This window comes from Methylobacillus draconifructus, from assembly GCF_045984355.1.
GTDB lineage: Bacteria > Pseudomonadota > Gammaproteobacteria > Burkholderiales > Methylophilaceae > Methylobacillus > Methylobacillus flagellatus_A.
On the sequence record NZ_JBJQII010000005.1, the window covers coordinates 1 to 230,686 of the forward strand.

Sequence of the window (230,686 nt, forward strand, 5' to 3'; positions counted from 1 at the left end):
CAACAGGTACAACAGGTACAACAGGTACAACAGGTACAACAGGTACAACAGGTACAACAGGTACAACAGGTACAACAGGTACAACAGGTACAACAGGTACAACAGGTACAACAGGTACAACAGGTACAACAGGTACGGGCGTTCAAGGGTCGCCAGGGGATCCGACCAATACAGGGTCGCCAAACAGGCCGGGAACGCCGCCGGGCACTCCTCCCGGCGCGCCTATAGGCGCCCCCTCCAGTCCTGGCTCCACTTTCGATAACGGGGCAGACCCTTACGGGCAAGGTAACGGAGGAAGGGTTGGGCCTTGATGAAAATTGAATAGTGTTTGTTGGGACCAATAACCCGCCTTGATACGGATCGAGGCGGGTTATTTCATTTAAGCAGCTTTGTTCGCTCTTATCGTGTTATTCGAGTCCCATGGCTGTGCTGTTGTCTGTCTCAGGCATGTAGGCAAATATCCAGTCTATATAGGCTTTTTTCTTTTCAAATTCCTGATAGGGCGGCGGGAAGTTCCGGGTTTTGAAAGGGCGTTCGCCCGAGAGGCTATATATTCCCATGATGCCGCCGCTGGGCGCATAAAGCAGGCCCCAGCCTTCCCTTTGCGTGACGGGGTCGATATAGAGTTTGCGCAAATGGCGTTGCGGAGTGGGGAAGCGGTTGTCCTTCAATAACGAGTCCAGTGTAGGCGGAAACTGTTTCACCATGCCGGGAGACTGGTTGTAATAGGACCCGATGGCTTTGCGTATGGTGTCGCCCACCTTCATCAGCTCCTGCTCGCGCTCGCGCCGCTGCATGTCGCTCCAGCGGTTTCCCGCTTCAGCCAGGGCTAAACCCATGAGGATGATCACAAGCAGCGCGCCCATCAGCGCCATGCCTTGCTGTCGCCTACCATTCGGCATAGTAGCTCCCGTCCGCGGCCATGGCCTCCGAGCCGCTGCGGATGTCGTAGATTTCGCCTGGGATATTGGCATCCTCAGGCGGTACCAGCATCCAGGTCTCGGTGCTTTCGGTGATGGGGTCTTCCGGGATCGCGCGCAGGTACTTGCGTTCCACCAGGTCATACAAGGTGTCGGGATAACGCCCGGTATCGCTGTAGAATTTGTCGATGGCATCGCGCATGACGATGAGGTCATGCTTGAGAGAGTTCTCGCGGGCGCGGTCTATGCTGGAGAAGTAGCGCGGCGTGACCAGGCTCAGCAGCGTGGCGATGATGGCAAGCACCACCAGCACTTCGATCAGGGTGAATCCCAGTATCCTTGCTGGTTTTTGTCCTGGACTTGGCCGCATGCTCACCATTCCCGGTACGGCTGCTGGTTGAGCCCGGTATCGCCCGAGAGGGAGTAGACGTCGTAGACATCCTCGCCCTCGGCAGGCTCCTCGAACGAGCTGGCATAGCTGCGCTTGCCCCAGGTGGCTTCATTCGGCAGCTCGGGGTCGGAGGCGAACGGGTCGCGCGGAATGCTGCGCAGGAAATGGATTTTCCGTTTCTTGGGATCGCGCGGGTTTTCCACGCCCTGCACCAGGATTTGCAGGCTGGGAGGGTAGCCGGATTGGCCGGGAGTTTTCTTGATCAGGCCGTCATCCACGGCTTTCTTGTAGGCGTCGATCGCGTCGCGCAATTGCCAGAGGTGGCGCTTGAGTTCCTGTTCCTTGGCGCGCTTGGCCGTCACCTGCATCACGGGCGCGGCCGAGCTGAGGATCAGCGCCAGCAGCACCAGCGCCACCATGAGCTCGATCAATGTAAAGCCGTAAGATGGTTTCGAGCACTGCTTCATTGTCGCTCGTCCGGGCTCGCAATGTCTTCCACCGGACGCATGACCGATTCGGCAAAGGAGCGGTCCGACTCGGCGCGTTCGGCCTGGATTTCCTGCGGCGTCTTGACCGGCGCAGCAGGTGCGGCTTGCGCGGTGACGGCGCCTGGTTCCGCGGCCCGGCCCGGCCTAGATGCGCTGCGGTCTATCCCGGCCGGGAAGGTCGTGTAGATGGCATTTTCGGGGGTGAGGTTGCTGATGATGCGAGGCGTTATAAACAGGGCGATCTCTTTCTTGCTCAGGTCGTTGTTATTGTTGTTGAACAGTTTGCCGACCAGCGGCAGCTTGGAAAGTCCCGGCACGCCGTTTGTGATCTTCTGTTCGTCGTTGCGCATCAGGCCGGCAAGAATTTGTGTTTCTCCATCTTTCAATCGCAGAATGGTGCTGGCGTTGCGGGTGCCTATGGTATAGGTGACGGTGCCTGAGCTCGTTTCCATGCGGTCGGTCTGGTTGCTGACTTCCAGTCCGATCTTGATCGATACTTCATCGCGCAGCAGGATGGTGGGCTCGACGTCGAGTTTGACCCCTACCTCGATGTAGTTCACCGTCTGCGATACGAAGCCGGTGGAATTGGCGACGCTGGTGAGCACCGGGATGCGGTCGCCGACGTGGATCTTGGCTTTTTCGCGGTTCTTGACGCGGATATGCGGATTGGCGAGCAGGTTGGTGTCGGTGTCCTGCTGCAGCAGGTTCAGTGCCAGCACCGGGTCGCTGATGCTGAAGACGCCGAGGTTGGAATTGAAGTTCTTGAGCTCGTTGATGGTGAGCTTGCCTGGCGTGAGCGTGGCGGTGCCGTTGACGGTATCGCGACCCTGCACGCCGAGGCTGACATTGGTGGGATAGCGGATGCCGATGTTTTCCAGGCTGCGGCGGTTGATTTCCAGCACTTCGACCTCGAGCATGACTTCCGGCTCGGCCATGTCTTGCGACATGATGAGTTTTTCCGCGGTGCGGATCGCTTCCGGCGTATCCCGCATCACCAGGGTGTTGAGCTTCTCGTCGATATAGATGTCCTTGGTCTTCACCACGGTCTTGATCATGGCCATGAGCTTCTTGGCATCGGTGTTGCTCAGGTAAAAGCTGCGCACGAAGGTTTCCTGGTATTCCTGGCTGCGGCTCAAGGGGTAGATCAGCAGGGTGTTGTCATTGAGCACTTTCTTGCCGAGCTGGTTGCTCGCGAGGATGACGTCGATGGCTTCCTCGATCGGCGTGTTGCGCAGGAATACGCTGGTGCGCTGGTCGCTGCGCAGTTCCTGGTCGTAGGTGAAATTGATCGCGGCGGCCTGGGAGATGAACTCGAACACCGACTTGATGGCGACGTCCTTGAACTCCAAGGAAATGGGGCGCTTGAAGGATGAGCGGATGTGCGGCGGGTTCACCGCCTTGTCCATGCGTTGTTGCTCGATCTGCTCGAACAGGGCGCGCGCGCTGCGGTTGCTGGAGTCTTCCGCTAGCACGGTGCGGGCCAGGTTCTGCGCGCCTTCCCAGTCCTGCTTGGCAAGGAGTTCGTCGGCGCGCTGCATCATGGCGTCGTGCGTGGTGGCGATGCGCATCTGCTGGATGCCGTTCTGCGCACGCTGGTTCTGGCTGTCGAGTTCGAGCACGCGCCGGTAGGCGATGTCGGCCTCGCCCCAGCGCTTTTGCTGCTTGAGCTGGTCTGCCTCTTTTAACAAGATAGCAAGCTGGATGTCTTGCTGCTGCTTGAGGTAGTTGCGGTATTCCGGATTGTCGGGGAAGGTGCGCACCAGGCTCTTGAGCCGCTCTATCCCGGCTTCGACCTGTCCGGCGTTGATCATGTCCCTGGCTTGCTGGAACTCCAGGTTGGTCTGGTTCTGCCGCATTTCCGTGCCGGAGCAGGCGGCGAGCATGATCGCGATAAATACCGCGCTGAATTTCAGGCTTGCGTGCGATGTGGTGTTCAATTGCTTTCTCCAATCATCAATGGCACATCAGCACGCAATGGCTGATAGCTCAGGATCATGCGGGAAGGGGTGATTTCCTTGATCTTCCAGTCGCCGACGATATCGCCGATCTTGACGCTGACATTTTTTTCTCCGAGGGAGAGAAAGACGGTGAATTGGCCGTGGTCCTCCAGCTTGCCCGCATACGTAAAGGGGACTGGTGGAATTTCCATGGCCTGCTGCACGATGGGTTGTTGTGCGGTTTCGGCCTGGGCGACGAGTTGCCCGCCGCCGAATAAATTGTGCTCGCTGTCCTGCCAGGGCGCGCGTTGCAGCTGGGCCACGTCCAGGGAATTCGCACCTGCTGGCCGGGATTCTCCAGACGTCCTGGATTTCGGCAGGCCCTTCACGTCGGTACGCGAGCCCTGCGGGCGCGATGCCGCGACTTGCACCTCGTCGGCCTGCTCGTCGTTCAAGGCGGTCCATACCGTGGCAGCTACCGTCATGGTCAATGCTGCCCACACCAACCACTGTCTCGGCGTCTGCTTCATCGCCCGTCCTTGCGCAGGTAGAGCGTGAGCTTGAGCCTGGCTTCGACATGGTCGCTCAGCATGTCTTCGCGCTTGAGCGAAATATCGTTCAGCGCGGCCGATGGCAGGGTGTTCATGACATCGGCAATGAAGCGGCGGATGTCGAGGTATTGTCCCTGCAGCGGCAGGCTGAGCTGGTACTTGGAGAACGCTGCCGATGATTGCCGGCTCAGAGTGTAGTCGACCTTTTCCGGTACCAGGCCGTGCTGCTCTGCAATATCCAGCACCTGGTTCAGCAGGGTGGTGGCTTCGCTCTCGCGCGGCAGGAACTGGTAGAAGGCATTGAGCGAGGCCTGCGGCGAACGGTCTATCCACTGGCCCTGGTGCTGTGGCATGGCGCGGTGCATGGCGGCGACATCGAGCTTGAGCTGCTGCAACGCCCTGGCCTGCGGCCAGGCATAGGCGAGGGCAACGAGCAGGCAGGCTGCCAGCAAGCCTAGCCCCAGCTTGCTGAGCCCGTCGAGCTGGCCGAGGCGGTAGCGCAGTTTATGCAGCTTGCCGACACTCATGGCTGCTGTATCCATACGGCCTCCACGACGAAGCGCACCGGCATGGGTTGGTCGTGATGAAACTCATGCGACATCAGCAGCACGTCGTTGAACACGGGCTGTTCGGAGAGGCCGCGCACGTATTTGAACATATTGACCACTTCATTGGTATTGGCCGTAATCCTCAGTTTGTGCAGCCTGGCGTTGGGCTCGATGCTGGCGAGCTTGATATCCGCGACCTTGATGCTTTCCAGCGCCAGGAACAGTTTCTGCCACGGCAGGGCGAGTTCGTGCATGGCGGCTTGCACTGCCGCGATTTCCTGCTGCTTGGCTTGGTCTTCCTTGGGGTTGAGCCTGGGAGCGCTGACCGGGGCCTGCATCTGCTGCAGGTCTGCGTTCAGCCGTTGGCGCTCCGAATTCAATTGCTGCATCCAGCCCAACAGCGCGATGCCGCAGGCCGCTGCCAGCAGGAGCGTCACGATTCCCTTGACTGGCCGGTCTTGCAGCGGAGGGGCGTGGTTGATGGAGATAACGGGTAGCATTACTGCCATGCCTCCATGCCGTGTTGGTCTTGCGAGGAGGGCAGGATGTTGTGCACCTTGCGCCCGGGAAGCTGGAGCGCTGGCCGGCCGTCCGCGGCGTAGAACACGACAGGCCACTCGCTGTTGTCCACGCCTGCGATGATGGATTCGCGGTCCAGCAATGCCTGCAACTGGTTTTCGATGTCGCTTTCCGCGGCATAGCTTTGCAGGCTCAGCCACTGCCCGTGTTGCACCAGGGCGATGGTGATGCGGTCGTTTTCCAACATAACCAGGTTCAAGGCGTCGGGTAAAGGCGTGCGCGCCAGCTTGCGCCGGATGACGTCGGTGGCGATCATCAGGTGGGGATGGATGTGCTGCACCGGCATTCGCGCTTGATTGAACTCCTCGCGCAGGGCTTGCAGCAGCTTCTCGTCAATGGCGCTGGCAAAAGTCGGGTGACCGTAGGCCACCGGCGTGGTGCGGATGTCCCATGCACGTGAAAACTCGCCGTAGACCTGCGTGAAGTAATGCCTGACGAACGCGCTTTGCTCCTTGCGGGTATGCAGGCTGGCATTCCACGGCACGATGGCATAGTGCGCGAAATAGTTGGAGACCACTACCCTGGGCTGGCAGCCTCGCCATTGGCGGTTTTGCAACTGCTGGTGCAGGCTGGAAACCGCCGGCTGCCAGAATTCCCGGTTCTGGAACGACTCGCTGGTTGAGCGCAATGCAATATCTTCCTTTGCCACGACCCTGGCCTTCATGCCGCGCTTGATCCTGAGCATGGTGAGCGTGCGCGGCTGGATCAGGACGCGCAGTTCGTCCCGCCATGGAAAGGCCCACGAGGCGGAAGGCCAGCTAAACGAGCGAGGTAACACGGTTGATCTCCTGTAGGGTGGTTTCGCCGCGCTTGACCATGTCGAGCGCGGCTTCTCGCATGGTGCGGGTACCGTTTGCGCGCGCGGCTTCCTTGACCTTGCGCACCGGCTCCCGCGTGATGATGAGCTCGCGGATGGCGTCGTTGAACACCAGCAGTTCCGCCACGGCCTTGCGCCCCTTGTAGCCGGTGCCATGGCATTGCCCGCAGCCCTGGCCGGCGCGGAAGCGGTATTCGTCGATCGACTCCGGCGCAATGCCGGACTTGGCGATCAAGGCGGGGTCGGGCGTGTCGTCGATGGCGCAATGTGGGCATATCGTGCGCACCAGCCGTTGCGCCATGATGCCGTTGATCGCAGAGACGAAGCTGTACGGATCCACGTTCATGTTGGTGAAGCGGCCGATGACGTCGAATACGTTGTTGGCGTGCACCGTGGTCAAGACCAGGTGGCCTGTCAGCGCGGATTGCACCGCGATCTGCGCGGTTTCCGCATCGCGGATTTCGCCCACCATGATCTTGTCCGGGTCGTGGCGCAGGATGGAGCGCAGGCCGCGCGCAAAGGTCAGGCCCTTCTTCTCGTTCACCGGGATCTGCAGCACGCCGGGCAACTGGTATTCCACCGGGTCCTCGATGGTGATGATCTTGTCCTGGCCGTGGTTGATCTCGGAGATCGCGCCATACAGCGTGGTGGTCTTGCCACTACCAGTTGGCCCGGTGACCAGCAGCATGCCGTAGGGCTCTTCGGCCAGCAGGCGGAAGCGCGCCATGATGTCCGGTTCGAAGCCCAACACGTCGAGGCTCAATCCCTGCGCCTGATCTGAAAGCGCCTTGCGGTCGAGGATGCGCAGCACCGCGTCCTCACCGAACACGCTGGGCATGATGGAAACGCGCAGGTCGACTTCGCGCCCGAGCGCCATGACCTTGAAGCGGCCATCCTGCGGAATGCGCCGCTCGGCGATGTCGAGCTCGGACATCACCTTGATGCGCGAAATGGCTTGTTCCGCCTGCATCACGCCGTGGATGCTGCCCACGCTGCTCAGCACGCCGTCGATGCGGTACTTTATGGTCAGGCCGTGCGCGTCGGTCTCCATATGGATGTCGCTGGCGCCTGCCTTGAGCGCGTCATACAGGGTGGAGCGCACCAGCTTCACCACCGGCGAGGTGTCTTCCGCGATCGAGCGCAAGGAAATGTCCTCGATGGCGCTGTTGCCGCTCTCGCTCTCGACCTGTTCCGGCAGCAGGCCATCCATGGCGCGCATGCTTTCCTCGAAACGGGAAAGAAAGGCGGCAATATCCTTGCGGTGGGCGATGCTCCATTGCGCAGGCTCGGGCAGCAGTTGATTCATGCGGCTGTATAGTTGCGCATCGAAAGGGTTGGCATGCACCATGTGCAGCTTGCCGGCCTTGTCGCGCAAGGCGAGGCATTCCTGCCTGCCGGCCTCGGCAAAAGGCAGCAGCTGGAAATCCGGCTGCCACTCGTACATTTGCAGGATGCCGAGCACGGGGTAGCGCATGAGCCTGCCAAGCGCATGCATAAAGGTATCGGCATCGAGGCCGGAAACTTCTTCCAGCACGTCCAGCAGCGGCTGTTTGCCTTGCTGCGCCAACGCGCGCGCCTGCTGCACTTTCTCCAGGTCAATCCGGGCGAGGCCGGAACCGGCCTGGAGCAGGGAAGGGTGATCCAGCGGCTGGTTCATTGTATGCTCCCGGCCAGGTCGAAAATCGGCATGTACATGAGCACCACCACGACACCGATGATCAGCCCGATCACCACCATCAGCAGCGGCTCCAGCAAGCGCGTGAACCAGTCCACGGCACGGGCGATTTCCTCGTCGTAGAAGCTGCCGATGCGCTCCATCATCTCGCCCATCCGCCCCGTGCGCTCGCCCACGCGCAGCATGCGCAGCGCGATCGAGGTGGTCATGCCGTGCTCTTCCATCGCGCTCGACAACGGCTTGCCTTCGCGGATGTCATGCTCTGCCAGTTGCAGCTGGTGTTTCAGGCTGGGCTGCAGCAGGGAAGCGACCATCTGCATGCCGGTCACGAGCGGGATGCCGCCTTGCAACAGCATGCCCAGCGTGCGGTAGAAACGCGCCAGCTGGTAGATGCGCATGGTTTCGCCCAGCGCGGGGATTTTCCATAGTTGCTGCAGCAAGGTGTTGCGCACCACAGGGCGGCTCAAGGCCACGCCCAGCAGACTAAAGACAATGACGGAGGCCAGCAGGGCGACCTTTCCGTGCTCGTGCAGCATACGGCCCCAGGAGAGCAATAATTGCGACATCCAGGGCAGGTTGTCCCCGGCGCTTTCATAAATGGCGCTGAAGCGCGGCACGACGTAGCCGAGCAGGAACAGCATGACCAAGCCGCCGACGACGATCAGCAATACCGGGTAGATGGAGGCCGTGGTGATCTTCTTCTTGACCGCATCCAGCTGGCCCTGGTAGGTCACATGGCGGTTCAGCGCCTGTACCATGTCGCCGGTGCGTTCGCTGCTGCGGATCAGCGCCACATAGAGCGGGGGGAATGTATTGGGGAACTTCTCCAACGCGCCCGACAGCGGCAAGCCTTCATAGAGCAAAGCCAGCAATTGCTTGAGCAATGTGCGCGACTCGGCATGGCCTTCCTTCTCCGCCAGGGCCTCGATGGCCTCGACCAGGCTCAGGCCGGAGTCCAGCAGGGACAGCAGCTCCTGGCTGAACAGCATGAGGTTGAACCTGGGCTTGCGCAACCGGGCGCCTATGCCTGCGCTTTCAAGATGCTTCAAGCCCAATACGCTGTAGCCCTGCGCTTCCGCCTGCAGCTGCGCCTGCAAACCATCGCTGGCCTCCAGGGTCAGCGATTGCACTTCTGCGCCGAGTGCGACTTTAAGCTCGAATTTCATGCGCGAGGGTATCCATTAGGCACTACTGCCAGCTCACGATGTCGGCAGATTCCTCGCTGCCGCCCAGTTGGCCATCCTTGCCGAACGACCATAAATCGTAATCCCCATGCTCGCCGGGAGAGCGGTATTGGTAAGGTTTGCCCCATGGGTCCTGCGGCAGGGCTTTTTGCAGGTAAGGGCCATGCCAGCGGGACTCGTCCGAAGGCTGCGCGTTGAGCGCCGCCAGGCCTTGTTCCGTGCTGGGATAGCGGCCGGTGTCGAGCCGGTATTGGTCCAGCGCCTTGCCCAGCGCCTCGATTTGCGCCTTGGCGGTCTTGGCTTCCGATTTGCCGATCTGGGCAAAATACTTGGGGCCGACGTAACCTGCCAGCAGGCCGATGATCACCATCACGACCAGCAGCTCCAGCAACGTGAAGCCGAGGTTTTTCCGCTTGGCAGGCAAGGGCTGCACGCAAGGATTGCCGGTCATGTCAGTGTTTCCGGTCATATCAGTATTCAATGGGCGAGTGTGGGAAAACGGCATGGCGGTGTCCTCAAGGTTGCGGTGTGGTGCTGTTGGTTGCGGGCTTGGATAACAAGCCACTGGGTGCAAATTGACTCGGTACGAAGCCAGGCACGCTGAGTTCGACGAAGGGGGCGATGGCCTGGCGCAGGCGGATCGCCTGCGGCTGTTCGGCTGGCGTTTCGTTGTTGCAGGGCGCTTTCACGTACAGCATGGGGGAGGCCGGGCGCTTGGGCAGGCCGACCAATGTCGTGAAATTGACCCAGTCGTCGTTCAGGGAAGCGGTTTGCTGGCTGAAGGAAGGAACGGCGCGCTCGGTCGTTTCCACGCCGTTGATGGCTTCGCGGAAGGCAGGCTCGGTCAGCGGCTGGCGCTCGTAGCCGGGACGCTTGTAGTACTGCACGGCGGTAAAGCTGCGGCCGATGCGATAGACAGGCTCCGCCCCCGTGGCATACATCGCATAGGCGACCTCAATGTCCTGGCCCGCAAAGCCGCCTCTCGCGATATCCGTGATGCGGAAAAACTGCTTGCCGGGCAATTGCGCGTTGTAGTCGGCATCCGCGCTGGACAATGCCAAAACCCTGGTGCCGTAGATGCATTCTCCAGCGGCCGGGTTGCGCCAGACCACATCCATCACGCTGGCGATTTTCTTGTCCGTTTGCCCCGTCAGCGAGTTGTTCATCATCACCTGGCGGTTGGCGTGCTTGAACAGCTTGAAGCCGGGCAGGGGGGCGGCGATTTCGTTTTCGGGAAATATAGCGCAGGCATTGCTATGCTCGGCCGTGGGTTTGCGCGGGGCCATATGGCGGCCTTCGGGGTCGAACTTGCCGGTTGCATTGCAGAGAGTATAGGCGCTGCTGCCGTGCTCCAGCAGCACGCCGCTGATCGGCAGCGGCTCGAAGCCCGTGGCATGCGCAGTGGACAAGAACATGAGCAGGCCGGTTGCCAAGCAGCACGTAAAGCATGTGCCGGGCTTGCGGGAGACGGGAGGCGTGGGCATGGCGGGCATCATGGTCAATTCGCCGCAAAATACTGGTTCAATGCATGCAGCTGGGCCTCGTTGAGCATCCCGGCGGCTTGCTTGAGATTGATGATGTCGTTGACCAGCACGTACTGCACGCGGCTGAGTTCCAGCCGGCTGCGGAACAGCTTTTGCTGCGCGTTCAGCACCTCGATGTTGGTGCGTGTGCCCGCGGCAAAGCCTTTCTGCGTGCCTTCGAGGGCGATCTCGCTCGATTTCACCGCCTGGCGGTAGGCGGAGAGCGCCAGCAGCCCGCTGCGTATGCTGTTGAGGTATTTTTTCGTATTGGCCTCGATGTCGCGGGTGCGCAGGTTGAGCAGCTCTTCGGCTGCATCCACCCTGTTGAAAGCCTGGCGCACGCTGGCGCTGGTGAAGCCGCCTGCGAACAGCGGCATGTTGAGCTGCAACGCAATGGTGGTGGTGTCGAAGCGCGAGCCCAGGGTATTGTTGCTGTCGTTCTCGCTAAAGGAACGGACGCCGACCAGGTCCAGGGTGGGGAAGTGCCCCGCGCGCTTTTTCTCTACATCCTGCCTTGCGACTTCCACCGAGAGTCGGGCGGCGGTGATTTCGGGGTTGTTGCCCAGCGCCTGCTGCATCCAGAATTCGAGATCGTCGGAATCCGGCACCCCGGCCGGCAGCTGGGCAATGTCGAGCGGGGCGATGTCGGTGACGGCGACGCCGCTCATATTGCTCAATGTCTGCTTGAACACCGCCAGCGAATTCTCGGTGGTGATGAGCTCGGCCTGGGCCAGCTCCAGGTTGGCTTGCGCCTCGTTGATCTCGGTCACGGTGCCTTCGCCGTTGTCGTAACGCCGCTGGGCCTGGTCAAGCTGCTGGCTGGTGGCGGCGATATTGCTGCGCAATACCTCCACTTTTTCCTGCGCATAAAGCGTTTCGAAATAGGTGGCGGCAAGGCGGCTGATCAGCGTGGCGTTTTCCTTGAGCAGCAAGGCTTCCTTGCTTTGCACGTTCGCCTCCGCGCCGCGGTAGGTGGCGATGTTTTCCTTATTGAACAAGGGCTGCCTCAGGCTCAGCGCATAGTTCTGGATATCATAGTTGAGCCGAGTGTCGATGGCACCCAAGGTGGTTTGCGTGGTGCGGTCCGTAGCGCCGCGGCCGACGCTGGCGCCGAATTGCACCCTGGGCATGAACAAGGCGCGGCTCTTGTTGATCTCCTCGCGTTCCGCCGCCATGTTGGCCTCGGCCGCCTTGTATTGCGCATCGTACTGCAAGGCTTTTTCATAGAGGCTGAGCAGGTTTTCCGCGGCATGCAGCGGGGCGCTGGCGCAGATTGCCAGTGCGCAGAGCGCGCGCGACAGCGCCAATCGGTTCAATTTCATGCGGTAACGGCGGGTCATCATCCTGCGGGCTCCTCACTCTTCCTTCATCGAGGCCGCAATCCGCTTCACCAGCGGGTGCATCAGGTAGGTAAGCAGGGTGCGCTCGCCGGTGCGGATCACCACCTGTACCGGCATGCCGGGTTGCAGGCGGCGGTTGCCGAGGGTTTTCATGCCGTCCTCAGTGATGTTGATGCGCGCGAGGTAATAACTGGAAGGCGCCTGGCCGCCCGTGCCGGGGTCTACCAGCAAATCGCTGGAAACGGTCTTGACCTGGCCTTCCAGCAGCAATTGCGGCGTATTGGAAAAGCTGGAGAAGCGCACGTCCGCATCCTGCCCGGTATGGATCTTGTCGATGAGGTGGGGGGGGATTCGAGCATCGAGGATCAGGGGCTCGTCGAACGGCACGATATCCATGATTTTCTGCCCGGGCTGGATGACTGCGCCGACGGTATGCACCTGCAAGCCGACGACCTGGCCGCTGACCGGCGCAGTGACGGTGATGCGCTGCAACTCATCCCAGAGCGGCTTGTACTTCTCGGCATCGGCCTGCACCGCGAGCTTCACCTGCGCCATCTCGGTGTCGATTTCCTTCTTCTCGGTTTGCTCGCGTGCGGTGATGCGCTGCTGCAGTTCGAGGATGGCCTTGCGGCTGCGCAGGATGTTCGAATCATTTGTCGCGATCATGCCGTAAGTCTGGGCCAGCTTTTGCTCAAGCTCGTTCTGCTGGTTGCGCGGCGCGAAGCCCTCGCTCACCAGTTGCCTGATGCCGGCCAATTGCTGGGTCAGCAGTTCCAATTGCGATTGATAGCTGCCGGCCACCCCCTGGTAGCCTTCGATCAAGGCCTGCTGGCCCTGGATGGATTCGCGCATCGCCTCGACATCGGCGCGCAAGGCCTCTTGGCGCGCGCGCAGCAGTTGGGACTGGTTCAGCATGAGCTGCTGTACATAAGGGTCGCCTTGCTGCTTGATCAGCTCTTCATGGAACACAATGCTGCCCGCGCCCAGCTTTTCCGCGAGCAGGCGGCTTTCCTGCGCCAGCAGCCCAAGGTAGCGCTGGCGCACCTCGTCGAAGCGCGCCTTGCTGGCGGTGGCATCCAGGGTGAACAGCACGTCGCCGGCCTGCACCGCCTGGCCTTCGTGCACCATCAACTGGCTGATGATGCCGCCGTTCAGGTGCTGTACGGTTTTATGCCGTCCTTCCACCGTCACCACGCCTTCGGTCGGCACGCCTTCGTCCAGCGGCGCCAAGGCGGCCCAGGCGAGAAAACCGCCAAAACCAAGCAGCAGGATGATAAAGCCCAGCCGTGTTGTGCGCTGTTCATGGACATGTCCGACTGTCTGCTCATGCAAGGGGATTACCTTGGATTCGTGCGCAGGCGCATCGGACGCCGTGTGTTGTAAAGGCAGGTTCATGTTGTTCATCCTTATGCCACCTTGCTTGCCGGGGTTTGCCTTGCCCGATTGAGTTCTGCGATCACCTGGTCGCGCGGGCCATGGCAGACCATGCCGCCCTGGTCGAGCACCAGTAGCTTGTCCGTAATGTTCAGGATGTGCGTACGGTGCGAGACGATGACGATGGCCTTGCCCTGGTTTTTCAGGAGCAGCAGCGCGGTGATCAGGCTGGCTTCGCCCTGGTCGTCGAGGTGCGAGTTCGGTTCGTCCAGGATGATGAAGGCAGGCTGCTGGTAGATGGCCCTCGCCAGGCCAAGCAATTGGCGTTGGCCGCCGGAGAGCACGGGCGCCTCGGCGTCGATGCGGGTGTCGTAGCCTCGCGGCAGCCGCAGGATGGCGTCATGAATGCCCGCGGTTTGCGCAGCCTGGATCACTTTCTCCGGGTCCGGCTGCGTGAAGCGGGCAATATTCTCGGCAATGCTGCCCTCCAGCAAGGCGACCTCCTGCGGCAGGTAGCCGATAGCTGCGGCATATACATTGGCAGGCAGACGCGATAGCGCAATGCCGTCGACGAGAATTTCGCCTTCGCGGTGATCGCAGATGCCCGCGATGCAGCGCACCAGCGTGGTCTTACCCGAGCCCGAGGGGCCAAGGATGCCAAGAATCTCGCCCGGCTCGATGTCCAGGTTCAAGGGGCGGAGCAGGGGCTTGCCGCCGGAGGCTTTCACCGCGACCTGCACCAGCGCCAGTCTGCCCTTGATCGGTTCGTCCGGTGTCGTCAGGTACGCAGGGTTTTCATCCCCATGGGTGCTGGCTAGCAATTGGTCGATGTTGGCGGCAGACGCCTTGGCCTGGATGAACTGCTTCCAGGTGTTCACGATGACGTCGAAAGGCTGCAATGCGCGTGCGATCAGCACATTGGAGGCGATCATCGCGCCGATCGAAATATCGCCTTTCACCGCCAGCAGGGCGGCTACGCCCAGCATGCCGGATTGCATGGTGTAGCGCGCAAACTTATTGACCTGCTGGTTGCGGCTCTGCACCTGGTTTGCCTGGGCGTCCAGCGCATGCCAGCGTGACTGGATGCTGATCCAGCGCTGCCACAGGGAAGGCAGCATGCCGAGAACGTGCAGCGTCTCAATATTGCGCAGCTTGCTGTCGAGGAATTGCAGCCCTTGCTGGCGGGCCTCGGCAGTTTTTTCCAAAGGTAGCGACGTACTGCGCTGGTTCCAGAGCGCGAGTCCGAACTGGACCAGGCACAAGGCAATTGCCAATGTCCCCAATATCGGACTGAGGACGAACAATACCGCCACATACAGCAATGTCCAGGGCAGGTCGAAGAAGGCGAACAAGCCGTTGCTGGTGACGAAGTGGCGGATGAAGGTCAGCTCCTGCATGGCCTGGTGCGTACCGTTCGATGCAGGTGCCTGCGTTGCCAGGCCGAGAGAGAACAGCCTGGAAGTCAGCAACTGGTCGAAGCGCACGCCGGCCTTGATCGCGACCATGGAGCGCACCCAGTCTGAAAACGCCATCACCATGAACAGGAACACGGTGATGAGGGTGACGGCGAGCAGCGTCATCTCGCTGCGGCTCAGCAATACCCGGTCATAGAGTTGCAGCAGGTAGAGCGTGGGCGCGAGCATTAATATATTGGTCACCATGCTGAAGGCGGCAATGGCCCAGGCTTCACGCCTGAACAACGCCAAGTAGTCGCGCAGGGAGGCGGGCGGCCTGTTCATGCCTGCATCCTCGGCGTGTTGCCGGCTTGCTGCAACGAGGCCAGCACTTCATCCGGCTTGCCGTAGCGCAGCATCTGGCCCTTCATCATCACCATCATGGTGTCGGCAACGTGCCGTATGCCTTGCAAGTGGCTGATGATGACGAAGGTCGTTCCCTGCGCCTTGAGCGTGCGCACCGCGTGCTGTAGGCATTGTTCGCTGGCTTCGTCCAGGTTGGCATTCGGCTCATCCAGGACCACGACCGCAGGCTTGCCATAAAGGGCGCGCGCCAGGCCGACTAGCTGCCTGCGGCCGCCGGAGAGCAGGTGGCCCTCATGGCCGATGCGTGTATCGAGGCCGTCGGGCAAAGAGTCTATCCAGGCTTGCAATTGCAGCAGTTCGACCACGCTTGCCAGCTTCTCCTGGTCTGGCGTGCCGAACCGGGCGATATTTTCCGCGACCGAGCCGTCTAGCAGGGCGATTTCTTGCGGCAGGTAGCCCAGGTGCTGCCCGAGCTCCGCCTTGTCCCACTGGAAGGCATCCACGCCATCCAGCCTTACCTTGCCGGTGCTGGGTTGCAGCAGGCCGACCAGCAACTTCGAGAGGGTCGTCTTGCCGGAGGCGGAAGGGCCGCTAATGAGCAGCACCTCGCCCGGATGCATGCGGAACTGGATATTGCGCAGCAAGGGTTCGCGCGCGTTGTCCTGCAGGGCGTAGCTGAGGTTTTCCACCGAGATCTGCCCGGTCGGCGCAGGCAGCGCCATGCCGGGCCGCTTGGTCGGGTGTTGTTCCAGCAATTCGTCTAGCCTGACGTATGCCTGCCATGCATTGGCAAGGCTGCGCCATTGGGCGATGAGCTGGCTGAACGGCGCCAGCACCCGTGCAGCCAGGATGGAAGCGACGATCATCATCGCGGCCCCGTTGACCAGTGCCTGGCTGACGACCAGGTAGCAGCCCAATCCCAGCACCAGCGACGTTAGGGTGATTTGCAGGAATTTCGAATATGCCGCGTGCCTGCCTGCAATTTCGGAGGCCATGGCCTGCTTGCTGAGAAAGGCTTGCTGCTTGTCCTGCCAACGCGCCTCGAGCGGCGCTTGCATGCCCATGGCCCTTACCACGTCTGCATGCTGTTGGATATTGCTGAAATAACTCTGTGCCGCCAGGGCATATTGATTGGCTTCCTGCAGCACCGGCTGCACGCGCACCTGGTTGAGCAGTGCGACCACGGTCTGGATTGCCAGGCCGAGCAGGGTCAGGTATCCCAGGCTGCTATGGATGAAGAAAATCGCGACAACGAAGATCACGATGAAAGGAATATCGATCAGGCCGAGTAGGGCGGGGGAGTAGAGTATTTCCCGCAGGCTGCGATAGTCGGCAAACACGCGCTGTGCGGGGAAGCCGGCATTGGCAAGCTTGGCGGCGAATGCGGCATTGAAAATATGGTGGTTCAATGATTGGTCAAGCTGGCCGGCCGCTTGCAGCATCATGCCGCGGCGCACCCATTCCAAGCTTTCCATGATCAGGTAAATAAAGACCACCATCATGGTGAGCATGAGCAAAGTGCCAAGATTGCGACTGAAAATCACGCGATCATAGACTTCGAGCATGTACCACGATGGCGCCAACACAAGAAGGTTGGTAAAAAAACCGAAGAAAATCACTCGACGGAAGAGAGAGATGAGATCCATCAAGGATTTCTTCAGTTGAGCGGAGTTGCTGCTTTTAGTCACGTAAACAGTATTCCTGGAAGTAAAAACGTAGAAAGCCGATTGGGCCGGTACGGGACCGGCCCTGTTGCCAGGGTCTGTTGATGCTTTGTTCGCGAGCCGCGTTGCTGCGACAAATGGTGATAGGCAAGGCGCGGGACGCAGGCAATGGTCATTCCCTTGTCAAGTCTCGCAACGCAGCATGGCATCATTTGTCACAGCAACCCGAAGGGCCGGGCCGGTTTTTTGCACGGTGCTGCGTTATTCGTCGTTTATTTGGAATAACCAAACTTCACTCCTCATGCCTTGCTCCGTACAAAAACTGGCTCCGGCGCGGTCGTGAACAAAACTTCAATAGACCCTTTTAAACAACCACGATATCTGCCGCAGTGATCGAGGTAACGCCTGTCAGAATCGCGATATCCACCGCTGTGCTTCCGCCATTGCCGTCTGCGTAATACTGCAGGGTATTGGTGGAAGTGTTGAACACTAGGTAGTCATCTGCATCTAGCGGGCCCGAACCGACCACCAGGTTGCCGGCATTGAAGCCGATCAACGAAGCGAACTGGTCCGTATTGAGCTCGATCTTGTCGACGCCGCTGCCGAAGTCGGTGATGGTATCGGTGTCAGCGTTAGTGAGATCAACCCCGACGTTTTCATACCATTGCTCTTCGTCGTCATCGCCGGTCACGGTTTGCGTCCAAATCTTGCCAAAGGCAAAGGTATCGGAACCAGAGCCACCGGTCAGGGTATCGTGCCCGCCGTTGCTGATGAAGCGGTCATCCTTAGTCGTGCCGATGAAGGTCTGGGTGTTGCCGTTGCCTTCAAAGGTCAGGCCGTTGGCTGTCACGCCGGAAGCATCCACTACGACATTGTTGATGGTGCCGCCATTGTTGCCCTTGGAATTGGAGAGGTCGGCGACAGTACCGCCGGCATTGAAGAAGTAGTGGTCATTCAGCAATTGCAGGGCTGTGTTTTCCACGTTCAAGCGACCCACTGTGCCGCCTACCTGCACCACTTCCATTTCCTGGAAGTTAGCATCGTTGAGCACTATAGTGCCTGCAGCCTGGGTGTTAGCGCCGATGCCAGTGGTGATGCGCAGGGTATCGGTACCTTCACCGCCGACGATCACGTCATGCTTCGCGCCAGTGGCGATCCACTCGGGGTTGCCATCGTCAGCCTTGGAGGTAGTGCCTTGCACGCCGCTACCGAAGCCGCCGATCAGGAAGATGTCGTCGCCTTCACCGCCGTCGAGGTAATCCGCACCGCCGTGACCAACCAGCAAGTCGTTACCGCCATTGCCGTAGACCACATCATCGCCCAGGCGCGCAGTGACGTAATCCACGCCATCGCTACCCAGCACGATCTCGCGGGCACCATCGGTTTCATTGGCACCGTCGATACGGACATAGCTGCCTGCCTCGCCTTCGGTGGCGTCGTAGATGATGTCCACGTTATGGAAGAGTTCGGCAACGGAGTAGTCGTCTACTTCAAACTCGGCAGCTTCGTATTCGACCTCGTCAGCTCCTTCAACATCAGGCTCGAATTCTTCTTCCTCGAATTCCAGCTTGATGGTAACGGATTCGGTAGGGCCGCCAGCGACGCCGTAGATATGAGTGCCAGGATTGAGTTCACCTAGGCTTAGAGACTCACCATTTTCCTCTAATTGTTCAGCGGAAAGAACGATATTAACGCCACTGGCTAATTCAATACGTTCAATACCGGAAAAAATTAATGATTCAGAGAAATCACCGGATTGAGTAAAGTAAATAGTATCAACAGCGTTATAACCAGCAATGCTGCTAGCATAAGTACTGATTGCACTTGATCCAGGACGAGTCACAAGATTAAGACGAACATCAGTTTGTGTTTGCTCAGCAATATCTATGTCATCAAGTGGTACAAATTGACCTGTAACGTTGTCATACGCAACAAAACCAGCATCTTCATTGCCCTCTTCAGCTTCTTGGATATCGGTATAGCGGGCTTGATTGCCAGAATTATCCAAACGAGAAGTTCCTCCCTGAATAATGACACCTCCAGCATCCTCTTCGCTGCCAATGACAAAACTATCATTACCGTCAGCACCCAATAATATGTCATTTGAAGTAACTAAGAAGATATCTCCATCAACTGTTTCGTCTCCTGCGGAACTTCCTCCACCAGAGATATAGTCATTTCCTTCGCCACCTGTGAGGATGTCATCTCCACTACCAGAGAAAATGGCATCATCACCATCTCCTCCGTGAATAATATTGTTACCGTTGCCAGCATAAATATTATCGTTACCATTGCCTCCAAAAATTATATTATTGCCGTTGCCGCCATCAATAATATCATCACCATCACCTCCAAAAATTATATCATTTCCTTCTCCCCCAAGTAGTACGTCATTTCCTCCTTTTCCGATGATGATATCATTTCCATCACCACCATCAATAAAGTTATCAAGATCGTTGCCAATAATTAAATCGCTATTTGATGTACCTATATAGGTAGTTTCTGTACTATTAAATATTTTGATAGCCATGATATTTCCTTTATTTAATTTTTGGAGCAAGAGCGAATCTTGCTCCAATATTTGAGAAATAAAACTACAAATTAATTAATAAATCTAATTAAGGTGTACTGCCAATTGCATAACCATCTATAGCTATTTCTTTGAATGTTGTATTCTCTTGTGCCGTTTGTCTCAAACGGATTGCCTGATTTCCATTAGTCACTGTCGGAGCAGCATTGCAAGAAGCTTCAATGTAAGTAAATGCTGAGGCAGCATTAGTCGAGCCATCATCATCTACATAAACAGTGTCCAAAGTAAAATCAACCCAGTTTGAATTTACAACAGCATCTTGAGTGGCTAATGTTGTACTAGCTGGGGTGCTTGGGCCAATGGGAGTATTTTCCCCTGTAATGGCAGTATTTACACTATTCTTTGTCGGAAGGTCCAAATAATTAGTCCCATTCTGCTCCTTATTAGCTAATGTATCGTATGCTAAAGCGCGGTGTTGTACAGATGTAAAGGTTCTTCCGGCTCTATATACAGGGGATGCTGTAGTTACAGGAGTTGTAAAAATAGTATATGCAATATCAACGTTAGTTGATCCACTAAAACCACCACGAGCAACGTCATTAACTTCAAAATATTGTGTGCCTGGAGTGCCGCTATCATGATCCGCATTGGTCATAATTACTTGAGTGGAAATAATGCACATATTTGTAGTGGAGTTACGCCATGCAATATCGGTCACAGTTCCAATGGAAGTAAACCCAGATGGTGCTCCAGTTACTGGAGGAATTGGAACTGAGCGGCTTCCCACTAATGTGTATCCGGTTTTTCCAGCAGGAAGAACAACGGTACTTGCTGGCTTAGCAACCCAGCAAGTATCGTTAGAACCAGTTGCTGGATAATTTGCAGCAGCAATAGGGTAGGAGCCAAAATTGCCTTTGACATTATTAGCGATACCGCCAGAAGGAATTACACGGCCATTGTTATAGCAATTGGTATAGGCTGAGGTTGAAAATCCTGTGCTGGGTAAAGTGACAAATCCTGCATGTGATTGAAAAGAAAAAGAAAATGCAGAAATTACTGCTAAGTTAATCAACGAGCTTTTCATCATCATCTCCTTGAGATTACAATTAGCAGGCATTTGTGGCTGCCTGCGGGGTGCCAATCCACCACAATCCAATTAGTCCCGTTCAAGTTCTAAGCTGGTTGTAGTTGAATCTGGGTTTCAAAGGCAGTTACAAATGCCCTTGCTTTTTATCCTTTTATTTTCTTGAGTCAAATTCATATCGCAAACTAAACCAAATACCTCGAGGTGCACCCGGGGCAACAAAGTTTGTACTTAGCCAATCTCCTGAATTGTGGTTATAACCATCTGGGCCGATTGCACCATAAATCGAAGGCGAAAATGGGTTATGTCCTAAGCGACCTGCGCTGAAGTACTCTTTATCTAAAAGGTTGTTGATTAATAAAGAGGCAGTCCATTCTGTATTGATTTTGTAGCTGGTCTGAAAGTTGAAAACAAAATATCCATCTACTGTGCCTGGATTGCTCGTAGGTTGCCTGGCAACTGTTGTAGCTCCAATACCAGGAATGGTCAGTTGGCGATATCTTGTAACACCTTGGCGGTGTTCATTGTTTTCATTTCCCCGAACAAAACTTTCAGAATGTGCAACCGCACTTAAACCTACAGTCCATTTATCAGTAACTGCATAATTAATACTTGCATTTAAGTTATGGAGTGCTACTCCGGGCATGCGACTACCCGGTTTTACGCGAATAACCTCACCGTATTGGCCAAGTGAAAACGAACTACTGTTGTCACGACTAATCATCAAGAAGTCGTCTTCAAACGTAGCATCAGTCAATGCATAGTTTAGAGAAAAGCTAAATTTACTATAGATGCCTGAAATTCCAGTCTCTATTCCACGGCGCCTGGTTTTTCCTACTGTGTCAAAAAATCCTTGATTGTTTCCCACATTTACATAATAAATATCATCTTTAAGATCAGTTTGGTAAAGACCAAAATTCCATTTGATATTTTCATTGATTGTTCCACGTACCCCTATGTCATAGCTTGTAGATTTAATTTGTGGGAGATAAGGGTCTCCAGACATTGTAGTTGGCAAAGTACATTGTCTATTTTCTAATAAGCTCTTGGGAATTTCATATGAGCCACCTTGTCCATCAGAATAAAAAATTCCTGTAGGGCTATGATCTAATGCACAACCAAGCTCAACAACACTAGGAGTTCGTGTGCCTTTTGCTAAATTAACATATAAATTTAAATTTTCTTTTGCTTGCCAAGTTGCACCTAAGGATGGATTAAAAGAGTAGTAACTAAATTTTTCAGTTTCTGCAGAATTTAATTCATTGTATATTTGTGGAATTCGATATCCTGTTTCAATACCATCACAATTACCATTAGGGCATATATCGAATATCCATGGTAGTGATCCAACATCTCCAATACCGTAATTAGCTAATCCACGTCTTGCAGCAATTTTATTTTTTACTTGAGTTTCATTATAACGACCAGAGAAACTCAAATGTAATGATTCAATTGGTGTCCAGTTTTCACTGAAGTAAATACTTTTTGTGGTATTTGTTCCATCAAAATCATTATTGGCTAATGTAATATCAGCACCTGCAAACTGAGGGTTAGCTAAGTTTGGATCTAAAAATGCTTTGCGCTTAGCTGTAAGGAAACCTAATTGTTGAGTATTGGAATAGGAGGCATGAGCATCATCAATAGATGCTCCTATCATTAATTTATGCTTTTCAAAATTCCAGTTAAATTGAATAGATGCTCCATCGGTGATTTGATTAACTTGATTATCAGTAAACACTGCTGTAGGAGTGCCATCTACAACTCCAGGTTGTCCAAGACCAATACCATCCACTAGAATGGGATTTCCATTGGAATCAGTTTGTTCTAAACCAGAAGCTTGAGTTGTTAGACAACTTGATTCATTTGTGGCAGGTAAAACAAAATAATAATTTTTTGTAATATTACCGTTGGTATCTGTTGTGAAAAAGTAATTTTCAAATGTGGTTGATGCAACGCCTAATCCTCCGCTATCAATTGATGCATATGGGAAATTAAGATTTGCATTATAGATAGGTTCGTCAAAATAATTAGTTGATGTTGAACCTATTTCAGCAACATTAGGGATATCCCTGTTATATATAACATTTTCAGTAAAGTTTCTGAAAATTCTCGTTTGATCTCTCACTGCCGCTAGAAAATCTCCAGATAGTTCCGTGTTTATAAATGCTGAGTAATCATTAGGGTTAATGCCGTCACCATCTAGTAGGTCAGCAAAGAAGCTACTTGTAAATATATTATTAGTATTAGGATCATAGTTTTCTACTGGAATAACTATGTAGTCTGGCAATCCATAAGAATTATTACTATTGAATAAACATGTATAGTCAGACACTGATTTTTTATAGGATTTAAGCTCTTGGTCATAATCTGTAAATACATCAGCTCCTTTTTGACGTCTTTTGCTGTTTCTTCTGTATATCTGCCCGGTAATCGTGAAGTTATCATTGACGAAATAGCTACCTGAAAGCTGACCTTGCCAGAGGCGATTGTCGGTAGTGTCGGGAGATGTAAATACGCTATTGCGATCTTGCTTATACATTTCACTTGGCAATACACCATTGCCAACCAAATCATTCCAAATGACCAAGGTACTGAGGTTAAGGTCGAGTTTGTCTCCCCGATAGCTACCTTTTCCAAATACTTGATTCACTTTGCTAGGAGAGTTCTCGCGCCAGCCATCCTCCATAAATATATTGGCAGCAGCAAAACCAGCTATCGTCCCGTTATTCCAACCGCCTTCGGCCTGAAGTTGTTTTCTGCCATAGGAGCCGGTGAGAATTTCTGCATCAAAGCCGGTATTATTGAAGCCATCCTTGGTCTTAACGGTGAAAGCCCCTCCTAATGTATTCAAGCCAAAGATCGGGTTGGAGCCAGGAAATACATCAACAGTAGCAATTGCATTCATGGGAATCATGTCCCAGTTCACTACATCGCCAAAAGGTTCGTTGACGCGAATACCATCGAAAAATACTGATAAACCTTGCGGAGAACCAATCTGCGGCCCTGCCGTAAAGCCACGATACTGCACGTCCATCTGAAAGGGGTTGCCCTGATAGTCATTTACCGTGACGGATTGGAGCTTGCGGTTGAAGAGGTCTGCCATACTCAGAGAGTGGGCCTCCTTGATTTCTTTTGCTGTAATGCTCTGTACGTTGCCCGGGATTTCTTCTTTTGTGAGTCCTAATCCTGGCAAGGGACCAATTTCATAAAAACGCTTGGCACGTACTTCTACGGCATCTACTTGCTGAAAGTCGATCGCGGACTTTTCTGCTGCAGGCTTGATGACGGCATTGTCTTTGTCAATCGTGGATTCCAACCCGCTGCCTGCAAGCAGTAATCTAAGAGCTTCATCCGCTTTCATGCGGCCCTTAACGGCGGGAGCAGTCTTGCCTGTGGCAAGATTGCTGTCGAAGGCGACGCTGATGCCTGTGGTGCGGGCGAGTTGCTTGAGTGCGGCATCCAGCGGCTGGCTGGGGATGTCGATGTTGCTGGGCGCGAACGAGCCGGTGCTTGCATTGCTTTTTGGCAATGTGGTGTCGAGCTCGGCTGCATATGGCTGAAACGGCATGATTCCGACCATTGCCGTCAGCAGTACAGCGCTTTTATGGCTATAAACGCGGTGCAATGCATGTGATAGCTTCTTGAATTGTGGTTGTTCATGAAAAGTTCTCCCTCTCTTACTCATCCCTTACTCCATATGTGTATGTCTAATAATTTTTTATTCTTGTTTTTGTGATCGAATTTCTCGGCATTGAAGGCACGGCCTGACGCCAGGCGGATTTCTTCAAGTCGGATGAAGAGTGCAAGATTCGCCCTTCATGTTTGTTTAACCGTTGAGTTCGAGAAACCCTGACGGCATTTTTTTGAGAAAAACTGAAAATTGATTGCGGCGATTAATTATCTATTTAAAACAATAAGTTAATCGTAAGGGAGATTTTCCTGACTTTTTTGGGATTTTTGGAAGGGGGATTGGGAGTGTAAAAAACTGGTTTTATTTAGCAGCCGGCAGTGCGGCAAGAGGGATGTCGATTGAGGCGGCAGAGTTAGTATGAAAACCTTGCTATGTCGGGTTATAACTAGACATGAATAGGAATTCGCTTGGTTTTTTTAGCTTTCCAGCTAAACCTTGGTTGGAATATTGCCGTTTGCCTATAAGGAAAACGAGAGGGTGCCGAGCAATATGATGAAGAGCAGTGCGGTCAATGCGATCACCATACGGTACATGAGCTTGAAGATATCCAATTTAATTCTCCTGAAAAATCGGTCTTACTACCGATATAACCGTCAGGGAAACAAAACCCTGATGTCTGTGATGAAAATTCGGAAATATTTTTATGGCGACTTGAAAGTAGAGAGGGGCAGGTACCAATACATTCTCCGCTCATGCGTGATGATTTGTTCCGACCTATATCTTGCAAACGAGCGATGCCTGTATGAAACAGTGTCGCAAGATGCTATTGCTTACGGGAGGCTTGGGTTTTCTTTGGTGTCAGGAGGGTCATGTCGCCCTCCGTGGTGACCTTGACCGGAGCGATGACAGGCAACTCCTTGATGAAACGCTCTACATATTTAGACTGGATGACGGCAGTGATGCTGACGTCCTGTTGGGCGGCGAACTCGGCGCTGACCGGCAAAGTACGGTAGCGGGAAAGGGTTTCCGCGATTTCCTCCAGGCCGGCCTGGTCGAAGGTGATGGTGCCGTACTCAAAGCTGAAGGCATCCTCCGCTGAGCGTTGCAGGCGCTTGGCCTCGCCGTTGAGGTTGATTTCCGCCACTTCGTTGTCTCGCAGCGTCAAGACGTGCTCGGCATAGCGGTTGGGGGCGGTTTTTTCCGTGGTCAGATATTGCTGAGGCTCGATCCGCACCACGCCATGGTCGACGCTGATCCGCACTTTGCTGCTGAATCTGTTGACGGCAAACCGGGTGCCCAGCACGGTGATCCGTGCAAGGCCGCTGTCCACGACGAAGGGACGGTCCGGGTGCTTTGCGACATCGAAACTGGCTTCGCCGCGTTTCAGGATGACGCGGCGTTCTTTGCGGGTGTAGGTGACTTCAATATCGCTATTGGCATTGACCATGAGCTTGGTGCCGTCTTCCAGTACCTGGGAGCGGATCTGGCCGATTGCGGTGCTGGCTGCCATGTGCATGGTGGGCTGGTTCTGCCATGACTCGTAGCCGTAATAGCCGCTGATGCCGATGGCAGCAAAAAATATTACGCTCAGGGTCTGGGTGATGGCGGTGCGTATTTTTTTGCTGCGATCGGTCTTCTCGATGAAGATTTTCTGCTGCATGGCGCTTTCAAGATGCAGCAAACGGTCGGAGGAATCCAGGTCCTCCCATAAGGCGCATACTTCCTGATAGGCACGTTGGTGCGCAGGGTGGGAAAGCAGCCATTCCTCAAAACGGCTGCGCTCGGGATGTTCGGTGTCGGCATCCTGCATGATGACAAACCACTTGATGGCGGCTTGGCGTGCGTTCCGTTGTGCAGGGCTATGGCTCATTTTCTTGGTTGGCGGCGGCGCCTGCAAAGGCGCTACCTGGATATGGCTAATTGATCAGGTCTTTTGCTTCGAGCAAGTCTAGCATGGCGCGCATGATATGTTTCTGCACCATGTTGACGGAGATACCCAGTTTCTCGGCAATTTCCTGTTGGGCCAGGCCCTCGATACGGAACAGCACGAACACTTCCTTGCAGCGTGCGGGCATGTGGTCGATGATGTTGAGCAGGATGGAGAGCCTCTGCTGCATATCGAGCAGGTGTTCGGTGGAGGGCGCCACCGGCTGCTCCAGCTCATGGCTTGCGCCGATCTCTTCGTCCACCAAGGGCAGGAAGCGGGATTGGTCCTTGTAGCCATCGACCAGCAGGTTACGAACGATGGTGCGCAGGTAGGCATGAGGTTGTTCCATGCGCCCGGCATTGCTAGAGATGGCAAACCGGATCAGCGCATCATGCAGCACGTCGCAGGCGGTGCGACGGTAGCCGGTGTGACGGTAGATAGTAGGCAGCAAATCTGAGTAAGCCCAGTGTAAGTCGATACCATGCCATGTTGGAGTGAGTCTCATGCTGATCTACCCTACAAAAGATGACCTTGCGAGAATAGGTAGCAATAAACAGGCCTAGCGCGTCAGTTATTTGTAAGGATGTGATTTGTATAGCATTGCAGCAATATCTTGTTTTGTTTAAAGCGGATTTTGGTTGCAAATGTGGTGGCTGTTTGCAGCCAATTGGTTGTAAACAGCCAACTGGCTTTATCCGGGGGATGGCTTTTATCAACGGCGGCAACATTGCGCAAACAGGGCGTAAGCGGTGATAATCAGGCATGAGCCATCACTTTGAGTCCATTTCTTTCTGCGGGATGCAGCCAGGAAAGCGCCTGATCGTGCTGGGCGGCGTGCATGGCAACGAGCCATGCGGCACGCTGGCAATCCGCCGGGTGGTCGACCAATTGGAGAGCGGCACGCTCGGCATCGTCGAGGGTAGCGTGACATTCGTGCCGGTCTGCAACCCGCTGGCGCGTACGCAATACACCCGGGCAGGCGAGCGCAACCTCAATCGCAAGTTATTCCCAACAGACGATCCGCAGCAGTTTGAGGACCACGTGGCCAATTGGCTCTGCCCGTTGCTGGCGAGCCATGACGTATTGCTGGACCTGCATTCCTTCCATACTCCCGGTGAACCGTTTGCCATGCTGGGGCCCAAGAATAACCAGGGAAGCTTGGAGCCTTTCGAGCATGATGCCGAGGAAGAGTCGCTGGCCCGGCGGCTGGGCGTCAAGCTGTTCGTGGACGGCTGGCTGGATACTTATGCAAACGGCGTTGCCCACCGGCAAGCCCAGGCTGGGCAAGAAGACGCCGATGTGCGCTACGGCGTGGGCACCACGGAATATATGCGCTCGCAGGGCGGCTATGGTTTGACCCTGGAGTGCGGGCAGCATGAGGATGCTGCAGCGCCCGAAGTCGCGTACCGGGCGATCCTGAATACGTTGGCGTGGCTGGGATTGAGCGGCCAGCACAAGCCGCAGGAAACCCCGGACAGGAAAACCCTGCGCTTGTTCGAGGTCGTGGACAAGCATCATCCCGAAGACCGCTTGGCGAAGGAATGGCGCAGCTTCGAGCGCCTCGATGCGGGGACGTTGATCGGGACCCGCCATGACGGGGAGGAAATCCGGGCGGCAGAAACGGTGCACATCGTGTTTCCCAATCCCGGGGCCGAGCCGGGAAGCGAATGGTTCTACCTCGCCAAGGCGATCGACCGGGTTTGATATTGAACAACAATAGTATATGGATGGAGGTTAGGATGAATAAGTTTTCTATACTCGCTGCGAGCCTGCTGGGCATGGGCTTGCTGTTTTCCCAGGGCGCCGTGGCGGACTGGGCGTTGAACAACGAGGCGTCTGTCCTCAATTTTGTATCAGTCAAGAAAAACACCATTGGCGAGACGCACCGCTTCAACCAGCTGGCAGGCACGATCAGCCAGGACGGCGCCTTCAAGGCGACAATCAAGCTTGCCAGCGTGAACACCAATATCCCGATCCGGGATGAGCGCATGAAGACCATGCTGTTCGACCTCGCCAACTTCCCCCAGGCCGATATCACGGGGAATACCGTCAATGCATTCAAGGCGCCCGCTGCGGGCGAGGCCAAAATCGAGGCCGTGAAGCTGCAGCTTGCCATCAACGGCAAGAACATTCCACTGGAAGCCCGCTTGCGCGTGGTCGGCCTTGGCAAGCAGGGCTTGCTGGTCAGCACCATAGAGCCGCTATTGCTTGATGCCGCAGCGCTGGGGTATACCGAAGGAGTGGATAAGCTGCGCGAAGTGGCGCAGCTGCCTTCGATCAGCACGGTGGTGCCGGTGACGTTCAGCCTGGTGTTCGATCATAAGCACTAGCGCGGGTAATCAATTCTCCTGGCGTTGCGGCTCTGTCTTGTTATACCTTTATATTGCCTTTGACACAGCGCCTAGCCAGGATATTTTCATTGGGGTTCGTCAGTCTTTTCAATTCGGCATGACGGCCTGACATTAATCAAAGAGTGCGCTAACAGCAATAAGCCAGCAGACTGGCGAGGAGGTTTCCGATGGCAGATAGAAACATACTGGTGCAGAAAACCTGGCGGGCGTTGACCAGCCTGCCTTTTCTCATGGTGCTCGGGTTCTGGATATCCTATCTGCTGTTCGGCTACTTCGCCGTCAACCCGATTGCCCAGCGCTTGTTGCCGTGGATTGCCGAAAACAAGCTGGCGAGCCACTTAAAAGTAGAGCGGGTCGATTACGACCCCCTGCGGATTGCATTGACGGTAGATCAATTGCAATTGACGACGAAGGAAGGCGCTTCGCTGGCAGGGTTCGAGCGCCTGCATGCCGACCTCGAACTGAGCGGGCTGTTCCGTTTCGCATGGCGGCTCAAGGATATCCAGCTGAGCGCGCCGCATGTGAGCTTCGAGGTATTGCCCGGCGGCGAAAGCAACTGGGCGGCATTGATCGCCAAGCTCAATGAAAACCCGGAGGAAGAGAAGAGCGAAGGTATGGCGCGCTTGCTCGTGGATCATATCCTGATCGAGCGCGGGGATATCGAATACGTGGACCGCAACCGTCCCGAGGCCTTCCGGGCGGTGCTCGAGCCGTTGGGGCTGGAGCTGGATGGGTTTTCCACCTTGCCGGAAGACCTTGGCGATTACGCCATCCTGGCGAAATTGCCCGAACAGGGCGGCACGCTCAAATGGAAAGGCGAGCTCGGCCTCAACCCGGTCGTTTCCAGCGGCAAGGTCGAGCTGGAGGGACTGAAGCTGGCGAAGCTGCTCGAGGTATTGCCGCCCGATGCGTTGCCGGTCAAGCTGGAGGCAGGCCAGCTAAAGACGCGGCTGGATTACCAGTTCGCGCTGGTGCAGGACAAGCCTGAAGCCACCATCAATAATTTTAGCCTGGCGCTGGAGGATGCGGCCGCCGTCTTGCTGCAATCGCAAGCGCAGCAAGGTCGGCTTGAGCTGAAACAACTGTCGATCGAATTGCCGATCCTGCAGTTCAAGATGCAAGACCAGGCGCAGGTGCAGTTCGATGCGCTCAAGCTCGTGCTCGAAGGCATCCAGCTGGCTCAGCAGGGCAAGCCGTTGCTGGAGTTGCCTTCCGTGACCGTTACAGATGTCGCCCTTGACCTGCAGGCGCATAAACTGGATATCGGCAGTTTCAATATTGCGCAGGGCGAAGTGAACGCGGTGCGGCAACGGGATGGCAGTGTGAATTGGCAGCAATTGCATACAGCTTCGGAGCAATCCGAGGAGCCGCCTGCCGAAGTCGAGGCTGATGTTGGTACTGCAGACAATCCGTGGAATATCCACTTGAACCAGGCCAGCATCGACGGCCTCAAGCTGGACTACCTGGACGAAACCTTCAAGCAGCCCCTGCAAGTCGCCGTTGACAGCCTGTCGCTCAACCTCAAGTTCGCCAGCGAGCAAGGGCAAAGCAGAGTGGACGAATTGCAAAGTAATATCGGGCCGTTTTCCGTGCGCTCGGGCGCCAACGGCAAACCCGTTGCACGCCTGGAAAGCCTTTCCGTACAGGGTGGGCAGGTCGATCTCGGAGCGCGCAAGGCCGGCCTGGAGGCAGTGGTGTTGAAGGGGCTGGGCGCGGACGTACTGCGCGATGCCAAGCAGGTCAATTGGCAAGCGATCCTGGAGCCTGCCCAGCCATCCACGCCGCAGAAAAGCCAGCCCAAAGCGGCACAGGCCAAGCCTGTCACGGACGATGCTCCCTGGGCGTTCGACCTCAAGCGTTTTGCCGTCGAGGGCGCCGGCCTGCACTTCACCGACAAAAGCACGAAGAGCCCTGTGGCGCTGGATATTGAAAACGCCAGCCTGGAGGTCAAGGATGTGAGCCTCGACACCAAGCGGGCAGTGCCTGTAAGTCTCGCATTCAAGGTGAAGCAGGGCGGTAGCTTCAACGCCAGCGGCAAGCTGGCGCCGGAACCCATGCAGGGTGACATCAAGCTTAAGCTCGCGGATTTCTCGCTCAAGCCTTTTGCGCCATACGTCAACCAATTCGCCATGCTCAAGCTGAATAGCGGGGCGCTGAGCACGCAAGGGAACCTGAGCCTCAAGCAGGGCCAGAAGCTCGCGGTGCAGTACAAGGGAGGCTTCAGCGCCGACAAGCTGGACATTGTGGAAGAGGATACCGGGCAGGCGTTCCTGGGATGGCGCAGCCTATCCACAAATAATCTTAGGCTGGCATTGGCGCCCGATAGCCTGCGTATCGGCGAATTGAAGATAACCGAGCCGCGCGGCAAGTTCATCATTTACGAAGACCGTACGCTTAACGTCCAGCGTATCCTGCGCGAGCAGCCGGCAGATGCTTCAGCCCAGGCTGCGCCGCCGTCCAGTCAATCTACAAGCCAGCCCGCAGAACAGGGCGCAGACCCGCTCCCGGTCGCGGTTGAGCGTATCCGCATCGACAATGCCAACCTCGAATTCGCCGATCTCTCGCTCACGCCGCAATTCGGCACCCATATCAACACCTTGTCCGGCGTGATCAACGGCATGTCAACCAATCCAAGCACGACGGCCCAGGTGGAGTTGGACGGCAAGGTCGACGATTACGGCTCGGCGCGGATTCGCGGTTCCGTGCAGCCGTTCCAGGCAACGGAATTCACCGACCTCAAGCTGATATTCCGCAACCTGGAGATGAACCGCCTGACGCCGTATTCCGGCAAGTTCGCCGGGCGGCGGATAGACTCCGGCAAGCTGTCGGTCGATCTCGAATACAAGATCAAGAACCGCCAGCTCGCGGGAGAAAACAAGTTCGTCGTCAACAAGCTCAAGCTGGGAGAGAAGGTGGATAGCGAGGACGCGGTGAACCTGCCGCTGGACCTGGCGATCGCATTGCTGGAAGACAGCAGCGGCATTATCGACCTGGACTTGCCGGTGTCAGGCAGCCTGGACGACCCCGAATTCAGCTACGGCAAGGTGGTGTGGAAGGCGATCGTGAACGTGCTCGGCAAGCTGGTGACTTCGCCGTTCCGGGCGTTGGGCAACCTGCTCGGCATCAGTTCCGACAAGCTGGAGGCATTGGCGTTCGACCCCGGCAGCGCCGAGCTTGCGCCGCCGGAGCAGGAAAAACTCAAGGTGATCAGCGAGGCGTTGGCAAAGCGGCCAGCCCTGGTATTGCAGGTGGCTCCCGTGGTTGACGAAAAGGCGGACGGGCGTGCCTTGCAGGAGCAGTTCGTGCGCAACCAGGTCGCCGCCAAGATGGGCATCAAGTTGCAGCCTGGCGAAAAGCCGGGCCCGGTGGATACTTCAAACAGGAAGGCAAGGTCCGCGCTCGACAAGCTCGCCAAGGAGCAGCTCTCGCCGGAGGCATTGGATGCCGTCAAGGCGGAAAAGGATGAAGCGGTTTACTACGGCAAATTGCTGGATGCGTTGAACAAGCAGGCCAAGCTCGAGCCTTCATGGCTCGAAGCCTTGGGCAACGCGCGCCAGGAAGTGGTCCAGCGATACCTGCTCGAGACAGTGGCGCTCGATGCCGGCAAATTGCAGGTGAAGCCCTTGAACAAGCAGTCCAGCGATGACGGCGAGGTGAAGATGCCGCTGGAGTTGGGCGCGGCGCGGAGGGATTAGGCGGATCGCACTTCTGCGGCATATTGCGGTCATAAGGAGATACGGACTGTTGTACCTTTGAATACTTTGTAATATCAACCAGATGGAGATCATCATGAAAGTGGATATCTATAAAAGTGCGACCAGTAACAACAAGTACATCTCGGTCAGGGCAGGGGCCGATATTTCCAAGGTGGACGTGCCCGATCCGGATTATGCCAAGCTGATCCACCAGACCGCGGATGTGGAAGTGGACAAGGAACAGCGCCACTTGCACTATGATGCCGGCCTGATCATCAAGGATATCGAGCAACACGGCTATCACCTGCATCACGTGAAGCGGAATTTCAACTGATCAAACAAAAAGAGCGGTTAACCCGCTCTTTTTTTTATATTTTTCTGGCCTAAGGCCTACAAGCTCAAAGTTCGCCGAAGTCGGGACTTTGCATTTCCGTCTGCGCGAAGAAATGGCCTAGCTTGTCGCGCTTGGTCAGCAGGTATTGCAGGTTGTCCTGGTTGGGCTGGATCACCAGCGGAATACGCTCATTGATGGCCAGGCCGGCCTGTTGCAAACTGGAGACTTTCTCCGGGTTGTTGGTCATCAGGCGCAGGGAGTGCACGCCCAGGTCCTTGAGTATATCCACTGCGGCGGTATAGCTGCGCTGGTCGATCGGCAGGCCGAGGTGCAGGTTGGCGTCGACGGTATCCAGCCCCTGGTCCTGCAACGCATAGGCATGGATCTTGTTGGCAAGGCCGATGCCGCGCCCCTCGTGCCCCTTGAGGTAAAGCAGCACGCCCTGGCCGGCTTCCGCGATCATGCTCTGCGCCAATACCAGCTGTTCGCCGCAATCGCAACGGTTGGAGGAGAAGATGTCGCCCGTCAGGCATTCGGAATGCACGCGTACCAGCACGTTCTCATTGTTGAGCACATGGCCTGCCACCAGGGCGACATGCTCCTGGCCGGTTTGCACGTCGTGATAGACATGGATGATGAATTGACCGTACTTGGTGGGCAGGGTGGATGAAGAAATTTTACTGATCGTGCTCATATGGGTAATGCAATGGTTGAATGCTGCTGCGAAACGCAGACAGGCAGATTAAAGTAAATCTGCCCATGACGCCAGGGTTTGTTGCCGTTTTGTTGGGCGGTCTAGTATTGCGCCGGCTGGTTCCGGCATGTGGCGAATATCCTTGGACCTCCGTCATTTCAATGCGGAAATCGCGCCCATCTTGATCAGCCTCGCCCGCACGATATTGCGGCTTACGCTCAGGAGGCGCGCCGTCTGCACCTGGTTGTTGTGGCAATAATTCATGCATCATCTAAATATTATTTTTCAATAAGTTATATTTTAAAATTAAAGTAATAGCTTGCTGATGAAAAAGCAAGATGAGGAATGCCTGCTGGCCTGCCAGCAGGCGTCTATCGCAGAAATGCCAGCCATGTTTTGTTGGCAGGGGCGGTTTCTCAGGAAGGCTGCCATTCGCCGCCCAGCACCTTGAACAGGTTGATGCTGTTCGTCAGGGCCAATTGCTTGAGCTGGACTAGCTGTTGCTCCGAGTCGAACAGGCTGCGTTGCGCATCGAGCAATTCCAGGTAATTGGCAACGCCCTTGTCGTAACGGCGTATCGCCAGGCGCAAGCGTTCGCGGTCTGCATTGGCCACCCGCGTTTGCGAGGCGATCTGCGCCTCGATCTGCTCACGGCTTAGCAGCACATCCGAGACTTCGCTGAATGCGGTCTGGATCGCTTTTTCGTATTCCACGATGGTGATTTCCTTGCGCACGCGGGCAAGGTCAAGGTTGGATTGGTTGCGGCCATAGTTAAATATGGGCAGGGTCAGTTGCGGAGTGAAGGCCCAGGCCTTGTCGCTGCTGCCGGAGAATAGGTTGGTCAGGTGTTCATTGACCAGGCCGATATTGGTGGTGAGCTGGATGCGCGGGAAGAAAGCCGCCCTGGCCGCGCCGATGTTGGCATTGGCCGCCTTGAGCTTGTGTTCCGCCGCGCGGATGTCGGGACGCCTTTCCAACAGGCTGGAAGGCAGGCCTGCCGGCAAGGGGCTGAACTCCTGCTGGTCCAGCGACCCGTGCGCCGCCGCAAGGGCGAGTCCCGGCTGTCCGGCCAACAATTGCAGCGAGTTCACTGCCTGGGCATATTCGCGCTGCAAGGCGGCAATGCTGGCCTGGGCGGTTTCCAGCTGCATTTCCGCGGTCTTGAGGTCCAGAGCGTTGTCCAGGCCTGCCTGCTGGCGGCGCAGGATGCGCGAGTACGCCAGGTTGCGCGCGTTCTCGGTCTCCTTCGCCAGGGCCAGGCGCTCGGCCAGGGCGCGGACATTGATATAGGACGCGGCAACCTCGGCGATCAGGCTGGTGCGCGCGGTCTGCTGGGCTTCCTGCGTGGCGAAGTAGTCTTCCAGCGCGGCGGCGGCCAGGCTCTTGACCCTGCCGAAAAAGTCCAGCTCGAAGCCGCTGATGCCGACTCCCACGCGATACATATCGACATCGAAAGACTGGCCGCGGGCAAAGATCATCTTGCTGCGCTCGTAGCTCGCGGTGGCGTCGATGGAGGGCAGGCGGTCTGCGCGCTGGATGCCGTACTGGGACCGGGCTTCCTCGATGCGCAGTGCGGTGATGCGCAAGTCGCGGTTGTTGGCCAGCGCAATATTGATCAAGCGCTGCAGCTCGGGGTCGGTGAAATATTCCTGCCAGCTTGCGGGCTGTGATGCGGCCTCGCTCCCGGCTGCGGGATATTGCGCCGGGATCGGGGCTTCCGGCCTGCTGTATGGCGGATTGAGCGAGCAGGCGCCCAATAGCAGGCTGATGGCGACGGTGGCGGGTTTCAACGGAGTGTTCATGCAGGCTCCTGCACATGATGCTGCGAGCGCTTGATGTAGCGGCCGATCACGGCAAAAAACAAGGGGACGAGGAATATGGCGAGCAGGGTGGCGGTGATGATGCCGCCCAGCACGCTGGTGCCGATCGCAGACTGCGCGCCTGAGGCGGCGCCCGTTGCAATCGCCAGCGGCAACACCCCTACGCCGAAGGCCAGCGACGTCATCACGATAGGGCGCAAACGCAGGCGGGCAGCCTCCAGTGTCGCCTCGAGCAGGCCCATGCCGTCGGCATAGAGGTCCTTGGCGACTTCCACGATCAGGATCGCATTCTTGGCGGAAAGGCCGATGGTCGCGATCAGCCCGACCTTGAAGTAGATATCGTTGGGCATTTCGCGCAAGGTTACGCCCAGCAGCGCGCCGAGTACGCCCAATGGCACCACCAGGATTACGGCCAATGGGATCAGCCAGCTTTCATACAATGCCGCCAATGCAAGGAAGACGATCAGCACCGACAGGCCGAACAGCAAGGGCGCCTGTGCTCCCGAGCTTCGTTCCTCCAGCGATTGGCCGGACCAGTCGTAGCCGATGGTGCGGGGCAGGCTGCGCGCGATGTTTTCAATCGCCTGCATGGCGTCGCCGCTGCTGTAGCCGGGGGCGGCGCTGCCGTTGATGGTGAAGGATGGGTAGCCGTTGTAGCGCGTGAGCTGCGGCGGGCCGGATATCCATTCCAGATTCACGAGCGAGGACAAGGGCACCAGGTTGCCGTTGCTGCTGCGCACCCTGAGCTTGCGGATGTCCTCGAGCTCCAGCCTGTCCTTGCCGTCGGCCTGCATGACGACACGGCGCACCTGGTTGCCGTGCATGAAGTCGCCGATATAGTCGGAGCCGAACATGGAGGCGAGCGTGACGTTGATTTCATCCATGCTCACGCCCAGCGTCTCGGCCTTGCGCCGGTCTATATCCAGGCTCACCAGGGCTGCCTCGGGCAGGCCGGCGAACATGAGGTTGGTCAGCACCGGGCTCTGCATGCCTTGGGCCATCAGCTGGTCCTTGGCCGCCAGGAATGCCTGGTAGCCTGCCGAACCGCGGTCTTGCAGCCGCAGGTCAAAGCCATTGGAGGAGCCCAGCTCGGGCAGGGGCGGAGTGTTGATCGCGAAGACCATGGTGTTCTTCATGCCCATGAACTGCATGTTGACGCGGTCTACGATCGCCTTGACGTGATGCTCGGCATACTTGCGCTCTTTCCAGTCCTTGAGGGTGGCGAAGATCATGCCGCTGTTGGAGCCGGTGCCGTAGAAGCTGAAGCCGCCGACTTCGTAGACGTATTTCACCGGCTCGTTCTCGTTCAGGTAATGTGCGATTTGCGCCAATGTGCCCATGGTTTCATGCATGGTGGCGCCTGCAGGCAGCAATACCGTGATCATGAAATCGCCCTGGTCCTCGTCGGGCAGGAACGCCGTCGGCAGGCGCACGAACATGAAGGCCACGACCGCGATGATGGTTCCGTACACGAGCAACCAGCGCAGCGGGCGCTTGATGATGCCGGCGACGCGTTTCTGGTAACGGCCGGTGAGGGCGGCGAAGGCCCGGTTGAACCAGCCGAAGAAGCCGCGTTTTTCATGGTGATTCTGCGCAATCGGTTTCAGCAACGTAGCGCACAGGGCCGGGGTCAGCGAGAGCGCCAAAAATGCCGAGAATGCGATGGATACCGCCAGCGACATCGAGAACTGGCGGTAGATGTTGCCTACCGCGCCGCTGAAGAACGCCATAGGAACGAATACGGAAACCAGTACTACCGTAATGCCGATAATCGCGCCGCTGATCTGGCGCATGGCCTTGATCGTGGCATGGAAAGGGGAAAGGCCTTCCTCCGCCATGATGCGCTCGACGTTTTCCACCACCACAATGGCGTCGTCCACCACGATGCCGATCGCCAGCACCATGCCGAACATGGTCAGTACGTTGATGGAAAAGCCCGCCGCATACATCACGGCAAAGGTGCCCAGCAGCGCGATCGGCACCACGATGGTGGGGATCAAGGTGGCGCGCAGGTTCTGCATGAACAGGAACATGACCAGGAACACCAGCACGATGGCCTCGAACAAGGTGCTGACCACTTTCTCGATCGAGATTTCGACGAAGGCCGAGGTGTCGTAGGGAATCTGGTATTCCACGCCTGCCGGCAGGTAGCGCACCAGTTCGTCCATGGTGGCGCGGATGCGTTTGACCGTGGCGACGGCATTGGAGCCGGGCGCCATCTTGACGGCCATGCCGGCTGCATTGTTGCCATTGACCCGGGAGACGAAGGAGTAGTCGCTGCCGCCATATTCGACCCGCGCGACATCCTTGAGCAGGATGGCCGAGCCGTCGGCCTTGGTGCGCAGCGGGATGCGCTCGAAGTCTTCCGGCGTCGTTAGGGCGCTGTCGGAAATGACATTAGCGCTGATGGGCGCATGGTCGGGTACCGCCCGGTTCCCCAGGTCGCCCACCGTGACGCGGGCATTGTGGCTACGGATCGCGGAAGAGACATCGGAAGCCGTGAGGTTCATCGCCGTCAATTTGGCAGGGTCGGGCCAGATGCGCATCGCATATTCCGGGCTCCACAACTGCACCTTGCCGACGCCTTCCACCCGGCGCAGGGCCTGCAGCACATTGGCCGAGGCAAGCTCGCCCAGCTCGATCTCGGTCAGGCGGTTGCCTTCGGAAGTGAGGGAAACGATCAGTTGGATGCTGTCGGCGGATTTCTCGATGAAAATGCCGTTGCGGCGCACCACTTCCGGCAGGCGTGCCTCCACCGTCTTCAGGCGGTTCTGCACTTCCACCGCCGCCAGGTCCGCGTTGGTGCCCTGGCGGAAAGTCAGGCTGAGGGAGGCGGTGCCCGGGCTGCTGGTTGCTGAAATGTACATCAGGCCGGGGGCGCCATTCATCTCGCGTTCGATGATGGCGGTGACCGATTCCTCGATGACTTTTGCCGAAGCGCCGGGATAGCTGGCGGCAATATTCACCACGGGCGGTGCAATGTCGGGGTATTGCGCGATAGGCAATCCGCGGATGGCCAGCAGGCCAGCCAGGATGATCAGCAGGGAAATCACCCAGGCGAAGACCGGGCGTTCAATAAAAAATCGAGCCATGAACTCTCAATCCATCAGTAATTAAGGCCGGTCGGCGGTTTTTTCGCCGTCACGCACCTTGACCTTGGTGCCGGGCGCCATCATGGCCGGGTTGGTGACGATCACGCGCTCGCCGCCCTTGAGGCCGCTGGTGATGACCCAAAGTCCGTCCAGCATCGCAGGCGCTTGGACGGGGATGGCTTGCACTTGCTCCTGCTCGTCCACGACCATGACGGTGCTCGACTCCGCCGTGCGGATCAGGGCGTCGCGCGGCACGAGGACGGATGAAGGGTTTTCTGCCTGTTTCAGTTTGACCTGCACATAGGCGCCCGGCAGCAATTCGCGCTCCGGGTTGATGAACAAGGCGCGCATGGCCACGGTATCGGTATTGCTGTCCACAGCCAGGTCGGAGAAGAACAGCTTGCCGGGGTGCGCATATTCAGACCCGTCCGGGAATACCAGTTTCACCTCGATGCTGTTTTGCGCCATGCCTTTCATCTTGCCGCTCTTGATGGCGCGCTGCAGCGCCATGACTTCTGTCGCCGGCTGTGAGAAATTGACGTAGATCGGGTCGATCTGCTCAACCGTGGTGAGGGGAGTGGGGGAGTCAAGCCCCACTAGGGCTCCTTCGGTGACCATGGCCCGGCGCGCGCGCCCGTCGATCGGGGAGGCGACCCTGGCGTACCCAAGATCCAACTTGGCCTTGTCCAGTTGCGCCTTGGCTGTCAGCACTTGCGCCTTGGCCTGCAATTCCTCTGCCGCTGCCGCCTGGTAGTCGCGCTCGCTCACGGAGTGGTCGCTGGCAAGGTCGCGGTAGCGTTCGAGTTTGTCCAGCGCATTGCGGTGGTTGGCTTCCGCGCTTGCCAGAGTGCCGGCCGCCTGGTCGCGTGCGGCAGTCAATAGCTCGGGGTTGATCAGGAACAAGGGCGTGCCTTTCTTCACCTCCTGGCCTTCCTGGTATAAGCGCTCGGTGACGATGCCCGCAACGCGCGCGCGTACTTCCGCCTGGCGATAGGCCTCCAAACGGCCGGGTACGGAGGCTTCGATAGGTGTCGCAGCGACGCGGGTGACGTACACTTCGACTTCCGGAATATCAGCATTTTCTGCTTGTTGTTCCTGGCTGCATGCGGTGAGGCCAAGCATGAATGACGCGAGCAGCCATGGCGTGCTGCGTCCAAATAATCCTGATGACATAGGCGTGCTCAATGAAGAGTAAGATGGAATGGTAGCTGGAATTGATTCAGCGTTTAAATTTTCATGCACTATATCATAATCAATCATGACTGATTAATTAAATTTTGGTTATAATGCCGGAATGCATAGCTAGTGTTAAATGGAGTGCCTGTGGCTAGAAAAACGAAAGAAGACTCCCTGCGGACGCGCTCCAGCATTCTGGATGCCGCCGAGCGCGTCATTCTCGAGCGCGGCATCAGTTACGCCACCATGTCCGATATCGCCGATGCGGCGGGTGTATCGCGCGGAGCGGTCTATGGGCATTTCGAAAACAAGATCGAACTGGCGATCGCCATGTGCGAGCGCGCATTCGCCTTGGCTGCGACGCCGGAGCGCAAGCCTGCGCTCTCCGCACTGGAAACGCTTTACCAGGAGGGCATGTATTTCCTCAAGCTCTGCGGCGAACCAGGCTCGGTGCAGCGCGTATTGCAGATTCTCTACGTGCAGTGCGATACCAACGAGGACAACCTGCCTCTGCTGGAAATCCGCGACCGGTGGGAGATACAGTGCCGTGCGGATACGGAGAAACTGATCCGCGAAGCGGTTGCCAGCGGCGAGTTGCCCGAGGACATCGACGTCAATCTTGCCAATCTCTACCTGTTCTCTCTGTTCGACGGCATCTACAGCACCTTGTTCTGGGCCAACCGCGTCAAGCAGGATCGCTGGCAAGTGGCCGAGGCGCTTTACCGCGCCGGTTTTGTCGCCTTCAAGACGGCGCAGGAGCTGCGCAAGAAGGCTACGGGCTAACCTGCGCCGTAGAGATGCTTGTAAAGAATCAGGCTGCCGATCCCGATCAGGATCAGCCCGCCGAGGATCTCCACCGTGTGCTTTGAGGCCGAGCCGAGCACACGGCCCAGCATGACGCCCGCGCTTACCATGATGCAGGTCACGATGCCGATGGCAAACGCCACCGGCACGATGTCGACATCCAGGAAGGCCAGGCTGACGCCTACGCTCATCGCATCGATGCTGGTGCCCAATGCCGTCATCGCGAGCAGTATGAAGGAATGGCTGCGGGGCTTCTCGATCACTTCGCCCTCGGGCTTCAGGCCCGACCAGATCATGCGTATACCCAGGATGGAAAGGATGCTGAAGGCGATCCAGTGATCCCAGGCCGTGACGTAGTCCGCGGCCACGCGTCCCAGGCTCCAGCCGACCAACGGAGTAATCGCCTCGATGACGCCAAAAATCAGGCCTGTGCGCAAAGCCTCCAGCAGGCGCGGCCGATGCAGCATCGCACCCTTGCCGATTGCAGCGGCAAACGCATCGGCCGACATGGCCAATGCCAGAAAAAGGATAGAAACGATATTCATGGATTCATTGCGTGGGGTTGGGCGCGATCAAATGGCCGCCAGACCGCCCAACCGGAACGTACTGGCATCCATTAGTCTCGCCAACCAGAATGGCTACCCGCACCACGACAGAAGCCGATTATGTTGATGCGGGCGCTTCGGAAAGAAGCAGGCTACTCCCTAAAGATAAGCGCATTTTACTATAAATCATCCAGGCTGACGAAGCTTTGCAGGCTTTTGTCCCGGGCTTCAGATGCCGCGCATGAGTCTGCCCGCGCGATTCCGGCCTGGATTGCATATGTGGCCGAAACCGTTCCGAGGCTGATGTGGATTGCGCTCTGAAACGCCAAATAGCTTAGCTTTTCTTTTTGCGCTCGGAACGCGCCTGTATCTGCCTGGCGATCCATTTCATCGGCGTATTGAGCTTATCGACGCCATAGTATTGCTTGAGAAAATACAAGCGGGTCGTGCGGCTAAGGTGCATGAGGTCGCGATTGAGCGTGGCGAGGTCCTGCAAGGTGCGTAGCACCGGTAGCAGCTTGATTCGCGCCTTCTCCAAATCGATCAGCATGCTCTCGAAATTGCCGCCGGATGTTTCCTTGACGAAAATATGCTTGGGGTAGAGGGCGCGGTGCTGGAAGCGCGCCGAATGCAGCTTTGCCACCGTATGCGCGACCGATGCAACGAGTTTGCGCTGCCTGGCGACGCTGACGTTTGCATTGAAAATCTCGGCAGCGAACCGGTCCAGCGGGGAAAAGCCGACCAGTTCGGCGGTGAGCAGCACGGCATCGACGTCGTTTCCCTCCTTTTTCTCGGAGAAGAACAGCGGTGCCGGCACCGGAACGCCTCGCCGGGAAAGCTGGAGCAGGTTCTGGTATTCGCAGTAAAAGGTAGATACGCCATGCCACGGGTGGCGCCATGTCCTGCGCATGAAGTTATGCTGACGCTTGAGGAAGGCGTAAAACGGCGCGTTTCCACCCGCATTGCTGAATGGGATGCGGCTGACGCCGCTCCATCCCTGGCGGTGTTGGTTGGGCGCCTCGAACCATTCTCCAGCATAGTTCCAGAGGGATTCGAAATCCAGTTCGGGAGTAGCGGCACGCTTGCGGTATGGCATAAGTGGCTAATTGGTGTTGTCATCAATATTTCATCAATGATACTTATAAATGTAGTAAATCAGTGCTAGGAAGGGGAGCGGGAAGTGAAGTTTTTTGTGAAAAATGCAACTATGCTGACATAAATACAACAGTTATAGACGGCGCGTATTGAACATGTTTCATTTTTCGTTGGAATTGATGCTGAGCTTGATTGTGTTTGCGACGGTGTCCTCGATTACGCCAGGCCCGAATAACCTGATGATCATGTCATCGGGCTTGAACTACGGCTTCAGGCGGTCGTTACCGCATCTGCTGGGCATCAGCATCGGGTTCGGCCTGATGGTCTTGCTCATCGGTTTGGGCGCGCAAAGCCTGTTCGAGCGTTATCCTTTCCTGCATGCATTGATGAAGTATGTGGGCGCTACTTACCTCTGCTGGCTTGCGCTCAAGATTGCGACGGCTCCAACGGCTGAGGTGAACGGCACGACAAAAACACTGGGAAAACCATTCAGTTTTCTGCAGGCCGCTGCGTTTCAGTGGGTCAATCCTAAAGCATGGGTCATGGCCGTCGCTGCATTGACTGCGTATTTGCCGCATCCATCGAGCATGGCTGATGTCGCGGCCTTGAGCGTGGTGTTCATGCTAGTGAACTTCCCTTGCGTTGGCGCATGGGCTGGATTCGGCGTGGGGCTGCGCCGCATCCTTTCCCAGCCAGGCAGGATGCGGACGTTCAACTGGGCCACTGCGCTGCTCTTACTTGCGTCGATTTATCCTATCCTGGCCAGCTAAAGGCCATGGAGATGCGATACGTAGTAGAAGAGGACGGGGCTGAGCAAAAGGTTCATGATGCTCAGGAAGTCCGTCGCCTGGTGCAAGCGCAACAGGTGATGGTGGCGTTTGAGGAAACGTAGCCGGAAATGGCTTTTGTCTTCCTTTTTTAACGATTTGATATCAAAGATGTAGCGGTCGGTGATGAAATTCATGCCCATGGAAACCGCCGTGCACAAGATCATGAAACCTAAACCCGTGAAAAACACATACGGATCGGCGGCGATATCCGTCATGAATAAAGCGAGCATCGGAAAAACATAGCCAACAAGCAACACGAAGAAGCTTGAATAAACATATCGCCTGGCCAGGGCACTGTATTCACTCATCTGGGGGGGGGGAGGTCAATGGCAATGCGTGAATATATCATTTCAAGCACGTTCACGGACGTGCTCGAGAGAGATATTTAAGCTCGGCATTAAGAGCGCGGTTGACAAAACTGTTGCTCTACCTTGCCGTGCCATTTGCGCCGCCTGCGGCAGACCGCCTAGCCAGCATCGCTTCACAGCGTTTTGTCAGTTGCTCTACGCAGGTTAGCCTGGCTGAATAATGACGCCCCCCAAGGGCGGAATGGTGACCACGAGGGATTGCGGGTGACCCATCCATGGCTGTGCTTCGGTCTGCAGGCCGTTGCCGTTGCCCTGGTTGCTTCCACCGTAATATTCGGCATCGCTATTGAAGATTTCCCGGTAATGCCTGGCCTGGGGTACGCCGACACGGTAGCCGCTGCGCAGAACAGGAGTGAAGTTGAGCAGCACCAGCACAAAACTGCCGTCCCGCGCCCGGCGCAAGTAGTTGATGATGGATTGGTCGCTATCGCTGCAGTCCACCCATTCGAACCCGTGGGAATCGAAATCGAGGTCATGCAGGGCAGGCAGTTGGCGGTACAGGTTGGATAAGTCCCGGTTCAGGCGCTGCACGCCCTGGTGCCAGTGCGAATCAAGCAGTTGCCAATCCAGGCTGCTGTTGACGTTCCATTCGCGTCCCTGGGCCAGTTCGTTGCCCATGAAGTTGAGCTTCTTGCCGGAAAGCGTCATTTGGTAAGTGACGAGCAGGCGCAGATTGGCGAACTTCTGCCAGGTATCCCCTGGCATCTTGTCCAGCAGGGACCGCTTGCCATGAACGACCTCATCGTGCGAGAAGGGCAGGACGAAGTTCTCACTATAGGCATAGAGCTGGCCGAACGTCAGTTTGTCGTGGTGGAAGCGCCGGTGGATGGGATCGTGCTCCATATAGGAGAGCGTGTCATTCATCCATCCCATGTTCCATTTCATGGAAAAGCCCAGCCCGCCAAGGTAAACAGGGCGTGAAATCATGGGCCAGGAAGTCGACTCTTCCGCCACCGTCAATGCGCCCGGGAAATCCTCATGCACCATGATGTTGAGCTGTTTGAGGAAATCGATGGCTTCCAGGTTCTCACGCCCGCCATGCCGGTTCGGCAGCCATTCGCCTGCCTTGCGGGAGTAGTCGAGGTAGAGCATGGACGCCACGGCGTCCACCCGCAGCCCGTCAATATGGAACTCCGCCAGCCAGTAATGCGCGCTGGCCAGCAGGAAGTTGCGCACCTCGTTGCGGCCATAGTTGAAGATGTATGTGCCCCAGTCCTGGTGTTCGCCCAGCCGCGGATCCTCGTGCTCGAACAGTGCCGAGCCGTCGAAACGCGCCAATGCCCAATCGTCCTTGGGGAAGTGGCCCGGAACCCAATCCAGGAGGACGCCGATGCCGGACTGGTGGCAATGGTCGATGAGGTAGCGCAGGTCATCCGGGCTGCCGAACCGGTTGGTGACGGCGAAATATCCCGTTGTCTGGTAGCCCCATGATTCATTGAGCGGGTGCTCGGAAATGGGCAGCAACTCGATATGGGTGTAGCCCATTTCCTGCACGTAGGGCACGAGTTGGTGTGCGAGCTCGCGATAGGTCAGGAATTCGCCATCAGCATTGCGGCGCCATGAGCCAAGGTGGACCTCGTAGCAATTGAAGGGCGCATGCAGCCAGTCGGCCTGGGCGCGTTTCTCCAGCCATTGCGCATCCTGCCAGGCGTAATGGCCGTTTGCCGTGACTTTGGCTGCCGTGCCGGGCCGTTGTTCAAAGCTGAAGCCATAGGGGTCGGTCTTGGTCAGGATCTGGCCGCTGTGGCGGTTGCGGATCTCGAACTTGTAAAGGTCGCTGCTGGTCAGCCCGGGGATGAAGATTTCCCATACGCCGCTGCTGCCGTGCACGCGCATCTGGTGTATGCGGCCATCCCAGTGGTTGAAGCTGCCGACAACGCTGACGCGTTCCGCGTTGGGCGCCCATACCACGAAGCGCACCCCGTGCACGCCTTGTTGTTCGCAAAGATGGGCCCCGAAAGTGCGATAAGCCTGTTTCAGCCTGCCTTCGCCGAACAGGTACAGCTCATCCGGCGACAGGGCGGTCCAGAATGAGTAGGCGTCATAGGTTTCCCGGCTGCGTCCTTCTTCCTCCAGCCTGATGCGGCATGGCACAGGAGGCGGCGTGCCGCCTTGCCATTCGAACAGGCCGGCCTCGTGGCTGCGCTGCAGCGGTTCCCAGCCGGTTGCGGTCTGCAGCCAGGCTTTTTCTGCGAACGGCTGGAATATGCGCTGGACGTACTGCTTGCCGTCCTGGTGCAGGCCAAGATACGCGAAAGGATCATGATGGCGGGCATTGAGGATGTGAGTGAATTGAGGGTCTTGCTTTGGTTTCGTCAAAATAAGTTCCCAGTGTTCTGTAGATGGTAAGTTCCCGAACAACTAGGCGGGAAGCGCTTTTCCAGTCAATTGCCTATAGCTTAGTAGGAAACTTCGTGCCTATAATGGTTCTACAGAGTAAGACTATTGCGAATAGGCCCGGTTCGCACTCTGTTGTTACAAGATATATGACCAAACTATAAATCAGGAGGGGCAAAAATGCAGCAGCATGAATTGAGTTCTTCTCGTTTTGTCAGCACCTTGACCAAGAATACGGTAGCCCTCATCCTCGCCGGAGGCAAAGGCAGCCGCCTCAGGGACTTGACCAACTGGACGGCCAAGCCGGCAGTGCCGTTCGGCGGCAAATTCCGCATCATTGATTTCCCGTTATCCAACTGCATCAATTCCGGCGTACGCCGCATCGGGGTGGTCACCCAGTACAAGGCGCACACGCTGATCCAACATATCCAACGCGGCTGGGGCTTCCTGCGCGGCGAGTTCAACGAGTTCGTCGAGCTGCTGCCGGCGCAGCAGCGCATACAGGAGGAATGGTACAAGGGAACCGCCGACGCCGTGTTCCAGAACCTGGATATTCTGCGCCAGACCAGCGCCGAATTTGTCCTGATCCTTGCCGGCGACCATGTCTACAAGATGGATTACGGCCAGATGTTGGCCGCCCATGTGCGCAACAAGGCGGACATGACCGTTGCCTGCATCAACGTCCCGCTCAAGGAGGCCAGCGCCTTCGGCGTCATGGGCGTGGACGAGAACGACAGGGTGGTGGACTTCGAGGAAAAGCCCGCCAACCCGACCAGCCTGCCGGAAGATCCCGACCATGCGCTGGCGAGTATGGGGATCTATGTATTCAACGCGGCTTTTCTTTACGAGCAGTTGATCCGCGACGCGGATGATCCAAAGTCCGCGCACGATTTCGGGCATGACATCATTCCCTACCTGATCAAGAAGTACCGCGTGTACGCCCATCGCTTCACCGACAGCTGCGTAGGCGCGGCCGACGGCAACTATTACTGGCGGGACGTTGGTACGGTAGATGCTTATTGGGAAGCGAACATGGAGTTGACCAAGGTCGTCCCCGAGCTGAACCTCTATGACAGGCAATGGCCGATCTGGACTTACCAGGAGCAACTGCCGCCCGCCAAGTTCGTATTCGACAATGAGGAGCGCCGCGGGCAGGCGACAGATTCGCTGATTTCGGGCGGTTGCATCGTCAGCGGGGCCAGCGTCAGAAACTCCGTGCTGTTTTCAGATGTCAGGGTGAATAGCTACAGCAGCATCGAGCAGTCCGTGATCCTGCCCAAGGTCGATATCGGACGGCATGTGACATTGCGGCGCGTCGTGGTGGATAACGGTGCACGCATACCGGACGGCATGGAGATAGGCGTCAACCTGGAGCTGGACCGCAAGCGCTTTCATGTCTCGGAGCAAGGCGTGGTGCTAGTGACGCCCGACATGCTGGGGCAGAACCTGCACTATATACGCTGACTTTCAACCCGGCGCAGATCGGGCAGCATGATCAACGCTTTATTCAGGTAAAGGTAGATATGACTGCATCGCTTCCAAAACTGTATCTCAATTTGTATTGGCACATGCACCAGCCGGATTACCGCGACATCCTCAGCGGCGAATACGTGTTGCCATGGACTTACCTGCACGCCGTCAAGGATTACACCGACATGGCTTACCACCTGGAAAACAATCCGGATGCGCGGGTGAGCTTCAATTTCGTGCCGGTGCTGCTGGATCAGTTGGAGGATTATGTCGAACAGTTCGACAGCGGCGACATCCGTGACCCGTTGCTGGCGCTGCTCGCCAAGCGGGACATGAAGGCACTGACGCAGGATGAGCGCTGCCTGATCCTGCACAGCTGCTTCAAGGGCCACCATGAAAAAATGCTCGCGCCATTCCAGCATTACCAGTGTCTTTACAACATGTACGTCAAGCTCGAGCCGTACGGCAAGAGCATGTTCAATTACCTGTCGGGCCAATACATGGCCGACCTGATCGTGTGGTATCACCTGGCCTGGACCGGGGAGAGCGTGAGGCGCAGCCACCCGGAAGTGCAGGCGCTCATGAGCAAGGGCAGCCAGTTCACCCTGGAGGACAGGCAAACCCTGTTCAATGTGATTGCCGACCTGATCCGCAACCTGATCCCGCGTTATCGCGCGCTTGAGTCGGCAGGGCAGATCGAGATTTCCACCACGCCGCATTACCATCCCATCCTACCGTTGCTGCTGGACTTCCGTTCCACGCGCGACGCCATGCCATACGCGCCATTGCCGCATAGTCAGCACTATCCGAACGGCAAGCAGCGTGCCAAGGTTCATATCGAGGAGGCGCAGGCTTCGCACCGGCGCCGGTTCGGCAAACCGCCCATCGGCATGTGGCCTGCGGAAGGCGCAGTGTCGCACGAGGCGCTGACCTTGCTGGCCGAGCATGGCGTGCAGTGGGCCGCGACAGGCGAAGGGGTGCTGGCCAACAGCTTGTACAAGTCATTCGACGCCAGCGAACTGCCGCCGCGCCATGAATACCTGTACAAGCCTTACCGCGTCAGCAATGGCAAGGACCACATCATCTGCTTTTTCCGCGACGACCACCTGTCGGACAAGATCGGCTTCGAATATGCCAACCAGCATGCGGATAACGCCGTGGCGGATTTTATCGGCAGCCTTGAACATATCCATGCCCAGAACACTAGCGATCAGTCGCCCGTGGTCAGCATCATTCTCGACGGCGAAAATGCCTGGGAATACTATCCCTACAATGGCTACTACTTCCTGAGCCAGCTCTATGCGGCGTTAAGCCGGCACGAAAACATCATCATGGTCACGCCGAGCGAGCTGGCTGCCCAATCTCTCAAACCCGGTTCCCGCCTGCCGATGGGCGAATTGCCGGCAATAGCGGCGGGCAGCTGGGTCTACGGCAGCTTCAGCACCTGGATAGGCAGCACCGACAAGAACCGGGGCTGGGACCTGCTGTGCGAAGCCAAGGAGGCATTCGACGCCGTGATGCAGGAAGGGAAGCTGAGCGATGCCGAGGTCGAGGCCGCAAGCAGGCAATTGGCGATCTGCGAGGGATCGGACTGGTTCTGGTGGTTCGGCGACTACAACTCGGCATTGAGCGTGAGCAGCTTCGACCAATTATTCCGCCGCAACCTAGCCAACCTCTACAGCCTGCTCAAGCTGGAGGCGCCGGGAAGCGTGGGACAGGCCATCAGCAGCGGCTCGGAAGACGCCACTGCAGCCAATGCCGGCACCATGCGTCGCGGCCAGGCCGTGGAATCGTCGATTTAACACTCAATTTAACCCATAGAACGGGAGCAGGAATTGGCTAGAACTGTTGCGTTGTTGCTTGGCGTGCATGCCCACCAGCCGGTAGGCAATTTCGAGAGCGTGCTCGACGACGCCCATGCGAGGTGCTATGGGCCGTTCCTAAGGGTGATGCACGAATATCCAGCGTTCCATTTCGCCATCCATCTCAGCGGGTGGCTACTGGAATACATGCTCAAGCATTTTCCCGAAGACATGGCGTTGTTGCGGAAGATGGTGGAGCGCGGGCAGGCGGAGTTGTTCGGCGCCGGCTTTACGGAGCCTGTGCTGGCTTCCATCCCGGTGCAGGACCGGATCGGCCAGATCAACACCTTGTCGCATTTTCTCCGGCGCGAGCTGGGCGAGGCGCCGCAGGGCGCATGGCTGACGGAGCGGGTCTGGGAATCGGGCGTCGTGCCGGCGCTGGCGGATGCCGGCATCAGGTATGTTACCGTGGATGACTACCATTTCATGTGCGCGGGCAAGGATGCCGGCGCATTGAACGGGTTTTACACGACGGAGGAGGATAATCGCCATGTCGACCTGTTCCCCATTTCGGAAGCATTGCGCTACCGCGTGCCGTTCTCGCCTGCCGACGAGGTGGTGCGCTACCTTGAAAGCCTGGCAGGCCAAGAGGAAGACGGGCAGCCTGCCGCGGTGTATTTCGATGACATCGAGAAATTCGGTATCTGGCCTGAAACCTATCAATGGGTATACGAACGCGGATGGCTGCGCCAATTTGTCGAAGGCGTGCTCAATTCCGAAGTGATCAAGCCCATGCGCTATAACGACTATCATCAGCAGGCGCGGACGAAGGGCGTGATCTACCTGCCCACCACTTCCTACATCGAGATGAACGAATGGTCCTTGCCCGTGCCTGCGGCGCACCATTACGCCGACCTGGTGGCGCAGGAGCGGCAGCACCAGCGCTACGACATCACCAAGCCGTTCGTCCGGGGCGGCATCTGGCGCAACTTCCTTATGCGCTATCCCGAGTCCAATTGGATGCACAAGCGCATGCTGGGCCTTTCCCGGCGCTACCACAGCCTGGAACCGGCCTTGCAGACGGCCGAGATACTGAAGGTCCTGTATGAGGCGCAGGCGAACGATGCCTATTGGCATGGCCTGTTCGGCGGCTTGTATCTGCCGCACTTGCGGCGCGCGGTCTACCATGCGCTGATCAGGCTGGAAGCGTTGCTGGACCAGGTCGATAAACGCCAGGCTGAGCAGGTGCTGGACATCGACCTCGACGGCCATGACGAGCTTTTCGTCCAGAATGGCTTGCTGCAGGCGGTGGTCAAGCTGGATGAAACAGCGGCGATTGTCGAGCTTGACAGCTATGCGCTTAACCATAACTTTGGCGATACGCTGACCCGGCAGGCCGAACACTACCATCGCAAGATCCATGCCGCGCCGGAACATCACCATCAGGGCGGCGGGATTGCCAACCCGCACGAGCAAATGGGCGCCAAGCATGAAATCCTGCCCGGCGACCTGGAGACCGACGCCTATCGCAAGGCCTTGTTCCACGACAGCTGGCTGGACAGCGGCGCCAACATCCCGATTCGATACCGTCAGGACAGCGCTGCCAAGGCCGGGTTTTCCGGGTGGTTGCCAGGCGGTAATGCGGCTTTTCTGCGCAAACAGTATAAGCTCGAGCGCAATGCGTTGCGGGTAGCGTACCAGGCCCTGGATGTGGCCGGGGCGTCGGGCAGGCTGCGGGTCGAGATCAACCTGGCCATGCCGAGCTGCGATGGGCCAGCCGGGCGTTTCCGCCAAGGACATATCCTGGGCGGCTTCGGGCAGCCCCTCAGCCTGGACGACTGGCAGGAACTGTTCCTGGATGACGACGTGCTGGGCGGCGCCGTACACCTGCACAGCAGCGCTCCGGCCAGCTATTTCAGCTATCCGCATTTTTCCGTATCCCAGTCGGAAGCCGGGTTTGAAAAAATCATGCAGGCGGTGACGATCATGCTGGAGTGGCAGCTGGACCAGCTTGCTTCAGGAATCGAATTGAGTGTTGAAGTAATTAAAAACAAATAGTTATTGAATTTTATTAATCTTAATTATCGGAATGAGTTCAGGCGGCCATGGCTAAATTGAGCTTGGGTGTGGATATTGGCGGCACCAATCTCAGGGTGGGGGTGGTGCAAGACAGGAAAGTCATTCACGAACAAAGGTTTCCTGCGGACTTCTCATCCATCTGCAAACAGCATGCGCCTGCCATTGCCTTGCAGGAAATCCTCCGGATCAGCCTTTCCGCATTGCAGCAGGCGATCAAACTGTACCCCGGTGTTGGCGCTATCGGTATGGGTTTTCCCGGTTTCATCGATCCGCAGTCGGGCTACGTCATGCAGTCGCCCAACCTGCCAGGCTTGCGCAACGTGGATATCGCCGGCGAGCTGTCCCGTCTGGTCGGCCTGCCGGTCAAGATGGAAAACGATGCGCTGGTGGCAGCATTGGGCGAGTTCATGTTGCTCGAAGCCGCACCCCGCAGCATGGTCTATATCGGCCTCGGCACAGGGGTGGGGGGCGGGTTGATCCATGCCGCCAGGCCTTATCCAGGCGACCATGGCATCGCCATGGAGGTCGGGCACATCATCACGGAACCTGGCGGGCGCAAATGCGGCTGCGGCAACCATGGCTGCCTGGAGCAATACGCCGCCGCGCCAGGGGTCATTACGAGTTATGCGCTTGAGACGGGAGAGACACTCTCCGCCCGCGACATTGCGGACAGGGCGGCCCAGGGCGATGCCGCTGCCCTGGAGGCTTACGTCCTGGCCGGACAGCACCTGGGACGGGCCATCGCCCATATAGCCAAGATCCTGGACCCGCAACTGGTATTGATCGGAGGCGGCATGAGCCAGGCTTGGCCGTATTTTGCTCCTGCGATGCATGCCCAGCTCGACCAAGATTCGATTCCCGTGCTCAAGGGCAAGATCGACATCAAGGCATCCGGCAGCAGCGACCAGGCAGGGATTATCGGTGCAGCCCATCTCGTGCACGGCTGATATTGCATTGCCTGATTTTGCGGGCACTCCGATGTTCGTGCAGATGAAGCCGTCCAAATAAAAAAACGGCTATGGATTCCATAGCCGTTTTTGTTTGCCGAGATTTTGCTTTCCGGAAATTACGCTTTAGGTTTGCTGTCAGGCAGTTGCGCAATGATCTGGCAGGCCAGCGTGCTCCAGTAGGGCAGGGATTGCAAGGTCAGCATGGTGACCCACAGCTGCGCATCGAGGTTGCTGAAGCCGCGGGCGTAGAGCATCGCACCGGCGGAAACGATCAATGCCAGCAATAGCAGGACTTCCTCGCGGATAGGCGTGAGCAGCCCGAAGATGCTGCCCTTGACGGCCTTACCCTTGTTGGTGGTCTTGAATACGCCGCGTTTCTGGATCAGGCCCATCATGATGCCGCGCGCGATCGTATGGGAAAGGCCGAGGCCGGCCAGCGACGCGCCGAAGATGTCGGACCATTTGCAGTCCATGGTCTTGCGGTAGAGGATGGGGCCCAACGCGCCCTTGACCACCAGGAAGCACAGCACCGGCGTCAGCATGATGGAGACCGGCAGGCTGAACGACTTGGGGAAGGCCAGCATGGCCAGGGTCCAGCCGATCGAGCTCATGGTGAAGATCAGTTGCAGGCCGTCGCCGAGCCAGCCCAGCCAGCCGGTCAGGAAGTGGTAGCGCTGGCCGAAGCTGAGCGTGGACCTGCCCAGCAGCTTGGGCAGGTGGTGCTTGAGGATCTGCATGGCGCCGAAGGCCCAGCGGAAACGCTGCGACTTCAAGGCCTCGAAGTTGGCAGGCGTGAGGCCGCGGCCGAACACGCGGTCGATATAGCGCAGCTCGTAGCCGCCTTCCAGCAGGCGCAGGCCAAGTTCCGTATCCTCGCAGATGCACCACTCGGACCAGCCGCCGAGATCAACCAGTGCCTTGCGGCGCACCAGGGTCATGGTGCCGTGCTGGATGAGGGCGTTGCGTTCATGGCGATGGTGCATGCCGATACGGAAGAAACCCTCGAACTCCCAGTTGCTCATGCGGCGGAAGAAGTTGTTCTCGAATTCGCGGTGCGCCTGAGGCGCCTGCACCACGGCCACGCCTTGATCAGAGAAGTGCGGGATGAGCACTGCCAGCCAGTCGCGGGTGACGACGTAATCGGCATCCACCACGCCCACCACCTCAGCACGCGGGTCGGTCTCCTGCAGCGCGAAGTTGAGCGCGCCGGCCTTGAAGCCGGGCCATTGCGGCAAGTGGTAGAACTTGAAGTTGTCCGGTAGCCTGGACATGTACTCCTCGACCGGCTTCCACTTGCTCTCGTCCTTGGTGTTGTTGTCGATCACGAGGACTTCGTAATTGGTGTAATCGAGCTGCGCCAGGCTTTCAATGGTGGCGATTACCATCTCGGGCGGTTCGTTGTAGCAGGCGAGGTGGATGGAAACAAAAGCTTCCTGCTCCGCAGGCACCGGAACGGCGGGCTTGTAGCCCCTGATCCAGTAGCCCTTGAACATGACTTCGCTGAACTCCACGGCATAGGTCATCAGCACCGCTGTGGTCATGAGCAGTGCAAGAATCAAGGCGACCAGGATGATCATGTCGCGCAGCGAATAGTAATAATCTCCCGGCAGGTTCCAGGTGACTACGAGCACGGTGATGCAAGCCTGAAGCAGGATTGCCAGGGAAATCTGCGCCCCTGTGCCCCAAGTACGGAACCGCACTGCAATGATGAGGATGGGAATGAAGGCAAGCAGCGAGCCCCATAATGCCTTGGAGACCCAGCGCAAGTCCTTGGGCACGGCGCCGTGCAGGGAGTATTTCTCCTGGCGCTCCGCATCGAACATGCCCCAGTAAGCCCCGGCCCAGCCCTCGATCTTCACCTTCCAGGGCTGGTCTATGGCCTCCATGAGGTAGTAGTCGTAAGGTTCGAAAGCGGTCTTGGCGAGGAACTCGCGCACGAAACGGGCCTGGTTGACGTTGGAGGCGACGGAGGCATCGATGGTGGGGCCTTTGCTCGGCCAGCCGATTTCACCGATGACGATCTTCTTGCGCGGATATTTGTCGATCAGCTCCTGATACCGTTCCAGCGCGTAATCCACGGCTTTCTCGGCAGGCAGGCCCTCATGGTAGGGCAGCAGGTGCACCGTGATGAAGTCTACGTGCTTGACCAGCTGGGGGTAGCGTAGCCAGACGTGCCACGGCTCCGCTGTAGAGACCGGCACGCGCGAGGTGCGGCGCGCTTCTTCCAGGTAGGCGATCATTTCGTCCACCGTGAGGTCGGCGCGCAGGATGGCCTCGTTGCCGACGATGATGCGTTCGATATTGGGATATACCGCCGTCCTTGCCAGCAAGGCTTCCAGTTCGCGCTGATTGTCCTCATGCTCGGGGCCCAGCCACGCTCCCGCTGTCACCTTGAGTCCCAGTCTGGCGGCAAGGGCGGTGGTTTCGGGGTTTTCCAGCGCGCCGTAGATACGGATGCGGTTGGTGTACTTCTTCATGAGCTCCAGGTCTTTCAATATCTCCGTGGTGCTGGGATATTTACGTTCCTGGGGGCTTTGCCCGATTTGGTAGCCGCTGTAGGCGAAGCCGTTGACGATGGGCGGCGCGTCGATCAGCGGCAACGCCCGGTTGATGATCTCCCAAATGCCGAAATGCAGCAGGGTGACTGCCAATGCAATGATCAGGGCTTTGCTGTATTTATTGATGAATTTCATATCGTTGTCTTTGGTTTTTTACTATTGACGCCAGACGCCCCCTCAAACCCTGGCTCCCTTGCGCGGCCAGCTCGCATATGCGAGCAAGGCGACTACGCCTAGCCATAAGAGTGCGTGCGTGTTCAGCGGTTCCAAGATCAGGCAAATCAATGCTGTCGCCAGCGCGATGATGTTGAGCTTGCGATACCGGCCGAACGTGGTGCGATGCAGCAATCCCAGCAAGGCCAGGCCGATGGCGTATTGCAGCGCCGGCAGGGCGTAAAGCGCCAGCGGGAAATTGCGGTAGCGGCCGTCTATCGTATAGATGACGTAGCCGATCATGGGGTGCAGTTCGACATCGCGCGGGATGAAGCTCATTTTCGGGATCAGCAGGAAGCTGGTGACCATGCCGGCGAGCACGAGCACGAACAACAGGCTATGCGCCAGCTTGTTTTGCCCGCGCGCGATCAAGGCGGGTAAGTTGAGCAGGGCAACGATGCCGGCCAAGCTGATGCCGGCCAGCACGATCCACTCCATCGTGTCCCGGCTGGCGGCAAGCAGGTAGCCCCACTGTACGTACGCGGTGGCCCCGGTCAGGATGCCAAGCGAGCCCATCGCCAGCAGGGCGGGCAGCCTGCGCTCCTTGCGCGCCAGGGTGAGGATGACGAATACCGCCAAGCCGGTCAGGGCCCAGATCAATGGCTGGAGGCCGTCGCGGCGCTCCGCTACCGGCCCCTTGAATTCGAACTTGCTCTCCAGGTCGGTATCGTAAAGGCCCCAGTAACCGCCGACCGTGCCTTCAAGGTCGCGTTTCCATGGCTGGTCGATGGCCTCGATCAGGTTGTAGTTCCAGTTCTTGTCGTGCGCAGTCTGCACGAATTGGCGCAGGTAGGATGCCTGGTTGACCAGGCTGGGCACCGAGGCGTTGCGGTGCTTGCCGACCGACGGCCAGCCGGTCTCGCCGATGAACAAAGGCTTGGAGAAGGTCTTGCCCATGGTCTCCATGACGAACTCTGCATGAGGGATCGCATTGTCTATGCTCTGCGGGTCGTCCTCCCAGTAGGGCAGGACGTGCACGGTGATATAGTCCACGGCCTGCTCCAGGCGGGGATGCTTGAGCCAGAATTCCCAGACGTCGGCATAGGTGACAGGGACCTCGGTGCTTGCCTGGGCCTGCTGCAGGTAGGCGATCATCACATCCTCGGTCTGCTCCTTGCGCAGCAGCACCTCGTTGCCGATGATCAGGCCCTTGACCGTGTCGGGATAACGGTTCGCCAGCTCGATCGCCAGCTCGACCTCCTTGTCGTTCTCGAGCTTGACGTAACCTATCCATGCGCCCAGCAATACCTTCATGCCGAGCTTGGACGCGGCTTCGGGAACATAGTCCAGGCCCTGCTTGACGGAATAGGTGCGTACGCAGTCGAAACGTTCCGAGAGCAGGCGCAGATCGCGCTCTATCCTGGACTTGTCAGCCACCGTGGTGGCGATGAAAGGGGTTTCTCCCTTGCCGTAATAAGGCGCGTAGGAAACGCAGTTGAGCTTGCCGTTGGCCGGCAGTTCAGGGTCAGGCAATGCAACCGGCTGGTTTTGCTGCCAGAACCAGTGCGCCAACAATGCAATTAACAGAAGGTTGAAGATACTGTATCGCCACAAGGCAGCAGTTTTTAGCATGTTTTGGTATGAATTTATGTTGGTATTGTTGGAGAGTCGCGAAAGCCGCGTTCGGTCAGCGATTTTGCGACGGACTATATTAAAGCACCTCGCCAGCAAATACAAAAAGGCAGCCTGTTTGAGACCTGTCCAGCATGGGATTGGTTGCACCGGCCTGGCAGGAAATATTTGCCCGGGCTTGCAGAGATGACATATATACGCGTTACAATAGCCTGCTATTGCCACAAGAATCAGAGTCCTTCGGATGAAAAAAGTAATAATCGTTTCGGCCATGCTGGCTTTTTCCGGCCTGGCTCAAGCAAAACCAGCGTTTACCGGCGTCAACTACACCGGCCTTTACGAATGCAAGGGGGAAAACTCCTCCATTGGCGCTTACGACCTCGTTGTTGCATTGCGCCTCAACCGCGTGAGCAGCCATGGCAAGTTCGGCGCCTATTACTATGAAACCGAAACCGTGAACTCCACGGTCTACCATGGCCAGGCGGTGGTCATCGGCAACCGCATGGCAATCAGTTTCAATATCCGCGACAAGAAGAACAACGTGGATCACAGCACCGGCCTCGCCACGATCAAGAAGGTAGGCAAGGACAGGTGGAGCTTCCGCAAGGAATATTTCGAGCCCGACGACAGCGGCGGCAGCTACGGTACCGAAGAGTGCGTCATGAAGGTGCTGACCCCCGAGGAAAAGGAAGCCCTGGAGAAGAAGAGCCAGGAAAAAACGCCTCCCAAACCCGCAGCGACAGCGCCGCGCAGCAGCAAGCCACAATAATGAAACAGGCCCGAAAGGGCCTGTTTCATTATCAGCATGCGGTATCAGCGAGCGAACAATTGGCTGGCTTTTGCCGGCCGGACGTCCAACTCCTGCAGCATTCCGGCAAAGCCGGGGCCGGAAAACACTTCATATTCAATTGGGCGGGCCTGCCGGATCGGGTCCGTGCCGTCGGTGCCAGCCAGTCCGGGATGGCACATCAGGGCGCACAGGCGTCCCGCTCCGATTTCCTTGCCTGCCATGGCAAGCCATCTCCTCAGCTGCTTTTGGTAGGTGGCCGCGCTGCTATCAAACGCATAGACGCCCAACAAGGTGTCGGTAACGGCAAATCCGCGGCTTAATGCCTGCTTGCGCATCGCCCAGCTTCCTAAAGCCGAGATTACCCAGCCTTTCACGCCGTCATGCGCGGGATGCGAAATCCTAATCCACGGCAGTTTCCCGGCATAGCGAGATTGCAGCTCGTCCAGTAATGCGTCGCGCACCTGCGGTAGCTGGTGCACATGTTGGTGGCCATCGACATAATCCGGGGCGCTGTTCATTTCACGCTCGAAAGCGTCCAGTTGCTGCGCGATCGTGGCCTTTAGCTGCTGAGGGTCCAGACTTTTCAGCAAGCTGCGCATGACCAATTGCGGATGCGGGTGCCGCACGGGCAGGGAATAGGTAGTGAAATCCAGGTGCAGGCCGATGTCGGCCTGTTGCCTGACCTCAGGGGTGATGGCTGCGGCTGCTTCACGCCAGCGCGGGCTGAGGCTCAGGCATGAGGTGGCGGTCAGGCGCCCCATGCGGATAAGGTCTAGGATGCCGTGGTCGATAGCCGGCCCCTGGGCATAATCGTCCGCACTGATGATCAACGGGATGGCCATTTCAAGCTCCTTTCTTGAACGCCCAGAAACGGCTCAGCAGGTACGTCGATGCGGCCACGACCACCATCACGGCCGCCAAGGCCAGCCAGAAGGGAAGCTGGCTGAAGCGCAGCAGGCTCAGCAGCAGGAGCTGGTTGCCGGCAAACCCGGCGCAGGCCACCAGCAGGAAGCGGGGCAGGGCGTATCCGTGCGTATTGCCGCTGCCTGCAAACGACAAGGCATGATGACCGATATAACTCACCGGGAAAGCCAGTAGGAAGGCGAGGAAGTTTGCCAGGCCGGGACTGAACTCAAGCCAGCCTTCGAGAACAATGGCGCTGAGGTAGTGCACCAGCGCGGCGACGGCGCCGACAATGGTGAACCACGAGACCGAGCGGGCATCCGTGCGAGCGCTCATGACTGCGGCGGCTCGTTCTGGTAAGCGGCGGAGACTTCGGCGACGATATAAGGAGGGCGCCCCTTCACTTCGTCGTAAATGCGCGCGATGTATTCGCCGAGGATGCCGATGAACAGCAATTGCACTCCGGAAAAGAACATCAGGCTGGCCACTACGGTGGGCCAGCCCGGGATGGATTCATGGAAGAACATTTTTTCCAGGATCACCCAGATGCCGTAAATAAAGGCCAGCAAGGCCAGCAATCCGCCGACCGCGCTCGCCAGGCGCAACGGGATGACCGAGAAGCTGGTGATGCCAGTCCAGGCCAGCTGCATGAGCTTGAGGCGGGAAAAGGTGCTGACGCCGTGGCTGCGCGGGAGCGGGGTGTAGGGAATGCCGATGGATTTGTAGCCAACCCAGGCGTACATCCCCTTCATGAAGCGGTTGCGCTCGGGCAGGTTGCGCAGCGCGTCCACCACATTGCGGTTCATGAGGCGGAAATCCCCGGCATCGCGCGGGATGGTGATGCGCTCGCCCAGGGTCATGATTTCATAGAACACCTTGGAACCCCACCGCTTGAAGCCTGATTCGACATGCCGATCCTGGCGTACAGCATAGACCATATCATAGCCTTCGCGCCATTTTTCCAGCATCTCGCCGATCAGGGAGGAGGAATGCTGGCCGTCGGCATCCATGCAGATCACGATATCGCCGCCGGCATATTCCAGCCCGGCGGTAATCGCGTATTCCTTGCCGAAATTGCGTGAGAAGCGTACCAGCGTGGCGCGCAAATACGCAGGCAGGCCGCGCACGATATCGGCGGTCTTGTCGCGGCTGCCGTCGTCGATGACGACGATGTCCCAATGCGGGCTCAGGGTGGCGAGCTGGTTGGCAATGTTTTCGACAGTCGAGGTGATCGCCGCGGCCTCATTGAAGGCGGGCACGATCACGCTGATGTGGGGATTGGATTGGCTACGGTCTGTTGTCATCAATACGCCCTCGCGTTTCAACGGCAGTTGGGTTCAATGTGCGCTGCCCGGGATGCGGGGCTTGCGCTGGTGTGCCAGGAGCTGGCGCCGGTCCTTCACCACGGCGAGGATTACGCCCATGCGCTCCACCTCGCCGATGATGCTGCCTTTCATGACATCGTCGCATCCCATGTTGGTTGTGGAAAGATAAAAGTCCGCCGCTTCCCAGTTCTTGGTGACGCTGAAGCGTTGGTCAAGGTATGCGGTTCCCTGGATATTCTCGGCGCAGACTGCGACCAGGTAGGGCACGATATTGCCGTCGGCGTCGCGCTTGGGCTTGGACGATATTTCCTCTTCCAATATGTCGGCCGCCTCGCGCAGGCTGCTGGACCAGTAATCGCCTTCCCATTCCTCTTCCGCCTCGGCCATGGTGCCGGCCAGGTTGTTGTAGTAGATATATTCATAGGGGTGCAAGCGCCACAGCGTAGTCACCGTCAACAGGCATAGCGCGGCGCAGGCAATGCCCAGCCCCCAGCGTACGCGCGGCCATCTGTGCAGTGCATCCCAGCTCAAGGAGAGCCCCAAACCTGCCAATACCGCGATCGGCGGCACGACGAAGGTGAAGTGCCGGATGCCGTTGTAGAGCGCAGGCTTGTCGATGACATTGAACGCGATCGGAAACAACGCGGCGATGAGCACCGCCAGCCAAGGGAGGAGCTTGCCACGATGGGCGGACAGCTTGTTCAGGTGCAGTGCCGCGACCGCCGCCAGGCCAACCAGCCCGAGCAGGAAGACTTCAGGCAGGCGCACCAGCAGGTAGGCGGGCAGGTAATAGCGCGGCACGTCGCCTATCGGCATCACCCTGCCGTCCATGATGGTGAGCATATTGAATGCGAAATGCGAGAACGACTTGGCCGCCAGCAGGGGGTGGTCTGGCGACATCACGCCCCAAGGCCAGAAAACCGCCATGAGGATAAAGGCGGTGATTCCCGCGGGCACCAGGCGGATCACGCTATCCAGCCAGTAACTTAAGCGGGCTTTCCAGCCCGTCGCATTGACCAACCCGGCCAGGCCCAGCAGCAAAAGCAGGTAGATCACGGCAAATGCGCCGCCGATACGTAGCCCCAGCGCGCAACCGACCGCGATGCCGAGCTTGACCGATAGCTTGAGCGGCGGGCGCGGCAGCTTTTCCATGACCAGCATGGTGTAATACAGGGCCCAGGCCATGCAGGTGGCAAAAGGCACGTCCTTGGTATGGGTGAACATCGCGCCGGACCAGGCGCCCGTGATGGCAAGCAGCAATACCGTGAAAAAGCCCGCACGCTCGCCGCCCAGCCGCCGCGCGATCTTATAGGCTGCGACAATCCCGGCGAGGCCGAACAGGGCGGACAGCAGGTGCCGCATGTCCCATACCCAGATCGGCAGGATACGCTCGAGCAAGGCTGCGATCAGGTCGAACAGGCCGCCGTAGAGAAAGAGGTTGCGGTATTCGAATGCGGACCTGTCGGTGAAGCCGGAGCTATAGAAGTTGAGCAGCAGGCGGCCATAGATATGCTGGACCTCTTCGTCGTTGCTGATGCCGTATTGGAAGAAAGTGAAGGCAATAAAAAGGCCCAGGGCTGCAAACAGCGCTAGGCTCAAGCGGCGAAACACGAGAGGCGTGAACATGTGCCGGTCTTTATCGGATTTTGGAGCGGCGATTATACAATCGGGCCGGATTTTTTTATTACGGTCGGATAAATAAATTTCAGTCGTGGTTTTATCGCTGGTTTCCATGCCGGTTCAACGCCCAGGCCACGTGCTCACGGACCAGTTCAGAGGGGTCGTTGCGCCTTTGTTCCAGCGCCTCGACCACCTCGGGCGTCGTGGCGGCATTGCCCAATCCCACCGCGATATTGCGCAGCCATTGGACATGGCCGATGCGGTAGATGGCGCTGCCGGCCATCTTCTCCTTGAAAGTGGCTTCGTCCCATTTAAACAGCTCCACCAGGCTGATGTTGTCCAGGCCGTGGCGAACCTGGAAATCAGCTTGCTGCGTCACCTGGGCAAAACGATTCCAGGGACAAGTCAGTTGACAATCGTCGCAGCCGTAGACGCGGTTGCCGATCAGCGGCCGCAAATTTTCGGGAATGCTCTCCTTGAGCTCGATGGTGAGGTAGGAGATGCAGCGCCTCGCGTCCACCTGGTAAGGCGCGACGATCGCCTGCGTCGGGCAGACGTCGATGCAGGCGGTGCACTTGCCGCAATGGCCGGATATGGGCTCGTCTACGGGCAAAGGCAGGTCGGTGTAGATTTCGCCGAGAAAGAACCACGAGCCGGCAGTCCTCGACAGCAACAGGGTATGCTTGCCGCGCCAGCCCAGGCCGGCCTTCTGCGCCAGCTCGACCTCGAGCACAGGCGCGCTGTCGGTGAATACGCGGTAGCCGAACTCGCCCACCTGTTGGGCGATCATCTCGCTGAGCTTCTGCAAGCGGTTGCGCAACACTTTATGATAGTCGCGCCCCAGCGTGTAGCGTGAAATGAAAGCCATTCTGGAGTCCTGCATCACCTCTTCGCTGTCGCGCGCTCTTGGCGGCATGTAATCCATACGTGCGGAAATGATGCGGATGGTGCCCGGCACCAATTCCGCGGGCCGGGTGCGTTTCTCTCCATGTTTTGCCATATAATCCATGGCACCATGGAAACCTTGGGCGATCCATTCCCTGTGGCGCGGCTCGGCGGCCGACAGATCGGTATCGGTAATGCCGACCTGTCCGAACCCCAGCTCCAGCCCCCAGCGCTTGATATCCGCAGCGAGGGATTCCCAGTTGTTTAAAGTTTGAGACATATGAGTGAGAATTTTACACTGGCCTTGGCCGATGAGGCAGCGACGTTGGCATTGGGCGCCAAGCTCGCCCAGGTGCTGACGCCCGGGATCAATATCTACCTGCATGGAGACCTGGGCGCAGGGAAGACCACGCTGGTGCGCGGCATATTGCGCGCGCTGGGCCACGAAGGCAAGGTCAAGAGCCCGACTTATACATTGGTTGAACCTTACACGGTTTCTAGATTAAACTTATATCACTTTGATTTGTACAGGTTTGTTGATCCGGAAGAGTGGGACGCTGCCGGATTCAGAGATTATTTCAACCCGGAGTCCCTATGCCTGGTCGAATGGCCGGAGAAGGCCCAGGAGCTGTTGCCTGCGCCTGACATCGATATCCGCCTCCAGCCCGAAGGGCAGGGCCGGCGGGTAATAGCAAGCGCCAATACTGATTCAGGAAAGCAATGCCTCACAAAACTCGACCTTATTTCCTAGCTTGCCTGCTGGGGTGGATGTTCGCCCTGGGCCTATTATCTGCCTATGCTGCCGACATCATCCAAGTTTCTGCGGCACGGGTCTGGCCTGCCGAGGACTACACGCGTATCACGCTGGAAACCAGCAAACCGGTCAGCCACAGCATGGTCATGCTGAAAGACCCCGAACGCCTGGTGCTGGACCTGGACAATGTCGAGCTTGGCGCCGTGCTCAAGGGTCTAGGCGAGAAAATCAACCCGAACGATCCCTATATCCGCCAGGTGCGCGTGGGCAACTTCAAGCCCGGCACCGTCCGCATCGTGGTCGACCTCAAGGCGGAAATCAAGCCGCAGGTCTTCACCTTGCCTCCCGCCGGCGAATACAAGGACAGGCTGGTGCTGGACATTTACCCGGCCCAGGACCCCTTGATGGCCATGCTGGAGCAGCGCGGCAAGCCGGAGAATGCGCAGGCTCCTTTACCCGAACTGCAGGTGGCCCCGGAATCCCCGGCTATCGCCGATGTTACTCCCGACGTCGCGCCCGGCTCGCCTTCCGCCGACAAGCCAGCCGCAGTGGTCGCGCCTCCGAGCAATAAAAAGCCCGATGCGCGCATACTCACCATTGCCATCGATGCCGGTCATGGCGGCGAAGACCCGGGCGCCAAGGGCGCCAAAGGCTCTTACGAGAAAAACGTGACGCTGGCGATTGCGAAGAAGCTGAAAACCGCGATCGATGCCGAGCCCAATATGCGCGGTGTGCTGACGCGCGACGGCGATTACTTTATTCCCTTGCACGGCCGCGTCGTCAAGGCGAGGAAGATGCAGGCGGACTTGTTCGTCTCCATCCACGCCGATGCGGCATTGAGCGCGCAGGCACGCGGTTCATCGGTGTTCGCATTGTCGGAGACAGGCGCCACTAGTGCCATGGCGCGGCTGCTGGCGCAGCGCGAGAACGAATCCGACCTGATCGGCGGGGTGAGCCTGGGCGTCAAGGACCCCAACCTGGCCCGCACCTTGCTCGACCTCTCTCAGACCGCCACCATCAACGACAGCCTCAAGCTCGGCAAGCTGGTGCTGGACCATATGGGTACCATCAATACCCTGCACAAGCGCCATGTCGAGCAGGCCGGGTTCGCGGTGCTGAAGTCCCCGGATATTCCCTCCATCTTGGTCGAAACTGCCTTCATCACCAACCCCGAGGAGGAGCGCAAGCTCAACGACAGCGCGCACCAGGACAAGCTGGTGAGCTCCATCCTCTCGGGAATCAAGAAATATTTCGCGGCGAATCCGCCCTTGGCCAAAACCAGAATGGTAGAAAAATAAACATGCAAATCAGTTTTCTTGGCGCCGCCGGGACAGTGACAGGCTCCAAGCACCTCGTGACCAGCGGCAACCGCCGCATTCTGGTCGATTGCGGATTGTTCCAGGGATTGAAGGTGCTGCGCCTGAAGAACTGGGCCAGGCTGCCGGTCGACCCGGCGACGATAGACGCCGTGATGCTGACCCATGCGCACATCGACCATACGGGATACCTGCCGTTGCTGGTCAAGCAAGGCTTCCGCGGCAAGGTCTATTGCAGCGAAGTCACCTTGTCGCTGTGCCAGCTGTTGCTGCGCGACTCGGCCCACCTGCAGGAGGAAGAGGCGCGCTACGCCAACAAGCGCGGCTATTCCAAGCACAAGCCGGCCTTGCCGCTCTACACCAAGGAAGATGCCGAGGCGGCATTGGAGCACCTGGTTGCCATACCCCTGGGACAAGATACCGAAATCCTGGACGGCATCACCGTCAAACTACAGCTTGCGGGGCATATCCTCGGCGCATGCACGGTGCTGCTGAAGGACGAGCAGACCTCCGTCCTGTTCTCAGGCGACCTCGGGCGCATGGAGGACCCGTTGCTTTATGCGCCCACGCCGCCCGAGGCGGCAGACTACCTCGTGGTGGAATCGACCTACGGCAACCGGCTGCACGAGAAAGCCGCGCCCGAAACCCAGTTGGCAGAGGTCATCAACCGTACCGCCAAGCGCGGCGGCATTGTGCTGGTGCCCGTGTTTGCCGTCGGGCGGGCGCAGGAAGTGCTGTACTACATACACAAGATCAAGCAGGAGGGGCTGATCCCCGACCTCCCGGTTTACTTGAACAGCCCGATGGCGGTGGATGCGACGCTGATTTTCCTTACCCACCATGCCCAGCACAAGCTCAATGCGGCGCAGTGCCGGGAGCTGGCGAAGGTCGCCAAGGTGGTGAGCACCATCGAGGAGTCGATGTCATTGAACGAATTGCGCGAGCCTGCCATCATTCTGGCCGCGAGCGGCATGGCGTCCGGCGGGCGCGTGGTGCACCACCTCAAGGCGCTCGGTCCCGACCCGCGCAATACCGTGCTGTTCGCCGGTTTCCAGGCGGCCGGGACCAGGGGTGCGGCGCTGCTTGACGGAGCGGAAAGCGTCAAGATCCATGGCGAGTACGTGCCGATGCGCGCAGAGGTAGCCTCGATAGACAACTTGTCCGCGCATGCCGACTATCAGGAGATCATGCAATGGCTGTCGCAATGCCCGCACCCGCCGAAGCAGACCTTTATCGTGCATGGTGAACCTGTCGCCGCGGATGCACTCAGACACAGGATAGAAGAGGAAAAGCAATGGAATGTCATGGTTCCCGAGTATTTGCAAACCGTGGAACTCAATGGCAAATAGGGGCTTTGCTGCCGGGTCCACCGACCAGCGGCACGACAGGCCCTAGCCGGCAAACCCAGGCTGGCACAAAAGGTGCGTACCAAAAGTACGTGAATGCGGTAACCGAGGAACAATGCAATGAGTAAATATGCGCTGTACATCAAGTTGGAAGCACGCCCGGAAAAGCGGCAAGAGCTTGAAATTTTTCTGAAAAAAACCCTGCCCGTGGTCAAGGAAGAGGATGAAACCAAGACCTGGTACGCCTTCAAGGCGGCAGAAAACATTTATGTGATTTTCGACACCTTCAGCAGCCAGTACGGCCGCGATGCCCATTTGCAGGGCAAGGCGGTGGAGGCGCTGCGTCAGGTGTCGGACGACCTGCTGGTGCGTCCTCCCGAGTTCGTGCCGGTCGATCTGCTGGCGCAGAAGGTCGGCCTGGAGACGGAAGTGGTGGGCGATACCGACGTCAAGAAATACGGCCTGCGCTTCATCGACGGCCTATAAACAGCCGGGACATTAGCCTGGCATGGCGTGCCGGGGTAGAATAGGTAGCTTGATTGTCCTTGAAGCCTGCCGCGCCCCAGTATGCCATCCATCAAGCTATTACCAGACCAGTTAATCAGCCAGATCGCCGCGGGCGAAGTGGTCGAGCGGCCAGCGTCCGCGCTCAAGGAAATTCTGGAAAACAGCCTGGATGCAGGCAGCAGCGATATTGCCGTGGCATTGCAGTCGGGCGGCATCAAGCAGATCAAGGTCACGGACAATGGCGGGGGCATCGCGCACGACGAGCTGCGCCTGGCATTGACCCGCCACGCCACTAGCAAGATTGCCAGCCTGGAAGACCTTGAATGCGTCGCCAGCCTGGGCTTCCGCGGCGAGGCCCTGGCGAGCATCGCCGCGATTTCCCGTACCCAGATCACCAGTTGCCACCCAGATGAAAAGCATGCCTGGCGCATTGCTTCCGAAGGCTCTTTCCTGACCGATATCGAGCCTGCGGCACTGGACGCCGGCACTATAGTCGATATCCAGGACCTGTATTTCAATACGCCCGCGCGGCGCAAATTCCTCAAGACTGAAAACACCGAGTTCGGACATTGCGAGGAGGCGTTCCGCCGCGTGGCGCTGTCGCGTCCGGATGTGAATATGCTCCTGCAGCATAACGGCCGCGCCGTCGCCCGGCTTGCCGCAGGCAGCGCGGAAAAGCGGTTCGAGGACATCCTGGGCCGGGATTTTGCCTCCGAGGCGTTTTACCTCGACGAGTCGGCCGCTGGGCTCAGGCTTTGGGGCATGGCCGCCAAGCCGACTTTCTCGCGCCATGCGCGTGATACGCAGTATGTCTATGTCAACGGGCGTTTCGTGCGCGACAAACTGATCAGCCATGCTATACGACAGGCTTACCAGGATGTATTGCATCACGACCGCCATCCGGCATTCGTCCTGTTCCTGGAGCTTGACCCGGCCCTGGTGGACGTCAACGTCCACCCGAGCAAGACCGAGGTGCGCTTCCGCGACGGACAGTCGGTGCACCGTTTCATTTTCCACGCGCTCAATAAGTCACTGGCAGCGCCGGTGGGGCTTCCCGGCTCCCTGGTCCCTGGCATTGCCCCTCCCACAGCCGGCGGGCAAACGGCGGAGTCGACGCCTGTGGCCAGCTATCCGCGCTTCCAGAGCAATATCAACCTTCGTGCCAACGAGGCTTCCAGCCATTTTTACCAAACCCTGTTCGGCAATTTGCAGCAGCAGGCAACGCCCGTTGCAGAGCTGGCCGTTGATGGCGACGGCGCGTCGCAGCCGTCTCCTTTGGCCGCTACGGTCCAAGCCAGGGCTGAAGCGGAAGATTTCCCGCTGGGATTCGCCGTGGCGCAGATCCATGGCGTTTATATCCTCGCCCAGAACAAGCTGGGGCTGATCGTCGTAGACATGCATGCCGCGCACGAGCGCATCATGTACGAAAAACTCAAGAATGCGCTGGATGCCAGCCGTGTCGCCATGCAGCCCTTGTTGCTGCCAGTGAGTTTCCATGCCGACCGGCTGGAGGTTGCGACCGTACAGGAGCAGCAGTCGCTTGCTGAAAACGGCCTGGCCCAGCTTGGATTCGACATTGCCGTGCTGTCGCCGGCGACGCTGGCAGTGCGCGCCATCCCGGTCATGCTCAAGGATGCCGACGCGGTCGCCCTCGCGCGGGACGTGCTGGCCGACTTGCGGCAATACGGCGCCAGCCGCGCGTTCACCGAGCGCCGCAATGAACTGCTCGGCACCATGGCCTGCCATGCCGCGGTAAGGGCCAACCGCATACTCACCGTTCCCGAAATGAACGCGCTGTTGCGCGACATGGAGGCCACCGAACGTTCCGGGCAGTGCAACCATGGCCGGCCGACCTGGTTCCAGATGACCATGGGCGAGCTGGACAAGATGTTCATGCGCGGAAAATAGCTTGCTGCGTATTAAGTTCATAAGTACCGCATTGAGCATGCCCGTTTCCCATCCTCCCGCCATCTTCCTCATGGGGCCGACTGCCAGCGGCAAAACCGGCCTCGCGGTGGAGCTGGTGCAATCCATGCCGCTGGAAATCATCAGCGTCGATTCGGCCCTGGTTTACCAGGATATGGACATAGGTACGGCTAAGCCGGAGGCGGACATACTGCAGCAGGCGCCTCATCACTTGATCGATGTGATCGATCCCATGCAAGCGTATTCTGCCGCGCAGTTCCGCGCTGATGCCTTGCGCCTGATGGCGGAGATCGCAGACAGGGGCAGGGTGCCGTTACTGGTCGGCGGCACCATGCTGTACTTCCGCGCATTGGAGCAAGGCTTGAGCGGTTTGCCGGAAGCCGATGCCGGGGTCCGTGCAGAACTGGATCGGGAGGCGGCCGGGATAGGCTGGCCGGGCATGCATGCCGCACTTGCCGCGATAGACCCGGAAACCGCTGCGCGATTGCAGCCGACGGATTCGCAACGCATACAGCGTGCGCTGGAAGTGTACCGGTTGACGGGGCAGACCATGACGGCCCTGCACCGGCAGCAGGCTGCCGAAACCCTGCCTTACCGCCTGCTCAAGATCGCCCTGCAGCCCTCGGACCGCTCCGTGCTGCATGCGCGGATTGCCGAGCGCTTCACTGCCATGATGCAGGGCGGCTTGCTGGAGGAAGTGCAGGGGCTGTTGAAAAAATACCCGGGCCTGCGCCCGGACATGACCTCCATGCGCTGCGTGGGCTACCGGCAGACGCTGGAATATATCGCGGGCAATATTGGCTACGAGGAATGGAAAGCGCAGGGCATTGCCGCCACGCGTCAGCTTGCCAAGCGCCAGCTCACCTGGCTGCGCGGCATGGACGACACCCTGATTCTGGACTGCCTGGCGCCGGACTTGTACGGCCAGGCGCAGCGCGCGATCAGCGAGTTCCTGTCGGCAGTCTAGGAGGACTTCGCCAGCTGGCGGATGCGCTCGGCGGCTTCCATGCATTCAGCCAGTGACGCGACCAGCGCAATGCGGATGAAGCCATGCCCGGGGTTGACGCCGTGCGCCTCGCGCGCGAGGAAACTGCCCGGCAGAACCGTGACGTTGTAGTCGCGGTATAGCCGCAACGCGAAGTCCGTATCCGGTTGGCCGGTATAGGCCCAGAGGTAGAAGGCGGCGTCCGGCAGTTCCACATCCAATACCTCCTGCAATACCGGCGTGACGGCGGCGAATTTCTCCGCATACAGGCGGCGGTTTTCCACCACGTGCACTTCGTCCTGCCAGGCTGCGACGCTGGCGGCCTGCACGGCAGGGTTCATGGCGCAGCCGTGGTAGGTGCGGTAGAGCAGGAATTTCTCGAGGATTTTCGCATCGCCCGCGACGAAGCCCGAGCGCATGCCCGGCACGTTGGAGCGCTTGGACAGCGAGCTGAACACCACCAGGCGGCTGTAGTCGCGTCCGAGCAGGCGCGCGGCCTGCAATGCGCCCAACGGCGGCTCGGTTTCGTCGAAATAGATTTCCGAATAGCATTCGTCAGCGGCGATCACGAAGCCGTAGCGGTCGGAGAGGGCGAATATCTCTTTCCATTGCTCCAGGCTCAATACCTTGCCGGATGGGTTGCCGGGCGAGCAGACGTACACGAGCTGCGTGCGTTGCAGGACGCTTTCCGGCACGGTTTCGAACGCCATGCCGAAATCATTGCCGGGCAGGGTGTTGAGGAAATAGGGCTCCGCTCCCGCCAGCAATGCCGCGCCTTCGTATATCTGGTAGAAGGGATTGGGGCTGATCACTACGGGCTGCGGCAGGCTGCTGTCGATCACGGTTTGCGCGAATGCGAACAGGGCTTCGCGGCTGCCGTTGACCGGGATGATCTCGGTATCCGGGTTCAGTGCAGGGATCTGGTAGCGTTTCGCGATCCAGCTGGAAATCGCCTCGCGCAGCTTGGCAATGCCGAGCGTGGTGGGGTAGGTGGCAAGGCCGGCCAGGTTGTCGGCCAGCGCCGAGGAAACCAAGGCCGGCGTGGCATGCTTGGGTTCGCCAATGGATAAATTGATCGGCTGGTATTCCGGGTTGGGAGCAGTGCCTGCAAACAGGTCGCGCAGGCGCTGGAAAGGATAGGGCTGCAGTTTGTAGAGGTCAGGATTCATGGGGAGCATTATAAACCCTGATGCTCTTTGGCAATAGTTGTGCGCGGGCAATAGCCGTACGCACCGGCGCTAGGCGCCGAATTCCCCCTTCGCGCTTTCGTTCGTGAACCTGATCTTGAGCGACAAGTCGTTGCGCGAATCGGCGCTTGCCAGCGCATTGCCTTCCGAGATGTCGCCTTGGCTGAAGAGCTCGAACAGGGACTGGTCGAAGGTGCGCATGCCGATGTCCTGGTTGTTGGCCATGACTTCCTTCACCTCTTCCAGCTTGGACTTGAGGATAAGCTCGGCAATGTAGGGCGTATTGATGAGCACTTCCGTGGCGACGACGCGCTTGGCTTTGATCCCGGGAACCAGGCGCTGGGAAATGATCGCCGCCAGGTTGAGCGAGAGGCTGAGCTGTATGCCTTGCTTGCCGTCCGGCGGGAAGAACGACAGGATGCGCTCGAGCGCTTGGTTGGCGTTGTTGGCATGCAATGTAGCCAGGCAGAGGTGGCCGGTCTCGGAATACGAAATCGCGTGCTTCATGGTTTCCATGTCGCGGATCTCGCCAATGAGGATGACGTCAGGCGCTTGCCGCATGGCGTTCTTCAGGCCATTCTCGAAGCTCAGGGTATCGATGCCGATTTCGCGTTGGTCCACGACGGATTTCTTATGGTCGTGGATAAACTCGATCGGGTCTTCCAGTGTCAGGATGTGGCCATCGCGGCTGGCGTTGCGATGGTCGATCATGGAGGCAAGCGTCGTGGATTTTCCCGAGCCGGTCGCACCCACCACCAGGATCAGTCCGCGCTGGCGCATGATGAGCTCGTTCAATACGGGAGGCAGCCCCAGGCTTTGCAGGCTGGGGATGATGTGCTTGATATAGCGGACCACCATCGCCACCTCGCCGCGCTGGCGGAAGACATTGATGCGGAAGCGCCCAAGGCCATGCAGGCTGAGGGCAAAATTCATCTCCAGCGTCTGTTCGAATTCCTTTTGCTGGGCTGGCGACATCAGGGCATAGGCAATTTCCTTCACCATGCCCGGGGCCATGACCTGGGCATTGATCGGGATGGTCTGACCTTCGATGTCGATATGGATGGCGGTGCCGGTACTGAAGAATAGGTCGGAGCCGTTTTTATCGACCATGAACTTGAGTATGGGGGTGATGTCGATTGCCGCCATGTTGCCTTCCTGATTTTTGTTTGTGCCTACTGTATCACAAGGCGCAGGCTCCATGCTGGTGCGCGCATTGCATCGCAGGCCGGCGTCCGCACCAATTCCAGGCGCAGCTCCTGGCATGCGTGGGAGATTGAACTGGAAGCCGGCATGGAAAAACCAGATTGCAGCCTGCTTTGCCATGAGTGGCAGGGCGGTTCTGCACAAAATAGGCAAAAGCATCGTCACGTCATGTCGTTGGCATAAGGATTGCATTGCCTCATGCAGAATTTCCCCACTTTTGCGTATGAACAGGCCATGCAGCTCTATATAAAACTCCTGAACAGCTCCCTGCAATCAGCCTCCGAAGCACATGCCGCCCAAGGGGCCTCGCCTGTTGTGCTGGCGTTCCCGTGCGAACACGACCAGGAGCTCTTGAATATCCTCGACAAGGTTTCGCTCGAATATACGGAGCAAGTGCTCGAAGAGGCCTACGTCTGGTACGGGCCGGACGGCAGCCAGGATATCGAGGAGTTGATGACCGGCGTCATGCCGTTCAATACCTTTTATGCCCGCATGCGGCACCCGTGGCTGCTGGAAGACTTGAGCCGGCACGTGGAAATGCACTTTCAGCCCATCGTGGACTTCACCCAGAACGGCAAGATTTTCGGTTACGAGGCCTTGTGCCGCTTGCGTGACCCCGATGGCAGGATGTTGAGCGGCGAGGATGCGTTCCGCCTGGCCAGGCAGGTGAACCGCGCCGTCGAGCTCGACATGGTGTGTCAGGACTTAGCCCTGGCGGGCAAGGCCAAGGCTATTCCCCACGGCACTCCCTTGTTCATCAACGTCTTGCCGCAAACCATCATGCGCGGGGACTGGCTGTCGGTGATGCTGGATGCGCTTGACCGCCACGGCATGGAGCACCGCGACGTGGTGATCGAAATTGTGGAAAGCGAGGAAGTGTCGCCCGAGGTGCTAGCCAAGCACTGCGACGTGATCCGCACCCAGGGGTTGCGCATCGCGCTTGACGATATGGGCTCGGGTTTCAACGGCCTGAGTACCCTGGCGGTCGTCAAGGCGGATTTCATCAAGATCGACAGGGCCATCGTGCACGAGGCGCAAGGCAGCCGCGTGCGCACCGTGCTGCTGGAGGCGATCATCTCCATGGCGCAGCGCCTGGGATGCACGATAGTGGCCGAGGGGCTGGAGCGCGTGGAGGATATTACCTATTGCCAGGATCTCGGCCTGGTGTATGCGCAAGGATTCTATTTTGCCAAGCCCGAAGCAGTGCCGGCCCAAATGGTGACGGCGCTGCCGGCGCGGGATGAGTCTCATCGCTCCTCGATCCCGGATGAATTCCGCATCAACGAATTCGTCAGCCGCGGTATCACCATCGAGGTCAACACTCCCATAGACCAAGCCCGGAAGGTGTTCATTGAAAACCCGGACGTGGCCTGCGCCGTGGTGCTGGACAATTTGCGGCCTATCGGCTTGCTGAAGCGCGGCAAGGTGTTCACCTACCGCAACGATGCCTTGGGCAATTACTGCGACCCATTGCCGCGCATGATTACCTCGCGCATGCCTTCGGCCACGCTGGCGCGCGGCCTGTACCTGGAACGCGGCGAGATCGAGCCCTGGATCATGGTCAGCGACGATGGCGTCTATATCGGCATTGTGCATCCGCTGGAAATCATGTCGCAGATCATCAGCCGCAAGACCAGCTCGGGCAACCTGCATCCCTTGAGCCACCTCACCACAGGGCCGACGCTGCGCCAGTCCCTGGATGTGAGCTTGCGCAACAACCCCACTACGCAGCTGGTCTATATCGATCTCGACCACTTCAAGGCCTACAACGACCGTTACGGCTTCATCCGCGGCGATGCCATGATCCGCCTGTTGTCCGAGATCGTGCGCCAGGAGTTCAACAACCGTGCGGGCGTGCTGGTCGGCCATATCGGCGGCGACGATTTCGTCCTGATCCTGGATCATGAGGACCCGGGGCTGGTCAACTTGCTATTGAAGGTGGTGAGCCACTTCCAGGCACTGGCGGTGCACCTGTACGACAGCAGCGACCTGGAGCGCGGCTTCTTTACTACCGAGGACGGCAAGGACCACCCGGTCGCGAGCGTCTCCATCGCGGTGGTCAACGGCAATCAGGGGCGCATTTCCAATAGCGTGGCAGCAGCCGAGCGCGCCGCCTCGCTCAAGAAAATCGGCAAATCCAATATCGGCAGTATCATTGTCGTGGAGTCGGACCCGCCACGCCTGGTCATTCCCCGCAGCGATGAATACATTAACTGGCAATCGCGCGCGCTCAATGCGCTCAAGCTGCTGCAGACCGTGCCGCGCAATGCGGATGCGCATTGCCTGGATAGCTGCTTCTCCGACTATCCGTTCTTCGAAGTGGTGTTCGAGCTCAACCCGGACGGCAGCCAGCGTTTCGCGAACTGGATCAATCCCAATATGTACGGCAAGATCAAGGCGGGCGGGGCAGGGGCTGACCGCAGCCTGCAGGCTTATTACACCGCGGTGCGCGACTCGCTCAACCCCTATATCTCGAGCATCTACCTATCCACCGCGACCGAGGATTTCTGCCTCACGGTATCCTTGCCCTTATTCGATGCGGATGGCGGCTTGAGCAGCATCCTGGTGGCCGACATCAATATCGCCGCCATGGCAATGCTGAGCAGCCTGCCTGCCGAGCCTGAGGGAACTAGCCTTGCTTCAACTGCGATAGCCTGAGGTAAAGCGCTTCAATGTCGCGGGTAAAGCGCCCGGTATCGAAAAGCGCCGAATGCTCGCGCGTGCTCAGCAACTGGTCCCGGTACTGCTTTAACAGCGCCGGCTCATGGGCAAGTTTCAGCGCCAGCGCTTCATAGGCTGCCAGGTCCGTTGTCACGAGCTCGCCCAGGCCAACAGCCTGCAGCAGGCTGGCAGCCACGCGGCTGGCGAAGGTGCCGCCGCGGCATGTGATCAGCGGGACGCCCATCCACAAGGCGTCGCTTGCCGTGGTATGGGCATTGTAGGGGATAGTATCGAGGAACAGGTCTGCATGGGCATGCCGGGCAAGATGCTGGTCCATCGGCACCCGCGGGGCGAAGACCAGGCGCGAAGCCGCAATGCCATGGCTTTCCGCCGCCTGCTGCAAGTTCCGGCCGGCCTCGGGGTGGCCTTGCAATAGCCAGAGCACGCTGCCGGGAGTCGCTTGCAGCAGCCGCATCCAGCAGGAAAACACCCCGGGCGTGATCTTGAAGCCCTGGTTGAAGCAGCAATACACAAACGCATTTTCAGGAAGGGCGCAGGACTCCCGGCTGGGCGCCGGGGCCACCGGGCGTTTGCGGTCGTTGGGCTGGTAAGCGTGTGGTAGCAATGCCAGCCGCTCCGAATAATGATCTTGCTCGGTTTCAGGCGTAATGACCGCATCGCTGATCAGGTAGTCGACGAACGGCGCGCCCATAGTGCCGGGGAAGCCCAGCCAGGATGCCTGTACCGGCGCAGGGCGGAGCGCCAGTATGCCGCTGCGGCTGGACTGGGTATAGCCGGTGAGGTCGACCAGGATGTCCACCTCGTCGGCATGTATCCTCTCTGCGGCGGCTTGCAACGACAGCGGGCGGATATCGACGAAGTGGTCCACGGCTTGTTGCAGGCGCAATCTTGCAGGGGTGCGGTCATCCACGCCATAGGAATAAGCGCTGACCTTGAAATGTTCCCTGTCGTGCAGTTCCAGCATCTCGGTGACGAGCGAGGCGAGCGGATGCAGCCGGAAATCGCAGGACAGGTAGCCGATATGCAGCTTTCCGCCGGTCCGGGACTTTGCTTGCAGGAAACTTGCTTGTGTTAATGGCGTTGCAGATAACAGCTGTCCGTGCCGGTTGTTCGTCCAGTTCTGCGCGCATTTGAGCTGCTCCGCAGGCGTGGTGCCAGGCATGGAGAGAAAGGCGAACGGCGACACCTGGGCCTCGGGAGTGTCGTTGACCCAGCGCCTGATCTCGGCAATATCGGCATCGAGGTGTTGCCAATCGCAGAGGTGCTGCCGCTGGTGCACCAAATGCACGCGGGCATGGTAGAGCCTGGGATTGATCGCCAGCGCACGCTCGTAGCAGGCGACGGCTTCAGGCAGTTGCTGCAGCTCGCGCAATACGTTGCCCAGGTTGTTGTGCGCATCCGCATCCTCCGGGGAGATTGCCAGCGCGCTGCGGTAGCTTTCCGCTGCCACGGCTGCCTGTCCCTGCTCGCGCAAGGCGTTGCCGAGGTTGTAGTGCCACGCGGCGTTACCCGGCTGCAACGCAACGAGGTCGCGGAAATGCCGTTCGGCCTCGGCGAAATCGCCCGCCTGCTGCGCCTGGTTGCCCAGGGCCTGCAACACATTGCCCAGCCCGGCATGGATGTCTGCATCCTGCGGCGAGCGCTGCCTTGCTTCAATGTACGCAGCCCTTGCAGCGGCAAGGTCGCCTGCCGCATATTGCGCCGCTCCGAGGTTCTGCCAGAGGTCGCCGTCGCCAGGCGCCAATGCCAGGCCCTGGCGGAATTGCTGGATGGCGGCATCAAGCTGGCCGTCGGCGCGCAATGCCAGCCCGAGGTTGTTGTGCTGGTCGGCATTGCCTGGGTTGATGCGGATGGCGTTAGCTATCAATTCGATAGCCTGCTGGTGCCTGCCGGACTGGTGGCAGAGCACGCCGTAATAATGCAAACCGTGGGTATGCCGGGGAGCGGCGGCCAGCAACTGCCGGTAGAATTGTTCCGCCTGTTTCAGTTGCCCCTGGCGGTGCGCATCAAGGGCCGCATGGAATAGCTGGTCTGGATTCATGCCCTGCATTAAACCATATTAAAGACAATCAACGCAGCGGGTGGCATGCCAGGCCGCTCACCAGGCGCTTCAATCCCAGTTTGCGCAACGCGAAGCGATTGGGGTCCAGGGCGGCAAGCAGCTCGCTATCGACCGGGGCGGGTTCGTGATGGATGGCGCAGGCCAGCATTTCCGCCGCGATCGGGGCGGTGGTGAGCCCCCTGGAGCCATGGCCGGTATTGACGTACAGCCCTGGCAGCCAAGGCAGGCTGGAGGCCGGATCGGCAGTGTAACGCGGCGGCTTGGCCTCCAGCAGGGCGGCATCCAGTACCGGACCCACTAGCGGCAGGTAGTCCGGGCTGGTGCAGCGGACGGCGGCACGTCCTGTCGGCGATTGCGGCGTCAGGGCGGCGTATAGCGACGGCGCCATGCGCTTGAGCATGTCCAGGTTCTGCTCGTGCTCTTCATCGCGCACCGAGGTCGCGGTGTCTCCCGGGACAAAAGTCGCTCCCAGGCAATAGCCGTCATCGATCAACGGGCTGATGTAGCCGTCCGTGCACAGCAGGGTATGCAGCACCGGTGCACCAGCGACATGTTTGAGCTGACTGATCTGCCCGCGTACCTGCTCCAGCGGCAAATGGCGGGTCTGGGCAAAGCCGGCAGCTTGCGCGGCATTGCCGACGACGACGATGTCTGCCTCGTCCAATAGCTGTTCACCCGTCCATACCTGCCAGCCGTTGCCGTGCTGCCTTAACTCGGTGGCGCGCGCGGCAAATGTCCGCGTGATGTTGGCGTGCGCGGCCAGCGCTTTGCAATAAGCCCGCGGCCTGACCCAGCCGGCCTCGGGGAAATGCAGGGCGCCATATTGCAAGGCAATGCCCGCAATCCTGCCGGCCTGTTCCCGGTCGACCCAGTGCAGCAGTTCGGGTGAAAGCCCCTGCTCGGCGATGGTCCGGCAGCGCTCCAGCTCGCGTTGGTCAAAGGCCAGTTGCAGCATGCCGCAGCGCGCATGGAAGGCTGCATCCAGCCCAAGCTGCCGGAGCAGGCGCAGGCTATGCAGATAACCTGCAAGCGAAAGGCGGCCCAGCGGCACGTCCTTGCGCGCGAGCTTGGGATAGAGCACGCCCACCGGGTTTCCTGAGGCATGTTGCGCCAGCGCCGGTTCCTGCTCGACCAGGTTGACCTGCCAGCCCCGCGTGGCGAGCGCGTGGCTGCTGGCTGTGCCGGCAATGCCGCCGCCGATGACGACGGCGCGTCCGGCTTGCCTGGCGGGACGTTCGCCCCGCGTGAAGCGGCCGCACAGCATTTCGCGCTTGCGCCCGTGCCCGGCGACCTTGCGCACCTCGAACCCGGCGGCCTGCAGTCCGCGCTTGACGATGCCTGCGCTGGTGAACGTGGCAAAGGTGGTCTGCTTGTGCGAGAAAGCAGCCATGGTGGCGAACAGCTCCTCCTGCCACATTTCCGGATTGCGCGAGGGCGCGAAGCCGTCCAGGAACCAGGCGTCGGCGCGGCTGTTCAATTGCGGCAGCAATGCGAGCACATCGCCAATCAATAGTGTCAGCTGCACCCGTCCCTGGCAAAACACCAGCCTTTGCCAGCCGGGAACGATCTGATGGTATTCGGAGAGGAGGGCCGCGCTGTAATGCCTTAACTCAGGCCATAAGTCCAATGCGCGGGCGAGGTCGGCGTGGCCGAGCGGGAATTTCTCGATGCTGACGAAATGCAGCCTTGCATGGGAAGGGGCTATCCGCTCCCACAATTCCCAGGCGCAGAGGAAATTGAGCCCGGTACCAAAACCGGTCTCGACGATGGTGAATGTGTCCTGCTGCATGGCCTGCCAGCGTTCGGCAAGCTGGTTGTGGCGGAGGAACACATGGCGCGTCTCTTCCAGTCCGCTTTCGCGCGAGAAATACACATCGCCGAAATGCGCAGAATAGGGCTGGCCTTCGTGCCATTCCAGCAATGCCTGATGGGGAGGTTGTGTAGACATGTTCTTTTTTGACCGGCTTGATTATAATATTTCGTTATATTTTAAAGAAAATAATGCAGTCACTCGTCAACCCGCCATTTTCCAAAGAAAGCATATCATCATGAAATCAACCGCCTTGCGCCTGGCTTTATCCCTGGGCCTGCTATTCAGCTTGGCCGCACATGCGGAACCTGCGCGGGTCGCGGCGGCAGCCGACCTCAAGTTCGTCCTCGAGGAACTCACTCAGGCATTCGAGAAACAAGGCGGGGAAAAGCCCGCCGTCACCTACGGCTCCTCTGGCGCCATCACGACGCAAATCAGCAATGGCGCGCCCTTCGAGCTTTTCCTTTCCGCGGATGAGGAATATGTGGCCAAGCTCAATAGCGGCGGCTTCACCCGGGACGAAGGCGTATTGTACGCTACCGGCCACCTGGTCATCGTGACTCTCAAGCAGGCCGCATTGGAAGTCGACCCCGAACTCAAGGGTTTACAGGCGGCCTTGAAGGCTGGCAAACTGCAACGCTTTGCCATTGCCAACCCCGAGCATGCGCCTTACGGCCGCCGTGCGGTCGAGGTGCTGAAGCATGCGGGCATCTGGGAGCAGATCCAGCCCAAGCTGGTGCTGGGGGAGAACGTCGCCCAGGCAGCCCAGTTTGCCACCAGCGGCTCTACGGACGGCGGCATTGTGGCGCTATCGCTCGTGAAATCACCCCAATTGGTCAATACCGTGAAATATGCAGAAATCCCTGAAAGCTGGCACAGCCCGCAACGCCAGCGCATGGTATTGCTCAAGAACTCCGGCAGCAATGCCAAGGCATTCTACGACTTCCTGCAGCAACCTGCGGCACGGCAAGTGTTCGGCCGCTACGGCTTCGTCCTGCCCGGCGAGTAGACGCTGATGGATTGGATCGCCCTCGGGCTGTCGCTCAAGCTGGGCGTCATGACCATTATCGTGCTGGTGCCGCTGGCGTTGCTGGCCGCGCGCTGGCTGGCCTACCGCCAGTTTACGGGAAAGCCGGTGATAGAGGCCTTGCTGGCCGTGCCCTTGGTTCTGCCGCCCACCGTGGTGGGCTATTACCTGCTGGTCGGCCTGGGCAGCCAGTCATGGCTCGGGCAATGGCTGATGCAATGGACCGGCCACCTGCTGGTGTTCCATTTTTCCGGCTTGTTGATTGCCTCCATCATCGTCAATATCCCGTTTGCCGTGCAGCCGATCCAGCGCGGGTTTGAATCCATTCCGCAGGAGGTGCGCGATGCCGCGGCGTGTTGCGGCATGTCCCCGTTGCGTACCTTGCTGACCGTGGAGCTGCCCTTGGCCTGGCCCGGCATCGTCACTGCCATGGTGCTGACGTTTGCGCACACGCTGGGCGAATTCGGCGTCGTCCTCATGGTGGGCGGCAGCTTGCCGGGCGAAACCAAGACCATCGCGATCAGCATCTATGACCGGGTGCAGGCGCTGGATTTCGAAGCGGCGGGCAGCATGTCCTTGATGCTGCTGCTGTTCTCCATCATCGTACTCGCGCTTGCCAACAGCCTTTCCAAGCGCTTTGGCCGTCGCGGAAACTACCATGAAATCTGAACTGCGGCTGGACATCCGGCAACAAAGGCCATTTGCCCTCAATGCGGCACTGCATTGCCAGGCCGGCGAGCTGCTGGCCTTGCTAGGGCCGTCAGGCTGCGGCAAATCGACCTTGTTGCGCATGATCGCAGGCTTGCAGCATGCCGAATCCGGCACCATCAGCCTCAACGGCGACACCTGGTTCAGCGATAGCGTCAAGCTGAAACCCCAGCAACGCCGCATCGGGTATGTCCCGCAGCACTATGGCCTGTTCCCCCACATGACGGCGCTGCAGAATGTCGCGGCAGCCTTGCATGGCTTGCCCAAGCAGGAGCAGTCGGCACGCGCCAGGGAATGGCTGGAGAAAGTGCAGCTGGGCGCATTCGCACAGCGTAAGCCAGCCGAGCTTTCCGGCGGCCAGCAGCAGCGCGTTGCGCTGGCGCGCGCCTTGACAGCCCAGCCCAGCATCCTGTTGCTGGACGAGCCTTTCTCGGCTCTGGACAGCATCACCCGGGATGGCCTGTACCGCGTCCTGGCGATGCTCAAGCCGCAACTCAACATTCCCATGATTCTGGTCACGCACAACCTCAACGAGGCCCAGCTGCTCGCGGACAAGATTGCCGTGATGGGGCAGGGCTGCATCCTGCAAGAGGGAACTCCAGGCGATGTAGTGAGGCAGCCCTTGAACCGTGCTGTGGCCGGATTGATCGGGGTGCGCAACATCTTCTCCGGCACGATAGTACGCACTTCCGGGGCGCGCAGCGTGCTGGCGGTGGGCGACCAGGAGCTGGAGTTGCAACGCATTCTTCCAGCTGGTACAACCCTGCATTGGTGCCTGCCGCAAGAGGCAATACGCCTGGCGGCATCTACAGGCGTGCCAGGCAGCCTTGCCGGCAATATCAGCCACCTGGTCCGCCTGGGCGAGCATTGGCTGGTCAGCGTCAGTTTGCCCGGGACAAGCGATATACTGGAGTTGCAATGTCCGGCCACCATTCCGCTGGCTATCCAGCAACCGGTCCGGCTGGCAGTGCGCACTGAGCAAATCCACATTCTCGAGGCCTAGCTGCGTGAACTCCTTAACAATGCAAGCGTCATGTCCTTCGGCATGGCTGGTAGAACACAGCCATTACATCAAGCCCGGAGGGCGGGTGTTGGACGTGGCCTCCGGCGCCGGACGCAACGCCGTCTGGCTTGCACGGCAGGGCTTCAGGGTAACCGCAGTGGATCGTGATGCGGCGGCTTTGGCTACATTGAAAAGCCAGGCTCCCGACATTGAGGTGCAGGCACGCGACCTCGAGCAAGGCGCTTGGCCTTATGTTGGCGAATACTTCGATGCCATCGTGGTATGCCGCTACCTGCACCGGCCGTTGCTGCCTGTATTGGCGGGCAGCCTGGCGCCTCAAGGGGTGTTGGTCTACGAAACCTTCATGCAGGGACATGAGCAATACGGCCGGCCGAGCAATCCCGATTTTCTTTTGAAAAGCAACGAGCTGGCCGATACATTCAAGCCGCTGCTGAGGATAGCGGCTTACGAGGAAGGGTTATTGCAACCGCTGCCCAACCCTGCGGTATTACAGCGCCTGGTGGCACTCGCACTATAGTTTGCGGCGCTACAGCTTGAAGCGGCCGAACTTGAACGGGATCACCTTGCCGATGACCTTGAAGCGCTTGGCTTCTTCCGCGGTATAGACCTCTGGCGGCAGGTCGCCGTCGTTATCGTTCCTGACCACCACCGTGCCATCCAGGCGCAGCTGTACCCGCTTGATGCGGATGAAATCGTTCTGGCCGATCACGAACACGGCATTGTCGTCGAAAGAGCGGCAGCGTATATCCACCAGCACCTCGTCCCCGTCATGCATGGAAGGCTCGAGGCTGGTGCCCCTGACCGTGAATATCTTCAGGTGCTGGTAGGGCGTATCCAGCTGGCTGCTGGCCGGATTGAAATCGATGCTTTCCACCAAGTACTCTTCAAGCGATTCGTAACGGTAGTTGGGTTTGTCATATCTCGCCACCCTGCTGGAGGAGACGACGTAATCATTCGCCACATGCGCCTTGGCGCCGGAGCCGGTACTGTAGCGGTGGGGTGCCGGGCGGCCATTGGGATATTGCTTATTGATTAATTGCAGCAGTTCCGCCGGAGGATGGTATTTCTTCGTGCGGCCTTTCCTGCCTCTGCTCGCCACTTCGATATAGGGCCATTTTTCCGCATTGACGATGACATCCCAACCTTGGCGGGTTCCTGGCTTGCCGGGCAAGCGCAGCTCAGCCAGCTCTTTACATGAAAAATACAGTGATTCGTTCTCGACTTCAGGGGGAGTAGGGGTTTTCATAAATAAATATTGATTTAATTGTTGACAATTTATAATTTCTTTTTTACTATAAAATCGTTGTCAAAATTGAATTGAAAGCATCTTCATTTTCGTGATAGCCCAAGCAACTGCGCTGTCGTGCCGAGCCAGCAGCAAGGCGGACAGTGTCAATTGATTATCATACTCTTGATGAACCTATATGTAACCCATATATAGGGGCGCATGGATTTGTTTTATTAATTGAGCGATTGCAATTAATCAATACGCCGCCCGCATTTAAAAGCTACCGGCTTCTTCACAGCATCCAGCATATCTTCTCGGCTTCGGCTATTTTTACGCACGTCATCGATAAGGGCTATGTATTCCTCCGCGCGCGCTTGGGCATATCGCTGGAAGAGTCCTTGCAATATGCGGCGCTTTCCTATTCCGTTTCCGTGCATGAAGCATTGAAGCAAGGATGCGATATCCATGGACGCAATTACCTCGCTGCACCTGTCAGGAACGCTGACGGTCATATCGTCGCCGTCACTACCATGCTGCGGGAAGGGGGGTGCAACTGGCGCCCTGAGGAAATTGCCTTCTTCCAGCCTGCATTGGGCTATATCGAGCACCATGTAGCCGAGCATGACGCGGCACCAATTCACGCCTGAACTGTCCAACTTGAGCCATCCATGTTTAATATATGGCTATCTGTATTAATCCACGGTCAGGACGAACATGCCTTTTTTTCAATATCATCGCGCCATCATCATGGCGCCCGTCATGTTGTTGCTATCATCCCAGGCATGGGCTGAAGAGCAATGGCTGGTTGTCGCACAGGGCGAAACAATCAGCATTGGCCAACCTGTGTCATTCCAGGTGGTCAAGCCGCAGAACATCCCTGCATGGCCTGCCAGTATGCGCTTGAAGCTTTCAGGCGCCGGCGTCAGCGATGAAATCGAGCTGACGGCGCAGGACGGCAATAGCAACCAAGTCAGCAAGGTGTATAGCGGCACTCCGCGGCAGGATTTCGTCGGCGTGGTGCGCGCGGCCTTGATCGAGCAATCCTCCAATACCGTGCTGCTGGTCGCCAGCAATGAAAATGTGGCGGCAGCGGTTGAGCCGCAGGTGGCGGCGGAGCCCGTGGCAAGCAGCAATGCGGCGCCGCAGGTCGTCATCGCCGCGCCTGACGACGAACCGGCATTGAGCCCCGAGGAGCCCATCTACTTCTTGTTCGGCAACGGCGATGATCATGGCGCAGATGCGCGCTTCCAGATCAGCTTCAAATACCGGCCGTTCGAGCCCAAGGGCTCCGTGGCGCAATATGCGCCGTTCCTGAGCAACCTCTACTTCAGCTACACGCAGACCACCTTGTGGGACATCGGCGGCGATTCCAGCCCGTTTCGCGATACCAGCTACCGCCCCGGGTTGTTCTACCGCTGGGCGGGCAGCTCTAAAGGATTGTTCCCCGACAGCTGGCGTATCGGCATAGAGCATGAGTCAAACGGGCAGGGCGGGGTGGATTCGCGCTCGCTCAATACCGCCTATGTGCGCCCGAGCTGGCACCTCGATTTTGCCAACGGCCGCCGGTTGACGTTCTCCCCCAAAATCTACGCCTATATCGACAAGGATGAGAATTCCGATATCCAGCATTACCGCGGCTATGCGGACTGGCAATTGCGCTACGGCCGCGAAGACGGCCTGATGGTCACCGGGCTTTACCGGCAGGGCACGAAAGGCTATGCGACGGGCCAGCTGGATATTTCCTATCCCTTGAGCGACCGCATCCTGTCGCGCACCGGTACCTTCGCCCATCTGCAGATTTTCTCCGGGTACGGCGAGACCCTGCTTGATTACGACAAGGACAGGGAAACCCAGATCAGGTTGGGGATTTCCGTGACGCGGTAGGGTGTAAGGCAATAAAAAACCCAGCGGATGCTGGGTTTTTTATGCTGGCGTCCCCACGGGGATTCGAACCCCGGTTACCGCCGTGAAAGGGCGATGTCCTAGGCCTCTAGACGATGGGGACTTCATCGTCAGATGCCCGGATGGTTCCGGGCATCTATTTTTGGTGGAGATAAGCGGGATCGAACCGCTGACCTCTTGCATGCCATGCAAGCGCTCTCCCAGCTGAGCTATACCCCCGAAAAAGAGCCGCTATATTAATGATCCAGGCCATGCCTGTCAACGCTTCTAGCCCAATTAATTCAAATAAAGCGCTATTTATTCTTGAACAGGCGCTTGATGGCTTTGCGGCCCACGCGTTTTTTCATGCCCACCTTGAAATCGTACAGGTGAAAGGGCAGGCGCTGGCGCCAGCCGAACTCCTGCTTCATGGCTTTGAGGTACATGCCGACCAGTTGCTCGCGGCTATGCCAGGGCAGCTTGACGCATACGCGCGTGAGGTCTGAAAGCCGCTTGGATAAAGGGATGCCATGATTGAAGAAATGGGCGCGGTTGGTATCGATGAGCGAGAATGCAAGCTGGCCATCTTCAAGCTTGGTGACCAGGATGTTGCCGCCGGAAAGGTCGCGGAAAAATACGCCCCTATCGTGCATGTTGAGCAGATAGCGTGTCAGTTGCGGATAGATTTGCTCGGCAGTGATGCCGTCGTATGAGGTTTCGCCATTGTGGAAGGCAATAAAGATGTCGCGGATGGAAAAGTCGGTGCGGACGAATTCGCAAATATAGTAATTCTGCAGCAGGGAGCGGTCGCCGTGCTTCTCGAAATAGGCAATCGGCGCTGCCGCCTCAACGCCGCGGCGCAGCAGTTCGTTGGTGCCGTTCCAGCTGCGCTTGGCTTTCGAGAGCTTGAACTGGTCGAGTACTTTCTTATGCACATGCATCTTGACCGGTTGCTTTACCACGAGCTTGCGGCTAGGGTCGCGCGGGTCCGCTATGGTCCAGATCGCGTTGCGTGCCTTGCGCAGGATGGCGTCCTTGGGCGGCTTGCCCAGCCGGGATGGGTGGAGCGCCTGGCTTAGCAGGGCAGCCTCCTCGTCGCTGCCGGCGACCAGGATGCCGCGCCATTCATCATCCTGGTAGGCGTGGTGGTGTTTGTCTTCGCCCTGTTCCCCGTGCCGTTGGATCGACAGGTTCGCAAACAGGCCTTTTTCCGTTTTCAAGATGATGTTCCTTCCTGCTGGCCATGTGATATAGATCGGCGACTCGCTGGCGAGGCCGGGGCTTGTCGCCAGCTGCGCTCCCTCGCGGCTGATGTAGCTGGCATGCTGCAAGTCATCCAGCTGGTAATGGTCGGCCAGCACGGCGCCCTTGCCATTGGTGGTCCAGACCGCATGCACCAGGGTCTGGCTGTCCTTGAAGGCATGAATTTCCACGCCGTGGCTGCTGCGCAGCGCTCCCAGGTAATGCCGCCCGGGTATCAATCGCACGAAGGCCTGCATGGTGTAGAAGCTCGGGCGAGGCCGGAACTGCTGGATGTCGCCCGTGACGCTGGCATAGTGGGTTATGCGCTCCAGTGCCGGGTAGCTGTCGCTGCCGTCGTCGATCAAACCTTCGCGGTGGCAGATCAACGGCCCCCAAAACGCCTGGCGCAATGCCCCGGATGCCGCGCACAAAATCATGTAGCGGGCAAGATAGTCCGCCTGTTTCTGCTCGCCATCCGGCAACAGACGCAGGATGCGTGGCAAGGTCCAGAAAGCGGAGGGCGACATGACTTCGCGCACGCCGTAATCGGCCGTGATCTTGTGCAGCAGGCGCGCCTTTTTCACCAGGTTGAACTTGAGCGCGGTGGCTTGCCGGTATTTCAGAATGCGGTGGTCGAAGCGCTCCGGCTCGGTCGAGCGTTCGCTGAACAGGTTGTTCGTATGGACATCTGGCAATTGGCCGCGCTGCTGAAAGATTTCCAGCAGGCCGATATTGTACAGCGGTTCAAAATCGCTGATATTCGGCCCGGCAAGCGTGATGTTGCGTTGCTTGACTTCGCGGTAGGCAATTTCCCAGGCTTTGAGAAACCCTTGCGGCGTATAGCCGGCCCAGCGCTTGCGGTTGACTGTCGAGCCGATCTCGACCATGGATACGCGGCTGCCGTAGCGATTCAGCACTTGTTGCAGGAATGCCTGCCAGGCCTGCTGGGCTGTCGCTTGCTCCATGGCGATGGCGGCCTCGAATGGCTGCACCAGGTGCAGCATGACGCTGAACCCCTTGTCGAGCAATGTCTCAAGCAAGCGTGCTGCATCATGCTCAAGGTCACCATAGCCGAAGTCCAGCCTGACCTGGCGCAGGCCTAATTCCTCAAGGCGGGCAATCACGTAATCATCCACCTCGGGATTGCCCGAGGTGGCGACCCCGACCCCGGCGAAATCTACTGGCACGTCATGGGCGGCAGGGGGGAGGTGGCTGTCCGGCACCATCATCTTGCCCTTGAGGATATACGCGAGCCCTTTGCGTATGATTTCCCAGGTCAGCATGGATGGCTGGGGCAATTGCGTCTTGGGCCCGGCGGGCTGGATGTATCCCTGGATGGGCGTTTTCTCTATCGTGTCCATACGCTTTATTGGGGCTTACTTTCTTGAGGCAGCATGTGATAAAGGCGTTCGCGGTACAGCAGCGACGGCAGCAGGGAGTTCGCCAACGCCCGCGCCTCGAACTCCGTCCGGTCCGCGGCCGGCTGCGCCTGGTTGAACTTCTTTGTCTTGACGTCCCAGGTGCCGTGCGCAGGCTCCTTGCCGGGGCGCAGCACCACAACCTGGTTTCCTTCCATCCAGGCGAAGTTGTTCTCGAACTGCATCATGGCGCGGCCGGGCTGGTCGCCGTCGCCATGACTCAAGTCCCGTCCCGTCATCGGGTGTTGCGCCTTGATGCCCATGAGGGAAAGCGCGGTCACCGGCAGGTCGATCTGGCTTGCCACGGTCTGTATGCGGCGCGGTTCGATATCCGCGCCCAGGATCAGCGCCGGGATATGAAAGTGGTTGATGGGCACCATGTCATGCCCATGGACGCGGATGTCGTGGTCGGCGACCACGATGAACAAGGTGTCTTTCCAGTAATCGCTCTTCTGCGCCTTGGCAAAAAATTGGCCGAGCGCGTAGTCGGCATATTTCACCGCGTTGTTGTCGGTCGCCTTGACCGGGTCGTAAAGTTCTATGCGGCCGTCGGGAAACTCGAACGGCGCATGGTTGGACGAGGTGAAGACCAAGGTGAAAAAGGGCTTACCGCTCGCGTGGCTGGCCATGATCTCGTCATGCGCCTTGTTGAACAGGTCTTCGTCCGAAACGCCCCAGCTGCCGACGAACACGGGCTTTTCATAGCTATCGAAATCCTGCTCGCGCTGGAAGCCGTTGCCCATGAAGAATCCCACCATGTTGTCGAAGTGTGAGTCGCCGCCGTAGATGAACTCGGTGCTGTAGCCTTGCTGTTCCAGCAGGGAAGCCAGGGTGAAAAAATTGCGCTGCGACAAGGATAACTTGACGACGCTTTGCGCCGGCGTCGGCTGGAAACCCGTGACGACCGCCTCGATGCCGCGTACGGAACGCGTGCCCGTCGCATACATCTGTTCGAACCACCAGCCTTGCTCCTTGAGCTTTTCGAGGTTGGGGGTCACGGGCGTCCCGCCCAGCGATTCGACGAAGGTCGCACCCAGGCTTTCCTCAAGGATGATGACCAGATTGAGCGGACGCTCACGCGTGCGTGACGGCGTCAGCTGCGACAGGGTGGGCAAGCCAGGATGCTCCACGGGGGAAAAGCTCTCATCGAACCTCGCGCGGGTTTCCCTCACGATACGGTAGATTTCCTCATCGGGAAGAACGCCATATATCTCACTCGACTTGTTTTCATGCTTGAGGCTGTATACGGCGTGGATCAGTGACCAGGAGGAGTTCAGGATCACGCTGTTGACCATGGAGTCCGTCGTGCGCGAAAACATGGCCGGATTGGCCGGGCGGTGGCTGACCGTGCCGCGTACTACCAGGGCTGCAACGATAAAAATGAGGGGCCAGCTCAGCCATACGGCCCAGTCCCTCCAACGCGGTTGCTGCTTAAGCCAGGGATGCATCAGCCAGTCCATGGCCAAGGCTGCGAGGAACGTGCCGATGACGCCGGCGAACAGGTGTATCCTGAAGCCGTTCCACAGCATGGACCATACTTCATTGGGATATTTGAGGTATTCCACGAACAGCCGGTTGGGACGCGCATCGTATTCGCCGATGAAGCCAGGAGCGGCAAGTTCCAACAGTATCGCCAGGCTGACGCAGAGCACTACCCAGAAGTAGCTGAAGCTGCGCCACACGCGCCAGAACCTGCCGATGGCGAGCAAAGGCGCCAGCAACAGCGCAGGCAGCCACATCAAGCCGATCTGGATGCTGTCCACGCGCAAACCATTCAGCATGACTTCCTGCCAGCTGGAGACGGCCGTTACCCGGTCATACTGCCAAGCCACCAGGCCAGCCCGGGACAGGCTGAAGATGAAAAAGCTGACCAATGTCATGACCAGCAGGGGCGCGTAGGGGCCGAACCTGCCTGCCAGTGTCCAGAGTGAGCTGCGGCTACGTTCCAACAAACCGACCATGTGATGACGACTTTCGTTAATTGATGGAATGTTTAACCGCGGATATTGGATTGTGGCGCGAATTCGGCCAATTCGACGCGAGGCTGAGGCTGCCAGCCTGGCTTGCGGTGTTCGGCAACCACGTTGGTGAAAATGCCGCCGCGCACGTAGAACTTGGCGGTAAGGCGCATAAACTTGGGATCGGTCGCCGCCACCAGGTCATCGAGAATTTGGTTGGTCACGGCTTCATGGAAACAGCCTTCGTCGCGGAAAGACCAGATATAAAGCTTGAGGCTCTTCAACTCGACGCATTTCTGGTGGGGAATGTAATCCAGGTAAAGCACGGCGAAATCCGGCTGGCCGGTTTTCGGGCAGAGGCAGGTGAATTCGGGGATCTCCATATGGATGTGGAAATCGCGGCCGGGATTGGGGTTGTCGAAGGTTTCCAAAGCTTTGCTGGGTTGACTAGACATAAGGGCTACCGTATAAATCGGATTATCAAAAAAGTGTCATTATAGCCAAGACCTTCATCAATTGCGCCTGACTCATCTAAAGCTCGCTGGTTTTAAATCCTTCGTCGACCCCACTACCTTGCATATCCATGGCCAGCGCGTAGGCGTGGTAGGCCCCAACGGCTGCGGCAAATCCAACGTCATGGAATCGATACGCTGGGTGCTGGGCGAGTCCAGCGCGAAGGAAATGCGCAGCGAATCCATGGCGGATGTCATCTTCAACGGCTCCGGCAACCGCAAATTGGCTTCCCGTGCCAGCGTCGAGCTCATTTTCGACAACAGCCTGGGCGGCGCGGCAGGGGAATGGTCGCAGTACGCCGAAATCTCCGTCAAGCGCGTGATCGAGCGCGAAAAAGGCTCCAGCTACTTCATCAACAATGCGGCCGTGCGCCGCCGCGACGTGGCCGACTTGTTCCTGGGCACAGGATTGGGCGGTCGCGCCTACGCCATCATCGGCCAGAACACGATCTCCAGGATTGTCGAGGCCAGGCCCGAGGAAATGCGCGTATTCCTCGAAGAGGCCGCCGGCATTTCCAAGTACAAGGAGCGCCGCCGCGAGACCGAGAACCGCCTGCGGGACACGCGCGACAACCTGGTGAGGGTGGAGGATATCCGCCAGGAAATGGACAAGCAGATCATGCGCTTGGAAGCGCAGGCTGCGGTTACCTTGCAATACCAGGGCCTGCAAAACAGCCTGCAACTGGCGCAAGGACAGCTCTGGCTGTTGAAGAAGCGTGATGCCGGCAACCAGTGGGAGAAGTCGAAGGCCGCCATGAACCGGCTCGGCATCGAGCTCGAGGCGCAAATGGCCGCGCTGCGGCAGGCGGAGAGCGGCCTAGAGGCCTTGCGCCAGCAACATCAGGCGGCTTCGGCGCAACTGCAGGCAGCGCAGGCGGCTTATTACGAAGCCAACGCAGAAGTCTCCAACCAGGAGCAGCAGTTGCGCCACACGCAGGAGGCGCGCTCGCGCCTGCAGGCGCAACTGCAACAGATAGAGTCGCAATCGCACAAGCTCGACCAGCAGCATCAGGAGTTCAGTGAAAAACTGCAAACCCTGCAAGGACAGCAACGGGTAGCCAGCGCTGAGGAGGTCGAGGCTGGCGAACAACTGCAGGCATTGAAGCAGAAACTGCCGGAAATGGAGCGCGCCTTCCAATCCGCGCTGCATATCCACTCCGCCGCGCAACGGGCATTGCATGAGGCGGAGCAGGCCATACGCCTGGAGGATGCCAGCCTCAAGCATGCCGAGCGCAACCTGGAGGATGCCAAGTTGCGCCTGCAGCGCATGCAGCAGGAGGCGGGCAATCTGAATATGCCGGATGAGGCTAAGTTGCATGAACTGGAAGCCGAGTTCAAGGAAGCGGCCGACCAGCAAGCCGGGCTTGAACAAGACTTGCAGCAACTGCGGGAGCATGAGCAGCAACAGGCCGAGCAGGTCCGCGCCTTGCGCGAACAACTGCTGCAACATGAACGCCGGCTGGCACAGGCAGAAGCCGAGGCTGCCTCCCTGCGCAAGATACAGGCCGGCCTGGGCAAACAGGGACAATTGGAAGGGTGGCTGCGCGCGCGCGGCTTGCATGACGGCGAGCGGCTCTGGCAAAAGATCAGGATTACCCCGGGGTGGGAAACCGCGGTCGAGGCGGTGCTTGGCGCCCGCCTCAATGCGATTGTCGGCCTGCAGGAGCAGGACATGGCACGCGTCGTGGCGGAGCGTCCTCCCGCAGCGGTGGTGCTTGCCCTTCCTGGCGATCAAGCCTCGGCCGCTGCCGATGCACAGCAGTTGAGCGCCATGGTCGAGGTACATGAGCCGGGGCTGCAGGGCCTGCTGGCAAACTGGCTGGGCAATGTCTTGGTTGCGCAAACGGCGGACGAAGCCGGGAAGCTGCGCCTGTCGCTGGCAAATGGGCAGAGCGTGGTCACTGCCGCAGGCGATATCTACGACCGCCATAGCATCAGCCTGCATGCACAAAACTCGGAATTACACGGCGTGCTGGAACGCCAGCGCGAACTGGACATGCTGGAGGTGGGCCTGCCGCAAATGCAGCAAGTGCTCCATGAGGCCAAGCATGCTTTGCAGCAGGCAGAACTCAAGCAGCAGGAGTTGCGCCAGCAGCAACAGCAATTGCAGCAGCAGTTACGCGGCACGACACAGGCGCAACACCAGCGTAGCTTGCAGATCCAGCAGCTCACACAGGAAAGGCAGCATATCGCCCAGCGCCGCCAAGGCCTGGAGAAAGACATTGCCGTTCTTGGCAAGCAACACGAAGAATTACAGCTTGGTCGTCAACAGCAGCAGCAAAAGCTCGGCCAGTTACAGGCATCCCTTGGCCAACTGCAATCCGAACGCCAGGAAACCCAGGCCAGGCGCCATGCCGCTGAAAACGAGCTGAATGCGGTGCGGGTTTCCTGGCAAAAAGCCGAGCGGGCCGCACAGGAAAAAACCTTCAATCACAAGCTGCTGGCGACCAGCATCGCGGATAGCCAGAGCAGGTTGAACGCCATCCAGGAAGAACGGCAGAGCCTCGTCATCCGCCGCCAGGAGGCACAGGCGTTGCTCGAGGCTGCGGCAATGGAAAACCTCAAGGCCAACCTGGAAGCCGCGATCGTTCGCAAGCAGCAGCAGGAGGCTGCATTGGCCGCCGCACGCGACGCGTTGGCGGAGGCCGACAATGCATTACAGCAGCAGGAGCGCAGCCGCATGCAATACGAGCAGGCCTTGCACCCTTTGCGCGACAAGCTGGAGCAGTCGCGCCTCAATGAGCAGCAGGCGCGCCTCCACTTTGAGCAATGCCAACAGAACCTGCAGGAATGCGGGCTGGAGGAAGGGGCGCTGGTGCAAGGGCTGACAGTCAACACGAAAACCAGCGATCTGGAACGCCGGATCGCGGCATTGGGCGGGGAAATCGAGGGGCTTGGGCCGGTGAACCTCGCCGCGCTGCAGGAATTGGAAAGCGAGCGCGAGCGCAAGCAATACCTGGACAGCCAGTCGGCAGACCTGGAGCAGGCCGTCGCCACGCTCGAAGATGCGATACGGCGCATAGACCGCGAGACGCGCAGCCGCCTGCAGCACACCTATGACGAGGCCAACCGCAACTTTGCCGAATTGTTCGCGGAATTGTTTGGGGGCGGGCAGGCCAAGCTGGAAATGCTGGGCGATGAAATCCTCGATACCGGCATGCAAGTATTCGCCCAGCCGCCGGGCAAGAAGAACAGCACCATCCACCTGCTATCCGGCGGCGAGAAGGCGCTGACGGCGTTGGCCCTGGTGTTCGCCTTGTTCCGCCTCAATCCAGCCCCGTTCTGTCTCATGGACGAAGTGGATGCGCCATTGGACGACAGCAATACCGAGCGTTTCTGCGCCCTGGTGAAAAAAATGTCGGAGCGCACACAATTTTTATTTGTCAGCCATAATAAAATAACCATGGAAATGGCTCAGCAGCTCATCGGAGTCACCATGCAGGAATCCGGCGTCTCCCGTATTGTGGAGGTGGATATCGCGGCAGCATTTCAGATGCACGAGGCAGCATGAACAGGATTCCGCTCTTGGCGCTTGTCAGCACTCATGGCGCATCGGCAACACCCTTGAATAAACCAGGATCATTTATCAGATCAAGAAGCGTGGAGTATTAAAATAATGACTGATCTACATTGGGCCTTACTGGGACTGGGCGCCCTTATCATCGGCGCTGTGCTGGCCTTCAACTGGTGGCAGGAACGCAAGTTCAAGCAGGAGGCCTTCAAGCGTTTCGACGAGCCCAAGTACGATGCATTGATGGAAGAGGCGCGCGCCATCCGCAATGAAGAGTTTCATATCGACCCCCATGCCGTACAGGATGACGAGGATGCTTCTGACGCTGAATACGTTAAGCGCGCTGATGCATCCGTTCAACAGGCGAATAGCCTGGATGATGAACCCCAGTACGAGCCAGAACACGAGCCTGCTGGGGAGCGCGCGTCCTTCGCGGAAACGTATGAAGCCAAGGAAGATACTATAAAGCAAGATGCTCTAGAGGAAACGATAGTTGCCAATATCCCGGAAGAGGCAGAGGTGCCGCCATGGGAAGATGCCATCGAAGAGGAAAGCGTAAAGAAAGTCGAGGCGCTGCAAGCGGCTGTTCCCGAGCAGCCGCCAGAGCCGGAATATGCCCCGGAGCCGGCTACCCGTCCCGTCCTGACGATTCCTCCTGAAGTGAATCCCGAGATCGATTTTGTCGGCGTGCTTTCGCTGGCAGCGCCAGCCAGCGGCCAGGTGCTGCGTGAGTTCCTGCTTTCGATCACGGATATCGACAAGCCGGTGTATGCCTACGGGCTGGGCGGCGACCAGCGCTGGCATCTGCTGACGCGGGAGCAGGAGTCGGCCCATTTCAGCGCCGCCATCTGTACCTTGCAGCTAGCCGACCGCGCAGGCGCGGTCTCGACCGGCACCTTGTCGCGCTTTCACCTGGCAGTCGAGGAGCTGGCCGGCTCCCTGGGTGCGTCGATTGAGTGGCTGAACACGGAAAACCCGTTGCAGCAGGCTACAGAGCTTGACCAATTCTGCATCGAAGTGGACCAGATGGTCGGTTTCCACCTTACGCAGGGGGCAAGCGGCCCATTCACCGGCACCAAGTTCCGCGGGCTCGCGGAAGCGGGCGGCCTGACGCTGGGCGAGGACGGCGCTTATCACTATATTGTCGAGGACGGCAGCGGCAGCCAACAGGTGTTGTTCTCCGTGGTCAACCATGACAAATTGCCATTTACCGTCGAGATGCTGCGCACCTCGGTGATCCGTGGGCTTACCTTCCAGCTGGATATCCCGAGGGTGCAGAACTACACCGAAGCGTACAACCATATGGTGCTGCTGGCCAGGCAGATGGAGCACGGCCTGGGCGCCCGCCTGGTGGATGACAAGCAGCGCGAGTTGGGGGATGCGCAGATCGACAAGATTCGTCAGCAGATCAAGCTGATCCACGACAAGATGATCGCGCACGGCATTGTGCCTGGCCAGGCTTACGCCTTGCGCTTGTTCTCCTGATATGGCGGACATGCAAGCAGGCCTGTTTTCGGCACATCCTCCAGCAACGCCGTCCGGCTTGGCTGGAAAGGCAGAAGCCTTGCGCGCCACGATACGGCGCTACGATCACGAATATTACGTGCTGGATGCGCCCAGCGTGCCGGATAGCGAATACGACCGCGTGTTCCGCGAGCTCAAGGCATTGGAAGAGGCACACCCTGAGCTGGTCACGCCAGACTCGCCTACGCAGCGGGTCGGCGGGGCAGCCATGACGGAACTCGTGCCGGTGCGGCATCGCATCCCCATGCTGTCGATCGAGACGGAAACCGACATCACGCCCCAGGGCGCCTGCAATTTCGACGCGCGCGTGCGCAAGAAGCTGGGGCTATTGCCCGACGATGCGCCGATTGAATATGCAGCGGAACTGAAGTTCGACGGCCTGGCCTTGAGCTTGCGCTACGAGCATGGCTTGCTGGTGCAGGCCGCTACGCGCGGCGACGGCGAGGTCGGCGAAGATGTGACGCACAACATCCGCACCATACGCCAGATCCCGCTGCAATTGCACGGTGAAGCGCCTGAAGTGCTTGAGGTCCGGGGCGAGGTGTACATGAGCCGCCCGGATTTCGAACGCTACAATGCCCGCCAGCGCGAGCACGGCAAGCCCAGCCTGGTGAACCCGCGCAACGGCGCTGCAGGCAGCATCCGCCAGCTCGATCCGCGCCTTGCCGCACAGCGGCCGTTGTCGTTCTTCGCCTATGGCCTCGGCGAGACCAAGGGCTGGAAGGTGCCGTCCACCCATGCCCAGGTGCTGGATGCGCTCAAGGCGCTCGGCTTCCCTGTATGCAGCGAGCGCGCCGTAGGCATGGGCGCGGAGGTATTGGCGGCTTTTCACCAGTCCATCGCCGCCAGGCGCGACCAATTGTCATACGACATCGACGGCGTGGTCTACAAGGTCAATCGGCTGGACCTGCAGCGCGAGCTGGGTTTCCGCTCCCGCGAGCCGAACTGGGCGGTGGCCCACAAATTCCCGGCGCAGGAAGAAATGACCGTGCTCGAGCATATCGACGTGCAGGTAGGGCGCACCGGCGCCATCACTCCCGTGGCGCGCCTGAAGCCGGTATTCGTTGGCGGGGTGACCGTCACCAATGCCACATTGCACAACCAGGATGAAATCGACCGCAAGGACGTGCGCATTGGAGATACCGTGGTGGTGCGCCGCGCCGGCGATGTCATCCCGGAAGTGGTCTCCGTCATCAAGGAGAGGCGCCCAGCAGGCTCTCAGCCCTATGTTTTGCTCGAGGCGATAGGCCACTTGTGCCCGATATGCGGCTCCCATGCCGCGAGGTTGCCGGACGAGGCTGCCGTGCGCTGTACGGGCGGCCTGTTCTGCCCGGCGCAACGCAAGCAGGCCATCCTGCATTTCGCTTCCCGCCGCGCCATGGATATCGAAGGCCTGGGCGAAAAGCTGGTCGACCAGCTGATCGACCAGAACAAGGTCGAAACCCTGGCCGACCTGTATGACCCGGAGAAAATCAATCTGGACATACTTTCCAGCCTGGACCGCATGGCTGAGAAATCTGCCCGCAACCTGCTGGACGCCTTGCAGAAAAGCAAGCATGCGACGTTGAACAGGTTTATCTACGCGTTGGGCATCCGCAATGTGGGAGAAGCCACGGCCAAGGACCTGGCGCGCTATTTCGGCAAGCTGGACGCATTGCAGGCGGCGGATGCCGAAGCCTTGCAGCAAGTGCCGGACGTCGGGCCGGTGGTGGCGCGCTCGATCGCCGAATTCTTTGCCGAGGAACATAACCGTGAAGTGATCAGGAAACTGACGGACGCCGGCATCCATTGGGAGGAGAGCGAAGGGCAGCCGGCCAGCTCCGGCGCGCTGGAAGGCAAGACCTTCGTATTGACCGGCACGCTGCCCACGATGTCGCGGGAGGAGGCCAAGGAGCGCATAGAGGCAGCCGGCGGCAAGGTCAGCGGCAGTGTTTCCAAGAAGACCAGCTATGTGGTCGCAGGCAGCGAGGCCGGCAGCAAGCTAGCCAAGGCGCAGGAGCTGGGGCTGGCGATACTGGACGAGGCCGGGTTGCTGGATCTGCTCGCGGAATGAAGGATAGCCTCCTCCCTGCATTGATGAAGCTGGCGCATGAGGCCGGGGAGGCCATCATGCAGGTGTACCGTGGGGATTTTGCAGTACATCACAAGGAGGATCATTCTCCCTTGACGGAAGCAGACCTGGCCGCCCATCGCGTCATCAAGGACGGCCTGCAATGGTTGACCCCAGGGCTGCCGCTGATCTCCGAGGAGTATGAGCTTGCCCCATTCGCAGAGCGCCAGCAATGGCAGCAGTACTGGCTGGTCGACCCCCTGGACGGCACCCGGGAATTCGTCAAGCGCAATGACGAATTCAGCGTGAATATCGCCCTGATCGATTGCGGCCGGCCCGTGCTCGGCGTCGTCCACGCACCGGCCCTTGGACTCAGCTATTATGCCGACGGCCAGGCTGCCTACAAGCAGCTGGACGGCCAGGCAGCTGAGCGCATCCGTGCCCGCCCACTGGACCTTGGCCATATTACCGTCGCTGCCAGCCGCTCCCATCCCGGCAAAAAAATACAGGCCATGTTGCGGAATATCACTATCCAACATAGCGAGCCGCATATTGTCCATATGGGCAGCTCGCTCAAGATATGCCTGGTGGCAGAGGGAAAGGCCGATGTCTACCCGCGCCTGGGCCTGACGTCGGAATGGGACACTGCGGCCGCGCAGTGCGTGCTCGAATGCGCGGGCGGCCAATTGGTCGACCGCCATGGCCTTGCCCTGCAATACAACCGCAAGGACACTATCCTCAACCCGGAATTTTTTGCCCGTGGCGCGACAGCGCACGATTGGAACCAATACCTGGAGTAATGATGCCGTTTTTTAGAATCCTGATGATATGTATGCTCGCAAGCAGTCTTGCGCATGCCGGCACGAACCCGGCCGAGGGTTGCCTCCGTGCATTGGATGAAGACGATGCCGATGCAGCCTTGGCTCAGGCAGGGCAGGGCCTGGCAAAACAACAGGGGCAGCGCGACCTCTTGCTGTGCAAAGGCAGGGCGGAATTGGCCCTGGGGCGCGGCGAAGATGCCGTCAAGAGCTTCACTGCCGCCGAGGCGCAGGCAACCACGGCGCATGAGCGCTTGGTGACCTATTTACTCAAGGGCAACGCCTACAATGCATTGGAGCAGTACGCACAAGCGCAATCCAGTTATGAAGCGGCGCTGGCGCTCGCCACACAGGAAAAAAACCAGAAGTTCCAGGCCATCTCACACTTGCTGGCAGGCGAGGCCCTGGTGCAGCAGGCATCGTTGCCGCAAGCGCAACAACATTATGAAGCAGCCCTCCAGCTTGCTGCCAATAACAACGAGCGTGCCGATGCCAACGAGCATCTTGCCCAGCTCAAAGCCAAGCAGGGGCTTTATGACGATGCCATCGCATACCAGGTCAAGGCCCTGGTCATGCAGGCGAGCGACGGTAGTTTCGATGCCTATGCGAATGCCGGGCTGGAGCTCGGCTCGCTTTACATCAATGCCAAGGATTTCAACAATGCCGAGAAAAACCTCAACAGGATCATAGGCAAGGCAAAAGAAGCCGGCGACGGCTACTGGGCAGCCAAGGGCTATTATTACCTGGGACTGAATTTCATCGCTGCCGGGCAGGCCGGCAAGGCGAAGGAGGCGTTGGAGCAGGCGCTGGAAATCGGCGAGGCCATAGGCGCAGAAAAGTTGACGGCGGAAGTGAACTTGCAATTGCAAAACTTATCACAGCGTTAATGCCAGCTCCGCCTGTCCCAGGCCCATGCAATGGCGCATCTGCTTGAAAGGTCGCCCATGTTGATAGGCAAGCCATCCGATATCGTAGCTTCCGAGATTACCCCCGCCCGCCTGTTCAGACAGAGGCGCGAACTCATCAAGGCCGCGGGCCTGGGCACCATGATGGCGTTGGGCGGCTGGAGCAGTCTCGGTTTTGCAGCACAGGAAAAGGGTCAAGGACGCCGACCTGCCATCAAGAGCTACAAGAAAACCGCCTACGGACAGGAAGAAAAGCTGACTTCCTACCGGGACATCACCACATACAATAATTTTTACGAATTCGGCACCAGCAAGGAGCAGCCGGCAGAAAACGCCGGCCAGCTCAAGACTTCGCCCTGGACTATTTCAATCGAGGGGGAAATCCTCAAGCCGCGCAAATTGGGAATAGAGGAACTCATGAAGCTTGCTCCCCTGGAAGAGCGTATCTACCGCATGCGTTGCGTGGAGGGCTGGTCGATGGTAATCCCTTGGGTGGGCATACCGCTTGCGCGCTTGGTCAGCCTGGTTCAGCCTACCGCTAATGCGAAATTCATCGAATTCATTTCTCTGGCCGATGAGGCCGTCATGCCCGGCGTACGCGCCCCGATCCTTGATTGGCCTTACCTTGAAGCCCTGCGCCTGGACGAGGCCATGCATGAGCTTGCCATTCTCGCCGTCGGGTTGTACGGAGAAGTGCTTCCCGCTCAAAACGGGGCCCCAGTCCGCCTGGTTGTCCCGTGGAAATACGGCTTCAAGGGAGGCAAGTCTATCGTGCGTATCAGGTTCGTGGAAAAGATGCCGCAAACCACCTGGATGCGCGCAGCGCCAAGGGAATACGGCTTCTATGCCAACGTGAATCCCAGTGTCGACCATCCGCGTTGGTCGCAGGCCAATGAGCGCCGTATCGGCAGCAGCCTGTTCACGAAACGGATACCGACGCTGATGTTCAACGGCTATGCCGAACAGGTTGCCCATCTGTACAGCGGTATGGATCTGCGCAAGCATTTCTAGGCATGGTTCCTGTTTAAGCATGGCTTCTGGCAAAACCGCCGTCGCTTGGATCAAGCGCAGCATATTCATCTTGGCATTGCTGCCTCTGGCGAGGTTGTTATGGCTGGGATTCACGGACCGGCTGGGCGCAAACCCGGTTGAGTTCATCGAACGCTCCACGGGAACATGGGCCTTGGTCGGCCTATTGCTCAGCCTTGCGGTCACTCCGTTGCGCCTGTTGTCGGGCTGGGGATGGCTGCTCTCCTTGCGCCGCATGCTCGGGTTGTTCATGTTCTTCTACGCCTGCCTGCATTTCATGGCTTATCTGTGGCTGGACCATTGGTTCGACTGGCCAGAGATAGCCAAGGACATTCTCAAGCATCCCTATGTGCTGGTTGGTTTCCTTGCCTTGATATTGAGTGTTCCGCTTGCCGCGACATCCAACGACGCCATGATGCGCAAGCTGGGAAAACGCTGGAAAACATTGCATGCCCTCAGTTACCCGGTTGCCGTCCTGGCGGTATTGCATTACCTCTGGCTGGTCAAGCAGGATATTTCCCAACCCGTGACGTATGCGTTGATTTTGCTGGGCTTGTTATCAATTCGGATAGCTTATAGGGTGAGGAATAAATTTAAATTAATTAATAATCAATCAACTAGATAATTATCCTATCGTTCAATGTTAAGTGAAAAGGGTTATTTGTTTGCGGCCAATCCGCATTTACGAGAAAATACCCGACCTATCCTGGACGGCCGGGCATTACCGCTCTGGTTCAAAAGGCCTTGCTCATAGAAAACCTGTTCAAGGCCTTTTTATAAGTACGCATGGCTCTAGGACGCGTCCGGTCAAGGCGTAGTCCGCAGGTATGCTCATTGCCTTGCCAAGGACTGCAACACAGAGCGGACGCGTGTTGGAGCCATGCCCTTCGGGTTGTCTCGGTAGCGCAGCCGCTGTGGCGTTGCAAATCCTCGCCGTGCAATGAGCACGTTGACAATCCGCATACGCGTGGTTTGCGCCTTGCTTGGCTGCCTTGACAGGTCAACGTATCTCAAAAAAGGCCTTGAACAGGTTCTAGGGTCATCAATAAATAAACAAGGAGTGTGCTTATGCAACAGCAGATTGATATTTTTCTCACATCACTCAATGAATTCTGGAGTCAGGTAGCCTATTTCTTTCCCAAGCTGCTGGCGGTGATCGTCATCCTGGCCTTCGGCTGGGTTTGTGCCAAGGTGGCATGCCTGGGCGTCAAGCGCATCCTCGAGCTGGCCCAATTCGACAAGTTTGCCGATCGCTCCGGCCTGGAAGCGTTTCTCAAGCATGGCGATTTCGACCTGACCCTGAGCGGCGTCATCAGCCAAGTGATCTATTGGCTTGTGATCCTGTTGTTCGTCATCACTGGAGCCAATACGCTCGGACTCACCGAAGTCGCCCACATGCTGAACAACTTGGCAAACTACCTGCCCAAGATCATTGTCGCCATCCTGGTATTGATTTTCGGTACCTTGCTGGCACGGTTCGTCAACCGCCTGGTATTCGCATGGTTGCATGGCATGAAATATGACGGCGCGCTCAAGATCAGCACCACCGTCGAGTATGGCATCCAGATATTCGCCTTGTTCGTTGCCCTGGAACAACTTGATATCGGTACACAGTTATTGACTGCATTGTTTGTGATCGTGTTCGGCGCTATCTTCCTTGCGCTTGCCATCGCGTTCGGCCTGGGAGGGAAGGACAGGGCCGCGCGCCTGATCGAGGAAATGCAATCCAAGCGTAAATAACGCACGCTTGCTTGTTGCAGCTTCTCAGGGCCGCTTTTGCGGCCCTGGGCGTTTCCAGCTGTAGGAAACTGCCTACATCATAATCAGCCATTACTTATCCGCTGGGCTGCATTGTTGTTTTAGCATGCAATGGCAGTCAGTTAGTTATTTTTGGGAGAATGATATGGCACTTGGTACGGTTAAGTGGTTTAACGATGCAAAAGGTTTCGGGTTTATTTCCCCGGACGAAGGCGGCGACGATTTGTTCGCGCATTTTTCCGAAATTCAGGCGAACGGATATAAGAGCCTGAAGGAAAATGACAGGGTGCAATTCGAAGTGACTCAGACAGCGAAAGGTAAGCAGGCTTCCAATATCCAAAAGGCCTGATATCCAGACATCTAAATAAGGGCCGGTCCAGATCGGCCCTTTGTTTTAATCGCTATATTCTCAAGCTCCATCCCATCCCGTGACATGCCTAAGCAGTCTTGCCACGCCCGATTGTCCCGCTTTTTTCCTGACATTATGTTTTATAGTCACCTATGCTAGAATCTCTAGCTAATATTCATGTCCAATTCTTACCCAGCAATGGGTAAGATTGCAGCGAATGCTGGCGTAAAACTGGAGTTATGGTTTTGCAATTTTTTAATTTTCAATAAGTTGGCTCGCGCGACCGGTGTATTGTCGGCATGGTGCGCCAGGCCAAATAACTCGATTTAAGGAACACAGCAATGCAAGCAACCGTTGAGACCATCAGCAATCTTGAGCGCAGGATGACGGTTTCCGTACCAGTACAGCCGCTGGAATCAGAAGTAAATGAGCGTATCAACCGCTTGGCTCGTACTGCCAAGCTGCCGGGTTTCCGCCCGGGCAAGGTGCCATTGAATATTGTGCGTCAACAATACGGTGCGCAAGTGCGCAACGAAGTGCTTTCCGATGCGGTAGAGCGCAGCTTCAACGATGCTGTCGAGCAAAACAAGCTACGGGTGGCCGGATACCCCAACATCGAGCACAAGCCTTATGCCGAGGCAGATCAACAGATCGAGTACATCGCGACTTTTGAAGTTTTCCCCGAAGTAAAGATAGGCGACCTCTCCAAGGTGAAGATCGAGCGTCCTGCGCTCGAAGTGGGCGAAGCCGAAGTCAAGAAAACCATAGACGTATTGCTGCGCCAGCGCGCCACATTCGAGCCAGTCAAGCGCGCCTCCAAAAAAGGCGACAAGATCAACATCAGCCTGATCGCCTCTATTGACGGCCAGGAAGTAGAGCGTACCGATGAGAACGGCCTCGACCTGGTCATCGGCGAGGGCGGACGATTCCCTGCATTCGAGAGCGAACTGTCCGGCAACAAGGCAGGCAGCAACAAGGTGTTCGAGATTGCCTATCCGGAAGACCATAGGCCCGAGCAACTCGCAGGCAAAACCGTCAGTTACGATGTCACCTTCAATTCGGTCGAGCAGGCGAAATTGCCTGAATTTGATGCCGACTTCGCCCGCAGCCTGGGTGTGGAAGATGGCGACGTGGAAAAGATGCGCGAGGAAATCACCGCCAGCCTGAAGCAGGAAGTGGAAAAGCGCGTGCGCGCCAAGCTCAAGGAACAAGCATTTCAGGCCCTGCTGGAGAGCACTGCGCTGGAAGTACCCAAGGCATTCGTCAATGCGGAAATCGGCCGCTTGATCCAGAGCACGCAAAACAACCTCAAGCAGCGCGGCGTCGACCTGGCCAACGTCAACCTCGAGCCTGCATTGTTTGAAGAGCAAGCCAAGCGCAATGCAAGCCTGCGCCTCATCCTTTCCGAGCTGGTCAACAGAGAGAACCTGCAGGCGAATGCCGACCAGGTCCGCAACATGGTCAATGTCTTCGCGCAAAGCTTCGAGCGTCCTGACGACGTAGTGACCTGGTACTACGCCGATACCAAGCGCCTGGACGAACCCGCAGCGCTGGCCACTGAAGACAATGTGGTGGAATGGGTGTTGAAGTCCGCCAAAGTCACAGACAAGAAAGTCAAGTTCGACGACCTGATGGGAAATAGCTAATGATTCATTATCCTGCAACTGCGCAGAGCCAGTTTGAGGCACAAGGCCTGGGGTATATCCCCATGGTCATCGAGCAGAGCGGCCGCGGCGAGCGCTCCTATGACATTTATTCCCGCCTGCTCAAGGAGCGCATCATTTTCCTGGTTGGCCCGGTCAATGATGCCACCGCCAATCTGGTGGTCGCCCAGCTTTTGTTCCTGGAAGCGGAAAACCCGGACAAGGATATCTACTTCTATATCAATTCCCCAGGCGGCTCGGTAACGGCAGGCATGGGAATTTATGACACCATGCAGTTCATCAAGCCGGATGTCAGCACCTTGTGCGTAGGCCAGGCGGCCAGCATGGGCGCCTTGTTGTTGGCGGCAGGTGCGCAGGGCAAGCGCTTTTGCCTGCCCAATTCGCGCGTCATGATTCACCAGCCGCTGGGCGGCTTCCAGGGCCAGGCGTCCGATATCGAGATCCATGCCAAGGAAATCCTGTTCCTGCGCGAGAAGCTCAACTATATCCTGGCCAGCCACACGGGCCAGCCTGTCGAGAAAATCGCCCAGGATACCGACCGCGACAATTTCATGAGCGCCGAGCAATCGGTGGCGTACGGCTTGGTGGATAAGTTGATTGCCAGCCGGGCAGATGCTGCATAACATAGTAGGCAAACTTTAGTTTATTTTTAGGATAGTTTGATGACGACAAAAGCCGAGGGCGAAAAGTTACTTTATTGCTCGTTTTGCGGCAAAAGCCAGCACGAAGTGCGCAAGCTGATCGCCGGCCCGTCCGTTTTTATCTGCGATGAGTGCGTTGACTTGTGCAACGATATCATTCGTGAAGAAATTCAGGATGAAGACGGCCTCAAGCCGAAGAGCGGCAAATTGCCTACCCCCAAGGAAATTTGCGCCATTCTCGACCAGTACGTGATTGGGCAGACGCAGGCCAAGAAAAACCTGTCGGTGGCAGTCTACAATCACTACAAGCGCCTGGAGCAGGGCGGCCAGAAGGATGACGTCGAGATCGCCAAGAGCAATATCCTGGTGATCGGGCCCACGGGTTCGGGCAAGACCTTGCTGGCGCAAACCCTGGCGCGTTTGCTGGATGTGCCTTTCGTCATGGCCGATGCCACTACGCTGACTGAGGCCGGCTATGTCGGCGAAGATGTCGAGAACATCATGCAGAAGCTGCTGCAGAAGTGCGATTACGACGTAGAGAAAGCACAGCGCGGCATCGTATACATTGATGAAATCGACAAAATCTCGCGCAAGTCCGACAATCCGTCCATTACCCGCGACGTATCGGGCGAGGGCGTGCAGCAGGCCTTGCTCAAGCTGATCGAGGGCACGGTGGCCTCGGTGCCGCCGCAGGGTGGCCGCAAGCATCCAAACCAGGAGTTCGTCCAGCTCGACACCACCAACATCCTGTTTATCTGCGGCGGGGCATTCGACGGCCTGGACAAGGTCATCCGCCGCCGTTCCGAGAAGGGCGGCATCGGCTTCGGTGCGGAAGTGAAGAGCAAGGAAGATGCGCGCGCGATCGGCGAGGTATTGAGGGATGTCGAGCCCGAGGACCTGATCAAGTTTGGCCTGATTCCGGAATTCGTGGGCCGTCTGCCTGCCGTCGCCACGCTGGAGTCCCTGGACGAGGCCGCCTTGGTCACGATCCTGGTCGAACCCAAGAATGCATTGACCAAGCAATACACCAAGCTCTTCAAGATGGAAGGCGTCGATCTCGAGTTCCGGGAAGCAGCGCTCCACCTGATCGCGAAGAAAGCGCTGGAACGCAAGACGGGTGCTCGTGGTCTACGTTCTATCATGGAGCATGCCTTGCTGGAAATCATGTACGATCTGCCCTCCATTCCCAACCTGCGCAAGGTAGTCGTGGACGAAGGCGTGATCAAGGGTGATTCCCCGCCTATCCTGATTTATGCAGACGAGCCCAGGCTCGAGACTGCAAGTTAAACTCGGATCAAAAGGCTGCTCTGCAGCCTTTTTTATGTGAAAATCCAAGCACGGGCACTTGAAGTGACGGTGCTTGTCCCCATTGATGTATAAAGCGGTCGGCATGTTGCCTTGCTGCTGACAACATTGAAAGTTTCCTCATGACAGAACAAACATTACCGGTTTTCTCCCCAGAATCTGGCTTGCTACCATTGTTGCCGCTGCGCGATGTGGTGGTATACCCGCATCTTGTCATCCCATTGTTTGTTGGCCGCGAAAAATCGGTAAAGGCATTGGAGCTTGCCTCGGAGCAAGACAAGCAAATTCTGTTGGTGGCACAGAAGTCCCCTAACAAGGACGAGCCTGATGCCGAGGATCTTTACGAGGTCGGCACGGTAGCGACAGTGTTGCAGATGCTCAAGTTGCCTGATGGCACAGTGAAAGTGCTGGTCGAGGGCCTGCACAGGGTAAAGGTGCTGGAATTCGTCGAAACCCAGGAATGCTTTGCCGCCCGCACGGAGAAAATCGAAAGCCCGGCAGGCGACGACAGCCAGACGCAGGCCTTGATGCGCACCGTATTCACGCAGTTTGACCAATACGTCAAGCTGAACAAGAAAATCCCGCCTGAAATCCTGACTTCGCTTGCCACCATCGACGATGCGGGCCGTCTTGCCGACACCATTACCGCCCACCTGACATTGAAGCTCGAGGAAAAGCAGAAGATACTGGAGATGTTCAGCGTGTCCGAGCGCCTCGAGCATTTGCTGAGCCTGCTTGAATCCGAAATCGACATCCTGCAGGTGGAAAAGCGCATCCGCGGCCGCGTGAAGCGCCAGATGGAGAAAAGCCAGCGCGAGTACTACCTGAATGAGCAGGTGAAGGCCATCCAGAAGGAGCTGGGCGAGCAGGACGAAAATGCCGACATCGAAGAGCTGGAAAAGCGCATCGCCGATGCGCGCATGCCCAAAGACGCGCTGACCAAGGCCAATTCCGAGCTCAAGAAGCTCAAGATGATGTCGCCGATGTCGGCTGAAGCTACCGTGGTGCGCAACTACATTGAAACTCTGGTCGGCCTGCCGTGGAAGAAGAAGACCAAGATCAGCCGCGACCTCGGCATTGCCGAGGATATCCTGGACGCCGACCATTACGGCCTGGAAAAGGTCAAGGAGCGCATTGTGGAGTATCTCGCCGTGCAACAGCGCGTAGACAAGCTGAAGGCGCCCATCTTGTGCCTGGTCGGACCTCCCGGCGTGGGCAAGACCTCTTTGGGGCAAAGCATCGCCAAGGCCGTGAACCGCAAGTTCGTGCGGGTTGCGTTGGGCGGCGTGCGCGATGAATCCGAGATCCGCGGCCATCGCCGTACTTATATCGGCTCCATGCCCGGCAAGATTTTGCAAAGCATGACCAAGGTAGGGGTCAAGAATCCGTTGTTCCTGCTCGATGAAGTCGACAAGATGGGCCAGGATTTCCGCGGCGACCCATCCTCTGCGCTGCTGGAGGTACTGGACCCTGAGCAAAACCATACTTTCGTCGACCATTATGTCGAGGTGGAATACGACCTGTCGGACGTCATGTTCGTCGCGACGGCGAATTCCCTGAACATCCCTGGTCCGTTGCTTGATCGTATGGAAGTCATCCGCGTGGCCGGTTATACCGAGGATGAGAAGGTCAATATTGCGATGCGCTATCTATTGCCCAAGCAATTGCAGACCCATGGCCTGAAGGAAAGCGAGATCAGCATTTCCGAAGCGACGATCCGCGATGTTGTCAGGTTCTACACCCGCGAGGCCGGAGTGCGTAGCCTCGACCGAGAAATCTCCAAGATCTGCCGTAAGGTGGTCAAGGAAATCCTGACTTCCAAGCCCAAGACTGGCACAGCCGCCCGCAAGGTAACCGTCACCCCGAAGAACCTGGAAAAATACCTGGGCGTGCAACGATTCGACTATGGCGTGGCTGCGAAGGAAAACCAGGTCGGCCAGGTGACAGGCCTGGCGTGGACCGAGGTAGGAGGGGAGCTGTTGACGATCGAGTCCGTCCTGCTTCCAGGCAAGGGCAAGGTCATTACTACCGGCAAACTGGGCGAAGTGATGCAAGAGTCCATCCAGGCCGCGATGAGTGTCGTGCGTAGCCGGGCCAAGCGTTTGGGCTTCTCCGAAGACTTCTACGAAAAGAATGACATTCACATCCACTTGCCTGAGGGCGCCACGCCCAAAGATGGCCCGAGTGCCGGTATTGCCATCTCGACAGCGCTGGTATCGGTATTGAGCAATATACCGGTGCGCTCAGACGTAGCGATGACCGGGGAAATCACATTGCGCGGCGAGGTGCTGCCGATTGGCGGCTTGAAGGAGAAGCTTCTGGCCGCGCACCGTGGCGGAATCAAGACCGTGCTGATCCCGGAGCAGAACGTCAAGGATCTGGGCGATATTCCTGCCAACATCAAGAACCACCTTGATATTCACCCGGTGAAGTGGATTGACGAGGTGTTGCAGCTGGCGCTTGAGCACATGCCGGAATCAGCCGATGCCGAGGTGCCTGTGGCAGAAGTCAAACCCAAAGGCAAAACCAGCAAGCCGTCCCCTGTGACGAAACATTGAGGCTGGGTATTTTTAGAGTCTGTTTGCAATCTCTATGATAGGGTACGCATAGCTCCAGCACGCGGCCGAAAGGCGCAGTCCACAGGTATGCTCATTGCCTGCCAAGGGCTGCAACGCCGAACGGGTGCTGTTGGAGCTATGTTTTTAGTTGCCCCGGCAGTGCGGCAACTGCTGCGTTGTAATCCTCGCCGGACGAACCCGGTGACAATCCGCATGCGTGCGGTTTGCGTCTTGCTTCTACTACTCTGCCGCGACAACGTACCTCATAAAAATATTATAAACAGGCTCTTAGCGCGGGAAAGGCTTGACATAGCCTTTTTCCGCTTGATATAAAGCAGGGCACAGGGTCTTTTCGCACCTGTTCTTAAACAATGTCGAAAGGGGATTTACATGGCAAACAAGTCTGAACTGATTGAGCAAATTGCTAAATCTGCTGGTCTATCCAAAGCTGCTGCTGGTCGTGCTTTAGATGCTACAACTGCTGCAATTACCAAGTCTTTGAAAAAGGGTGAGCTTGTTACCCTGATCGGCTTCGGTACCTTTTATGTTGGTAAACGTGCCGCACGCAACGGCCGCAATCCCCGCACTGGCGCCACAATTAAGATCAAGGCTGCCAATTCTCCCAAATTTAGGGCTGGCAAAGCGCTCAAAGATGCTGTAAACTAGCGGTCTTCGTTGGTTGAGACGGGTGCTTAGCTCAGTTGGTAGAGCGTCGCCCTTACAAGGCGAATGTCGGCGGTTCGACCCCGTCAGCACCCACCATCAATCATCGTAAAAGTCGTTGGTTTTGGAGAAAGCAACGCGAAGTCAAGGAGCGGTAGTTCAGTTGGTTAGAATACCGGCCTGTCACGCCGGGGGTCGCGGGTTCGAGCCCCGTCCGCTCCGCCAAGAAAAAGCGAACCGTCCGGTTCGCTTTTTTGTTTTTAGCATGCCGTTTCCTCGATAGTCAAATTTTCCTCCCGCTTCCTCATTACCTGGACTAGGCATGTCTTGCGTTCAGCATGTGTGGTATATTCAAGAGTTAGGTTTACAAGTCGGTCTTGGTTCGGGCTGATTATTTCAAAGATTGAAAATAAAGAAGGCATATTGTTATGTTGGAAGCAATTCGTGATCGTTCCAAAGGATGGCTGGCCAAAGTCATCCTAGCTGCCATTACCATCCCGTTTGCATTGGTCGGCGTTGATAGTTATCTGCGCGATGCAGGCTCAGGTGTCGCTGTTGCCAAGGTCGGGGGGGAATCCATTACCGCGCAAGAATACAGCAACGCCTTGCAAAACCTGCGTAACCGCCTGCAAAGCGAGGGCAAGGTCGACCAAGCCGTGATCGACGGCCCTGAACTGAAGCAAGCCGTGATCGACCATCTTGTCGAAGGCAAATTGCTGGGCAATGAGATCAAGCGGGCAAAGTTCGTCGTCAGCGACGAGCAGCTTTCCAACTACATTACGCAGGAAGAATCATTCCACCAGGATGGCAAATTCTCGCAAGAGCTATACGACCAGTTCCTGGCGGAACGCCGCCGTACGCCTTCGCAGTTTGAAAACGAGGTCCGCGGCGACCTGCTGACGATGCAGGCGCGCGAAGGCCTGTCCGCCTTGGCCTTCGTGCCCAACGGCGTTGCCAACAATGCGATCAAGATCGAGCACCAGTCGCGGGAAGTCAGCATCGCCGAATTCAAGACTGCGGACTACATTCCCCAGGTCAAGGTCACTGAGGAAGAAATCAATGCCTATTACAAGGAGCACCAGGACAAGTTCAAGGTACCCGAGCAGGTCAAGCTTGAGTTCGTTCTGTTGTCCGCGAATGCATTGATTCCTAGCCAACAGGTGACAGAAGAGGAAGCGCGTGAATATTACGCTCAGAATGCGGCACAGTTCCAGGGCGATGAACAGCGTCGCGCCAGCCACATCCTCATCGGTTTTGGCGTTAGCCCCACTCCGGAGGCAAAGCAGAAGGCCAAAGAAAAAGCACAGGAAGTGCTGGCCCTAGTGAAAAAAGACCCCGAACAGTTCGAGCAGCTGGCCCACCAATATTCGCAAGACCCGGGCTCCAAGGACAAGGGCGGCGACCTCGGCCTGTTCGGCCCTGGCGCCATGGTCAAGCCTTTCGAGGATGCGGTGTTCTCGATGAAGCCGGGCACCATCAGCGAGCTGGTCGAAACCGATTTTGGCTACCATATCATCAAGCTGACCGAAATCCACGGCAGCGGCCAGTCGTTTGAGAACGCGCAAGGCCAGATCCGCGCCGAGCTGATGTACCAAAAAGCCCTGGCTAAGTTCTCCGAACAAGCCGAGAACTTCAGCAATATGGTATACGAGCAGGCGGACAGCCTGGAACCTGTTGCCAAGGAGTTCGGCTTGCAGGTCCAGACCAGCGGCTGGCTGAGCCGCGATGACGGCGCAAAATTCTTCAAGAACGACAAGTTGATGAACTTCGTGTTCAGTGACGAAGTATTGAAGGACAAGCGCAATACCGAAGCGGTCGAGATTTCGCCCAACAACCTGATTTCAGCCAGGGTCGCAGAGCATAAGCCTGCTGCTGCCCGTTCTTTTGAGGAAGTGAAGGATGGTATCGAAGACTTCCTGAAGCAAGAGAAAGCGGCCAAGCTGGCTCGTGAAAAAGGTGAAGCTGCGCTTGCCGATTTGCGTGCAGGCCAGGCCGCTGCCCTCAACTGGACAGAGCCGGTGACCGTGGATCGCCGCAATCCGCAAAGCCTGACCGATTTATCGGTATCCACCGCGTTCAAGGCGGATACTGCCAAGCTGCCAGCCTATAACGGCGTGGCAGACCGCAACGGCTACCTCCTAACCAAGGTTACCTCTGTCAAGTTTGCAGTGGATAGCGATGAAGAGCAGCGTGCTGCGAAGGCGCAGTTGCAGGCGGCACTAGCTGCAGAGTATAGGCATGCCTATATCAGCTCCTTGAAACAAAAGAGCAAGGTCACGGTGAACAGCCAGTTGCTTAATTCCGATCAAGTCAACCCTTGATCCGGACTGGAAATGAAAAAAGCCCCGTTAGGGGCTTTTTTCATGATATCAAACGAACCGTCAGATACGGCCTGTCAGCAGCAAGATAATCAAGATCAGGACAATCAGCCCCAAACCGCCGCTAGGGCCATAGCCCCATCCCTTGCTGTAACCCCAACTGGGCAGTGCCCCGATAAGCAGAAGAACCAAAATAACCAACAAAATGGTAGAAACAGGCATATATTCTCCTCCGGTTGATTTAATACATTATTGAGGACGGTCTGCGACCGCGTTCTGCCGGGCTGGATGCCAGCAGAGTGTCATGAATGTAACAGCGGTACGGTTGAGGGCATTATCCGGCTGCCGCCTAAACCGCTGTCGGCGGTATCTGACACTATTCGCGCGAAAATAAGCGGCCACTGTTGGCACGGGGCGGCCGCTTGTCAGTTTAGTTGTTTTCTTTCAGGAAGAACCCCTCGGGGGGCGGCGCGATCTTCTCGCCCTGTCCATCTTCATCTTCGTCGATGATTTCAGGCTGGACATCAGGTTCGTCAGGCTCCACCGGAGTATAAGGCTTCTCAGGGTCGGGCTTGATGGGCTTGCCGTTGTCATGCGGGTTGGAAGCCTCTTTCAACGACTTGATCGCTTCTTCCTCATTGCCTTTGTCCTCGGAGTTTTGCAGCTTGTTACCGGCATGATGGTGCGCATCCTCTACGGCATTCATCAGAGTTTGGTGATGGAAACGGCTTTTCATCAGATCGCCCCTATTTCATGATTGTGATGGATTCACTATAGGCCAGGCGGCGTCCTGCGCAACATCAGCCAAGCACGCATACTGTTGTAAGAAACTGATACAACTGGATTATTCAGGCATCAGGTCGACAGCGAGCGCCGCCCAGGACAGCCTGAAAAACAAGTCACGGACGACAATTTGCCCGGCATAGATGTGGTACGAAAGCCCGGAAACGATGTTGTAGGCTTCTGTGTTGAGTTTTGCAGGAAGATGGACAATGGTGTCTTGCCAAACTTCTGCGGGAATGGCCAATTGTTGCCGCTCTTTCATGAGGGGGGCCGTCAGCCTCGGTACCACCACGGTCAGCGACTTGTGGCCATCAGTCCGCATGAAGGCCAGGATATGGGCGGCACGCGAGCCGCTCACCTCCAATGGCCGGTAATCGCTGCAGTTGAACAGCGCGGCATGCTGCTTGCGGAATTGCAACAACTGTTGAATGATGTGCTGTTTGATGCTGCCATTCCGCCAATTGGCGATTTTCTCGTCCAAATCCGTTTGTGCCAAGAGCTGTTCCCTGGGCTCATATTCCACCGCAGAACGGTTGTCCGGATCCAGTAAGCTGAAGTCCCAGAGGTCCGTCCCCTGGTAAAGGTCTGGGATGCCTGGTGTGGTCAGGCGCAATACTGTTTGGGACAAGCTGTTGGCGGCGCCAGCCGCGGAGATTTCCTGTACGAAAGAATACACGGACTGGAGGAAGGGCAGGCTTTGTTCAGGGTCGAGAATATTGAACAGCAAGTTGCTGCATGCATTCTCATATTCCTCGTTCGCCTGCATCCAGCCCGAAAGGCGTTTGGCTTCGCGTATGCTCTTGATCAGCCATTGGTTGAGGCGCTCGGCATATGCTTTCAGCCCTTCGCGGTCATCGATCTGCAGATAGTATGGCCAGGCCCCGGCGAGAATCTGGTACAGCATGATTTCATGCTGGGGACGAGGCGCACTGTAACTGACAGCAAGGTTTTCCTCAGGAAAGATATTCTGGTGGAAGCGCGCGTTCAGGACGAGCCATTCCTGTAGCAGCGATTCCCACCGCTGCGGCACCTGGCTCACGGCGGCAATGCGCATGCGCGTATCCTCGCCACGTTTGTGGTCATGCGTGGCCGTAGCCAGCATGGTGACCGGGAAGCGCTTGTGGCGCTGGATGCAGGCTTGGTGGAAATCTTCGGTGGAAAGCGAGAACATGTCCGGATTGCTGCCGACCTCATTACGGGACAATAAGCGCCCGAATCGGTAGAACGCGGTATCCTCCATGGATTTCGCACATAACGCAGGCATGAGCTGCTGAAAACGGGTAATGGCGCGTTGCGAGAGGCCTGAAAGCGGACTGCCAGGATCGGCAATGACCAGTTCCGCGTTTAGCCAGCCCAGCACGATGTCCACCAAGGCCTTATCCACCTGGCCAAGAGTGCGGCGCGCCTGTTGGGCCGTTTGCTCGAACAGCTCTCGGTCTATCTGGTCCGGGCCGTTGTTGCCCACGTAGCTGCGGTAGACGGGGAAGTGCGCCAGGATTTCCGTGAGCACCCGCTTGATGGCTGCGAGGGAGTAATCCCTCGTGCGGATCTCGGCACGCGCAATACGGTGTATGGCAGCGGCTGTGCCATTGAATTCACCGACCAGGTTTTCCGATAACAGTTGATAGCGGGCGCTGCGCACATGGCGGGCAAAGTCGTATTGGTCGCCGGTATATTTCTGCCAGCAGTCAGTCAGCGGCCTCGCTCCGCGCGGATCATGCAGGACGGCGCTGACCTGATCCATGAATTCGTAGCCGGTCGTGCCGTCAAGGCGCCAGTCGCTGCGCAGCCACTCCCCTGGCGCGAGGATTTTTTCGGCGATGATGTAGGGCGGTTGCTGCAAGTGCTTAGGCCTATGCTTGGACAAGCGCTGCAGGCGCTGTCGTAACTTGTTGCAATACTCCTGGGGGTGGGCCAGGCCGTCTATGTGGTCAAGCCGCACGCCATCCACCAGCCCTTCGCGATACAGGCTGAACAGGAGCGAGTGCGTGGCCTCGAACACCTCGTCCAGCTCGACCCGGATGCCGGCCAGCTCGCTGATTTCAAAGAACCTGCGCCAATTGATCTCGTCCGCTGCATTGACCCACCACGTGAGGCGGTAGTGCTGCCGCTCCAGCAATGCATGGAGCTGCAGGCGGTGCTCGCTGTCGGCTTGGTTATAATAGGCCAAGGCCGAATCGAGCGCGGCGTTGCCCGGCGGCGTGGCGGCCAACGCCTGCAGCATTTGCCTGGCTTGTGCCACCTTTTTCTCCAGCGCATGGTAAGGCTGCTGCCGGTCTAGCGCCTCCAGGTGGCTTATCAATGGCCGCAACAGTTTACTGTCGGCCTGGCGCAGGATGGCCGTATAGTCGAACAGAGAAACCGGAAACTGGTTGTCGAAATAGGCCACCACGATTTGTCCTGTGTCCGGAACATAGGCCAGCCGCAGCTCACCCTTATTGAGCACATCGCCATAAGGGTCTCCAAGAAAGGGGGCCAGCACCTTGTTATGCAGCGCCGGGTCGTTGGAATGCCAGTCGATGTCGAACCACGAAGCGTAAGGGCTGGCTTGTCCCCATTCGAACACATGCTGCCACCATGGGTTTTCCGCTCCGCCCACCCCCATGTGGTTGGGCACGATATCCATGATCAGGCCCATGCCAGCACTGCGCAAACCCTCGACCAAGCGCCTGAATCCTGGTTCGCCTCCCAGCTTGGCATCGATCTGGGTCGGGTCGACAATATCGTAACCATGGGTGGAGCTGCTGCGGGCCGTCAAGAGAGGGGACGCGTAAATATGGCTGACGCCCAGCTTGGTGAAGTAGGGGATTCGTTCCAACGCGTCCTCGAAGGTGAAACCCTGGTGGAACTGCAGTCGGATAGTGGCTGTGATGTCGGTTCTGGGCATGATGCGCCTATCCTTGCGGATGCTCCAGGCAGGCGAAAATGCTGAAGGCAGGCATTTCCCCCGCTTTCAGCGCGGCATGCGCATTGCCGTGGTCCAGCAATATCTGCGCTGGTCCGGATACCAGCTGGTCGAGGTGCTGGGCGGCAGGCTCCGCGCCTAGGTTGGCGGCGACGGTCAGCATGTCGCCATTTTCCAGCTGCCATTGGGCATGGACGGCATAAGGCCCGAAAGCGGCATATCGCAGCGCGCGACACAAGCGCAAGTGCGGCAACAGGTACTGGTGGCGTAGTTGCAACAAATGAGTCACCCATTCGCGCCATGCGGTTTGCGCCTTGGTCTGGCCGTCACGGGGAATCGATTGCTCGAAGCTGGATTCCGCATTGGGGTCGGGAATGCGGTCGGCAAGCGAAGTGTCCTGGAACTGGCGGAAGCTGGCAAATTCGGCCCTGCGTCCTTCCCGGACGGCAGTGGCCAGGCCAGGGTCGCCATGGCTGGTAAAGTAGAGGAAGGGTTCCGTCGCGCCGAATTCCTCCCCCATGAACAGCAGCGGCACCTGTGGGCTCAGCAGCAACAGGGCGGTGGCCACCTTGAGCGCGGGTTCGGGGGCCAGCGTGACCAGCCGCTCGCCGAAGGCACGGTTGCCGATCTGGTCGTGGTTCTGCAGGAACATGACGAAACTGGATGGCAACATCCCGCTGCTGGGCTCGCCGCGCGGCGTGTTGTGGCGATGCGCCGAGATTTCTCCCTGGTAGATGAAGCCTTCCCCCAGGCAGCGCGCCAGTTGCTCGATGGTGTTGTCCGCGTAGTCGGAGTAATAGCCGCCGGTTTCGCCGGTCAGCAATACATGCAAGGCATGGTGGCCGTCGTCGTTCCACTGGGCGTCATAGCCGTTCTGAAGCAGTGTGACCGAATTGTGGTCGTTTTCCGCGATCAGGTGGATATGGCGCTTGCCGTGGAACTCGGTGCGTATGCGTCCGGCAATACTCACCAGGAACGCCGGGTCCCAGATGGCATGGCAGGCATCGAAGCGCAGCCCGTCGAACTGGAACTCCTCCAGCCAATAGAGCGCGTTCTCGCCATAGAACTCGATGACCTCCTGTTGGGCGAAATCGATAGCATCCCCCCATGGCGTCTGGTGCTCGTGGCAAAAGAACTGGGGCGCGTAATGGGCAAGGTAGTTTCCCTCCGGGCCGAAATGGTTGTACACCACGTCGAGGTAGACGCTGAGACCCAGGCCGTGCGCCTCATCCACCAGTGCCTTGAGCTGGTCGGGCGAGCCATAGCTGAACTGCGGGGCGAACTGCAGCACCCCGTCGTATCCCCAATTGCGCTCGCCGGGGAAGCTGGCAATCGGCATCAGCTCGATGGCGGTGAACCCCATGGCGGCCAACTGCGGCAATTGTGCGCGCAAGCCCTCGAATCCTCCCAGGCAGCCGACGTGGGCCTCATACACGATAGTCTCGTGCCATGGCCTGCCTGCCCATCCGGGATGACGCCAGGTGTAGGATTGCGAATCCACCACGATGCTGTCGCCGTGCACGCTCTCGGCCTGGGCGCGCGACCAGGGGTCGGGCACGGTGAGCTCGTGGCCTTGCTTGTTGAGGATACGGTAGCGGTAGCGGCTGCCCGCATCCGCGGCAATTTCCCGGCTGAACCAGCCTGCCTTTGCGTCGGCCGCCATTTCATGCTCTTGCTGCGCGCGCGGCTCGTCGTCCGCCTGCGGCCCAGATAGAACGACCCAAACTTTTTCCGCATTCGGCGCCCATATCCTGAACATGACCTTTCCAGGCTGCACGATATGCGCACCGGCAGGCAGCGAGCGGCAATGCGTGTTTCCTCCCTGAGGGGCATGCGGCTTGGCGTCCTGCTTGTCATCAATGTGCAGTTGTAAGGTCATTGTCTCGTATCCTAAGGGTGAGGGGAGGGTTGTGGCTCAAGGTCGTTCCGGATTGCCGTCGGCCTGCATGTCATCCAGGAGGCCGAGCAGGCCGCGCATGGGAATGCCGATCCAGGCAGGCCGGTTTGCAGCCTCGTATGCGATTTCATAGATCACTTTTTCCAGCAGGCACAGGTTCAGCATGGCCTGATCCCCGGCAGGCAATTCTTCAGCCAAGCCTAGAGCGGAATCAGGCGCTTGAGATGGCGTGGGCAGATGGGAATGTGCAAAGTAAGCCTGCATGAAGGCGCGTTTCGAGCATTCCTCATAATCGCGCAACAGCCCCTGGCGCCGCTCCGCATCCTCGCTGGCAGGCTTGTCCATGTCGCTCTTCTCCACATGGGCGGCCGCATAGGAGAAAGAGCGCAACAGGCCTGCCACGTCGCGGAACGGATGGTCTTTCTGACGCCGCTGCTCCAGGCTGCGGGCCGGCTCGCCCTCGAAGTCGATGATCATCACGTCGCCGGAAATCATCAGCACCTGGCCCAGATGGAAATCACTGTGGATGCGGATGCGGGGTTGACCAACCACGTGCTGCACCAACTCATCGATTGTCTGGAGCAACTGCTCGCGGCGCGAACATATCGCCGATGCATGCTGGGCATCCGTATCGCTGGACCATGGTCCGCGGTCAAGCAATGCCAGCACATCCTCCGCCTGCTCATGCAGCTTATCGCGCCAAGCCCCGACCTGCGGCGTGGAAAATACGCCGGGGCTGAAACTAGGGTTTTCAGTATCCTTGGCCAGCGCAATGTGCAGCTCAGCCAGGCGCTGCCCCAGCATGGCGGCGAAATTGGTCAGCTCCTTAAGCGGGCTGGCGTCGTCCACAGCCAGGGCCTGTTTCATGAGGTCGGCGGAGCGGTTGTCGTGCAACACGCGGTTCAGCCTGTCCAGCGTCCACTGCCATGCATTGCCCTGGTTATGCACGAACGCCTGCATGATCACCTGGGTATGCGGCATGCCATCGGCATCGGTGAAAGTGACATCGCCCAGCAGCGGCGGCGTATTGGCATAGCCGACCTTAGCCAAGTGGTGGGCCACTTCAAGCTCGGGGTTGATGCCGGGCTGCACGCGCCGCAGCAGCTTCATCACTGCCAGGTCGTTGATAATCAGCGAGCTGTTGGATTGTTCCTGGTCCGTACGCCTGATTTCAAGCTCGGTTTTGAAGTCGACCTGATGCAGCGATGCCGTGCTGTTGAAATGGATGCTGCCCTGCTCGCTGTCCAGCGTGCTGTCGTTTTTCAGGTGGTGAAGCACGGCCCTCACGAAGGCATCGAGCGCGAAAGCGTCGGTGAGGGTGCCCACACGCGGCCCTCGGCGCACATGGGCCAATGCCATCTTGCGCACCAGCGCAGGTGTTTCCTGTTCGTCGGACACTACGCCCATGGGAAGGAAGTAGCGCTCACTCCCTGTGGCGGTGGAAGCCTCGACCTGTCCCAGCAGGAAAGGAGGCTCCCCGGGGTCGAGCGCATCCAGCACACCCAGCAGCATAAGCTTGATCGCGGAAAGGGTATCCTTCTGCTTGCCTGCGTACCAGCGCTGGTAAGAGAGATAAGCCGGAAGAATGTCTTGTTCCATCGTCCTGCGCAATTGCGGCGCAAACAGGCCGGTCAGTTGCTGGTTCAGCACCAGGGTGAGGTACTCCGGCAGGCTGCCGTCCTGCTCGCCTGCACCGTTGAGCGGTTGCTTGTTCCTGGTCAGGCGGAACCAATAAAAATCGTAGGCGCCCAGGGTCAATACGTAAGGCTGCTGCCCGATGCGCGGGAACACCGAGCCTCCCATCATTTCCATCGGGTCGTAGCCGGAGAACTCGGCAAGATCGAGCTCCACCGCCTGCGCAGTGCTCGAGATATTCGCCACGCAGAGGATGATCTGCTCTTCATCGGCGCTCTCGCCGCCCGGGATATGGGTGCGCAGATAGCTCAATATCTTGCGGTTGTTGGGGTAAAGCAAACGCATGCTGCCGCGCCCGAACGCGTGGTACTGCTTGCGTATCGCCAGCAGGCGCCGCATCCAATTGAGCAGGGAGTGAGGATCGCTGCTTTGGGCCTCCACGTTGATGGCATGGTAGCCGTATTGCGTATCCATGATCGGGGGAAGGACCAGCCGGGCCGGGTCGGCATGGGAAAAGCCGCCGTTGCGGTCCGGGCTCCATTGCATCGGAGTGCGGACGCCGTCGCGGTCGCCCAGGTGGATGTTGTCGCCCATGCCGATTTCGTCGCCGTAGTAAATGACTGGGGTGCCCGGCATCGACAACAGCAGGCTATTGAGGAGTTCCAGGCGGCGCCTGTCGCGCTGCAGCAGCGGCGCAAGCCGGCGGCGGATGCCCACGTTGAGGCGGGCGCGGCTTTCGGTGGCGTAGAAGTTGAGCATGTAAGCCCGCTCCTTCTCGGTGACCATTTCCAGCGTCAATTCATCGTGGTTGCGCAGGAAGATCGCCCATTGGCAGGCGGGCGGGATTTCCGGCGTCTGCCGCAGGATGTCGCTGATGGGGAAGCGGTCCTCCTGCGCCAGCGCCAGGTACATGCGGGGCATCAGCGGAAAATGGAACGCCATATGGCATTCGTTGCTGCCGTCGCCGAAATATTCCTGCACGTCCTCCGGCCACATGTTGGCTTCGGCCAGCAGCATGCGGTCCGGGTAGTTCTGGTCTATTTCGCTGCGGATGAACTTGAGGATTTCATGGGTTTCCGGCAGGTTTTCGTTGGAGGTGCCCTCGCGCTCGATCAGGTAGGGCACGGCATCCAGCCTGAGGCCGTCCACGCCAAGATCCAGCCAGAAGCGCATGATGTTGATGACGGCTTTGAGCACGCGCGGGTTGTCGAAGTTGAGGTCGGGCTGGTGCGAGAAGAAACGGTGCCAGTAATAGGCGCCCGCCACCGGGTCCCAGGTCCAGTTCGATTTCTCCGTATCGGTGAAGATGATGCGCGTCTGGCTGTAGGCGGTATCCGTATCCGACCAGACATAGAAATTGCGTGCCGCGGAGCCGGGCTTGGCCTGCCGCGCACGCTGGAACCAGGGATGCTGGTCGGAAGTATGGTTGATGATGAGCTCGGTGATGACCCGCAGGTTGCGCTTGTGGGCCTCGACGATGAAGCGCTTGACGTCGAACAGCGTGCCGTAGTCGGGATGGACGCCCTTGTACTCGGCAATATCGTAGCCGTCGTCGCGGCGCGGCGAAGGGTAGAACGGCAGCAGCCAGATGGTGTTGACGCCGAGCTCGACAATGTAGTCGAGCTTGAGGATCAGGCCCGCGAAGTCGCCGATGCCGTCGTTGTTCGCATCGAAGAACGACTTGATGTGCACCTGGTAGATGACGGCATCCTTGTACCACAAAGGGTCGTCGTTGAAGCGCAGGTCTTTTTCCGCCTTGAGTTTTCTCTGCAATTGCCGCTTGTTCATGGCAACGGCCCCTTCCTCTGCAGCTGCCAGATGGCGTAGGGCATGTCGTGCGGGTCCATGCGCAGCTGCTGCCATTTGCCATGCCAGTCGAAGCGGTAGCCGCGCGTCAGGTCTTCCACTGCAACCGAGTCGTGGTCCTGCAGCCCGAGCAGGTGCAGCGGCAACTCCATGGTGCCTTCCTGCACGTGGTGCGGGTCGAGGTTGACGGCAACGACGATCAGGCGCTCATGGGGCAGGGCGGAACCCGGCTCATGCTTGGAGTAGAAAATGACCTGGTCGTTGTGGAAAGTATGGAAAGCTACACCCAGGTGGGTCTGCAAGGCCGGGTATTGGCTGCGTAGCCTATTGAGCGTGGTGATGTCCTCGATGATGTTGCCGGGACGCTGCCAATCCCAGGCGCGGATTTCGTATTTTTCGGAATTGAGGAATTCCTCGCTGTCCGGCAGGGCTTCCGCTTCGCACAGCTCGAAGCCGCTGGATATGCCCCATAGCCCGGACAATGTCGCTGCCAGCGCCGCCCTGGCGAGAAACCCCGGCCGGCCGGAATGCTGCAGGTAGCGGGGGTTGATATCGGGCGTATTGACGAAGAAATTCGGCCGGAAGAACTCGACCTGGGCCGGATCGTTCAATGTCAGCAGGTAGTCGGTCAGCTCCTGCTTGGTGTTGCGCCAGGTGAAATAGGTATAGGACTGCGTGAAGCCTATCTTCGCCAGGCGGTTCATCATCTTGGGATGGGTAAACGCCTCGGACAGGAAAATCACGTCAGGGTATTCGTCCTGCACCTCGCGGATGACCCATTCCCAGAACGGCAGCGGCTTGGTATGGGGGTTGTCCACCCTGAAGGCATGCACGCCTTCGCTTGCCCACAGCATCAGGACATCGCGCAAGGCCAGCCATAAATCCGGCACGGCCTGCGGCGCATAGAAATCGACATTGACGATGTCTTCGTATTTCTTCGGCGGATTCTCGGCATAGCGGATACTGCCGTCCGGACGCCAGTCGAACCATTCCGGGTGCTGGGTGAGCCAGGGATGGTCGGGCGCGCACTGAATCGCAAAGTCCAGGGCCAGGTCCATCCCCATCGCTGCGGCCTGCTCCCTCAGGCGGCGAAAATCCTCCCAGGAACCCAGCTCGGGGTGTATCGCGTCATGGCCGCCTTCCTCCGAGCCGATTGCATACGGGCTGCCGGGATCCCCGGGCTGGGCCTGCAAACTGTTGTTGCGGCCCTTGCGGTTGAGGCGGCCGATAGGATGGATAGGGGGAAAGTATAAGGTGTCGAACCCCATGGCGCGAATGGCTGGCAGGCGCTCAAGCACGTCGTCGAAAGTGCCGTGGCGGGAGGCGTCTCCGCTTTGGGAGCGGGGGAACATTTCGTACCAGCTGGAAAATGCCGCTGTCTTTCGGTCGATGCGTAACGGGAATTCACGGCTGCGCACCACGAAGTCCCGGGTATGGACGTGCCGGCTTAACTCGGCGGAAAGCAGTATGCGCAGGAAGTCCTGCTGGCTTTCTGCATAAGCTGGCAGAAAAAGGTCAAGGTCGGAGGGCTCCAATGGTTCCAACTCGGATGCCAGGCGCTTTGCGTTCCCTGGCGCTTCCAGCGCCTTGACGGCCTTCGCCAGGAAGCCCTGTTGCGGCTCATGGCCTGGATAGGCCTGGAGCCGCGCCAGCAAGAGCTGGCCCTCCTGTATTTCAAGCGCGACATCTGTTCCAGCCCGGACTTTTTTCAACAAGCCGTCTCGGTAGGTGGCGAATTCGTCTTGCCATGCCTCCACCGCGAACTGGTAAAAGCCTGGAACAGGAGGCGTGAAGCTTGCGCTCCAACGGTGGTTGTCCACCAGCTTCATTGGCACTGCGTGCCAGGTATCGATATCGTTTTTCCGCCATAGCAATTGCGCCCCCAGCTTGTCATGCGTATCCATGAAAATATCGGCTTCCACTTCCACAGGCTCGCCTACGCATCTCTTGACGGCAAACCTTCCTTCGTCGATGGAGGGGCTGACCTGTTCCACGACAACCCTGGGGGCGTCCAGCAAGGCCAAATACTCCAAATCCAGGCTGCCAGCGCCCTGTTCGGCAGGAAGCTGTGTTTGTGCATCGGAACGCCGGGCTGCTCTCGCCATAGTCAATGATTTCCCGCATGGATCGGTTAAAGGAGGGTGGTACAGGACATTGCCTCCGGCGTGAAAAACGCCAAGGCAGTCGATTCATCATAAGAATGGGAACGAGCTGCTACCGATCAGTGCGCTACTGATTTGTTTGTAGGAATTCTTTTCCGAATAAATATTTTTTACTTAATAATCATTACATTGCATGATTTATGTGCATCTCTTGCTGTGTTGCAAGCAATCGAAATAAGCGGTTTCATAGGCAAAAGCTTAGCCAATTCATACAGCGGCTAGCATGGTCTCCACATTGACAGTAACGACAGTACTGGAGGATAGGAAATGAAACATGGTCCGATATGCCTTGCTGCCTTCCTGCTGGCGAGCGCCATGGTCGTCGGCGTACAGGCAGACCCCGCGCCTGTAGACAATACGGTGCCGCCTTGCGACCACAGTGACGCGACCAGCAAGCCGGATTGCAAAATGGATTCCGACAGCCTCAAGGTTCCGCCTCCTGTCCCGGGCGAGCGTGAAAGCGTGATCGTCCCGCCCGAAGTTCCTGCGGAGGGGCTGCCCAACGACCCGCGCACCCGCAATCCGGACATTGACGAGAAAAATATTAGGAACAGGCAATAGCAATGCCATCAATACCAATAACTATTTATCCGAGGGCGACCGATGCAAATTAACCCAGCGATGGACTCCTCGCCAGGCAACGCATTGTTCCGCCTGGGGCACAATTGCTGGAAGTATTCGCATGCCAGCTACCTGGCGCCTGTGGTCGACTGCGCCAATTACTATCGCGCCCTGCATGAGGCCATCTGCCGGGCGCAGCATTCCATTTTCATCCTCGGCTGGGACATAGACAGCCGCATCGACCTCATCCGTGGGGCCGAGGCGGAGGCGCAGGCTTGCCCGACTGCATTGTTCGAACTCCTGCAGTGGAAGGCACGGCAGACGCCCGCAATCCAGATTTACCTCAACCGCTGGAATTACTCCGTTTTCCTTTCAGCGGAGAGGGAAAGCTTTTCCGAGGCGAAATGGAAGCTGAGCGGGGCGGACAACCTGCATTTCATCTTTGACGGGCAATTGCCGCTGGGGGCCAGCCACCACCAGAAAGTGGTCGTGATCGACGACGAGCTGGCGTTCTGCGGCGGCATGGACGTGGCGATCGCGCGCTGGGATAACCGCCATCACCATCCCCGCAATCCAGACCGATTGGATCCGGACGGCAGCATGAAAATGGGGCTCGAAAAACGCTTTGACCCTTACCACGATGTCCAGGTGCTGGTAGCGGGGCCGGTCGCTGCTGTGCTGGCCCGCCTGGTGCGCTACCGCTGGCATTTCGGGGGCGGCAAGAGGGCCGCAAAGGTGCGCCAGGCGCATCACAACGCTTTGCCGCCCAGTTGGCCGGCCAGCATCAAGCCTGTCATGGAGCGGATAGGGGTGGGAGTCTCGTTGACCATGCCGCGTTTCCACCGGCAACCCCAAGTCCAGCAGATTGAGCGCCTGTACATTGACATGATCGCCAAGGCGGAGCGCTTTATCTATATGGAAAACCAGTTTTTTACCCGCCGTGCCGTCGCGAAGGCATTAAACCAAAGGCTGCGGGAAAACCCCAGGCTGAAGGTGCTGCTCGTAAGCTGTTACAACGCCCAGGGGGTGATGGAGCGTAAATCCATGTTCCATGCCAGAGTGATATTCCGCAAGATCGTCGAGTCGCACGGCGTGGCCGACCGTGTTGCCCTGGCTTATCCTCTCAGCCGCGAGCACGGCGAGGAAACGCCGGTACGCATCCATTCCAAGGTCATGGTCGTGGATGACCGCTACCTCCGCATAGGCTCGAGCAATATCAACAATCGTTCCATGACGCTGGACAGCGAGTGCGACCTCGTCATCGAGGCAAGGGACGAGGCGCACCGCAAGCAGGTCGCAGCCATGCGCAACGACCTCATCCGCGAGCATACCGGGCTTGAGCTGGAAGAGATCGAGCGCATTGCAAACCGGGTTGATGCGCCTGTGGAGGCGTTTCTTGCCGAGCTGGCGCACAGCCGCCAGCATCTGCGCAGGATAAACGACGACCGCTACCGTCACGAACGCTTCACCCGGCTGGCACGGCGTTTTGCCGACCCTTCACGCCCCATCCTGCCGGAACTGTTCACTTCGCGCCGGGCGTTTGGGAGGAGCAAGCGGCGCATTCCTTTCCGCCTGATCGCCGGCATCCTGCTGGTAGCGGCGGTTGCATTGTCCTGGAAGGTCACTCCGCTCGCGGAATATGCCACGCCGGAAAAGATAGTCCCGCTGCTCGAGCAGGTGCAGAACACTGCATGGGCCTTTCCTGCCGGGCTGGCTGCCTATGTGCTGGGCACGCTGGTCTTCCTGCCCCACATGGTCATGACCGGGACGGTCGTGGTTGTATTCGCCCCTCTGGAGGCATTCCTGATCGCCATGCTGGGCTCGCTCATCAGCGTGAGCGTCGGCTGGCTGGCGGGGCTGGGCTTGGGAAAGAAGTCGCTGCAGGCCATGCTGGGCAGGCATGCGGAGAAGATTTCGCAATATGCCCGCGACGGCGGCGTCATGGGCCTGACCCTGTTGCGGCTGCTGCCGATCGCACCGTTCACCGTGGTCAACCTGGCCCTGGGCATGATGAAGGTGCCTTTCGTCACGCTGCTGATCGCGACGGTGCTGGGCTTGTTGCCGGGCACACTGGTCTCGGTGTTCATCGGTCAATCCGCATTGGCATTATTCAAGAATCCCGATCCGCATAATGCCGTGCTGGTAGGCGCGGGCCTGTTGTTGTGGGTGCTGGTGATCGTCAGCACGCATTTTCTTTCCCGGCATTGGCAGCGTAGGCTGCATGCGAATTAGGGCGGCTGACAAACTCGGCGAAGCGGTCTTGGCTAGGCCCTTTGCCGCAGACAGTACAAGTAGTACGGCAAGGCAACAACGCGTTAGCCCCTCTTAATACACTTTTCTTGTTTCGAAGCGATCATGCATGCAAAGAATAAGACTGCTCTGTTTCAACATCCATGGCGGACGCAGCCTGGATGGCAAGCGCGACCTAGCCCGGGTGCACGGCCTGATGCAACGGCTGGATATCGATATCGGCGTTTTCCAGGAAATGGAAACCCGCCCCTCGCGCGGAGGGTTGTCCGGCGACGTGCAGACGCTGGCCGGACCGGAACGTCCGCACCATTTGATCTGCCCCAGCATGCAAGAAGGGGCTGGCTGGTACGGCAACCTGATCGTCAGCCGCTATCCGATCATCCGCGGGTTGCTGCATAACCTGGAGACCCACCCCAGCCTGGAGCCGCGCCATGCGGCAGATGCCCTGGTGCAGCTTCCATGGGGAAGGCTGCGGGTGATCGGCACCCACCTGTCGCTTTCCATCTTCGAGCGCAGGTCCGAGGCGAAGAACCTGCTGCGGCTGATGCAGGCCGTGGAAGAGCAGGAGCGCAGTCCCATCCTGCTTATGGGCGACATCAACGAATGGCAGGTGCCGTCCTCGCTGCTGCGCTACCTCAACCGGCACCTCACGCCGTTGTCCTGCAGGCCCACATTTCCTTCACTATGCCCCATCTTCCGCCTGGATCGCGCCTGGCACGACGCGCCCGGCATCAAGGTCACCGCACACCGGCTGCCGGGAAAGGGGATCAGGAAATTGTCCGACCACTTGCCATTGGTCGTGGAGCTTGAGTATTGAAGGGCGTCTAGAAAAATATAGGGGTGGGCCAAGAAAAGCCGTCCCGCCTTATGACACGAACAAGGAGTTTGTATGGATTATCTGGATTGGCTGCAGTGGCCCGCAATGATAGTCACGATTGCGGCAGCCTGGCTGGTGGGGTCCACGTCCAAGTACCGGCGCAACTGGGGTTTCTGGGCGTTCATCCTGAGCAACCTGCTGTGGATTGCCTGGGGCTGGCATGCCCATGCATATGCCTTGATCGTTCTGCAATTTGGGCTGGCCGTCATGAATATCCGGGGCGTATGCAAGAACGCGCCTCCCAGCCAAGAGAAGGGCGAGCCTTCACGCGACGCGCAACCACGTTAAGACGGGTTGGCCCGCCGACTTATTATTTAGCCAAGCCATTGCGCCTTGAACATGCGCGTCGCGGCAAGGCCCACTGGGTGGTGATGCAAGGCAGGAGACATCCACGATCCCAGGAACTGCATCAACGCTTCCTTGTCCTTGAGCGACGCCAGTTGCTGATTGAATAAGTGCTGTTCGTCAATCTCTGGCACAGGCGCTGGTTGTGCCAAGCGGATGATATTGGAGGATGGGCCGCCGGCACCGGCAGCCTGCTGCCGTTTGGCCTGCCGCTTCTGGATGCGCCAGGGCTCGCCCAGGCGTTCGCGCTTGGGGAGGCGCTCGAGGGCGTCGCCTGCAATCCAGTCGTAAAGCACCTGTTTCTCGTAGGGGCTGAACACGCCGAACATCTGGCCCTGGCCGCCGTCGATCAGCTTCCAGAACCTGGAATTTTTGGGATCCTGGTGCCGGTTGATCCAGCCTTGCTCCTGAAGCGCCTGCAGGAGGGAAGGCATCTGGCTGCCGTCGGACAGCCATTCCCTGAGGTTGCGGCCGGCAATCCGGCAATGGTGGTGATGCATGAACTGGCCGATGGTGGCCTTCTGCCGGAATATCTCGATTAGCTCGTCCTCTAGCCTGAAGGATTCGATGATGCCGACCGAGCCAAGCCCGGCATTATTGAGCTTGGCACCATGGATCACCCGCTGCATGAAGTCCTGCTGATGCGCGAAATGCGGAAGCAGTTCGCGCAATGCATCGACCGACTTGACCGCATGTCCGGACAATGCATTGTCTATGGTGATATGCAAGGTGAAGTAATAAGGATCGATATTGAGCTCGTTCAATTCCGCGGCAGTGATCAGCAGGTGCAGCGGCAATTGTTCGTAAGCCAGGTTGAAGCCGATGACCTCCGGCAGGAACTGGTCTGCATGGACGGACAAGGCCAATTGGGTGGCGCCCTGTATAAAGTATTCGTCGTCCAGCGTCCTCCATTGTTCGCATCCGTATGCGTGAATCAGCTTGCGGTAGATAGCGACATGGTTGTCCTCCTCCTGGCCGTCGCCAAGTTCCTCTAGATAGATGTCAATCAAGGCGCTGAAGCCCGGGTCTTTCCAGCGCCGAACCAGGCCGTAAAGCCATGACCCATCCACCATCTTGGTGGGGGCGACCGACTTGATGAAATTCAGCGCATGCGCCTTGCTGCCGAAATAACGCCGGGGAGCGCCGTCCTGGCGGTCCTGCAGGTATTGCTGGTAACGCTGTCCCGTCTGCAGGCTACTTTGCACTATCCAGTTTTCCAACTGCTCGACATCGGACGGAAAAGGGGCAGGGTCGGCAGCGCAGGCCTCAAGCTGCTGTCGCAGGAATTCAAGTGCGTCAGCATGGCAGCTCTCCGGCGCAGGACTATGCGTTCCGCCATGGCTTAACAAGCCGAAATACAATTCACGCGGCAATGTTCCTGGTTTCTCGGCGTCATGCAGCGAGGGGGAGGGGGCTGTGCTCAACATAGGAATGAGTTCATCCGGAAGCTTGAATAGCATCATTCTCTTTCCCTCGGCCGCGGCCGGTTATCGGTCAGAGGATTAATCTCCTGTCAGACTGAGACGACAGGCAAACCTGGCTTATTTTGTTAAGCTGTCGGCTAGACAAATAGGCCCTGCCGCGCACAAGGACCCCGCCCATGACCACCGACTTCCAATCGAGCGAAAAACTCATGCTGCACAACGGCTTGAGTGAAGCAAATGCCGCCCTGGTTGCCATGCTTGCATGGTTGCGGCAGCAATCATATGCGTTCATTACCGTTTCTCCCGCCAGCCACGCGCTGGTCAACGGCCGTCCGGGAAACGAAACCGCCAAGGATATCCATGGCGTCCTCGGTTGGAGCAGGCCATTCGCTCCTGATGTGGTTGGCGAACCGCTGTTCGCCTTGCTGGAGCAGGCCCACGCCCTTGAGCACGTCGGCAGCCTGTGGCGCAGCCGGTTCCGCGTCTCCAGCCTGGCCGGGCAATTGTTCCTGCATTCGTCGTTCCCTACGGTCGAAGGCGACGCGATTTTTTTCGGGCCCGATACCTACCGTTTCGCCCAGGCCATCGAGCGGCATCTGGCGTTACTTCGGCCCCGGGTGCGGCGGGCGGTGGATATCGGCAGCGGCAGCGGGGCAGGGGCCATCCTGCTCGCCCAGCGTCTGCCGCAAGCAGAAGTGCATGGGGTGGACATCAACGACAAGGCTCTGGCCCTGGCCGCTGTCAACGGCATTGCCGCGGGCTTGTCCAACCTGCATTGGCGGCACAGCGACCTGCTGCAGGCCCTGAATGGCGAGTTTGACCTCATCGTGTCCAACCCTCCGTTCCTGGTGGACGCCGCCGAACGCGCTTACCGCCATGGCGGCGGGCCGCTGGGAGCCGATTTGTCGCTGAAGATCGTCGATACGGCGCTCGGCAGGCTGGCACCGTACGGCACGCTGCTGCTTTATACCGGAGTGGCGGTAATGGATGGCCAGGACTTGTTCAAAAACGAAGTGGACGCCAGGCTGAAGGATAGCGGCTGGCATTACGAATACCAGGAAATGGACCCCGATATCTTTGGGGAAGAGCTGGACAGCCCGGTTTATTCCAATGCCGACCGGCTGGCAGCTGTCACCCTCATGGTGCAACGGCCGGGATAATGCCGCTGGAAACCTGGCAAAAACGCGGAGAGCGGCGGGTTGCAGCTACCAAGCCATGTACCCGGCGGCAAGCCGGGCAGGCGAGGTGGCTGTGACGTTATCGGCAAATCGCCTTTTTAACCGTTGACGATAGAGCCGCCATTAGGATGGATGATCTGCCCGGTCAGGTATGACCCGTCGTTGGAGGCGAACAGCACATACGCCGGCGCGACCTCGCTGGGCTGGCCGGGCCGCTGCAGCACGGTGTCATGCCCGAATTTTTCCACCTGTTCCGCACTGAAGCTTGCCGGGATCAGCGGCGTCCAGATCGGGCCTGGCGCCACGGCATTGACCGTAATGCCCCGTTCACCCAGCTCTATCGCGAGCGAGCGCGTGAACGCGACGATCGCCCCCTTGGTGGAAGCATAATCGACCAGGATAGGATGGCCCTTGTATGCAGTGACGGAGGCGGTATTGATGATCCTGCCGCCTTTGCCCAGTAGCGGCAAGACAGCCTTGGTCAGGTAGAACATGGAAAAGATGTTGGTCCGGAAAGTGTGCTCCAGCTGCTCGGCAGAAATCTGCTCGATACTGGGCTGAGGGTATTGCTGCCCCGCGTTGTTGACCAGGATGTCAAGCTGGCCCAGCTCTTCCACGGTCTTGGCCACCAGTTCCTCGCAGAACTGCGGATTACCCACATTGCCCTTGACGGCAATGGCCTTCCGGCCTTGCTCGCGGATCAACGACAAGGTTTTTTCCGCATCCTCGGTTTCATCGTCGCTCAAATAATTAATGGCAACATCGGCGCCCTCAATGGCGAAATGGATCGCGACGGCCCTGCCGATGCCGCTGTCGCCTCCGGTAATGAGGGCCGTCTTGCCTTCAAGCTTGCCGCTGCCGCGATAAGCTGGGTCGACATATTGCGGGCGCGGCTCCATATCCGCTTCCACGCCCGGCTGCCGGTCTTGGTGCTGGGCAGGTTGGTCAATATCGCGATGATCCTTGTCTGGGTTGTAATCTAGCGTCATTTTGTCCTCCGTCGGGGAATATAAAAAATGAAGAGGGAAGCGGCCGCTTCCCCGGAACGGTTACTTAACGGCCTCCGCTATGCGAAGCTTGGCCGCCCTTGCGGCCTGCTTCGCGTGCGGATTTGGAATCGAATTCGTGCGCCGTGCCTTTGGCATGGGCGGCCTTGCCGCCCTGGCTCGCAATTTCCCGCTGTTTTTGTTTATCCATGGAAGCAAAACCGCGGTTGGAACTATTTTGTTGAGTCATGATATTTCTCCTTGAAACATGTGGCGTTCCTTCCAAGACGAATTGTCAATGAAAGGTGGGTTCATGCTAGAGAAATGCGGCAAGGGCGGTCATCGTCATGCGTCCTATTAAGCTGTGAGAATCTGAAACACCCGAAAACCGAAAACCCAGGCTGTGTATCAGGAGCAGGCTCAGCAAGCAATGCTTGGAAGATTCATGGATGAGGTTGTCAGCGCTTTCCGTCAAGAGATTCAGGATTGTCCGCTCATGGAGTTCATCGACACAGGATAGAGTCGACATTGTTTCAACCCGGCAATGCCTCACTTACAAAGGAGATTAGCGATGGATCCCGTTTATCCAGCAGGTAGCGGCACGAAAGCAGCCGTAAGGCGACATCCCATACACCCGATGCTGGTTTCCCTCCCCATCGCGTTCCTGATGGGGGCATTGCTGAGCGATATTGCATTTGCGTTATTAGAGAATACGTTCTGGGCCGAAGCGTCGTTTTGGCTGTTGGCGGCGGGTTTGGCTGGCGGGGTGCTTGCAGGCTTGTCCGGCCTGATCGAACTGCTGGGCGTGAAGCGTGCGCGACGGCTTCCCATGGCTTGGCTGCATGGCATCATTAACCTTATCGTGCTCGGATTGGCATCCGTCAACTTTTTCCTGCGCATGGATGATATGCTGGATGTCCTGCCGCTCGGCCTGGGGCTGTCGGTGGTAACCGGGGCCTTGCTCGGCGTCTCGGGATGGCTGGGAGGCGAAATGACATTCCGTCATGGGATAGGCGTGTCGGAACAGGTGGGCGGCTTCGCGCATGACGAGAGCAAGCCTGGGCCGCACGTGCATCAAGGATAACGTCATACGGAGATCATCGATTTGGCTAGCCGATACCTCATACTCTGCTGGTTGCTGCTGCTTCCATTCTCGGCGCTGGGTCATAGCAAGCTGCTTTCCTCCGACCCGGAAGAGGGCTCCGTCCTGTCAGAGCCTCCGACTATAGTCACCCTGCGCTTCAACAAACCTATAGAGTCCCGCTTCAACCGGGCCGAGTTGTGGCAAGGGAAGCAATGGATCGCACTGCCTTCCGAGGCCGCTCCAGAAAAGCTGGTCATCAAGCTGGGCAACGCCAAGCCCTTGGGCGAGTACCGCATCCGCTGGAGCGTAATGTCCCATGACGGCCATCGTCAGCAAGGAATACTGCGCTTTCTCGTCAAATAAGCATGCCATCCCTTAGAGCCTGTTCATCATCTTTTCATAGGGCACGCATGGCTCCAGGACGCGTCCGATCAAGGCGCAGTCCGCAGGTCATGCTCATTGCCTTGCCAAGGACTGCAACGCGGAACGGGCGCGTGTTGGGGCCATGCCCGGGTTGCTCCGGCAGCGCAGCCGCTGCCGCGTTGCAAATCCTCGCCGGGCAAGCAGCACGGCTTCAGTTTGCGCCTTGCATCGACCACACCGCCGGGGCAACGCGCCCTATGAAAAGATGAACAGGCTCTTCGACCATGCCCACCTGCTTGATGGAGCGCTTGCACGGGCCTGTGCCTATATGGCGCTGGCCATGCTCTCCGGCATGCAATTATGGGAGTGGCGCCTCCAGCGCCTGTTGGCCTGGCGGCAATATTTCAACTGGACCGCATTCGCGCTTGGCAGCGCGGCCTTGTTGCTGGCGCTGAACAGTGCGGCCTTGAGCGGTGAGGATGCTTTCAACGCGGCAGCGATGTCTGTCGCCAGTCCCGGCGAAATGCTCGAGCTGCTGCGGTTCAGCGCCTTCGGCCATGCATGGCTGGCGTACTGGCTTTGTTTGCTGGCTGCCGTTAGCTGCTGGAAAAGCTGGGTGGCCCGCACTGCCTGCCTGGCAATGCTGGGCGCGTTGGCACTGGCGTCGCATGCCGGCGAACTCGGCATGTGGAATTGGACATACTGGATAGACTTGGCGCATATGGGATGCGCCCTGCTTTGGCTGGGAGGGATGAGCCTCATGCTGGTGCTCAGGCTTGCTGACAATTCATGGATGTCGCTGCGTGAGTTCAGCTTTTTTTCCCGCGTGGCGTTGCCGGTGTTTTTGCTGGCGCTAGCCAGCGGGGCGGCAAGGGCATGGCTGCAATATGCGGAGGAGGGCGGTCTGGGCTGGACCTATGCCGCCATGCTGGGGCTCAAGCTGGCCGCGGTGGCGGCAATTGCGGCTTGCGCCTGGCAATTGAGGCGCTTGCTGCGGCAGCCCGGATTTAGCATGGCAGCTTACGATAACGGGCTGACTCTCGAATTCTTCTTTGCGCTCGTGCTGGTGCTGTTCACTTCGTTGCTGACGCAGCTTCCGCCGGATTGAGCTCAGTGGGTTGCAAGCTTACTTCCTCTCCGCCGTGACGGCCGAATATCTGCTCTATACGCGCCGCCTCTCCAGGCGGCTGCAGATATACCAGCAACAGCATGGCGTCGTCCCGCTCCAATGCGCGCTGCATGACGACATTGGTATCGCTGTCGCGCAGCCAGCCGTATAACGCCCCCAATGCCGCGCCGACGATAATGCCGATATCGGGCCCTAACAGTTGCACGAACGCCATCTTCTCCGTGACCTCATACCCTGCCAGCAGGATAATCGCCATGGTGAGCGCAGAGCTGATCAGCAGGCCAGCCAGCGCCCCTCTGCCGGTCCAGGCGAACCAGCTGTCGGTGTTCTTCTTGGCGCGCAGGGAGGAAAACTTCGCCGCCGCCTTTTCCGAGAGCGCGACATCGATGAGGTCGCGCGGGATGCCTAGCCGCAGGCATTCCGCCAGTACGTTGTCCACCTGGCCTTGTTGCTTGAAGAACCCGGATATGGTGAAAGATTCTTTGAGTGCGGCATGCGGCTTCATATTTACAAGGCCTCCAGTTCGTCCGCCGTCCATGGGGTCTGGCGGTCCTTGGTCTGCTCGCGCACCTTCTTCACAAGGGCTGCATCCACCTTGTCTGCCTTGTTGTCTCCGAGCTCGGAGCGGATATAGCTGGCGACCGCGGCCACTTCCTCGTCTCCCAGTTGCGAAGCCCATGGCGGCATGATGCCGTTATAGGTTTTCCCTGCCACCTCGATTTCGCCTTGCAGCCCGTGCAGAATGATGTTAACCAGCACTTCTGGGCTTTCAAGCACGTATTTTGTCCCCACCAGCGGTGGGAAGGCGCCCGGCACGCCTTGACCGTTGGCTTGGTGGCAGGTGGCGCAACGGCTGCCGAAGATAGAGGCGCCGGACACCGTGGCAGCCGGAGCGCTTTCCTGCGTCTGGCCCGGTTTGCCGCCTTCATGCAGGAAGCCGATATGCGCCGCGGTGTCCAGCCTGCCCATATGCCGCCCCAGGTAGAACGCGCCCACAACCATGGATAATACGACGAATAGGTAAAACCAGACGGGGCCCTTGATCGTATCCTCGAAAGGCTCGGCGGTTTCATGCATGGCGTCGTCGTGCAAAGCCAGGGTGGATACTTCGTTTTTCTCCGACTGGATAGGGTGGTCATGGTGACGGTTTTCATCAATCATGGCTGCGCCTCTTCTGGGTTGTCATTCTCTGGATTGTCATTGGCAGGCTTTAATGGGTCATTGGGAGCAGGATAGTCGTGCTTCAAGCTGAGCAGGTAAGCCACCAGGGCTTCCGCCTCTTCAGTCACCACGACCACGCCATCCGCCGGCGCATAAGGTTTGGGCACGTCCAGCACCTTGTCGCCGGGCTCGGCTTCGGCTTTATGCCGGAACAGGAACGGAAAGGCGGGCATGATGGACCATGGCACCAACGCGCGCGGCTGGTAAAGGTGCAGCAGTTGCCAGTTACGGTCGGGCAGGCGCGAGCCCACATTGAACAGGTCCGGCCCGGTTCGCATGGTGCCGAGCAGGTGGGGGTTGTCGTGAACGTAATCCTCGGGCACGGAAGGCCGCGTCCCCAGGCCCTTGCTGATATCGGCGGTAAAGCTGGGGTCGCGCACCTGCTGAGTGTGGCAATAGATGCAGCCGTTGCTGATATAGAGTTGGCGCCCGGCCAGTTGTTGCGCAGTCGGCTCCTTGAGTTCGGGCGGCGCCTGCATCGACGAGAGCATGCTCTTGGGCAGTATCACCAGGATGACTAGGGCGAATATCACCGTTGCCATCGCCCCCATGATCAATACGAGCAATCTGGTCATGGCGCCTTCTTTCTGACCAGCACGGGCTTGATCTCAAAGAAGGGAGGGTGCCGCCTGATGCTGCCATGGCGCGTAAAGGCCAGCAGGTAGGCATGATAGGCAAATACGATATGCCCGGCAGAAATGATCACGGCCGCCACGCTGCGCATGAGCAGCCACGGGCGTGCGCTTTCCACGGAGGCCTCGAAGCCCTGGCCCGGAGCCAGCAGGCTCAGGCCCTGCAATACGCCGCCTATGCCCAGCGCCACCACGTAGAGCACCATGCCGCCGCCGACAAGCAGGATATGCGCACGGATCAGCCGGGTGCTCGGCCACTCCTTCTTGAGCACGCGCGGCAGGATGTAATACATGCCGCCGAACAAGGACAAGGTCACGAACATATAAAGCCCCAGGTGCGAGTGGGCGATGGTCCAGTGCGTGAAATGGGTGATGCGGTTGACGCTGACCAGGGCGGTGAGGATGCCCTGCAGGGAGACTGCGGTGTAGGACATCGCCGCGATGACCGCCAAGGTCAGCGCCGGCGAATAGCGCATGGCGCCGAAGCGGCCGACCACGGTCATATGCTGGTTGATGCCGACCGCAACTACCGGCACCACCATCATGATGCTGGCGGTAATCGAGGTGGCGATCATCCATGAGGGCAGCGGCCCGCCGATCAGGTGATGCATGCCGTTGAGCGCATAGAACAATGCCAGCCCCCAGAACCCGATCAGGGAAAGCCAGTACGAATAGATCGGGCGGCCGATGATCTTGGGCAGCAGGTAGTAGATCAGCCCGAGGTTGACGGTGGTGAGCCATAAGCCGAGGGCGTTATGGGCGTAGAACCAGTTGACCGCAGCCGATTCCACGCCTTGAAAGATGGGCAGGTTGCCCGCGATAAAAATGATGAGGAACCATGGGTAGGATGCCGCGACATACCATACCGACACATACAGGTGATGCACGTTACGCACTGAAAGCGTCTTCCAGATCGACGCGCCTACCAGGGCGGCGCCCACCACCAGGAGCGGGTCGGCCCAGATGCGGTCCAGCTCCAGCCATTCCAGGCCGTCGCTATAGCCCGCCAGCAGCAGGGCCACGCCCACGCCCAGCCCCACGGTCCAGATCAGGATGCCGGCGACGGCGGCCTTGGCCCAGCGCAGCTGCGTGCGGCACAGCCTGGGCATCAGCCACAGGGAAACCGAGAACATGGCGGTGGAAGCCCAGCCATAGACCATGACGTTGAGGTGCGCCGGGCGGATGCGGCCGAACGTCAGGTAGGCCTGCTCGGTAAGGAAGTCGGGACGGTCGAACTTGAAGCTGCTGATGTCGCCCATGACCGTGCCTGCAAGCAGCCATATGATAGCGATAAAAAAACCGAGCAGGACCGGCTGCCTGCCGGAGTGGTCATAAGCGGAGACCTCTTCGGCGCTTATCCTGAGCTTGCTGTGATCCAGCGTGCTGTCTTGCTGGGTACGGGGTGAGGCGACTGCTTCAGTCATAGCCAGCGCTCCCATTCGCGTTGCGGATTGCGGAGCAGGCCGCCGTGCCGCTGCATGCGCTCTTCAGCCTGCTCGCGCGTTTCCCAGGGGCGGGAGTAGCGCAATTCTTCCACCTCGAAAATCGAATCCGCAGTGGCCCCGATATTGTCGAACTGCCCATGGGAGATGGCGAAAAGCAGGAATACCAACGGGGGAATCCCCACCACGAGGCTGAGCAGGATGATCGCAAACGAATTGGCAAGCATTCGAACTCCTGTAGAGAAAAAGGAAATAACCACAATGAATGTAGAGGTGAACCTGTGCCGTTGGCACTACTCAGTTTTCCTAAAGCCATGTCAGAAAAACCAACGCCCTGGTCAGGCAAGCATGGGCAAGATAGGAGGCAGACGCCGCTTGTCGCGAGAGCTCGGACATTCCAAGCGCATGGATTGCTGCCTAAAGCGGCTTTGCCGTCATCAGGTAAAAGACGCACAACAAGGCGAGGAATGCCGGGATGCCGAGCAGCACCCAGTAGCGCAGGTACCGTTGGTACTGCGGGGGCAAGGGTTCGCGCGCATGGGCGGCGAGCACGGCCATCTTGTGCATGCGTATCTGCAGCCACACTACCGGCAGCCAACAGGCGCCGGCCAGCAGGTAAAGCGCGATGGACCATATGATCCAGCCCTGCATGATCGGATAACCGGCACGATGCATCAGGTAGAAGCCGGTAACAGGCTGGACGATGATGGCAGGCGTGGTGAATATCCAATCGGCAAGCACGACCAGGCGCGCCACGCCGGCAGTATTCCTTGCATCGCCTTTCAGGCTGGTGACCAGCATATAGAAGGCGGAACCGATGCCGGTGCCGAACAATATGGTGGATGAGACGATATGCAGCCACTTAACGACGAGGTAATCCATCCTGGCGCTCCAGTGTCATCAACATATAGATCAGTGCCGCCATGGGCAGGTTCTTGAGCAACGGCCCGAAGGGATGCAGCCAGAATGCGGGGATAAACCAGCTGAGTATCAGGGTGTAGCCCAGGATGACGGCAATCTGCAGCTGCCAGAGCAACCGCCGCTTGCGCAGCAACAAGGTGGCAATGCCGAAGCTGATGTCAAGCAAGGCCGCCCCGTACAAGGCCACGCTCGCCGTCGAGCCTTCCAGGCCGACCTCGGCAAGCAATGCGTAGCTTTCCTGAACCGGGTAGATCCCGAGCGACAGTAGCCCAGTGACTATCCATACCACGGCGATGCTGAACCTGAGCAAGGGCAGCAGCCAGCCGAGCAGCGCGAGCGAGCGCCATCCGTCGGCCTCCGCCGGTTTGATGAATGACTCGACCGGCATGGCGTCGCGGCCCAGGAAGAAGCGCATATCCTCAGTGGCCGCGATATTGCCGCGTTCCAGCATCGCCAGCGTCTCGGGCGTCAGCAGGCTGGAGGGAAGCCATTGCCCGATCCACGCTGCCAGCCTCGCGACCATGCGGTGCAGAGTGAATGCCCTCAGCCTGCCAAGGCCCATCTGCTGTCGCAAGGCACCGCAATATTCGCGCAAGGTCAGCGCTTGCGGGCCCGCCGCGGCAATGGTGATGGTTCCTGCCGGATTGAGCGGCACCAGGGCTTGCACCAATTCCGTCAGGTCATGGATATGCACGGGCTGTAGAAGCTGGCACCCCCCTCCGGGCAGTGGCAGCACCGGCAGGCTGGCCAACATGGCGAACAGGCGCGCGCTCTCGCCGTCCTGGCCGAATACCAGCGAGGGTTGCAGGATGAAGGCCGGGATGTCCAATGCCCTGAGCACATCGTCGGCGGACTTCTTGCTCAGGTGATAGGCGCTGGCTGCCTCTTCGTCGGCCCCCAGCGCGGATATCTGAATGACCAGCCCCACCTTGGACTGCTGGCAGGCCCTGAACAAGGCGGCAGGCGCTTGCTCATGCAGGGCGCTGAATGTCTGTCCGCCATGTTCGCGCAACAGGCCGACGGCGTTGATGACGACATCCACGCCGTCGAGTACCGGCAGCCAGTCTTGGATATCGAGACCCTGTGCGAAATCCGTTTCGATATACGCGATATCGGGGTGGCTGGCTGCAGGCAGCTTGCGCACCCCGGCAATGACGCTATGCCCTTGTTGCTTAAGCGCCGCTACGAAATGCCTGCCGAGAAAGCCGTTTGCTCCCAGTACCAACACGACCCTGGGCTTTGCGTCATCGGGCAAAGGCGGCGCTGCGGTTGAACTTGCGTGCTGCGTCATGGCTCTATGAAGGGAGCCGGAAACGCTGGCCGCGACTTTTTTCAACCAAATACGGAGGCGCATCATGCCAAAAGGTCTATGCAGGCGCGGGTTGAGCACGGGAACATATGCCAGCGTGAGTTCGGCATTGGCGCTGGCCATATGTGGAAAGCTGGAAAACGGGGCATATGCGGCTCCTATCAATGCAATCAGTCATTGGGTGTGGGGAGATGACGCGGCCCGTCACGACGGAGCGGATGTAACGCACACCGTGCTGGGCTATACGATCCATCATGCCTCCGCCACCTTCTGGGCCCTTATCTACGAGCATGCGACCAGGTCGAGGCAGGAAGGCAACGCCTTGCAGCTCTACGCGGATGCAGCCGTCATTGCGGCCCTGGCATGCTACGTCGACTATCATCTGACGCCGCGCAGCCTGAGGCCAGGCTATGAAATGCGCCTCTCGCGCCTCTCGCTGCTTGCAGTATATGCAGCATTCGCTTTCGGCCTTGCCCGGCAGAAGCTGGCCAGGCACCGGTTACAGAAACGGGCGCCTGGCAAGCCAGCTCAATAAGTAATCTGCCGGCACACGATTTTGTCGATCATCCCGTTGGGCCGGCGGTTGGTTTCGATACCATAATCGCTTCCTATGCTTCCAAAGACCGCCATGACGATTTTCTGGAAACCTTCCAGGGCGTCGAACGAATCGTCGACGGGCTTGATCACGAAACCATGGCCTTCAGGCATGTTTTCTGCGAGATGCAGCGGGGAAGACACCTTGAACTCATCTACTCTTGCCATGATTTTTCTTTCTGTCATCTGATAAAGTCGCAAGCCATGCCATTGTTGACGCAGGCCTTGCTAATGCAGGCCCGGGGTCAATACGACCTTGCGGCAGTTTTCCTCAGCATCGTTGAAGATGCGGTAGCCCAGCGGCGCGTCCTCCAGCGACATGCGATGGGTAATGATGTCGGCCGGGTGCAGGTCGCCGTTTTCAATGAACTCCAACAGCTCGGGCAGAAAGCGGTGCACATGGGTCTGGCCCATCTTGAACGTCAACCCCTTGTCGAATGCATCCCCGAGCAGGAAGCCGTGGATAAACCCTGCATATACGCCAGGGATGCTGACCGTGCCTCCGCGCCTGGTGGCGGCAATGCATTGGCGAATCACTTTGCCGCTGCTGGTTTCCAGTTTCAATGTCGTCAGGGCGGTTTCCACCATGCTGCCCTTGGCCTCGAAGCCGACGGCATCGATCGAGGCATCCACGCCGCGATGCGCGGTATGCTCCAGGATGTACTCGGCAGGGTCTTCGACCTCGTCCAGGTTGATGCTGATTGTGTTGTATTGCGCCTGGGCGAAATCCAGCCGGTATTGCAGGTCGTCGATCATGAAAATCGTCTCCACGCCCAGCATGCGGGCACAGGCCGCTGCCATCAGGCCGACCGGGCCTGCGCCGAAAATAGCCAGGCTGTCGCCTTCACCCACTTCGGCATTGAGTACGGCCTGGTAGCCGGTAGGCAGGATATCGGTCAGGAACAGTACCTGCTCATCCGCCAGGCTGCCGTTGACCTTGAACGGACCCACATTGCCCTGAGGCACGCGTACCAGTTCCGCCTGGCCGCCGGGAATACCGCCATATAGATGGCTGTAGCCGAACAAGGCGGCGGGCGGCGTGGCGGTTTTCTTGTTGAGGCTGGGGCCTCGGCCGGGATTGGTGGTTTCGCAAGCGGCGAATTGCTGCTGGTCGCAAAAATAGCAGTGGCCGCAGGCGATCACGAACGGGATGATTACGCGGTCGCCTTTTTTCACCTGGGTAACGCCCTGGCCCGCGTCTTCAACGATGCCCATGAACTCATGCCCAAGGATATCGCCGTCATGCAGATCGGGAATCTTGCCGCGGTAAAGATGCAGGTCCGACCCGCAGATGGCAGTGGAGGTGACGCGGATAATGACATCGTCGGAGGCCTGGAGGATGGGGTCTGGAACCGTTTCGATACGGACATCTTTACTACCGTGGTATGTCAACGCGCGCATGAGGTACTCCTTCTGTAGGTGGAAAGTGAAAACGGTAGCGCAGCTGCCTGCCGTAAATATTCAGGTGGCCCGGGCACTGAGCCCGACAGCAACCTGATGTGATGCTAGCCAAGCATGAGCCGCCGGTTCATCCGCGCTTTGCTGAAAGCGCTGTAAGAATTCCATTCCTTTGCCGATATCGCCGCTAGCGTAAGACAGGATCAGTAATATTTTCCGACATGAGAATCCGATAATCGCGCCTGCCAAGGTCTAGCCCTGCATTGCATCATTCATGCCTAGCGGCATCTGGCCGCTTTTATATTCCTTCATCCAAGAGGAGTTCCATGACCGCCCCTCCGCTCGAAAGCACTTATGCGCTATGGAAAAAAGGATATGTCTTCATCGACAGCACTTGTCGCGCGCTGGGAGTCAAAGCTTTCAAAACCCGCCTGATGATGCATCCCACCATCTGCATGCAGGGCGAAGCGGCGGCCAGGCTGTTTTACGACAACGAAAAATTCGTACGCTCCGGGGCCATGCCTGCGCGTGCGCAGAAAACGCTTGTCGGTGTAGGCGGGGTGCAGGGAATGGACGACCATGCGCATCGCCACCGCAAGCAGATGTTCATCCGCGAGCTCATGACGCATGCGCATATCGAGCAGCTCGTGCGCCTGCATCACGACCATTGGCGCGAAGCCATCCGTCAATGGAAACCCGGCAGTGAAATCGTGTTGTTGCGCGAGACGCAAAGACTGCTGTGTAAGAGCGTATGCGCCTGGGCCGGCGTACCGCTGGCCAGCCAGGAACTAGGCCGGCGCGCGCAGGAATTCGGCAATATGATAGACAGCGGCGCCCGGCTGGGCCTGCATCACTGGCGCGGCAGGATGGCGCGCAAGTCATGCGAGCGCTGGATCGGGCAACTGGTCGAGGATATCCGCCACTACGGCAAGCCGGAACAGCCGGACAGCGTATTGCAGGCGGTCGCCTGGCATCGTGACGAACAGGGACAACTGTTGCCGCTGCATGTGGCGGCCGTCGAACTGATCAATATATTGCGTCCTACCGTGGCAGTGGCGCAGCTTGCCGTTTTCAGCGCGCTGGCGTTACATTCATTCCCGGTTTGCAGGCAAAAGCTACAGCAGGGCGACGAACGTTACCTGGACTGGTTCGTGCTCGAGGTCAGGCGCTTCTATCCCTTCTTTCCTTTCCTTGCCGCCATCGTGCGCCAAGACTTTCAGTGGCAAGGCCTGGAATTCAGGCGCGGGCATCGCGTACTGCTGGACATTTACGGCACGCACCGCGACCCGGCATTGTGGCAAGACCCGGAGCAATTCATGCCTGAGCGCTTCAAGGATTGGGATGGTAACAGTTTCGGCTTAATCGCCAATGGCGGCGCAACCTATGAATACCACCACCGTTGCCCTGGGGAATGGATCACCATCGCGCTCATGAAGACTATTGTTCAGATGCTGGTTCACGAACTGGAATACACCGTCCCTGATCAAGTTCTGAGGCTGGACCTTGGCAGGATTCCGGCATTGCCGGAAAGCGGCTTCATTATCCAGCCTGCCCTTACCCCTACCCATTTGGAGAAAAAATATGCAAGCCCATGAGCTGACGTCATTGCAGTGGAAAGCATTGAATAAAGTGTGGGAAGCCGAACAAGAAGGCAAGGCGGCAGAAATCGCCGATGGCCTGCGCGATTTCCTGATCAAGGCGGAGCTGATCTTGCCGGACATGGAGCAGCATCACCGCATCACGGAAAAGGCTAGGTCCATGCTCGTCAAACCCTGACAGGTGGGGCTGCTCCTGCCTGCTCTGTATGAACTCATGCATCCATCCTGGCGTTGGTTTTTCATACAAGCGCCCATGAGGTTTTCCAGCGCTGTTTCAGCACCCGGACTACATTGCCTTCCGTCTTGCCCGTCTATGCTGGAACTTCATTCATACGAAAGGAGCAGACCAGTGAAATCCATATTATGCATTGCCGCCCTGAGCCTCGGTCTTGGCCTGTCTACCGCCTATGCGGCGGAAGAAATCAATCCCCGCGCGCTGGACGATGCCAATACGCCTCGCAACCAGGATGAAAAAGCGTCGAGAGATGGTAAGCAGAAGGCCATTGAAAACGCGACCGATCAACAGGCGGACCCCAATGTAAAACCCTCCCGCCATGACCAGCGTAACCATACTTCGACAGAGCAGCCGCGAAACAGACAGGAGGGCCGTTAGCCCCGTCCAGCGGATCGAACCGAAGCATGAGTAAATGCCCGCAGGCTCTCTGACTGAACCTGCGGGCATTCGTTTATGTGCGCCAGGGATGCTTGGGCAGGTTGCAACTGCCTGCCGCCTCGGCTCCGGCCTTGGCTACGATGTGGTCATTTTCCACCGTATCGCCGCTGACGCCTATTGCGCCCACCAACACGCCTTCGTCATCCACGATGGGCAAACCGCCCGGAAAGGTGATGAGGCCTTCGTTGGAGTGCTCTATGCCGTATAGGGGCTGGCCCGGCTGCGACAACTTGCCGATTTCGCCGGAAGGCATGGCGAAAAAGCAGGCGGTCTTGGCCTTCTTGACCGCGACGTCTATGCTGCCTACCCAGGCGTCGTCCATGCGCGAGAACGCCTTGAGGTTGGCGCCCGAGTCCAGCACGGCGATACAGCTTTTCACACCGATAGCCTCGGCCTTGCGCGTGGCCTGCTCGATAATGTTCCTGGCTTGTTCTATTGTGACGTGCATGATGGTTCTCCTTTGTGGTTGGTAAAGAGTGGAGCGTGCTGCTTAATTTCCCTGATTCAAAACTAACTGTCAGTCATCCGTCGGCCTGTTTTGTTGCAGGCCGACTCCTGCTTTCCGTGCTGAGCAGGCGATAGCAGATCGCCAGCGCCACCGCCAGATAGGCAAGGCCGCCCGGAATCCACATGATGAGTCCGCCCAGCTGCTGGTCCTGCAAGGCCAGTTCCAGGCTGCCTGCGGGAATGATGTAGCTGTGGTACCAGACCCGGCTTGAGAAGGTCAGCAGCGCGCCGAGCAAGGCGGTGTGCAGCGCGGTGGTGAACAATGACACCAGGCCCGATACGGCAGGGCTGCGCGTGTTGCTCAGACGCATGAGCGACCACCAGAACAGCAAGGCGGAGAAAAAGAAGCTGAGGTGTTGCAGGTCATGTACAAGCGGGTAATGCAGCGCGGTCTCGAACAGTTCCGGCACGTGCCATCCCCACAGCACGCCTGCATGTACCGTCCAGGCGGTGACCGGATTGGTCAGCGTTCGCCAGAAGCGCGAAAAACTGGCGCCGGAGGTCACCTTGCCGACTTTTGCCGCTGCGCGGGGGAAAGCCCATGCCCACATCGAAAGGGGGCGGGCGATGACGAAAAGCGGCGCGGCGATAATCATTAACAACTCATGCTGCACCATGTGCATGGAGAAATAGGCATTGCCCAAGGTATCCACGGGGGAAAACAAGGCGGCCACGAGCGAGGCCCAGGCAAGCAGGAACGCCTTGACGCGCATGGGCGTATAACTGGTCGGCCTGCCTGCCTTGCGCGTCAAGCGGTAGAGCCCGGCGAGATAGAGTACAAGCGCCAGTCCGACCGGGAGCGCCACCCAATAATCTTGCAACAGCTGCAGCCAGGGGTTGGCGTGGTGGTGGCCGCCAATCGGGTGGGCCCAGGCCTGTGCGGCATGCAGGCAGGCAATGAGGGCGGCAAGCCGCTTCATATGCATGGATCCAGCACCAGGACGGGCAGCCACTGGATCACGATCACCAGCAGGAAGAACAGGCTGAGCATGAAGCCTGCCAATGCCATGAACTGCCGCGGCGGCATCTCGCTTTCACTCTCGCTGCCGCGCTTGTGCGATTGCGGATTCTCGTTGATGCGGGCCAGGGTCTTGTGCAGCTGCAAGTTGTGCCAGCTCAGGTAGGCGCTGGCGGCGCTGAACAGGAAGGCCGCAATGGTCGCGGCATGCACGGGGATCAATTGCTCTTCCCGGCAGGACCAGTCGAGAATGGGGTAAGCCACGCTCAACTGCAGGCTCCAGCTGATGGGGCCCGCCAGAATGCATATCCAGAGCAGTGCGAGTGCAAAGCTGGGATTGTGTTCCGCGATTTTGATCGGGTCGCGCATGCTGATGATTCCTTTGGTCGGTCAACGCCTCAGCTCCAGATACGGGAGCCCAGGTAAATGGTCAGGTAAAGCGGTATCCATGCCGCCGCGACGAAATACCAATAGAGCCCGTTCACGGTGACGGCAATCCTTTTTTCCGGCGTGAAGTAACGCCTGCGCGCCAAGTAGACGATTACCAACGTCTTGAAAATCACTGCAATTACGTGGGCGCTATGAAATCCGATCATGAGCCAGACTATCGAGCCGTAGGCATGGGTGTCCCAGCGGAAATCGACATGGCTGGCATATTCATAGGCCTTGATCCCGAGGAACACCAGCGCCAGGGCGATGCTCGCCAGCGGCATCCATGCCAGCGGCTTGGCGTCGCCGCGCTTGAAGGCCTTGTCGGTAAGGTAGACCGGCACCATGCTGGCGAGCAGGACCACGGTGGACAAGGTGGGCAACAGCAGTTCCGGCGGGCTGGTGCCCGCGGGCGGCCAAGCGGCATGATTGCCCTGCAGATAGAAGAAGCTCGCGATCAGGGTGGCGACTACCGTGCCTTCCACCGTCATGAGCCCGACGATGCCCCACCACAGGGGCGACCTGAAATCATAGCTGTAATCCGGCAGCTTGCTGGCGTCGATGTCGGCATGCAGGCTCATTTTGCCGCTCCCAGTTGTTTAGGCCATATCCAGCCGGTGATGGCGATAAAGCAAAGCAGAAAGCCCAGCAGCGGGATGGCAATGTGCGCCATCAGGCCGGCGAAGGTGACCGCGGTGGCGACCGCGAGCCAGAAAGGCCACGGCGACGGGCCGGGCAGCGGCTGCCTCGCTTCCGGATGCGATTCGAGGATGGAGGTGAGCAGGATCTCGCGCCGGTCGCTGCGGATGCCGGTGACCACCGGGTTCTGCTCCAGGCCGCCGGTGCCGGACCATAACGGGTAGCGGCTATCCACCGTCCTGATGTGGCGGAAATTGTACGAGGGGGGAGGGGAGCTGGTGGCCCATTCCAGGGTATCCGCGTTCCAGGGGTTGTCCCCGGCCACCTTGCCGCGCTTGAGGCTGGCTAGCGCATTGACCAGGGTCAACAGGAAACCCAGCGCAAGCACCGTGGAGCTGATGCTGATAAAGAAGTTGGCCTCGTTCCAGCCTAGGCCGTCGAGATAGGTGTAGACGCGCCGGGGCATGCCGTCCAGCCCGAGCTTGTGCATAGGGAAGAAGGTCAGGTTGAAGCCGGCGAAGGTCACCCAGAACGCGATCTTGCCGAGGCGCTCGCTCATCATGCGGCCGGTGAACTTGGGATACCAGTAATACAGCCCGCCCAGCAATGGAAACACCGCGCCGCCGATCAGCACGTAGTGGAAGTGGGCGACGACGAAATAGGTGTCGTGCGCCTGCATGTCGAATGGTACCGAGGCCACCATCACGCCGCTAAGGCCGCCGATGATGAAGATGAGGAAAAAGCCCAGCACGTGCAGCAAGGGCGTGGCAAGCTTGGGCTTGCTGCCCCAGAGCGTGGCGATCCAGCAGAAGATCTGCACGCCGCTTGGGATGGCGATCATGGCGCTGGAAGCCGTGAAGAAGTTGGAGCCGAGTTGGGGCAGGCCCGCCGTGAACATATGGTGCACCCAGAGCCCGAAACCGATGAAGCCGATGGCGACGATAGAGAGCACGATGGGGATGTAGCCGAAGATGGGCCGTTGCGTGAAGGTGATGATGATGCTGGAGACCATGCCCAGCGCCGGGATGAAGATGATGTAAACCTCAGGGTGGCCGAAGAACCAGAACAGGTGCTGCCATAGGATAGGATCGCCCGAGGCCGCGGTGAAGAAATGCATGCCGGCCATGCGGTCCAGCGCGAGCATCAGGCTTGCGATCACCAGCGGCGGCAGGGCGAACACGATCATGAACGACATCACCAGCATGGCCCAGACGAAAATCGGCATGCGGTTGAGCGACATGCCGGGCACCTTGCACTTGAATATGGTGGCGATGATCTCGATTGCTGCCACCAGCGCCGAGATTTCCATGAAGGTGATCACCGTGGTGTAGAAATCCAGTCCCAGGCCGGGAGAAAAGCCGGCGCCGGCAAGCGGGGGATAGCTGAACCAGCCCGCGTCGGGCGCGATCTTCAGCAACAGCGCGACATACATCATGACGCCGGCGATGAGGTAGATGTAGTAGCCGAAGGCGTTGAGCCTAGGGAACGTCATGTCGCGCGTGCCGAGCATGAGGGGAATGATGTAGACCGCGAAGCCTTCCATGACCGGGATCGCGAACAGGAACATCATGGTGATGCCGTGCATGGAGAACACCTGGTTATAGGTTTCCGGGTCCATGAAGTCGTTCTCGGGCACGGCAAGCTGCAGGCGCATCAGCAGCGCCAATATCACGCCCAGGATGAAGAAGACGAACCCGGTGACGATGAAGCGCATGCCGATATTGGTCTGGTTGACATGAGTGAACCAGGCGAAGAACCCGGGCGGGGAGGCCCAGGTGCGCTCCAGCTGCCGCGTTTCCTCGTCGTATTGGATGGATGCTGAATCGGTCATTCCGCTACTCCAGGCTGAGCAAGTATTCGACAAGGTTGCCTAGGTCCTCTCCCGCAAGCACGGTCGCCGGCATATGGCTGCCGGGCTTGAAGCTCTGCGGGGAGAGTATCCAGGAAGACAAGGTGCCGGGCATGTTGTCCAGCGTGCCCGCCGCCAGGGTCTTGCGCGAGCCGATATGCGTCAGGTCCGGCGCGACGCTGGCGAGGGCGCTGGTGCCGCGGATCGCGTGGCACATGGCGCAGCTTGAGCGCAGGAACACCTGCCTGCCCTTGGATTCGTTCTCGGTGGCAGGCTCGCGCGCAGGCTGCGCCTGCCGCTGCAGCCATGCATCGAACTCCTCTTCAGGCACGGCATCCACGGTGAAGGCCATCTTGGCATGCTGCTTGCCGCAGAACTCGGTGCACTGGCCGCGATAGCTGCCTGGCCGGTCGGCCTTGACCCAGGTCAGGTTGCGCTTGCCCGGCACCATGTCCGTCTTGCCGTTCAATTGCGGAATCCAGAAGCTATGGATGACGTCGCTGGCCTCGAGCGCGATGCGCACGGGCTTGCCGACGGGAATGCGAATCTCGTTGGCCGTCTTGGCGACATGGTTGCCTTCCGTGTCGAGGTAATCCACCTCCCACCACCACTGGTGGCCCGTGACCTGGATGGTCAAGGCGTGCTCGGGCATGGGGGCGACGATCTCGCGGTTGACCGCGGCGCTGGAAATGACGAAGACGGTCAATATCAAGGCCGGGATCACCACGCCCGAGACGAGGACCAGGTTGCGGCTTTGGGTGAAGGTAAGAGACTTAGGCTCGGCTTTATTCCTTGCCCTCAGCAACGCCACGGCCAGCATGGCCAACACGATGAACAGGATGATGCCGCCGATCGCCACCATGCCCCAGAACAAGTCGGCGATAGCCTGAGCCAGTGGCCCTCCGGGCTGCAGGACGGATTGGCTCGCATATGCCGGGGAACAGGCGCATATGAGCCAGATGCCTGCCGCAGCAATGCCAGGCGGCAGGGATTTTCGCGGTAAGCATTTCTCCTGGGGCGGGCTCATGGAGTCTCGCCCTCGCGCAGGTCTGATTCCGCCTCGTCCTGCAACGGCCTGCTGCTGGCGCCGGCCGGCAGGTCCTTGTCCAGGCCGCCTAGCGAGCGCACATAGGCGACGATCTTCCATGCCTCCTGCTCGGGGATTTTGCCGTGAAACGCCGGCATGCCGTTCGGGCGGCCCTCCATGATGGAAGCGAATATCTGCGCAGGCTCGCTGCCGTATATCCAGTGCTTGTCGATAAGGGGCGGACCCATGCCGCCACCGCCGTTGGCATGGCAGCCGGCGCAGTTGAACCAACCATAGAGCCGCTTGCCCTCGTTGATCGCATGGCGGTTGTCCATGTAGGGGTGCGGCTTGAGGACCGCATCCTCGGTGCCGGGGCCGAATTCCGCTACTCTGTTGACAGGAGGCGAGGGCGGGTTTTCCGCATTGCGCAGGGCGGCCTGGTCTTCGCAGCCGCTCAGTAACAGCAGGGAGAGCGCTGCTGCAGGCTTGCTAAAGGGAGAAAACATACAATTGCCCTCCCTTGTCGGTATGTTGCGGCAGGTCTTTCATGGCATTGGCAAACCCCAGGGCCGCTGTGCCGTCGCGCGCATCGAGGCCGCCGGAGACAATAGCGCCGGACCAGCCGCCCACACCCGAGAAGATGGCGACGTACTGCTTGCCGTCCTTGTCCTGAAAGGTGACCGGCTGTCCGACGATGCCGGAGCCGACGCGGTATTTCCACAGCAGCTTGCCGGTTTTGGCATCCAGGGCCTTGAACCAGCGGTCCATGGTGCCGTAGAACACGATATCCCCGGCGGTCGCCACCGTGCCGCTCCAGACTGGGAAGCTTTCTTCAATGCTCCACACCTTGCCGCCCGCGACCGGGTCCCAGGCCGTGTACACGCCGCGGTGCCCGCCCGGCCCGGCGAACATCTTCACGTCGGAGCCGACATAGGGCGTTCCGGCAATATAGTTGGCCTGCGTACCATGCATATCCATGCAAAGGTTGTTATGCGGCATGTAGATAAGCCCGGTCCTGGGCGAATAGGCTGAAGGCTGCCAATCCTTGCCACCTGGGGCCGCAGGACAGATGTTGTGTACCGTCCGGTTGGTGCCGGGCTGTTTGTCCTTCACCTTGCGCATTTGCCCGGTCTTGAGGTCTACCCCCTCGGTCACGTTGACCGGCACATAGGTGTTGGCGGACAGCACCTCGCCGCTGGCGCGGTCCATCACGTATACATGGCCGTTGCGCTCCGGCCTGACCAGTACCTTGCGCTGTTCGCCGTTGACGGGCAAGTCAAGCAGCAGGCTTTCGTTGACGCCGTCGTAGTCATACAGGTCATGAGGTTCTACCTGGTAGGCCCAGATTGCGCTGCCGTCGTCCGGGCGGCGCGCGAACACCGTCAATGTCCACTTGTTGTCGCCAGGCCGGAAATCCGGGTTCCAGGGGCCGGGATTGCCGGTGCCGTAATAGACCAGGTCCAGCTCCGGGTCGTACGAGAGCCAGCCCCATACCGTTCCGCCGCCGATTTTCCACATTTCCGGCGGCCAGCTGTTGGCCCCAAGGTCCTTGCCTTGGTCCTGCGGGTAAAACGGCCTGAAATCCTCGCCAATCAATACTTCCTTGTCCGGGCCGGTGCTGTAGGCTGTCCAGAGCAGCTCGCCCGTTTCAGTGTCCAGTGCCTTCAGCCAGCCGCGCACTCCCATCTCGCCACCGCTGTTGCCGACCAGCATTTTCCCCTTGACCACCAACGGCGCCATCGTCATGGTCTCTCCGCGCTTGAGGTCGCCGACCTTGGTTTTCCATAGCTCCTTGCCCGTGGCCGCTTCAAGGGCGATGGCATGGTTGTCCAGCGTATTGAAGAACAGCTTGCCGTCCGCATGGACCAGGCCGCGGTTCACCACGTCGCAGCATGCCATGCCTTGCGATTCCTGGTGCGTGTCGGGCTTGTACTCCCATTTCTTGCTGCCGTCGAGCGATAGCGCATACACCGTATTCGGGTAAGGCGTGACCACATACAAGGTATCGTTCACGAATACCGGTGCCGCTTCATGTCCCGGCGTGAGGCCGGTCGAGAATGTCCAGGCCAGCTTCAAGTTCTTCACATTATCGCGGTTGATCTGCTCCAGGCCGCTGTAGCGGGTGCTGGCGTAGTTTTTTGCCGGCATGGCCCATTGACCGTCTTCATTAGCTTCCAGCCAAGCGGGTGAGGTTGAATTGTTATGGGGGTAATTTGCCTGCGCTACCTCAGGAGGCGACGAAGCAGGATTCGATTGCGTACTATCTTGACTACAGGAGACTGTTAAAAAGCCGACCAGCAACCATCCTGGATAAAGGAAAAAATCTCTGTAGCTATCCACTCGATAGTTCCTTTTAGCGAATTTATATGGAGATGAAAGACATTCAGCTGTTCGATCATCTAAGGAAGTTTTCCCCTGTTGGTATCAATTCTAGCCATTAAGTTTCAAAAAATATTTCCAAAAAATAACAACTGTAATTTAATGTAATGAATACCCAATCCAAGTGAAAATGTTAAATGCAGCCAATACTGCTAAATTCCGGCCCTTCCTCTCCTAATTGTTAATGATGTCCGACAGAAAAATTAGAATTCTCTGATTGAGTCATTAAGTAAATCCCTTAGGCTTGTCGGTTGGAGTGAAAATTCAAGGGTAGGGCAAAAATCCAGCATTGAATTTCCTCCGTAAAAATAAAGCCATGGAGGAAATTGGATGCAGGAATTTTTGGAAGTTACTACCTTTATTGGACTGTCTTTATATCAATGGATTACATTGATCATCATTGCAATCTCAGCTTATTTCATACTGCACACCTTATGGCGTATCGCCATCAATAAATTGTCGAAAGTTTCCGCCGGCACCGAGCATAAATTCAACAACACGATTGCCGAAGTGCTTGGCAGCACCCAAAAAATCACCTTGGCATTATTTGCATTGCTGATTGCGCTGCAGTTCTTGGAACTTCCGGAAAGATGGGAGACTCGGCTGAGTCATTTGACCTTCTTCGTGATCGGCATCCAGATCGCATTATGGATAAGCAAGAGCATCACCATCTGGTCAAGCGTGCAATTATTGGAAAAAGAAGGCCAGGTCCCTAATCCGGTGATCACCTCCATGCTCAGCTGGATATTGAAAGTCGCCATCTGGTCGATCGTGATATTGGCCATCCTCTCCAATGTGGGCGTCAACATCACTGCATTCATCGCCAGCTTGGGCGTAGGCGGCGTTGCTGTGGCATTGGCCGTGCAGAATATTCTGAGCGACTTATTCGCATCGCTGGCCATCGGCCTGGACAAACCTTTCGTGATAGGGGACTTCGTCGTATTCGGCGAAGTAGCCGGCAGCATTGAAAGGATAGGGCTGAAAACTACGCACATCAGGAGCATCAGCGGCGAGCAGATCGTATGCAGCAACACCGAACTCCTGAAAAACATTATCCACAATTACAAACGCATGTCGCAACGCCGGGTGGAATTCAAGTTCGGCGTTACATACGACACGCCTGCAACCACTCTTGCCAAGATACCTGACATAGTGAAATCCGCAATAGAAACATCTGATCGCACTAGGTTTGACCGGGCCCACCTCAAAGGATTTGGAACAAGCTCTTTGGATTTCGAAGTGGTCTACTTCGTGGATTCCAGCGACTTCAACTTATATATGGATACGCAGCAGGCAATCAATCTATACATGATCAACGAATTCAAAAAACTGGATGTTAGTTTTGCATTGCCTACCACTAACTTGCATATTAGAAGCCTTGAATCTGCTAAAACGCAGTAGGCAAAGGAATTAGCCGATGCATCTGAACACAACTTGATGAAATACAAAATAAAGACGGATGAAAGTGAGAGGCTTCGAACTCACGAACCGTCTCGGATCGTTGGCTTTTCATCAGTGAAATGATGAATGTTAAATTTGATTAATATCGATAGGATTATTTTCTGTATTGGTGTCGTCAAAATCCTGACTTGCCAAGATCGCACTCACTTTGGAATGAATTTCCTCTTCAAACTCCTCAAAAACTTCAAGTCTCTTTAAATCTTCATTTACATCAATACCGAGCAAGGCCGCACAAGTGTCCAATGCAGTTCTGGATAAAATGAAATTATAAGTTTTTCCGTCACTTAGTACTTTAAAGTGTACTTCCTGATTAATCACGATCTTATCGAAAAAACTAGCGCTCATATTTTCCCTTTAGCAAATAAAATGAAAGCCCAGCTATATGATAGATAGCATCCTGAAAATTGTTAAAGAAGAAAACTCTGATACGAATGTAGGAAAAGCAAGCACACCTTGCCGAATTGCTATTCCGCTAGGTTAGAGCAGGAATAATTCGTCAGGTTACTCATAATCGCGTGTTTAAAATGTCCGGTTAAGGGTAAGGTATCAATAACAAGAAAAAATCGCTCGTGGAAATGAGTTATCAGCCAATGCGAACTCAGCATCGTTAGCGGTAGGCGTTTGGGAAGAGGTCATGGCTAATCCAAGTCCCCAAACGGGGTTTGATTTCAACCAGGTCGATGATAATGATTTGCCATTTATTTAACATAATATACATTATGCGAAGTAACGGCGATAATAAAAAAGGGCCGCTGCTGCGCCAGCAGCTAGGCTCCCGTTAACCGCGGCCGCGCCATCCCCTGGCACGTTCAGCAAGGAAAAACTTAAGCCCAGCACCAGGATGATACCTGCGGCGGCTTTCCCACAGGCACCACGAAAAACCTTGAAGAATTCTCGCTTTTTTTCGTTCTTTTCATTCTCAGCGCTAATTTCAGCAATCACTACAGCAGGATCAATTTCTAGCGTCTCAGCTATTTTGAAACAGGCGTAATTATCAGGAGTGTGCCGACCCTTGTAATAATCACTAACGCGGGATTCCGATAAATCCAGAGCTTTGGCAAGCGCATAGTTGCTTGTTATCCCAAGCTTTTTCTTACATTCATCGAAATATTCAATCTGTCTCATTTTTGCTCCTACGGTTGTCAGCATCATACACCTGAAAAATAGGTTGACAATATTCCAAGGTTGTAAGTATAAAGACGCACATACTACCAACCTCGGTAGTACAACAACTAAGGAACTGAAAAATGGCAGACCCACAAACCAACGTCTCACCCCTCCCATCCGGCAAGATCAGCCTGCTGGAGGCCATCGTCGAAGGGCGCGTCCAGCGCATCGAACAGCCGCAGGAGAGCGAATGGACCTACTTCACGCTCCAGCTCAAGGCGCGCGACGAGTACACCGCGCCCGGCTCCATCCAGATATCGCAGCCCGCCTCCCAGCGTCCATTCTGCCGCGAGGGCGACGTCATCCGCGCCAAGGTCGTGATCGGCGGATACGGCCGTCGCTACAACGGCAATTTGTACGTCACCAACACCCTGACTTTCGTTGAAGCGCTCTAACAACCTGTCGGGATTTAGCGACACCTAAAACTTGCAGTGCTAGTACCACTGCAAGTACCACTGCAAGTAATTCCCAGAAGTGGGAAAAAACGGGAAACGTGTCGTCAAATCCCGACACATTACAAGCCAAAAACAGGGAGAAACCTTCATGCCAAAACTGGAATTCAGTAGCGTCATTTGCGACTGGCTTTCATTCCGTCATGACTTCCAGCCCTACACGGAAAACCCTGTCCTGGAAGCAGGCAAAATACTCAAAATCGACCGCAACGGCGTGATCGAAAACGAAATCCAGCAATGGGAACAGATCAAGTGCTCGAGCTCCGATACCTCCATCCGCATCAAATGCGATGGCAAGCACATCTGGTTCCAGGGCAATATTGGCCGCTTCCGCGAAGCCAACAACCTGCAAGGCCACACCCTGCAACAATGCTTCGACAAGGCTGCCACCTTCATCCGCGCATTCCTGCCCGGCGCAGACCTGCGTTTCCTCGGCACCACCGTCCGTGATGGCACCATCGGCGAATACGGCACCTACCTCACCCGCGTTGACCTCGCCGCCAACTTCCACACCGACGAATACCTGCAACTCTCCAACCAACTGGCTTCCCGCCGCATCGGCCAACGTGTCGCCCGCATAGGCAAGTACGGCCCGACCTGGGGCTATGACACCAAGCGCGGCCAGTACTGGAAAGCCAAGCTCTACGACAAGCTCGCAGAACTCCAGGGGCTGCGCACGCCCCACCCCAAGGCCACCACTGCCCGCTTCGAGGTGCAGCTGGGCAGCGAGTACCTGCGACAAAAGGGCCTCAACAAACTGATCAACTGGAAGAACGACATGGAAAAAATCGTCTATGGCAAGTTCGCAAGCCAGGCATTCGCGGAAAACGCCACCGTCGAGACCTGGACTGACATCCCTACCCGCCTTCGCCAGCACGCCATCATGTGGCGCGATGGCGTCGACCCCAAGACCTACATGAGTAAGAGCGCCTATTACCGCGTCCGTGCCGCGCTCCTGGAATACGGCGTCGACATCAGCTCGCCATGCAACGTCATGAACCTGACCCAGCGCGTCAGGACCATCCTGGTCCACGAGCTCGACGCCTACCGCCAGAAGGTGGCCTGACATGTACTACCTCCCAGGCAACAACCCCTATTTGGTGTCAGATCTCGACCAGGTACAGATCCACCGTGACACCAAACGCAAGCGTCGCGCCCGTAACAACCTCGCGGCCCTGGTTATCGGCCTGCTGATCGGGGGCGCACTCGCCCTCATCAGCGGCCTGTAAGCGCCGCCAGTCGCCCACTGGCATCAACTTGGAGAATCAAACATGTTCAAGAAAATAGCAGGTGTCGTTGTTGCAGTAGCCCCATTGTCCGCCTTTGCTGAAGTGCCAGCCTCGGTCACTACCGCCATCGGCGATGCGGTGACCGACGTGGGCACCATCGGTGCGGCCATCCTCGGCGTTGTGATCGGCATCGTCGTCTTCAACTGGCTGCGCCGCGTCATCAAGTAAGCATGGCCTATCTGCACGACAACCTTTGTTTTGCAGAGCTCCCGCAGCTGTACGCGTCTATGGCTGCGGGTTGCCCGATTGTCACCAGCGATGGCCAGGCACTGACATGCACGCCCACGCAAACCGGCTACACCATCACCAAGAGCGACGGCGTTACCGGCACCACCATCGAAGTCACCCCGCCCCTGATTGAATGCACCCCGCAGATAGGCGACTCTCTGGAGCTTGCCTGGATGTGCATTGGCGTCATTGCGACCGCCTGGGGTTTCAAGATCATTGCGAAGGCCATTCACTGATGCCAATCGAACTCTACCCAATCGCCATCATCGTCACGATGGCGATCTGCGCATGGATACTGTTTAGATGAGACTTCTAGCCCTGATTCCCTTGCTCCTGATCGGGGCAACCGCCCAGGCTGCCATCATTGACATCGGCACGCCTAGTACCATACGCACCGGCCCTGAGGACAAGTGGTATTTCTTCCCGCCCAAGGGCTATACCGACGTCACCTTTCCATCTGACAACCCGCGCACCATCACAGCGCCAACCACCAAGGGCGGTTTGCCTGTGACGCTCAATCAGCGCACTTCGCCTAATATTGCCGGTCTCGGCTCTGCTGCACTCAACCTCGCAAAACGTGCCGGCCCCTTGGGTGCCGGCCTGACCATTGCTGGCATCTTGTGTTCCGAGACAGACATCTGCTCATGGTCCGACCCTGACAATCCGGCTGCTGAGCCTGTATGGTCGATCACTGACCCCAGCAACGCGCCATATCCATATCAGCACTTTGAATTTGGTCAAAACGTTGCTCAAGCGATTGGGCAAAGCAGGTTTTCTACATCCAATCAGCTCTGTGAAGCATCACTCGCTTATTACAATGGTCCTGGTGCTGCATCCTCGGGCATAAGCACTGTTTTGCCGCTTCAAGGTGTAGCGGATTGTTATCTTGTTGGTAATGATGTTGCTGTCAAGGTAATCGGGTCGGATGGCAATGTTCACGGTCAATTTGTTCCAGGCCGTCGAGTACAAAGTTGTGATAACACAACGCATTACCTGTCCGGTTCCCAATGCTTGCCGCTCAATCCTGATCGTCGCATTCCTGTCCCGCCGACTGGCTGGCCTTCTCCTGATGATGTGCCAGGACTTAGGACCCCGGACATCATCCCCGACCTCATCAACGGTGAAGAACCTGTCCCTGTTGAAACGCCTGCGATTGATCCTAAGACCGTACCCGGCCCCGGTGGCTCTACCACTGAAACCGTACGCGATGGCAATGGCAATCCGATCGGTACCAAGGTCACGGATACCACTGTCACGATTACGCCCACTGGACCGACAACCGTAGAGGTGACGGAAACCACCACGACGACAGAGACCAATATCACCAATAACACCACCACCGTCACCACGACTGAAACCACGTTACCAAACAATGAGGACCAGTCCGAGGAACCGAAGGAAGACCAGGATATAGAAATCGACGATGTCGAAGACCAAGACCTGGATACCCATGAAATCCCGGACACCTTCTCTTATGAGTCCTGGGGCGGGGGTAGCTGTCCAGGCGATCCGACAATATCGGCCAGGGGCCATTCTTACAGCCTGCCGGTCCACACCGTCTGCGAGGCTATCACCGATATGCGGCCTGCCGTGCTGCTGATCGCCGCCCTCGTTTCCGCCTACATCATCTCGGGAGCCTTCCGCCAATGAAATTCCTGCTCGGTACCTTCTTCACCAACTCTGCCGGCGCGATCGCCAAACGTGTCCTGGCAGCCCTTGGCCTGGGCATTATCAGCTACGCAGGCGTAGCGACAGCGCTTGCTACGGCCATCGGCTACGCCCAGGCGACCTACACCGGTTTCGGCGGCTATATCGCCGCCTTTGCTGGCCTGGGCGGCATTGGCGAGGCCCTGGGCATGATCGCCGGCGCCATGACCTTCCGTGTGACGGTCGCCTATCTTTCCAAGATCGGCGTGGTGCCCAAGTGATCACCCTGATCACGGGCCAGCCGGGCAATGGCAAATCCGCCCTGACCGTCTGGCAATTCATCCGTCCCGAGGTCGAGAAGCGTACCGTCTATTGTGTCGGCATCCCCAAGCTGACTTTGCCGGTCATCCCCATGAGCCGTGCCGAGCTCGAACGCTGGCATGAACTCGAGCCCAAGAAAAACCCCGACGATGACGATGAGGTACCGTTGCTGAAGAACATCCAGGAAGGCTCCCTGATTGTCGTGGACGAGTGCCAGAAGTCATTCAAGCCGACCGGCACCACCATGCATCCCTTTATCGAGTACCTGTGCGAGCATCGCCATCACGGTCTCGACTTTGTTGTCATCACGCAGTTTCCGCACCTGGTGCACAAGACAGTGCGCGCACTGGTGACCAAGCATATCCACGTGCGCAGTACCTGGCGCGGCCGCAGCCTGCACGAATGGCCCGAGTGGCAGGAGAACCCGCACACCAAGTCCAACCTGGCCGTGGCGACCACGACGCGCTACACCATCCCCAAGGAAGTGTTTGGCATGTACGAGTCGGCCAGCATCCACACCAAGGTCAAGCACAAGATACCGATGGCCTTCAAGCTATTCGTGCTGCTCCTGGTAGTCGTGCCCATGCTGGGCTACATGGCCGTGCAGCGGGTCAAGGCCAAGGCCGCGCCACATAAGGCCGATGAGGCGCAGGTCGAGCAACCCGCCACTGTCGTATCCCAGACCGTCCAGGCCATGACGCCGGAGCAGGTCGAGCTTGAGAAAGCGAAGCTTCAGGAGCCTCGGGAAACCGGGCAACCGCAACAGGTTGTCATCACCAAGTCATTGCGCCTCGCTGATTCTTCCGTGCTTTGGCCTGCCGTGGCGGGTTGCGTTGAGTTCCGGGGCGAATGCCGTTGCTATGGTGATGAAGGCGAGCGGCTGGACGTGTCACAGGAAGCATGCAGGTCAGGCATTGAACACAAATGGGCTGGCCGTGGCATGCCCGCAGAGACGACAACGAGGAGGCACGACGAGGCGGAGTCTTAGCGGGCATGCTTGCCTATCTGCCGCATTCTGCCCAATAATCCGGCCATGGATATCCTGATCACCGGAATAGTCGTCGTCGCCGTCACCTACCTGGCCTGGCAGTGGCTGTTCAATCGTGCCTCGGTCAAGCCGCGTCCAAGCCGTCCAAGCCCTTCGTCACGCGGTGACCTGGACAATGCCATGAGCCGCCTGGTGACCGCCTGCCGGGGAGACAAGGCAAAAGCCCAGCGACTGGTCGAGTATGAGCGCAAAAACAATCCTGCCATACGCACCATCGATGCCATCCAAAATGCCTTTGACCGCCTGGAACGTGACCGTCAGCGGTAGTTTGGTGTCAGATTTCCGTTCTGCAGGAGCTGGCCAACCCGTTTCCTGACACCATTGGTGTCAAACCAGGATCCTCGATCGGCAAGATCTGACACCAATAAAAAAGCCCTCATTGCGAGGGCTTTTTTCTAACGGGGATTTTGCTTATCCAAGCATTCTGACAATGGCGGCAACCACACCTACCGCCACAAAAATCGACCCGACTGACCACTTGATGATTTCAACCTTGGCATCTGCCAATTCACGCCTCACATCAGTGATCTCTGAACGGATGGCGGCCAGGTCACCTTTCGTGGCAAGCTGATCCGCATGGATGTTGTAACGCTTGTCGACAGCCCGGTTCATTGCCTCGGCTGCCGCCTTGGCCTTATCCTCAGGGATATTGATCGCCTTCAGCGCATCATACAACTCGTAAACAATCTCACTCATCTGCTAAACTCCTTTTGCGCTATATCTTACGCGTTTTCCTATTGGTGTCAAAAATTCACCTGGTATCGATCTATATGACACCATTTGGTGTCAATTTATCGATGTCCAGGAACGAACTGGACACCATCCCCAAGATAATCCAGCAGGTTCATGCAGTGATACCCCGCTAACTGCGCTTGCCGCTGCAACCACTCCGCCCGTTCCTCCAGCTTCAGGTACTGCTCTCCCCTCTCGATACCCGCCAACGCCTCCCTCACCTTCTCCTCGTCTTGGCCGATATACACCCGCTTCCTCGGCTCCCCGTTTTTGCTCGGATAGACCAGGTACAAGTATTTGCCGTTCTTCCAGGTTGTGCCGGCGTAGGTGAGGCCCTGCTTTTTAAGGGCCAGCAACTGCGCCTGCACCCGGTTCCACTCATCGCGCCGTTGCCTGATCTTCTCCGACACCTCCAGCAATTTGCTCTCCACCTTATCCATGCTGGGCCAATCCGCATCCAGTGCCATCTCCCTGGTTGAAACATCGATCAGCTGCTTAGCCATGTTTCACCTCCTGGGATAACTTCCTGATCCTCTCCTTTGCATGATCGTTATCATCAACCACCGCTGCAAATGCCAGGGCAGCTAAAGCACCAAAAGCCTGATGCGTTGCATCTTTCAGGCTCATCCCCTTATCGATGTTGATTTGAATTAAATTCTCTTTCAAATGATAGCTATCCATCACAATCATCCTTTCCGCGTTGAAGGTCTGCCGTGTGGTGAAGGCAGCGTCCGAAGGATGCAGCCCTCGCCATACGGCATGGCCGACCAGCAACATTGGAGGAAATAAGGGTCAAGACTGAAACCCCGCAGGGGCGCGTAAATGGAGGGGACCCGCAACGCGGGGAGGAAACCGTTTAAGAGCGGTCTTGAGGCTTATTTGCTCCAATGGTTCTAGCGATATTCAGCGATGGGTGCCCAGAACCTTTGAGCAATAAAAAACCTCGCAAATGCGAGGTTCTATCTGATGACCGATGGTGAATCTGGTTTTCTTAAGTGCCCATTATACGAAGTATAGAACACGTAAAGTTTTTTGGGGCTGTTTGCTGACTTACAGCAAATCGCAAACCTCCAAAACACAAAAGCCCCATTCGGGACTTTTTAGATGCGATGCATAAGTTACAGGCGTGCAAAGGCCCTGGTCGATTAAAAGCATTTAGCTTAACCGGTGTCATCTAAAGGGAATGCGATGCTAAAACTAACAAACTGAAAACATATAAAGGAAACTGGCGGAAGCGGTGAGATTCGAACTCACGAACCCTTGCGGGTCGCCGGTTTTCAAGACCGGTGCCTTCAACCACTCGGCCACACTTCCGTTTTGACATCAGTCATGGTGGTGACTGAAGAAAGGCCGCCATTCTATCACAAGATTAATCGTCTTCCACCACCATCCCGGGGAAAAGCACGTCGGTAAAACCAAACTGGGCAAGGTCACGAATCCGCATCGGGTAGAGGATGCCGTCAAGATGGTCGCATTCGTGCTGTACCACTCTTGCATGAAAGCCGCTTACCAAGCGGTCTATCGGATTTCCGTATTGATCATATCCAGTGTAGTGCAACCTTTGATAACGCGGTACCACGCCGCGCATGCCCGGGACGGAAAGGCACCCTTCCCAGCCATCTTCCAGTTCTTCGCCTATAGGCGTCAGCGCGGGGTTGATTAATACCGTATACGGCACTTGTTCGGCATCCGGGTATCGTGGATTGTGGCCCACGCCAAAAATCACGACCCGCAGGCTAACGCCGATTTGCGGAGCGGCTATACCGGCACCGTTCAGATGCGCCATGGTGTCCTCCATATCCTTGATCAGGGCATGGAGCTCCGGGGTATCGAATTGCTGGATAGGCTCTGCCTTTTGCAGCAGCAGAGGCTCTCCCATTTTCAACACAGGTTTAACAGGCATGGCCTACCACTACCCTTTCTATCAGGTTTCGGACGCGTTGCATGGTTGCGTTAAGGACATCGCCCATGTTTTCGTATTGAATGCCATTCACGCTACTGCCTCGCCCTGCCGCATGATTGGCCACGGGGCAGATGGCCGCGTAATGCAGATCCAGCTCACGCGCGAGAGCGGCTTCCGGCATGCCGGTCATGCCGACCATGGTGGCACCGTCCCTTTCCAGGCGGTTGATTTCTGCTGCGGTTTCCAGGCGAGGGCCTTGCACACATGCGTAGACACCGCCATCGATAACTGATTCATCAATATTGGCCGCAGCCTCCAAGCATAAGCTGCGCAGCCTGTCGCTGTAAGGCACAGTGAAGTCGATATGCTTCACCGGCAGGTCGCCACCGTCATAATAGGTGTTCTTGCGTGCGTGCGTGTAATCGATGATCTGATCCGGCAAGGCAATCACGCCCGGGTTGAGGCTTTCATGGATGCCGCCGACGCTGGCGACGGAGACAATGTCGCGCACGCCTTCGGCATGCAGCGCCCAGATATTGGCGCGATAATTGACGATATGGGGCGGAATGGTGTGCCCATGACCATGCCGGGGTAAAAAGATCACTTCATAGCCGCAAATATCCCCGTAAGTTAGGGGGCCGGAAGGTTCGCCATACGGCGTACGAACAATCTGCCTGCGCTTGATCTTGAGATTGGCCAGTTTGGTCAACCCTGTACCACCAATAATACCTAGCATGAAAACTCCACAATGACGGATTGGCACATTGTAGCGCAACAATCTTCACTTGCCACAAAGCGCGATGACTGGCGTTTTATGGCATACTTTATGCCGCTTATGACCACATCAGACCAAGCCACTATCCAGCAGAGCATGGCGCTTGCCAAAGCCCATTATGAAAATTTTCCTGTTGCCTCTGTTCTCCTGCCCAAGGATTTGCGCGCACCCGTTGGCTTGATCTACGCCTTTGCCCGCCAGGCCGACGACTTTGCCGATGAGGGCGAGCTGGCGCCGGAGGAGCGGCTGGCCTTGCTTGACGGCTTTCGCTCGCAACTCGATCAAATCAGGGATGGTGTAACGCCCGACACGCCTTTGTTCCAGGCGTTGCAAGCCATGATCAAGGAGCGCGGCTTGCCGCTGGCGCCGTTTTACGACCTGCTTTCCGCATTCAGCCAGGATGTGGTCAAGGCCCGCTACGCCAATTTCGGCGAGGTCATCGATTATTGCCGCCGTTCGGCCAACCCGGTCGGGCGGCTGATGCTGCATCTATACAAGGCCGCCACGCCGCGCAACATTGCCTTGTCGGATGCGATCTGCACCTCGCTGCAGCTCATCAACTTCCTTCAGGATGTCGAAATCGACTATCGCAAGGACCGCATCTACCTGCCGCTGGACGAACTGCAGAAATACAAGGTCTCCGAGCAGCAGATTGCCGATAAAAACAGCCAGGGCACATGGGCCCTGTTGATGGAATTCCAGGTCAACCGCACGCGCAAGCTGCTGCAATCCGGGGCGCCGCTCGGGCTGGCCCTGCCCGGCCGCATCGGGCTGGAAATGCGCATGATCATTGCGGGGGGCGAACGCATCCTGCGAAAGCTCCATCATGTACGCGGCGATGTTTTCAACCAGCGCCCGGTTCTCAAGCCGGCGGACTGGGTTTATATGCTGTACCGTGCGGTGAGGAAAAAATGAGTCCGCAAGAATATTGCCAGAAGAAGGCCGCAGCCAGCGGCTCCAGTTTCTACTACAGCTTCCTGTTCCTGCCAAAGCCCAAGCGGGAGGCCATCACCGCGCTGTATGCCTTTTGCCGGGAAGTGGATGATATCGCGGATGAGGTCCAGGATATCAACGTCGCGCAGACCAAGCTCAACTGGTGGCGCGGCGAAATCATCAATCTTTTCGAGGGCAGGCCGCAGCACCCGGTTACCCTTGCCTTGCAGGCGCCAGTCACGGAGCTCAAGCTCAAGCAGCAGCACTTCCTGGACATCATCGACGGCATGCAGATGGACCTGGAGCAAAACCGCTACCGCGACTTTGCCGAGCTCGAGCTTTATTGCTACCGCGTTGCCAGCGTGGTCGGCCTGCTCTCGGCCTCCATTTTTGGCTACAGCAACCCGCAAACCCTGCAATATGCGCTGGACCTGGGCATGGCCTTCCAGTTGACCAACATCACGCGCGATGTCGGCGAAGACGCCCGCAGGGGCCGGATTTACCTGCCGCTGGACGAAGCCGCCCGTTTCGGCGTCAGCGAGCAGGATATTCTGCAGGGCAGGCCCTCCGACAATATGCGGCAATTGCTGGAATTCCAGGCCGAACGCGCTGAACGCTATTACGACAAGGCGCTTGCCGAGCTGCCGCCGGAAGACCGCAAGCTCCAGCGCACCGGCCTCATCATGTCGGCGATCTACCGCACCCTGCTCAAGGAAATCAAGGCGGACGATATCCAGGTGGTGCTGAACGCGCGCGTATCCCTCACCCCTATCCGCAAACTCTGGCTTGCCTGGCTGACATGGGTTCGCAATTAACGCCGCATGTCGCGGTGATCGGCGGTGGCTGCGCCGGGCTTGCGACAGCCGTTCGGCTCACGCAAGCCGGCATCAGGACCAGCTTGTTCGACTCCAGCCACCAACTGGGCGGGCGCGCGCGGGGCATAGACTGGCAAGGCCTCACGCTGGACAACGGACAGCATATCCTGCTTGGCGCCTACTCACAGACATTACGGTTTCTGCAGACATGCGGCGCGGATATCGATAGCGGCTTGCTGCGCTTGCCGCTCAAGCTGGAAATACCAGGCAAGTTCTCGCTTGAAAGCCAGGCTGCCCTGCCGGCGCCATTGCATATCCTGGTTGGCCTGCTGCAAGCGCAAGGCCTCAGCCTGCGGGAGCGCCTGGCTGCCGTGCGCTTCATGGCCGGCCTGCGGCTCAAGCGATTTCGCCTGGCAAAGGACGTTCCATTGCAGCAACTGCTGGCAAGCCAGCCTCCCCGGCTCACCGCCATGCTGTGGGAGCCCCTCTGCCTTGCGGCCCTGAATACCCCGATTGCCACGGCAAGCGCACAAACATTCCTCAATGTGCTGCGGGACAGTTTCGCGCACAAGAAATCCGACAGCGATTTGCTCCTTCCGCGCGCCGACCTCTCGGCCCTGCTTGCCGAACCCGCGGCCACCTTCATCGAAGCGCATGGAGGCAGAGTCAGCCTCAATACGCCAATAGAAAGCCTGCATACGCTGGAACATGGAGTAAGGTTGAAGCTGAAGGATGCAATGCAGGACTTCAGCCATGTAGTGATCGCTACTTCCCCTTTCCGCGTCGCCGCATTGCTGCCTTCGCTGCAAAGCATGGAGGATGTCGTTGCCAGCTGCCAGTCGTTGCAATACCAGCCCATTTATACCGTCTACCTGCAATACACTCACGAAACAGTGTTGCCGCAAGCCATGCATGGCCTGACCGGCCAACTCGGCCAATGGGTGTTTGACCGTGGACAGCTTTATGGGCAAACAGGCCTGCTCGCAGTTGTCATCAGTGCCGAAGGCAAGCACCAGGCATTAACGCAATCCGACCTCGCCATCAAGATACACCAGGAGCTGCAAGCCGTTTTTCCGGCCATTTTGAAGGCCGCGCCGCTCTGGCATAAAGTCGTCGCGGAAAAACGTGCGACCTTTGCCTGCACGGCGGGACTGGATCGTCCGGGCCAAACCACTCCGCATCCGCGCATACAGCTAGCCGGGGATTATGTCGGCACCGGAAGCGCCTTATTGGACTATCCTGCCACCATAGAAGGCGCGATCAGGAGCGGTTTCCTGGCGGCTGAAAATATTATTAAATCACATCAAGTATAAATTTTAATATTATGATAATAAATGATATTCATGACTTCATTCTTCACTGGGGAATCATGAGTCTGTCCTTATGGGTCGCCAGTCTGATCTTCCCCGGAATCAAGTTTTCCTCGCGGCTTTCGCTGTTGATCTCCGCTCTGGCCCTGGGTTTCGTCAACGCCGTCATCCGCCCTTTGCTGCTGGTGCTCACCTTTCCATTGACCTTGGTGACATTCGGCTTTTTCGCACTGGTCGTCAACGCCTTGATGATCATGCTGGTTGCCAAGCTGATTAAAGGGTTCGAACTCTCCGGCTTCTGGACTGCATTCTTCGCCAGCATCTTCATTGCAGTGCTGGGCTTCTTGATCGAATGGATACTGCCGAGCCAGGGAGTCGCCCTGATGACGCCCATCAACAGCAACCCGGATACCATCTCGATCTAATGGCCTTGCATTCAAATCCCCCTGGGCGGCGGATTCTCGCCCCCATGGTTATTTGATATGCTTGAGCGATAGAAAAAGCCAGCCTACTCCCAACTTCAAAAAAGCAAAGAGCACACACCTTGCGCATCCTTTTTGTTAGTTCCGAAGCCTATCCCTTGATCAAGACAGGCGGCCTCGCCGACGTCAGCGGCTCTTTGCCTGCCGCCATTCGCGACCTTGGCATCGACATCCGCATATTGCTCCCAGGCTATCCGGCCGTATTGGCAAAGCTGCAAGACAAGCGCCTGGTCACGCCAATCCATGGACTGCCGGAAGTCGGCAGCATCAACCTGCTGGCAGGCAAGATGCCGGATACCGGCGTCGATGTCATGGTGGTTGAAAACGCCCAGCTGTTCGACAGGCCCGGCGGCCCGTATAACGACAGCCAAGGCAACGACTGGAACGATAACGCCCTGCGCTTCGGCATCCTGTCCAAGGTGGGCGCCATCTTGAGCAGCCAGCACTCGCCCTTGCGCGACTGGATACCCGACGTTGTGCACTGCAACGACTGGCAAAGCGGCCTGACTCCCGCATTCCTGCACCACTCGGGCACTCCTCATGCCAAGTCCGTCATCAGCATCCACAACCTGGCATTCCAGGGCAATTTCGCTCCTGAATGGGTACAGCGCCTGGGCTTGCCCGCCCATAGCTACCAGGTGGATGGCCTGGAGTATTACGGCCAGATGTCCTTTCTCAAGGCCGGGGTCTACTATGCCGACAGCATCACCACCGTCAGCCCGACTTATGCGCGCGAAATCCAGACTGAGCAATACGGCTTCGGCATGCAGGGGCTGTTGGCAACGCGCAGCCATGAGATTCACGGCATCTTGAACGGGATTGAAACCCAGGAATGGAATCCGGCCATCGACCCTTACCTGGCCAAGACCTATAACCTGGAACACCTTGCCGACAAGAAGATCGTCAAGAAAGCGCTCCAGGTGCAATTGGGGCTGGAAGCCGCACCGCACAAGCCATTGCTCGGCGTTGTCAGCAGGCTGACGCACCAGAAAGGCCTGGATATATTCCTGGCCGTGGCGGAAAAACTGCTGGCAAGACACTGCCAGATCGCCGTGCTCGGCAATGGCGAAGCGCAGATGGAAAACGGATTCAAGGAGCTGGCGAAGCGACATCCGCGCCAGGTGAGCGTGACGATCGGCTACAAGGAGCCGTTGTCGCACCAGATCATGGCCGGCGCCGACATGTTCATCATGCCGTCGCGTTTCGAGCCATGCGGGCTTAACCAGATGTATGGGCTGCGCTACGGCACCCCGCCGGTCGTGACCCGCACTGGCGGCCTCGCCGACTCAGTCAGGGACAGCAACAGCAGTACGATGAAGAACAACACCGCGACGGGATTCGTGCTGGAATCTGCAGAACCCCAGCAGTTGCTGAACACAGTGGAGCGCGCCCTCGTCTACTACCATGACCCCAGGGCATGGCGCAGAATCCAGCGCAACGGCATGCGCCGCGACCTGAGCTGGGCCGGTAGCGCGAAGCTCTACCTGGATTTGTACCAAAGCCTTGCCCAGCAGCGCTGACCAACCTGTTTTTTTAGTATCGACCGCACGAATACCCACAATTAGCAAACTGTTACAACTATTTAACAGTTTGCTAACCATTTTCCCTGTCCCGGCAATAATTCAGCAACACTTCCGCCCTAATATGCTACCTAACGCAGAGTAAATGGCAGCAATGCTTTTTATATGCGAGCTTTCTCCAAAGCTATACTTCTCCTCCCTTAGCGGGTGCGCCTGACGCACCCCTTTTTTTGCCTGTTATTCCTGACGTTACTCCATGCGGATGAAGTGTTCGCGGTAATACTTGAGCTCGTCGATCGATTCGTAAATATCTGCCAGCGCCTCATGCTTGCTGCTTTTCTTGAAGCCTGCAATCAGGGCCGGGCGCCAGCGCCTTGCCAGCTCCTTGAACACGCTGACATCCAGGTTGCGGTAGTGGAAGTACGCCTCAAGTTCAGGCATGTAGCGCGCCATGAAGCGCCTGTCCTGACAGATGGAGTTGCCGCACATTGGGGATTTCCCCGCCGGTACGAATTCCTTGAGGAATTCGATCATCTGTTGCGTAGCCGCGGCTTCGTCCAGGGTGGAAGCCTTTACCTTGTCGATCAGGCCGGAACGCCCGTGCGTTCCCTTGTTCCAGGCGTCCATGCCGTCCAGCACAGCATCGGATTGATGAATCACCAGCACCGGGGACTCACCCAGCACATTCAGTTCGGCGTCGGTCACGACGGCAGCCAATTCCAAAATACGGTCGCTGTCTGGCTGCAAGCCGCTCATTTCCATATCCAGCCAGATGAGGTTGTCGTTGTGTTGTGACATAATGATTTCCATTAAAATGTGCGCGGATGCAAAGAAAGGTGAACCTTCCACCCTATTCTTGCTTCAAAATAAACATAATATTTTAACTGATAAATAAGCAAAATGATGGCTACGAACCTGACTATCCTGTTCATCTCGCTCCTGGTGTTCACCACAATGATCCGGCTCTGGCTCGGCCGCCGGCATGTCCACTACATTCAGCAGCACCGCGCCAACGTGCCGGAGGCGTTCAGTTCCAGCATCAGTCTCGGCGCCCACCAGAAGGCCGCGGACTACTCTTCTGCCAAGACGCGCCTCGCGCTCATCGAAACCACGGCTCAGGCCGTATTGCTCCTGCTGCTGACCGTAGGAGGCGGCTTGCAGCTGATAGACGACGCCTGGCGCGGCGTCTTGCCGGAGCATGACATCATCCGCGGCGCGGCCGTCATCCTGAGCGCCTTGCTCGTCAGCAGCGTGGTGGACTTGCCTTTCGACTATTACCGCACCTTCGTCATCGACCAGCATTTCGGCTTCAACAAAATGACGCCCGCAATGTACTTCAAAGACATGATCAAGCACGGCATCGTCGGCCTGCTGCTGGGCGCACCGCTGCTGTTCGTCGCGCTATGGCTCATGCAGGGTGCCGGGGACTACTGGTGGCTCTACCTCTGGGTGGTCTGGAGCGTATTCAACCTCCTGATGCTGGCAATCTATCCCACATTCATTGCGCCGATGTTCAACAAATTCTCCCCGTTGGGTGACGAATCCCTGAAAAACCGCATCGAGGCCTTGTTGACTAAATGCGGCTTCAAGTCGCAAGGGTTGTTCGTCATGGACGGTTCCACCCGCAGCAGCCACGGCAACGCCTATTTCACGGGCTTTGGCGCGAGCAAGCGCGTCGTTTTCTTCGATACCCTGTTGGAACGCCTGAACGGCGATGAGATTGAAGCCGTCTTGGCCCACGAGCTCGGGCACTTCAAGCACAAGCACGTCATCAAGCGCATTGCCCTAATGTTTTTCGTCAGCTTCATCGGTCTGGCCCTGCTCGGCTGGCTCGCGCAGCAGGATTGGTTCTATGCCGGGCTTGGCGTGCAGCAGCCCAGCGACTATATGGCGCTGATCTTGTTCCTGCTGGTGAGCCCGGTGTTCCTGTTCCTGTTGCGTCCGCTGCTTGCAGGCTATTCGCGCAAGAATGAATTCGAGGCGGATGAATATGCCGCGCAGAATGCCGACGCCCGCTACCTGGTCGAGGCATTGGTCAAGCTTTACCGTGACAATGCGTCCACGCTCACGCCCGACCCGCTGCATTCGGCGTTTTACGATTCGCACCCGCCAGCCAGCATCCGTATCTCCCGGCTAAACACATTGACAGCGCACTAGCCTTGTTGAGTGCGCTGTTGAACGGCCTGGTCGTAGCCTCCTACGGCAAGCGCTACGGAGTGGAGCTGGAAGGCGGCGTCGAGCTGAGCTGCGTCACCAGGGGCAAGAAAACGGATATTGCCTGCGGCGACAGGGTCAAGGTCAAGCTGACCGGCCCGAGCGAAGGCGTGGTGGAGCAGCTTGAACCCAGGAGCAGCCTGCTCTACCGCAGCAACAGCTTCCGCAGCAAGATGCTTGCTGCCAATGTCAGCCAGGCGGTCATCGTGCTGGCGACACAGCCGAGCTTTTACGAAGAACTCTTGAATCGCTGCCTGGTGGCATGCGAGGCGGCAGGCGTCAAGGCGGTGATCGTGCTCAATAAATGCGATCTCGACAATGCCGAGGATGTCATGTCGCGGCTGCAGGATTATGCCGCATTGGGCTACACCATCCAGCCGCTATCGGCACGGGATGATATCGCCCCGCTCAGGCAATGGCTCGCTGGGGAAACCAGCGTATTGGTAGGCCAGTCCGGCATGGGGAAATCCACCATCGTCAACGCGCTGCTGCCAGACAAGATGGTCAGGACGCAGGAGGTATCGACCGTGCTTGATAGCGGGAAACACACCACCACAGCCGCCCATCTCTACCACCTGGATGCAACGAGCAAGCTGATTGACTCTCCCGGCCTGCAGGAATTCGGCCTGCACCACCTGGACGGCGAGCAATTGGAATTAGCATTCGTCGAGTTCCGCCCCTACCTGGGCAAATGCCGTTTCAACAATTGCCGCCACCTCAAGGAGCCTGACTGCGCCATCCGGGCGGCAGCCGATGCAGGCGCGATATTGCCGCGGCGCCTCGCCTATTACCAGCAGCTACGCCAGGAAATCGCATGACGACCGCGCTGGTGTCCCATCCCGATACGCTGCTGCATGTCATGGATGGCAAACACCCCGAGTCGCCCGCGCGCATCACGGCCATCATGGATGCGCTTGCGGCGCAGCAACTGCTTGGTAAACTGCAGCGCCATGAGGCGCCGCAAGCCGACGATGAAGCGCTACTGCGCGTGCATGACGCCACCTATATCGAGTATATCCGCAGTATTGCCCCCCGCGCAGGCATCGTGAGGCTGGACCCGGATACCGCCATGGGGCCGATGTCGTTGACGGCATGCCTGCATGCCACCGGTGCTGTCATCAAGGCTGTCGACCTGGTGATGCAAAAACAGGCCGCCAATGCCTTCTGCTGCATACGCCCGCCCGGGCACCATGCCGGCAAGGCGCGGGCGGCGGGTTTCTGCATCTTCAACCATATTTCCGCAGGCGTTGCCTATGCGCTTGCTGCCTACAAGCTGGACCGTGTCGCGATTCTGGATTTCGACGTGCATCACGGCGACGGCACCGAGGATATATTCCGCAACGATCCGCGCGTCATGCTGTGCTCCACCTTCCAGCACCCTTTCTATCCGCACAGCGGGGCGGACACTCGCTCGGATCACATCATCAACGCCCCCTTGGCAGCAGGAAGCGACGGCCAGGTGTTTCGCGAAGCGGTCCTGCGGAACTTCGAGCCGGCGCTGCAGCGCTTCCGGCCGCAGATGCTTTTCATATCAGCCGGGTTCGATGCGCATGAAAACGACCCGCTGGCGCACCTGAAGCTCAATAACGATGATTACCGCTGGATCACTAATTTCGCAATGACGGTCGCGGATCGATATGCGGCAAAGCGCATCGTCTCGGTGCTGGAAGGCGGCTACCACCTTCCGTCGCTAGCAGAATCGGCGACGACGCATATCCTCACGCTGGCCGGGCTTTGATCGCCGGCAACGCGCCAGGATGCTGAAGCCGTTGCGGTCTTTGCTGCTATAATCGCGCCATGCAAATCACCACCCGCCTTGAATTCGATGCCGGACACCGCATCCCCAGCCACAAAAGCCAGTGCCGCAACCTGCACGGTCACCGCTATGCCCTGGAAATCACGCTTTCCGGCAATATCATCGAGCAGGAAGGCGCCTCGGAACATGGCATGGTCATGGACTTTTCCGACGTCAAGGCCATCGCCAAGCGTTGCGTGGTGGATCAATGGGACCATGCCTTCCTGGTATACCAGGGCGATACCGCGGTGCTGGAATTCCTGCGCAGCCTGCCCGACCACAAGACCGTGGTCTTCGGCACCGTGCCGACCGCAGAAAACATGGCGGCGGAAGCCTTCCGCATCCTCAAGGCGCAATACCATGACACCTACGGCACCCAGCTCAAGCTGGAGCGCGTGCGGCTTTATGAAACGCCCAACAGCTGGGCCGATGCCCTGGCTTAAGCCAACTTAGCTCAGCGCCAGCCCTGCCGCTGTTATTGCGTCCACACGCAAGCGCCGCCCTTGTTCAGCGCCTGCAGATACTCCTCATGCGCCGCCTGCTCCGATTCGCTTGCAGCCAAGACTAGCAACGGCTTGCTGCGCGTCAGCCTGATCTCCTCGTTGCCCTCTATCGGCCCGTGATCCAGCATGTCGATCATCAGACTTTCCTGGCCGCGCGTCATGGCCATGTAGACATCGGCGAGCAACTCCGCATCCAGCAAGGCGCCGTGCAGCGTGCGCGAAGAATTGTCTATGCCGTAATGCCGGCACAGGGCATCCAGGTTGTTGCGCTGCCCAGGGCGCATTTCCTTGGCCATTTTCAGCGTATCGATGATCTCCAGCACGCTGTGCTCGATATTCTGGCGTTCTATCCTGTTGAGCTCGGCATTGAGGAAACCGATATCGAACGGCGCGTTGTGGATGATCAAGTCCGCGCCGGAAACGAATTGCAAGAAATCGTCCACGACATCGTGAAAGCGCGGCTTGTCCTGCAGGAACTCCAGCGTGATGCCATGCACCTCCTGCGCAGCCTGGTCGATCTCGCGATCGGGGTTGAGGTAGACATGGAAGTGATTGTTGGTCAGCCTGCGGTTGACCAGCTCCACCCCGGCGATTTCGATAATACGGTGTCCCTGGGCGTGATAAAGGCCGGTGGTTTCAGTATCGAGAAAAATCTGTCGCATGCCCATCCTTATGCCACCTCCCGGCCCAGCACCTGGTCAACGCCCTTGTTGGCCAACGCATCGGCGCGCTCATTGCCCACATTGCCCGCGTGCCCCTTGACCCAGACCCACTCGACCTGGTGCTGTTGCACCAGGCTATCCAGGGTCTTCCACAGGTCGACGTTCTTAACGGGTTTTTTGTCGCTGGTAAGCCAGTTCCTTGCCTTCCAGCTATGCACCCACTCCGTGATGCCCTTCTGCACGTAGGCTGAATCCGTATAGATTTTCACGACACATTGGCGCTTCAAGGCTTCAAGCGCCCGGATGACAGCAGTCAGCTCCATGCGGTTATTGGTCGTCACCAGCTCGCCGCCCCAAAGCTCTTTCTCACGTCCGGCAAATGACAGCCACGCGCCCCATCCGCCGGGACCTGGATTGCCCTTGCAGGCACCGTCGGCATAAATTTCTATCACGCTATTACTCATGTTTTTTCTGTATATCCGTTTTTTGGGTTGGAGTGGGCAACAGGCCGGCCTTGAGCTTGGACTTGTTCCATGCCGGCTTGATCAGGCGCATGCTGACGACCCGTTTTTTGGCCAGGACAAAGTATACCCCACCCATCAAGGGCCACAGCCTTGCCCCGAGACGCTCGATCCTGCCAAGGCGCCCATGGCCGCTGCTATTGCGGAAAGGCGGCATATGGCATGCCATTGTGACCTCGACGACTTCGAAGTCCAGCAGCGCCAGCCAATCCTTGACCCGCATCAGACTGAGAAAATTCGCATCCCAGGGATAAACGTCATGGTCGCTGGCCAGGCGGCGCGCGCCCCAGGCGCTGACCGGGTTGAAGCCGGTGATCACGATATGCCCCTCCGGCACCAATACACGGGCGGCTTCACGCAAGGTCTGGTGCGGATGCTCGCTGAAATCCAGGGTATGCGGCAACAACAACAAATCCAGGCTGTCCGCCTGCAATGGAAATTGATGGGATACGCAGCGTATCGAGCCGTTCGCGACGTCGGCATTGAACTGGTATGGAATGCGGCAATGCCGCAACAATGGCATCTGCAGCATACCGAACTGCATGGCATTGAAGCCGAAGATATCGTGCACCACCCGGTCAAACAAGGCCTGTTCCTGCTCCTGCAGGTATTGTCCTAATGGGCTGGCAAGCCATTGTTCTTGCTTCTCTATTGACATCAGGCTCCCAACATATCATTAATAGACATCGCACATTGACTGATCGCTTAGATGCTTGAGATTATCCCGGTTCCCGCCTTCAAGGACAATTATATCTGGCTATTGCACCAGCATGGCCACGCCGTCGTGGTGGACCCAGGTGACGCCCAGCCTATATTGGAGACGCTGTCCGCGCTAGGTTTGCAGCTGAATGCCATCCTGATCACCCATCACCACATGGATCATATTGGCGGCGTGAAAGAGCTGATCCACGCCACGTCAGCCCGGGCATTCGCACCTGAGAAAGAGCAATACCCGTTTCCGCACCAGCCGGTCGTTGCCGGCGACCGGCTGGACTTTGCCAAGCCTGCGCTTTCCCTATCGGTACTGGAAGTCCCCGGCCATACCCTGGGCCATGTGGCCTATTGCGGCAACGGCATGCTGTTCTGTGGCGATACCCTGTTTGGCGCAGGCTGCGGCCGCCTGTTTGAAGGGACTCCTGAGCAAATGTACACATCACTGCAGCAATTGACGGAATTGCCTGCGGATACAAAAGTGTATTGCGCACATGAATATACCGAACACAATCTGGAATTCGCCTTGTCCCTGGAACCTGGCCATGAGGCATTGCTTGCCCGCCAGCAGGCAACCAGCGCCTTGCGCGCCAAAGGCCTGCCCAGCCTGCCTTCCAGCCTGGCATTGGAGCTGGCTACCAATCCCTTCCTGCGCTGCCACGAGCCTGGCGTGATCGCGGCATCAGGCAGTGCGACACCAGATCCGGTGAATGTTTTTACGGCAATCCGGGAGATGAGAAACCATTTTTAATCATTAACATAATGAAGTTAGTTCAAGTTGGGTGTTTATTTTTGCCATAGACTTGACGCTGCATTCCCTCATTCGCTACTATCCTAGCACCCAAAGCCATCACGAGAAGTGTGAATGACTGTGAAGTCCCTGCTGAAGCTGGTATTACTGGCGTCACCTATCATTACAGCTCCCGCAGCTTACGCTGTCACCAATGTGGTCGGCGACGAGATCGTCATTCTCGGGGATTATCCCAGCGATGATGTTGCAGGCTACATGCCTGACAGCGCCAATCTCCAGAGCCAGGAAAACCTCGCCACCTTTGACTTGTGGCAGCGGATTCGCGACGGCTACGGCATCCCTGAACTGCAGTCCCCGATCACCAGCACGCACGAAAGCTGGTACTCTTCTCGCCCAGACTACGTCAAGCGTATGGTAGACCGCAGCCAGCGCTATCTCTACCATATCGTCGAAGAAGTGCAGAAGCGCGGCATGCCAACGGAAATTGCACTGCTGCCCATGATAGAAAGCGCATTCAATCCACAGGCGCTCTCGCGCAGCAGCGCCTCGGGAATCTGGCAATTCATCCCGTCGACCGGCAAGAATTTCGGCCTCAAGCAGGATTGGTGGACGGACGGCCGCCGCGACGTCACTGCCGCGACCAACGCCGCGCTCAACTACCTGCAGAAGCTGTATATCATGTTTGGCACCTGGGACCTTGCCCTGGCGGCCTACAACGCGGGTGAAGGCACCGTAAGCCGGGCCATTGCCCGCAACCGCAGCCTGGGCCTGCCGACAGACTACCAGAGCCTGGAACTGTCGGACGAGACAAAAAATTACGTTCCCAAGCTGCAGGCGGTCAAGAACATCATGACAAATCCGCAACGCTACGGCCTGAACATACAGAGCATCCCCAACCGGCCCTACTTCGTCAAAGTCACCGCTCCTCAGCAGATCGACGCAAAACTGGCAGCAGAACTGGCCGAAATTTCCTCCGAAGAGTTTGCTTCACTCAATCCCGAGTACAACCGCCCGGTACTCACCGCCAACGGCCAGGTGCATGAAATCCTGCTGCCGATCAGCGCGGCCGAGATTTTCACCAACAACCTGGCCGTCTACGACAAGCCGTTGGTCAACTGGCAAACTTACCACGCCAAGCGAGGCGAGCGCATGGACAGCATCGCGCGGAAATTCGGCATCGACCCGGCAAAGCTGCGCGACATCAATGGCCTGAGTGCGAACAACCTTAACAGTAATATGCCGCTGCTGGTTCCGGTACGGGCGGACACAGTCAGCGATGCCGCGATTGCTATCGCCGACCATGGGCAGATCGCGATTGCCGCCGCCAGCGTGACGCTACCCAGCACGATCAAGCACACGGTAAAAAGCGGCGATACCATCAGCAGCATTGCTAAACGCTACAACATCAGCAACCAGCAGCTGATGAGCATGAACGGCTTGAAATCGAGCACATTGAAGCCCGGCCAGGCGCTCACCGTTACAGGGTCGCCTGCCGCATCCGCCGCAGCAAAGAAGGTCGCCAGCCGCCACTACGTCGTCAAACGCGGCGACACCCTGGACAGCATTGCGCGCAAGTTCGACGTGCAAAGCAAGGATTTGAAGCGCTGGAACAACCTGACCGGATCTCACATTGTTCCAGGCAATAAGTTAACTGTTTCCCGGCCAGACGAGGCTTGATGGCTTTCCCGCATGCGTGATCTTCTCCCAGCCTTGAGTTACCCTGCCGCCGTGACTGTACTGCTGGCCACCTGCCTTTCAGCTTGTGGCCGCTCCCCTGTCGAGCAAGTCGTCAATTACGACCTTGAATACCCGCCGGAAAACGGCGGCACGATGATCGACGCCACGCGCGGCGAACCCAGCGGCTTGATTACGATGATTGCTGGCGAGGCTGCCGCATCCGCAGTGGCGCAGAACATCTTCAGCAGCTTGCTGCGCTATGACAGGAATCTGGAATTCGAGGGGGAGCTGGCCGAGTCATGGCAGATTTCCCCGGACCAGAAAGTCATCACCTTCAAGCTCAAGCCCAACCTGAAATGGGCGGACGGCAAGCCCCTCACCAGCGCGGACGTCCTCTTCACCTGGAAGCTCATCACCGACGACAAGACCAGGACGCCCTACGCCTCCGACTACAAGCTCGTCACCAAGGCCGAAACGCCTGATGCGCGCACTTTCAGGGTAAGCTACGCCGAGCCTTACGCCCCGGCGGTCAACTCCTGGGCGGGGCTGGACATCCTGCCCAAGCACCTGCTGGAAGGCAAGGATATCAACAATACGCCTTTTGCCCGCAACCCGGTGGGCAGCCATTACTACAAGCTGGAAAAATGGCGTCCCGGTGAGCAGATTTCCCTCGTGAGCAATCCCCTTTCTACGCAGGGAATACCGAGGATAGAACGCCTGGTAAGCAGATTCATCCCTGACGAGGCTTCGCAGTTCCTCGAGCTGATGGCCAACAATATCGACACCATGGCGCTGTCGCCGGTGCAATACGCGCGTATCTTCCCCGCACGGCCAGAATTGCAGAAAAAATTCTCGCTTTACAAGGAGCTGGGCAATAGCTACACCTACCTTGGCTTCAACCTCAAGCGCAAGCCTTTCAACGATGTCCGGGTGCGCAAGGCCATCAATTACGCCATCAACAAGCAGGAGCTGATCGACGGCGTATTGCTGGGCATGGGGGAGCCGGTCGCCTCCCCTTACAAGCCGGGCACCCGCTGGTCCAATCCCAACCTCAAGCCATACAGTTACGACCCCGCCAAAGCCAGGGCCTTGCTTGAGGAGGCCGGGTTCAAGAAAAACAGGAACGGCATCCTGGAGCGCAACGGCAAGCCGCTCTCCTTCGAGATTCTCACCAACCAGAACAAGCAGCGTGAAATGAGCGCAGTGCTGATCCAGCGCAGGCTCAAGGAGATCGGCATCGATGTGCAGATCAGGGTGCTGGAATGGGCCAGCTTCATCGGCCGCTTCATCAAGACCGGCGATTTCGACGTGGTATTGCTCGGCTGGCAATTGGCGGTCGACCCGGACCAGTATGCCATCTGGCATTCATCCCAGCAGGCGCCGGGCCAATTCAATTTCATCGGCTACAAGAACCAGCGCGTTGACCGCCTATTGGAGCGCGGTCGCATGGAGCTCAACCCGGACAAGCGCATGAGCACCTACCACGAATTCGCGGAGATACTGCTTGAGGACAGTCCCATCGTCTACCTGTTCGCAGGCTACGGCCTGCAAGCCATGCACAAGCGCATCAAGGGCATAGACAACCCTGCCCCGCCTGCCGGGATCGGGCACAATTCACAGGACTGGTACATTCCCAGGCCATTGCGTCGCACGGAGATCAGCCAGTGATGCCGGTTGCTGCCAATATGCTCGCTGACCTTGGACCGTCTTGCAGGAAGGCCTGCGCATGCTGAAATACCTATTGAAGCGCCTGTTCTGGATGGTGCCGCTGCTGATCGGCATCAGCCTGGTTTCCTTCCTGATCATCCATCTCGCGCCTGGCGACATCACCACCACCGAGGCCGGCTTCGACCCCAAGGCCAGCGAGGAGTCGCGCCAGAAGCTACGAGAACTCTACAACCTGGACAAGCCCGTGATCGTGCAGTACGGCCTGTGGCTGCAGCGCATGGTCAAGCTGGATTTCGGCACTTCATTCGCCTCCCATCAACGCCCGGTGTTCTGGCAGACCAAGGACAAGGATGGCAACGTCACGCCGGGCATGATCCAGGAAGCGCTGCCCATTACCCTGCTCATCAACGTCCTGAGCCTGGGCCTGATCATCGTCATCGCGCTGCCGCTAGGCGTCATCTCTGCCCTGACGCAGAACCGCCTGCCGGACCGCGCCATCACCCTGTTCGTCTTCGTCGGGTTTGCCATCCCCGGCTTCTGGCTGGCATTGCTGCTCATGTACTGGACCGGCGTCATGAATGACTGGCTTCCCATTTCAGGGCTGCACAGCCAGGGCGCCGAACATATGCATTGGCTCGCCTACGCGTGGGATGCGTTGAAACACTTGACATTGCCAGTTTTCATCTCGGCATTGAGCGGCTTGGCAGGCATTTCCTTGTTCGTGCGCAACGGTATGCTGGACGTATTGCACCAAGATTACATCATCACCGCGCGCGCCAAGGGCCTGCCGGAAAATACCGTGGTCTATGGCCACGCCCTGCGCAATGCATTGTTGCCGCTCATCACGATTTTCGGCCTTTCCATCCCCGGACTGATCGGCGGCTCCGTGATCGCGGAATCCATCTTCGCCATTCCCGGCATGGGCAAGCTGTTCTACGATGCCGTATTGATGCGGGACTTCCCAGTCATCATGGGCATACTCACCATAGGCTCGGCGCTGACGCTGCTGGGCAACCTGCTGGCCGACCTTGCCTACGCCTGGGCCGACCCGCGCGTACGCCGTGGAGTGATGCAATGAAGCGCGCGCTTTCGAACCCCTTGGCCCTGGCCGGCTTCATCATCATCGTCAGCATTTTCCTGCTGGCATTGCTTGCGCCGTTGATCGCGCCATACGAACCGGATGCCATCGACGTCAAGGCGATTTTGCTGAGCCCTTCCTCCAGCCACTGGATGGGCACTGACGCGCTGGGCCGCGATGTATTTTCGCGCATGCTGTTCGGGGCACGTATTTCTTTGCTTGTCGGTTTGGTTGCCGTCGGCATTGCCACAGTCATCGGCATCATCCTCGGCGCGATCGCGGGTTATTATCGCGGCTGGGTGGACATGCTCATCATGCGGGCTGTCGATGTCATGCTGTCGATCCCTACCTTCTTCCTGATCCTGGCTGTCATCGCATTCCTGACGCCATCCATCTGGAACATCATGATCATTATCGGCCTGACTTCCTGGATGGGCGTCACCCGCCTCGTACGGGCCGAATTCCTGAGCCTGCGCAACCGCGAATTCGTCATGGCCTCGGAAACCCTGGGGGCCAGCGACAATCGACTGATTTTCAGGCACTTGCTGCCCAACAGCATGACGCCCGTGATCGTCAGCTCGGTACTCGGCGTAGCGAGCGCAGTATTGATCGAGTCCGGCCTGAGCTTCCTCGGGCTAGGCGTGCAGGCGCCGCAAGCGTCATGGGGCAATATCCTCACCGACGGCAAGGAGTATATTCAATTTGCCTGGTGGCTATCCCTGTTCCCTGGCTTGGCCATCCTGATTACCGTGTTGGGCTACAACCTATTCGGCGAGGGCCTGCGCGACGTATATGACCCGCGCTCATCGCAATCGCGCTAGCAGGTAGATTATTGATTAATGCAGCAAGTCGTGGAATTCCTCCAGCGGTAGCGGCTTGGAGAAGAGGTAGCCCTGAAATGCCGTGCAGCCATACTGCCGCAGCATTTCCATTTGCTCACGGGTTTCCACCCCTTCGGCAATTACTTGCAGGTCCAGCGCTGCCGCCATCGCGATAATCGCTTTTACGATCACGGCGTCGTTGGCGTTGTGCACGATATTGCCGACGAAGCTGCGGTCTATCTTGAGCTGGTTCAACGGCAAGCGCTTCAGGTGCACCAATGAAGAATAGCCGGTGCCGAAATCATCCATGGCAAAATGAATCCCCAGCTGCTGCAGCTCCAGCATTTTCTGCGCATTGTCCGATGTTCCCTCCATGATGAGGCTTTCCGTCAATTCGATTTTGAGGCGTGAGGGATTGATCTTGGTTGCTTCCAATATGTCCCTGATCTGCTTGACGAAATCCTCCTGGCATAACTGGCGGATGCTGATGTTGACTGACAGCACCAGGTCGCGGGTATGTTCATGCCGCTCCTACGCCTTGAGCTGCTGGCAGGCGGCGCTGAGCACGTAATGACCGATCGGCAGGATCAGTCCGGTCTCCTCGGCCAGGGAAATGAATTGCGCAGGAGGCACAAGGCCTCGCACTGGATGCAGCCAGCGCAACAGCACCTCGGCCCCATAAGCACGTTGCTCCGCATCCACCTGGATTTGATAATAAAGCAGAAGCTGGTTTTGGCTGACTGCCATGCGCAGGTCCGCCTCCAGCCCCGCCTTGCGTTCTATCATTTCCTGCATGTGGGGATCGAACAGGCAATAGGTATTGCGCCCGGTCTGCTTGGCGTGGTACATCGCCGTGTCCGCACGGCGCAGGATTTCATGGATGTTGTCTTCGCCGCTCAGGATGCTGATGCCGATACTGGCCGTGCAGTGGTAGCGATAGCCCTTGAGTTCGTAGGTATGGCTGATCGCCTGGCATACCTTTTCCGCGACCCGCAAAGCCCCTTGCGTCGCAAGCTGCTCATCGGCGCTGATGTCCTCCAGCACCACCAGGAACTCGTCTCCGCCGAACCTGGCCACCATGTCGTTTTGCCGCACCGAGCTGCGCAGCCTTGAAGAAACCTCCGTCAGCAGCAGGTCGCCGAAATCATGGCCTTTGGTATCATTCAGCGTCTTGAAGTTATCCAGGTCGATGAAGAAAATGGCGCCATAGGTTTTATTTTTTTGACTATTCACCAATGCCAGCGAAAGCCGGTCCATCAACAAGCGCCGGTTGGGCAACTGGGTCAGCGGATCATAGAAAGCCAGGCGATAGATGTTTTCCTTGGCCTCTTTCTGCTGGCTGACATCGGAAAAAGTGGCAATGTAGTTGATGATGTGGTTGCGGTCATCGGTAATCGCCCTGATCGTCAGCAGCTTGGGGTAAATGGTGCCGTCCTTGCGCTTGTCCCAGATCTCGCCCTGCCAGTAATGATGCTCGCGCAGCTCATTCCACATCCTGCGGTAAAAAGACGCATCCTGCCGGCCGGACTTCAGCAGCGAAGGCGTCATTCCCAACACCTCGTCCTGACGGTATCCAGTCAGGCGGGTAAATGCGCTATTGACCTTCAAAATGATATTGTTGGCATCCGTCACCAGGATGCCATCCTGGCTTTCAAAAGCGTGGCGCGTAATCCTGAGTTCGCTCTCCGCCCCCAGCAGGCGTTTCCTCAACTCGGCGACTTCGTGTTGCAGCAGGTCATATTGATCCCGCAACTCCATGCTTGGCAGCAAATGGCGCAGCAATCTGCTCAGCCATTGCGCACATTTAAAACCTTGTAAAGTGGCAGCCAGGGCGCCTGTCCGCACAACACACCCTACGCCATTCATATTCCCCGTGAAAAACGCCATTTCATCACTTTCGGTGTTATTGATATTGTGACTACTGCAAGGTATTTAACCATTATTATAAAATGGTTATTTTGGTAAAAAAATATCGCTTGTTCTTACAACGATTGCCATGCGTATTGAATGCGTGCAATCAGCTGATAAAGCCTTAACCACAATAGTTAAATGTTAAATTGGCGACAAATAAAGCGTCAATCGATTTCCACAATTTGAGAATAGTACATTTGGCCTATTCAACTGGCTTACAGAAAACAATCCCTCATTACTTCATTGAATAAAAAAAGCCGGGATTTCCCGGCTTTGATTATCTGTTGTTGAAAAATGCAATATTGACGCATCGGTCATTCACAAAAGTCAATTCGATGGTCTTATAAGTCCGCTTAGGATCATACTTCACCAGATCCTTGTAGTACCACATCTCCACCTGGTCAGGCTTGCCCTGCTTGTCCGTCGGGCGCCCAATGACGGTGGAGGCATTGCTTGGCTTGACAGACTGCTCCTTCTTGAGCGGTTCGCCAAGCTGCTTGGCGACGACGCTGCGCGTCTTGTTGCCAAATGCATTCAGAAATTCCTCTTCGGTGTAGGTCGTCTTTTTAGGCTCGGCCATCACGGGTGCAGCCACCGTGATAGATGCGAGCAATGCGCCAACCACCAATAAATACTTCTTGTGCCATGCCATTACAACAACTCCTTCTTCCTCTGTGTATAGGTCCCATCCGTCATGCGGCAAGCCCTTTTCGTTAAAAATCAGCTATCTCAAGCTTGAGCCCATCATACCCTACCTGCACGGAGGATGGCAGCATTTTGCTGACCGCCTCATATTCCATTTCATGCGTCATATGAATGAGATAGGTCTGCTTTGCGCCGATGATGGCCGCCTGCTCCAGGCTTTGCTCAAGGCTGAAATGCGTGTAGTGCGGGGTATAACGCAAGCAGTCCAGCAACAAGACATCCAGGTCTTGCAACAGTTCCAACGATGTTTCGGGAATGGCGGAGGCATCGGTGAGGTAGCCAAGCCTGCCAAGCCGGTATCCATACATTTCCAGGCGCCCGTGCAATATCGGCACCGGGACGATTTGGGCGCCGAACAATTCGAATGCGCGCTCGACCGGGTTGACGCTCAGAATAGGCAAGTCCCAGTAGTCTCCGGGTTCGCGGATCGCATAGCCGAACTTGCTGACAATATGCTCCATCGCATCCGGCTTGCCATACAAGGGGATCTGCTGGCGCTGCTTCTGGCAAAAGGCGCGCAAGTCGTCAATGCCATGCAGGTGATCCGCATGCGTGTGAGTGTAGAGCACGGCATCGACATGGGTAACGCCTTCCCGCAAGGCCTGCAAGCGGATATCCGGGCCGGTATCGATCAGGATGTGCTTGCCGTTGCCCAGGGTGATTAACGAAGAGCAACGGCTGCGCTTGTTCTTCGGGTTGCCTGACAGGCAAGTGGCGCACTGGCAGCCAATCACCGGCGTCCCGGCGCTGGAGCCGACGCCCAGCATCGTCAGGCGCACGGGCGCGCATCCTTGAACAGGCGGAAGAAGTTTTCCGTGGTCGCCTGCTCGACATCCTGATAGCTGATGCCGCGCAGATTGGCGATTTCCTCGGCGACATAGCGCACGTAGGCAGGCTGGTTGGGCTTGCCGCGAAACGGCACGGGCGCGAGGTATGGGGAATCGGTCTCGACCAGGATGCGGTCCAGCGGCACCGCCTTGGCCACCTCTTTCAAAGCCACCGCGTTCTTGAAGGTCACAATGCCGGAAAAAGAAATATAGAAGCCAAGCTCTATCGCAGCCAGGGCGACTTCCAGGCTTTCGGTAAAGCAATGCATGACGCCGCCGACCTGTTCCGCATGCTCTTCGCGCATGAGCCGCAGCGTGTCTTCCGCTGCATTGCGCGTATGAATCACCAGCGGCTTTTTCGCACGGATGGCAGCCCGGATATGCGTACGGAACCGTTCGCGCTGCCACTCCAGGTCGCCGGTAAGGCGGAAATAATCCAGGCCGGTCTCGCCGATAGCGACCACTTTGGGATGTGCCGCCAGTTCGACCAGTTGGTCCTCGGTGAAATCCGGCTCGTCTTCATAATCCGGATGCACGCCGACTGAGGCATAGAAATTATCATATGCCTCAGCCACGGCAAGCACGTCGGGAAAGTCAGGCAATGTCACGGAGATGCATAACGCATGCCCGACCCGCTCTTGCTGCATGGCGCCACGCAGGGCTTCAAGGTTTTGGCGCAATTCTGGGAAATTCAGGTGACAGTGAGAATCAACCAACATAAAACAAATAAATCAACAAATTAAGAATAAGTATTAAAGAAAAATATTACATTGTGTGCGTAGGCCGCTGCGACTTCAACGCATTACCCAACAAACCTTCGATCTGGTTTCGCGCCTGAAGGCCGCCGTCTTTCTCGCTCAACTGCACCCCTATCCCTTGCGGACGGTTGCCATGTGCGACAGGGCTGATCCAGACCACGCGGCCGGCGACTTTGAGCTTGTCGGGGTTGTCAAGCAAGCTAAGCAGCATGAAGACCTCGTCGCCGATATGGAATGACTTGTTGGTTGGGATAAACAATCCTCCCCCCAGGATAAAAGGCATATACGCCGCATACAAGGCCGCCTTTTCCTTGATTGCAAGCGACAGCACGCTAGGTTTGTGCGTTGCCTGCTTGTCTGCGTCTTCTTGTTCGCTCATGTTGACCTCTATCCGGAAAACAGCTTGCTGTACTGCAATAACAAATGCTCGAGTTGCAGTTCGTTATTCAAAGGATGGCTGGCCGAACGCCTCGCTTCATCCACCTGGCGCTGGAACGTCAGCAATGCGCTCAAGTCTACGCTTTTGCCCAGTGCTTGCAAAGCCGCGCTATCACGCACATGGTAACGCGGGACCGCGCCCAAGCTGACAGCGACAAGGTCGTACAGCCATTTCTGCAATGCGGTCGTCGCCTCTTCCATGCCGATGGCGGCAAACTCGCTGGCCGAGCCGAACGGATCGAGCTTCTGGCCCAGGGCAAGTCGCGCTGGCACTAGCTGCATTTTGTCGCTGCCGGCTGCCGCCTCCGCAGCGCTGAGCGGCGACCCTCCGCTATAAGCCAGCCAGTACTGGGCGTCCTTAATGCCTTGCTGCTCTAGCCATGCCAGTGCTTCCGCCTCCGAAGGGGCAGGCATTTCCAATTGCTGGCAGCGGCTCATGATGGTGGGCAGCAGGCGCTGGGGGTGACTGGTCACGAGGATGAAGATGACGTCGGCCGGCGGCTCTTCCAGCATTTTCAGCAGGGCGTTGGCCGAAGTCTGGTTCAATGCGTCGGCCGGGTGTATCACGACGATGCGCACCCCGTCGTTCTGATGGCTGGAAAGCTCCAGGAAGCCGGCAAGCTCGCGTATCTGCGCCACGGATATCTGCGTGCTCTTGCGGGCTGGCTTCTTGCTGGCTGCCGCAGGCTCGGCAGTATCTTCCTGCTCCGGCATCAGCAGGCGGTAGTCGGGATGGCCGTTCTGCAAGAACCAGCTGCAACTGGCGCAATGGCCGCAGGCATATCCGTCATCGGCTGGCGACTGGCACAACAGCGACTGTGCCAATGTATTGGCGAACTCCAGTTTGGCGATGCCCTGCTTTCCTTTCAACAGCAAGGCATGGTGCCTGCGCCCGCGCGACTGCTGCAAACGCTGCCAGGTGCTGGCATGCCAGGGATAGCGCTGGCTTGTCATGCCCCGAACTTCTGCATGATATCGAGCACATCCACCCTGACCTCATCCAGCGGGCGGTTGCCGTCAACCAGCCGGAAGCGTTGCGGCTGGGCCTCGGCGCGCGCGAGATAGCCATTGCGGATACGACGGAAAAATTCGGCGCTTTCGCGCTCGAACTTGTCCGGCTCCCTGGCCGCGGCCAGCCGCGCCACGCTGACTTCCACGGGCACGTCGAACAACAGGGTCAGGTCTGGCTGCAGGCCCTGCTGCACCCATGCCTCCAGCGCCTCCACCTTTTCGCGCGGCACGCCGCGTCCGCCGCATTGATAGGCGAACGAGGCATCGGTGAAGCGGTCGGACACCACCCAGGCGCCGCGCGCCAATGCCGGCTCTATCACTTCGGCAATATGTTCGCGCCGTGCCGCGAACATCAGCAGGGTTTCGGTTTCCGCATGCATGCGCTCATGCAGCAGCAATTCACGTAATTTCTCCCCCAACTGGGTACCGCCGGGCTCGCGCGTGGAAACCACCTCCAGCCCACGCGCCCTAAGCGCTGAGATGATGCTCTCTATGTGCGAGCTCTTGCCTGCGCCATCCATGCCTTCCAGCGTGATGAATTTACCGCGCATTTCTACCTTTCAGTTGATATCGCACCACTGCGCGATTATGTTCGTTGAGAGTGCGGGAAAATTGATGGCTGCCATCCCCCTTGCCGACGAAATACAAGGCGTCGGTCTTGGCCGGGTGCAATGCCGCGGTAATGGCGGCCATTCCCGGCATGGCAATAGGCGTGGGAGGCAGGCCGACCCGCGTATAGGTATTGAACGGCGTATCGCGCAACAGGTCCTTCTTTCGCAGGTTGCCGTCGAACGCTTCGCCCATGCCGTAGATTACGGTGGGATCGGTCTGCAGGCGCATGCCAATGCGCAGGCGGTTGAGGAACACGCCTGCAATGACGGCGCGCTCGCTCGCCTTGCCCGTCTCCTTTTCCACGATGGACGCCATGATCAAGGCCTCATACGGAGAGCTGTAGGGCAAGCCTGCCGATCGCTGCTCCCAGGCAGCCTTGAGGCGGTTCTGCATCGCGACGTGCGCTCGCTTGAGGATGTCCTGGTCGCTCATGCCCTTGCTGAAGAAATAAGTATCGGGAAAGAACAATCCCTCAGGGAGGCTGCCGGCAGCGCCTATGTTGCGCATGATCTCTTCATCGGTATACGCCATGGTGAGATGCCGCACGGATTCGTGGTTGTTCAGCGCCTGGCGCATCTGGGCGAAAGTCCAGCCCTCAATGAAGGTAATGCTGTCCTGGGTCACGTTGCCGTTGCTGAGGGTGATGAACAGCTCGTACGGCGTCTGGCCCGACTCCAACAGATAGTTGCCGGCCTTGATGCCGCCGGCCATTTTCATGGCCCTGACCAGCAGGATGAAGCTCCATGGCTCCTTGAGGACGCCCTGGTCGACCAGCTGCTCGGAAATAGTGCGCAGGCTGCTGCCCATGCGCAAATCGAACTCGACCGTCTTGGTGGGAAACTGCAAAGGGGTGGTAACAAAATAAGCCATCCATGCGGCAAATGAAATGACCAGGACGGCCACCAACACAAACAAGCTCTTCAATACGCGCATGCTATTCCTGCAAAATTTGCCGCAACCTGCCAGCCAGCTGGCCTGCCAGCCAGGTTCGGCCATTGAAATCCACAACCTGCCAGGCGCCGTAAAGGCTATTGCACATCACGACCTCATCAGCACTCATCAACTCGGCTAGCGTCAATGGCGTGATGACGGGAGTCAATCCAAGACCGGGCGCAATATCCAGAATACGTTGGCGGGTAATACCAGCGACACCGCAACGTTCAAGGTCAGGTGTCGCCAGTATTGTACCTGAGCGTGCCAAGATATTGCTCATTACCCCCTCGACCACCAGGCCGTCCTGGTCCAGCATTATCCCTTCGCTGATGCCGGGGTCGGTCCACTCCTGCCTGGCGAGCACGTTTTCCAGGCGATTGAGGTGCTTGATCCCGGCCAACAAGGGTTGATGCGCCAGCCTGGTATTGCAAAGATGCGCACGAATGCCAGCACTGGCATTCTGTTCTGGATAGCTGGGCAATGGACTGCGGATGACGATACGCGTGACGCTGACGCGATCGGCAACCGCATACCCGCGCTCAGCGATGCCGCGGGTCAATACCAGCTTGACGACGCCATCGCCCTGGTCCGCAAAAAGCCTCGCAATATCGGCTTGCCAGGCGGCTGCGTCAGGACACAGCAGTTTAAGGCGCCTGCTGTCGTCGTCCAATTTGGCATAGTGCTCTGCCCAGGCTGCCGGTTGACCCTGCACTACGCGGATGGTGCGAAATACGCCATCGCCGTAGGCAAGTCCGCGATCCAGCGGGGACACCCCCGCATCGGGGACACCGTTAATCAGGAAGGTGGTTGTACTCATTGGGATATGTAAAATCAACAGCCGTCCATGCTAAAGCATATGCACCGGCTTAGAAAGATTTTCTCTCCACAAAAGCTGTGGATAATTTTGTGGATGGACTTCGGAAAGTACTGCTAAGCTACCGTTACCATTACAGTTTTTCTGAATCGCCCAGTTTTTAGGCAGATAATTTTATTTTTAAAAATCAATGATTTACAAAAACATCCATATAAACAAGCAGTAAAAACGACATCTTACTGTCATATGCCACAAATCTGTGCATAAAGGCCCGTGACTCTTCATGAGAGTGCACGGGCCTTTACGGAGTTTGCTTCGTTTTAAGTGTGAGTTAAATCTTGCGGAATACCAGGCTTCCGTTCGTACCGCCAAAACCGAAGTTGTTTTTCACGGCCGCATCAATCTTCAAATCCCTGGCTTCATTGGCACAAAAATCCAAATCGCATTCAGTATCCTGATTGAAGATATTGATGGTCGGCGGAGATATCTGATGATAGATGGAGAGTACGGTGAAGACCGACTCCAATCCGCCCGCACCGCCCAGCAAGTGGCCCGTCATCGACTTGGTGGAATTCACCACCAGATTCTTGGCGTGGTCGCCAAATGCAGCCTTGATCGCATTGGTTTCATTCACGTCGCCTAACGGCGTGGATGTGCCGTGCGCGTTCACGAACTGGATCTGGTCGGGATTGAGGCCCGCATTCTTCAATGCATTGACCACCGAGCGGCGAGGACCATCCATGCTGGGAGCCGTCATATGATATGCATCGGCACTCATGCCGTACCCTACCAGCTCCGCATAGATCTTGGCACCGCGCTTCTTGGCCGACTCATACTCTTCCAGCACAAGGACACCGGCCCCTTCGCCAATCACGAAACCATCACGGTCGGCATCCCAGGGACGGCTGGCCGTGGCGGGATCATCGTTACGGGTCGACAAGGCACGTGCGGCAGCAAAGCCGCCCACGCCAAGCTCGGTAATCGGCGCCTCGGCACCACCGGCCACCATGATGTCGGCATCACCATATTCAATCATGCGGGCTGCGTCGCCAATCGAGTGCGTGCCTGTAGTACAGGCCGTCACGATAGCGACGTTCGGACCCTTGAACCCATACATGATGGAAAGGTTGCCCGAAATCATGTTGATTATGGTACCGGGAATGAAGAAAGGCGAAATCTTTCGCGGACCGGACTCGTGATAAACCTTGTCCGTATCCTCAATCAATTGCAGGCCGCCGATGCCGGAGCCGATGGAGACCCCAATGCGCTCGGCATTTTCCTCAGTCACTTCAATGCCCGCATCCTTCACCGCCTCGATCGCGGCCGCCATGCCGTATTGGATAAAAGTATCCATACGACGGGCTTCCTTGGCAGGGAGGTATTGCGAGACGTCGAAGTCCTTCACTTCGCCCGCAACTTGCGAAGCGAAAGGAGTGGCATCGAACTTGGTGATATTAGTGATACCGGATTGACCGGCCACAAGATTGGCCCAGGATGTTTGTACACCGATACCGACTGGTGACACAACGCCTAGGCCAGTTACAACTACCCTACGCTTGGACAAGGCAACTCCAAGTAAAAACGGAAATTGGGAAAAAAGCTTACTTCAGGTTTGCGTTGACGTAGTCAATCGCTTGCTGAACTGTTGTAATCTTTTCGGCTTCTTCGTCAGGAATTTCGCAATCGAATTCTTCTTCCAGCGCCATCACCAATTCCACGGTGTCGAGAGAATCAGCACCCAGATCGTCAACAAAGGAGGATTCGTTCTTGACGTCAGCCTCGTTTGCACCCAGTTGTTCGGAAACGATCTTTTTAACGCGTTGTTCGATGTCAGACATCTAAATTATTCCTTTCAAGTTTAAGTCGCTTAAAAAAGCTCGGGCTATTCTATCAAAAGTCCCGAGGAATTCAAAAACAGAATGACTAATGATATAGGCCGCCATACAGGGCATTACGCCATGTACATGCCGCCGTTCACGTGCAGGGTTTCGCCTGTGATATATCCAGCGGCCGGAGATGCGAGGAAGCTTACTGCCGCAGCAATGTCGGCCACGTCGCCAAACCGGCCGGCCGGCACGCGCTTCAAGAGTTCTTCGCGTACATTGTCTGGCAGTTCGCGCGTCATGTCGGTATCGATAAAACCTGGCGCGATGCAGTTCACGGTAATGCCCCGGCTGCCGACCTCTGCCGCCAGCGAGCGCGTGAACCCCGCCATGCCGGCCTTGGCCGCCGCATAGTTGGCCTGGCCGGGATTGCCCATATGGCCCACTACGGAAGAAATATTGATGATACGGCCGCTTCTGGCCTTCATCATCGGGCGCAGCACCGCCTGCGACATCCGGTAGACGGAAGTCAGGTTGGTCGCGATCACGGCATCCCAGTCTTCGTCCTTCATGCGCATCAGCAAGGTATCGCGGGTAATCCCCGCATTGTTCACCAGGATGCCGACATCGCCAAACTGGCCGGCGATGCTCTTCAATACGGCCTCGACCTGCGCGGGGTCATTGACATCCAGCGCCAGGCCGATGCCGCCGTGGGCGCTCAACGCCTGGGTAATATTGGCAGCGCCGGACTCACTGGTCGCGGTGCCGACTACCTTGGCGCCCTGCTTTGCCAGCTCCTGCGCAATGGCGGCGCCAATACCGCGGCTGGCGCCTGTAACAAGTGCAATTTGCCCTTCCAGCATGATTGCCCTCCTCCTCGATGATTATTGATTGAATTGCGCCTGGGCTTCCGCCAGCGCTTCCTGATTGACCAACGCAATGCATGGCAGCTCGGCCACCGTGCGCTTGACCAGCCCGGCCAATACCTTGCCAGGACCGCACTCCGCGCTGGCAGTCACGCCGGAGGCATGCACAGCCTGCACGGTTTCCACCCAGCGCACAGGGCTGTAAAGCTGGCGCACCAAGGCATCCTTGACCTTGGCCGCATCTTCATATGCAGCCACATCCGCATTATGCAGCACTGGGATTTGAGCGGATGCGAAACCCACATCCTTGAGATACTCGGCCAGCTCATCCGCCGCAGGCTTCATCAGGGCGCAATGGGACGGCACGCTGACCGGCAGCAGCAAGGCGCGCTTGGCGCCCTTGGCCTTGGCAGCCTCGATACCGCGCTCGACTGCAGCCTTGTGCCCGGCGATCACTACTTGGCCCGGAGAGTTCAGGTTGACTGCTTCCAGCACCTCTCCTTGCGCCGCTTCGGCACAGGCCGCACGGACGGTATCGTCCTCCAGCCCGAGCACGGCCGCCATGGCGCCGACGCCTTCGGCCACCGCGCGCTGCATGACGTCGGCACGGAAGCGCACCAGAGGCAATGCCGCTTCGTAGGACACGATGCCGGCCGCAACCAGCGCGGTGTATTCTCCCAGGCTATGGCCTGCCAGCACGGTCGGCAATGGCCCGCCCTGGGATTGCCACGCGCGCCATGTCGCAACGCCCGCCGCCAGCATCAACGGCTGGGTATTGGTGGTCTGGTTGAGCGCATCGTTGGGCTCAGTCGCCATGCGCCAGAAATCGACGCCAAGCGTATCGGAGGCCTCGACGAATGTGTCCTTGATTACGGCAAGGTCGCCAAAGCCCTGCATCATGCCGACGGATTGTGAGCCTTGCCCGGGAAAGAAAAATGCGAAATTCATGAATGCGGCCTTTTTTAGGTCGTAAGGAATCGTTTGAATGAATTAATACTTGAGGAGCACGGAGCCCCAGGTAAAGCCGCCGCCGAATGCTTCCATCAGCACGGTTTCGCCACGCTTGATGCGCCCGTCGCGCACGGCGACATCCAGGGCCAGCGGTACGGATGCGGCGGAGGTGTTGCCGTGCTTGTCCACGGTGACCACCACCCGGTCCATTTCCATGCCCAGCTTGCGCGCGGTCGACTGCAGGATGCGGATATTGGCCTGGTGCGGCACCAGCCAATCGATGTCCGATTTCTGCATGCCGTTGGCCTCCAGCGTTTCATCGACGATGGCGTCCAATGTGTTCACCGCGATCTTGAACACGGCGTTGCCTTCCATATGGATGGTCTTGTCCTCGCCGCGGTTGGAAACGCCAGTCGGCACATTGAGCAGTTTTGTGTAGCTGCCGTCGGCGTGCAGATGAGTGGAGATGATGCCCTGCTGGTCGCTGGCGCCCAGCACTACCGCGCCGGCGCCGTCCCCCCAGAGGATACAGTTGCTGCGGTCGGTCCAGTCGGTGATGCGCGACATGGTCTCGGCCCCCACCACGAGCGCGGTGCGCGCCGCGCCGCTGCGGATGAAATTATCGGCAGTGGCAATCGCATAGATGAAGCCGCTGCATACCGCCTGCACATCGAACGCAGGCGCGCCCGTATTGCCCAGCTTGTGCTGCAGCAGGCAAGCCGTGCTCGGAAACACGCGGTCGGGCGTCGTGGTGGCGACAATGATCAAATCCACGGCATCCGCAGTGACGCCCGCAGCCTCCAGTGCACGCTGTGCGGCATGGAAGGACAGGTCGCTGGTGAATTCGCCCTCGGCGGCAATATGCCGCTGGCGGATGCCGGTACGGGTATAGATCCACTCATCCGTTGTATCGACCATGCGCTCAAGATCAGCGTTGGTCAGAATCTTCTCCGGCAAATAGCTGCCGGTTCCCAAGATGCGCGAATAGATGGTCATATGCCCTCTTTATATATTCTCGGCACCCGGCGCAGCAGGCTGCGGCTTGAGGTGCTCGATTTCGAGTTGCTCGGTGATACGATTCAGGACGCCGTTACGCGACTCTTCCGCCGCCGCCTGGATCGCATATTGAAACGCCAGACTGTCTGCGCCGCCGTGGCTCTTCACCACGACGCCGCGCAAGCCCAGGAAGGTGGCACCGTTATAGCGGCGATGATCCAGTCTTCGCTTGAAGGCCTTCAGCACGGGCATGGCAATCAATGCCGTCAGCTTCGTCAGCCAATTGCGCTTGAATTCTTGCGTCAAAAAACGATTGACCATCTGGGCCAGACCTTCAGAGGTCTTGAGGGCGACATTGCCGACGAAGCCGTCGCAGACCACGACATCGGTCGTGCCCTTGTAGATGTCGTTGCCCTCGATATTGCCATAGAAATTGAGATGGCTCGCGCGCAGCAGTTCGCCCGCCTGTTTCACCACCTCGTTGCCCTTGATGTCCTCGGAGCCGATGTTGAGCAGGCCCACGGTAGGCCGCTCCTTGTGCTCGACGCAGGACACCAGCATGGCGCCCATGATGGCGAATTGCAGCAAATGCTCGGGAGTACAGTCGGCATTGGCGCCGAGGTCCAGCATGTAAACCCGGCCTTTTTGGGTTGGCAGTATGCCTGCGATCGCAGGCCTGTCTATGCCCGGCAGCGTCTTGAGGACAAAACGCGCCGTCGCCATCAGGGCTCCGGTATTGCCGGCGCTGACGCAGGCATTGGCCTCGCCGCTCTTGACGAGGTTAATGGCCACACGCATGGAGGAATCTTTTTTGTTCTTGAGCGCGCTCTGGGGAGATTCGTCCATTGCCACCACTTCCGTGGCATGGTGGATCCTGAGGCGCGTGCCTGCCGCCGCCTTGTTGGCAGAAAGCTCGGCCTCGATCACATCCTTCAAGCCGACAAGAATGATGTTTAATTGGCTATCCTGCTTGATAGCGTTGAGCGCGGCGGGAATGGTGACATGAGGGCCATGATCGCCTCCCATCGCGTCGATAGCAACAGTTATATCCATGCTCACAATCGGAGGTTAAATACAAAAGCGCCAGCCGTAAAGGCTGGCGCATATACCTGCAAATTCAGGGAGATTACTCACCCTTGGCTGGCAATACCTTGCGGCCACGGTAGTAGCCGTTAGGGCTGACGTGGTGACGCAGATGGGTTTCGCCAGTGGTTGGCTCAACTGCCAGAGGCGGGTTAGTCAGGAAGTCGTGGGAACGGTGCATGCCACGCTTGGATGGTGACTTTTTATTTTGTTGAACGGCCATAATTTGCTCCTAATTAAACTAATCGTTTTGGCTTTTGCCGGCTTTAAAACCTTTTAACACAGCAAAAGGACTTGGTTTTTCCAACTCGACCTTGCCCGCGCCGCCACACGCCTCTTCGGCATGCTTGGGCGCCAACGGCAAAGTCAGCAATATCTCGTCTTCTACCAGGTCTATCACCGGCATTTGCGTTTCCGCCACCAAGTAATCCACCTCATCGTCATATTCATCTGAATCTGGCGATGGAATCGCATCTTCACTGGTGACGAGCACAAAATCTGCAGCCACATCCAGCGGATATTCAAATGAATCCAGGCAACGCTGACAAGTCAGCTTGAGCGCACCGCGCACTTCTAAATGAAGCGTGGGTTTGCCCGACTCGTCCGCCCTGCCATTCAAGGTGATTTCCAGCGAACCATCGGTATCGGCCAGATATTCACCCAAGCGAGAAAATCGCAAGAGCGGGATTATATCATGAAACTCTTGCGCTTTTCTCGAGAAGTCGAGACTGTTGATAACAGGCATGTGGATTGCTTGTGCAGTCATAAGCCGCGCATGATATAATTTGCGGGTTTCCCTGTCAAAAATCAGCACTATTTTTCAGGTTTAGGTTTACTACGTGATCAAAAAAATTCTAATTGCCAATCGTGGCGAAATTGCCGTGCGTATCGTACGCGCCTGCTCCGAGATGGGCATCAAGTCTGTTGCTATATATTCTGACGCCGACCGCCACGCATTGCACGTCAAAAAGGCGGACGAGGCCTACAACATCGGATCCGATCCGGTGCTGGGCTACCTGAATGCACATAATATCGTCAATCTTGCCGTCGCATCGGGGTGCGACGCGCTGCACCCTGGCTATGGCTTCCTTTCCGAGAACCCCGAGCTCGCCGAAATCTGCGCGCGCCGCGGCATCAAGTTCATCGGGCCCGACGCCAAGGTGATTCGCCAGATGGGGGATAAGATCCAGGCGCGTACCGCCATGATCAAGGCTGGCATCCCATGCGTGCCCGGCAGCGACGGCAACCTGGAAAACCTGGAAGAAGCACGCAAACTCGCCGCCAAGATCGGTTATCCCGTGATGCTGAAAGCCACCAACGGCGGCGGCGGCCGCGGCATTCGCCGCTGTAACGACGAAAAAGAGCTGCTAGGTAACTACGACCGCGTCATTTCCGAAGCCAGCAAGGCGTTCGGCAAGCCGGAAGTGTTCCTTGAAAAATGTGTGGTCAATCCGCGCCATATCGAGGTGCAGGTGCTGGCCGACAGCCACGGCAACGTCATCCACCTGTTCGAGCGCGACTGTTCGATCCAGCGCCGCAACCAGAAGCTGATCGAGATTGCGCCTTCCCCGCAATTGAGCAAGGCGCAGCGCGAGTATATCGGCAACCTGGCGGTCAAGGCCGCCAAGGCCGTAGGCTACAAGAACGCGGGGACGGTCGAGTTCCTGCTCGATTCCGACAACAACTTCTATTTCATGGAAATGAACACCCGCTTGCAGGTGGAGCATACCGTGACCGAGCAGATCACCGGCATCGACATCGTGCAGGAGCAGATCCGCGTCGCCGACGGCCAGCGCCTGCAGTACAAGCAGTCGGAAGTGCAGTATCGCGGCTTTGCCATGGAATTCCGCATCAACGCGGAAGACCCCAAGAACGACTTCCTGCCCAGCTTCGGCAAGATCACCCGCTACTACGCCCCCGGCGGCCCGGGTATCCGCATGGACGCCGCCATGTACAGCGGTTACGTGATCCCGCCCTACTACGACTCCATGTGCGCCAAGCTCACCGTTTGGGCGCTGAATTGGGAAAGCGTGGTGGAACGCGGCCGCCGCGCGCTCAACGACACGGTGGTGTACGGCGTCAAGACGACGATTCCTTATTATCAGGAAATCCTCAAGCACCAGGACTTCCGCAATGCCCAGTTCAACACCAGCTTTGTCGAGTCCCATCCCGAGCTTGCCAACTATGCAACCCAGTTCCCGCGCGAACTGATTGCAGCGGCGATTTCAGCCGCCATAGCTGCCCACGAGGGTATCTGAGGCTTAAAATTAACACCTTGAAGTGGTAGAAAAAGATTATGGCAAAAGTACATGTAACCGATGTAGTTCTACGTGATGGTCACCAGTCGCTGATTGCGACCCGCATGCGCACCGACGACATGCTGCCCATCTGTTCCAAACTCGATGCTGTCGGCTATTGGTCGTTGGAAGCCTGGGGCGGCGCGACATTCGACGCCTGCGTACGCTACCTGCGCGAAGACCCCTGGGAGCGCCTGAAAAAATTGCGCAAGGCATTGCCCAACACGCGCATCCAGATGCTGTTGCGCGGCCAGAACCTGCTGGGGTACCGCCACTACTCGGATGATGTGGTCCGTGCCTTCGTGCAAAAGTCCGCCGACAACGGTATTGACGTGTTCCGCATTTTTGACGCCATGAACGACCTGCGCAACCTCAAGGTTTCCATCGAAGCGGTCAAGGCGGTCGGCAAGCATGCAGAAGGCACTATCAGCTACACGACCAGTCCCGTGCATGACATCCCCTATTTCGTCAACTTGGCGAAGGAACTGGAAAGCTTCGGTTGCGACACCATCGCCATCAAGGATATGGCGAGCCTGCTCACGCCGCAGGTGACGGGCGACTTGGTCAAGGCTCTGCGCGAAGCGGTCAGCCTGCCCATCCACCTGCATGCACATGCCACTTCCGGTTTAGCCAGCATGTCGATCCAACGTGCGGTAGACAACGGCGTTGCCATCGTCGACGGCTGCATTTCCTCATTTGCCGAAGGCGCCAGCCTGCCCACCACCGAGAGCATCGTCGCGGCCCTGAAAGGCACTGAGTACGACACCGGCCTGGATATCGGCCTGCTGCAGGAAATCTCCGCCTATTTCCGCGAAGTGCGCAAGAAGTACTGGCAGTTCGAAAGCGAATTCACCGGCGTCGATACCCGCGTGCTGGTCAACCAGGTGCCGGGCGGCATGATTTCCAACCTGTCCAACCAGTTGAAGGAACAAGGCGCGCTGGACCGCATGGACGCGGTGCTGGACGAAATCCCGCGCGTACGCGAAGACCTGGGCTATCCTCCGCTGGTCACGCCCACCTCCCAGATCGTCGGCACCCAGGCGGTATTGAACGTCATGACGGGCGCGCGCTACAAGTCCGTCACCAACGAGGTCAAAAACTACCTGTTGGGTCATTACGGCAAGGCGCCTGCCACCGTCAACCCGGACGTGCGCAGCCTGGCCGTCGGCAATGCGCAAGTCATCGAGTGCCGCCCTGCCGACCTCCTGACTGCGGAAATGGAAAAACTGCGCAATGAGGTGGAAGGCCTGGCCAAGAGCGAGGAAGACGTGCTCACCTATGCCATGTTCCCCGACCTGGCAAAGACCTTCCTGCAAGAGCGCAATGCCGGTACGCTCAAGCCCGAGCCCCTGCTGGACAAGGAGGCCGTCACTTCCAGCGAATCCCATTCGCGCTTCGCGCCTACCGAGTTCAATGTCACATTGCATGGCGAGACTTTCCATATCAAGCTGACCGGCAGCGGCCACCATGGCGAAGAGCAGCGCCCATTCTATGTTTCGGTGGATGGCGTGGCGGAAGAAGTCGTCGTGGAAACCCTGAATGAAATCGAGGTGTCCGGCGGCCAAAGCAGCGGCGAAGCGAAAAAGAAGGCAAGCAGCACTACCGGTAGCGGACGTCCTCGCCCGACTCATGCCGGCTGCGTCACCACCGCCATGCCCGGCACCATTGTGGACGTCAAGGTCAACGTGGGCGACAAGGTGAATGCGGGAGATGCCGTTCTTGTGATCGAAGCCATGAAGATGGAAAACGAAATCCAGGCTTCCAAGAGCGGCGTCGTCGTGGCGATTAACGTCAAGAAGGGCGATAGCGTCACGCCGGACGAAGCCTTGCTGGAAATCCAGCCCGACTGAGGCGTTGAGCTTTCTGCCAAAAGCCGGCCCAGGCCGGCTTTTTTATTGCTATTTTTGCCTCATCAGTAACGCCGTGCCACAATGAAGTTTTGACCGTTCAACCTTGTATGCAGCCCCTGATCCTTGCTTCCTCTTCCCCTTACCGGCGTGAACTGCTAGCTCGCCTGCAATTGCCCTTCAGCGTGCAATCCCCTGATATAGACGAGACGCCACAGCCCGGGGAGGCTCCGGAGCATACCGCACTGCGCCTAGCCCAAGCCAAGGCCAGGAAAGTGTCGGAGGCATTTCCCGATGCATTGGTCATCGGCTGCGACCAGGTGGCGACTCTGGACGGTTTGCAGCTCGGCAAGCCCGTGACGCATGACAATGCCGTGAGGCAATTAACCTTGATGCGCGGCCGCAGCGTGGTTTTTCATAGCGCCCTGTGCGTCTACAATGCTGCCACGCAGGAAATGCAGGCCGATGTCGTGCCCTATACCGTGAAATTCCGCGACCTGAGCGACCGGCAGATCGAGAACTATCTGCGAAAAGAACAGCCTTATCAATGCGCTGGCAGCGCAAAATCGGAAGGGCTTGGCATCGCAGTGATCGCCGCCATGCAGGGCGACGACCCCAATGCGCTGATTGGCCTGCCTTTGATACGCCTCATCGACATGCTGGCCAGCCAGGGTGTCGACGTCATATAAACAGAGTTCCCCCCAGAGGAGATTCCATGATCTTGAAACGCACCATGATTGCCGCGAGCCTGATGGCCGCCTTCCACGCCGTTGCAGCTCCCGATGAAATCCGCAGCACCCTGCATGACCAGCAAAGCGTCGCCGTGACGATTTACAACGGCGACCTCGCCCTGGTGAAAGACCAGCGCAAGGTCAACCTGCAATCGGGCCTCAATGCATTGGCCTTGCGCGACGTCAGTGCGCAGATCCGCCCTGAAACTGCATTGTTGCGCAGTTTGAGCGGGCAATTGCAGACATTGGAGCAGAATTTCGACTATGACCTGCTCAGCCCGGAGAAACTCCTGGAGAAATATATCGGCCAGACGGTGCAGGTGATCCGCACCAATCCTGCCACGGGCGCTGAAACCGTAGAGCAAGCCTACGTGCTGGCCGCCAACAACGGCACGGTGCTCAAGATGGGCAACCGGATAGAAACCGGGGTTCCCGGCCGCATCGTGTATCCCGACGTGCCGGAAAACCTGCGTGACCGCCCGACCTTGGTGACCCAGGTCAACACCAGGCAATCCGGTCCGCAGGATGTCGAGCTGAGCTACCTTACCCATGGCTTGAGCTGGCAGGCCGACTATGTCGCCGAGCTCAATGCGGCAGAAGACCGTCTTGATCTATCCGGCTGGGTCACACTGTCCAACACTAGCGGCACCACATACCGGGATGCCAAGCTGCAATTGGTCGCTGGCGACGTCAACCGTGTCGCTCCGCCGCCTGCGCCAATGGCATTGATGCGCAAGAACGAGATGATGGTGGCGGATGCCGCCCCTGCCATGGCCCAGGAAGCGTTGCTCGAATATCACCTCTATACGCTCGAACGCCCCACCACCCTCGCCGAAAACCAGACCAAGCAGGTGGCTTTACTCAGCGCCCAGTCAGTTCCTGTGCGCAAGGAGCTGGTATTGAGAGGCTCTCCCTACTACTACCAGTCCAGCCAGGGAGACCTGGGCCAGAAACTGAAAGTGGGCGTTTTCGTCGAGTTCGATAACAAGGAAAGCGCAAAGCTCGGCAAACCCATTCCCAAGGGCATCATGCGGGTATACAAGAAAGATAGCCAAGGCAACGCTCAATTTGTCGGCGAGGATAGTATCGACCATACCGCAAAGAACGAAACCGTACGCCTCAAGCTTGGAGAAGCCTTCGACGTCACCGCCAACAAGAAACAGACGGATTTCAAGAAGCTGCCCAACCCTGCCAAGGGCAACAGTCAGTTCGAGAGCGCTTACGAAATCGTGATCAAGAATGCCAAGAGCCAGGCTGTCACCGTCAAGGTCGTTGAACCGATTCCCGGCGACTGGAGCCTACTGGCACAAAGCCATCCCAGCACAAAAACCAGCAGCAACACGGCCACCTGGAATATCAATATCCCGGCGGAAGGCAGCGCCACGCTCACTTACCGCGTACAGGTGAAGCATTGAGCACTGGTACGCTATACATGCTGCCGGTGACGCTGGGCACGGACAATATCCAGCAAGCCTTGCCGCAGGAGGTCATTCAACTGGCGCAAGGTCTGGAAACCTTTATTGTCGAGAACGAGAAAACCGCACGGCGCTTTCTCGGCCTGGTCAAGACGGCCAAACCCGTCCGGGAGCTGACGCTGCTGACACTTAACGAACATACGACGGATGCAGAGCTGCCTGCATTGCTGGCGCCGTTGCTCACCGGGCAGGATGTGGGGCTGATGTCTGAGGCGGGCTGCCCCGGGATTGCCGACCCTGGCGCGCGCCTGGCGGCACTGGCCCACAGAAAGAACATCCGCGTCGCCCCGCTGGTCGGCCCCTCTTCCATCCTGCTGGCGCTGATGGGGTCGGGGCTGAACGGGCAGCGTTTCGCATTTCTCGGCTACTTGCCTAGCGACAAGCAAGCCAGGATTCAGAAGCTCAAGGATATCGAGCGCCAATCGAGGCAACAGCAGGAAACACAGATTTTCATCGAAACGCCTTACCGCAACCAGCACCTGCTGGAGGACATGCTCGCCCATTGCGCAGCGGAAACCAGGTTGTGCATCGCGCGCAACATCAGCCTGCCGACCGAGCTGATCGTCAGCAAGCCCATCAAGGATTGGAAAAAATCGGAATTGCCGGAACTGCACAAGCAGCCAACGGTGTTCCTGCTGCTTGCATGAAACACCGGGCCTGAATTCTTAATTCCTAAGCCCGGCATTAGAAAACTACCTAGACCAGACCCAGCACTTTCTTGACCGGCGCGTAGCTGCGCCTATGGATCTCGCAGGCGCCATGCTCGGCAAGCAGCCTGAGGTGGTGTGCTGTCGGATAGCCCTTATGCTTGGCGAAGTCATACTGCGGATAACGCGCATGCATTCCCACCATTTCATAGTCGCGCGCCGTCTTCGCCAGGATGGAAGCCGCGGCAATCTCCTGCACCTTGCTGTCCCCCTTGACGATGCCTTGGGCGGGTATCGTGATCTTGGGGCAATGCAGGCCGTCGACCAGTACCTGCATAGGCATTACCGTCAATTGATCGATCGCGCGCTTCATCGCCAGCAGGCTTGCCTGCAAGATGTTGATCTCGTCGATTTCTTCGGCGCTGCACGAGGCAATCGCCCAAGCCAGCGCATGCTGCTTGATCTCGATTGCCAGCGTATCGCGCTTTTTCTCGCTGAGCGTCTTGGAGTCTGCCAGCCCAAGGATAGGACGCTGCGGGTCCAGGATTACGGCTGCGGCATAGACGGCACCCGCCAGCGGGCCCCGGCCGGCCTCATCCACGCCACAGATAATCACGCGTTCATTGCTCATTTGATGAAAGACAGCACTGCCTGTGCCGCCTTCTCCTCCGTATTTTGTCGCAGCAGCTCATGCATGCGGCGAAACTCCGTTTGTATGTCGGCAATCCGGGGTTTGTCGTTGAGCATCTCCAGCAAGGTCGCTGCCAGCTTTTCAGGCACAGCGTCATGCTGCAGCAATTCCGGCACGATGAAGCGCCCGGCCAATACATTCGGCAAGCCGACGTAAGGCAGGTATTTCATGCGCTTCAATATCTGCCAGCTCAGATTGGGCATGCGGTAGGTAATGATCATGGGCCGCTTGATCAAGGCGGCTTCCAGGGTCGCGGTGCCGGAGGCCACGATCACGGCATTAGCGGCCTCCATTGCCTGGTGCGCATGCCCGAACATGATGCTGACCGGCAAGTCATAGCCTTCATTTGCATACAAGGCGCGCTCGAAGATGGCGCGCGTCTCGCGGGTGATCAACGGCACCAGAAAGCGCGCATCGGGCCGCTCGGCAAATATGAGTTTGGCGGTCTTGATGTAAAGGTCCGCCAGTTGCTGCACTTCGCTCTGGCGGCTGCCCGGCAGCATGGCGATGACCAGGCTGTCCTGCGGCAGCTTGAGCTCTTCGCGCGCGCCTTCGATATCGGGCTCCAGCGGCAGCATGTCCGCCAGGGGATGGCCGACATACGAGACAGGGACCCCGGCCTGGCGGTAGATTTCCGGCTCGAACGGGAACAGCGCCAGCATGTGCGACACCGCCTGCTGGATTTTCTTGATCTTGCCGCGCCGCCACGCCCAGATCGAAGGGCTGACATAATGCACGGTGGGAATACCCTGGCGCTTGAGCTTGCGCTCCAGAGTGAAATTGAAGTCCGGCGCATCAATCCCGATAAACACGTCGGGACGATGATCGAGAAAGTGTTGCGCCACTTCCTTGCGGATTTTGAGCAATCCCGGCAAATGGCGCAGCACCTCGACGTAACCGCGCACGGAAAGTCGTTCCATCGGGAACAGGGTTTCCGCGCCTTCGGCGATCATCTTGGGGCCGGCAATGCCGACGAACTTGAGGTCAGGACGCTGCTTTTTCAGCGCCCGGATCAGATGGCTGCCCAATAAGTCGCCAGAAGCCTCTCCGGCCACAATACCAATGGTCGGCATGACACACCCTGCTTCTAGCGGACGATGCCGCGGGTTGATTGGTTGAGGAAATCGACCAGGATATCCAGCTCTGGCGATGTCTTGCTTTGCTCTGCCAGCTGTTGCTTGGCTTCTTCCAGCGTCAGGCCGTTGCGGTACAAGGTCTTGTACGCACGCTTTATCTGCAGGATATTGTCCGCAGAGAAGCCCCGGCGCTTCAGTCCCTCGGAATTGATGCCGTGCGGCTTGGCATCATAGCCGGCAGCCGTGACGTAAGGCGGAATATCCTTGAATACGACCGAGCCCACTGCGGTGATCACATGGGAGCCGATTTTGCAGAACTGGTGGATCAAGGTGAATCCGCCGAGGATGGCGTGGTCATGCACGTCCACATGCCCTGCCAGGGAAGAATTATTGGCAAAAATGGTATGGTCGCCGACCACGCAATCGTGGGCGATGTGCACGTAGGCCATGATCCAGTTGTGGCTGCCGATCTTGGTTGTGCCCTTGTCCTGCACTGTGCCGCGATTGAAAGTGCAGAACTCGCGGATGGTATTGCCGTCGCCGATTTCCAGCAGGGTTGGCTCGTCCTTGAACTTCTTGTCTTGCGGCACCTCGCCCAGGGACGAGTACTGGAATATCTGGTTGTCCTTGCCGATGATGGTAGGCCCCTTGATCACCACATGGCTCGCCACGCGGGTGCCTGCGCCGATACGGACACCTGGCCCGACAATGGTGAACGCGCCGACTTCTACGCTGGAATCGAGCTCGGCCTTGGGATCAATAATCGCGGTAGGATGTATCCTCGGTTCGGTCATGCTCAGTCAATCGCTTTCAGGATACACATCATTTCCGCTTCGGCGACGACAGCGCCATCCACCAGGGCCTCCCCCTTGTATTTCCAGATACCGCGCAATATGCGGTCTATGCTGACCTTGAGAATGAGCTGGTCGCCAGGAGACACGGGCTTCTTGAAACGAACGTTATCCATGCCTGCAAAGTAATACACGGACTTGTCGTTGGGCTTGGTGTCCATGGTTTTGAACGACAGGATGGCGGCTGCCTGGGCCAATGCCTCCACGATCAACACGCCCGGCATGACTGGATGGTAGGGAAAATGGCCAGGGAAGAAAGGCTCGTTGATCGTGACGTTCTTCACGGCCACGATCTCTTTGTTCAGTTCCAGCGAAAGCACACGATCTACCAATACAAAAGGATATCGGTGTGGCAGGTAATTCAGTATTTCATGAATATCCATGCTCGTAATAGCTTGTTCAATCATGGCTTTTCTCGTTTCTCAACATCAAATTATTATTTATCTCTCTGGATACCAGATGCCTGCAGGGGCGCCAATTGCTTTTCCAATTGCTTGACCCGCTCAGCAAGCTCTCCCAATCGTCTGATACCTGCAGCAGTCCTGAGCCAGTCTTCATGGCTCTGGAATGGCATCAATGCCGTGTAAGTGTCTGCCTTCGTCAACGAACGTGTAATCATACTCCCAGGCGACACGGTCACGCCATCGGCGATTTCAAGGTGGCCCAGTATCATGGCAGCCCCGCCGATACGGCAATGCCTCCCCAATACGGCGCTGCCCGCGATGCCGACGCAGCCCGCAATCACGGAGTGCGCGCCGATGCGGCAGTTATGGCCGATCTGCACCAGGTTGTCGATCTTGCATCCTTCATGGATGATGGTATCGTCGATCGCGCCCCGGTCGATGGTGGTATTGGCGCCGATATCCACGTCGTTCTCGATGACGACGCGCCCGACCTGCGGAATCTTCACCCAGCGACCATGCTCGGGGGCATAGCCAAACCCATCCCCGCCAATGACGCTGCCAGAGAATATGCTACAGCGCTCCCCGATCACGCAGTGGTGGTAAATCGTGACGTTGGCATGCAATACCGAATATGCGCCGATCTCCACCCCCTCGCCGACAACACAGCCTGGATGAATGACCACATGCTCGCCCAGCACCACATTGGCACCGACTACGGCCTTCGCCATGATGGTACAGCTGGCCGGCACTTGCGCGCTGGGGGCAATCGCGGCGGTTTCATCCACCCCTGCCACATATTGCGGCCTAGGGTTAAGCAAATCCGAGACCTTGGCAAAATAGGCGTAGGGATTGTCCGTGAGTATCCTCGGCAATGCCGTGAGGTCACGGTTGTCCGGGGTCAATATGACCGCGCTTGCCTTGGTGGCGGCAAGCACGGATCGATACTTGGAATCGGTCAGGAAACTGATCTGCCCTGCCTGGGCATTGGCAAGGGAGGCAACGCGAGAGATCAGGATGTCATCCTGCCCCACCACATCGCCTCCCAGTCTGGATACGATCTCCCGCAGGGAATACGACGTACTCATTGAATGGCTACTGGCTGGGCTTACTTCTTGCCCAGGGATTTCAATACCTTGTCGGTAATGTCGATCTTCTTGTTGGCATAAGCCACGCCGCCGTAAACCACCAGGTCATAGCCCTCGGCTTCGGAAACAGCCGTGACCGCCTTGTTGATCCTGTCCTGCAGCACGCCCAGCTCTTCATTCTTGCGCAGGTTGACATCTTCGCGCAGCTCGCGCTGCTTGCGCTGGAACTCGATCTTGAGGTTGGAGGCATCGCGTTCCTTGTTGCGGCGGTCAGCTTCCGACATGGTCAGGCTGTCCTTTTCCAGCGCAGTCTCCAGATCGCGAATCTGTTTTTGCAGGCGGTCAAGCTCGTTGGTACGCGGGCCGAACTCCTTTTCCAGCTTCTTGCCGCTCTCGGCAGTTTGCGGCGCTTCCTGCAGGATCTTGTCAACCTGCACATAGCCGATTTTCAATTCGGCGGCCTGGGTACTGGCTGCGAAAGACAAAGCAGTGGCAACCAACAGACTTTTCAACAACTTATTCAATTGACTTTCTCCTGATATACAAGCTTTTGCTTCAATAATTTCAAATTAACCATACAGTATTCTAGACCAGCTTAGAACTGCTGCCCCATCTGGAATTGCAGCATCTGGGTACGATCGCCATCTTGCTTGTTGAGTGGCTTGGCCAGCACCAGCTTGATCGGGCCGAACGGCGATAGCCAGCTTACCCCTAGACCTGTGGAATAGCGAATATCGCCCAAACTTGTGCTATACCCCTGGTTATACTCATTGATACCATCACCCGCAATCGAGCCAGCATCCACAAATGCACTCAAGCGCAGCGCATTATTATCCTTCATACCAGGAATCGGGAAATACAATTCTGCATTAGCCAGCATACGTTTGGTACCACCAGCCGCAAAATCACGGTAATTGCCATTGACATCATAAATACGCGGACCGATAGAGCTCTGCTCGTAACCACGCACAGAGTTCACACCACCTGCGTAGAAATTCTTGAAGAAAGGAAAATCCTTATCGCCATAGGTATTACCGTAGCCAATTTCTCCATTCAGCATCAAGGTCACACTTTTGCTGATGTCCTTGTACCAAGCATGTTTGTATTCCAATTTGTAATACTGCAAATCGAGTCCAGGCAAGGCAATTTCTGAGCTGATCCGTTGCAGCACACCCTTGTTCGGGAACATGATGTTATCCCGCGTGTCGTGTGTCCACGCAAGATTCACGAACCAAGAACTGTTACTGCAGCTATTTGCATCTTCAGCACTACTACAATAGCGTTTGAATTGAGGTGGACTGTTACTACTCAACTCGACATCGGTGTAATCAAATGTTAAACCCGCACTAATAAAGTCCCGTTCATTCAACGGCATGCCGAAGTTCACGCCTGCACCGTAAGACGCGGTCTTATAGTCGCCGGTACGCAGGTAAGTCGTATCGACCTTGCGGTGGTAGACGTTGAAGCCACGGCTGATGCCGTCCGGGGTGAAGTAAGGGTCCGTGTAAGTCAATGAGTACACAGTATTGATGCGGCCGGTATTGACTTGGGCGGCTACGCGGTTACCCGTGCCAAGGAAGTTGTTCTGGTTGATGGTCACGCCCAGCACCACACCTTCATAGCTGGACAGGCCGGCACCGAACATGACGCTACCGGTCGAACGTTCCGTCACGTTGATATTGAGGTCGACCTGGTCGTTGGTGCCTGGAACCGCAGGCGTCTCGACGTTGACGTCAGAGAAATACTGCAGCCTCTCGAGACGCTGCTTGGAGCGTTCGATCTTGTCCGCGCCATACCAGGCAGACTCCAGCTGGCGCATTTCGCGGCGCAACACTTCGTCCCTGGTCCGCGTATTGCCGGTCAGGTTGATGCGGCGCACGTAAACGCGGCGGCCCGGGTCGATGTAGAAGGTAAATGCGACAGTATGCTTTTCCTTGTCGACTTCAGGGATCGCATTGACGTTGGAAAAGGCATAGCCGTCATTTCCCAGGCGGTCATTGATGGCCTTGCTGGATTCCGTAACGCGCTGGCGGTTGAATACCTCGCCTGACGAAACGGAAATCAGGCTGCGCGCCTCGGACTCTGGAATCAGCATCTCGCCAGCCAACTTGACGTCGGTCACGGTATATTTCTCACCCTCGGTGATATTGATCGTGATGTAGATATCCCGCTTGTCCGGTGTAATGGAGACCTGGGTCGAATCGATATTGAATTCCAGATAGCCCTGGTTCATGTAGAACGAACGCAGCGCCTCCAGGTCGGCCGTCAGCTTCTGGCGGGAATACTGGTCGTTCTTGTTCCACCAGGTGAGCCAGTTGGGCGTGGTCAGCGTCAGCTTCTCCAGCAGCTCTTCCTTGGTGTAATCATTGTTGCCGACGATATTGATATTGCGGATCTTGGACACCGCGCCCTCTTCGATATCGAACCGCACGGCTACGCGGTTACGCTCGAGCGGGGTCACCGAAGTCTTCACCGAGGCGCCATACTTGCCTTGGGATAGGTATTGGCGCTTGATTTCCTGCTCTGCACGATCGAGCATGGACTGGTCGAAAATCAGGCCTTCAGCCAGGCCAATCTGCTTCAGGCCCTCTTTCATCTTGTCCGTGGGAAAAGACTTATTGCCATTGAAGACGAGCTGGGCAATAGCCGAACGCTCCTGCACCATCACGACGACGATGCCGTTGTCGGACTCGATCCGCACGTCCTTGAAGAAGCCTGTGCCGTAGAGCGACTTGATCGCCTGCGTGGCTTTTTCCTCTGTCATGGTATCGCCGACACGCACGGGCAAATAGTTGAACACCGTACCGGCTTCAGTCCGTTGCAGGCCTTCTACCCGGATATCCTTTACCACGAAAGGATCCTGAGCCAATGCTGAAGTGGAATAAAGAGCCAGGATTAGTAGCGGGATATGTTTAAGCTTCATGCCAAACTTCATTAAGATCAACCTGTTATAAACCTGGTGATGTCATTGTAAAAAGCGACTGCCATCAATAAAGCCAATATCGCCAAACCAATACGCTGGCCCACTTCCATGGCGGCTTCAGAGACCGGACTGCCCTTGAAAATTTCTATCGTATAATACAACAAATGCCCCCCGTCCAACACAGGCACGGGCAATAGATTAAGCACTCCGAGACTGATGCTGATCAAGGCCAGGAAGCCAATGAACGACTTCCATCCGATATGGGCGCTCTGGCCGGCATAACTCGCTATCGTCACCGGGCCGCTCACGCCTTTCCAAGAAGCCTCGCCGGTCACCATGCGCGCCAGCATCTTGATGCTAAAGACAGATGTTTCCCAGGTTTTATCCACCGCCCGGGTAAAAGATTGCAAAGGCCCGTAGCTCACGGTGACACTCAACTTTTCCACGAGGGCTTCGTCTACTTGGTAGGCAGCGCCTATCCGGCCTATCTTCGTGCCATTTTCATCTACAGCCTGCGGGATGACCACCGCATCCAACTGCCGCTCGCCGCGCTTCAACCGCAATGTCAACGGCTGATCCGGCTGCTCGCGCACCAAGGTGACAAATTGCTCCCACTCATCGATGGGCCTGTCGTTGACCGCCAGCACTTCGTCACCGGTTTGCAAACCAGCTCTGGCCGCTACGCTGTCAGGCATGATGTCCCCCAAGCGCGCAGGCATGGCGGGACGGTAAGGTGCGAGGCCCAGCTTTTCAAGGAAATCGGACTCGAAATCTTCCTTTTCGATACTGTCCAGCTTCAGCTCGGCTTCATGCTCGCGCTGCGCCTCATCCTTGACCTTGACCGTCACCGCAGGGGACTTGATCGCCTCCTGCAACAATATCCAGCGCACATCCGTCCAGCTCGCGACCTGCTCGCCAGCCACTGCAGTGATCAAGTCGTTGCTTTTCAGCCCGGCCTGCGCGGCAGGCGTTTGGGCAGGCACCTCCCCAAGCATAGGCTTCATGCCCGGCACGCCCTGCATGAACAATACCCAGTAAAGGAAAATCGCCAACAGCAGGTTAGCCGCCGGGCCCGCAGACACGATCGCAATCCTTTTCCAGACGGGTTGCCGGTTGAACGCCCGCGTCAATTCGGCTTCGCTGACGCTGCCGGGCACCGGCAGTTCGCGCTCGTCCAGCATCTTGACGTATCCGCCCAGCGGCAAGGCCGAGATCACGAACTCGGTATTGTCCGCGCCAAAGCGCCGCCTAAAAATAGGTTTGCCGAAACCCAAGGAGAAACGCAGCACCTTGACATTGCACCAGCGCGCCACCTGGAAATGGCCGTACTCATGCACGGCAATCAGAATGCCGAGGGTCACCAGAAAGGCGAGCAAGGTCAACATGCTTCCAACTGTCTCCATTCCATGGCATGAGACCGTGCCAGGGAGTCGGCTTCGACCAGCTGGGAAACGGATGATACGGCCTCGATATCCATGGCTGTCAGCACGGCCTCGATCAGGCGCGGGATATCCTGGAAACCGATATTACCGTTGAGGAAGGCGTCCACTGCCACCTCGTTCGCGGCATTGAGGATGGCCGGCGCGGTTCCTCCGTGACGCAAGGCGTCGAAGGCTAGCCGCAGGCATGGAAAGCGCGAAGTATCCGGCGCCTCGAAATCAAGCCGCCCGACCTTGAACAAATCCAGGGCGTTAACCCCGGCTTCCAGCCTTTCAGGATATCCAAGGCCGTAGGCGATCGGGGTGCGCATGTCCGGATTGCCCATTTGCGCCAGCACGGAGCCGTCCACATATTCCACCATGGAATGAATCACGCTCTGCGGGTGTACTACCACTTCGATTTTCTCCGCCGGCGCATTGAACAGCCAGTGCGCCTCGATGACTTCCAGCCCCTTGTTCATAAGCGTAGCGGAATCGATCGTGATCTTGGGTCCCATGACCCAGTTGGGATGGTTCAGTGCTTGCGCGGGCGTCACTGCCATCAGCTCGGCAACGCTCGCCTTACGGAAAGGACCACCTGAAGCGGTGAGCAGGATACGCCTGACGCCGCCGTGCTCGAGCGCAGCCAAACGGGCCGGCGGCATGACCTGGAAGATCGCGTTATGTTCGCTATCGATCGGCAGCAAGGTAGCGCCGCCCTCCTCCACTGCCTGCATGAACAGCTTGCCCGCCATCACCAGGGTTTCCTTGTTGGCGAGGAGAATCCGCTTTCCGGCATATGCCGCCGCCATGGCAGGCTTGAGCCCTGCGGCGCCGACGATGGCCGCCATGACCACATGCACCTCGGGATGCGCCGCGACCTCTTCCAGCGCCTCCAGGCCTGAAAGCACCTGAGTTTCCGAGCCTTTCAGCCTTTGCTGCAGCTTTTCCGCCGCGTCGCTATCCAGCATGACGGCATAGCGGGGCCGATATTGCAGACAAAGTTCAGCCAGCTCGTCGACACGGGAGTTGGCCGTAAGGGCAAACACGCGATAGCGTCCAGGGTGCCTGGCGATCACGTCCAGGGTATTGAGTCCTATGGTGCCGGTGGCGCCCAGAATGGTGACGTTTTGTAGCATGGGCGTCATGAGGCGGAATGCATCCACGCTTGGTAATAAAGAGGCAAATGAAGAAAAAACGCCGCCAGCGGCAGGCTGGATGTCAGGCCATCGACACGATCAAGAATGCCGCCATGGCCGGGCAACAGGTTGCCGCTATCCTTGAAGCCCGCCTGGCGCTTGATCAGCGATTCGAGCAGGTCGCCCATAATGCTGAAAACCGTCAACACCCAGAATCCTGCGATCAACAAGACATTCAAGTCAAAAGCAATGCATAACGCCACTCCGTACAGACTCACGGCGACCAATGCGCCTAGCACGCCCTCCCAGGTCTTGCCCGGGCTGATACTGACCGCCAGCTTGTGCTTGCCGAAACGCTTGCCGGCGAAATAGGCTGCACTATCGGCAATCCAGACCACGAGCATGATGGCCAACAGCAGCCAAGGGCTGATCGCGCGCAAGCTGACGAGCGCCAGCCATAAAGGCAGGACGATCCACCACCCTGCAAGCATCATGAGATAAGGGTTCCTTACCTGTGTACGGCGCCATAACCAGATCGGCACGAGGGCAATCCAGAAAGCTGCCGCCAAGGGCAAGCCCCAGTAAAGCGCATATTCCTGCATAAAGGCATTTGCCGGCCCTTGCCAGAAAGTAAAGAACACACCTGCGATAGCGGAGGCGGCAATATAAAGGACGCGGACAGCCGGCTTGAAGCCGGCCATGTGGGACCACTCCCACAAGCCGATTAGGACGCCGGCAAGCATTAATAAGGACCAGTAAGGCTCCGGCAACACGAACAACACCGCCAGGAATGCAGGAATCAGGATAGCAGCCGTCAGCAAGCGGATCTTCAGCATATCAGTCCGCAACCAGCTGTTCGCTCGTGCGACCAAAGCGGCGCTCGCGCTGCTGGTAGGACGCAATCGCGCGCTTGAACTCGGCCTCGTCGAAATCCGGCCACAGGGTCTCGGTGAAATACAACTCGCTGTAGGCGAGCTGCCATAACAGGAAGTTGCTGATACGCTGCTCCCCTCCCGTACGGATGAACAAATCCGGCTCGGGCGCGTAATGCATGCTGAGATAGGCTGCCAGATCGGATTCCGTGAAGCTTTGCGCAAGGCCTGGCTTCTCGGCCAGCAGGCGCTTCATTGCCTGCATGATGTCCCAGCGGCCGCCATAATTGACCGCGACCGTCAAGGTCAGTCCGTCATTGCTAGCCGTCTGCGCCTCGGCTTCCGCAATCTTGTCCACCAGGGCCGGGTCGAAACGGGAGCAATCCCCGATCATGCGCAAGCAGATATTGTTTTCGTCGAGCTTGCCAACCTCTTGTTGCAGCGCTTCCATGAACAGGTTCATCAAGAAGCTGACTTCATCCGCAGGACGGCGCCAGTTTTCACTGCTGAACGCAAACAGCGTGAGGTATTTCACCCCATGGTTTGCACACAGGCGCACGACTTCGCGCACGACCTCGACGCCGCGCTTATGCCCTGCGACTCGGGGGAGAAAGCGCTTCTTGGCCCAGCGGCCATTGCCGTCCATGATCACGGCAATGTGCTGGGGAATATCGCCCGTTACCGGGATGGTCTGGGTGGAGCTGGAAAAAAGTGCCACTCAATGCTCCATGGGATAGAAACAATATAAAATCACTGGCTGCCGCAATTAAACAGCCATCAACTCGGTTTCCTTGGTCTGCAGCAGCTTGTCGATCTCCGCTACAAACTTGTCCGTGAGCCTCTGCACGTCATCCTGCGCGCGACGCTCGTCATCCTCGCTGATTTCCTTATCCTTGACCAGTTTTTTCAGCGCATCATTGGCATCGCGGCGTACGTTGCGTACCGCCACCTTGGCATTTTCCGCCTCGCCACGCACCACCTTGATCAGATCCCGGCGGCGCTCTTCGGTCAACATGGGCATGGGGACCCGGATCACATCGCCGTTGGTGGCAGGGTTAAGGCCCAGGTCAGAATCCCGGATCGCCTTTTCCACCTTGGCCGTCATGCTCTTTTCGTATGCCTGCACGTTGAGGGTGCGCGCATCGCCCAGGTTCACATTGGCGACCTGGTTGATCGCCACCATGGAACCGTAATATTCAACCTGCACGTGGTCAAGCAACCCGGTATGCGCCCGGCCAGTGCGCACCTTGCTCAAATCGGCCTTCAAAGCCTCGATGGACTTCTGCATTTTTTGTTCTGCAGTGTTTTTTACGTCTTGTATCATGATGTCTCCTGCTAAGCATGTATCCGGGTATTCAAGGCAGAACGCGCGTTCCCTCGTCTTCACCCAGTACGACCCGTTTCAGCGCTCCCTGGCGGAAGATGCTGAACACGGAGATTGGTAACTTCTGGTCGCGGCACAATGTCAATGCCGTCGCATCCATGACTTTCAGATTCTTGACGATCGCCTCGTCGAATGTCAGCGTCTTGTAGCGCATGGCTTCGGGATTGCGTTTCGGGTCATCCGTATACACGCCGTCCACCTTGGTCGCCTTGAGCACGATTTCCGCGTTGATTTCCATGCCGCGCAAGGCAGCCGCGGTATCGGTGGTAAAGAACGGATTGCCCGTCCCTGCGCCGAAGATGACCACGCGGCCTTCTTCAAGATAGCGGATGGCCTTGCCGCGAATGTAGGGCTCGGCCACCTGTTCGATATTCAGTGCGGACTGCACGCGGCTCACCAGGCCTACATGGCGCATCGCATCCTGCAGCGCCAGCGCATTCATGACCGTAGCCAGCATGCCCATATAGTCAGCCGTCGCCCTATCCATGCCTTCTGCCGCTGGCGCCACGCCGCGGAAAATATTGCCGCCGCCGATCACCACTGCCACTTCCACGCCGAGATCGACCACTTCCTTGATCTCTTCCACAATCCGGGAAATGGTCGCTCGGTTGATACCGTAGCTGTCGTCGCCCATCAGGGCTTCACCAGAGAGTTTCAATAAAATGCGTTTATAGGCGGGAGTGCTCATGGGGCTCCTTATTGTTATGCAAATTGTGCAAAACGTGAATCATCCCACATATCAAGACGATCCACGTTCGTTTACTACCGGCAGGCCGCAACGGGTGCGACCATTAGTTTACACCTTTGCCGCAGCAGCAACTTCAGCAGCAAAATCGGTCACGACTTTTTCAATGCCTTCACCGACCACATACATGGTGAAAGAAGCGATGCTGGCATTGTTGGACTTGAGCAACTGCTCGATCGTTTGCTTGTCGTCCTTGACGAAAGGCTGGCTCAACAAGGTCACTTCCTTGAGGAACTTCTGCACGGTGCCGTCAGCGATCTTGTCCAGCATGGTTTCCGGCTTGCCGGCTTCCTTCGCCTTCTCTATCGCGACGCGGCGCTCGGCTTCGATCAGCTCGGCAGAAATGCCGCTGGCGTCCAGGGACTTTGGCTTTGCAGCGGCGATATGCATGGCAATATCCTTGCCCAGCGCTTCGTCGCCGCCAACCAGGTCGACCAGCACGCCGATCTTGCCGCCGTGAACGTAGCTCACGAGCTTGCCCTTGGCTTCGGTCACAACAAAACGGCGCACGGTGATGTTTTCACCGATCTTGCCGATCAATTGCGTGCGGATGTCTTCCACGTTGCCGCCTTCGATATTGAGTGCGGACAAGGCAGCCACATCGGCAGGCTTGTTCGTGGCGGCAGCCTCGGCTACTTGGCTGGTGAAGGCGAGGAAATCCGCATTCTTGGCACAGAAGTCGGTTTCAGAGTTGATTTCGACGATCGCGCCCAGCTTGCCGTCGGCCTTGATGCTCACGGCCACGACGCCTTCAGCGGCCACGCGGCCGGCGGCCTTGCTGGCCTTGTTGCCGAAACGCACACGCAGGATTTCTTCCGCACGCGCCATATCGCCTTCAGCTTCTGTCAGCGCCTTCTTGCAATCCATCATGGGCGCATCGGTGCGCTCACGCAATTCCTTGACCATGCTTGCGGTAATTTCAGCCATTGTTTACTCCTTGAATATTGTTTTGTTGGCGTTAGCCAGGTTTCATTAACCAAATCCGGGTACAAAAAAAAGGGGGCCAGAGCCCCCTTTTGACAGGGTCTTACTCTGCCGCGGCTTCTTCAACCTCGACGAATTCCTCTTCGGACGCTGCCTTGACGATTTCGTTGATGCTTTGGTTACGGCCTTCCAGCACTGCATCGGCAATGCCACGCGCATAGAGGCGGATTGCACGGCTGGAGTCGTCGTTGCCGGGGATGACGTACGCTACGCCGTCCGGGGAGTTGTTGGTGTCGACCACGCCAATCACAGGGATGCCCAGCTTGGCTGCTTCAGTGACAGCGCCACTTTCGTGGCCAACGTCAATAATGAAAATCGCGTCTGGCAAACCGCCCATTTCCTTGATGCCGCCGATGGAACGCTCAAGCTTCTCGACTTCGCGCTTGTAGCCCAGGGCTTCCTTCTTGCCGAACTTCTCGATGCCGCCGTCTTGCAGCAGGGCTTCGTATTCATTCAGGCGCTTGATGGACTGCTTGACGGTCTTGAAGTTGGTCAGCATGCCGCCCAGCCAGCGGTGGTTGACGTAGGCGCAACCGGCGCGCTGCGCTTCTTCCTTGACGATTTCACGCGCTTGGCGCTTGGTGCCGACAAACAGGATGCGGCCCTTGTTTGCAGCCAGTTGACGCACGTATTTCAATGCATCTTCGAACAGCGGCAGGGTTTTTTCCAGGTTGACGATATGAATCTTGTTGCGGTCGCCGAAGATGTATTGGGACATCTTGGGATTCCAGTAGCGGGTTTGGTGGCCGAAGTGCACACCGGCTTCCAGCATTTGACGCATAGTAACGGACATTTTAATCTCCAGTAAGGGTTATTGCTTCCATACGCCCAACAACATCCGCGTTTTCGCGCGGACACCCTGTACGGGGCGTATGTGCAGATTTGCAGCCAGGCTGCGGGATTCCATCCGACAAGCATTATTCCTGCCAAATGGGTGCGGTATGCTACCATAAGCAGCTGTACGAACTCAAGGAAAACCTGGGCGCAAGCCTTGCAATACAATGGCAATCAACATCAAGACAGAAAAAGATATCGAGAAAATGCGCGTGGCTTGCAAACTAGCCGCCGAAGTCCTGGATTTTATCACACCGCACATTCAAGCCGGCGTCACGACAGGCAAGCTCGACGAGTTATGCCACGACTACATGGTCAATGTGCAGAAAACCATCCCGGCCCCCCTCAACTACGCGCCCCACGGCCATACCCCGTACCCGAAATCGATCTGCACCTCGGTCAACCACCAGATATGCCATGGCATTCCCGGAGCCAAGGTATTGAAGAACGGCGACATTCTTAACATTGACATCACCGTCATCAAGGACGGTTATTACGGGGACACCAGCCGCATGTTCCATGTCGGCGACATCTCCATCCAGGCCCAGCGCCTGTCGGACATTACATATGAATGCATGTGGCTGGGCATAGACCAGGTCAAGCCAGGCGCGACATTGGGCGACATCGGCTATGCCATCCAGACCTATGCCGAGAAGCAAGGCTTCAGCGTCGTGCGCGAATTCTGCGGCCACGGCATCGGCAAGAATTTCCACGAGGACCCGCAAGTGCTGCATTACGGGCAGCCCGGCAAGGGTGCCGTGTTGAAGCCCGGCATGATTTTCACCGTAGAACCCATGATCAATGCTGGCAAGCGCGACATCAAGCAACTGGGCGACGGCTGGACCATCGTCACCAAGGATCACAGCCTGTCCGCGCAATGGGAGCATACCGTGCTGGTGACCGACGACGGTTATGAAGTGCTGACCGTTTCCGCAGGCACGCCTCCCGCCCCTGCCTTCATCAAATAAGCAGCATGCAACCCGCCGCACGCGCAGACAATACGCTTGCACGCCAATGGCGCCAGGAGCTGCAAGCCGGGCAACATGCGCTGAAGCAGGAATTCCTGCACAAACCCAATGTCAGCCGCCTGTTGCAAGCCCAGTCGGCGCTGACGGACCGCGTGCTGCGTGCGCTGTGGCAGGCTTTCGAGCTGGACGCCGAGGCCTGCCTGATCGCCGTTGGCGGTTACGGCCGCGGCGAGCTGTTTCCCTATTCCGATGTCGACATCCTGATCCTGCTGAATAGCGAGGCTTCCGCATCGACCAACCGCAAGATAGAGGAATTGGTCGGCGTCCTGTGGGATACCGGCCTCGCCATCGGCCACAGCGTCCGCACCTTGACCGAGTGCGTCGTGGAAGCGCAAGGCGACGTCACAATACAGACTAACCTGCTGGAGGCACGCTACCTGGACGGCCACGCTACCTTGTATGGCGATTTCCTCCAGGCTGTGGCATCCGTCATGAATGTCGCCAGGTTTTTTGAAGCCAAGGTAGAAGAGCAGCACCGCCGCCATGCCCGCTTCAACGATACGGCGTACAACCTCGAGCCCAACATCAAGGAAAGCCCGGGCGGGCTGCGCGACCTGCAGAACATCATCTGGATCGCGCGCGCGCTCAATCTTGGCAGCAATTGGCGCGAACTGGTCAAGAACCGCATCCTGTCCAAGCATGCCGCCCAGCAAGTGCGCCGCCACGAGCGCAACCTGCAGATGCTGCGCACGCGCCTGCACTACCTGGCCAACCGGCGCGAAGACCGCCTGCTGTTCGACTTCCAGAACGAGCTGGCATCCCAGCTAGGCCTGGTCACGACCAAGCGCAGGCGCGCCAGCGAGCAATTGATGCACAGCTTCTATCAAAGCGCCAAGTTCGTGGGCCTGATCAACGAAATCCTGCTCCAGGTGCTGCGCGAGCGCATCTATCCAGAACAGCATACCGTTGTCAGCCTCAACAACCGCTTTGAGGCCGTCAACGGCCTGCTGGAAACCAAGAGCCCGACCCTGCTCTACGATGAGCCTTCCGCCATCCTGGAAAGCTTTCTCGTCCTGCAGCAGCACCCCGAGCTCAAGGGCATGGGCGCCGAGCTGCTGCGCGCATTGCACCGCACCAAACATGAAATCACGCCCCAGTTCCGCGCCAGCGCAAAGAACAAGGCGTTGTTCATGCAGATATTGCAGCAGCCCAAAGGCATCACCCACACGCTGAAACTCATGAACCGCTATGGCGTGCTCGGGCGCTACATTCCCGCTTTCGGCCGCGTATCGGGCCAGATGCAGCACGACCTGTTCCATGTCTACACCGTGGACGAGCATATCCTCAACGTGCTGGCCAACCTGCGCCGTTTCGCACTGGCCGAGTTCGCGCATGAATTTCCATTATGCAGCCGGCTGCTACGCGAGTTTCCCAAGCCCCACCTGCTGTACCTGGGCGCCCTTTTCCACGACATCGCGAAAGGCCGCGGCGGAGACCATTCCACGCTCGGCGCCGTCGATGCCCGCCGCTTCTGCAAGCAGCACAATCTTCCGGCTGAAGACGGAGAACTGGTGGCCTGGCTGGTCGAGGCCCATTTGGTGATGTCGAGCACGGCGCAGAAGTCCGACTTGTCCGACCCCGCAGTTGTGGAAAAATTTGCGTATTATGTAGGCAGCGAATATCGCCTGATTGCGCTATACCTGCTGACCGTAGCCGATATCCGCGGCACTAGCCCGAAGATATGGAACGCATGGAAAGGCTCCCTGCTCGAAAACTTGTTCCGCGCCACCCAGCGCATCCTGCGCGGAAGCAACCTGAACGAGGAGCTCAGCGCCCGCCAGCAGCAAGCCAAGGAAATCCTCAGCTATTATGGCGTGGTGGAGCAAGCCTACCAGCCGCTATGGCAGCAATTGGGCCCCTCCTACTTCCTGCGCCACGAAGCGCAGCTGATCGCCTGGAACACCCGGTTGCTGCTCACCCACATCAATACCCAGGCACCGATCGTACGCGCCAGGCTCAGCCCGGCTGGCGACGGCATCCAGACCATGATCTACATGCCCGACCAGGCCGACATATTCGTCCGCATCTGCAGCTTCTTCGGCCGACTGGGCTACAACATCGTGGAAGCCAAAGTGCACACCACCCAGCATGGCTACGCGCTTGATAATTTTTTGGTTCTCGATCAGTCAGATAAAAAGATAACTTATCGTGACTTATTAAGTTTTATCGAATACGAACTGACGCAAAAACTGCTCAGCCAGGCGCCGCCGGATGCGCCGGTGCAAGGCCGCATTAGCCGCCAGGTCAAGCATATGCCGATCAAACCTGAACTGACTATCAAACAGGAAGCAAACAGCCCCAACACCGTACTGGACATCGCCACCAACGACAGGCCGGGCCTGCTGTCGCGCATTGCCCATGTCCTGCAGCAACATCATATCCGCCTGCATACGGCGAAAATCAATACACTCGGCAACCGCGCCGAGGATACTTTTCTGATTTCCGACCAGTCGGGACAGCGCTTGACCCCCGAAGTCCTGGCGGTATTGGAAGACTCGCTCCGCTCCCAACTTTAGAGCATCTAACCAAACTCCCCTAGCGTTGTTGCACTGCCTTGCCGTACTGCTTGTACTGCCTGCGGCAGAGCGCCTAGCTAGAATCGCTTCGCTGAATTTTGTTAGCCGCTCTTAACTTGCTTGGCAGTAATAAATAGCCTGCAATAAAAAAGCCCCGCCTTTGAGACGGGGCTTTTTTATTGTTCGGTTAGCGCGAGGCGAGATTAACCGTGCTTGTAGTGCTTGCGCAGTGGCTTCACTACTTCCCAGCTGCTTTGCAGGCCGACAGGGAATACAACCAAGTCGCCTGGAACGATGCGAACAGGTTCGCCGCCCTTTGGCGTAACCAGGATTTCACCTTCCAGCACGTATGCGGTTTCCTTGATGCCGAAGTCCAGCGGGAACTTGGACACTTCCTTTTCCCAGATGGACCAGTTTGCCACACCCAGTTCCTTCAGTTTTTCTTCACTTGGGTTGTGCTCGATAATAATTTGACTCATTTAAAAATCCTTGATTAATCAACAAAAACTGGACGAAAAAACAGCCGTAACACCAGCTTGCACGAGATTCTAACATGCGACCGTAGTCAGGCATACCTACGGCTACCAAACTGTTTCCAATAAAACACATAAGTGTAAATATGACCGAATTAAAACACCAAAGCACGAAATTCAACAGTTCTGCCCAGTACGATCAATAGCTTAGCCACCGGCACATTTTCTGCATATTCCCGAGGTTATTGCAAAACAATCAAGGACGCATGATGACAACATTGTATATTTCTCCAGGCGATTGTGACCCTCAAAGCCCTGAATATTCCTCATCGTCTGGTACGCGTCGCCTTGCGCCAGGCAGGCTCCCAGATCTACGACATCAACCCGTTGGGTAGAGTGCCCACACTGCAACTGGATAACGGCGATGTCATTACGGAGAATGCCGCCATCCTTCCCTACCTGGCCGACAGCAAGCCTGAGGCCAATCTGTTTGCCCCCGCAGGAAGCCTGCAACGCGCGCATATCCAGGAGTGGCTAGGCTTCGCCAATTCCGACCTCCATCCTGCGTTCCGGCCAGTGACGCGCCCCGAGTTGTTTGCCGATCACCATGAGGCGCAACAGCAAGTGCGCAAGAAAGGCCTGGAACGGCTCAACCGGCTGTTATCCCACGTGGAAAAACGCCTTGTGGCGGATCAATGGCTGGTAGACGGGCGCTTCACGATTGCGGACGCCTACCTCGGCGTGTTCCTGGGCTGGCTGCCGCGGGCCGATATCGAGGCTAAAAACAAATACCCGGCGATCCATGACTATCACAAGCGCTACCTGAGCCATCCGGCAGTGCAGGCGGCGCTTGCTGCCGAAGCACAGCTGCGCGCCGGCGACCAAGCACAAGGTTAGCTATGGGTATTTTTTCGCAATTACTCCTGGCCTTGTCAGGCAGCCTGCTGCTTTCAACCACAGCCAATGCTGGAAGCAGCCTTTTACTGACAACGCCACGCGGTGCTACGATTGAAATCATAGAGGACAAGCCATCCGGTGACGGGCCCTTCCCTGCTGTCATCTTGGGCTCGGGATCCAACTATGACGCCAGGCAGCCCCTGCAGGAGCAGGTTGCCAGACAGCTGGCCGAGGCCGGCCTTGCCACCATCCGCTTCAACTGGGCATACCACGTGCAAGACAGGGAAAACGGCAAGCCCTCACTTGATAGGCAGCCGGAAATCGAGGATATGCAAACGGCCATCGCCTATGCTAGGCAGCAATCCTGGGTAGACAATCAACGCATCGCCGTGGCAGGAAAATCGCTGGGCTCGATTATCGGCTGGAGAGTATTTCAGGCTGATCCGGAACTCAAGGCGGCCATATTGCTGACGCCCGTATGCAGAACGCCACCAGGGCTTGCGCAGCAATATGCAAATGCCGCTGACGAGACCAGGCCAAGCTTGTGGCTGCTCGGCAATGCCGATCCCGTCTGCGTGACTTCCGAGCTCTATAGCTATCTGGGAACCAAGCCCAGCCCGGCGCGCATTGCCGTAGTGGACGGCAACCATGCGCTGGCGCAGGAAGGCCAGCCTGCAGACCCAGGCAACTTGGCCTTGGCGGCAAAAATAGCAGCGCAATTTGCCATATCAGCTATCAGGCAAGAAGTAAATCAAATATATACTGGCAAATGAAAACACAATACTTTAGCAATCTATTTTTTCTTCAGAGCTCACCCGTCTGCAATTTCCAAAGTTCTGCATAAGGCCCGCCGCTTTCCAGCAATTCTGTATGGCTTCCCGACTGGATTATCCGGCCGTGTTCCAGCACATGGATGCAATCCGCATGACGGACAGTGGACAATCGGTGCGCAATGATAATGCTGGTACGCCCTACCACCAGTTTGTTGAGCGAGCGTTGGATGGCGGCCTCGGTTTCGTTATCCACCGCGGAAGTCGCCTCGTCGAGGATCAGGATCGGCGGATTCTTGAGGATGGCGCGCGCCAAGGCTAGGCGCTGGCGCTGCCCGCCCGAGAGCTTCATGCCGCGCTCGCCCACCTGGGTGTCGTAGCCTTCCGGCAGCCGTTCAACGAACTCGTGGGCCTCGGCAGCCTTGGCGGCGGCGATAATCGCATCAATGCCCGCATCAGGCTGCCCGTAGGCAATGTTCTCGGCAATGCTCGCATCGGTCAGGAAGGTGTCCTGCGCGACATAGCCGATCGCGCGGCGCAATTGCTGCAGATCCAAGGAGGCGATATTCTCCCCGTCGAGCAGGATCTGGCCTTGCTGCGGGTCGTAAAACCTCAGCAACAGCTTGGTGATCGTGCTCTTGCCACCGCCGGTCGCGCCCACCAATGCCACAGTCTTGCCGGCCGGGATATGCAGGTCAAATCCATCAAGCGCGGGCTGGCCCGATTGAGCATCGTAGGCGAAACGCACTCCCGCGAAGCGGATGTCGCCTTTCACCGAGCTCAGCTCCAGTGGCTTGCCGCCGTACTGGATCGCCAATGGCGAATCCAGCAAATTCATTACGCGCTGGATGGAAGCCATTGAGCGCTGGTAAAGGTCGGTCAGCTCGGCCAGTCCGGTCAATGGCCACAGAAGGCGCTGAGTCAGGTAAACCAATGCGGAATAGCTTCCCACGCCCAGCTCGCCATTCAAGGTCATGAAGCCGCCGTAAAGCAAGGTCACGGTAAAACCTGCCAGGATCGCGATACGGATCACAGGCGTGATCGCGGCGGAAAGGCGGATGGCCTCCGCATTCTTCTGGCGATAGGCATCGGAGGCGCTGCGGATATGCTGAGACTCGATCTCCTCTGCCGCATAGGCCTTGACGGTGGCGATGCCGAGCAAGTTGTTGTTGAGGCGCGTAGCCAAGGCGCCAGCCGCCTCCCTGACCGAGGTATAGCGCCTGGCAAGACGGGACTGGAACCAGAATGCGCCATAGAGGATGAACGGCACGGGTATCAATGCGAGAAACGCCAGTTCCTTGGTGAGGAAGAAGAACACCCCGCCTACCATCACCGAGCCAAAGAACACCTGGATCAGGCTGTTGAATCCGCCGTTGAAGAAGCGCTCCATCTGGTTGATGTCCTCATTGAGGATGGCCAGCAGGTTGCCGCTACGGTTGCGCTCGAAGTAGGCAAGCTCGAGCTGCTGCACGTGCTGGTAGGCCTCCATGCGCAAGTCGTGCTGCAGGTTCTGCGCGAGGTTGCGCCAGCGCACGTCATACAGGTATTGGAAAAGGGACTCCCCGACCCAGATCAACACCGTCAATGCGGCAAGCAATAGCAGTTGGTCTCGCGGCTCTACAACACCCAGCCCGGCCAGGAAGGAAGCCTTCTGGTTGACGACGACATCGACCGCCACGCCGATGAGTATCTCGGGCAGGATGTCGAAAATCTTGTTCAGCAGGGAATAGATGGAAGCGATCCACGCATCGCGCCGGTATTGGCGGGCATGGTTGAATAACCGTCGAAGAGGATGCATATGGGATGTAGTGGGCAAAGTTTTGATTTTATCAGCCAGGCATAAAATATCAGCCACATTGTGACTGCGGGTTTGACCGCCTGGAAACGTAAAAACCCCATGCCGTAGCATGGGGTTTTCTTGAGCGACGGTAGGAGGTTAGCCGACTGCGCGCAAAGCAGGCGCGCTATCATGGCCTCGCACCAACGGCAGCACTTCCTCCCCTACCCGGTAAGCTTCTTCCAGGTGCGGTGTGCTGGCGAGGATGAAAGCATCCGCGCCGAGCCTGACCAGGTCGTCCAGGCGCTCGGCCACCTGCTCATAGCTGCCGACAATACCCTGGGTCTGCCCGCCGCGCAGCAGGCTGAGGCCGGACCAGACGTTGGGGTGGATGATGAAGTCGCGGTAATCATTGAGCTCCTTCGGCGCATTGCTGCGCTGGCGGCTGGCGCCAACGGAATCCCCGGTTTGCTGGGCGAAGCGCTTGTAGCGCTCGCGCGCGGCGTCATCGAGGTTTTCAAACCCGCGCTGCACCTCGCGCCAGGCCTCCTCCTCGGTGCGGCGGGCAATGATGTCCACACGCACTGCGCATTTGATCTTGCGGCCCAATGCGGCGGTGCGTTCCTTCACGCGGTCGAACTTGTCGCGCAACTGGTCGAACGGCTCAAGCCATGAAAGGTAATAGTCTGCATGCTTGGACGCGGAAGCCAGGGCCGCGTCGGACGAACCGGAGAAGTAAATCTCAGGGAAATCCTGGCCCAGGAGCTGGGCCGGTAGCGCCGCATTCTCCACCTGGTAGAACTTGCCCTGGTAGGAAAAACTGTTCCCGCTCCATACGCCGCGCAATACGTCCAGGAATTCTGTCGTGCGCGCATAGCGGTCGTCGTGCGGCGCCACGTCGCCCCACCACAGCTGGGCAGGGCCTCCGCCGCCGGTAATCACGTTGTAAAGGGCACGGCCCCCGGTGGCGCGTTGCAGGCTGGCCGTCATGCGCGCAGCCACGACCGGGTTCAGGAAGCCAGGCTGGAACGCGATCATGAAACGGAAAGTACTGGTCTCGCGCGCGAGGAACGAGGAAATCGCCCACGGCTCGTCGGTCATCGGGAAGGAAGGGATCAAGCCGCCCTGGAAGCCCGATATTTCGGCGGCACGCGCTACCTCGGCGATATAGTCGAGGTTGTTGAAGCCGTCGCCATGGCCCCCGCTGAGGCCTTTCTGCACGATATGGTCGCCTTGCTGCTGCGACCAGTCGCCGCGGTGGTGCAGCTTGTTGCGTAGCGAGCTTGGCTCGCCGTGCGTGGGAATTCTCCAGAAAACATCAATTGCCATAATATATCGACTCCTCTATCAGGCTGCGCGCTGGCTGGCGCCGTTTATCAGGGAACGCAGCGGCGGCAGGACATTCTCGCCAATGCGGTAGGCCTCTTCCAGGCTGGGGACGGCGCCAAGGATGAACTGCTCGACGCCCGCTTCCGCCAGCGCGGCCAATTGTTCCGTGACTTGCTCGAAGCTGCCGACCAGCGCGGCGCTTGCGCCGGTGCTGGCTGTGGTCAAGCCCGGCCACAACCCTGCAGCATGGCTGTCGTCGGCTTGCTGGCCGCTCTGTTCGGCATAACGCTTGGCATCGAATACCGCCTCCTCCTCGGTTTCGCGCGCCAGCACATCCACGCGCAGGCCGATTTGCAATGTACGGCCCTGCTTGCTTGCCAGGTTGCGTAAAAGCGAGACTTTCCTTGCGACTTCGTCCAGCGGCTGCGCTTCCAGCACATGCACGTCGGCAAGCTTGGCTGAGAGGGCATATGCCTCGTCCGTCTCGCCGGATAGATAGATGGGAGGAACCTTCTGGCCGGAAAGCGGCCCTTGGAAGCCGCCTTGCAACACCTGGAAGAAGCGGCCGTCGAAGTCGTACCCGGTCGTGGTGATGACGTTGCGGGCCACGGTGACAAACTCCTCCACCCTTGGATACAAGTCCGCCTGCGCCGCGAAGTCGCCATGCTGCCTGCGCTTCGCCTCATCGGGCTCCACGCCGATCTGCCAGGCAAAACGGCCTTCGGTAAAGCGCTGGTAGCTCACCGCGTTCTTGGCGGCATAAACCGCCGAGCCGCGTGAGGCGTCGAACTCGGCCAGCACCGTCAGGTAGCGCGTAGCGCGGCTGAGGTAGCCGGCGACGATCCAGGATTCGTCGCCTTCCGGATCGTTCCTGACCTTGATGCCGTCGAACTTGGCCAGTTCCACCGCCTTGGTGATCTGATGCAAATGGTCGAAATAATTGAACCGCTGACCGCGAGGGTCGGTCACGCCCGGCAGGAAATAAGGCCGGCTGTCGGCCCTTTCCCCCCGGATGCGTTTTTCGGCGTCGGCATAGCGCCCATCCCCTGAGGTCGGTGCTTGCCAGAAAAATTTAACTGTCATGCATATCTCCGCGATATTTCTACTTAGATCACCATACTTATCGCAGAAACCATGCCATTCGCCTTTAATTCCCATAATTATTTTATGGGAATTTGCAGGGGTTTGAATCCTTTAGCTTATTTCATAGATTCATATTGCACGGGATGTTAATGCTGGACTTGAGGGAGGCATATTCGCGGCCCGAACTGTTTATATAAAAACACTTCAGCCCTTTAATTTGCTCCAAAATAAACAGTTGCTGCTCCACAAGCAGCCATCTCTCGATTAAACAAGACTTGGTTACGGACTCTTTTTTGACCTGTGAAGATTAATGTTGTCTTTCAAATCGATTGTCACGGAGCGCGCGACCTCAGCGTAATCGGGGTCTTGGGAAGCATATAGGATTGCCCGGGAAGCACTGATAATCAAACCGGTGCCGTTTTCAGTTTGGCCTGCCTTGACTAACTCCTCGACATTGCCACCCTGCGAACCTACGCCAGGCACCAGGAACGGCATATCACCCACCAGACTTCTGATCTTTTCCATTTGTTGCGGCCAGGTTGCGCCAACGACAAGCAAACTGTTTTTATGCACATTCCATTTTTCATGAACAATCTTCGCAATATGCTCATACAGCGGCAGCCCGTCCACAAGCAGATCCTGAATATCGCTTGCCCCAGCATTCGAAGTACGACATAAAAATGCGATGCCACGGTCCCTGTATTCGAGGAAAGGCTGCACGGAATCAAACCCCATGTAGGGGTTTATAGTCACGGCATCAGCCTCGTACCTTTCGAATGACTCCACCGCGTACATCCTGGAAGTACTGCCTATATCGCCGCGTTTTGCATCCAGAATGACGGGAATATGCGGATATTCTGTCTTGATGTACTTGATCACCTGCTGCAGTTCGTCCTCTGCGGAGATTGCAGAGAAATAGGCTATCTGCGGTTTAAAGCAACACGCAATATCATGAGTCGCGTCGACAATGTCCTTTAAAAAGCTAAATATCGCGCCGGATTGGTTTTTTATGTGTTCAGGAAATCTGGACAAGTCAGGATCCAGCCCCACACAAACCAATGAATTGCTTTTTTCCCAGGATTTCTCTAGTTTTTCAATAAAGTTCATTTTTACTCAGCATTAGGTTGCCACATTCTCATCCGGTCCATTTTCAACAACGCTTTCTGTGCAAAACTACGGTTTATCCTATCCATCTAAACCATGCTTGATGATGTCAGGCAGAAGCAGCATGTCATCCACCGCCCGCTCCGCGCCTGCCTCTAGCAATCTGCCGGCCGCCATGGTGCCGGTATAGGCGCATACCCGCATGCCGGCGGCGACCGCCGCCGCAACGCCGACATCGGTATCCTCGATTACCAGGCAGGCGGAAGGCTTGACTCCCTGGCTTTCTGCCGCCTTGAGATAGACATCGGGCGCAGGCTTCGGCCTGCCCAGGTCGGCGGCACTGAATATCCTGTCGTTGAAATAAGGCAGCAAGCCGGTGATATCCAGCATTTCATGCACTTTAGCGGCACTGCTGTTGGAAGCCACGCAGTGCGGCAACTGTAGCTGCCGCAACACCTGCTCTACGCCGGCGACAGGCTGCAAGCCGTTGCGCAATGCAGCATCACGCCTGGGCCGGTAGCGGGCAAGAAAATCCGCACCCGGCCGGCGGCCATAAATGCGGGCGATGATGTCCATGCACTGTTCGAGCGAATGGCCGACAAAATGCCTGGCCATCTCCTCGATCCGGGCAGGTATACCCTCCTCGTTCAATACGTCGACAAATATCTGGTTGGTGATTTTCTCGCTATCGACCAACACCCCGTCACAGTCAAATACGACTAATTCATAAGCAGGCATGATTCCCTTATTGCCCAGGAGCCGCTAACAAAACCCTGCCGGCGTTGTGGCCCTGCCTTGCCATACTATACATGTACTGCTGCTTTTGGCAGGACGGCTAGCCAGAATAGCCGAGCTTGGTTGGCGGCTCTAAGGTACGCTGTTCAAAGCGCAGAATGATGCCTTAAAACCAGGAGCTACGCAGCTCCCGGCTTCACCTTAAGCGCGCAATGCTTCTGGCGACGCCTGGGTGTTGGGGTTCGCCGGCCGATCCAGCCCCAGCCTTTCGCGGTAGGTATTGCCGCTGTACTCCTTCTGGAAGATGCCGCGGCGCTGCAGCTCTGGCACGACCAAACGGGCGAAGTCCTCCAGCCCCTTGATGGAGTAAGGCGGCACAACATTGAATCCGTCCGCACCCTTTTCAACGAACCATTGCTCGATCAAGTCGGCCACGGTTTTTACCGAGCCGATGGCTTGGATATGGCCGCGCGCCACCCGGAACTTGAGCACCAGTTGGCGGATGGTGAGGTTTTCGCGCCGGGCCAGCTCCAGTTGCTGCTGGAAGCGGCCACGCCCGTTCTCGCCCGCGTCGTAAGGCAAGTCCGGCAATGGGCCGTCCAGGGGATATTGCGAAAGGTCGAAACCGCCGAATTCCAGGTCGCTGAAATCCACCAGCTCCTGCAGCTCGCCGTATTTGTCTTGCGCTTCCTGGTCGGTTTCCGCCACCACCACGTTCAGGCCCGGGGTAATCTTGAGCTGGTCTTCCGCCCTGCCGTATTTCGCCATGCGGCTCTTGACGTCGGCATAGTAATCCTGCGCCACCTTGAGCGAGGTTGCCGAGCTGTAGGTCATTTCCGCCACGCGCGCGGCAAACTCCCTGCCGGTATCCGAGTTGCCCGCTTGCACGAATACGGGATATCCCTGGATCGGCCTTGGGTAATCCAGCAAGCCCTCGGAGGAGAAATAGTTGCCCCTGAAGCTCACCGGGTGTGCGGATGCCAGGTCATAGAAGTTGCCGGCGTTCCTGTCGGGATGGTCGAATGCATCGTCGTCCCAGCTGTCCCATAACGCCTTGGCCAGGTTGACGAACTCTTCCGCGCGCTCGTAGCGCTGCTCATGCGAACGATTATCCTGTATGCCGAAATTCTTGACCGTGGCGGGATTCAAGGACGACACCACGTTCCAGCCGGCGCGGCCACCGCTGATATGGTCGAGCGAGGTAAACTGCCGGGCGATGTTGTAGGGCTCGGAGAAGTTCGTATTGACTGTGGCGACCAGGCCGATATTCTTAGTCTGCGTCGCAATCGCGGAAAGCAAGGTGAACGGCTCGAAATGGAAATTGGACGGGTTCTTGGCCGCCTGCGGCGTCAGCTCGCCTGAACGGCCGATGAAATCGGCCACGAAGAAGGTATGAAACTTCGCCTCCTCCACGATCTTCGCGGCGCGTATCCACCATTGCAAGTCCGGGCGGCCGTTTTCCTTCCAGACCGGATGCAGCCAGCCTGCAGGATGGTGCCCGTAGCGGAGCAGGAATACGTTCAGGATCAATTGGCGCTTGTTGTCACTCATAGGGAGGCTCTCTTAAATATAAAAAGCCGGGCATCGAGGCCTATTGACCCTAGCCCGGCTATGTCGCGAGGTTGAAGCCTAGGCGATATCTTCCAGATAACGGCCGCTGTATGCCTTGGCCTTCTCCAGCAAGCCGGTGCGCTTCCACTGCACTTCCAGCGCGCCTGGCGTGTAGTGCTGGGCGCCACCGATCTGCTCGGCGATCGCCTGGTAGCGCGCAGCCTCTTCCACGAACAGGATCAGCTCCGAAGTGCGGATGATGCCCTTGCCCCAGAAATTGACGCCGCCGTTGGATTCCAGCAAGGCAGGCGGAGGCGCCAGCTCAGGGTGCTTATCCAAGCGCTCCTTGATGACGTCCAGGACACTGCGCGTACGGTCGAGGTGGTTGGGGATTTCGCGCGCCAGCAAATGGCGGGCCGCGGCGACATACAGGATTGGGAACGGCTTGTGCGCCAGCGACCATGCCGACAGGAAATTGGTATGGATATGGATGGCGGTGTCCGCATCCAGGCGCGCTTCGTTCAGGATATGGCTGCTTTCCTCGGAGAACTTGCTGATACGCAGGCTGGGGGTCTGGTCACGCGCAAGCCCGCCCGGGAAGCGGATATGCAAAAGCTTGTCGTGGCCCGGGATCCTGTGGGAGATATGGAAGGTCAGGCTCGCAGACAAGGTGCCGTTCTCGCGCAATACGTTGAATGCATGGATCGCATCGGCCTTGGCTTCGTCCACATACGACACCAAGTCGATTTCGGATAGGTTTTCACTCATTTCACATCCTCCAGTTAAAAATTAAATACCGCTGCTAAGCAGCTATGTTGTCAGGGAAATTGGCAAACTGTGGTTGTGCTTCCACCAGTTTTCTGGCGGCTTCCAGCGGCTCATGCACTATCCAATCCCTGATATCGAAATCGTCCGAAAAATAGTCCCACTCGTGCAGAAAGTCCTTTTGCACTTCCAACCCGCGGATTATTCCTCGGATAATGACGGGGTGAACGACAGGTGCACATTCTTGCCATGCGATCCGCACAGCATCCTGGCCGGTCCCTTTTGCCCATATCGGCGGGATATTCCCGTCCTCGCGGAACAAACCCGACTGCTTATGATGAAAATGCGCGTTGCGCAGCTCGAGGCTGTCAGAATCACGCAGCGAGTGGAGGATGTGCCGTCTTGGGCGAACTCGGCCTGCAGCCAGCCTTGGCGGATCGCCAACGCGGAAGCCGTGGCGGCACCGCAACGGGTGTACCAGAGTCGGATTGGTTCTGCTGGGTTCTGTGCCATATACATTCTTAACCACAAGTCATCTGAACCCATTCATTCGCAAGCACTATGCCAGCATCGACTTAATCAGGACCAGCCACGACAGTTAAAAAATTAATCAAACTTATAAAATATATTCACTAAATTATTATTTTTTATATAAAACTCACTATCAAAAACTGTTAAAAATCACGATAAACACTCTCCATATCAGTGACCAGAAATCAACAACCTCCCCAATAAGGCATGCTGCCTCTGCTGAAAAACAAACATATCCCGGCTTGCAACTCGCAATTGCTGCTTGAAAAACAACATTTGTTTAAAAATAAACATCTGGGATTGCCCGCAAAACAACAGCGTTACTACGACAAAAATTAGAGGAAAATAAATATCCAATATAATTCATATGGTTAAGATATTTACATGAAGAAAACAAAGTACTGGCACGAATCCTGCCGATAGTTTTGCCTGTGCACAGCAATGCGCTGGGCCATTCATTTCATTATTAGCAGGAAAATTCAATGTTCAGGAAAAGCACGCCCTTGCCAACAGAGTCGGTCCCAAGCCCATTTGTCAAACGACAACTCACAATCGCCGTAGCCGCCGCATTTGCAGGCAGTTTTTTTATCGCTCCCGCATTTGCGGCCGATGAGCAAACTCCTCAAGCCACGGGCACCGCCACGACACAAGCAACATCAAACAACGAAGAAACCACTCCTGCCCAAGCAAAGGATGTCGAATCATCCCTTGGCAGCATTGTGGTGACCGCCCAACGCCGTGAAGAAAATGCACAGGAAGTACCGACCGCCATTTCGGTATTGGGAGGGGAAGAACTGCAGCAAAGAGGCATAGGCCGTTCTGCAGGCGAAATTCTGAACAACGTCCCCAATTCATCAGCCGGCACCATCCAGAATGGCCGGCCACGCTGGTGGATCCGCGGCGTGGGCGCAGGCCAGCAACAGCTGGATTTCCCCAACCCCATCGGCTTCTATATCGATGACGTATTCATCAGCAATGCCAGCGCCACCGGCATCCCCATTTTCGACCTGGAACGCGTGGAAATCTTGCGCGGCCCGCAAGGCACGCTCTGGGGCAAGAATACGACTGGCGGCGCCGTCAATATCGTTTCCAAGAAACCTGCCTTCTCGGAGAACCCTGAAGGTTATGCCAAGGTGGATTACGGCAGCTTCGGTGACAAGGTAATCCAGGGCGCCGTGGGGGGCACCATCGTCGACGAGCGCATCGCAGGCCGTATTTCCTTCTATAACCAGGACCTCGATGGCCGCTTCACCAACCAATTCAATGGTAAAACCAGCGGTGGCGTTGAAGACTCGGTCATTCGCGGCCAATTGTTATTTGCGCTGACTCCTGACCTCGATGCCTTATTGAACGTTTACCATCGCAAGTACAAAACCGATGGCAACGTTGGCACGGTCTACAGCCGGACAGGCGAATTCCGCAATGGCTACCGACCTAGCCGGAATATCAACCATGTCAGCAGCAATGCCGAAGAAAGCAACGATGTTACGCAAAACGGTATTTCCTTGAATGTTAATTGGCAGATCGGCAAACTTACACTCACCTCCATTACTGCGTATGCCGATTACAAAACTGAGAATTTCGCCGATACAGATAACTCTCCGTTAGAAATTGGCCGTGGTTACACAGATGCAAAAAGTAAGCAGTGGACACAGGAATTCCGCCTAGCGTCTCCTCGTGAGGATCGCTGGAACTGGCTGACCGGTTTCTTCTATTTCAAAGAGGATATTGATTCATTCTCTGCCAACGCGAGACTACCTAATGGATCGGTTCCTCAGTTTGCAGGCTCCTCCCAACCAGTGAGCTTTAATTCTACTGACTTATCCCATAAGAGCGAAAGTTACGCTATCTTCGGGAGCACTACGTATAACTTCAGTGAAAAGTTTGATACTACTTTAGGCGCTCGCTGGACTACTGAAGAAAAGAAATACGACCTTAATCGCTTGAATAACACTGCAGGAACAGCGTCTTGGTCCGATCTGGGTTCTTGGTGGAGCAGTTACACTGGCGGCATTGGAGGAACAGGCACGTTTACTGATGAGCGTAGCAAACGATGGAACGCTTTCACTTACGACATTACCCCGCAATACAAGATCACGGACACGGATCGTGTTTACTTCAAGTTCTCCCGCGGCATCAAGTCCGGCGGCTACAATACCGCTGCCGCAAACCCATTGGCATTGAATACCTTGAAGCCGGAAGAATTGAACGCCTATGAAATCGGCTATAAGTCCGAATGGTTGAACGGCCGCTTGAATTTCAATGCCAATGCCTTCTACTACGACTACAGCAATGTGCAAGTCAATGTCGTCGGCACCAATCTTGCCGTGCCGATTTCCTACTTGCAAAATGTGGAAAAAGCCAGCGTCAAGGGCGCCGAATTCGAAGTCGAGGCATTGCCAACCAATAACCTGCACTTGAATGCCAATATCGGCATACTCAAGACCGAGTTCGAAAAATTCGACATCCAGAATGGCGGCGGCAACCACGATGGCAACGAGTTCGTGCGTGCTCCCCGCTGGAGCGCCCAATTACGCGGCACCTACAATATCCCGCTGGAAAACGGCAGCAGGATATTGCTGGGAGCCGATGCGCGCTATCTAGGCAAGCAGTATTTCTTTGTCGTACCGCAAAACAACGACTTGCTGAACCAGGGAGCCTACACCTTGGTGAATGCACGCGTAAGCTACTTGACCAAGAACGACAAGATCGAGATCACCGGCTACGTCAACAACCTGTTCGACAAGGAATACCGCTACCACGCCCTACCAGCAAGTGCTCCTGCAGGCACTGCTATCTCTGGTAACACTGTGTATTGGGGCAACCCAAGAACGATAGGCGCGTCCTTGACCTACCGCTTCTAATAATTTCAGTCAACTAACCTAAACACTGTACGACTTTATTCAAGAAACAGCCTGGAAACAGGCTGTTTCTTTTATTGAGTTCTAGCGGCATCAATGCAATCGAGCGTCTTCCCAAATTATTCGTATCTTTAAACCACGAGTACCCAATCAGTATGAAGCAATACCCCCTCATCCGTTGCCTGCTTTTGTATCGCTACATGCCGTACAAATTTGCCTTGACCGCTGTATTATTCACACTCGTCAATATCGGCATGGCATGGCAGCTATGGCTGGTCGGCCAAGCGGTCAACGATGTCCAGAACGGCAATGCCATTTCCAGGCTGGCGGATGGCAGCCTGGAATATTCACAAGCGCTGCATTGGATCGTGTTGTTGCTGCTGGTCGCTTTTGGCAGGGGCATATTGCAATATATCGGCGGCCTGATGTCGCTGGTGATCGGCCAAGACCTGCTCACCATACTGCGCGAGCGCATCCTGCACCAGGTACAGCGGCTGGACCTCGCTTACCACTGGCGGCACGGCATGGGCGAAATGGTCACGCGCACCACGCGGGATGCCGACAAAGTGCGCGACGCCTTGATCAACTTCTGGCGCCAGGTGTTCGAGGCCAGCCTCTGGGTGCTGGTTTCCGTCGCCCTGCTCTCCTGGTATCACCCGTGGCTGGGCCTGGGCACGCTGGCGTTCACGCTGGGCGGGATTGCATTATTCGTCACCCAGACAGAAAAACTGGTGACGCTGGATCGCGCCGTAGGCGCGGCCTACGATGCGGTCAACCAAGAACTGAGCGAAGGAGTGAACGGCGTTCGCGTCATCAAGTCCTTCGGCCTGGAACAACAGCGCGTCGCGATTTTCACGACGCTGGTGCGGAGCTTCATGCAGAACGCGCGCAGCGCACTGGCCTATGCCGCCTCGCGTATTCCCCTGCCACAGACCGTGGTTGCCTTGAGCCATGTCTGGATCCTGGCTGCAGGGGCATACCTGGTGCAGCAAGGCACGCTCAATATCGGCGAACTAGTTGCCTCGGTGCTGGTCGCCAATGCACTGGTGTTCCGCATCGAGGGCATCGGCCGGGTGATCCAGATTTTCGCCGATGCGCGTGCTTCCGCCGCCCGCATCTGGGAGCTGCTCGATGAGCAGCCGACGATCAAGTCAGGCGCCGACTCCGTTCCAGAGGGGGCATTGGGCATCCGCCTGAATCATGTCGGCATCCAATCCCCTGGCCAGGGCAATGCGATATTGCAGGATTGCAATCTTGAAGTCGCCCCAGGCGAGGTGGTGGCGATCGTGGGCATGACGGGCTCCGGTAAAAGCAGCCTGGCGGGATTGCTGCCGCGCTTGCTGGATGCGGATGCCGGGAGCGTGGAAATCGGCTCGCCATGGGCAGGATGGAGAAATATAAAATCATTTAAATTAAATGAATTAAGAAAAAAAATTAATGTCGTTCCTCAAGAAAGTTTCTTGTTCTCCGACACTTTGGAGGCCAACCTGCGGCTAGCCAAGCCGGAGGCAAGCGAGCAACAAATCCTGCAAGCCTTGGAGCAAGCGGGTGCAACGGAAGTGCTCGACCGCCTGAGCGACGGCCTGCAGA

At 57.7% G+C, this 230,686-nt stretch carries 208 protein-coding genes, 5 tRNA genes and 1 pseudogene (1 of these 214 cut by a window edge); 88 read left to right on the forward strand and 126 right to left on the reverse strand.

Features of this window, described 5'->3' with window-relative positions; translation table 11 throughout:
- The 22 genes from ACJSDX_RS11220 to ACJSDX_RS11325 form a co-directional block, all read right to left on the reverse strand.
- Positions 1-183, reverse strand: a 183-nt coding sequence (locus ACJSDX_RS11220) for a hypothetical protein (RefSeq protein ID WP_407994758.1), incomplete at its 3' end; no start/stop codon positions are given.
- Positions 184-407: 224 nt separating this feature from the next.
- Positions 408-902: a type II secretion system protein gene (locus tag ACJSDX_RS11225; RefSeq protein WP_309565162.1), complete on the reverse strand. Its 495-nt coding sequence runs from the start codon at positions 900-902 to the stop codon at positions 408-410.
- Positions 889-1,290 carry a type II secretion system protein gene (locus ACJSDX_RS11230; RefSeq protein WP_407994759.1) on the reverse strand — a complete coding sequence of 134 codons (402 nt, stop codon included), beginning with the start codon at positions 1,288-1,290 and terminating at the stop codon, positions 889-891. The genes ACJSDX_RS11225 and ACJSDX_RS11230 overlap by 14 nt, the downstream gene beginning before the upstream one ends.
- A gap of 2 nt (positions 1,291-1,292) precedes the next feature.
- Positions 1,293-1,778 (reverse strand): type II secretion system protein, encoded by a 486-nt coding sequence (locus ACJSDX_RS11235; RefSeq protein WP_011479557.1) that lies wholly within the window; start codon positions 1,776-1,778, stop codon positions 1,293-1,295.
- On the reverse strand, positions 1,775-3,682 hold the full coding sequence (locus tag ACJSDX_RS11240) for a secretin GspD/PilQ domain-containing protein (RefSeq protein WP_407994998.1): 1,908 nt from the start codon (positions 3,680-3,682) through the stop codon (positions 1,775-1,777). The genes ACJSDX_RS11235 and ACJSDX_RS11240 overlap by 4 nt, the downstream gene beginning before the upstream one ends.
- Before the next feature lie 50 nt (positions 3,683-3,732).
- Entirely contained in the window at positions 3,733-4,266 is a 534-nt protein-coding gene (locus ACJSDX_RS11245) for a hypothetical protein (protein WP_407994760.1), read from the reverse strand.
- Positions 4,263-4,829, reverse strand: coding sequence for a phosphomevalonate kinase ERG8 (locus ACJSDX_RS11250; protein ID WP_407994761.1), 567 nt, complete (start codon positions 4,827-4,829; stop codon positions 4,263-4,265). Before ACJSDX_RS11250 ends, ACJSDX_RS11245 begins: the two co-directional genes overlap by 4 nt.
- A complete protein-coding gene (locus ACJSDX_RS11255; RefSeq protein WP_407994762.1) occupies positions 4,811-5,335 on the reverse strand; it encodes a PilN family protein in 525 nt (174 codons plus the stop codon). Before ACJSDX_RS11255 ends, ACJSDX_RS11250 begins: the two co-directional genes overlap by 19 nt.
- Positions 5,335-6,192, reverse strand: a complete 858-nt coding sequence (locus tag ACJSDX_RS11260; RefSeq protein ID WP_407994763.1) for a hypothetical protein — start codon at positions 6,190-6,192, stop codon at positions 5,335-5,337. The genes ACJSDX_RS11255 and ACJSDX_RS11260 overlap by 1 nt, the downstream gene beginning before the upstream one ends.
- Positions 6,173-7,888 carry a GspE/PulE family protein gene (locus ACJSDX_RS11265; protein WP_407994764.1) on the reverse strand — a complete coding sequence of 572 codons (1,716 nt, stop codon included), beginning with the start codon at positions 7,886-7,888 and terminating at the stop codon, positions 6,173-6,175. The genes ACJSDX_RS11260 and ACJSDX_RS11265 overlap by 20 nt, the downstream gene beginning before the upstream one ends.
- A complete protein-coding gene (locus ACJSDX_RS11270) occupies positions 7,885-9,072 on the reverse strand; it encodes a type II secretion system F family protein (RefSeq protein WP_407994765.1) in 1,188 nt (395 codons plus the stop codon). The genes ACJSDX_RS11265 and ACJSDX_RS11270 overlap by 4 nt, the downstream gene beginning before the upstream one ends.
- Positions 9,073-9,094: 22 nt before the next feature.
- Positions 9,095-9,541 (reverse strand): type II secretion system major pseudopilin GspG, encoded by a 447-nt coding sequence (gspG, locus tag ACJSDX_RS11275; RefSeq protein ID WP_407994999.1) that lies wholly within the window; start codon positions 9,539-9,541, stop codon positions 9,095-9,097.
- A 64-nt stretch (positions 9,542-9,605) separates the two neighbouring features.
- Positions 9,606-10,586 carry a hypothetical protein gene (locus tag ACJSDX_RS11280; protein WP_407994766.1) on the reverse strand — a complete coding sequence of 327 codons (981 nt, stop codon included), beginning with the start codon at positions 10,584-10,586 and terminating at the stop codon, positions 9,606-9,608.
- Positions 10,587-10,588: 2 nt separating this feature from the next.
- Entirely contained in the window at positions 10,589-11,956 is a 1,368-nt protein-coding gene (locus ACJSDX_RS11285) for a TolC family outer membrane protein (protein ID WP_407994767.1), read from the reverse strand.
- Positions 11,957-11,968: 12 nt separating this feature from the next.
- Positions 11,969-13,348: an HlyD family type I secretion periplasmic adaptor subunit gene (locus ACJSDX_RS11290; RefSeq protein WP_407994768.1), complete on the reverse strand. Its 1,380-nt coding sequence runs from the start codon at positions 13,346-13,348 to the stop codon at positions 11,969-11,971.
- A gap of 11 nt (positions 13,349-13,359) precedes the next feature.
- The gene (locus tag ACJSDX_RS11295; RefSeq protein ID WP_407994769.1) at positions 13,360-15,066 is read right to left on the reverse strand and encodes a type I secretion system permease/ATPase; all 1,707 of its coding nucleotides are present in this window, start codon (positions 15,064-15,066) and stop codon (positions 13,360-13,362) included.
- Positions 15,063-16,733 (reverse strand): type I secretion system permease/ATPase, encoded by a 1,671-nt coding sequence (locus ACJSDX_RS11300; protein WP_407994770.1) that lies wholly within the window; start codon positions 16,731-16,733, stop codon positions 15,063-15,065. Before ACJSDX_RS11300 ends, ACJSDX_RS11295 begins: the two co-directional genes overlap by 4 nt.
- A 382-nt stretch (positions 16,734-17,115) precedes the next feature.
- A complete protein-coding gene (locus ACJSDX_RS11305) occupies positions 17,116-19,281 on the reverse strand; it encodes a calcium-binding protein (RefSeq protein WP_407994771.1) in 2,166 nt (721 codons plus the stop codon).
- Between the two features lie 88 nt (positions 19,282-19,369).
- Complete coding sequence (locus ACJSDX_RS11310) at positions 19,370-20,371, reverse strand: hypothetical protein (protein ID WP_407994772.1); 1,002 nt, start codon at positions 20,369-20,371, stop codon at positions 19,370-19,372.
- 148 nt (positions 20,372-20,519) lie between these two features.
- Positions 20,520-24,050 carry a TonB-dependent receptor gene (locus ACJSDX_RS11315; RefSeq protein ID WP_407994773.1) on the reverse strand — a complete coding sequence of 1,177 codons (3,531 nt, stop codon included), beginning with the start codon at positions 24,048-24,050 and terminating at the stop codon, positions 20,520-20,522.
- Between the two features lie 769 nt (positions 24,051-24,819).
- Complete coding sequence (locus tag ACJSDX_RS11320) at positions 24,820-25,866, reverse strand: FecR family protein (protein WP_407994774.1); 1,047 nt, start codon at positions 25,864-25,866, stop codon at positions 24,820-24,822.
- Between the two features lie 46 nt (positions 25,867-25,912).
- Entirely contained in the window at positions 25,913-26,428 is a 516-nt protein-coding gene (locus tag ACJSDX_RS11325; RefSeq protein ID WP_407994775.1) for an RNA polymerase sigma factor, read from the reverse strand.
- Positions 26,429-26,685: 257 nt separating this feature from the next.
- Between ACJSDX_RS11325 and ACJSDX_RS11330 the strand changes: the two genes are divergently transcribed.
- The 4 genes from ACJSDX_RS11330 (at position 26,686) to ACJSDX_RS11345 (ending at position 32,303) form a co-directional block, all read left to right on the forward strand.
- Positions 26,686-27,627 (forward strand): M14 family metallopeptidase, encoded by a 942-nt coding sequence (locus ACJSDX_RS11330; protein ID WP_407994776.1) that lies wholly within the window; start codon positions 26,686-26,688, stop codon positions 27,625-27,627.
- 35 nt (positions 27,628-27,662) lie between these two features.
- On the forward strand, positions 27,663-28,253 hold the full coding sequence (locus ACJSDX_RS11335; RefSeq protein ID WP_407994777.1) for a YceI family protein: 591 nt from the start codon (positions 27,663-27,665) through the stop codon (positions 28,251-28,253).
- 188 nt (positions 28,254-28,441) lie between these two features.
- Complete coding sequence (locus tag ACJSDX_RS11340) at positions 28,442-31,969, forward strand: DUF748 domain-containing protein (RefSeq protein WP_407994778.1); 3,528 nt, start codon at positions 28,442-28,444, stop codon at positions 31,967-31,969.
- 94 nt (positions 31,970-32,063) lie between these two features.
- Complete coding sequence (locus ACJSDX_RS11345; RefSeq protein WP_309565186.1) at positions 32,064-32,303, forward strand: hypothetical protein; 240 nt, start codon at positions 32,064-32,066, stop codon at positions 32,301-32,303.
- Positions 32,304-32,367: 64 nt separating this feature from the next.
- On the opposite strand, the gene ribA is transcribed toward ACJSDX_RS11345, so the two are convergent.
- From ribA to ACJSDX_RS11365, 4 genes are all read right to left on the reverse strand, one after another.
- Positions 32,368-32,997, reverse strand: a complete 630-nt coding sequence (ribA, locus tag ACJSDX_RS11350; protein WP_407994779.1) for a GTP cyclohydrolase II — start codon at positions 32,995-32,997, stop codon at positions 32,368-32,370.
- A gap of 416 nt (positions 32,998-33,413) precedes the next feature.
- Positions 33,414-34,799: an efflux transporter outer membrane subunit gene (locus ACJSDX_RS11355; protein WP_407994780.1), complete on the reverse strand. Its 1,386-nt coding sequence runs from the start codon at positions 34,797-34,799 to the stop codon at positions 33,414-33,416.
- A complete protein-coding gene (locus ACJSDX_RS11360; RefSeq protein WP_407994781.1) occupies positions 34,796-37,909 on the reverse strand; it encodes a multidrug efflux RND transporter permease subunit in 3,114 nt (1,037 codons plus the stop codon). Before ACJSDX_RS11360 ends, ACJSDX_RS11355 begins: the two co-directional genes overlap by 4 nt.
- 21 nt (positions 37,910-37,930) lie before the next feature.
- The gene (locus tag ACJSDX_RS11365) at positions 37,931-39,082 is read right to left on the reverse strand and encodes a MexX/AxyX family multidrug efflux RND transporter periplasmic adaptor subunit (RefSeq protein ID WP_407994782.1); all 1,152 of its coding nucleotides are present in this window, start codon (positions 39,080-39,082) and stop codon (positions 37,931-37,933) included.
- Between the two features lie 150 nt (positions 39,083-39,232).
- Between ACJSDX_RS11365 and ACJSDX_RS11370 the strand changes: the two genes are divergently transcribed.
- Positions 39,233-39,868 (forward strand): TetR family transcriptional regulator, encoded by a 636-nt coding sequence (locus tag ACJSDX_RS11370; protein ID WP_407994783.1) that lies wholly within the window; start codon positions 39,233-39,235, stop codon positions 39,866-39,868.
- On the opposite strand, the gene ACJSDX_RS11375 is transcribed toward ACJSDX_RS11370, so the two are convergent.
- Together ACJSDX_RS11375 and ACJSDX_RS11380 are read right to left on the reverse strand one after the other, a co-directional pair.
- Entirely contained in the window at positions 39,865-40,434 is a 570-nt protein-coding gene (locus ACJSDX_RS11375) for a manganese efflux pump MntP (RefSeq protein WP_407994784.1), read from the reverse strand. The two genes, ACJSDX_RS11370 and ACJSDX_RS11375, sit on opposite strands and share 4 nt — an antisense overlap.
- A 334-nt stretch (positions 40,435-40,768) precedes the next feature.
- Positions 40,769-41,530 carry a lipopolysaccharide kinase InaA family protein gene (locus ACJSDX_RS11380; protein ID WP_407994785.1) on the reverse strand — a complete coding sequence of 254 codons (762 nt, stop codon included), beginning with the start codon at positions 41,528-41,530 and terminating at the stop codon, positions 40,769-40,771.
- A 178-nt stretch (positions 41,531-41,708) separates the two neighbouring features.
- Between ACJSDX_RS11380 and ACJSDX_RS11385 the strand changes: the two genes are divergently transcribed.
- Positions 41,709-42,299 (forward strand): LysE family translocator, encoded by a 591-nt coding sequence (locus tag ACJSDX_RS11385; RefSeq protein WP_407994786.1) that lies wholly within the window; start codon positions 41,709-41,711, stop codon positions 42,297-42,299.
- Here the strand turns inward: ACJSDX_RS11385 and ACJSDX_RS11390 are convergent.
- Together ACJSDX_RS11390 and glgB are read right to left on the reverse strand one after the other, a co-directional pair.
- Entirely contained in the window at positions 42,296-42,667 is a 372-nt protein-coding gene (locus ACJSDX_RS11390) for a hypothetical protein (protein ID WP_407994787.1), read from the reverse strand. The two genes, ACJSDX_RS11385 and ACJSDX_RS11390, sit on opposite strands and share 4 nt — an antisense overlap.
- A gap of 204 nt (positions 42,668-42,871) precedes the next feature.
- Complete coding sequence (gene glgB / locus ACJSDX_RS11395; RefSeq protein ID WP_407995000.1) at positions 42,872-45,049, reverse strand: 1,4-alpha-glucan branching protein GlgB; 2,178 nt, start codon at positions 45,047-45,049, stop codon at positions 42,872-42,874.
- Positions 45,050-45,244: 195 nt separating this feature from the next.
- Between glgB and glgC the strand changes: the two genes are divergently transcribed.
- From glgC to ACJSDX_RS11415, 4 genes are read left to right on the forward strand one after another with little or no spacing between them, the layout of a single operon-like run.
- A complete protein-coding gene (gene glgC, locus ACJSDX_RS11400) occupies positions 45,245-46,528 on the forward strand; it encodes a glucose-1-phosphate adenylyltransferase (protein WP_407994788.1) in 1,284 nt (427 codons plus the stop codon).
- A gap of 59 nt (positions 46,529-46,587) precedes the next feature.
- Positions 46,588-48,336 (forward strand): glycoside hydrolase family 57 protein, encoded by a 1,749-nt coding sequence (locus ACJSDX_RS11405; protein WP_407994789.1) that lies wholly within the window; start codon positions 46,588-46,590, stop codon positions 48,334-48,336.
- A gap of 33 nt (positions 48,337-48,369) precedes the next feature.
- Entirely contained in the window at positions 48,370-50,394 is a 2,025-nt protein-coding gene (locus ACJSDX_RS11410) for an alpha-amylase/4-alpha-glucanotransferase domain-containing protein (protein ID WP_407994790.1), read from the forward strand.
- A 47-nt stretch (positions 50,395-50,441) separates the two neighbouring features.
- Positions 50,442-51,362, forward strand: a complete 921-nt coding sequence (locus ACJSDX_RS11415) for an ROK family protein (protein WP_407994791.1) — start codon at positions 50,442-50,444, stop codon at positions 51,360-51,362.
- A 119-nt stretch (positions 51,363-51,481) separates the two neighbouring features.
- Here the strand turns inward: ACJSDX_RS11415 and ACJSDX_RS11420 are convergent, their stop codons facing one another.
- The gene (locus ACJSDX_RS11420) at positions 51,482-54,058 is read right to left on the reverse strand and encodes a glycosyltransferase (RefSeq protein WP_309565204.1); all 2,577 of its coding nucleotides are present in this window, start codon (positions 54,056-54,058) and stop codon (positions 51,482-51,484) included.
- A 42-nt stretch (positions 54,059-54,100) separates the two neighbouring features.
- Positions 54,101-55,708, reverse strand: a complete 1,608-nt coding sequence (locus ACJSDX_RS11425) for a glycoside hydrolase family 17 protein (protein WP_407994792.1) — start codon at positions 55,706-55,708, stop codon at positions 54,101-54,103.
- Between the two features lie 244 nt (positions 55,709-55,952).
- On the opposite strand from ACJSDX_RS11425, the gene ACJSDX_RS11430 reads away from it, so the two are divergent.
- A complete protein-coding gene (locus tag ACJSDX_RS11430) occupies positions 55,953-56,477 on the forward strand; it encodes a hypothetical protein (RefSeq protein ID WP_309565206.1) in 525 nt (174 codons plus the stop codon).
- A gap of 44 nt (positions 56,478-56,521) precedes the next feature.
- On the opposite strand, the gene ACJSDX_RS11435 is transcribed toward ACJSDX_RS11430, so the two are convergent.
- From ACJSDX_RS11435 to queG, 5 genes are all read right to left on the reverse strand, one after another.
- Positions 56,522-57,340 (reverse strand): ChbG/HpnK family deacetylase, encoded by an 819-nt coding sequence (locus tag ACJSDX_RS11435; RefSeq protein ID WP_407994793.1) that lies wholly within the window; start codon positions 57,338-57,340, stop codon positions 56,522-56,524.
- A gap of 1 nt (position 57,341) precedes the next feature.
- Positions 57,342-57,737, reverse strand: coding sequence for a GtrA family protein (locus ACJSDX_RS11440; RefSeq protein ID WP_407994794.1), 396 nt, complete (start codon positions 57,735-57,737; stop codon positions 57,342-57,344).
- A complete protein-coding gene (locus tag ACJSDX_RS11445) occupies positions 57,734-58,705 on the reverse strand; it encodes a glycosyltransferase family 2 protein (protein ID WP_407994795.1) in 972 nt (323 codons plus the stop codon). The genes ACJSDX_RS11440 and ACJSDX_RS11445 overlap by 4 nt, the downstream gene beginning before the upstream one ends.
- Before the next feature lie 33 nt (positions 58,706-58,738).
- On the reverse strand, positions 58,739-60,352 hold the full coding sequence (locus ACJSDX_RS11450) for an ArnT family glycosyltransferase (RefSeq protein WP_407994796.1): 1,614 nt from the start codon (positions 60,350-60,352) through the stop codon (positions 58,739-58,741).
- Between the two features lie 91 nt (positions 60,353-60,443).
- The gene (gene queG, locus ACJSDX_RS11455; protein WP_407994797.1) at positions 60,444-61,511 is read right to left on the reverse strand and encodes a tRNA epoxyqueuosine(34) reductase QueG; all 1,068 of its coding nucleotides are present in this window, start codon (positions 61,509-61,511) and stop codon (positions 60,444-60,446) included.
- On the opposite strand from queG, the gene tsaE reads away from it, so the two are divergent.
- The 6 genes from tsaE to miaA all read left to right on the forward strand — a co-directional run bounded on the left by tsaE (position 61,512) and on the right by miaA (position 68,047).
- Positions 61,512-61,982, forward strand: coding sequence for a tRNA (adenosine(37)-N6)-threonylcarbamoyltransferase complex ATPase subunit type 1 TsaE (tsaE, locus tag ACJSDX_RS11460; RefSeq protein ID WP_407994798.1), 471 nt, complete (start codon positions 61,512-61,514; stop codon positions 61,980-61,982).
- Entirely contained in the window at positions 61,952-63,283 is a 1,332-nt protein-coding gene (locus tag ACJSDX_RS11465) for an N-acetylmuramoyl-L-alanine amidase (RefSeq protein ID WP_407994799.1), read from the forward strand. The genes tsaE and ACJSDX_RS11465 overlap by 31 nt, the downstream gene beginning before the upstream one ends.
- A gap of 2 nt (positions 63,284-63,285) precedes the next feature.
- Positions 63,286-64,650 (forward strand): MBL fold metallo-hydrolase RNA specificity domain-containing protein, encoded by a 1,365-nt coding sequence (locus ACJSDX_RS11470; RefSeq protein ID WP_407994800.1) that lies wholly within the window; start codon positions 63,286-63,288, stop codon positions 64,648-64,650.
- A 117-nt stretch (positions 64,651-64,767) separates the two neighbouring features.
- Entirely contained in the window at positions 64,768-65,133 is a 366-nt protein-coding gene (locus ACJSDX_RS11475) for a putative quinol monooxygenase (RefSeq protein ID WP_309565214.1), read from the forward strand.
- 81 nt (positions 65,134-65,214) lie between these two features.
- Positions 65,215-67,062 carry a DNA mismatch repair endonuclease MutL gene (gene mutL, locus ACJSDX_RS11480; RefSeq protein WP_407994801.1) on the forward strand — a complete coding sequence of 616 codons (1,848 nt, stop codon included), beginning with the start codon at positions 65,215-65,217 and terminating at the stop codon, positions 67,060-67,062.
- A 37-nt stretch (positions 67,063-67,099) separates the two neighbouring features.
- Positions 67,100-68,047, forward strand: a complete 948-nt coding sequence (gene miaA / locus ACJSDX_RS11485; RefSeq protein WP_407994802.1) for a tRNA (adenosine(37)-N6)-dimethylallyltransferase MiaA — start codon at positions 67,100-67,102, stop codon at positions 68,045-68,047.
- On the opposite strand, the gene dapC is transcribed toward miaA, so the two are convergent.
- Positions 68,044-69,234: a succinyldiaminopimelate transaminase gene (gene dapC / locus ACJSDX_RS11490; protein ID WP_407994803.1), complete on the reverse strand. Its 1,191-nt coding sequence runs from the start codon at positions 69,232-69,234 to the stop codon at positions 68,044-68,046. The genes miaA and dapC overlap by 4 nt on opposite strands.
- Before the next feature lie 69 nt (positions 69,235-69,303).
- A complete protein-coding gene (locus ACJSDX_RS11495; RefSeq protein ID WP_407994804.1) occupies positions 69,304-70,398 on the reverse strand; it encodes a PilT/PilU family type 4a pilus ATPase in 1,095 nt (364 codons plus the stop codon).
- 291 nt (positions 70,399-70,689) lie between these two features.
- Here ACJSDX_RS11495 and ACJSDX_RS11500 point away from each other — a divergent pair, with 291 nt between their 5' ends.
- Complete coding sequence (locus ACJSDX_RS11500; protein ID WP_407995001.1) at positions 70,690-73,113, forward strand: EAL domain-containing protein; 2,424 nt, start codon at positions 70,690-70,692, stop codon at positions 73,111-73,113.
- On the opposite strand, the gene ACJSDX_RS11505 is transcribed toward ACJSDX_RS11500, so the two are convergent.
- Both ACJSDX_RS11505 and mnmC read right to left on the reverse strand, forming a co-directional pair.
- The gene (locus tag ACJSDX_RS11505) at positions 73,085-75,178 is read right to left on the reverse strand and encodes an O-linked N-acetylglucosamine transferase, SPINDLY family protein (protein ID WP_407994805.1); all 2,094 of its coding nucleotides are present in this window, start codon (positions 75,176-75,178) and stop codon (positions 73,085-73,087) included. The two genes, ACJSDX_RS11500 and ACJSDX_RS11505, sit on opposite strands and share 29 nt — an antisense overlap.
- A 28-nt stretch (positions 75,179-75,206) precedes the next feature.
- On the reverse strand, positions 75,207-77,147 hold the full coding sequence (mnmC, locus tag ACJSDX_RS11510; RefSeq protein ID WP_407994806.1) for a bifunctional tRNA (5-methylaminomethyl-2-thiouridine)(34)-methyltransferase MnmC2/FAD-dependent 5-carboxymethylaminomethyl-2-thiouridine(34) oxidoreductase MnmC1: 1,941 nt from the start codon (positions 77,145-77,147) through the stop codon (positions 75,207-75,209).
- A 100-nt stretch (positions 77,148-77,247) separates the two neighbouring features.
- Between mnmC and modA the strand changes: the two genes are divergently transcribed.
- Genes modA through ACJSDX_RS11530 form a run of 4 tightly spaced genes read left to right on the forward strand, consistent with a single transcriptional unit; the run spans position 77,248 to position 80,285 of the window.
- Positions 77,248-78,018 carry a molybdate ABC transporter substrate-binding protein gene (modA, locus tag ACJSDX_RS11515; RefSeq protein ID WP_407994807.1) on the forward strand — a complete coding sequence of 257 codons (771 nt, stop codon included), beginning with the start codon at positions 77,248-77,250 and terminating at the stop codon, positions 78,016-78,018.
- 6 nt (positions 78,019-78,024) lie between these two features.
- Positions 78,025-78,705, forward strand: coding sequence for a molybdate ABC transporter permease subunit (gene modB / locus ACJSDX_RS11520; RefSeq protein WP_407994808.1), 681 nt, complete (start codon positions 78,025-78,027; stop codon positions 78,703-78,705).
- The gene (locus ACJSDX_RS11525) at positions 78,695-79,747 is read left to right on the forward strand and encodes an ABC transporter ATP-binding protein (RefSeq protein WP_407994809.1); all 1,053 of its coding nucleotides are present in this window, start codon (positions 78,695-78,697) and stop codon (positions 79,745-79,747) included. The genes modB and ACJSDX_RS11525 overlap by 11 nt, the downstream gene beginning before the upstream one ends.
- Positions 79,748-79,766: 19 nt before the next feature.
- The gene (locus ACJSDX_RS11530; RefSeq protein ID WP_407994810.1) at positions 79,767-80,285 is read left to right on the forward strand and encodes a class I SAM-dependent methyltransferase; all 519 of its coding nucleotides are present in this window, start codon (positions 79,767-79,769) and stop codon (positions 80,283-80,285) included.
- Positions 80,286-80,294: 9 nt separating this feature from the next.
- On the opposite strand, the gene ACJSDX_RS11535 is transcribed toward ACJSDX_RS11530, so the two are convergent.
- The gene (locus tag ACJSDX_RS11535; RefSeq protein ID WP_407994811.1) at positions 80,295-81,014 is read right to left on the reverse strand and encodes a S24 family peptidase; all 720 of its coding nucleotides are present in this window, start codon (positions 81,012-81,014) and stop codon (positions 80,295-80,297) included.
- 227 nt (positions 81,015-81,241) lie between these two features.
- Here ACJSDX_RS11535 and ACJSDX_RS11540 point away from each other — a divergent pair, with 227 nt between their 5' ends.
- Entirely contained in the window at positions 81,242-81,643 is a 402-nt protein-coding gene (locus tag ACJSDX_RS11540; protein ID WP_407994812.1) for a hypothetical protein, read from the forward strand.
- Positions 81,644-81,710: 67 nt separating this feature from the next.
- Entirely contained in the window at positions 81,711-82,880 is a 1,170-nt protein-coding gene (locus ACJSDX_RS11545) for a phospholipase A (RefSeq protein ID WP_407994813.1), read from the forward strand.
- Between the two features lie 45 nt (positions 82,881-82,925).
- Here ACJSDX_RS11545 and ACJSDX_RS11550 read toward each other — a convergent pair.
- The 5 genes from ACJSDX_RS11550 to queF all read right to left on the reverse strand — a co-directional run bounded on the left by ACJSDX_RS11550 (position 82,926) and on the right by queF (position 87,950).
- Positions 82,926-83,001: transfer RNA gene (locus ACJSDX_RS11550), tRNA-Glu, on the reverse strand.
- Between the two features lie 40 nt (positions 83,002-83,041).
- Positions 83,042-83,117 (reverse strand) — tRNA-Ala (locus ACJSDX_RS11555).
- 74 nt (positions 83,118-83,191) lie between these two features.
- The gene (locus ACJSDX_RS11560) at positions 83,192-85,480 is read right to left on the reverse strand and encodes a lipopolysaccharide kinase InaA family protein (RefSeq protein WP_407994814.1); all 2,289 of its coding nucleotides are present in this window, start codon (positions 85,478-85,480) and stop codon (positions 83,192-83,194) included.
- 5 nt (positions 85,481-85,485) lie between these two features.
- Complete coding sequence (locus ACJSDX_RS11565) at positions 85,486-87,498, reverse strand: LTA synthase family protein (protein ID WP_407994815.1); 2,013 nt, start codon at positions 87,496-87,498, stop codon at positions 85,486-85,488.
- Between the two features lie 32 nt (positions 87,499-87,530).
- On the reverse strand, positions 87,531-87,950 hold the full coding sequence (gene queF, locus ACJSDX_RS11570; RefSeq protein ID WP_407994816.1) for a preQ(1) synthase: 420 nt from the start codon (positions 87,948-87,950) through the stop codon (positions 87,531-87,533).
- A gap of 61 nt (positions 87,951-88,011) precedes the next feature.
- Here queF and smc point away from each other — a divergent pair, with 61 nt between their 5' ends.
- From smc to ACJSDX_RS11655, 17 genes are all read left to right on the forward strand, one after another.
- Positions 88,012-91,518: a chromosome segregation protein SMC gene (gene smc, locus ACJSDX_RS11575; protein ID WP_407994817.1), complete on the forward strand. Its 3,507-nt coding sequence runs from the start codon at positions 88,012-88,014 to the stop codon at positions 91,516-91,518.
- Between the two features lie 105 nt (positions 91,519-91,623).
- Positions 91,624-93,003, forward strand: coding sequence for a cell division protein ZipA C-terminal FtsZ-binding domain-containing protein (locus tag ACJSDX_RS11580; protein ID WP_407994818.1), 1,380 nt, complete (start codon positions 91,624-91,626; stop codon positions 93,001-93,003).
- 1 nt (position 93,004) lies between these two features.
- Positions 93,005-95,095: an NAD-dependent DNA ligase LigA gene (gene ligA / locus ACJSDX_RS11585; protein WP_407994819.1), complete on the forward strand. Its 2,091-nt coding sequence runs from the start codon at positions 93,005-93,007 to the stop codon at positions 95,093-95,095.
- The gene (gene cysQ / locus ACJSDX_RS11590; RefSeq protein ID WP_407994820.1) at positions 95,092-95,892 is read left to right on the forward strand and encodes a 3'(2'),5'-bisphosphate nucleotidase CysQ; all 801 of its coding nucleotides are present in this window, start codon (positions 95,092-95,094) and stop codon (positions 95,890-95,892) included. Before ligA ends, cysQ begins: the two co-directional genes overlap by 4 nt.
- A 32-nt stretch (positions 95,893-95,924) precedes the next feature.
- Complete coding sequence (locus ACJSDX_RS11595; protein WP_309565236.1) at positions 95,925-96,797, forward strand: tetratricopeptide repeat protein; 873 nt, start codon at positions 95,925-95,927, stop codon at positions 96,795-96,797.
- A 57-nt stretch (positions 96,798-96,854) separates the two neighbouring features.
- The gene (gene msrP / locus ACJSDX_RS11600) at positions 96,855-97,826 is read left to right on the forward strand and encodes a protein-methionine-sulfoxide reductase catalytic subunit MsrP (RefSeq protein WP_407995002.1); all 972 of its coding nucleotides are present in this window, start codon (positions 96,855-96,857) and stop codon (positions 97,824-97,826) included.
- A 19-nt stretch (positions 97,827-97,845) separates the two neighbouring features.
- Positions 97,846-98,469 (forward strand): protein-methionine-sulfoxide reductase heme-binding subunit MsrQ, encoded by a 624-nt coding sequence (gene msrQ / locus ACJSDX_RS11605; protein WP_407994821.1) that lies wholly within the window; start codon positions 97,846-97,848, stop codon positions 98,467-98,469.
- Between the two features lie 443 nt (positions 98,470-98,912).
- Positions 98,913-99,584 carry a mechanosensitive ion channel family protein gene (locus tag ACJSDX_RS11610; RefSeq protein ID WP_309565238.1) on the forward strand — a complete coding sequence of 224 codons (672 nt, stop codon included), beginning with the start codon at positions 98,913-98,915 and terminating at the stop codon, positions 99,582-99,584.
- Between the two features lie 163 nt (positions 99,585-99,747).
- Positions 99,748-99,951: a cold-shock protein gene (locus ACJSDX_RS11615; RefSeq protein WP_309565239.1), complete on the forward strand. Its 204-nt coding sequence runs from the start codon at positions 99,748-99,750 to the stop codon at positions 99,949-99,951.
- Between the two features lie 341 nt (positions 99,952-100,292).
- Complete coding sequence (tig, locus tag ACJSDX_RS11620) at positions 100,293-101,597, forward strand: trigger factor (RefSeq protein ID WP_407994822.1); 1,305 nt, start codon at positions 100,293-100,295, stop codon at positions 101,595-101,597.
- Positions 101,597-102,238: an ATP-dependent Clp endopeptidase proteolytic subunit ClpP gene (clpP, locus tag ACJSDX_RS11625; RefSeq protein WP_309565241.1), complete on the forward strand. Its 642-nt coding sequence runs from the start codon at positions 101,597-101,599 to the stop codon at positions 102,236-102,238. Before tig ends, clpP begins: the two co-directional genes overlap by 1 nt.
- A gap of 39 nt (positions 102,239-102,277) precedes the next feature.
- On the forward strand, positions 102,278-103,543 hold the full coding sequence (gene clpX / locus ACJSDX_RS11630; RefSeq protein ID WP_309565242.1) for an ATP-dependent Clp protease ATP-binding subunit ClpX: 1,266 nt from the start codon (positions 102,278-102,280) through the stop codon (positions 103,541-103,543).
- A gap of 140 nt (positions 103,544-103,683) precedes the next feature.
- Complete coding sequence (gene lon / locus ACJSDX_RS11635) at positions 103,684-106,119, forward strand: endopeptidase La (protein WP_309565243.1); 2,436 nt, start codon at positions 103,684-103,686, stop codon at positions 106,117-106,119.
- A gap of 390 nt (positions 106,120-106,509) precedes the next feature.
- On the forward strand, positions 106,510-106,785 hold the full coding sequence (locus ACJSDX_RS11640; RefSeq protein WP_011479634.1) for an HU family DNA-binding protein: 276 nt from the start codon (positions 106,510-106,512) through the stop codon (positions 106,783-106,785).
- Between the two features lie 20 nt (positions 106,786-106,805).
- Positions 106,806-106,881: transfer RNA gene (locus tag ACJSDX_RS11645), tRNA-Val, on the forward strand.
- Between the two features lie 49 nt (positions 106,882-106,930).
- Positions 106,931-107,007 (forward strand) — tRNA-Asp (locus tag ACJSDX_RS11650).
- 203 nt (positions 107,008-107,210) lie between these two features.
- Positions 107,211-109,103: a SurA N-terminal domain-containing protein gene (locus ACJSDX_RS11655; RefSeq protein ID WP_407994823.1), complete on the forward strand. Its 1,893-nt coding sequence runs from the start codon at positions 107,211-107,213 to the stop codon at positions 109,101-109,103.
- A 60-nt stretch (positions 109,104-109,163) separates the two neighbouring features.
- On the opposite strand, the gene ACJSDX_RS11660 is transcribed toward ACJSDX_RS11655, so the two are convergent.
- The 6 genes from ACJSDX_RS11660 to ACJSDX_RS11685 all read right to left on the reverse strand — a co-directional run bounded on the left by ACJSDX_RS11660 (position 109,164) and on the right by ACJSDX_RS11685 (position 120,231).
- Entirely contained in the window at positions 109,164-109,322 is a 159-nt protein-coding gene (locus tag ACJSDX_RS11660; RefSeq protein WP_309565245.1) for a DUF3309 family protein, read from the reverse strand.
- Positions 109,323-109,530: 208 nt separating this feature from the next.
- Positions 109,531-109,836 (reverse strand): hypothetical protein, encoded by a 306-nt coding sequence (locus ACJSDX_RS11665; protein ID WP_407994824.1) that lies wholly within the window; start codon positions 109,834-109,836, stop codon positions 109,531-109,533.
- Positions 109,837-109,944: 108 nt separating this feature from the next.
- A complete protein-coding gene (treY, locus tag ACJSDX_RS11670) occupies positions 109,945-112,770 on the reverse strand; it encodes a malto-oligosyltrehalose synthase (protein ID WP_407994825.1) in 2,826 nt (941 codons plus the stop codon).
- A gap of 7 nt (positions 112,771-112,777) precedes the next feature.
- Entirely contained in the window at positions 112,778-114,667 is a 1,890-nt protein-coding gene (gene treZ / locus ACJSDX_RS11675; RefSeq protein ID WP_407994826.1) for a malto-oligosyltrehalose trehalohydrolase, read from the reverse strand.
- A 36-nt stretch (positions 114,668-114,703) separates the two neighbouring features.
- On the reverse strand, positions 114,704-118,108 hold the full coding sequence (gene treS, locus ACJSDX_RS11680; protein ID WP_407994827.1) for a maltose alpha-D-glucosyltransferase: 3,405 nt from the start codon (positions 118,106-118,108) through the stop codon (positions 114,704-114,706).
- Positions 118,105-120,231: an alpha-1,4-glucan--maltose-1-phosphate maltosyltransferase gene (locus tag ACJSDX_RS11685; RefSeq protein WP_407994828.1), complete on the reverse strand. Its 2,127-nt coding sequence runs from the start codon at positions 120,229-120,231 to the stop codon at positions 118,105-118,107. Before ACJSDX_RS11685 ends, treS begins: the two co-directional genes overlap by 4 nt.
- Before the next feature lie 324 nt (positions 120,232-120,555).
- Between ACJSDX_RS11685 and ACJSDX_RS11690 the strand changes: the two genes are divergently transcribed.
- The 4 genes from ACJSDX_RS11690 to ACJSDX_RS11705 all read left to right on the forward strand — a co-directional run bounded on the left by ACJSDX_RS11690 (position 120,556) and on the right by ACJSDX_RS11705 (position 124,264).
- Positions 120,556-120,849: a hypothetical protein gene (locus tag ACJSDX_RS11690; RefSeq protein ID WP_407994829.1), complete on the forward strand. Its 294-nt coding sequence runs from the start codon at positions 120,556-120,558 to the stop codon at positions 120,847-120,849.
- Between the two features lie 42 nt (positions 120,850-120,891).
- A complete protein-coding gene (locus ACJSDX_RS11695) occupies positions 120,892-123,081 on the forward strand; it encodes a VTT domain-containing protein (protein WP_407994830.1) in 2,190 nt (729 codons plus the stop codon).
- A gap of 127 nt (positions 123,082-123,208) precedes the next feature.
- The gene (locus tag ACJSDX_RS11700) at positions 123,209-123,916 is read left to right on the forward strand and encodes an endonuclease/exonuclease/phosphatase family protein (protein WP_407994831.1); all 708 of its coding nucleotides are present in this window, start codon (positions 123,209-123,211) and stop codon (positions 123,914-123,916) included.
- 72 nt (positions 123,917-123,988) lie between these two features.
- Entirely contained in the window at positions 123,989-124,264 is a 276-nt protein-coding gene (locus ACJSDX_RS11705; RefSeq protein ID WP_407994832.1) for a hypothetical protein, read from the forward strand.
- Positions 124,265-124,290: 26 nt separating this feature from the next.
- Here ACJSDX_RS11705 and ACJSDX_RS11710 read toward each other — a convergent pair whose 3' ends face one another.
- Positions 124,291-125,748 carry an iron-containing redox enzyme family protein gene (locus tag ACJSDX_RS11710; protein ID WP_407994833.1) on the reverse strand — a complete coding sequence of 486 codons (1,458 nt, stop codon included), beginning with the start codon at positions 125,746-125,748 and terminating at the stop codon, positions 124,291-124,293.
- A 173-nt stretch (positions 125,749-125,921) separates the two neighbouring features.
- Here ACJSDX_RS11710 and ACJSDX_RS11715 point away from each other — a divergent pair, with 173 nt between their 5' ends.
- Positions 125,922-126,905 (forward strand): methyltransferase, encoded by a 984-nt coding sequence (locus tag ACJSDX_RS11715; RefSeq protein ID WP_407994834.1) that lies wholly within the window; start codon positions 125,922-125,924, stop codon positions 126,903-126,905.
- 116 nt (positions 126,906-127,021) lie between these two features.
- Here the strand turns inward: ACJSDX_RS11715 and ACJSDX_RS11720 are convergent, their stop codons facing one another.
- Together ACJSDX_RS11720 and ACJSDX_RS11725 are read right to left on the reverse strand one after the other, a co-directional pair.
- Complete coding sequence (locus ACJSDX_RS11720) at positions 127,022-127,912, reverse strand: SDR family oxidoreductase (protein WP_407994835.1); 891 nt, start codon at positions 127,910-127,912, stop codon at positions 127,022-127,024.
- 64 nt (positions 127,913-127,976) lie between these two features.
- Positions 127,977-128,159: a KGG domain-containing protein gene (locus tag ACJSDX_RS11725; RefSeq protein WP_309565258.1), complete on the reverse strand. Its 183-nt coding sequence runs from the start codon at positions 128,157-128,159 to the stop codon at positions 127,977-127,979.
- 321 nt (positions 128,160-128,480) lie between these two features.
- Here ACJSDX_RS11725 and ACJSDX_RS11730 point away from each other — a divergent pair, with 321 nt between their 5' ends.
- From ACJSDX_RS11730 to ACJSDX_RS11740, 3 genes are all read left to right on the forward strand, one after another.
- On the forward strand, positions 128,481-128,993 hold the full coding sequence (locus ACJSDX_RS11730; protein ID WP_407994836.1) for a DUF2231 domain-containing protein: 513 nt from the start codon (positions 128,481-128,483) through the stop codon (positions 128,991-128,993).
- Positions 128,994-129,014: 21 nt separating this feature from the next.
- On the forward strand, positions 129,015-129,356 hold the full coding sequence (locus tag ACJSDX_RS11735) for a copper resistance CopC family protein (protein ID WP_407994837.1): 342 nt from the start codon (positions 129,015-129,017) through the stop codon (positions 129,354-129,356).
- Between the two features lie 265 nt (positions 129,357-129,621).
- The gene (locus tag ACJSDX_RS11740; protein ID WP_407994838.1) at positions 129,622-130,464 is read left to right on the forward strand and encodes a CopD family protein; all 843 of its coding nucleotides are present in this window, start codon (positions 129,622-129,624) and stop codon (positions 130,462-130,464) included.
- Here ACJSDX_RS11740 and ACJSDX_RS11745 read toward each other — a convergent pair.
- The 7 genes from ACJSDX_RS11745 to ACJSDX_RS11775 form a co-directional block, all read right to left on the reverse strand.
- A complete protein-coding gene (locus ACJSDX_RS11745) occupies positions 130,430-130,990 on the reverse strand; it encodes a hypothetical protein (protein WP_407994839.1) in 561 nt (186 codons plus the stop codon). The two genes, ACJSDX_RS11740 and ACJSDX_RS11745, sit on opposite strands and share 35 nt — an antisense overlap.
- 2 nt (positions 130,991-130,992) lie before the next feature.
- Positions 130,993-131,646: a c-type cytochrome gene (locus ACJSDX_RS11750; protein WP_407994840.1), complete on the reverse strand. Its 654-nt coding sequence runs from the start codon at positions 131,644-131,646 to the stop codon at positions 130,993-130,995.
- On the reverse strand, positions 131,643-132,281 hold the full coding sequence (locus ACJSDX_RS11755) for a cbb3-type cytochrome c oxidase subunit II (RefSeq protein WP_407994841.1): 639 nt from the start codon (positions 132,279-132,281) through the stop codon (positions 131,643-131,645). Before ACJSDX_RS11755 ends, ACJSDX_RS11750 begins: the two co-directional genes overlap by 4 nt.
- Positions 132,278-133,762: a cbb3-type cytochrome c oxidase subunit I gene (locus ACJSDX_RS11760; RefSeq protein ID WP_407994842.1), complete on the reverse strand. Its 1,485-nt coding sequence runs from the start codon at positions 133,760-133,762 to the stop codon at positions 132,278-132,280. The genes ACJSDX_RS11755 and ACJSDX_RS11760 overlap by 4 nt, the downstream gene beginning before the upstream one ends.
- On the reverse strand, positions 133,759-134,007 hold the full coding sequence (locus tag ACJSDX_RS11765; protein ID WP_407994843.1) for a hypothetical protein: 249 nt from the start codon (positions 134,005-134,007) through the stop codon (positions 133,759-133,761). Before ACJSDX_RS11765 ends, ACJSDX_RS11760 begins: the two co-directional genes overlap by 4 nt.
- 190 nt (positions 134,008-134,197) lie before the next feature.
- Entirely contained in the window at positions 134,198-134,662 is a 465-nt protein-coding gene (locus ACJSDX_RS11770) for a DUF2269 family protein (protein ID WP_309565267.1), read from the reverse strand.
- Positions 134,643-135,992 carry an SDR family oxidoreductase gene (locus ACJSDX_RS11775; protein WP_407994844.1) on the reverse strand — a complete coding sequence of 450 codons (1,350 nt, stop codon included), beginning with the start codon at positions 135,990-135,992 and terminating at the stop codon, positions 134,643-134,645. Before ACJSDX_RS11775 ends, ACJSDX_RS11770 begins: the two co-directional genes overlap by 20 nt.
- Positions 135,993-136,056: 64 nt before the next feature.
- On the opposite strand from ACJSDX_RS11775, the gene ACJSDX_RS11780 reads away from it, so the two are divergent.
- Positions 136,057-136,545: a hypothetical protein gene (locus ACJSDX_RS11780; protein WP_407994845.1), complete on the forward strand. Its 489-nt coding sequence runs from the start codon at positions 136,057-136,059 to the stop codon at positions 136,543-136,545.
- Here ACJSDX_RS11780 and ACJSDX_RS11785 read toward each other — a convergent pair.
- The gene (locus tag ACJSDX_RS11785) at positions 136,539-136,772 is read right to left on the reverse strand and encodes a hypothetical protein (protein WP_309565270.1); all 234 of its coding nucleotides are present in this window, start codon (positions 136,770-136,772) and stop codon (positions 136,539-136,541) included. The two genes, ACJSDX_RS11780 and ACJSDX_RS11785, sit on opposite strands and share 7 nt — an antisense overlap.
- Before the next feature lie 60 nt (positions 136,773-136,832).
- Positions 136,833-138,005, reverse strand: coding sequence for a zinc-dependent alcohol dehydrogenase (locus ACJSDX_RS11790; protein ID WP_309565271.1), 1,173 nt, complete (start codon positions 138,003-138,005; stop codon positions 136,833-136,835).
- A 323-nt stretch (positions 138,006-138,328) separates the two neighbouring features.
- On the opposite strand from ACJSDX_RS11790, the gene ACJSDX_RS11795 reads away from it, so the two are divergent.
- From ACJSDX_RS11795 to ACJSDX_RS11805, 3 genes are all read left to right on the forward strand, one after another.
- Positions 138,329-139,597 (forward strand): cytochrome P450, encoded by a 1,269-nt coding sequence (locus ACJSDX_RS11795; RefSeq protein WP_407994846.1) that lies wholly within the window; start codon positions 138,329-138,331, stop codon positions 139,595-139,597.
- Positions 139,584-139,778 carry a hypothetical protein gene (locus tag ACJSDX_RS11800; protein ID WP_407994847.1) on the forward strand — a complete coding sequence of 65 codons (195 nt, stop codon included), beginning with the start codon at positions 139,584-139,586 and terminating at the stop codon, positions 139,776-139,778. The genes ACJSDX_RS11795 and ACJSDX_RS11800 overlap by 14 nt, the downstream gene beginning before the upstream one ends.
- Positions 139,779-139,949: 171 nt before the next feature.
- A complete protein-coding gene (locus tag ACJSDX_RS11805; RefSeq protein ID WP_309565274.1) occupies positions 139,950-140,213 on the forward strand; it encodes a hypothetical protein in 264 nt (87 codons plus the stop codon).
- 73 nt (positions 140,214-140,286) lie between these two features.
- On the opposite strand, the gene ACJSDX_RS11810 is transcribed toward ACJSDX_RS11805, so the two are convergent.
- The 8 genes from ACJSDX_RS11810 to ACJSDX_RS11845 form a co-directional block, all read right to left on the reverse strand.
- Positions 140,287-140,721, reverse strand: coding sequence for a GlcG/HbpS family heme-binding protein (locus ACJSDX_RS11810; RefSeq protein ID WP_407994848.1), 435 nt, complete (start codon positions 140,719-140,721; stop codon positions 140,287-140,289).
- Positions 140,722-140,794: 73 nt separating this feature from the next.
- Positions 140,795-141,700: a cytochrome c oxidase assembly protein gene (locus tag ACJSDX_RS11815; RefSeq protein ID WP_407994849.1), complete on the reverse strand. Its 906-nt coding sequence runs from the start codon at positions 141,698-141,700 to the stop codon at positions 140,795-140,797.
- Complete coding sequence (locus ACJSDX_RS11820) at positions 141,697-142,107, reverse strand: hypothetical protein (RefSeq protein ID WP_309565277.1); 411 nt, start codon at positions 142,105-142,107, stop codon at positions 141,697-141,699. Before ACJSDX_RS11820 ends, ACJSDX_RS11815 begins: the two co-directional genes overlap by 4 nt.
- Positions 142,108-142,136: 29 nt before the next feature.
- Entirely contained in the window at positions 142,137-142,748 is a 612-nt protein-coding gene (locus ACJSDX_RS11825) for a cytochrome c oxidase subunit 3 (protein ID WP_407994850.1), read from the reverse strand.
- Complete coding sequence (ctaD, locus tag ACJSDX_RS11830; protein WP_407994851.1) at positions 142,745-144,637, reverse strand: cytochrome c oxidase subunit I; 1,893 nt, start codon at positions 144,635-144,637, stop codon at positions 142,745-142,747. Before ctaD ends, ACJSDX_RS11825 begins: the two co-directional genes overlap by 4 nt.
- A 4-nt stretch (positions 144,638-144,641) precedes the next feature.
- Positions 144,642-145,682: a cytochrome c oxidase subunit II gene (coxB, locus tag ACJSDX_RS11835; protein WP_407994852.1), complete on the reverse strand. Its 1,041-nt coding sequence runs from the start codon at positions 145,680-145,682 to the stop codon at positions 144,642-144,644.
- The gene (locus tag ACJSDX_RS11840) at positions 145,679-146,188 is read right to left on the reverse strand and encodes a c-type cytochrome (protein WP_407994853.1); all 510 of its coding nucleotides are present in this window, start codon (positions 146,186-146,188) and stop codon (positions 145,679-145,681) included. Before ACJSDX_RS11840 ends, coxB begins: the two co-directional genes overlap by 4 nt.
- Positions 146,172-148,022: a methanol/ethanol family PQQ-dependent dehydrogenase gene (locus tag ACJSDX_RS11845; RefSeq protein WP_407994854.1), complete on the reverse strand. Its 1,851-nt coding sequence runs from the start codon at positions 148,020-148,022 to the stop codon at positions 146,172-146,174. Before ACJSDX_RS11845 ends, ACJSDX_RS11840 begins: the two co-directional genes overlap by 17 nt.
- Positions 148,023-148,391: 369 nt before the next feature.
- Here ACJSDX_RS11845 and ACJSDX_RS11850 point away from each other — a divergent pair, with 369 nt between their 5' ends.
- Positions 148,392-149,462 (forward strand): mechanosensitive ion channel family protein, encoded by a 1,071-nt coding sequence (locus tag ACJSDX_RS11850; protein ID WP_407994855.1) that lies wholly within the window; start codon positions 148,392-148,394, stop codon positions 149,460-149,462.
- A gap of 129 nt (positions 149,463-149,591) precedes the next feature.
- Here the strand turns inward: ACJSDX_RS11850 and ACJSDX_RS11855 are convergent, their stop codons facing one another.
- On the reverse strand, positions 149,592-149,867 hold the full coding sequence (locus tag ACJSDX_RS11855) for a hypothetical protein (protein ID WP_407994856.1): 276 nt from the start codon (positions 149,865-149,867) through the stop codon (positions 149,592-149,594).
- A gap of 372 nt (positions 149,868-150,239) precedes the next feature.
- Positions 150,240-150,647, reverse strand: coding sequence for a helix-turn-helix domain-containing protein (locus ACJSDX_RS11860; RefSeq protein WP_407994857.1), 408 nt, complete (start codon positions 150,645-150,647; stop codon positions 150,240-150,242).
- A gap of 122 nt (positions 150,648-150,769) precedes the next feature.
- Here ACJSDX_RS11860 and ACJSDX_RS11865 point away from each other — a divergent pair, with 122 nt between their 5' ends.
- The 9 genes from ACJSDX_RS11865 (at position 150,770) to ACJSDX_RS11905 (ending at position 155,941) form a co-directional block, all read left to right on the forward strand.
- Positions 150,770-151,084: a hypothetical protein gene (locus ACJSDX_RS11865; protein WP_407994858.1), complete on the forward strand. Its 315-nt coding sequence runs from the start codon at positions 150,770-150,772 to the stop codon at positions 151,082-151,084.
- Positions 151,085-151,232: 148 nt separating this feature from the next.
- Positions 151,233-152,207, forward strand: coding sequence for a phage/plasmid replication domain-containing protein (locus tag ACJSDX_RS11870; protein WP_407994859.1), 975 nt, complete (start codon positions 151,233-151,235; stop codon positions 152,205-152,207).
- 1 nt (position 152,208) lies between these two features.
- A complete protein-coding gene (locus tag ACJSDX_RS11875) occupies positions 152,209-152,370 on the forward strand; it encodes a hypothetical protein (protein WP_407994860.1) in 162 nt (53 codons plus the stop codon).
- 42 nt (positions 152,371-152,412) lie between these two features.
- Positions 152,413-152,598 (forward strand): major capsid protein, encoded by a 186-nt coding sequence (locus tag ACJSDX_RS11880; RefSeq protein WP_407994861.1) that lies wholly within the window; start codon positions 152,413-152,415, stop codon positions 152,596-152,598.
- Positions 152,599-152,657: 59 nt separating this feature from the next.
- A complete protein-coding gene (locus ACJSDX_RS11885) occupies positions 152,658-152,894 on the forward strand; it encodes a hypothetical protein (protein WP_407994862.1) in 237 nt (78 codons plus the stop codon).
- Between the two features lie 67 nt (positions 152,895-152,961).
- A complete protein-coding gene (locus ACJSDX_RS11890) occupies positions 152,962-154,308 on the forward strand; it encodes a virulence factor TspB C-terminal domain-related protein (protein WP_407994863.1) in 1,347 nt (448 codons plus the stop codon).
- Positions 154,305-154,586: a DUF2523 domain-containing protein gene (locus ACJSDX_RS11895; protein WP_407994864.1), complete on the forward strand. Its 282-nt coding sequence runs from the start codon at positions 154,305-154,307 to the stop codon at positions 154,584-154,586. The genes ACJSDX_RS11890 and ACJSDX_RS11895 overlap by 4 nt, the downstream gene beginning before the upstream one ends.
- Positions 154,583-155,614 (forward strand): zonular occludens toxin domain-containing protein, encoded by a 1,032-nt coding sequence (locus ACJSDX_RS11900; protein ID WP_407994865.1) that lies wholly within the window; start codon positions 154,583-154,585, stop codon positions 155,612-155,614. The genes ACJSDX_RS11895 and ACJSDX_RS11900 overlap by 4 nt, the downstream gene beginning before the upstream one ends.
- A gap of 45 nt (positions 155,615-155,659) precedes the next feature.
- Positions 155,660-155,941: a hypothetical protein gene (locus tag ACJSDX_RS11905; RefSeq protein WP_407994866.1), complete on the forward strand. Its 282-nt coding sequence runs from the start codon at positions 155,660-155,662 to the stop codon at positions 155,939-155,941.
- 144 nt (positions 155,942-156,085) lie between these two features.
- On the opposite strand, the gene ACJSDX_RS11910 is transcribed toward ACJSDX_RS11905, so the two are convergent.
- The 6 genes from ACJSDX_RS11910 to ACJSDX_RS11935 form a co-directional block, all read right to left on the reverse strand.
- Positions 156,086-156,370, reverse strand: a complete 285-nt coding sequence (locus ACJSDX_RS11910) for a hypothetical protein (protein WP_407994867.1) — start codon at positions 156,368-156,370, stop codon at positions 156,086-156,088.
- A gap of 95 nt (positions 156,371-156,465) precedes the next feature.
- Positions 156,466-156,909, reverse strand: coding sequence for a hypothetical protein (locus tag ACJSDX_RS11915; RefSeq protein ID WP_407994868.1), 444 nt, complete (start codon positions 156,907-156,909; stop codon positions 156,466-156,468).
- Positions 156,902-157,087 carry a hypothetical protein gene (locus ACJSDX_RS11920; protein WP_407994869.1) on the reverse strand — a complete coding sequence of 62 codons (186 nt, stop codon included), beginning with the start codon at positions 157,085-157,087 and terminating at the stop codon, positions 156,902-156,904. The genes ACJSDX_RS11915 and ACJSDX_RS11920 overlap by 8 nt, the downstream gene beginning before the upstream one ends.
- 545 nt (positions 157,088-157,632) lie before the next feature.
- A tRNA-Ser gene (locus tag ACJSDX_RS11925) sits at positions 157,633-157,720 on the reverse strand.
- A gap of 55 nt (positions 157,721-157,775) precedes the next feature.
- Positions 157,776-158,309: a peptide deformylase gene (gene def, locus ACJSDX_RS11930; protein ID WP_407994870.1), complete on the reverse strand. Its 534-nt coding sequence runs from the start codon at positions 158,307-158,309 to the stop codon at positions 157,776-157,778.
- The gene (locus ACJSDX_RS11935) at positions 158,299-159,045 is read right to left on the reverse strand and encodes an S-methyl-5'-thioinosine phosphorylase (RefSeq protein WP_407994871.1); all 747 of its coding nucleotides are present in this window, start codon (positions 159,043-159,045) and stop codon (positions 158,299-158,301) included. Before ACJSDX_RS11935 ends, def begins: the two co-directional genes overlap by 11 nt.
- Before the next feature lie 99 nt (positions 159,046-159,144).
- On the opposite strand from ACJSDX_RS11935, the gene hpnC reads away from it, so the two are divergent.
- From hpnC to glgA, 5 genes are all read left to right on the forward strand, one after another.
- On the forward strand, positions 159,145-159,999 hold the full coding sequence (gene hpnC / locus ACJSDX_RS11940; RefSeq protein ID WP_407994872.1) for a squalene synthase HpnC: 855 nt from the start codon (positions 159,145-159,147) through the stop codon (positions 159,997-159,999).
- Entirely contained in the window at positions 159,996-160,832 is an 837-nt protein-coding gene (hpnD, locus tag ACJSDX_RS11945) for a presqualene diphosphate synthase HpnD (protein WP_407994873.1), read from the forward strand. Before hpnC ends, hpnD begins: the two co-directional genes overlap by 4 nt.
- Positions 160,817-162,145 carry a hydroxysqualene dehydroxylase HpnE gene (gene hpnE / locus ACJSDX_RS11950; protein ID WP_407994874.1) on the forward strand — a complete coding sequence of 443 codons (1,329 nt, stop codon included), beginning with the start codon at positions 160,817-160,819 and terminating at the stop codon, positions 162,143-162,145. Before hpnD ends, hpnE begins: the two co-directional genes overlap by 16 nt.
- Positions 162,146-162,156: 11 nt before the next feature.
- A complete protein-coding gene (locus tag ACJSDX_RS11955) occupies positions 162,157-162,567 on the forward strand; it encodes a phage holin family protein (protein ID WP_407994875.1) in 411 nt (136 codons plus the stop codon).
- A gap of 119 nt (positions 162,568-162,686) precedes the next feature.
- Positions 162,687-164,144 (forward strand): glycogen synthase GlgA, encoded by a 1,458-nt coding sequence (glgA, locus tag ACJSDX_RS11960; RefSeq protein WP_407994876.1) that lies wholly within the window; start codon positions 162,687-162,689, stop codon positions 164,142-164,144.
- Between the two features lie 249 nt (positions 164,145-164,393).
- Here the strand turns inward: glgA and orn are convergent, their stop codons facing one another.
- Positions 164,394-164,942 carry an oligoribonuclease gene (gene orn / locus ACJSDX_RS11965; RefSeq protein WP_309565302.1) on the reverse strand — a complete coding sequence of 183 codons (549 nt, stop codon included), beginning with the start codon at positions 164,940-164,942 and terminating at the stop codon, positions 164,394-164,396.
- A gap of 105 nt (positions 164,943-165,047) precedes the next feature.
- Here orn and ACJSDX_RS11970 point away from each other — a divergent pair, with 105 nt between their 5' ends.
- The 4 genes from ACJSDX_RS11970 to queD are packed head-to-tail and all read left to right on the forward strand — an operon-like array spanning position 165,048 to position 168,596.
- The gene (locus tag ACJSDX_RS11970; protein ID WP_407995003.1) at positions 165,048-166,301 is read left to right on the forward strand and encodes a M48 family metallopeptidase; all 1,254 of its coding nucleotides are present in this window, start codon (positions 165,048-165,050) and stop codon (positions 166,299-166,301) included.
- Between the two features lie 14 nt (positions 166,302-166,315).
- Complete coding sequence (gene rsgA, locus ACJSDX_RS11975; RefSeq protein WP_407995004.1) at positions 166,316-167,176, forward strand: ribosome small subunit-dependent GTPase A; 861 nt, start codon at positions 166,316-166,318, stop codon at positions 167,174-167,176.
- Positions 167,173-168,096, forward strand: coding sequence for a histone deacetylase family protein (locus ACJSDX_RS11980; RefSeq protein ID WP_407994877.1), 924 nt, complete (start codon positions 167,173-167,175; stop codon positions 168,094-168,096). Before rsgA ends, ACJSDX_RS11980 begins: the two co-directional genes overlap by 4 nt.
- Positions 168,097-168,155: 59 nt before the next feature.
- Positions 168,156-168,596, forward strand: a complete 441-nt coding sequence (gene queD, locus ACJSDX_RS11985; RefSeq protein ID WP_309565305.1) for a 6-carboxytetrahydropterin synthase QueD — start codon at positions 168,156-168,158, stop codon at positions 168,594-168,596.
- 32 nt (positions 168,597-168,628) lie between these two features.
- On the opposite strand, the gene dnaQ is transcribed toward queD, so the two are convergent.
- The 3 genes from dnaQ to ACJSDX_RS12000 are packed head-to-tail and all read right to left on the reverse strand — an operon-like array spanning position 168,629 to position 170,497.
- On the reverse strand, positions 168,629-169,318 hold the full coding sequence (gene dnaQ, locus ACJSDX_RS11990) for a DNA polymerase III subunit epsilon (protein ID WP_407994878.1): 690 nt from the start codon (positions 169,316-169,318) through the stop codon (positions 168,629-168,631).
- Positions 169,319-169,326: 8 nt separating this feature from the next.
- Positions 169,327-169,782 carry a ribonuclease HI gene (gene rnhA / locus ACJSDX_RS11995; protein ID WP_407994879.1) on the reverse strand — a complete coding sequence of 152 codons (456 nt, stop codon included), beginning with the start codon at positions 169,780-169,782 and terminating at the stop codon, positions 169,327-169,329.
- On the reverse strand, positions 169,775-170,497 hold the full coding sequence (locus ACJSDX_RS12000) for a methyltransferase domain-containing protein (RefSeq protein WP_407994880.1): 723 nt from the start codon (positions 170,495-170,497) through the stop codon (positions 169,775-169,777). Before ACJSDX_RS12000 ends, rnhA begins: the two co-directional genes overlap by 8 nt.
- Positions 170,498-170,548: 51 nt before the next feature.
- On the opposite strand from ACJSDX_RS12000, the gene gloB reads away from it, so the two are divergent.
- From gloB to ACJSDX_RS12025, 5 genes are all read left to right on the forward strand, one after another.
- Positions 170,549-171,301: a hydroxyacylglutathione hydrolase gene (gene gloB, locus ACJSDX_RS12005; RefSeq protein ID WP_407994881.1), complete on the forward strand. Its 753-nt coding sequence runs from the start codon at positions 170,549-170,551 to the stop codon at positions 171,299-171,301.
- A 114-nt stretch (positions 171,302-171,415) separates the two neighbouring features.
- Entirely contained in the window at positions 171,416-172,978 is a 1,563-nt protein-coding gene (locus tag ACJSDX_RS12010; protein WP_407994882.1) for a lytic transglycosylase, read from the forward strand.
- Between the two features lie 12 nt (positions 172,979-172,990).
- Positions 172,991-174,646: a peptide-binding protein gene (locus tag ACJSDX_RS12015; RefSeq protein WP_407994883.1), complete on the forward strand. Its 1,656-nt coding sequence runs from the start codon at positions 172,991-172,993 to the stop codon at positions 174,644-174,646.
- 58 nt (positions 174,647-174,704) lie between these two features.
- Positions 174,705-175,724: an ABC transporter permease gene (locus tag ACJSDX_RS12020; protein ID WP_407994884.1), complete on the forward strand. Its 1,020-nt coding sequence runs from the start codon at positions 174,705-174,707 to the stop codon at positions 175,722-175,724.
- Complete coding sequence (locus ACJSDX_RS12025) at positions 175,721-176,545, forward strand: ABC transporter permease (RefSeq protein ID WP_309565313.1); 825 nt, start codon at positions 175,721-175,723, stop codon at positions 176,543-176,545. The genes ACJSDX_RS12020 and ACJSDX_RS12025 overlap by 4 nt, the downstream gene beginning before the upstream one ends.
- A 15-nt stretch (positions 176,546-176,560) precedes the next feature.
- On the opposite strand, the pseudogene ACJSDX_RS12030 reads toward ACJSDX_RS12025, so the two are convergent.
- The 17 genes and pseudogenes from ACJSDX_RS12030 to ACJSDX_RS12110 all read right to left on the reverse strand — a co-directional run bounded on the left by ACJSDX_RS12030 (position 176,561) and on the right by ACJSDX_RS12110 (position 191,039).
- Positions 176,561-178,432: pseudogene (locus ACJSDX_RS12030) on the reverse strand (putative bifunctional diguanylate cyclase/phosphodiesterase).
- Positions 178,433-178,733: 301 nt separating this feature from the next.
- Positions 178,734-179,108 (reverse strand): hypothetical protein, encoded by a 375-nt coding sequence (locus ACJSDX_RS12035; RefSeq protein WP_309565315.1) that lies wholly within the window; start codon positions 179,106-179,108, stop codon positions 178,734-178,736.
- 61 nt (positions 179,109-179,169) lie between these two features.
- Positions 179,170-179,940, reverse strand: coding sequence for an MBL fold metallo-hydrolase (locus tag ACJSDX_RS12040; RefSeq protein WP_407994885.1), 771 nt, complete (start codon positions 179,938-179,940; stop codon positions 179,170-179,172).
- On the reverse strand, positions 179,931-180,707 hold the full coding sequence (locus ACJSDX_RS12045; protein WP_407994886.1) for a TatD family hydrolase: 777 nt from the start codon (positions 180,705-180,707) through the stop codon (positions 179,931-179,933). The genes ACJSDX_RS12040 and ACJSDX_RS12045 overlap by 10 nt, the downstream gene beginning before the upstream one ends.
- A gap of 46 nt (positions 180,708-180,753) precedes the next feature.
- Complete coding sequence (locus ACJSDX_RS12050; RefSeq protein ID WP_407994887.1) at positions 180,754-181,125, reverse strand: PilZ domain-containing protein; 372 nt, start codon at positions 181,123-181,125, stop codon at positions 180,754-180,756.
- Positions 181,126-181,133: 8 nt separating this feature from the next.
- On the reverse strand, positions 181,134-182,138 hold the full coding sequence (gene holB, locus ACJSDX_RS12055; RefSeq protein ID WP_407994888.1) for a DNA polymerase III subunit delta': 1,005 nt from the start codon (positions 182,136-182,138) through the stop codon (positions 181,134-181,136).
- Positions 182,135-182,746, reverse strand: a complete 612-nt coding sequence (gene tmk / locus ACJSDX_RS12060) for a dTMP kinase (RefSeq protein ID WP_407994889.1) — start codon at positions 182,744-182,746, stop codon at positions 182,135-182,137. The genes holB and tmk overlap by 4 nt, the downstream gene beginning before the upstream one ends.
- Complete coding sequence (gene mltG / locus ACJSDX_RS12065) at positions 182,736-183,740, reverse strand: endolytic transglycosylase MltG (RefSeq protein WP_407994890.1); 1,005 nt, start codon at positions 183,738-183,740, stop codon at positions 182,736-182,738. Before mltG ends, tmk begins: the two co-directional genes overlap by 11 nt.
- 1 nt (position 183,741) lies before the next feature.
- Entirely contained in the window at positions 183,742-184,557 is an 816-nt protein-coding gene (gene pabC, locus ACJSDX_RS12070) for an aminodeoxychorismate lyase (RefSeq protein WP_407994891.1), read from the reverse strand.
- Positions 184,558-184,885: 328 nt separating this feature from the next.
- The gene (gene fabF / locus ACJSDX_RS12075) at positions 184,886-186,118 is read right to left on the reverse strand and encodes a beta-ketoacyl-ACP synthase II (protein WP_407994892.1); all 1,233 of its coding nucleotides are present in this window, start codon (positions 186,116-186,118) and stop codon (positions 184,886-184,888) included.
- Between the two features lie 37 nt (positions 186,119-186,155).
- A complete protein-coding gene (acpP, locus tag ACJSDX_RS12080; protein WP_011479726.1) occupies positions 186,156-186,392 on the reverse strand; it encodes an acyl carrier protein in 237 nt (78 codons plus the stop codon).
- Between the two features lie 113 nt (positions 186,393-186,505).
- Entirely contained in the window at positions 186,506-187,240 is a 735-nt protein-coding gene (fabG, locus tag ACJSDX_RS12085; RefSeq protein ID WP_407994893.1) for a 3-oxoacyl-ACP reductase FabG, read from the reverse strand.
- A gap of 21 nt (positions 187,241-187,261) precedes the next feature.
- The gene (gene fabD, locus ACJSDX_RS12090) at positions 187,262-188,191 is read right to left on the reverse strand and encodes an ACP S-malonyltransferase (RefSeq protein WP_407994894.1); all 930 of its coding nucleotides are present in this window, start codon (positions 188,189-188,191) and stop codon (positions 187,262-187,264) included.
- A gap of 42 nt (positions 188,192-188,233) precedes the next feature.
- Positions 188,234-189,190: a beta-ketoacyl-ACP synthase III gene (locus ACJSDX_RS12095; RefSeq protein ID WP_287111516.1), complete on the reverse strand. Its 957-nt coding sequence runs from the start codon at positions 189,188-189,190 to the stop codon at positions 188,234-188,236.
- A 9-nt stretch (positions 189,191-189,199) separates the two neighbouring features.
- Complete coding sequence (gene plsX / locus ACJSDX_RS12100; RefSeq protein WP_309565327.1) at positions 189,200-190,243, reverse strand: phosphate acyltransferase PlsX; 1,044 nt, start codon at positions 190,241-190,243, stop codon at positions 189,200-189,202.
- 73 nt (positions 190,244-190,316) lie between these two features.
- Positions 190,317-190,496 (reverse strand): 50S ribosomal protein L32, encoded by a 180-nt coding sequence (gene rpmF, locus ACJSDX_RS12105; RefSeq protein ID WP_230341835.1) that lies wholly within the window; start codon positions 190,494-190,496, stop codon positions 190,317-190,319.
- An 18-nt stretch (positions 190,497-190,514) separates the two neighbouring features.
- Positions 190,515-191,039 (reverse strand): YceD family protein, encoded by a 525-nt coding sequence (locus ACJSDX_RS12110; protein ID WP_407994895.1) that lies wholly within the window; start codon positions 191,037-191,039, stop codon positions 190,515-190,517.
- A 73-nt stretch (positions 191,040-191,112) separates the two neighbouring features.
- Between ACJSDX_RS12110 and ACJSDX_RS12115 the strand changes: the two genes are divergently transcribed.
- From ACJSDX_RS12115 to ACJSDX_RS12135, 5 genes are all read left to right on the forward strand, one after another.
- Positions 191,113-192,531 (forward strand): acetyl-CoA carboxylase biotin carboxylase subunit, encoded by a 1,419-nt coding sequence (locus tag ACJSDX_RS12115; RefSeq protein WP_407994896.1) that lies wholly within the window; start codon positions 191,113-191,115, stop codon positions 192,529-192,531.
- Between the two features lie 38 nt (positions 192,532-192,569).
- Positions 192,570-194,420, forward strand: a complete 1,851-nt coding sequence (oadA, locus tag ACJSDX_RS12120; RefSeq protein ID WP_407994897.1) for a sodium-extruding oxaloacetate decarboxylase subunit alpha — start codon at positions 192,570-192,572, stop codon at positions 194,418-194,420.
- Positions 194,421-194,527: 107 nt separating this feature from the next.
- Positions 194,528-195,106, forward strand: a complete 579-nt coding sequence (locus ACJSDX_RS12125) for a Maf family protein (RefSeq protein ID WP_407994898.1) — start codon at positions 194,528-194,530, stop codon at positions 195,104-195,106.
- Between the two features lie 26 nt (positions 195,107-195,132).
- Positions 195,133-196,563, forward strand: a complete 1,431-nt coding sequence (locus ACJSDX_RS12130) for a DUF4139 domain-containing protein (RefSeq protein ID WP_407994899.1) — start codon at positions 195,133-195,135, stop codon at positions 196,561-196,563.
- The gene (locus ACJSDX_RS12135; protein ID WP_407994900.1) at positions 196,560-197,270 is read left to right on the forward strand and encodes an SAM-dependent methyltransferase; all 711 of its coding nucleotides are present in this window, start codon (positions 196,560-196,562) and stop codon (positions 197,268-197,270) included. The genes ACJSDX_RS12130 and ACJSDX_RS12135 overlap by 4 nt, the downstream gene beginning before the upstream one ends.
- Before the next feature lie 49 nt (positions 197,271-197,319).
- Here the strand turns inward: ACJSDX_RS12135 and rnhB are convergent, their stop codons facing one another.
- The 15 genes from rnhB to rpsB all read right to left on the reverse strand — a co-directional run bounded on the left by rnhB (position 197,320) and on the right by rpsB (position 211,635).
- A complete protein-coding gene (rnhB, locus tag ACJSDX_RS12140) occupies positions 197,320-197,901 on the reverse strand; it encodes a ribonuclease HII (protein ID WP_407994901.1) in 582 nt (193 codons plus the stop codon).
- Positions 197,898-199,034, reverse strand: coding sequence for a lipid-A-disaccharide synthase (lpxB, locus tag ACJSDX_RS12145; protein WP_407994902.1), 1,137 nt, complete (start codon positions 199,032-199,034; stop codon positions 197,898-197,900). Before lpxB ends, rnhB begins: the two co-directional genes overlap by 4 nt.
- A gap of 14 nt (positions 199,035-199,048) precedes the next feature.
- A complete protein-coding gene (gene lpxA / locus ACJSDX_RS12150; protein ID WP_407994903.1) occupies positions 199,049-199,831 on the reverse strand; it encodes an acyl-ACP--UDP-N-acetylglucosamine O-acyltransferase in 783 nt (260 codons plus the stop codon).
- 2 nt (positions 199,832-199,833) lie between these two features.
- Entirely contained in the window at positions 199,834-200,295 is a 462-nt protein-coding gene (gene fabZ, locus ACJSDX_RS12155) for a 3-hydroxyacyl-ACP dehydratase FabZ (protein WP_407994904.1), read from the reverse strand.
- A gap of 29 nt (positions 200,296-200,324) precedes the next feature.
- Positions 200,325-201,377 carry a UDP-3-O-(3-hydroxymyristoyl)glucosamine N-acyltransferase gene (gene lpxD, locus ACJSDX_RS12160; RefSeq protein WP_407994905.1) on the reverse strand — a complete coding sequence of 351 codons (1,053 nt, stop codon included), beginning with the start codon at positions 201,375-201,377 and terminating at the stop codon, positions 200,325-200,327.
- A gap of 20 nt (positions 201,378-201,397) precedes the next feature.
- A complete protein-coding gene (locus ACJSDX_RS12165) occupies positions 201,398-201,901 on the reverse strand; it encodes an OmpH/Skp family outer membrane protein (protein WP_309565338.1) in 504 nt (167 codons plus the stop codon).
- Positions 201,902-201,972: 71 nt separating this feature from the next.
- Positions 201,973-204,300, reverse strand: a complete 2,328-nt coding sequence (bamA, locus tag ACJSDX_RS12170; RefSeq protein WP_510355937.1) for an outer membrane protein assembly factor BamA — start codon at positions 204,298-204,300, stop codon at positions 201,973-201,975.
- A gap of 17 nt (positions 204,301-204,317) precedes the next feature.
- Positions 204,318-205,685 carry an RIP metalloprotease RseP gene (rseP, locus tag ACJSDX_RS12175; RefSeq protein WP_407994907.1) on the reverse strand — a complete coding sequence of 456 codons (1,368 nt, stop codon included), beginning with the start codon at positions 205,683-205,685 and terminating at the stop codon, positions 204,318-204,320.
- Entirely contained in the window at positions 205,679-206,866 is a 1,188-nt protein-coding gene (gene ispC / locus ACJSDX_RS12180) for a 1-deoxy-D-xylulose-5-phosphate reductoisomerase (protein WP_407994908.1), read from the reverse strand. Before ispC ends, rseP begins: the two co-directional genes overlap by 7 nt.
- Entirely contained in the window at positions 206,863-207,693 is an 831-nt protein-coding gene (locus ACJSDX_RS12185) for a phosphatidate cytidylyltransferase (protein ID WP_407994909.1), read from the reverse strand. The genes ispC and ACJSDX_RS12185 overlap by 4 nt, the downstream gene beginning before the upstream one ends.
- A 1-nt stretch (position 207,694) precedes the next feature.
- Positions 207,695-208,447, reverse strand: coding sequence for an undecaprenyl pyrophosphate synthase (gene uppS / locus ACJSDX_RS12190; RefSeq protein WP_407994910.1), 753 nt, complete (start codon positions 208,445-208,447; stop codon positions 207,695-207,697).
- 48 nt (positions 208,448-208,495) lie between these two features.
- Positions 208,496-209,053 (reverse strand): ribosome recycling factor, encoded by a 558-nt coding sequence (gene frr / locus ACJSDX_RS12195; protein ID WP_407994911.1) that lies wholly within the window; start codon positions 209,051-209,053, stop codon positions 208,496-208,498.
- Between the two features lie 31 nt (positions 209,054-209,084).
- Complete coding sequence (gene pyrH, locus ACJSDX_RS12200) at positions 209,085-209,801, reverse strand: UMP kinase (RefSeq protein WP_407994912.1); 717 nt, start codon at positions 209,799-209,801, stop codon at positions 209,085-209,087.
- A gap of 108 nt (positions 209,802-209,909) precedes the next feature.
- Entirely contained in the window at positions 209,910-210,785 is an 876-nt protein-coding gene (tsf, locus tag ACJSDX_RS12205; protein ID WP_407994913.1) for a translation elongation factor Ts, read from the reverse strand.
- A 100-nt stretch (positions 210,786-210,885) separates the two neighbouring features.
- Entirely contained in the window at positions 210,886-211,635 is a 750-nt protein-coding gene (gene rpsB, locus ACJSDX_RS12210) for a 30S ribosomal protein S2 (RefSeq protein WP_309565346.1), read from the reverse strand.
- A gap of 208 nt (positions 211,636-211,843) precedes the next feature.
- On the opposite strand from rpsB, the gene map reads away from it, so the two are divergent.
- Together map and ACJSDX_RS12220 are read left to right on the forward strand one after the other, a co-directional pair.
- Positions 211,844-212,644 carry a type I methionyl aminopeptidase gene (gene map, locus ACJSDX_RS12215; protein ID WP_407994914.1) on the forward strand — a complete coding sequence of 267 codons (801 nt, stop codon included), beginning with the start codon at positions 211,844-211,846 and terminating at the stop codon, positions 212,642-212,644.
- Positions 212,645-212,649: 5 nt separating this feature from the next.
- Positions 212,650-215,220, forward strand: coding sequence for a [protein-PII] uridylyltransferase (locus ACJSDX_RS12220; protein ID WP_407994915.1), 2,571 nt, complete (start codon positions 212,650-212,652; stop codon positions 215,218-215,220).
- Positions 215,221-215,423: 203 nt separating this feature from the next.
- Here ACJSDX_RS12220 and ACJSDX_RS12225 read toward each other — a convergent pair whose 3' ends face one another.
- A complete protein-coding gene (locus ACJSDX_RS12225) occupies positions 215,424-215,699 on the reverse strand; it encodes a cupin domain-containing protein (RefSeq protein ID WP_309565349.1) in 276 nt (91 codons plus the stop codon).
- Between the two features lie 294 nt (positions 215,700-215,993).
- Here ACJSDX_RS12225 and ACJSDX_RS12230 point away from each other — a divergent pair, with 294 nt between their 5' ends.
- Entirely contained in the window at positions 215,994-216,590 is a 597-nt protein-coding gene (locus ACJSDX_RS12230) for a glutathione S-transferase family protein (protein ID WP_407994916.1), read from the forward strand.
- Between the two features lie 2 nt (positions 216,591-216,592).
- Positions 216,593-217,363, forward strand: a complete 771-nt coding sequence (locus ACJSDX_RS12235; RefSeq protein ID WP_407994917.1) for a dienelactone hydrolase family protein — start codon at positions 216,593-216,595, stop codon at positions 217,361-217,363.
- A gap of 31 nt (positions 217,364-217,394) precedes the next feature.
- Here ACJSDX_RS12235 and ACJSDX_RS12240 read toward each other — a convergent pair whose 3' ends face one another.
- The 8 genes from ACJSDX_RS12240 to ACJSDX_RS12275 form a co-directional block, all read right to left on the reverse strand.
- Positions 217,395-219,158, reverse strand: a complete 1,764-nt coding sequence (locus ACJSDX_RS12240) for an ABC transporter ATP-binding protein (RefSeq protein WP_407994918.1) — start codon at positions 219,156-219,158, stop codon at positions 217,395-217,397.
- A gap of 138 nt (positions 219,159-219,296) precedes the next feature.
- Positions 219,297-220,466 carry an LLM class flavin-dependent oxidoreductase gene (locus ACJSDX_RS12245; RefSeq protein WP_407994919.1) on the reverse strand — a complete coding sequence of 390 codons (1,170 nt, stop codon included), beginning with the start codon at positions 220,464-220,466 and terminating at the stop codon, positions 219,297-219,299.
- Positions 220,467-220,484: 18 nt separating this feature from the next.
- Positions 220,485-221,549, reverse strand: coding sequence for an LLM class flavin-dependent oxidoreductase (locus tag ACJSDX_RS12250; protein WP_407994920.1), 1,065 nt, complete (start codon positions 221,547-221,549; stop codon positions 220,485-220,487).
- Positions 221,550-221,828: 279 nt separating this feature from the next.
- Entirely contained in the window at positions 221,829-222,656 is an 828-nt protein-coding gene (gene pyrF / locus ACJSDX_RS12255) for an orotidine-5'-phosphate decarboxylase (protein ID WP_407994921.1), read from the reverse strand.
- Positions 222,657-222,734: 78 nt separating this feature from the next.
- On the reverse strand, positions 222,735-223,391 hold the full coding sequence (locus ACJSDX_RS12260) for an HAD family hydrolase (RefSeq protein ID WP_407994922.1): 657 nt from the start codon (positions 223,389-223,391) through the stop codon (positions 222,735-222,737).
- A gap of 198 nt (positions 223,392-223,589) precedes the next feature.
- Positions 223,590-224,939 carry an LLM class flavin-dependent oxidoreductase gene (locus ACJSDX_RS12265; RefSeq protein ID WP_407994923.1) on the reverse strand — a complete coding sequence of 450 codons (1,350 nt, stop codon included), beginning with the start codon at positions 224,937-224,939 and terminating at the stop codon, positions 223,590-223,592.
- 78 nt (positions 224,940-225,017) lie between these two features.
- A complete protein-coding gene (locus ACJSDX_RS12270; protein ID WP_407994924.1) occupies positions 225,018-225,707 on the reverse strand; it encodes a class II aldolase/adducin family protein in 690 nt (229 codons plus the stop codon).
- 34 nt (positions 225,708-225,741) lie between these two features.
- Positions 225,742-226,026: a hypothetical protein gene (locus tag ACJSDX_RS12275; RefSeq protein ID WP_407994925.1), complete on the reverse strand. Its 285-nt coding sequence runs from the start codon at positions 226,024-226,026 to the stop codon at positions 225,742-225,744.
- Between the two features lie 691 nt (positions 226,027-226,717).
- On the opposite strand from ACJSDX_RS12275, the gene ACJSDX_RS12280 reads away from it, so the two are divergent.
- Both ACJSDX_RS12280 and ACJSDX_RS12285 read left to right on the forward strand, forming a co-directional pair.
- A complete protein-coding gene (locus ACJSDX_RS12280) occupies positions 226,718-229,099 on the forward strand; it encodes a TonB-dependent receptor (RefSeq protein ID WP_407994926.1) in 2,382 nt (793 codons plus the stop codon).
- A 152-nt stretch (positions 229,100-229,251) separates the two neighbouring features.
- Positions 229,252-230,686, forward strand: the 5' portion of a protein-coding gene (locus ACJSDX_RS12285) for an ABC transporter ATP-binding protein (protein WP_407994927.1). It continues 347 nt past the right edge of the window; only the first 1,435 of its 1,782 coding nucleotides appear in the window; it begins with the start codon at positions 229,252-229,254; its stop codon lies beyond the right edge, outside the window.

Excerpts from the sequence above, each read along its gene's own strand:
- ACJSDX_RS11225 (WP_309565162.1), bottom strand. The coding sequence starts at position 902 with ATGCCGAATGGTAGGCGACAGCAAGGCATGGCGCTGATGGGCGCGCTG.
- ACJSDX_RS11230 (WP_407994759.1), bottom strand. The coding sequence starts at position 1,290 with ATGCGGCCAAGTCCAGGACAAAAACCAGCAAGGATACTGGGATTCACC.
- ACJSDX_RS11235 (WP_011479557.1), bottom strand. The coding sequence starts at position 1,778 with ATGAAGCAGTGCTCGAAACCATCTTACGGCTTTACATTGATCGAGCTC.
- ACJSDX_RS11240 (WP_407994998.1), bottom strand. The coding sequence starts at position 3,682 with ATGCTCGCCGCCTGCTCCGGCACGGAAATGCGGCAGAACCAGACCAAC.
- ACJSDX_RS11245 (WP_407994760.1), bottom strand. The coding sequence starts at position 4,266 with ATGAAGCAGACGCCGAGACAGTGGTTGGTGTGGGCAGCATTGACCATG.
- ACJSDX_RS11250 (WP_407994761.1), bottom strand. The coding sequence starts at position 4,829 with ATGGATACAGCAGCCATGAGTGTCGGCAAGCTGCATAAACTGCGCTAC.
- ACJSDX_RS11255 (WP_407994762.1), bottom strand. The coding sequence starts at position 5,335 with ATGCTACCCGTTATCTCCATCAACCACGCCCCTCCGCTGCAAGACCGG.
- ACJSDX_RS11265 (WP_407994764.1), bottom strand. The coding sequence starts at position 7,888 with ATGAACCAGCCGCTGGATCACCCTTCCCTGCTCCAGGCCGGTTCCGGC.
- ACJSDX_RS11270 (WP_407994765.1), bottom strand. The coding sequence starts at position 9,072 with ATGAAATTCGAGCTTAAAGTCGCACTCGGCGCAGAAGTGCAATCGCTG.
- gspG (WP_407994999.1), bottom strand. The coding sequence starts at position 9,541 with ATGACCGGCAATCCTTGCGTGCAGCCCTTGCCTGCCAAGCGGAAAAAC.
- ACJSDX_RS11280 (WP_407994766.1), bottom strand. The coding sequence starts at position 10,586 with ATGATGCCCGCCATGCCCACGCCTCCCGTCTCCCGCAAGCCCGGCACA.
- ACJSDX_RS11285 (WP_407994767.1), bottom strand. The coding sequence starts at position 11,956 with ATGATGACCCGCCGTTACCGCATGAAATTGAACCGATTGGCGCTGTCG.
- ACJSDX_RS11290 (WP_407994768.1), bottom strand. The coding sequence starts at position 13,348 with ATGAACCTGCCTTTACAACACACGGCGTCCGATGCGCCTGCGCACGAA.
- ACJSDX_RS11295 (WP_407994769.1), bottom strand. The coding sequence starts at position 15,066 with ATGAACAGGCCGCCCGCCTCCCTGCGCGACTACTTGGCGTTGTTCAGG.
- ACJSDX_RS11300 (WP_407994770.1), bottom strand. The coding sequence starts at position 16,733 with ATGGATCTCATCTCTCTCTTCCGTCGAGTGATTTTCTTCGGTTTTTTT.
- ACJSDX_RS11305 (WP_407994771.1), bottom strand. The coding sequence starts at position 19,281 with ATGGCTATCAAAATATTTAATAGTACAGAAACTACCTATATAGGTACA.
- ACJSDX_RS11310 (WP_407994772.1), bottom strand. The coding sequence starts at position 20,371 with ATGATGATGAAAAGCTCGTTGATTAACTTAGCAGTAATTTCTGCATTT.
- ACJSDX_RS11315 (WP_407994773.1), bottom strand. The coding sequence starts at position 24,050 with ATGAGTAAGAGAGGGAGAACTTTTCATGAACAACCACAATTCAAGAAG.
- ACJSDX_RS11320 (WP_407994774.1), bottom strand. The coding sequence starts at position 25,866 with ATGAGCCATAGCCCTGCACAACGGAACGCACGCCAAGCCGCCATCAAG.
- ACJSDX_RS11325 (WP_407994775.1), bottom strand. The coding sequence starts at position 26,428 with ATGAGACTCACTCCAACATGGCATGGTATCGACTTACACTGGGCTTAC.
- ACJSDX_RS11330 (WP_407994776.1), top strand. The coding sequence starts at position 26,686 with ATGAGCCATCACTTTGAGTCCATTTCTTTCTGCGGGATGCAGCCAGGA.
- ACJSDX_RS11335 (WP_407994777.1), top strand. The coding sequence starts at position 27,663 with ATGAATAAGTTTTCTATACTCGCTGCGAGCCTGCTGGGCATGGGCTTG.
- ACJSDX_RS11340 (WP_407994778.1), top strand. The coding sequence starts at position 28,442 with ATGGCAGATAGAAACATACTGGTGCAGAAAACCTGGCGGGCGTTGACC.
- ACJSDX_RS11345 (WP_309565186.1), top strand. The coding sequence starts at position 32,064 with ATGAAAGTGGATATCTATAAAAGTGCGACCAGTAACAACAAGTACATC.
- ribA (WP_407994779.1), bottom strand. The coding sequence starts at position 32,997 with ATGAGCACGATCAGTAAAATTTCTTCATCCACCCTGCCCACCAAGTAC.
- ACJSDX_RS11355 (WP_407994780.1), bottom strand. The coding sequence starts at position 34,799 with ATGAACACTCCGTTGAAACCCGCCACCGTCGCCATCAGCCTGCTATTG.
- ACJSDX_RS11360 (WP_407994781.1), bottom strand. The coding sequence starts at position 37,909 with ATGGCTCGATTTTTTATTGAACGCCCGGTCTTCGCCTGGGTGATTTCC.
- ACJSDX_RS11365 (WP_407994782.1), bottom strand. The coding sequence starts at position 39,082 with ATGTCATCAGGATTATTTGGACGCAGCACGCCATGGCTGCTCGCGTCA.
- ACJSDX_RS11375 (WP_407994784.1), bottom strand. The coding sequence starts at position 40,434 with ATGAATATCGTTTCTATCCTTTTTCTGGCATTGGCCATGTCGGCCGAT.
- ACJSDX_RS11380 (WP_407994785.1), bottom strand. The coding sequence starts at position 41,530 with ATGCCATACCGCAAGCGTGCCGCTACTCCCGAACTGGATTTCGAATCC.
- ACJSDX_RS11385 (WP_407994786.1), top strand. The coding sequence starts at position 41,709 with ATGCTGAGCTTGATTGTGTTTGCGACGGTGTCCTCGATTACGCCAGGC.
- ACJSDX_RS11390 (WP_407994787.1), bottom strand. The coding sequence starts at position 42,667 with ATGAGTGAATACAGTGCCCTGGCCAGGCGATATGTTTATTCAAGCTTC.
- glgC (WP_407994788.1), top strand. The coding sequence starts at position 45,245 with ATGCAGCAGCATGAATTGAGTTCTTCTCGTTTTGTCAGCACCTTGACC.
- ACJSDX_RS11405 (WP_407994789.1), top strand. The coding sequence starts at position 46,588 with ATGACTGCATCGCTTCCAAAACTGTATCTCAATTTGTATTGGCACATG.
- ACJSDX_RS11415 (WP_407994791.1), top strand. The coding sequence starts at position 50,442 with ATGGCTAAATTGAGCTTGGGTGTGGATATTGGCGGCACCAATCTCAGG.
- ACJSDX_RS11420 (WP_309565204.1), bottom strand. The coding sequence starts at position 54,058 with ATGAAATTCATCAATAAATACAGCAAAGCCCTGATCATTGCATTGGCA.
- ACJSDX_RS11425 (WP_407994792.1), bottom strand. The coding sequence starts at position 55,708 with ATGCTAAAAACTGCTGCCTTGTGGCGATACAGTATCTTCAACCTTCTG.
- ACJSDX_RS11430 (WP_309565206.1), top strand. The coding sequence starts at position 55,953 with ATGAAAAAAGTAATAATCGTTTCGGCCATGCTGGCTTTTTCCGGCCTG.
- ACJSDX_RS11435 (WP_407994793.1), bottom strand. The coding sequence starts at position 57,340 with ATGGCCATCCCGTTGATCATCAGTGCGGACGATTATGCCCAGGGGCCG.
- ACJSDX_RS11440 (WP_407994794.1), bottom strand. The coding sequence starts at position 57,737 with ATGAGCGCTCGCACGGATGCCCGCTCGGTCTCGTGGTTCACCATTGTC.
- ACJSDX_RS11445 (WP_407994795.1), bottom strand. The coding sequence starts at position 58,705 with ATGACAACAGACCGTAGCCAATCCAATCCCCACATCAGCGTGATCGTG.
- ACJSDX_RS11450 (WP_407994796.1), bottom strand. The coding sequence starts at position 60,352 with ATGTTCACGCCTCTCGTGTTTCGCCGCTTGAGCCTAGCGCTGTTTGCA.
- queG (WP_407994797.1), bottom strand. The coding sequence starts at position 61,511 with ATGTCTCAAACTTTAAACAACTGGGAATCCCTCGCTGCGGATATCAAG.
- tsaE (WP_407994798.1), top strand. The coding sequence starts at position 61,512 with ATGAGTGAGAATTTTACACTGGCCTTGGCCGATGAGGCAGCGACGTTG.
- ACJSDX_RS11465 (WP_407994799.1), top strand. The coding sequence starts at position 61,952 with ATGCCTCACAAAACTCGACCTTATTTCCTAGCTTGCCTGCTGGGGTGG.
- ACJSDX_RS11470 (WP_407994800.1), top strand. The coding sequence starts at position 63,286 with ATGCAAATCAGTTTTCTTGGCGCCGCCGGGACAGTGACAGGCTCCAAG.
- ACJSDX_RS11475 (WP_309565214.1), top strand. The coding sequence starts at position 64,768 with ATGAGTAAATATGCGCTGTACATCAAGTTGGAAGCACGCCCGGAAAAG.
- mutL (WP_407994801.1), top strand. The coding sequence starts at position 65,215 with ATGCCATCCATCAAGCTATTACCAGACCAGTTAATCAGCCAGATCGCC.
- miaA (WP_407994802.1), top strand. The coding sequence starts at position 67,100 with ATGCCCGTTTCCCATCCTCCCGCCATCTTCCTCATGGGGCCGACTGCC.
- dapC (WP_407994803.1), bottom strand. The coding sequence starts at position 69,234 with ATGAATCCTGACCTCTACAAACTGCAGCCCTATCCTTTCCAGCGCCTG.
- ACJSDX_RS11495 (WP_407994804.1), bottom strand. The coding sequence starts at position 70,398 with ATGGCGGCAATCGACATCACCCCCATACTCAAGTTCATGGTCGATAAA.
- ACJSDX_RS11500 (WP_407995001.1), top strand. The coding sequence starts at position 70,690 with ATGCAGCTCTATATAAAACTCCTGAACAGCTCCCTGCAATCAGCCTCC.
- ACJSDX_RS11505 (WP_407994805.1), bottom strand. The coding sequence starts at position 75,178 with ATGAATCCAGACCAGCTATTCCATGCGGCCCTTGATGCGCACCGCCAG.
- mnmC (WP_407994806.1), bottom strand. The coding sequence starts at position 77,147 with ATGTCTACACAACCTCCCCATCAGGCATTGCTGGAATGGCACGAAGGC.
- modA (WP_407994807.1), top strand. The coding sequence starts at position 77,248 with ATGAAATCAACCGCCTTGCGCCTGGCTTTATCCCTGGGCCTGCTATTC.
- modB (WP_407994808.1), top strand. The coding sequence starts at position 78,025 with ATGGATTGGATCGCCCTCGGGCTGTCGCTCAAGCTGGGCGTCATGACC.
- ACJSDX_RS11525 (WP_407994809.1), top strand. The coding sequence starts at position 78,695 with ATGAAATCTGAACTGCGGCTGGACATCCGGCAACAAAGGCCATTTGCC.
- ACJSDX_RS11530 (WP_407994810.1), top strand. The coding sequence starts at position 79,767 with ATGCAAGCGTCATGTCCTTCGGCATGGCTGGTAGAACACAGCCATTAC.
- ACJSDX_RS11535 (WP_407994811.1), bottom strand. The coding sequence starts at position 81,014 with ATGAAAACCCCTACTCCCCCTGAAGTCGAGAACGAATCACTGTATTTT.
- ACJSDX_RS11545 (WP_407994813.1), top strand. The coding sequence starts at position 81,711 with ATGCCTTTTTTTCAATATCATCGCGCCATCATCATGGCGCCCGTCATG.
- ACJSDX_RS11560 (WP_407994814.1), bottom strand. The coding sequence starts at position 85,480 with ATGGACACGATAGAGAAAACGCCCATCCAGGGATACATCCAGCCCGCC.
- ACJSDX_RS11565 (WP_407994815.1), bottom strand. The coding sequence starts at position 87,498 with ATGGTCGGTTTGTTGGAACGTAGCCGCAGCTCACTCTGGACACTGGCA.
- queF (WP_407994816.1), bottom strand. The coding sequence starts at position 87,950 with ATGTCTAGTCAACCCAGCAAAGCTTTGGAAACCTTCGACAACCCCAAT.
- ACJSDX_RS11580 (WP_407994818.1), top strand. The coding sequence starts at position 91,624 with ATGACTGATCTACATTGGGCCTTACTGGGACTGGGCGCCCTTATCATC.
- ligA (WP_407994819.1), top strand. The coding sequence starts at position 93,005 with ATGGCGGACATGCAAGCAGGCCTGTTTTCGGCACATCCTCCAGCAACG.
- cysQ (WP_407994820.1), top strand. The coding sequence starts at position 95,092 with ATGAAGGATAGCCTCCTCCCTGCATTGATGAAGCTGGCGCATGAGGCC.
- ACJSDX_RS11595 (WP_309565236.1), top strand. The coding sequence starts at position 95,925 with ATGCTCGCAAGCAGTCTTGCGCATGCCGGCACGAACCCGGCCGAGGGT.
- msrP (WP_407995002.1), top strand. The coding sequence starts at position 96,855 with ATGTTGATAGGCAAGCCATCCGATATCGTAGCTTCCGAGATTACCCCC.
- msrQ (WP_407994821.1), top strand. The coding sequence starts at position 97,846 with ATGGCTTCTGGCAAAACCGCCGTCGCTTGGATCAAGCGCAGCATATTC.
- ACJSDX_RS11610 (WP_309565238.1), top strand. The coding sequence starts at position 98,913 with ATGCAACAGCAGATTGATATTTTTCTCACATCACTCAATGAATTCTGG.
- ACJSDX_RS11615 (WP_309565239.1), top strand. The coding sequence starts at position 99,748 with ATGGCACTTGGTACGGTTAAGTGGTTTAACGATGCAAAAGGTTTCGGG.
- tig (WP_407994822.1), top strand. The coding sequence starts at position 100,293 with ATGCAAGCAACCGTTGAGACCATCAGCAATCTTGAGCGCAGGATGACG.
- clpP (WP_309565241.1), top strand. The coding sequence starts at position 101,597 with ATGATTCATTATCCTGCAACTGCGCAGAGCCAGTTTGAGGCACAAGGC.
- clpX (WP_309565242.1), top strand. The coding sequence starts at position 102,278 with ATGACGACAAAAGCCGAGGGCGAAAAGTTACTTTATTGCTCGTTTTGC.
- lon (WP_309565243.1), top strand. The coding sequence starts at position 103,684 with ATGACAGAACAAACATTACCGGTTTTCTCCCCAGAATCTGGCTTGCTA.
- ACJSDX_RS11640 (WP_011479634.1), top strand. The coding sequence starts at position 106,510 with ATGGCAAACAAGTCTGAACTGATTGAGCAAATTGCTAAATCTGCTGGT.
- ACJSDX_RS11655 (WP_407994823.1), top strand. The coding sequence starts at position 107,211 with ATGTTGGAAGCAATTCGTGATCGTTCCAAAGGATGGCTGGCCAAAGTC.
- ACJSDX_RS11660 (WP_309565245.1), bottom strand. The coding sequence starts at position 109,322 with ATGCCTGTTTCTACCATTTTGTTGGTTATTTTGGTTCTTCTGCTTATC.
- ACJSDX_RS11665 (WP_407994824.1), bottom strand. The coding sequence starts at position 109,836 with ATGAAAAGCCGTTTCCATCACCAAACTCTGATGAATGCCGTAGAGGAT.
- treY (WP_407994825.1), bottom strand. The coding sequence starts at position 112,770 with ATGCCCAGAACCGACATCACAGCCACTATCCGACTGCAGTTCCACCAG.
- treZ (WP_407994826.1), bottom strand. The coding sequence starts at position 114,667 with ATGACCTTACAACTGCACATTGATGACAAGCAGGACGCCAAGCCGCAT.
- treS (WP_407994827.1), bottom strand. The coding sequence starts at position 118,108 with ATGAACAAGCGGCAATTGCAGAGAAAACTCAAGGCGGAAAAAGACCTG.
- ACJSDX_RS11685 (WP_407994828.1), bottom strand. The coding sequence starts at position 120,231 with ATGGCGAGAGCAGCCCGGCGTTCCGATGCACAAACACAGCTTCCTGCC.
- ACJSDX_RS11690 (WP_407994829.1), top strand. The coding sequence starts at position 120,556 with ATGAAACATGGTCCGATATGCCTTGCTGCCTTCCTGCTGGCGAGCGCC.
- ACJSDX_RS11695 (WP_407994830.1), top strand. The coding sequence starts at position 120,892 with ATGCAAATTAACCCAGCGATGGACTCCTCGCCAGGCAACGCATTGTTC.
- ACJSDX_RS11700 (WP_407994831.1), top strand. The coding sequence starts at position 123,209 with ATGCAAAGAATAAGACTGCTCTGTTTCAACATCCATGGCGGACGCAGC.
- ACJSDX_RS11705 (WP_407994832.1), top strand. The coding sequence starts at position 123,989 with ATGGATTATCTGGATTGGCTGCAGTGGCCCGCAATGATAGTCACGATT.
- ACJSDX_RS11710 (WP_407994833.1), bottom strand. The coding sequence starts at position 125,748 with ATGTTGAGCACAGCCCCCTCCCCCTCGCTGCATGACGCCGAGAAACCA.
- ACJSDX_RS11715 (WP_407994834.1), top strand. The coding sequence starts at position 125,922 with ATGACCACCGACTTCCAATCGAGCGAAAAACTCATGCTGCACAACGGC.
- ACJSDX_RS11720 (WP_407994835.1), bottom strand. The coding sequence starts at position 127,912 with ATGACGCTAGATTACAACCCAGACAAGGATCATCGCGATATTGACCAA.
- ACJSDX_RS11725 (WP_309565258.1), bottom strand. The coding sequence starts at position 128,159 with ATGACTCAACAAAATAGTTCCAACCGCGGTTTTGCTTCCATGGATAAA.
- ACJSDX_RS11730 (WP_407994836.1), top strand. The coding sequence starts at position 128,481 with ATGGATCCCGTTTATCCAGCAGGTAGCGGCACGAAAGCAGCCGTAAGG.
- ACJSDX_RS11740 (WP_407994838.1), top strand. The coding sequence starts at position 129,622 with ATGAACAGGCTCTTCGACCATGCCCACCTGCTTGATGGAGCGCTTGCA.
- ACJSDX_RS11745 (WP_407994839.1), bottom strand. The coding sequence starts at position 130,990 with ATGAAGCCGCATGCCGCACTCAAAGAATCTTTCACCATATCCGGGTTC.
- ACJSDX_RS11750 (WP_407994840.1), bottom strand. The coding sequence starts at position 131,646 with ATGATTGATGAAAACCGTCACCATGACCACCCTATCCAGTCGGAGAAA.
- ACJSDX_RS11755 (WP_407994841.1), bottom strand. The coding sequence starts at position 132,281 with ATGACCAGATTGCTCGTATTGATCATGGGGGCGATGGCAACGGTGATA.
- ACJSDX_RS11760 (WP_407994842.1), bottom strand. The coding sequence starts at position 133,762 with ATGACTGAAGCAGTCGCCTCACCCCGTACCCAGCAAGACAGCACGCTG.
- ACJSDX_RS11765 (WP_407994843.1), bottom strand. The coding sequence starts at position 134,007 with ATGCTTGCCAATTCGTTTGCGATCATCCTGCTCAGCCTCGTGGTGGGG.
- ACJSDX_RS11770 (WP_309565267.1), bottom strand. The coding sequence starts at position 134,662 with ATGGATTACCTCGTCGTTAAGTGGCTGCATATCGTCTCATCCACCATA.
- ACJSDX_RS11775 (WP_407994844.1), bottom strand. The coding sequence starts at position 135,992 with ATGACGCAGCACGCAAGTTCAACCGCAGCGCCGCCTTTGCCCGATGAC.
- ACJSDX_RS11780 (WP_407994845.1), top strand. The coding sequence starts at position 136,057 with ATGCCAAAAGGTCTATGCAGGCGCGGGTTGAGCACGGGAACATATGCC.
- ACJSDX_RS11785 (WP_309565270.1), bottom strand. The coding sequence starts at position 136,772 with ATGGCAAGAGTAGATGAGTTCAAGGTGTCTTCCCCGCTGCATCTCGCA.
- ACJSDX_RS11790 (WP_309565271.1), bottom strand. The coding sequence starts at position 138,005 with ATGCGCGCGTTGACATACCACGGTAGTAAAGATGTCCGTATCGAAACG.
- ACJSDX_RS11795 (WP_407994846.1), top strand. The coding sequence starts at position 138,329 with ATGACCGCCCCTCCGCTCGAAAGCACTTATGCGCTATGGAAAAAAGGA.
- ACJSDX_RS11800 (WP_407994847.1), top strand. The coding sequence starts at position 139,584 with ATGCAAGCCCATGAGCTGACGTCATTGCAGTGGAAAGCATTGAATAAA.
- ACJSDX_RS11810 (WP_407994848.1), bottom strand. The coding sequence starts at position 140,721 with ATGCACGTCACAATAGAACAAGCCAGGAACATTATCGAGCAGGCCACG.
- ACJSDX_RS11815 (WP_407994849.1), bottom strand. The coding sequence starts at position 141,700 with ATGAAGCGGCTTGCCGCCCTCATTGCCTGCCTGCATGCCGCACAGGCC.
- ACJSDX_RS11820 (WP_309565277.1), bottom strand. The coding sequence starts at position 142,107 with ATGCGCGACCCGATCAAAATCGCGGAACACAATCCCAGCTTTGCACTC.
- ACJSDX_RS11825 (WP_407994850.1), bottom strand. The coding sequence starts at position 142,748 with ATGAGCCTGCATGCCGACATCGACGCCAGCAAGCTGCCGGATTACAGC.
- ctaD (WP_407994851.1), bottom strand. The coding sequence starts at position 144,637 with ATGACCGATTCAGCATCCATCCAATACGACGAGGAAACGCGGCAGCTG.
- coxB (WP_407994852.1), bottom strand. The coding sequence starts at position 145,682 with ATGAGCCCGCCCCAGGAGAAATGCTTACCGCGAAAATCCCTGCCGCCT.
- ACJSDX_RS11840 (WP_407994853.1), bottom strand. The coding sequence starts at position 146,188 with ATGTTTTCTCCCTTTAGCAAGCCTGCAGCAGCGCTCTCCCTGCTGTTA.
- ACJSDX_RS11850 (WP_407994855.1), top strand. The coding sequence starts at position 148,392 with ATGCAGGAATTTTTGGAAGTTACTACCTTTATTGGACTGTCTTTATAT.
- ACJSDX_RS11855 (WP_407994856.1), bottom strand. The coding sequence starts at position 149,867 with ATGAGCGCTAGTTTTTTCGATAAGATCGTGATTAATCAGGAAGTACAC.
- ACJSDX_RS11860 (WP_407994857.1), bottom strand. The coding sequence starts at position 150,647 with ATGAGACAGATTGAATATTTCGATGAATGTAAGAAAAAGCTTGGGATA.
- ACJSDX_RS11865 (WP_407994858.1), top strand. The coding sequence starts at position 150,770 with ATGGCAGACCCACAAACCAACGTCTCACCCCTCCCATCCGGCAAGATC.
- ACJSDX_RS11870 (WP_407994859.1), top strand. The coding sequence starts at position 151,233 with ATGCCAAAACTGGAATTCAGTAGCGTCATTTGCGACTGGCTTTCATTC.
- ACJSDX_RS11875 (WP_407994860.1), top strand. The coding sequence starts at position 152,209 with ATGTACTACCTCCCAGGCAACAACCCCTATTTGGTGTCAGATCTCGAC.
- ACJSDX_RS11880 (WP_407994861.1), top strand. The coding sequence starts at position 152,413 with ATGTTCAAGAAAATAGCAGGTGTCGTTGTTGCAGTAGCCCCATTGTCC.
- ACJSDX_RS11885 (WP_407994862.1), top strand. The coding sequence starts at position 152,658 with ATGGCTGCGGGTTGCCCGATTGTCACCAGCGATGGCCAGGCACTGACA.
- ACJSDX_RS11890 (WP_407994863.1), top strand. The coding sequence starts at position 152,962 with ATGAGACTTCTAGCCCTGATTCCCTTGCTCCTGATCGGGGCAACCGCC.
- ACJSDX_RS11895 (WP_407994864.1), top strand. The coding sequence starts at position 154,305 with ATGAAATTCCTGCTCGGTACCTTCTTCACCAACTCTGCCGGCGCGATC.
- ACJSDX_RS11905 (WP_407994866.1), top strand. The coding sequence starts at position 155,660 with ATGGATATCCTGATCACCGGAATAGTCGTCGTCGCCGTCACCTACCTG.
- ACJSDX_RS11910 (WP_407994867.1), bottom strand. The coding sequence starts at position 156,370 with ATGAGTGAGATTGTTTACGAGTTGTATGATGCGCTGAAGGCGATCAAT.
- ACJSDX_RS11915 (WP_407994868.1), bottom strand. The coding sequence starts at position 156,909 with ATGGCTAAGCAGCTGATCGATGTTTCAACCAGGGAGATGGCACTGGAT.
- ACJSDX_RS11920 (WP_407994869.1), bottom strand. The coding sequence starts at position 157,087 with ATGGATAGCTATCATTTGAAAGAGAATTTAATTCAAATCAACATCGAT.
- def (WP_407994870.1), bottom strand. The coding sequence starts at position 158,309 with ATGCCTGTTAAACCTGTGTTGAAAATGGGAGAGCCTCTGCTGCTGCAA.
- ACJSDX_RS11935 (WP_407994871.1), bottom strand. The coding sequence starts at position 159,045 with ATGCTAGGTATTATTGGTGGTACAGGGTTGACCAAACTGGCCAATCTC.
- hpnC (WP_407994872.1), top strand. The coding sequence starts at position 159,145 with ATGACCACATCAGACCAAGCCACTATCCAGCAGAGCATGGCGCTTGCC.
- hpnD (WP_407994873.1), top strand. The coding sequence starts at position 159,996 with ATGAGTCCGCAAGAATATTGCCAGAAGAAGGCCGCAGCCAGCGGCTCC.
- hpnE (WP_407994874.1), top strand. The coding sequence starts at position 160,817 with ATGGGTTCGCAATTAACGCCGCATGTCGCGGTGATCGGCGGTGGCTGC.
- ACJSDX_RS11955 (WP_407994875.1), top strand. The coding sequence starts at position 162,157 with ATGATAATAAATGATATTCATGACTTCATTCTTCACTGGGGAATCATG.
- orn (WP_309565302.1), bottom strand. The coding sequence starts at position 164,942 with ATGTCACAACACAACGACAACCTCATCTGGCTGGATATGGAAATGAGC.
- ACJSDX_RS11970 (WP_407995003.1), top strand. The coding sequence starts at position 165,048 with ATGGCTACGAACCTGACTATCCTGTTCATCTCGCTCCTGGTGTTCACC.
- ACJSDX_RS11980 (WP_407994877.1), top strand. The coding sequence starts at position 167,173 with ATGACGACCGCGCTGGTGTCCCATCCCGATACGCTGCTGCATGTCATG.
- queD (WP_309565305.1), top strand. The coding sequence starts at position 168,156 with ATGCAAATCACCACCCGCCTTGAATTCGATGCCGGACACCGCATCCCC.
- dnaQ (WP_407994878.1), bottom strand. The coding sequence starts at position 169,318 with ATGCGACAGATTTTTCTCGATACTGAAACCACCGGCCTTTATCACGCC.
- rnhA (WP_407994879.1), bottom strand. The coding sequence starts at position 169,782 with ATGAGTAATAGCGTGATAGAAATTTATGCCGACGGTGCCTGCAAGGGC.
- ACJSDX_RS12000 (WP_407994880.1), bottom strand. The coding sequence starts at position 170,497 with ATGTCAATAGAGAAGCAAGAACAATGGCTTGCCAGCCCATTAGGACAA.
- gloB (WP_407994881.1), top strand. The coding sequence starts at position 170,549 with ATGCTTGAGATTATCCCGGTTCCCGCCTTCAAGGACAATTATATCTGG.
- ACJSDX_RS12010 (WP_407994882.1), top strand. The coding sequence starts at position 171,416 with ATGACTGTGAAGTCCCTGCTGAAGCTGGTATTACTGGCGTCACCTATC.
- ACJSDX_RS12015 (WP_407994883.1), top strand. The coding sequence starts at position 172,991 with ATGCGTGATCTTCTCCCAGCCTTGAGTTACCCTGCCGCCGTGACTGTA.
- ACJSDX_RS12020 (WP_407994884.1), top strand. The coding sequence starts at position 174,705 with ATGCTGAAATACCTATTGAAGCGCCTGTTCTGGATGGTGCCGCTGCTG.
- ACJSDX_RS12025 (WP_309565313.1), top strand. The coding sequence starts at position 175,721 with ATGAAGCGCGCGCTTTCGAACCCCTTGGCCCTGGCCGGCTTCATCATC.
- ACJSDX_RS12035 (WP_309565315.1), bottom strand. The coding sequence starts at position 179,108 with ATGGCATGGCACAAGAAGTATTTATTGGTGGTTGGCGCATTGCTCGCA.
- ACJSDX_RS12045 (WP_407994886.1), bottom strand. The coding sequence starts at position 180,707 with ATGTTGGTTGATTCTCACTGTCACCTGAATTTCCCAGAATTGCGCCAA.
- ACJSDX_RS12050 (WP_407994887.1), bottom strand. The coding sequence starts at position 181,125 with ATGAGCGAACAAGAAGACGCAGACAAGCAGGCAACGCACAAACCTAGC.
- holB (WP_407994888.1), bottom strand. The coding sequence starts at position 182,138 with ATGACAAGCCAGCGCTATCCCTGGCATGCCAGCACCTGGCAGCGTTTG.
- tmk (WP_407994889.1), bottom strand. The coding sequence starts at position 182,746 with ATGCGCGGTAAATTCATCACGCTGGAAGGCATGGATGGCGCAGGCAAG.
- mltG (WP_407994890.1), bottom strand. The coding sequence starts at position 183,740 with ATGCGCGTATTGAAGAGCTTGTTTGTGTTGGTGGCCGTCCTGGTCATT.
- pabC (WP_407994891.1), bottom strand. The coding sequence starts at position 184,557 with ATGAGTACAACCACCTTCCTGATTAACGGTGTCCCCGATGCGGGGGTG.
- acpP (WP_011479726.1), bottom strand. The coding sequence starts at position 186,392 with ATGTCTGACATCGAACAACGCGTTAAAAAGATCGTTTCCGAACAACTG.
- fabG (WP_407994893.1), bottom strand. The coding sequence starts at position 187,240 with ATGCTGGAAGGGCAAATTGCACTTGTTACAGGCGCCAGCCGCGGTATT.
- fabD (WP_407994894.1), bottom strand. The coding sequence starts at position 188,191 with ATGAATTTCGCATTTTTCTTTCCCGGGCAAGGCTCACAATCCGTCGGC.
- ACJSDX_RS12095 (WP_287111516.1), bottom strand. The coding sequence starts at position 189,190 with ATGACCATCTATTCGCGCATCTTGGGAACCGGCAGCTATTTGCCGGAG.
- plsX (WP_309565327.1), bottom strand. The coding sequence starts at position 190,243 with ATGGATATAACTGTTGCTATCGACGCGATGGGAGGCGATCATGGCCCT.
- rpmF (WP_230341835.1), bottom strand. The coding sequence starts at position 190,496 with ATGGCCGTTCAACAAAATAAAAAGTCACCATCCAAGCGTGGCATGCAC.
- ACJSDX_RS12110 (WP_407994895.1), bottom strand. The coding sequence starts at position 191,039 with ATGACTGCACAAGCAATCCACATGCCTGTTATCAACAGTCTCGACTTC.
- oadA (WP_407994897.1), top strand. The coding sequence starts at position 192,570 with ATGGCAAAAGTACATGTAACCGATGTAGTTCTACGTGATGGTCACCAG.
- ACJSDX_RS12125 (WP_407994898.1), top strand. The coding sequence starts at position 194,528 with ATGCAGCCCCTGATCCTTGCTTCCTCTTCCCCTTACCGGCGTGAACTG.
- ACJSDX_RS12130 (WP_407994899.1), top strand. The coding sequence starts at position 195,133 with ATGATCTTGAAACGCACCATGATTGCCGCGAGCCTGATGGCCGCCTTC.
- rnhB (WP_407994901.1), bottom strand. The coding sequence starts at position 197,901 with ATGAGCAATGAACGCGTGATTATCTGTGGCGTGGATGAGGCCGGCCGG.
- lpxB (WP_407994902.1), bottom strand. The coding sequence starts at position 199,034 with ATGCCGACCATTGGTATTGTGGCCGGAGAGGCTTCTGGCGACTTATTG.
- lpxA (WP_407994903.1), bottom strand. The coding sequence starts at position 199,831 with ATGACCGAACCGAGGATACATCCTACCGCGATTATTGATCCCAAGGCC.
- fabZ (WP_407994904.1), bottom strand. The coding sequence starts at position 200,295 with ATGATTGAACAAGCTATTACGAGCATGGATATTCATGAAATACTGAAT.
- lpxD (WP_407994905.1), bottom strand. The coding sequence starts at position 201,377 with ATGAGTACGTCGTATTCCCTGCGGGAGATCGTATCCAGACTGGGAGGC.
- bamA (WP_510355937.1), bottom strand. The coding sequence starts at position 204,300 with ATGAAGCTTAAACATATCCCGCTACTAATCCTGGCTCTTTATTCCACT.
- rseP (WP_407994907.1), bottom strand. The coding sequence starts at position 205,685 with ATGTTGACCTTGCTCGCCTTTCTGGTGACCCTCGGCATTCTGATTGCC.
- ispC (WP_407994908.1), bottom strand. The coding sequence starts at position 206,866 with ATGACGCCCATGCTACAAAACGTCACCATTCTGGGCGCCACCGGCACC.
- ACJSDX_RS12185 (WP_407994909.1), bottom strand. The coding sequence starts at position 207,693 with ATGCTGAAGATCCGCTTGCTGACGGCTGCTATCCTGATTCCTGCATTC.
- frr (WP_407994911.1), bottom strand. The coding sequence starts at position 209,053 with ATGATACAAGACGTAAAAAACACTGCAGAACAAAAAATGCAGAAGTCC.
- pyrH (WP_407994912.1), bottom strand. The coding sequence starts at position 209,801 with ATGAGCACTCCCGCCTATAAACGCATTTTATTGAAACTCTCTGGTGAA.
- tsf (WP_407994913.1), bottom strand. The coding sequence starts at position 210,785 with ATGGCTGAAATTACCGCAAGCATGGTCAAGGAATTGCGTGAGCGCACC.
- rpsB (WP_309565346.1), bottom strand. The coding sequence starts at position 211,635 with ATGTCCGTTACTATGCGTCAAATGCTGGAAGCCGGTGTGCACTTCGGC.
- map (WP_407994914.1), top strand. The coding sequence starts at position 211,844 with ATGGCAATCAACATCAAGACAGAAAAAGATATCGAGAAAATGCGCGTG.
- ACJSDX_RS12220 (WP_407994915.1), top strand. The coding sequence starts at position 212,650 with ATGCAACCCGCCGCACGCGCAGACAATACGCTTGCACGCCAATGGCGC.
- ACJSDX_RS12225 (WP_309565349.1), bottom strand. The coding sequence starts at position 215,699 with ATGAGTCAAATTATTATCGAGCACAACCCAAGTGAAGAAAAACTGAAG.
- ACJSDX_RS12235 (WP_407994917.1), top strand. The coding sequence starts at position 216,593 with ATGGGTATTTTTTCGCAATTACTCCTGGCCTTGTCAGGCAGCCTGCTG.
- ACJSDX_RS12240 (WP_407994918.1), bottom strand. The coding sequence starts at position 219,158 with ATGCATCCTCTTCGACGGTTATTCAACCATGCCCGCCAATACCGGCGC.
- ACJSDX_RS12245 (WP_407994919.1), bottom strand. The coding sequence starts at position 220,466 with ATGGCAATTGATGTTTTCTGGAGAATTCCCACGCACGGCGAGCCAAGC.
- ACJSDX_RS12250 (WP_407994920.1), bottom strand. The coding sequence starts at position 221,549 with ATGACAGTTAAATTTTTCTGGCAAGCACCGACCTCAGGGGATGGGCGC.
- pyrF (WP_407994921.1), bottom strand. The coding sequence starts at position 222,656 with ATGAACTTTATTGAAAAACTAGAGAAATCCTGGGAAAAAAGCAATTCA.
- ACJSDX_RS12260 (WP_407994922.1), bottom strand. The coding sequence starts at position 223,391 with ATGCCTGCTTATGAATTAGTCGTATTTGACTGTGACGGGGTGTTGGTC.
- ACJSDX_RS12265 (WP_407994923.1), bottom strand. The coding sequence starts at position 224,939 with ATGAGTGACAACAAGCGCCAATTGATCCTGAACGTATTCCTGCTCCGC.
- ACJSDX_RS12270 (WP_407994924.1), bottom strand. The coding sequence starts at position 225,707 with ATGAGTGAAAACCTATCCGAAATCGACTTGGTGTCGTATGTGGACGAA.
- ACJSDX_RS12280 (WP_407994926.1), top strand. The coding sequence starts at position 226,718 with ATGTTCAGGAAAAGCACGCCCTTGCCAACAGAGTCGGTCCCAAGCCCA.